We start from the raw sequence: 230,686 nt of genomic DNA, 5'->3' as shown, positions 1-230,686 counted from the left end.
ATCAGTGAAAACCTTGCAAAGCTGAACGCAGACCGGTTTGCGGATTTCGCGGCACAGGACACGGCGCCTGCCGCGCTGATGTTCGATGGGGACACATACACCGGGCTCGACGCGACCACCCTCTCTGAGGACGCCTTGCGCCACGCCCAAGATCATTTGCGCATCTTGTCTGGGCTCTACGGGTTGCTGCGTCCGCTGGATGAAGCGCGCCCCTACCGGCTCGAAATGGGGAGCCGGTTGGCTAACCCCAACGGCAAAACGCTATACGCATATTGGGGCACAAAACTGGCTGATGCGCTGAACGCACAAGCGGCCGAAACCGGGGCCACACATCTTCTGAACTGCGCCTCGCAGGAGTATTTTGGCGCTGTTGATACCAGGGCGCTGAAGCCCGCCGTGATCACCCCAAAGTTCCTTGAGGACAAACCGGGCGGTGCCAAGGTCATCAGTTTTTATGCCAAACAGGCACGCGGCGCGCTTGCCCGGTTCCTGGTTGAAACCCGCATCACTGACCCCGCCGACCTTGCGGCGTTCACGGCCGGGGGCTACGCATATCAGCCCGCGCAATCTACCCCGCTAGAGCCGGTCTTTTTGCGCCCTGATCAAGCCGCCAAAGGCAAAGCTGCCTAGTACGGGCAAGGCGCCTCAAAACGCTCCATCTTGCCCGTGATCGGATGTTCCAGCTTGAGCCCCTCAGCATGGAGCATCATGCGCGGAAACGCGAGCGCAGGCCCGTCCGCATAGAACGGATCGCCCAAAATGGGGTGACCTAGCGCCAGCATGTGCACGCGCAGCTGGTGGCTACGGCCAGTGCGCGGCATCAGCTTCATGCGGGTGGTGCCGTCCACGACCTCCATCCGCTCCCAATCGGTGACCGCAGGTTTCCCTGTTTCGTGGTTCACGTGCTGCAAGGGACGGTTCGGCCAATCAACGATCAAAGGCAGATCAATGGTGCCCTTCGGCTCCGCGACCTCACCCCAGACGCGAGCAATATAGCGCTTCTTGACGCGCTTTGTCTCAAACGCGCGACCCAGTTTGCGTTGCGCGAGCTTGGTCAGCGCAAAGATCATAATCCCCGATGTATCCCGGTCCAGCCGGTGACACAAAAGCACCTCAGGGAACATGTCCTGTAGCCGCGACAACAGGCAATCGGCCAAATGCTCACCCCGACCGGGCACGGACAAAAGCCCTTCGGGCTTATCCACCAAAAGGATGTCATCGTCATGATAGATGACGGGAATGGGGTCTGTGGGCGGGTTGTATTCGCTGCTCATGGCGTCGCCCTACCGCGCATGGGGCATGGTGTCTACTGGCCTGCGCGCCAAAGCGCATAGGCCGACGATCCGCCGAGCCACGCGAAAAACATCCCAGCATAGACCGCAAGTTCGAGCCAACGCCAGTCGGGCACACCGTCCCCAAACATCACGAACCCGATAAACGCGAAGGCAGCCAGTGACACGGCCACGCGAAACCGATGCTCCCGCAGGGTGGGGGCAAAGCGGCTCATCCCATGATCGCCAGCGCGAACAACGCAAGCCCGTAGCCGATGAAACACACGGCCATGACCCGTCGAAATGCCGTGTGAAACACCGCGCCCAGCGCAGCCCGGCCCAACATCGCCCCAAGTGTTGTGAAGCCTGCGTAACTCAGCGCCGTGAGGCTAAGTGCGGTTGGCATAATGAAAGCCATCTGTCCCATGACAGGGCGCGCTGGGTCCAAAAACTGGCTAAACGCCGCGATGTAGCCTGCCAAGGATTTGGCATTAATCGTCGCAATCCAAAACGCGCGCCAAAACAAGCCGCCCCGTTGGTCCGATACCACAGGCGGGCGTCCGGCCATCCGGAATGCGCGCAGCCCGATCCAAACCAGCAACGCGGCACCTGCAATTTGCAGTGCAAAGAACAGATTGGGGGTCGCCACGATCAACGCCGCCAATCCAAGGGCGGCAGCCCACATGAACAGCAATGCTTGCAGCATGATTGCGCCAACGGTGATGAACGCGCGCGGCAGCCCGACGTGCATGCCAACGGTAATACAGTTCACCGCATTGGGCCCAGGCGTCGTGACGAACAGCGCCCAGAACACCGCGAACGCGGCCCATAGCTCAAACGTCATGAGGGGTTAAATGCGCAGGATTTTCTGAGCGATTTTGGGCAAAAGGCCGTTAAAGCGCAAAGGCGCATCGGTCACCACAAGACAAATACAATCCTCACCGATGTCGGCAACGGGCGTATGCTCCGTCTCTTGGGTCGCGACTTCAATGTCGCCGCGTGCAAACCGACCATCTTCGTCGATAAACGCGCCTTGCAGAACCAGTGTAACCTCAACCCCGTTGTGCCCGTGGTCGGGCATTGCCTGACCCGCTGGGATATACAGCAAACGCGCGGTCGCCTCACCATCCCCAGTCGGCAGCACCGCCTGTTTGACGCCCATACCCACGGGTCGCCACTGCACGGCATCGGTGTCACCACCCACATAGTCGCGCAGGCACTTGGGGAAGGTCGCGTGGCGCGCAGGTGCCTTCGCCTCTTCGCGTACGGTGTCCGCAGGGGCAGTGCCCATGATCCGTGCCATCGTCGCCTCAAAGCTGTCATCCGCCAACTCAGCAGTCTCGGCCCCCTCAAGGACCGCGCCGCCAAGCGCTTCGAAACTGGACAGACGCGCACGGGCATCATCGTTGAGCGAGACATGCGACGCCACAACAAGGTCAAACGCTTCTGACAATCCGCCAGCCGCGTACCCCATTAGCAAATCATCAGGAATATGATGTGTGATCATGTCGTTCTATGCCTCCGCGCCCATCGAATGGCGCAATCTTTCAATCGCCAATCTAATCCGCGACTTGATTGTGCCAAGGGGCAAACCTGTCTCTGCGGCGATTTCGCTATGTGTCATGTCACCAAAAAACGCGCGCTCTACCAAATAGCGCTGTTTTTCGGGAAGTTGTTTCAACGCCTCGGCGAGCCGCGCGCTGTCTTGTTGTAATGCGAGAACATCCGCTTGCTCCGGAGCCGCCTCAGGGCCCCAAGGCAGCTCTTCTGGCTCGGGTCGGCGCGACTTTCGAATCATATCGATGCGTCGGTTCCGCGCGATCGTGAAAATCCACGTGGCCACAGATGCACGCCCCGGATCATACAAATGCGACTTGCGCCACAGGGTCGCCATCACGTCCTGCATGCACTCTTCTGCCATTGCATGATCAGCACCTGATTTGATCAAAAACGCCTTCACACGCGGGGCATAGTGACGAAACAGCTCGGCAAAAGCCGCCTGATCCCTGTTGGTGCCAACAGCTACCAACCGCGCAACCCAGTGCGCTTCGTCTGTCTTTGCATGTGTCACGGTCGGCGCGTGCTTTCGGTCCCGACCAGCGGGGAGTTCCGCAGGCTCAGGCCACATCATCCGACTTTGTGTCACAGCAATCAACATAATCTTATTACGCGAGTGGCACTCAACCGGATCACTCTTCATAAGAAAAATTCAAAAATAGCAAAAAAAACTGAACCAATTCCGAACCCATGACGTACATGTAAACGGAACTAGACAGTGAGAGGACGACCAGTGCCATTTGAAGTTGACACCTTTGCACCCAAACGGATCGCTATCGTGGGCGGCGGGATATCAGGGATGGCTGCGGCCTATCACCTTAGCCAAACACACTCCGTCACGCTTTACGAAGCAGAGGGGCGCATCGGCGGGCATGCACGCACCGTGATGGCTGGCAAACGCGGCGACCAAGCCGTGGACACAGGCTTTATCGTCTACAACTACGCCAACTACCCCCACCTGACGCGCCTGTTTGCGGAACTGGATGTGCCTGTTGCCAAATCAAACATGTCCTTTGGCGCATCCTTTGGCGGTGGCGCGATGGAATACGGGCTGCAATCGCTCGATTCGCTGTTTGCAACGCGCAGCAACATCGTCTCACCCAAGTTCCTGCGCATGGTCGCGGATATTTTCAAATTCAACAACAACGCCGATCACGTCGCAAAAGACCCCGACATCACGCTCAATGAGCTGTGCGATCAACTGCGGCTCAGCCAAGGCTTTCGGGATTGGTATTTGGCCCCGATGTCCGGCGCGATCTGGTCCACGCCGACACAAAACGTCATGGACTTCCCTGCGCAGGCTTTGGTCAAGTTCTTCAAAAACCATGCGCTTATGTCCACCACAGGCCAGCACCAGTGGTACACCGTGGATGGCGGCTCGATTGAATATGTGCGCCGTTTGGAACACGCGCTAAAATCCCGCGCTGTGGCGATCCGCAAATCCACGCCTGTGAATGCGGTCAAACGTATCCCCGGCGGCGGGGTCGAGATCAAAGCCAAGGGTGATGAATGGAAGGTCTATGATGAGGTGATCTTTGCCACCCACTCCGACCAGACCCTCGCGATGCTGTCCGATGCCACGCCGACCGAACGCGACAACCTCAGCGCGGTACGCTACCAGCCCAACCGCGCCACGCTACACGCTGACCCCAATACGATGCCCAAGCGGAAATCCTGTTGGGCCAGCTGGGTCTACACCGAGGCTGCGGACAAAGAGGGCGACAAGATCGACCTGACCTACTGGATGAACTCGCTTCAACCCATCCCCCACGATGACCTGTTGCTCGTTACGCTCAATTCACAGGCCCCCATCCGGGAAGAATTGATCTACGATGAAGTTGATTTCGCCCACCCGATCTACGACCTCGCGATGACTGCCGCCGTAGAGCGGATCAAGGCTACAAACGGCACCGCTAACACATGGTTCTGCGGCGCGTGGATGCGCAACGGTTTCCATGAAGACGGCTACGCCTCGGCCTATGACGTCGTGCAGGCGCTGGACGCAACCAGCGTGGCCATGGCTGCCGAATGACCCGCGTCCTGGAACATATTCCGGGGCACACCTGGCACGGGCGCAAAGGCGCGGTCGAGAATGCGTTCAAGTATTCAATCGACTACGTCCTGCTAGACCTAGAGGACGAAGGCCCCCTGCCCGCGCTGTTTTCGCGTAACCGTCGCAACCTTGCGGCGGTCTACGACGCCGATCACGGCGGCCAGCGCGGCGAAGGGCGCGGGCTGAGTTGGGTCAATCAGGTGCTGCAAGCCTATGGCTTGCAATTCCAGCGGGGCAAAACCCTGCTTCTGACCCAACCGCGCATGTTTGGGTATGTGTTCAACCCTGTTTCGTTCTGGCTTTGCTACGACGTCGAAAACGAGCTGCGCGTGGTCATCGCAGAGGTCAGCAACACCTACGGTGACCGCCATTCGTACCTGTGCCACACCGACAACCTGTCTCCGATCACAGCCGAGACAGAGATGCACGCGACCAAGATATTCTACGTCTCGCCCTTCCAAAAAATCGAAGGCGATTACACCTTCCGCTTTAACATCACCGATGAACGCATCGGCATCTGGATCGACTATTCAGGCGGCAAAGGCGGGCTGATCGCGACGCTCTGCGGCAAGCGTCAGCAGCTGACCTCCAAGGGTTTGGCATTTGCCGCCCTACGTCGCCCCCTTGGCGCGCGACGGGTGATGGCCCTGATCCATTGGCAGGCGCTCAAGCTGTGGTGGAAGGGCGCGCGGTTTCGCACACGCCCCACCCCTCCCCCGGAGGAGGTGTCGCGGTGACATCCGCCCGCGCGCTTGGCTTGCCCCGCTACGCGGTGTTTGCCGCCGTGTTGTCGGCGGCCGGCTTGCCCATCTATATCCACGCGCCCAAGTTCTACGTGGACAGCTACGGCGTATCGCTGGGCGCGCTGGCCACGGTCCTGTTTTTCCTGCGCCTGATCGACGTGATCCAAGACCCGTTTTTTGGCTGGCTCTCTGAGGCTGGTCGAAAGTACCGCCCGGCACTGGTGGCACTGGGCGGTATCGTGATGGCAATCTCGATGTGGGGGCTATTCGCCGTGACGCCCCCCATCGACGCAATATGGTGGTTTGCCCTCACGCTCGCAGGGTTGTTTTCGGGGTTCTCACTGCTGACGATCTCGTTCTACGCCCAGGGCGTTCTAAAGGCGAATGTGATGGGCGACGGCCACGTTCGCCTTGCGACATGGCGCGAAACGGGTGCGTTGATCGGTGTCTGCGTGGCCTCCGTGGCGCCTGTGGCTCTGGCGTTTAGTGGCGCGCCCTTTATGGCATATGCGGGCCTCTTCGCGGGTCTCACGCTGTTGGCCCTTTGGCTGATGCGGAATGAATGGCGGTCCGAGGCAACAGCACCCAGCACCCCCATGGGCGACATCCTACGCGATGCCACCGCGCGACGGCTCCTACTGATTGCACTCCTTAACGCGGCCCCTGTCGCCGTGACCTCAACCCTGTTCTTGTTCTTCGTCGAAAGCCGCCTTGATGCCCCCGGCATGGAAGGGCCTTTGCTGCTCTTGTTCTTTCTCGCCGCGGCACTGTCAGCCCCCATGTGGGGCCGCCTCGCGGAGCGCTACGGCCCCAAGCCAATGCTCCTTGCGGGGATGGTGCTCGCGATTGCGACCTTTGCCTTTGCCCTCACGCTAGGGGCGGGCGACACCGCACTGTTCGCGGTGATCTGCGTGGCCTCCGGCGCGACCTTGGGTGCGGACCTCACGCTTTTACCCGCGATATTCGCGCGCCACATGGCGAAAATCGCCCCAAACGCAGGCAACGGCTTTGGCCTTTGGTCGTTTGTGTCCAAGTTCACGCTCGCAATTGCTGCGATCACACTACTTCCAATCCTAGAGGTTAACGGATTTCAGGCTGGCATGACCAACACGCCGGACGCCCTGATGACCCTGACACTGCTCTATGCGGGCCTGCCCTGCATCCTCAAACTGTTCGCGCTGGCCCTGCTCAGCGTGACCCGACTGACGGAGACATAACGGATGGAATCGCTGCTTCTTGTTGGCCTTGGCGTGGTCCTAACGCTCAGCCTTGTCTGGGCACGGTTCCGATATGCGGCCTTTCCCGCTCAGCGCCCCAGCGACTACGCCGAGCAGACACCTCAATTCGACATCCGCCAACACCTAGACGGCCCGATTCAGTGCGAGGGCATCATTTATGGCCCCACTGGGCGCGTTTCGTCCCGGTTTGTGGCCGATATGAACGCCACGTGGGACGGCAACACCGGCTCTATGACCGAGCATTTTCGCTACGATAGCGGCAGCACGCAGGATCGGATCTGGTCTCTCAAAATCGGCAACGACGGCCAGATCAAAGCCACCGCCCCCGACATCATCGGCGAAGGTGAGGGCACTCAGGAAGGCTCTGCCGTCAAACTATCGTACCGCATCAAACTGCCTGACGACGCTGGCGGCCATGTGCTGGACGTGACGGATTGGATGTATCTGATGGAGAACGGCACGGTGATGAACCGCTCGCAGTTCCGAAAGTTTGGAGTGAAAGTGGCCGAGCTTGTTGCCACCATGCGGAAAGTCGGATGAGAGAATTTAAAGGAAAACGCTACTGGCTGATCGGCGCATCAGAAGGATTGGGCCGCGCGCTCGCCCTCAAACTGAGCGCGGCGGGGGCCGAGGTGATCGTCTCAGCGCGTAGTCAGGAAAAGCTGGACGCGCTGGTCGCAGAAATGCCGGGCAAGGCCCGCGCATTAACGGTCGATGTAGGTGTTTTAGAAAGCGTTGAGGGCACAGCCGCCGAAATCGGGCACATCGACGGCATGGTGTATTTAGCGGGCGTTTACTGGCCGCAGTCGGCCCAAGACTGGAACGCGGAACAGGTAGAGGCGATGTGCGACATCAACTTTACCGGCTCTGCCCGGGCGGTCGGCGCGGTCATCGGCCAGATGATAGAACGGGACGCAGGCCATATCGTCATCACAGGTTCGCTTTCAGGCTTTCGCGGATTACCCGGTGCCACGGGTTACGGCGCATCCAAGGCGGGCAATATGTGGCTGGCAGAGGGCATGTATGCCGATCTGCGCAACACTGGCATCGATGTCCAAATCGCGAATCCTGGCTTCATCAAAACCCGACTTACGGACAAGAATGACTTTTCGATGCCATTCCTGATGACGCCGGAGGAAGCCGCCCAAGAAATGCTTGACCACATGTGCACGAGCGATTTCAAAAAGAGCTTTCCGCGCGTGTTTTCGTGGCTGTTCCGGGGGTCTCAGTTCCTACCCGATTGGCTGTATTACCGGGTGTTTGGCAAGTAACCCGCGCAATCACGCGCAGCGATTCGGCAGTACGAACCGATGGGCCAGCCTCAGCGCAACAGTCAGCGAAATATAATTCATAGGGAGGGTTTGGTGGAGCCTAGCGGGATCGAACCGCTGACCTCCTGCATGCCATGCAGGCGCTCTCCCAGCTGAGCTAAGGCCCCAAACCGTGCGTCTAGATAGAAAGACGCGGGCTGCGGCGCAAGCGGAAAATCTCTCCCGCGCCGCACTTTTTCACAACGAGATTACTCGTCGTCGCCTTCGTTGCTGACATCGGCAATTTCGTCAAGAGACACAGTGTCCTCTTCGTCGTCATCGTCCAGTACGTCGGCATCGTCTTCGATGGACACATCGTCCTCGAGATCGGTGTCGTCGTCGTCCAGCAGCAGATCGTCTTCGGCCTCTTTGGCCTTGACCGCATCCGCATCATCCTTGTCCGCAGCCAGCACGCGGGTCTTGGTCCCGGTGTCGATGTTAACGGCTTCGCCGGTGTAAGGGCTAACGATCGGGCGCTTGTTCAGGTCGTAGAAGCGTTTGCCAGTAGTCGGGCAAACGCGCTTTACACCCCATTCTTCTTTGGGCATGTCAGTTCCTTCAGGTCTTGGACGCTAAGATGAATTGGGGTGCCTTGCCATAGCTGAACAAGGGTGTCAAAGCCTTTCCCGTGGCAGTGCGGAACGATGGGGGCATTGACCTGTGGAATCGATCATTCTTGAGGGTATCCCTCCCGTTGAAGTGCATCTGCGCCGTTCGCCCCGCGCGACACGGCTTTCGCTGCGGGTCGGGCGCACCAATGGGCGCGTCACGCTGACCCTGCCGCGCCGCGCCACCCTGCGGGAGGCGCACGCCTTCGCCAACGCTCAGGCCGCCTGGATCAGACAACATGTCTCCGCCGCACCCAGCGTGCAGCACCCCGTCATCGGTGGCACATTGCCCATCTTGGGTGAGGTTCTGCCCATCGTCGCGGGCCAAACACGCGTGGCCCGCTTGTTGCCCGATGCGGTGCTGGTCCCCAATGACACCGCCAAAGTTGGCCCACGGATCAAGACGCTTTTGCGCACGTTGGCCCAGACCCACCTCACCGAAGCTTGTGAGCGCTACGCGACCGCTTTGGGCCGCAATCACGGCAAAATCACCTTTCGCGACACGCGTTCACGCTGGGGATCCTGCACATCGCGGGGGGATTTGATGTTTTCATGGCGGCTGGTAATGGCCCCGTGGGAGGTGCTGGATTACGTCGCCGCCCATGAGGTCGCGCATTTGGCCCACATGGACCACTCCGCCCGCTTCTGGGCACAGGTCGAGGACCTCTTGCCGCGCTACCAACCGCACCGCGCGTGGCTCAAGGCGCATGGGGCCGGATTGCACGCATGGGACTTTAGTGTCCTTGACGCGACCCCGGACTAGGCGCACCGTCCCGCCATGTTAATCGACTCCAAATCCAGCGGAACCTCTGCCGCCCACGACAAGCTGTACCGCGCGCTGCGGACCCGTGTCATGCACGGCGAACTCATCCCCGGTGAGCCGCTGACCCTGCGCGGCATCGGCAAAGAATACGGTGTCTCAATGACCCCTGTGCGCGAGGCACTGCGTCGCTTGATCGCGGAAGGGGCGCTGTCGCTATCTTCATCCGGGCGGGTCAGCACGCCAGAATTAAGCAGTGAACGAATCGAAGAACTGGCTGCACTCAGGTCCCTACTGGAACCGGAACTGGCCGCGCGCGCCCTGCCCCGCGCCCACTCAGCACTGATCGAGCGGATGGAAATCATCAACCGCTCTATCGCGGAGAAAATCGCGAAAAAGGACGCAGTGGGGTACATTCGCACCAACCTCGAATTCCACCGCACGCTGTATTTACGCGCGCAGGCACCTGCGATGCTCGCAATGGCGGAAACGGTTTGGTTGCAAATGGGGCCAACGATGCGCGCGCTTTATGGGCGACTGCACCGGACCGAGGCGCCCCGCCACCACCGCCTGATCCTCGCGGCACTAAACGCAGGAGATGAACCCGGGCTACGGCTCGCGGTGCGCGCCGACGTGACCCAAGGGCTAAAGCTGTTGGCGACTTAGCCCAGAATTCAGGAAAGGATTGGTCCGGCGCGCAACCGCGCCGAACCCAAGTGGTTATCAACGCCGATTAGGCGTGGATCGCGCCGTCACCACAGGCCAAAGCCGCTTCACGCATTGCTTCCGAATATGTCGGGTGCGCGTGGCAAGTCCGGGCCAGATCCTCGGCAGCGGCACCGAATTCCATGGCAACACAAACTTCGTGGATCAAGTCACCGGCCATTGGGCCAATGACATGCGCGCCCAAAATGCGGTCCGTCTTGGCATCGGCCAACAGCTTCACAAACCCATCGGCCGCGAAGTTCGCCTTTGCACGCCCGTTGCCCATGAACGAGAATTTCCCGATCTTATAGGCCACGCCCGCTTCTTTCAGTTGCTCTTCGGTTTGGCCGACATTGGCAACTTCGGGGTGGGTATAGATCACGCCGGGGATGACACCATAGTTCACGTGGGGCTGTTGGCCCGCGATCATCTCAGCGACGGCCATACCTTCGTCCTCAGCCTTGTGAGCCAGCATCGGACCCTCAATGGCATCACCGATGGCATAGATGCCGGGGATGTTCGTGCGGTAGCTCGACTGGGCGATCTGGCCGCGAGGGGTCATCTCAATGCCCAAAGCATCAAGGCCCAGCCCTTCGGTGAACGGTTTGCGCCCGGTAGAGACCAACACAACCTCGGTATCCAGCGTATGCTCACTGTCGTCTTTGCGCAGCTTATAGGTGACCTTGGCTTTGGTCTTGGTTGCAGCGACCTTGGACACAGCCGCGCCCATGATGAACTTGAGGCCCTGCTTGGCAAGGATGCGCTGGAACTGCTTGGCAACCTCAAGGTCCATGCCCGGTGTGATGCCGTCCATGAATTCCACCACGGTTACCTCAGTGCCTAGGCGCGCATAAACGGAGCCCAGCTCCAGGCCGATCACACCACCGCCTACGACGGTCATGGTCTTGGGGATTTTGTTCAGCTCAAGCGCGCCGGTGGAGGTTACGACCACTTTTTCATCAATGGTCACTTCTGCGCCCGGAATGGTGGCCGGCTCTGAGCCGCTGGCGATGACGATGTGCTTGGCGGTGTGGATTTCGTCGCCGACTTTGACCTCACCCGCCTTGGGGATGGAGGCCCAGCCTTTGATCCAATCGACCTTGTTCTTTTTGAACAGGAATTCGATGCCTTTGGTATTTTGGGCAATGACGTCATCCTTATAGGCCAACATCTGTTTCCAATCGACCTTAGGCGCAGCACCCGTCAGACCCATCTTGGCAAAGTTATGCTCTGCCTCGTGAAGCTGATGCGAGGCGTGCAGCAGCGCCTTGGACGGGATGCAGCCCACGTTCAGGCAGGTACCGCCGAGGGTGTCGCGCCCCTCAACACAGGCCGTTTTCAGGCCCAGTTGCGCGCAGCGGATTGCGCCGACATATCCGCCAGGACCGGAGCCGATGATGATAACGTCGTAGTTTGCCATGATGTTTTCCTTTCTGTCGGTCGCCGGGGGCCAGCCCCCGGACCCCCGGGATATTTGAGAACCAAAGAATTAGGCGATAGCCGCAAGAAGCATCGCTGTGGTTGCAAGAAAGCCCACGAACCAGATGGCCGAGCGCCAGGGGCGCCATCCAAAGTAGTAAGCTGGGATGTAGAGAACGCGGGCCGCAAGGTATGTGTAGGCCAGCAGGGCGGTGTAGGGTGTCGCCTCATCCGAGAGGGTCAGCACCGTGCAGGCGATGCCGAACAGGATCAGCCCTTCGAAGTGATTGTTGAGGGCCCGATAGAGGCGGGCGGTTTTGTCGGAGAGTTGATCCTCAAGCGAGCCGCCGAGGCGCGCGCGATCCCGCGCGGAGGCCGTTTTGCCCAGGCCCAACTCAAGGTTGGCAGGGACGGCCATCAGGACGAATTGCACCACTTGGAGAAGTGCCGCGAGGGTGAGGGCGGTAAGTTCGGGGGTCATGAGCATCCTCTGGGATGAGATCCATCGGCCGTTTTGGATGCGAGAGGCCAAGTCCGGCGCGGGGTCGTTCGTCCTGTTTTCGCTGGCATTTGAATGATCCCCTTGTGTGGGGCAGCGCCTGACCGAAGTATTTGCCGATCAGGCGCTGCCGCGTGTTTTTTAGAGATCCATCAGCAAGCGGCGCGGATCTTCGAGAGCTTCTTTGACCCGCACGAGGAAGGTCACAGCGCCTTTGCCGTCGACGATCCGGTGATCGTAAGACAAAGCGAGATACATCATCGGACGGATGACAATTTGACCATCAACCACCACGGGGCGGTCTTGGATTTTGTGCATGCCGAGGATGCCCGACTGTGGCGGGTTCAGGATCGGCGAGGACATGAGCGAACCGTAGACGCCGCCGTTCGAGATCGTGAAGGTCCCGCCCTGCATTTCCGCCATAGACAGTTTGCCGTCACGGGCGCGTTTGCCCTTTTCTGCGATGGCTTTTTCGATTTCGGCGAAGGACATCTGGTCGGCGTCGCGGATCACTGGCACCACAAGGCCCGTAGGTGTGCCCGCAGCGATACCCATGTGCACAAACTTTTTGTACACGATGTCGGTGCCGTCGATCTCAGCGTTTACTTCGGGGACTTCTTTTAGGGCGTGACAGCACGCCTTGGTGAAGAACGACATAAAGCCCAGACGCGCGCCATGTTTCTTCTCAAACAGGTCCTTGTATTCCTTGCGCAACGCCATCGACGCCGACATGTCGACCTCATTGTATGTCGTCAGCATGGCGGCCGTGTTTTGGCTGTCTTTCAGGCGCTTGGCGATGGTTTGGCGCAGGCGGGTCATCTTGACCCGTTCTTCGCGGGCTGCATCATCAGCGGGTACGGGCGCGCGAGGGGCGGCGGGGGCCGCAGCCGCAGCAGGGGCCGCAGCGGCACTGGCAACAGCCGCCATCACGTCCTCTTTCATCACGCGACCATCACGGCCAGAGCCCTGAACCGACGCAGGGTCAATGCCCTTTTCCGCCATGATTTTCTTAGCCGATGGTGCGTCCTCTACGTCCTTGGCACCGGAGGCCGCAGGCGCAGCAGCGGGTGCCGCCGCAGGGGCAGCAGCCGCCGCACCAGCCGAGCCGCCAATCACAGCCAACTTGGCAGTCGCATCCACAGTTGCCCCTTCGGGCGCGAGGATTTCGGACAGCACGCCAGCGGCAGGCGCAGGAACCTCGACGGAAACCTTGTCAGTTTCCAGCTCACAGAGCATTTCGTCTTGGGCAACAGTGTCGCCGACCTTTTTGAACCAAGTTGAGACAGTAGCCTCGGTCACGCTTTCGCCCAGCGTAGGCACCATCACATCCGTGGTGGCACCCGTATCAGCGGCAGCAGGGGCCGGGGCCGCCGCAACCGGTGCAGCGGTCGCTTCGCCACCGGCGGAAATGGTCGCCAACAGCGCGTCCACGCCAACGGTTTCACCCTCGGCGGCCACGATCTCGGCCATGGTGCCCGCAGCGGGGGCAGGCACTTCAACCGTCACCTTGTCGGTCTCCAACTCGCACAACATCTCATCCACCGCGACCGCGTCGCCTGGCTTTTTGAACCATGTGGCCACGGTGGCCTCGGTAACGCTTTCGCCCAGTGTGGGCACTCGAACTTCAGTGGACATCTTCTATTATCCTTTGATATCAAGCGCTTCGTTCACGAGCGCTGTTTGTTGTGCTTTGTGTTGGCTGGCAAGACCCGTCGCGGGCGAGGCCGAGGATGTCCGGCCCACATAGGTCGGACGTGTTTGCTTGGCCTTGATGCGGCTCAGAACCCATTCGATGTTTGGCTCAATAAAGCTCCAAGCGCCTTGGTTCTTGGGCTCTTCTTGGCACCAGACCATATCGGCGCCCTTGAACCGCTCCAGCTCTTTCATGAGGGCCATCGCAGGGAAGGGGTAATACTGCTCAACGCGCAGGAGATACACGTCGTCCAAACCGGCCGCGTCACGCGCCTCCAGCAGGTCGTAGTACACTTTGCCCGAGCAGATCACGACGCGCTTGATCTTGGCGTCTGGCTTCAGCTTGGTATCGGAGTGACCCTTCTGCGCGTCATCCCACAGCACCCGGTGGAAGCTGGAGCCAGTGGTAAAGTCCTCCGCGTCAGACACACATAGCTTGTGGCGAAGCAGCGACTTGGGCGTCATCAAAACCAGCGGCTTACGGAAATCACGGTGCAGCTGACGGCGCAGAATGTGGAAATAGTTCGACGGGGTCGTACAGTTCGCAACGATCCAGTTGTCCTGCCCACACATGGTCAGGAACCGTTCAAGCCGCGCGGACGAGTGCTCGGGGCCCTGCCCCTCAAACCCGTGTGGCAACAAGCACACCAGACCCGACATCCGCAGCCACTTCGATTCACCCGAAGACACGAACTGATCGAACATGATTTGCGCGCCGTTGGCGAAATCACCGAACTGGGCTTCCCACATGGTCAACGCGTTTGGCTCGGCCAGCGAGTAGCCATATTCAAAGCCCAACACCGCGTATTCCGACAGCGCACTGTCGATCACTTCGTACTGCGCCTGTCCCTCACGGATGTTGTTGAGAGGGTAAAACCGCTCTTCGGTTTCTTGGTTCACCAGACCCGAATGCCGCTGCGAGAACGTGCCACGCGTACTGTCCTGCCCCGACAGGCGGACCTTGTAGCCCTCCGTCAGGAGCGAGCCAAACGCCAATGCCTCGGCAGTGGCCCAATCAAAACCCTCACCGGTTTCGACCATCTTGGCCTTGCCTTCCAGCAGCCGCTGAACCGTTTTGTGCAGCGGATAACCCTCAGGCGCGCGGGCCAAAGCGTTGCCAACCTCGGCCAACGTCTCAGGCTTGATCGCTGTGTCGCCGCGGACATAGTCCTCTTTGTTGCGATCCAGATGCGACCAACGCCCGTCCAGCCAATCGGCCTTGTTGGGCTTATAGTCTTTGCCGATCTCGAACTCTTCGTTGAGGTGCGCTTGGAACGCGGCCTTCATGTCCTCGATCTCACCCTCGGGGATCAAGCCATCCTTAACCAGACGCTCGGTATACAGCGTCAGGGTCGTTTTGTGCTTCTTGATCCGCTTGTACATCAACGGGTTGGTGAACATGGGCTCATCGCCCTCGTTGTGACCAAACCGACGGTAGCAGAAGATGTCGATCACGACGTCTTTGCCGAACTTTTGACGGAACTCAGTGGCGACCTTGGCGGCGTGCACCACGGCCTCGGGGTCGTCACCATTCACGTGGAAAATTGGGGCCTCAACCACCAGCGCGTTATCCGTGGGATACGGGCTGGAGCGCGAGAAGTGCGGCGCCGTTGTAAAGCCGATCTGGTTGTTCACAACGATATGCATCGTGCCGCCGGTTTTGTGCCCGCGCAGACCCGACAGGGCAAAACACTCGGCCACAACACCCTGACCGGCAAACGCCGCGTCACCGTGCAACAGGATCGGCATCACCGCCGTGCGTTCCGTGTCGCCCAACTGGTCCTGCTTGGCGCGGACTTTGCCCAAAACGACAGGGTTCACCGCCTCTAGGTGCGAGGGGTTCGCCGTCAGCGACAGGTGGACAGGGTGGCCGTCAAATTCCCGGTCGCTCGACGCGCCAAGGTGGTATTTCACATCGCCCGAACCATCCACGTCCTCTGGCTTGAACGATCCGCCCTGAAATTCGTTGAAAATCGCGCGGTAGGGTTTGGCCATCACATTGGCGAGCACCGACAAACGGCCCCGGTGGGGCATCCCGATGACGATTTCCTTCAGCCCGAGGTTGCCGCCGCGCTTGATGATCTGCTCCATCGCAGGGATGAGGCTTTCGCCACCATCCAGACCAAACCGCTTGGTGCCCATGTACTTCACATGGAGGAATTTCTCGAAACCTTCGGCCTCAACCATTTTATTGAGGATCGCCTTCCGGCCTTCGCGGGTGAACGCGATCTCTTTGCCCAAACCCTCGATCCGCTCCTTCAGCCAGCCGGCCTCTTCGGGGTTCGAGATGTGCATGTATTGCAGTGCAAAAGTCCCGCAATAGGTCCGCTTCACGATCGCCATGATCTCTCGCATGGTGGCGACTTGTAGCCCCAGCACTTGGTCGATGAAAATCGGGCGGTCCATGTCAGCTTCGGTAAAGCCATAGGACTTGGGATCCAGCTCTGGGTGGGGGGTCTGGTCCCGCATCCCCAGAGGGTCAAGGTCAGCCACAAGGTGACCCCGAATACGATAGGCACGGATGATCATCAGCGCGCGGATCGAGTCCAGCACAGCACGTTTGATCTGCTCGTCCGAGACCTCAACACCGGTCGCGGCGGCCTTGGCCTTGATCTTGTCACCAGCACCTTTGACCTCAGGTGCCGGGGCCCATTCACCGGTCAGTGCGGCAGTCCAATCGTCGGTGGGCTGCGGTGGCCAGTCGGCCCGCGCCCAGCTTGGGCCCTCTGCTTCGCGCTTAACAGAGACCTCGTCGTCCCCCATCGCCCGGAAAAACGCTTGCCACGATTCGTCCACTGCCGCCGGATCGTTGGCGTACCGCGCGTACATCTGTTCCAGATATTCCGCGTTGTGGCCCTGCATAAAGCTAGAGGCGTGGAACTGGTCGTTGGAGGAGTGTTCGGTCATTGGGACACCTCATTTGGGTTGGGACCGTAAGCTGTAAACTCAGGATGGAGGGAGGGCTGACTGCTCATTGCACCCCCTCCACGAAAAACTCATGCCGGATATTCACCACCACATCGGGCGGCGTCGCATCGGGCAATTCCGCGCGAATGGCGGCTTGGTTGTAGTGAAAGCGGTATTCGGACAGGCCCGGATTATCGGCGTCCACACGGACGTCGGTGTGGGCGCCAAATCCTGTCTGTGGTGCGCGGGCGGACGGGTCATCCATCGCCACACGGCATTGCACAGAGGTGATCGTATCTGCGGGGCGTTGCCAGCTGGCCAACATCACGGCTGCGCCATTGACCAACACCCGCGTCTGGGATGTGGGCAGCGCCTTAAGCCGTCCGTAGTTGGCCGCGGCCATGCGCTGTGCGTCTAGCACCGCGCGCAGGGTCGCGCCGCCCATGTCGCCGCCCAAGTAGGCGACGGCGTTGATCCACATCAGGCGCTCAACCATATCGGTCTGCGGCGCGCTCCAGCCCTGAGCTTCCAGCGCGCCGTAGAATTTTTCAGCCTCTTCGAACGGTTCGGCACAGGGTTCCAGCCCCTGCGCCACGGCAGGAGAGGAAAGCACAACACACAACACAGTCGCGCGTATCAGCCTTTCCAGTCCCATGTTGTTCCTCCCCGTTCTCCAGGCGGCGATTAACCAGCGGCAATCGCTTCCTGAACGGCTTCACCCAGCGTTGCAGGGCTTTCAGCCACAACGATGCCAGCAGACTTCATCGCTTCGATCTTGCTTTCGGCGTCGCCTTTGCCACCGGCAACAATCGCGCCAGCGTGACCCATGCGACGGCCCGGAGGCGCCGTGCGGCCAGCAATGAAACCAGCGGTTGGTTTCCAACGGCCTTTCTTGCGCTGCTCGGCAAGGAATTCAGCGGCTTCTTCTTCAGCGGAGCCCCCGATTTCACCGATCATGATGATCGAATGCGTCTCATCATCGTCAAGGAACATGTCCAGCACGTCGATGTGCTCGGTGCCTTTGATGGGGTCGCCGCCGATGCCAACAGCCGAAGACTGGCCAAGGCCCAGATCGGATGTCTGCTTGACCGCTTCATAGGTCAGCGTGCCCGAACGGGACACAACACCAACCGACCCGCGGCGGTGAATGTGACCGGGCATGATGCCGATTTTGCAAGCGTCAGGCGTGATCACGCCGGGGCAGTTTGGCCCGATCAGACGCGAGGAAGTGCCCTCAAGGGCGCGCTGCACGCGCATCATGTCCAGAACCGGGATGCCCTCGGTGATGCAGACAATCAGTTCCATCTCAGCGTCAATCGCCTCAAGGATACTGTCCGCCGCAAAGGGGGGCGGCACGTAGATCACGGTCGCGTTGGCTTCGGTGACGTGCTTAGCCTCATGGACCGAGTTGAACACAGGCAGGTCAAGGTGCGTCTGACCGCCCTTGCCCGGCGTCACGCCACCCACCATTTTCGTGCCATAGGCAATCGCCTGCTCAGAGTGGAATGTCCCCTGCGAGCCAGTGAAACCCTGACAAATGACTTTGGTATTTTCGTTTACGAGAACTGCCATCGGTCTTATCCCTTCACCGCTTTGACGATTTTCTGCGCACCGTCTTTCAGGTTGTCTGCAGCGATCACGTTCAGGCCGGAGGTGTTGATGATCTCCTTGCCTTGCTCCACGTTCGTGCCCTCAAGGCGCACAACGAGGGGCACTTGAAGACCGACCTCTTTGACAGCCGTCACAACGCCCTCAGCGATCACGTCACAGCGCATGATGCCGCCAAAGATGTTCACAAGGATACCCTTAACGTTGGGGTCCGATGTGATGATCTTGAACGCTTCGGTCACTTTCTCAGTGGTGGCACCGCCGCCCACGTCAAGGAAGTTTGCAGGCTCAGCGCCGTACAGCTTGATGATGTCCATCGTGGCCATCGCAAGACCCGCACCGTTCACCATGCACCCGATTTCACCGTCCAGAGCGATGTAGTTCAGGTCGAACTTGGAGGCCGCCAATTCCTTGGGGTCCTCTTCGGTTTCGTCGCGCAGAGCGGCGATGTCAGCGTGGCGGTAGACCGCGTTGCCGTCAAAACCCATCTTCGCGTCCAGACACTTCAGGTCGCCCTTGTCGGTCACGATCAGCGGGTTGATCTCCAGCATCTCCATGTCTTTTTCGACAAAGCACTGGTACAACTGGCCCATCAACTTCACACATTGTTTTACCTGCGCGCCGGTCAGCCCAAGCGCAAACGCGATACGGCGACCGTGGAAGCCTTGATAACCCGTGGCCGGATCAACAGAGAAGCTGAGGATTTTTTCGGGCGTGCTTTCCGCCACTTCTTCGATGTCCATACCGCCTTCGGTCGAACACACAAAGCTGACGCGCGATGTCTGACGATCCACCAACAGAGCAAGGTAGAGTTCGGTCTCAATCCCGGAACCGTCCTCGATGTAGATACGGTTCACAACCTTACCAGCGGGGCCGGTTTGGTGCGTGACCAGCGTCCGGCCGAGCATTTTCTTCGCTTCGTCCGCAGCTTCTTCCACCGATTTGGCAAGGCGCACACCGCCCTTTTCGCCAGCGTCAGCTTCCTTGAAGGAACCTTTGCCGCGGCCACCAGCGTGGATTTGTGCTTTTACAACCCACAGGGGTCCGTCCATTTCGCCCGCAGCGGTTTTGGCGTCTTCTGCCTTCAAAACCACGCGTCCGTCCGAGACCGGAGCGCCGTAGGAGCGAAGAAGGGCCTTCGCCTGGTATTCATGGATGTTCATGAAACTGTCCCATATTGCTTGTTGTTGACGCTTGGTCTGACACAGCCAATTAACCCTGCAAAACGCCATAACGCCGCAGCAGTGGTATTTCCCCTAAAAAACCCACATTTGTGATCACACCGTAAAAAAGTGTGATCACAAATTCGGCATACAGCAGTATGCAATTTCGCAAAGCGCAACAAAAAAGGGTGCTCCCGAAGGAACACCCAATGCTCAACTCGTAGGTGAGTCGCTTAGAGCAGGCTGTCGTCAATCGCCTTACATGCGTCGACCAGACCTTTAACCGCGTTCACGGACACGTCGAACATCTCTTGCTCTTCTTTGTTGAGCTTGATGTTCACGATCCGCTCAACACCACCGGCGCCGATCACTGTGGGCACACCAACGTACATACCCTTTACGCCCAGATCGCCGTCACAATAGGCGGCACAGGGCAGAACGCGTTTTTGATCGTTCAAATAGGCTTCAGCCATTTCAATCGCCGAGGTCGCGGGCGCGTAGAACGCAGAACCGGTTTTCAGCAGACCAACGATTTCGGCACCGCCGTCACGGGTGCGCTGCACCATGGCGTCCAGTTTCTCTTGCGTGGTCCAACCCATTTCCACCAGATCGGGCAGCGGGATGCCGCCAACGGTCGAATAGCGCACCGATGGCACCATTGTGTCGCCGTGGCCGCCCAAAACAAAGGCTGTCACGTCGCGCATGGACACATTAAATTCCTCAGCAAGGAAGTGACGGAAACGCGCGCTGTCCAGAACGCCAGCCATGCCGCAGACCTTGTGGTGGGGCAGACCGCTGAATTCGCGCAACGCCCAAACCATCGCATCCAGCGGGTTGGTAATGCAGATCACGAAGGCGTCGGGCGCGTGGGCAGCAATGCCTTCGCCAACGGATTTCATGACCTTGAGGTTGATGCCCAAAAGGTCATCACGGCTCATGCCGGGTTTGCGCGCAACACCAGCGGTCACGATGCACACGTCGGCGCCTGCGATATCCGCGTAATCCGAGGTGCCCTTCATGTCGGCATCAAAGCCTTCGGAGGGACCGGATTCGGCAATATCCAGCGCCTTGCCCTGGGGCAGACCATCCGCAATGTCGAACAGGACAACGTCGCCCAATTCCTTGATAGCAGCGAGGTGGGCAAGCGTGCCCCCGATGTTGCCTGCGCCGATAAGGGCAATTTTAGCTCTGGCCATGGAAGGTCTCTCCGGTGGGATATTAATGACCCGAGCACGCCTAACCACTCAACCAACGCGGCGCAAGACTGTGCCAGCGCGGCAGAAAGCCTCGCTTAACCGATGGGATGCACGGTAGATTGCGCATAGACACGCGCTACAGCCCGCTGTCTCAAGCACAATTTGTTAACCATCCAATTCGGCCAGCATGATCACCTTCGACCTCACATTTTTCGCCCTCGCGATCCCTGCGATCATCTTTGCCGCAATATCCAAGAGCGGTTTTGGCTCCGGTGCAGCCTTTGCTGCGGCACCGATTCTCGCCCTCGCGCTGGACCCAGCAGTGGCCTTGGGCGTTGTACTACCGTTGCTCATGTTGGTGGATATATCATCGCTCAAACCCTATTGGGCAAAATGGCACGCACCCTCAGCCGCAGCCTTATGTATCGGGGCAATTCCGGGCGTGGCCCTCGCGATTTGGCTCTATCAAATCGCTGATCCGGACATGCTGCGCCTCTTGATCGGGGCAATTTCTATCGGCTTTGTCGCGTTTCAATTGGCCCGCGCCCGCGGTTTCATCCGCATCGCGCCCCAACCTTTTCGCCCCGCACTTGGCGCCGCATTTGGCGTGATTGCAGGCTTCACCAGTTTTGTCAGCCACGCGGGTGGCCCACCCGCTGCAATCTTTCTACTCTCACAAAACCTCAGCAAGACCACGTTTCAAGCAACAACAGTCATCACCTTTTGGATCATTAACATCCTCAAGGCCGTGCCCTACGCATTTCTCGGTGTCTTTACGGCAGAAACCCTGCTTGCAGGGGTGTATCTTGCACCTTTTGCATTGCTGGGCACTTGGCTCGGGGTCAAGGCGCACCGCCTCATCCCAGAGCGTCTGTTCTTTGCAGTAACTTACGTTTTGCTAACCTGCACGGGCAGCAAACTGATCTATGACGCACTTGCCTAGGCGTCGTCAGATGCCTGAAGCGGGTCAATCGTGTCCTCATAGGACTGGCCAGACGCCACAAGACACATCCGCCCGTCGGGCATCGTCACCGTAATCGTCCAAGACCCGGTATCATCCGAGGCAAACACCTCAACCACACCGTTATTCGCCCCCAATCCAAGACTGCGACGCGTTTCACCAAACTTTTCCGACAAACGGCTCAAAACCGTGTCACGCTTTCCACAAACTTCGGCAGCCGCCGGCAAAGAGGACCACACGGTCACCCCGATCAAAGCTGCTGTAAAAATAGATGTCTTCATGGACTAACCTTACCTAACCTTCGTGTGTGAAGGAGAGCTGACAAACGCCGGGATCGCTGGGACAAATCCGGCCTACGCCAAACTCTCCCCTGTGTTGGTGGCCGTTTCCCCAACAAGCGAGGCCGACCCTTCTGATGCAGCCAACCTGAGCTAAACTGCTTAGAAAAAAGTTAAGCTCGCGCATTTTCTCGCCCAGCGTGTGTTTTTCCGGCGCCAAGCCAGCCCTCGCGCAACAAAACGTCCCAAATACACGTTCCGACTTGCGTCATATTACCAGCCGTGCAAAACCATGCCGCAGCGCAGAAGGATTTGACCATGACCCACCCCTACCGCTCCGTTCTCTATATTCCCGGCTCAAAAGAGCGCGCATTGGAAAAGGCAAAGACCCTTCCAGTGGACGCCATCATCTTCGATCTTGAGGATGCCGTGGCCGTTGATGAAAAGGAAAACGCACGCCACACCCTCGCCGCCGCGCTTACCGCTGGCGGCTACGGCGATCGCGCCCAGATCGTGCGGATCAACGCGCTCGACACCGATTGGGGCCACGCCGATGTCGCCGTGATCGCGCCCACCGGGCCACAGGCGGTCCTCCTGCCCAAAGTGAACTCCGCGGCGGATATCAAAGCCCTCAGCGCCCTGTTGGACGCCCACCCCGCCTGCGCCGACACCAAAATCTGGGCCATGATGGAAAGCCCCCTCGGCATCCTCAACGCCCTCGAAATCGCGCAAGCCCCTCGGATGGGCGGCTTTATCCTCGGCACAAACGATCTCGCCAAGGATCTCAACACCCGCTTCCGTGCAGACCGTGAACCCCTGCTCACCTCGCTGCAAATGTGCCTGCTCGCGGCGCGCGCGGCGGGCATTGTGTGCGTCGACGGCGTCTATAACGCGTTCAAAGACGCCGAAGGCCTTGCTGCCGAATGTGCTCAAGGCCGCGACATGGGCATGGACGGCAAAACGCTGATCCACCCCGCGCAGGTCGACGTCTGTAACACCGCCTTTTCCCCGTCTGAGGCAGAAATCGACCTCGCCCGCCGCCAAATCGACGCGTTTGAGGCCGCCGAAGCCGAAGGCCTAGGCATCGCTGTCGTAGACGGTAAGATCGTTGAGAATCTGCACGTGGAAACCGCGCGCAAAACCCTCGCCATGGCCAACGCCATCGCAACCGCAGCGGAGTAAATCTCAATGGCACTTTTGATCGCGGGCATCGCCCTTTGGTGGGCCGCGCACCTGTTCAAACGCGTGGCTCCGGGCCTGCGCGGTCAAATGGGCACAGCAGGCAAAGGCATCGCCGCCGTCCTGATCATCGGCAGCATCGTGTTGATGGTGCTGGGCTACAAAGCGGCCGACTTTGTCCCCGTCTGGCAACCGCCCAGCTTTATGACACACATCAACAACCTGCTGATGTTGCTGGCGTTTTACCTTTACGGCGTGGGCGCGGCCAAGGGCACGCTGGCGGCCAAAATCCGCCACCCCCAACTGACCGCCTTCAAAACATGGGCCGTCGCGCACCTGCTGGTGAACGGTGATGTTGCGTCGATCCTGCTGTTTGGGGGCTTGCTCGCATGGGCCGTCGTCAGCGTCATCCTTATCAACCGCGCCACTGAGTGGGAGCGGCCCGAGGCCGTCTCCGTCAAAGGCGACATCAAGGCGCTGATCATCGGCCTCGTGCTGATGGCCATCGTCATGGCAATTCACGTTTGGGCGGGTGTCTCGCCCGTAGGAGGCTAACTCATGCAACTCTATCGCTTTTTGTCCGAGGACGACACGTCCGCCTTCTGCCACAAAGTCACCGATGCCCTAAACAAAGGCTGGACGCTCTACGGCTCTCCCACGCAAACCTTTGACCCCGTCAAAGGCATCATGCGCTGCGGCCAAGCCGTCACAAAAGACGTCGAAGGCACCTACACGCCCGACATCAAACTCGGAGAACAATAATGGCCAAAACCAATCCCGGTCGCTTCTTTGAGGATTATCAGCTCGGCCAAACCATCGAACACGCGGTCCCACGCACGGTGTCCGGGGGTGAGCGCGCGCTCTATCACGCGCTCTATCCAGCCCGCCACGCGCTCTATTCCTCAGACGCGTTCGCACAGGCCAGCGGCCTGCCCGGCAGCCCGATTGACGATCTTGCCGCGTTCCACGTGATTTTCGGCAAAACTGTGCCGGACGTGTCCCTGAACGCCGTCGCCAACCTAGGCTACGCCGAAGGGCGCTGGCACCTGCCGGTCTACGCAGGCGACACGCTGCGCTCGACCTCCGAAGTCATTGGCCTTAAACAAAACTCCAATGGCAAAACTGGGGTGGTTTATGTCCGCACACGCGGGCTGAACCAACGGGACGAAACCGTGATGGATTATGTCCGCTGGGTCATGGTGCGCAAACGCGACATCGACGCGCCGGCCCCCGAAACCGTGGTGCCAACACTGTCCAAATCCATCGCGGCCAGCGACCTCGTAATCCCAGAGGGGCTGACCTTCGCGGAGTACAACTTCACCCTCGCGGGGGAGCCGCATCGCCTGTCCGATTACACAATCGGAGAGCAGATCGACCACGTTGATGGCGTCACCATCGAAGAGGCCGAGCACATGATCGCCACGCGCCTGTGGCAAAACACGGCCAAGGTGCATTTCGACGCCACCTTCCGCCCCGATGGACAGCGCCTGATCTATGGCGGCCATGTAATCTCGATGGCACGCGCCTTGTCTTTCAATGGCTTGGCGAACGCGCAAATGATCGCCGGCCTAAACGCAGGCGCACACGCAAACCCCTGCTTCTCGGGTGATACGGTCAAAGCATGGTCCGAAGTCTTGGACATCGCCGAAACCTCAGCCCCCGGTGTGGGTGCGATTCGCCTGCGGCTGGTTGCAACCAAAGGTGGCGCGCCCTTCGTTCTGCGCGGCGAAGACGGCAAATACGATCCAAACGTTCTGCTTGATCTGGACTACTGGGCGCTGATGCCACTTTGACAGGGCGTAGGGCCGCGCGGTGTGATCACAAATCACACGACTCACACCAGCGGCCTGCACCGGGCGGCCCAACATCGCCAAAATGCACAACTAAACAGCCTGCCCATACGTGATCACACCAAAACCATTCGTGATCACATATGGGCCGATGCGTCGATTTGCGCGCCCCTTTGATGGGAATATCGGCTTGTTCCACGTGACTCTTGGCGAAAAACTCTTATGCATAAACGCCAACAATGACCGACAAAATTACAACCAGAAAGGGACGTGCCCATGGCTGACGTCAAAAAGGTAGAGCGACCCCTCTCCCCGCACCTCCAGGTTTATCGCCCCCAATTGACCTCGATCTCGTCGATTTTGGTGCGCATCACCGGCATCGCATTGCTGGGCCTCTCGACTTTGGTCGTGGCATGGTTCTTGGCCGCCGCATCCTCTGAAACCGCATTCGCGGCGATGGACGGATTCCTGCGCAGCTGGTTCGGCAGCCTGATCATGCTCGGCGGCGTTTGGGCCTTTGTGTACCACATGCTGGGCCGTCTGCGGCACCTCCTGTGGGACTTCGGCTACTGCGTTGACGTGCCCACATCCGAAAAACTGGCGATCGGCATGTTGGGCCTTTCGACACTGGTCACCCTGATCGTCGCGCTCGTCTGAGCCGCACAAGCAAGGAAACATCCCATGCAACGTTATTTGACTGATCGAAAACGCGCTGATGGCTTGGGCTCCGGCCGTCACGGCACGCACCACCACTGGCACATGATGATGACGTCTCTGGCGCTCGTCGTGGTTGTGCCTGTGTTTTTGGTGACATTCTTGGCCGGCTTTGGCGGCACATACGCAGAGGTCGTGGCCTACTTCAGCCAGCCTATTCCTGCGATTATTGTGGCCCTCAGCCTCATCGTCACTATCTCCCACGTGACCAGCGAAGCCGTTGTCGCCGTTGAGGACTATGTCCACGGCGCGCGCGGCAAGCTGCTGATCATTGGGTTGAACTGGTTCTCCTACATTCTCATCGCCGTTGGCCTGTTCGCCATTGCGCGCATGGCTCTCTAAAACAGGGAAGTTTGAAAATGGCTGCATACGACTACGAGACGCATGAATATGACGTCGTGGTGATCGGCGCTGGTGGCGCTGGTCTTCGCGCGACTTTGGGCATGGCTGAGCAAGGTCTGCGGACCGCTTGCGTGACCAAAGTGTTCCCCACACGCTCCCACACTGTGGCGGCACAGGGCGGCATCGCAGCCAGCTTGGGCAATATGGGCCCCGACAGCTGGCAGTGGCACATGTACGACACCGTCAAAGGCTCCGACTGGCTGGGCGATACCGACGCGATGGAATACCTCGCGCGCGAAGCCCCCAAAGCGGTCTATGAACTAGAGCACTACGGCGTGCCGTTCTCGCGCACCGAAGAAGGCAAAATCTACCAGCGACCCTTCGGCGGCCACACTACCGAATACGGTGAAGGCCCCCCCGTGCAGCGGACCTGTGCCGCAGCCGACCGCACCGGTCACGCCATCCTGCACACGCTCTATGGTCAGTCGCTGAAAAACAACGCTGAGTTCTACATCGAATACTTCGCGATCGATCTGATCATGTCCGAAGACGGGCAGTGCCAAGGCGTTCTGTGCTGGAAACTCGATGACGGCACCCTGCACCTGTTCAACGCCAAGATGACCGTTCTGGCCACTGGCGGCTACGGGCGCGCGTACTTCTCGGCCACGTCTGCCCACACCTGCACAGGTGACGGCGGCGGCATGGTCGCCCGCGCTGGCCTCGCGCTACAGGACATGGAGTTCGTGCAATTCCACCCCACCGGGATCTACGGCTCCGGCTGCCTGATCACCGAAGGCGCACGCGGCGAAGGCGGCTACCTGACCAACTCCGAAGGCGAGCGGTTCATGGAACGCTACGCGCCGACCTACAAAGACCTCGCCTCGCGCGATGTGGTCTCGCGCTGCATGACGATGGAAATCCGCGAAGGTCGCGGCGTGGGCGCCGAAGGCGATCACATCCACCTGCACCTCAACCACCTGCCCCCAGAAACACTGGCCGAACGCCTGCCCGGCATCTCGGAATCGGCACGTATCTTTGCGGGCGTGGATCTGACCAAAGAACCCATCCCGGTTCTGCCCACGGTGCACTACAACATGGGCGGCGTGCCCACAAACTACTGGGGCGAAGTGCTCGCACCCACCAAGGACAAGCCCGACAACGTCGCCCCCGGCCTGATGGCTGTGGGTGAGGCGGGCTGCGCCTCGGTCCACGGTGCCAACCGTCTGGGCTCTAACTCACTGATCGACCTCGTGGTCTTTGGCCGCGCCGCTGCCATCCGCGCCGGTCAAATCGTCGATCCCAAAACCCCTAACCCCGAGCTGAACCAGCGCTCCGTGGACATGGCTCTGGCCCGGTTCGACGGCCTGCGTCACGCCCGCGGTCAGGTCGGCACCGCCGAACTGCGCCTTGAGATGCAGAAAACCATGCAGGCCGACGCCGCCGTTTTCCGCACCGACAAGACACTCGCTGAGGGCAAGGACAAGATGGACGACGTCGCCTCCAAAATGGACGACATCGCCGTCACCGACAACAGCCTGGTGTGGAACTCGGACCTGATGGAAACCCTCGAATTGGCCAACCTGATGCCCAATGCCGTGGCCACCATCACAGCCGCCGAGGCCCGCAAAGAAAGCCGTGGCGCCCACGCTCACGAGGATTACCCAAACCGGGACGACGAAAACTGGCGCAAGCACAGCCTCGTCTGGTTCACAGGCAAAAACGGCGCGGCCAAACTGGACTACCGCGGCGTTCACCTCGAACCCCTCAGCAGCCACAACGAAGGCGGCATTGACCTCAAGAAAATCGCGCCAAAAGCGCGGGTGTATTGAGCCTCAACACCCCATACGGACCGGGATCGACCGTGGCCCCCGCGCCATGGTCGACTGCCCCCCTCGCACCGACGACACCCGACACCTAAGGAGAGCGACCCATGGCACAATTTACCCTGCCTAAGAACTCCAAGATCACCGTGGGCAAAACATGGCCCAAGCCCGAAGGCGCCACCAACGTCCGCAAGTTTCAGATCTATCGCTGGAACCCCGAAGACGGCAAAAACCCCCAACTCGACACCTATTTCGTCGATATGGACACCTGCGGTCCGATGATTTTGGACGGCCTCATCAAGATCAAAAATGAGATCGACCCCACACTGACCTTCCGCCGGTCCTGCCGCGAAGGCATCTGTGGCTCCTGCGCGATGAACATCGACGGCATCAACACACTCGCCTGCATTTACGGCATGGATGAGGTGAAGGGCGACGTCAAAATCTATCCGCTGCCCCACATGGAAGTCGTCAAGGATCTGATCCCCGATTTGACCCACTTCTACGCGCAGCACGCCTCCATCATGCCGTGGCTGGAAACCAAGACCAACCGCCCCGCCAAGGAATGGCGCCAGTCCATCGAAGACCGCAAAAAGCTCGATGGCCTGTACGAATGCGTCATGTGCGCGTCGTGCTCGACATCCTGCCCCAGCTACTGGTGGAACGGCGACAAATACCTCGGGCCAGCCGCCCTCCTGCACGCCTACCGCTGGATCATCGATTCGCGCGATGAGGCCACGGGTGAGCGTTTGGATGCTCTCGAAGACCCCTTCAAGCTGTATCGCTGCCACACAATCATGAACTGCTCCAAGACCTGCCCCAAGGGTTTGAACCCCGCCAAGGCAATCGCGTCGATCAAGCAGATGATGGTTGAGCGTCACGTCTAAGCCGCGCTAAATCCTATCGCAAAAGGCACCTTCGGGTGCCTTTTTCATTTGGATCAAACCACTGAGCAGTCCTTGGCAACCCCCAAAGAAAAAGCGCCCCATGCTGGTGGGGCGCTTTTCTTATTTAACCGGGTATGGCCATGGATCAGCAGGGACCAAATCCTACGGTGGCGGGAGCCTTAATGAGACCAGAGAAACCACCCCAAGCCCGGTTTGTAACGAGATAAAATAATACTCACTAATCTAGAACACACAAAGAACATTAACCATATTACTCCATCGGGCCAGTACGGATTCCCTTACTTTCGTCAGATTTTCGCCACATTGGCCCGTTGTGGCCAAACCTCTAGCACAGCGGCCACCACAACCAGACCGCCGCCAAACACCTCTAACGGTGTCAAAACCTCACCCGCCAAAAGCGCGGCACCGGCCGTCCCGATCAGCACTTCGGCCATCAGCAAAATGCCAACACGCGCGGGGTCCAATCGTGCCGTGGCCCACAACAGCCCCGCAATCGAAACGCCCCACCAGATCCATCCAGTTCCAATCGCCAGCCCGATCTGCGCAGGCGTCACGGCATCCGGCATCGGCTCCAACACCACCGCAAGACACAGCGCCGTGGCCAGCGCTCCAAGCGAAAAGAACCACGCCGCCAAGACCGGCGGCAGCGCAGGCTTGGCCCGCAGGACCGTCGTCGTCACCGACCAACACACCCCCGAAATCAGCCCAAACCATTCGCCCAGCGACTTGGGCACCGGCGCACCGCCCCCCGCGCTGAGCATCAGGCTCAGGCCGCACAACCCCAACCCAATCGCGACGTATCGCAGAACCGGCGTGTGCCAGCCCATGACGTATCGCGCGATCAGCGTGCTCCACACAGGGGTGAGGAAAAACAACAGGATCACAAGTGCAACGCGCCCATAGATAAACCCAATCGAATACAGCGCAAACGCCCCACCGCCCATAACCAAGGCCCAGCGCGTCATCCGATGCGGCCCGGTCGCGGCGCGCCAGTACCGCAGGGCAAAGGGCGTCAAACCCGCAACAGACGCCGCTGCAATCACCGCTGTCCCCCAAGGCCCCGCCAAGCCCAGCGCCTCCATCTGGCGCACAGGCAACCAGTAAAACCCCCACAGAATCCCTGTGGCGATCACTATCAACGATGCAAATTTGGTGGTGCGTTCAACGGACATAAAACGCCTCTATCCGAGGCACCTGTTAAAAACAAACGCCCCAAGGTCGCGGATCATCGCAGCTGCGCACACGCGCTCTTAGGCCAACAGCACCCGCGTATAACCGCCATTCCACAAACGCCGGAATTCACGCCAGCCAACTCAAGGCCTCTGGCACATCATACAAGACGCAGCACCAGGAAACCGTTAACCTCCTCGCGTGAAATCAAGCCCAACCATGACTTTGAAAACGGGGGCCAGCCCCCAACCGGCCAGCCATTTCAGTGCAGGGGCCCATCTTTAGGCGCCTCTCCACGAAAAAGGCAGTCCATAGATCAGCATCAAGAAGACAGAATGCAGTCACCCAAAAGAACCGGGCCTCAAAACAAACGCGCAGCACCTAGCATGAAGAAACAACAGCCAAAACGCGAACAACGAAGCCAACGAGCATCAGGACAAAAGCTGATCAAGAATCAGCCGTCCTTAACCTCACACTGCACCTGCCGAGACAAAAGCCTGCTACACGCACGCTGCGCCTCGCGCTGACTGAGGCCGACAAAGCTGGGCATATACCCCTGCCGCTGTTTCGTGACCTGCCGCAAAGCCGTGTCCAAGGTATCAATCTCTTGCAAAGCCGTGCGCAGCAGCAACTTGTCCGCCGCATAGCGCGTCGACTGAGGCTCCAACTGGATACCGAACACCCGCCCACCAGAGGACCGAGCTGCGCGGGTCACCACCTCACGCTGAATATCCGCGCTATCGATCAACGCCCCATCAACAGGCCGTGGCGCTGGAACAGCCGCTCCACCGCTCGGGCTACTGCTATTCATCGCAATCAAAACACCATCGCCGAGCGTCCCACGATCGGGCCGCGCAACAGGCCGGCTCGACTTCGCCACAGCGGTCATGCCAGCCGTCGGACTAACATCGTAAACAGGTAAGCGCGGCCTACGCACAGCCGCATGGCTCGGCGCGCGCTTAAACCCCATATCCAACAACTCGGCCACACGCGCATTCCGCGTTACGGTCGAACGCCCACCAAACACAGTCGCGATAATCCGCTCTTCGCCCCGCTCCGCACTCGCGACCAAATTAAAGCCCGCCGCGTTCGTGAAACCCGTCTTGATCCCATCCGCGCCACGATAATTACTCAACAAACGGCGGTTCGTGTTGCGCACAGTTCCCATGCCTGTGTCCGTCGATTTACGAGAAAAGATGTTGTAATACTGCGGATAATCAAAAAACAGCCGCCGCCCCATCACCGTCATGTCCCGCGCGGTCGACAAATGCCCCGATTGCGTCAAACCATGAGCGTTCCGAAAGGTCGTATTCGTCATGCCCAGCGCCCGCGCCGTACGCGTCATGCGCTTGGCAAACGCAGCCTCAGACCCCGAAATCGCCTCACCAATCGCCGTTGCCGCATCGTTGGCCGATTTCACCGCTGCCGCGCGGATAAGATAGCGCAACTTGATTTTCTGCCCCGACCGCAGCCCCAGCTTTGAGGGCGGCTCAGACGCCGCAAACCGCGAAATCCGCACACTCGTATCCAAGGAGATCTCGCCCAAACGGATCGCCTCGAACGCAACATACAGCGTCATCATCTTGGTAAGCGACGCAGGATGCAGCCGCGTATCCGCATTGCGCGAATGCAGCACCTCGCCGGTGCGCGCATCCATCACCATAGCCGCATAGGGCGCCGCGAACGTCATCTTCCCGCCGCCGAGCACAATGCAAAGCGACAGGACGGCCACGAAAGCCAACCTTTGTATCATCTGCGTCAAATCACTGCCCGATCTGCCGTTATGTCTTGGGGGGCTTTGCCCTCCCGGAATTATTGCCCCTAGGAAAACACACCCCGCGCAAAATTTCCAGAGAAACCAGCCCTTTCCCGAAAAAACTAAACCTCTCAAAAGGAACACGAACTCTCGAAAGTGATAGCGCACCTTTCCTAACAACCCGTATCCACAGCGCTGGCATGACCGCGATTTCAATGATAAATTAGTGTCAACCTAAGGAGACACTCGAATGACCGAAATGTTTGACACCCGCAAAGACCAAGCCGCCACCTGGTTTCGCTCCCTGCGCGATCAAATCGTGGCCGCCTTTGAGGCGTTGGAAGACAGCCAAACCACAGGTCCCTTTGCGGACCTGCCCCCGGGTCGGTTTGAGGTCACCGAAACCACACGCGCCGAGGATGGCGGCGGCGGCATCATGAGCGTGATGCGCGGCGGCCGCCTCTTTGAGAAAGTCGGCGTGAATTGGTCGGCGGTTCACGGCACCCTTGCCCCCCGTGCCGTCGCCGCAATGGCCGCACGCAAAGACATCCCCGGCATGGCCGAAGACCCCCGTTTTTGGGCGTCCGGCATCAGCCTCGTTGCCCATATGCGCAACCCCCACACGCCAGCGGTCCACATGAACACCCGCATGTTCTGGACCCCACATGCTTGGTGGTTCGGCGGCGGATCAGACCTCAACCCCTGTATCGAAGTCGCCGAGGACACAGCCTTTTTCCACAACGTCCTCAAGGACCATTGCGATAAACACGACACAACCTACTACCCACGCTTCAAGGAATGGGCGGACGAGTATTTCTACGTGCCCCACCGTGGTCGCGCACGCGGCGTAGGCGGCATTTTCTACGACGACCTATGCACCGGCGATTGGGCCAAGGACTTCGCATTTACCCAAGACGTAGGCCGCGCGTTCCTGCCTGCCTTCACTGGCGTGACCGAGAAAAACCGCGATGCGACTTGGACCGAAGCAGACAAAGAAAAACAACTCATCCACCGTGGCCTCTACGCCGAATACAACCTCGTCTATGATCGCGGCACCAAATTCGGGCTCGAAACAGGCCACAACGCAGACGCCGTCCTCATGTCCCTCCCGCCAGAGGCGAAATGGACCTAACCACACATTAACATCCCGGCATCAATCCAATCCATAAAGGACGGGTTGGTGCCGACACATTTCCAAAGCCTAGCGTACCTGCGCAACGCCCGCTAACCTTCCCAATCAAAGTATCTGCCAAAGGTTGAGAAATGATTGAAGGCCTGAGCCACCTGACCTTTATCGTGCGCGATCTCGATAAAATGGAGACCGTGCTCACAACTGTCCTCGACGCGCAAAAGATCTATGACAGCGGCGCAGAAACATTCTCCCTCTCGCAAGAACGATTTTTTAAAGTCGGAGGCCTCTGGGTCGCCGTCATGCAAGGCGCACCCCTGCAAGAAAAAACCTACAACCACGTGGCCTTCAAAATGGGCCCGGATGAATATGACGACCGCCTCGAACGCATCAAATCCCTCGGCCTACAGATCAAAGAAGGCCGCCCCCGCGTAGACGGCGAAGGCCACTCCATTTACTTTTACGACCACGACAACCACCTGTTCGAATTGCACAGCGGCACCCTTGAGCAACGGTTGCACCGTTACTCAAGCCGCTAAAACCGGCCTATTCACCGCGCAAAGCCGCATCCTCCCGGACCTTTGCCCGAGCCTTCAACTCCAATGCCTCATTCACTTGCTCAATCCGCGCGCGCCGCTCCCACCTCATATACTCGGAATAGGTTGCGGAACTGTTACTGGCCAAATCCAAAACCTCTAAATCACGCGGACCAATCAACGCCCCCACGATCCGGCGATGCTTCATAATCGGCAACCACGCATCCTCCTGACGCGCACGCTCCAGCCAAAATCCCAACTTCGCGCGGGCATCCGACAAAGCCAAATAAGGGGGCAGATTTTCAAAACCAGGGCGCATGAGCGATCCTTTCAAAAACACGGTCACACCCCCGATCTCTGTCAGAGCAGTTAAGCCAACGTTAAGACTGGTTCCCATCTGTACAAAAGCCGGCCAAAAAATTCAGATCACCCATTTTACAGCAACCGAAGCCGCCCACGCCCACCGACGTTTTGTACAAAACTCAGCCGCAATTGTCAGAACCCAACGCCAGACCAGGCAAAAACGCCCCACACCGGCAACCGGGCGGGGCGTTTTTAACTCTAAATTAACGTTGGTTTACGCACACTTTGCGCAAACCAATTTCTGAAACGTTAATTTATGCGGGCACAGACTCACGCAATGTTTCGATCATCAGCGTGACATTTTCAGGGTCCGCATCCGGTGTAATCCCGTGACCAAGGTTAAAGATATGCGGCCCCTTAGAGAACGCCTCGCGAATGTGACGCACCTCATCAATCAGGTCCTGACCACCCGTCACCATGTGACGGGACGCCAAGTTGCCCTGCACGCAGCCATCAACCTGAACGTGTGCCGCACCCCACTCTGGCGTGACCGAATTATCCAACGCCACACAGTCCGCGCCGGTCTTTCCAGCAAAGCCGATATAGCCGTCGCCTGCTTCACGCGGAAAGGCAATGATCGGCGTATTGGGATGCTTGGCCTTAAGCGCGTCAATAATACGCTTGGTCGGCGCCACGGCATATTTCTCAAACGCTTCGCCCTTCAGGCTCCCGGCCCAGCTGTCAAATATCTTAACGACCTCGGCACCAGCTTGGATTTGCATATCCAAATAGGTGATCGTTGCTTCCGTCAGGCGATCCATGATTTTGTCAAAAAGTGTTACGTTTTCAATCATTAGCTTGTGCGCAGGCGCCTGATCTGGCGTGCCCTGACCCGCAATCATGTAGGTCGCAACGGTCCATGGCGCGCCAGCGAAACCAATCAAAGTGGTCTCCTCTGGCAACTCACGACGCAGAATTTTCACCGTCTCATAGATCGGCGAAAGATGGTCATGAATGGCATCCGCGGGCTTGATCCGATCAAAGTCTGCATCCGCTTGGATCGTCGACAAACGGGGCCCCTCACCGGTCACAAACCAAAGATCTGCGCCCAGCGCTTCGGGCACCAAAAGGATGTCCGCAAACAAGATCGCGGCATCAAAACCATAACGCCGGATCGGCTGAAGCGTCACCTCAGCGGCCAACTCAGAGTTGTAGCAAAGCGACAGAAAATCCCCAGCCTCAGCCCGCGTCGCGCGGTACTCTGGCAAATAGCGGCCCGCTTGGCGCATCATCCAAATCGGCGGAACCGACTGGGTTTCGCCATTGAGGCTGCGAAGGAGTTTCTTAGTCTGAGTCATTTGGTCGTTCCTATGCACTGGACAAAGCGTCCCTTTCTCATGTCAAACTGGCAGAAGCAGACCGATTGTCAATCTAAGTTGACACATGTAAGAGAACGCCTATGTCGAATATCACACTCCCGACCCCGAATTCACCCCTGAAAATTGGCACACGTGGCTCACCCCTCGCTTTGGCGCAGGCATATGAAACACGAGCTCGATTATCCAAGGCTTTCGACCTTCCGGAAGAGGCTTTTGAGATCGTTGTGATACAAACGACGGGTGACCGTGTGCTCGATCGCCCGCTCAAGGAGATTGGGGGCAAGGGGTTATTCACCCGAGAAATCGAAGAGGACATGCTGTCAGGTAAAATTGACATCGCTGTGCATTCGATGAAGGACATGCCTGTGCTTCAGCCCGAGGGTTTGTTGCTTGATACCTACCTCCCACGTGAGGACGTGCGGGACGCGTTTGTGTCGCCACACCACTCAGGCCTTGCGGACCTGCCAGAGGGTGCTGTTGTCGGCTGCTCCAGCCTACGTCGCCGGGCGCAATTGGCCAACCGTCGCCCGGACGTTCAACTGGTTGAATTTCGCGGTAACGTACAGACACGCATGAAAAAACTTAATGATGGCGTCGCGGTTGCGACCTTCCTTGCGATGGCCGGGCTTAATCGTCTGGGCATGGATGAAGTCCCGAAAGCTGCCATCTCTGAGGACGACATGCTGCCCGCCGTAGCGCAGGGCGCCATCGGCATTGAACGTCGCGCAAACGACAGCCGCGCGGCCGCCCTGCTAGAGGCCATCCATGACACCCCCACAGGCCAGCGCCTTGCGGTGGAACGCAGCTATCTTGCCGCGCTCGACGGATCCTGTGAGACCCCTATCGCAGGGCTTGCCGTCCTAAATGGCGGGACGGTCGATTTCCGTGGAGAGATCCTGCGGCCAGATGGATCTGAGATTATCGTGGACGCTGAAAGCGGCGCTATTGAGGACGGGGCCGAGATTGGCCGCGCTGTCGCGGCCCGGATGCGCGCCAGCGCCCCTGATGACTTCTTTAGCTGGTTAACGACCTAAAATCCGCATTAACCCCGCAGGCCTGCCCTAGAGCGGGCCTACGGCACCACCTTGCCAGGATTCATTATGTTCCCCGGGTCCAGCGCACCCTTGATCTGCCGCATCACAGCCAACGCGATGGGTGATTTATGCCGCGCCAGTGTCGCCAGTTGTGACCGGCCCACACCGTGCTCAGCCGAGATTGAGCCACCCAACGATACGGTCACATCATCGATCATCGCCCGCACCGCATCCAGATGCGCAGGATCATCGCGCGTCGGGTACACCGCATAATGAAAGTTACCATCACCTAAATGCGCCACGGTGATATCGGTTGCTTCCGCGTCTAGCTCAGCCAAACGGGCCTGAACCTCAGCCTCAAACAGGGCGACTTTTTCGAGCGGCACACAAACGTCGGTGTCCACGATCGGCAGCTGCGTGAACTTGATCTCGGCGGATGCTTCACGGATCGCCCAGATCGTGCTGCGCTGCGCCTCAGATGCCGCGAGCGTCGCATCTAGAACGAGGCCATCCTCCATCAGACGGGCCAACGTTTCGGCCAGTGGTGCGTCCATGTCGGGGCCACCCAATTCCACCATGATCGTGCAGTCACCCGTCTGCAACGGCACAATCAGGTCGGGCCGATGCTGTGCCAAGCGCTGCATGAAATTGCGGGGCATGTATTCAAACGCCTCGACCGCGCCGCCACTCGCTGCCTGCACAGCGCGCAGAATTTTCAGCGCGGCCCCCAGATCAGGCGCGGACAAAAGCGCGGTAGCGTAGCCGACCGGCTTGGGGAACAGCTTGACGACCGCCGCCGTAATGATGCCCAGCGTACCCTCGGCCCCAATGAACAGGTCGCGCAGATCGTAGCCAGAGTTATCCTTGTGCAGCTCCGTCATCATATCCAGCACCTCACCGCTGGCCAAAACGACCTCAAGCCCCAAGCACAGCCCACGGGTCGAGCCATAGCGCACCACATTCGACCCGCCCGCGTTGGTCGAAAGGCACCCCCCGATCCGCGCAGAGCCCTTGGCCCCAAAGGTCAGCGGGAAAATCAGGTCATGGGCGTCGGCCGCGTCATGCAAGGATTGCAGAACCACACCCGCCTCCACCACGGCGATGCGAGCGTCTGGCTTGATCGTGCGAATGCGCGACATCCGTTCTAGCGACAACATGACCTCGCCCCGGGCTTGGGTGCCGCCCACAAGCCCCGTGTTGCCCCCGACGGGCACGATTGCGCCGCCTGCATCGGCCACGGCACGCACCACGGCGGCCACCTCTGCGGTATTGGCAGGGCGTACAACGCACAGCGGCTCAGATGGGTAAACCCCCGTCCAATCCCGGCTGTAACCCGCGCAATCCGCCCCCTCCAGAACGTGGCTTGGCCCTACGATGGCCCGTATCGCGTCGATCATTTTGGCCCCCTATGTGGTTTGGGTCGCAAATGGGTCTTGACGTCCCCGCGCCCGCCCCGTAATTGGCGCGTCACGGCGGTATAGCTCAGTTGGTTAGAGCAGCGGAATCATAATCCGCGTGTCCGGGGTTCAAGTCCCTGTACCGCCACCACACTCCCTCTTTTTGATACTTTCACACGCAGCGCACCGCGCGCGATGCACGTTGTTGATACATTGCCCTGCGACGCGCGTTAGCCCGCGCGCGCATCCAGTAAGTTGGTCAGCCAATCAGGGTCCATCTCAGGCACGGACGACAGCAATAGTTGCGTGTAATCCGGATAGGGTGGCTCTAATACATCGCTTTTCAGGCCCTGTTCGACCACCTTACCTTCAAGCATCACGACGATCTCATCGCTGATCGCTTTTACGGTGGCGATATCGTGGGTGATGAACAAGTAGCTGTAGTTGAACTCTTTTTGCAGGCGGAGTAGCAGTTTGAGGATACCTTCCTGCACAATCTGATCGAGCGCCGAGGTGACCTCATCGCAGATGATCAACTCAGGTTCTGCGGCCAATGCGCGGGCGATACAAATCCGCTGTTTTTGCCCGCCGGACAGCTCTGAGGGCAGCCGGTCGAAAAAGCTATCATCCAGTTCAATCATCTGAAGCAATTCAGACACGCGCGCATCACGGGCACGGCCCTTAAGACCCAGATAAAACTCAAGCGGACGGCCGATGATCTCACCCACGGTTTGTTTGGGGTTCATGGCGGTGTCGGCCATTTGATAGATCATCTGGATTTTTTGCAGCTGCGCGCGGCTGCGGTTTTTCAACTGTGGTGGCAGTGGCTCACCGTTGAACAGCACCTCACCCCCGCTTTGGGGCAACAGGCCGGTAATAACGCGGGCGGTCGTGGATTTGCCCGATCCGCTTTCGCCCACGACGGCGACGGTCTTGCCGCGGGGCATCGTGATCGACACATCGTGCAGGACCTTCACCACGCCGTACGCCGCATCAACGCCTTTGACCTCTAGGATCAGATCGTCGCTGGTTTCCTCGGGCTTTTCCAAGCCGCGCACGGACCACAGAGACTTGGTATATGGCATCTCGGGTGCCGTGAGCATTTTGCGTGTTTCGGCCTCTTCGACCTCTTCGCCATAGCGCAGGACTTTGATTACGTCGGCCATTTGGGCCACGACGGCGAGGTCGTGGGTGATGTAGATCGCGGCGGTGTTAAACTCTTCGACGATCTTGCGCATGGAGGCGAGGACCTCGACCTGTGTGGTCACGTCCAGTGCTGTTGTGGGCTCATCAAAGATGATCAAGTCGGGGCGCGGGGACATCGCCATCGCGGTCATCACACGCTGCAATTGCCCGCCCGAGACTTGGTGCGGATAGCGTGCGCCAATACTGCTGGGGTTGGGCAGTTGCAGCGCATCATACAACTCAACCGCGTCTTCGCGGGGGTTGCCGTTGGGCGATAGGCCTGCGCGGTTCGTGGCCTCAACCGTTTGCTCAATCAAGCGGTGCGCAGGGTTGAAACTGGCCGCCGCAGATTGCGCGACATAGGCGATGCGCGTGCCCCACAGGGGACGCTTTTGCGCCTCTGACATCGTGGCAAGGTCCATGCCGTCAAACAGGATTGAGCCACCTGTCAGCTTGCAGCCCGGCTGGGTGTACCCCATCGCGGCCTTGCCCAACGTGGATTTACCCGCACCACTTTCACCGATCAGGCCCATGACCTCACCCCGGCGGAGTTGCAGGTTCACGCCCTTGATGATCGGGTGCCAACGTTCGTCCGAAAACCCGTCGATCCGGATGTCGCGCATATCAAGAAGAAGATCAGAGGTCATCGCGCAGCCCGGAGGTTTGTTGCAGGAACCAGTCCACGATGAAGTTCACCGCAACCGTCAAAAGTGCAATCGCCGCAGCGGGCAAAAGCGGGGTGAACGCGGCGCGCAAATCAAACTGTGCAAACTGGATGAGCGAGGCGTTTTCGCGCACCATCGAGCCCCAATCTGCTGTCGGCGGCTGGATGCCCACACCAAGGAACGACAGAGCCGCAATGGTCAGGAATACGAACGAAAACCGTAGCCCGAATTCGGCGACCATGGGGGGCAGGATGTTGGGCAGGATCTCACGACGCATGACCCACGCGAGTCCTTCACCGCGCAGGCGCGCGGCCTCAACATAATCCATCACCACAACGTTCACCGCCACCGCACGAGTTAGGCGGAACACACGGGTGCTATCCAACACCGCGATGATCACGATCAGGGACCACACAGTTGATCCAAAGATCGACAGCAACATTAGCGCAAAGATCAGCGACGGGATCGCCATCAACACATCCACTGCGCGGGAAATCAATTGATCCAACCACGACCGGTTAATCGCCGCAATCAAGCCGAGCGAGCCACCGATCGCAAAGGCCAGCAGCGTCGTCGCAAGCGCGATCCCGATGGTATTACGCGCGCCATAGATCAAGCGGGTCAGAATATCGCGCCCAATCTGATCGGTGCCAAACCAGTGCTCATCCGACCACGGAGCATAGGCCGCGAATGAACTGTCGGCCTCACCATAGGGGGCGATAAGCGGCGCAAAGATGGCCACACACAGATAGAAAGTGACGACCAACAGGCCAAACCACGCGGAAATCGGCGCTTTGCGCAGCACAATCCAAGCCCGCTGCATGCGTGTCCGGCGAACCCGCACTGCACCAACTTCGGCACTGGCGGAATATGTTTCGGGGGCGTCGCTCATCGGGGGTGCAAAAGCCTCGGGTTGGTGATGATGCCGATGATGTCAGCAATCAAATTAAGCAGAATATACGTGCCCGCAAAGATCAGCGCGCAGGCTTGCACGACCGGAATGTCGCGCGTGGTCACGGCGTCGACCATCAACTGACCGATGCCGGGATACACGAACACGACCTCAACCACGACGACACCCACCACCAGATAGGCAAGGTTAAACGCGATCACTGTTGCAATCGGCGCCCATGCGTTCGGCAGCGCGTGGCGCAAAATGATCTCACGCGGGGTGGCCCCCTTAAGGCGCGCCATCTCGATGTAGGGTGAGGCGAGCAGGTTGATGATGGCCGCCCGCGTCATTCGCATCATATGCGCCACAATCACCAGCGTTAGGGTCATCGCGGGCAGGGCCACGCGGTACAAACGCTCTGCCAGCGGGGTGTCGGCCTGCACATTCGCAAGGCTCGGGAACCATGGGTTGATGGCCGCGAACACCAAGATCAGGATGTAGGCCACAAAGAATTCCGGTGTCGCAATCGTCGTAAGCGTCGTGACGTTCACCGCACGGTCATAGACCGACCCGCGATAGAGCGCGGCCGTCAAACCCAGCAGCAACGCAAGCGGCACTGCAATCATCGCGGTCACGCCAGCTAGGAACAACGTGTTCCACAACCGTGGCCCCACCAGATCAACAACCGGCCGGGACCGATCCACGCCAGAGGACGACCGCCCCGAAAAGCTGGTGCCCAAATCGCCGGTCGCAACCGCGCCAACCCATTGGAAGTATCGTACAACTGCCGGCTCATCGAGCCCCAGTTCATCGCGGAACGCTGCCACAGTTTCTTCGGTCGCGGCCTGCCCTAGAACAGCCTCGCCAAAATCCCCCGGCAACATGGAAATGCTGGAAAAGATGATTGCAGAGACCACAAACAACGTCGCAACGCCCAAGCCAAGCCGCTTGAGAACCGTTTTAAATACTGGATGCACTAGGTGCGTCCCCCTTTTACGCCGCTCTGTGGCAGCTTTATGCCACATCATTGGTGTACAACGGGAAATTGTAAACAGCCTATCTGCGACTACCATCTTAACATTTACGACATTTTCCGGGAAAGCCCCTTCACAGTTGGAAATCCTCTGGTACCATTGCGCGCAGACGTCTCCGGGCGGTGTGCGACCGGCACACGGCATAACGTATGAGACGCGTCGTCAGACAGCAGGGAGAAAAAACTGTGACGAAACAAAAGGATATCTACCTCAAGAACCGCGCAAAGCTGCTCACGGAAAAGCAGATTGACCGCCGTTCCTTTGTGATGTCGGCGCTGGCCGCCGGTGTGGCATTGCCCGCGGCGCTGTCGCTGGCTGGCCAAGCCGAAGCCGCTACTCCTAAAACCGGCGGCAAGCTACGCCAAGCGTTTGGCTACGGCTCCACCACCGATGTGATGGACCCCGCCAACTCAGAAAACGGGTTCATGCAGGCCGTGCAATTTGCACGCGGCAACTACCTGACCGAAGTCTCGAACACCGGTGAACTGGTCGGCGAACTGGCTGAGAGCTTTGAGCCCTCGAACAACGCGTCCACTTGGGTATTCAACCTGCGCCGCGGCGTTGAGTTCCACAACGGCAAGACCATGACCCCAGAGGACGTAATCGCCACGTTCAACCGTCACCGCGCCGAGGACAGCACCTCTGCCGCGAAGGGTCTGATCACTGCCGTTAAAGAAATCCGCAAGGACGGCGACAACCAGGTCGTGTTTGAGCTTGAAAGCGGCAACGCCGACTTCCCCTTTATCGTGTCGGACTATCACCTGATGATCCAACCCGAGGGTGGCGACAATCAGGGCCTTGAGGGCACTGGCGGCTACATGATCGAAAGCTTTGAGCCCGGTGTTCGCGCCGCATTCAAGCGCAACCCCAACTACTTCAAAGAAGGCCGCGCCAACTTTGATGAGGTTGAATTCCTGTCGGTTCTCGACACGACCGCGCGTCAAAGTGCGATCATGTCCGGCGATGTAGATTTCGCCGACAGCATGGACCCCAAAACCGTTGCCCTAATGGCTCGTGTGCCCACGCTGAACCTCATGGAAGTCACCGGGACACAGCACTACACATTCCCGATGCGCCTCGATGTGGGCCCGTTTGACAACTACGATCTGCGCATGGCGTTGAAACTGGCGATCAAGCGTCAGGAACTGGTGGACAAGGTTCTGCTGGGTCACGGTGCGGCCGGTAACGACGTGCCTGTGTCCTCGGCGATGCCCTTCCTCAACACCGAACTGCCGGTGCATGAGTTTGATGCCGATCGCGCGCGCTTCCATTATGAAAAGTCCGGCCACTCCGGCCCGATCCAACTGTCCGTTGCAGACGCTGCCTTTGCAGGTGCCGTTGATGCCGGCCAGTTGATCGCAGCCTCCGCCGCGGAAGCCGGGATTGAGATCGAACTGATCCGTGAGCCGTCGGATGGCTACTGGTCGAACGTGTGGAACAAAAAAGGCTGGTGCGCCTGTTACTGGGGCGGTCGTCCGACCCAAGACTGGATGTATTCTGCGGCCTACACCTCCGACACAGAGTGGAACGATACCGCGTGGAAAGACACCGAAAGCGCAGATCGCTTCAACGATGTGGTCGTTTCGGCCCGCTCTGAGACCGACCAGACCAAGCGCAAGGACCTCTACTGGGAGGCACAGCGCCTGTTGCAGGACGATGGCGGCGCAATCGTGGCCATGTGGGCGAACTTCATCGCCGCACACTCCAAATCCTTGGCGAATGATGGCAACATCGCCGCCAACTGGGAAAATGACGGCAACAAAGTGGCCGAGCGTTGGTGGTTCGCGTAACCACGCGCCCATATCCAGACCACATGGCGGCGAGGGCAACTTCGCCGCCATTTTTGTGACGTACCCCAGCAAAGCGAAGCATCCATGGACACGGTGACAGAGTTTCCCTTTCCGGTCTCAGAAGACCCTCACGTGCTGATCCCCTTGCCCGATGGGACCCGCCTTTCGGCGCGTATTTGGCGGGCTGAGGGGGCGGGGCCAGTGCCCGTTATTCTGGAATACATCCCCTACCGGAAACGCGATGGCACGGCTGTGCGTGACGCGCTGGGCCACCCCTATCTGGCCGGTCACGGATATGCCTGCGTCCGCGTGGACACCCGTGGCAATGGCGAAAGCGAAGGGGTGATGCACGACGAATACACAGAAACCGAGCTATCGGATGCATGTGATGTGATCGCATGGCTGGCTGCTCAGGAGTGGTGCAGTGGTACGGTCGGGATGCAGGGTATTTCGTGGGGCGGATTCAACAGCCTGCAAGTCGCGATGCGCCGCCCCCCGGCGCTAAAGGCGGTCATCACGCTCTGCTCAACCACCGACCGCTACGCCGATGACATCCACTATAAGGGTGGCGTTATGCTGGGCGAAAACCCCGGCTGGGCGGCAACGGCGCTGTCGTGGTTTTCGGTCCCGCCGGACCCGGCCCTTGTGGGTGATGCTTGGCGCGAGATGTGGCAACAGCGGCTTGAGGCCACCCCTGACCTCGCGACCCGTTGGGCGCAGCACAGCCACCGCGATGACTATTGGAAGCATGGCTCAGTGTGTGAAGATTGGGGCGCGATCGAAGCCGCCGTTTTGGCCGTGGGCGGGTGGCACGACGGCTATCGCAACACACCGGCCGCACTGTTGGAAAATCTGTCCGCCCCGTGCCGCGCCATCGTAGGCCCATGGAACCACAAATACCCGCACATCGGCGTGCCCGGTCCGCAAATCGGTTTTCTTGATGAAATGCTGCGCTGGTACGACCATTGGTTAAAGGGCGCTGAGACCGGCGTGATGGACGACCCACCCTACCGCGCGTGGATGATGGAATCGATCAAACCCGAGGTCAGCCTCACGACCCGCCCCGGCGATTGGGTGGGCCAAGAGGGCGTGGCGGACGCGCCCACGCTTTCACTTCACCTGAACGGCGACGTGCTGGCGGACACCGCAGGCACCGTTGATGCACTGGCCCGGACCGAGGCCGCCCATGGCCTGTCTGCGGGTGAGTTTTTTCCCTTTGGCTTTGGCCCCGGTGAGCTGCCCGCGGATCAACGCCCTGATGACGCGCTCGCGCTATGTTTCGACAGCGCACCCTTGGAGGACGAGGTGCAAATCCTCGGCGCGCCGAACGTGCGCCTGACGCTAAGCGCGGATCAAACCCATGCGCAGGTGGTCGTGCGGCTGTGTGACCTGCGACCCGACGGGACATCCGCGCTCATTACGATGGGGATGCTAAACCTGCGCCACCGCAGTGGTCATCATTCCCCAGTGGATGTGACCCCCGGCGCGGCGATGGAGATCAACGTTCCCCTTGATCAGATCGCCTATCGCCTGCCCAAAGGACACCGCCTACGGATCGCGATTGCGCCGAGCTACTTCCCCTTTGCCTTTCCCAGCCCCAAGCCTGTGACCCTGCATGTGACCGGCGGCGCACTAGAGGTGCCGCTACGCACGGGTGCGGAATGTTCGGGCTTTGGCCCGCCACGCTCGGCCCCACCGCTTGTGACCGAAACCCTCGCTCCGCGCGCCGAATCCAAGCGGATCATCACCGACCACGGCGCCCGGACCATCACCACCGAAATCACTGGCGACGACGGTGTTTATCGCGACACAACCCATGGCCTGGAAACCGGGCTCTGCGTCCACGAAACTTTTACTATCCCCATGGATGACCCCGGCGCCGCAAGCGCGCGGTTCCATTGGGCCCGCAGCAAGGGGCGCGGAGCGTGGCAGGTGCGAACCGAATGCGAGGTCTATCAACGCGGCGATGGTCCCGATTTCGCTATTACCTCGTGGATCAAAGCCTGGGAGGGCGACGCCCTAGTTTTTGAACGCACCTGGGGCACGCGTGTGCCACGGGGGTAAAATGCCTCTACCCTTCCGCGCGCGGCCATGCTTTTCTGCGCGCACGAGAACATGTGCCGACGGGAGACACAAATGAACTGCGTATTTGTCCAAATTCGCTGCCGCCCCGGCACAGGCTACACCGTGGCCGATGCCATCGCGCTGCGCGAAATCCACTCGGAGCTGTATTCCACCTCCGGTGAATATGATTTGCTGCTCAAACTCTACATCCCCGAAGGCGAGGATGTGGGCAAATATATCAACGATAACCTGCTCGACATCGATGGAATCGAGCGGACGCTCACGACGCTTACGTTCAAAGCCTTTTGATCAGGCGTCCAAGGGACAAATAGGGGGACTACTATGTTCAAACACCTTGCACTCGCGGCCACTGTGGCTGCTTTTGGCACGGCTGCGGTGGCTGATGGCCACGGCGCGGTCAAAGTCGGGATGATCACAACGCTTTCGGGCGGCGGCGCAGGCCTTGGCATCGACGTGCGCGATGGTTTCATGCTGGCGATCAACCAATCCGGCAACACCAACATCGAAGTCATCATCGAGGATGACCAGCGCAAGCCTGAGATCGCTGTGCAGCTGGCTGACAAGATGATCCAGTCCGAAAAAGTGGACGTGATGACAGGGATCATCTGGTCCAACCTCGCGATGGCTGTGGTGCCTGCGGCAACCGCGCAAGGCAAATTCTACCTGTCGCCAAACGCAGGCCCGTCGGCCTTGGCGGGTCGTGGCTGTCACCCCAACTATTTCAACGTCGCGTGGCAGAACGACAACCTGCACGAAGCCGCTGGCGCCTATGCGAACTCCGCTGGCTACACCAACAGCTTCATCCTCGCGCCCAACTACCCCGCAGGCCAAGACGCGCTGACAGGCTACAAACGCCAATACGGCGGTGAGCTGGCCGGTGAAGTCTTTACCAAGCTGGGCCAGACCGATTACGCCGCTGAGATAGCGCAAATCCGTGCATCGGGTGCAGACAGCGTGTTCTTCTTCCTGCCCGGCGGCATGGGGATTTCGTTCCTCAAGCAGTACGCCGATAGCGGCGTAGACCTGCCCGTTGTGGGCCCTGCATTCAGCTTTGACCAAGGCATCCTGCAAGCCGTAGGCGCCGCTGCATTGGGCGTTGTGAACACGTCGCAGTGGAACAAGGACATCGACAACGCGACCAACGCGGCCTTTGTCGAAAGCTTCCAAGCGGAATACGGCCGCCTGCCGTCGCTCTATGCGTCCCAGGGGTTTGACACAGCCAACCTGTTGCTCAGCGCGATGGCCTCTGCCGACGTGAATGACGCCGATGCGTTCCGCGCAGCCCTCAAGGCGGCAGATTTCGCCTCGACCCGTGGGGATTTTGCCTTTGCCGACAACCACCACCCGATTCAGGACATCTATGTCCGTGAGGTGATCCAAGAAGGCGACGTTTTCACCAACCGCATCATCGGCACCGCCCTGACAGACCACAGCGATGTCTACGGCGCAGACTGCAAGATGTAATTTAACTGGACCGGGGCACGCTCCGGTCCATTTCGCTCTCCCATGAGTCTTATTCTTCTGATCGAGCAGGTCCTCAACGGCCTGCAATTTGGCGTGACCCTGTTTCTGATGGCAGCGGGTCTGACGCTTGTGTTTGGCGTGATGGGGTTGATCAATCTGGCCCATGGGTCGCTGTTCATGGTGGGCGCATTCGCGGCAGCGGCCGTGGCGGGGGCCACAGGTTCATTCGTGCTGGCGCTAGGCGCCGCATTGGCGGCAGCAGCCGCAGCGGGCGCCTTGGTTGAAGTTCTCGTAATCCGGCGGCTCTATGCGCGCGATCACCTCGACCAAGTGCTTGCGACTTTCGCATTGATCCTGATCTTCTCCGAAGGCACGCGCTGGGTCTTTGGCTCATTTCCTTTGTACCTCAACATCCCAGCGGCTTTGTCCGGCCCCATCAGCCTGCCCGGAGGGATCGAATATTCGACCTATCGGTTGTTCCTGATCGGCGTTGGCATCGCGGTGGCGATTGGGCTTGGGCTACTGATTACCCGCACCCGGCTGGGCATCCAAATCCGCGCCGGCGAAAGCGACCGAGAAATGATCGCAGCCCTCGGCATCGACATCTCACGCCTTTACACAATCGTCTTTGCCCTCGGGGCGGCACTTGCGGGCCTAGCGGGCGCGTTGGTGGGGGCAATCCAATCGGTACAGGTCGGCATGGGTGAGCCGGTCTTGATCCTCGCGTTTGTGGTGATCGTGATCGGCGGGATCGGTTCGATCAAAGGGGCGCTGGTGGGCGCGGTGTTGGTGGGGCTGACGGATACGTTGGGCAAGCTGCTCCTCCCCGGTGTGTTCGCGCTGTTCATGCCCGCATCCTCGGCGGCGACAGTCGGCTCAGCCTTGGCGTCTATGGCGATCTACATCTTGATGGCGGCGGTCCTGATCTGGCGACCAACGGGCCTGTTCGGAGTACGCGCATGATCCCTGAGCGTTGGTTAAACGCGGCCCTCACACTCGGGCTGTTGGCGGTGCCATTGTGGGCACTGTGGGTGGATGAGCCGTTTACAATCACGCTGGCCACCAAGGTCGCGATCCTTGCGTTGGCGGGTGTTGGTCTGAACATCGCACTGGGCATTGGCGGATTGGTCAGCCTAGGCCATGCGGCGTTCTTTGGTGTCGGCGGCTACGCGATGGGCATTCTGGCCCATCATGCGCAAACGTTTCAGCCGATGATTTGGGGCCTAGAAGGCACCAAGTCGATGCCGATCATTTGGCTAACAGCGCTGGTGTCATCGGGGCTGGCCGCTCTTGCGATTGGCGCGCTGACGCTGCGCACTTCGGGCGTCTATTTCATTATGATAACCCTCGCCTTTGGGCAGATGTTCTATTATTTCGCGATCTCTTGGCCCGCATACGGCGGCGAGGATGGGCTTTCGATCTATGTGCGCAACGGATTTCCCGGCCTGAACACCTTGGACCCCATCCAGTTCTTTGCCATCGCGTTCACCGCACTGATTCTGGCGCTGTTCCTGCATGCCCGGCTCAAGGCGTCACCCTTTGGCCTTGCGCTGAATGCGGCGCGCCAAAGCCCGGATCGCGTGGAAACCGTGGGCCTATCGCCCTTTCGCCTGCGCCTTTTGGCGTTCGTGATCTCCGGCGCGATTACCGGGCTTGCGGGGGCGTTGTTTGCGGATTTGAACCGCTTTGTTTCGCCCACGATGTTTAGCTGGCAACTGTCGGGTGAGCTGATCGTGTTTCTGCTCATTGGCGGTGTGGCGCGGCTTTATGGGCCCGTGGTTGGGGCTGCGGTGTTCATTTTCCTCGAACATCACCTTGGCGGCATCAGTGAGTTTTGGCAGATCGGTTTGGGCGTCTTGCTCCTGCTGATTGTGCTGTTTGCGCGTGGTGGGTTGATCGGCCTCGTGGCGGGAGAAAAGCGATGAACCCCGTTTTGGAAACACGAGGAATTACCAAAAGCTTCGGCGCGGTTGAGGCAAGTCGCGGTATCTCACTCGACCTACGGGCCGGTGAAATCCATGCGTTGATCGGCCCCAATGGCGCGGGCAAATCGACCCTGATCCAGCAAATCGCAGGCAAGTTGCACCCTGACGCGGGCAGCGTGCACTTGCTAGGCGAAGACGTGACAGCCCTTGGTGTGGCGGAGCGCGCGCGCGCAGGCTTGGGCCGGACATTTCAAGTGAGCGCGCTGGCGATGGAGGACACGGTTCTGCAAAACGCCGTGCTTGGTGCGCTGGGTGCGCGCGGCGGGCGTGCGCCCCTGTTTCGCAGCGCCCTGCGTGACGCCGACTTGCGCGCCACCGCTGAGGCCGCGCTGGACCGTGTTGACCTGCTAGACAGTGCCGATATGCAGACCGCTGCCCTGTCGCACGGACAACGCCGTCAGCTAGAGGTGGCCGTGGCCCTGACCCTGAAACCACGGGCCTTTGTGATGGATGAACCCATGGCGGGCTTGGGTGCAGAAGGGTCCGCTCGTCTGACGCGTTTTCTGGATGGTTTGCGGGATGAGGCGCCGATTTTGATGGTGGAACACGACATGGACGCGGTCTTTGCGCTGGCGGATCGGATCAGTGTCTTGGTTTACGGCCAGCTGATCGCGACGGGCACGCGCGATGAAATCCGCGCCAACCCAGATGTGCGCGCCGCCTATCTGGGAGAGGACGCGTGAGCCTTTTGTCCGTCCAAAACCTGACCGCGCATTACGGTGCGACCCAAGCCCTGTTCGATGTTTCACTTGAGGTCGCACAGGGGGAAGTCGTGGCCCTGATGGGCCGCAACGGGATGGGCAAATCTACCACCGTCAAATCCATCTGCCGGATGATCCCGGCGGGTGGCACCATTACATTTGACGGCAAAAACCTGCGTGCCCTACCGGCCCACAAGGCCGCGCAAGCTGGCATCGGGTTGGTGCCCGAGGGGCGGCGGTGTTTCCCTAATCTTAGTGTGCGCGAAAACCTAATTGCGGCGGCCCGTCCTGGTCCGTGGCACGAGGCAACAGTGCTGGACCTATTCCCCGGTTTGCGTGATCGGCTGGACCAAAGTGCAGCGACCCTTTCCGGCGGAGAACAGCAGATGCTGGCCATTGGCCGCGCGTTGATGACTAACCCCCGGCTGTTGATCTTGGATGAGGCGACCGAGGGGCTTGCCCCCCTCATCCGGCAGGCGATTTGGGACGTGATCGCGCGGCTTAAGCAGGACACGGGCCTTGGTATTCTACTGATCGACAAATCCCTCAAGGAACTGTCCGCTATTGCCGACACGGCCGTGATCCTTGATCGCGGGACCCGCGTTTGGGGCGGCACAATCGCTGAGCTGACGCCCGAGGTCACAAACCGCCACCTTGGGCTTTGATCACTCGGCCCCGCCGCCGGGCAGAACCGTCAGGGCCATACCTAAGGGATATTCCTCAAGGTTTGGGCCGCCGTCCACACGGTCGATGACCGTGTAAAGCCCCCCACCCGACAGCGGCGTCAAAACCCCGTGCCACGTGTTCGCCGCGATGTTCACCGCTTGGCGACCGTGGGCAACAAACGCCTTAGGGCGCACCGGCGTGCCCGCATCATCCTCAGCCACGATGTACAGGGTCGTGCATCCTTCCATCGGGACGAAGCACTGACTGCCATGGGGGTGCCGCTCTAGGAGGGTGCAGCTGTAGGGCAGCGCTTGTACCTCTGATTGGAAAAGGCTGATCCCCACGCGGCCCCCTTCGGCGACAAGCGCGCTTAGGTCACTGAACCGCTTGCAGCGCCCGTCATTGATCAAGACGTGATCACCGCCCAGCTCAACCACATCCCCATAGGGCGCAAAGTCCGCGGGGTGTAGCGGGCGAGGTGTTAGGATTTGTGTGCTCATAAGAAACCCTCCAACGGCGCGTGACGATTGACGTCTTTGTAGAGCAGATAGCGGAACGGCTCATCCCCTGTGGCGATGCAAGCCTGCGGACAAAACGCACGCAGCCACATGAAATCACCGGCACCCACAGGGACCCAATCCTTGTTCAACAGGTAATCCGCCGTGCCCTGCAATACGTACAAACCATGCTCCATCACGTGGGTCTCGGCAAAAGGGATGCGACCACCGGGCTGGAAGGTCACGATGTTGATGTGCATGTCATAGCGCAGATCGAACGGATCAAAGAACCGCTTGGTTGACCACAGCCCGCCAGCGTTCGGCATGTCAGAAGACGGAATATCATCTTCATGGCTGACGAAGGCTTCGGGCGGGGGCATGTCCGGCAGTTCCTGGTACTTTTTGCGGACCCAATGAATGCCGCAGGGCGCGTCCGCCCGGTTCCAAAGGGTCCAGACCGCACTGGCCGGAATAAAAACGAAGCTGCCCGCGCGCAGGGTATACGTATCGCGTCCAAGGGTCAGCGTGGGCGTGCCGTGAGCCACGAAGAGGGCGGCTTCGGCGCGCACATCCACCTCGGGCGTCATGCTGCCGCCTTCGGGCTGGATTTCGATCGCGTATTGGGAAAACGTCTCGGCAAAACCCGACAAGGGCCGCGCGAGAATCCAAGCGCGCGTCCCTTCCCAGTGGGGCAGGAACGAGGTCACGATATCCGTGTGCGTAACTGCGGGTAGGACGGCATAGGCTTCGGTAAAGATCGCCGTGCCCTCGGGGTTCGCGTCTTGGCCCATCATGCCGCCCTTGGGAAACGCATAGCTCATGGCAGCAGGTCCTTTAGACGGTACAGCGCGATGCGTTCCACATTGTAACAGGCGGTGGCAAATTCGGTGTCAGCATCTGAATTGAGCCGTGCCTCAAAGGCCGCGATGATGCTTGGCTTGTCATGATCCCGGACCGCTATGATGAAGGGAAATCCGTACTTTTCGACGTACTGCGCGTTCCACTGAGTGAATTGCGCGCGCTCCGCATCGGTCAGGGCGTCCAACCCTGCGCTTGCTTGCTCTGATGTGCTTTCGGCAGTGAGCCGTTTGGCAGCCGCCAGTTTACCCGCCAAATCAGGGTGCGCGCGCAGGACCGCCATTTGCTGTGCGGGGTCCGCTGCACGAAACGCTCGGCATAGCGCGTTGTGTAGGCCAATCGCGGTGTCATGGGCGGGGCCCAGTTCCAACAGGTGCGCGTGCTCGGCCACCCAAGGAGAGTGTTCGAAAATCCCGCCGTAGGTCGCCACGAATGTATCACGGTCCATCTGGCTGGGCCGGGCGCGCCGCACATGTGGGTGGGTCTTGGCCCAATGGGTCGCAATATCGATCCGGCGCGCAAACCAGACGTCCTCATGGGCGGCGACGTATTCAAGGAACCGCCGTAGCGCCTGTACCCGGCCCGGCCGCCCGATCAGCCGGCAATGCAGACCGATCGACATCATCCGCCCACCCTCTGCATAAAGCGCGTCGAAACTGTCCTTGAGATAGCTGTAGAATTGATCGCCCGCGTTGAACCCTTGGGGCGTGGCAAAGCGCATATCGTTGGCATCCAACGTGTAGGGGATCACCAATTGATCCCGCGCGCCGACCTCAACCCAATAGGGCAGATCATCGGCATAACTGTCAGAGACATAAGCAAAGCCGCCCTCTTCGGCCACCAACCGCACCGTGTTTTCAGAACACCGCCCAGTGTACCAACCAACGGGGCGGCAGCCGGTGACCTCGCGGTGCAGCTTGACCGCGGCTGCGATGCTCTCGCGCTCTTGCGGCTCAGGCATGTCCTTGTGTTCAACCCACTTGAGCCCGTGGCTGGCCATCTCCCAGCCGGCGTCGATCATCGCGGCGGTCTGTTCGGGATTGCGCGCCAAAGCGGTGGCCACGCCGTAAACGGTTAGGGGAATGTCCATCTGAGTGAACAAGCGGTGCAGTCGCCAAAACCCTGCGCGCGCGCCGTATTCATAGATCGATTCCATGTTCCAATGCCGCTGCCCGGGCCATGCGGCAGCACCCACGATTTCGGATAAGAATGCCTCGGACGCGGGATCATCGTGGAGGATACAGTTTTCGCCACCTTCTTCGTAGTTGAGGACAATCTGCACCGCGATCCGCGCACCGCCGGGCCAATTGGCCTCTGGGGGTTTGGGGCCGTAGCCCACCATATCTCGGGGATATCTGCGCATCGCTCGCTCCTGTGGATGTGATGCGCGCAGCTTAGAACCTTCGCACACGACAGGGAATGCCCCTCAGTGCGGTGTCGCGCGATGGTCTTTGGGGGCTTAGCGTCTTTCGCGGTCAGGGTCGGCGTCATCGTCGCCGAACTTGATCGTCGCGGTCAAAAGTCGAGCGGCCATCGACCCCGGCGCCACGATTGGCACGACGAACCGCGCAAGCAGCAAAAGCGTCATCGCCCCAAAGGACGCCCAAAACAGCGTGTCCATGGCAAAGCCTCCCAACGTCCGGTCAACGTTGAAAAATGCTAAGCCACCAAAGGCTACCCTGTCAAAGGGCGCCCCCTAAATCCGCGAAAACCAGCCGATTGCCCCTGAAAACGTTTACGAATGCGGGGTTATTGCAGCGGAAAGCCATTCACGAGGATGGAGCCATCTTCGAGGAATTCGATCTCAGACGCGAGTTCATCAGGCCCTGTGGGCGTCGCGAACATGCCAGACATCATCCGCACCATGCCCACCTGTTCGGGTGGCACCACGCCTAATGTCGCGAGTTGATCCAGCAACCCAAAGCCCCCGCTAAGCGACAGATTGATCCGGCCCACAGGCGCGGGAATGGCGCTTGAGTTGTCGAATGTCGCGGCTCCCGTCCCGCTGAGTTGCGCGCCACCCAGCGATACCTCCAGATCATTTAGCCGGAGCGAATTGACCTGGGCAGGGGGGCCTTGGACCGCCTTAAAGTCATTCGTGACGTCTGCCAGGTCCGACAGGACAGTCGCGGTACCTTCGAGGTCTAGGGCGATGGTGGCGGGGTCGCGCGGGATGATGCCTTGGGGGTCAAACAGGCCCCAGATCACATCGCTCAGCACAACGTCCCGCAGGCCCAAAGTCAGGTTCACAGGCGCGGGGTCATCGGTGCGCGCAAGAGGCATCGCGATGCCAAAGGTCGAGCGTCCGACACTGGCCTCAATCGGGAGGGGAAAGCCCCCGATCAGCGCGCGCATCTCGGTTTGGGTTGTATCGCTAAAGATGCCAAATTTGGTTGGGTCAATATCCATGGCGAGGGTCCCGGCACTGGTGCGGGCCTCCATCTGGATATCACCATCCGTTGCTTCGGCAGCGAACTGAACGCTGCTGCCGCCGTGGGTCAGTTCACCCTTTAGGGCGACACCCAAGGGGCCAAGTGGCAGAGCCCCATCCGCGGCATTCAAAGTGCCGGAAAACGCACTTGTGAGGTTGGTGAAATCGCTCTGCATGTTGAACGTGCCCTCTGTCGGGTCTGACATGCTGAACCGGATTTGCATCGCTCCGATTGTGTCCTGCGACTGAAAGGGCCGCACCTCACTTGCCATGTCGATCACATAGCGCGAGGCCAAGTCATTCACCGTGATAGAGACCTGAAACGGCATGGTTTCGCCATCGACCACTACGTCGCCCACATCCAGAGTGAGCTGCTGCGCGCCATAATCATAAGTGCGCGCGCCGTCCTCATCGCGGGCGACGATATCAAGCCCGGTGTGGCGCAGTTCCATCGTGGTGACCGAGCTTTCACCGAACGACGTGTCGGTGAGGCCAAGCGCATAGACCGGGGCCAATTCGATACGCACACTGCCGTCGCCCTGCTCCCGCAGGGTAATCTGGGCGATGCGCCCGGTGCTTTCGACCTCATCAATGATGGCTTGTGTCGCCACGTTCGTAAGGGTCAGGACACCGCTCTCATAGCTTTCGGATTGGGCAGTGATTGTGGTGCCAAGGGCTTCTTGCATCTCTTGCCACTCGGCCCAAAGGTCCGGTGCCGTCAGGTCGGCCACAGCCGCGCCCGCGCTCATGATAAATGCGGTGCTTGCCATCAGGCTCATGCATTTTGACATCCGGTACCCTTCCTGAAATGTATATTCAAAGCTCTTTGTTTCGTGTGTGAGACACAGGGTCAAGGCGCATCCGGGAGGGCGACAGAATGGATATGACGGGCAAGGGCGTGGTGATTACCGGTGCGTCCCGAGGCATTGGTGAGGCAACCGCGCGGATGATGGCCGCTGCTGGGGCGCAAGTCGCGCTGCTGGCGCGCAACGGTGACGCAGTTGCGGAAATTGCGGGTGAAATTGGTCCAAACGCGCTAGCCATCCCCTGTGATGTGGCCCGCTATTGGGAAGTAGAGGCCGCGATATCCGCCGCCGCGCGTGAGTTTGGCAGTCTTGATGTGGTCATCAACAACGCAGGTGTGATTGAGCCGATCGCATCATTGGCCGACAGCGACCCCGACGCGTGGAGCCAAGTGATCGATATCAACCTTAAGGGGGTGTTTTACGGCATGCGCGCGGCGATCCCGCAGATGCGCAAAGGCGGCACGATCATCACCATTTCATCGGGGGCGGCCCACAACGCGCTAGAGGGTTGGAGTCACTACTGCACATCAAAAGCAGGGGCCGCCATGCTGACCCGCTGCGCGCACCGCGAAAACCCGGGCCTGCGGATCATGGGCCTGTCCCCTGGCACGGTCGCAACGCAGATGCAGCATGAAATCAAGGCCTCCGGCGTCGGCCCTGTCGCCGCCCTAGAGTGGGAGGATCACATACCGGCGGACTGGCCTGCGCGCGCGTTGATGTGGATGTGCTCTGCCGATGCGGACGCGTTTGCGGGTGAAGAAATCTCACTTCGGGATGCGGATATCCGCGCACGGATTGGATTGGGCGCATGATTGAGCTCGACCAACGCGAGGACATCTGGACCCTCACAATTAACCGCCCCGACAAAGCCAATTCGCTCACGTCCGAAATGCTGGCCGATTTGATCCAAGTGGTGAAAATGGCGGACAAGGCCGACCTGCGCGCCCTGATCCTGACGGGGGGAGGCGACAAAGTCTTTTCGGCCGGAGCCGACCTAGAGGAAGCCAAAGCAGGCCTCGCCCTGTCGCCCCTATGGGAAGAATTGTCTCGCGCGATTGTGCGCCTGCCATGCTTGACCATCGCCGCCCTGAACGGGACACTGGCGGGCGGGGCGTTTGGAATGGTTTTGGCCTGCGACGTGCGTCTTGCACCCGCTCATGCCAAATTTTTCTACCCCGTGGCAAAACTGGGCTTCTTGCCGCAACCCTCCGATCCGCGCCGCCTTGCGACATTGGTCGGCCCGGCACGAGCCAAGATGATCCTTGTGGCAGGACAAAAGATCACCGCCGATGAGGCCTTGATCTGGGGCTTGGTGGACCGTTTGGAAACCAACCCCCTAGAGGCGGCACATGCGCTGATCCCCGAAGCCAAAGCCGACCACGTGGCGGCGATCAAATCGATGATCTAGGGGGCTTCGACCCATGCGCGGGCGGCTTCAAGGTCTGCCATGTCAAACACCCGGATTTCGAGGGGCGACACGCGGCACAATGCCCGCGTGAGCCCGCCGATCCACCCAACATCCGTGACCACCGCCACCCGGTCAATGTCACGAATATGGGCGACGTCAAACTTGATGCCCTCCCAGATGGTGCTCAACTCGAAGCCTTCGAAGGTGGGGATCACCTCAACCATACGGACCTTGCCGTGACGCTGAAGGAACGCCTCTAGGCGCGGCAGAACACTGTCCATATCGGCCTGCGTAATCTTGCCCGCCACTTCGATTTCAAACACCGGCTGGGTTGCGTGTTCATGATATTTAATCGCCATTTTTCGTCTCCTCTCTCCACCTTATATGGGGATTGTCGGCACCTTTTTTGAGGGGAGATCGCGGGGAAACAGCTCATGCATCGGCACTGAGGTCCCGTCGGGTTGCACAATTCGCACATGTCGCCGCCGCATCAGGCGCGGCTCGGATACGCCGACGGAGTGGGCAATCATTTCCACCTCATGGACAACGCCCTTGGCGTAGCGCGCAACTTTGCGGAATTTATCCCCCACCACGAGGCCCTTTTGAAAACGCGGATCGTGGGTCGTGATCCCTGTGGGGCAGGTGTTTTTGTTGCATTTTAGCGCCTGAATGCAGCCCAAGGCGAACATGAACCCGCGCGCAGACACCACAAAGTCCGCGCCCGCCGCCATGGCCCATGCGATGTCACCGGGGTTGACCAACTTACCACTGGCCACCAGCCGGATGCGGTCATGCAGGCCGACGCTATCGCGCAGGTTGCTGACCATCGGTAGGGCTTCGCGGATGGACATCCCCACAAGGTCCATCAAGGGCATGGGTGCCGCGCCGGTGCCGCCTTCGCCGCCGTCGATGGTGATGAAATCTGGCGCACTTTCGGGACCGCGTCGCAGGACCTCGGCGAACAATTCCTCAAACGGTTCGCGGGCAGCGACAACAGCCTTGATCCCGACAGGCTTGCCCGAAACATCCCGCACGCGCGCCACAAGATCGAGCAAATCCGCCCATGAATTCACCTCCCGGTGACGGTTCGGAGAGATCCCGTCTTGGCCGACGGCAAGACCCCGAATGGCCGCAATCTCGGCGGTCACCTTTTCACCGGGCAGGATACCGCCCTTGCCGGGTTTAGCCCCCTGCGCGAGCTTGATCTCGAACATCGCAATCTGCGGATGTGCCGCGATTTCGCGCAGCTTTTCGTCGCTCAGATTGCCGTCCTGATCGCGGACACCGTATTTGGCCGTCCCGATCTGATAGACAAGGTCGGCCCCGCCCTGAAGGTGAAAGGGCGACACGCCACCCTCACCGGTATTCATCCAAATACCCGCTTCAGCACAGCCACGGGACAGGGCCAAAACCGCAGGTTTTGAGATCGCGCCATAGGACATACCACTGAGGTTAAAAATCGATTTGGCCACATAGGGCACACGCGCATTGGGGCCGATCATCATCGGCTCGGTCTTGGCGAATTGATCATCCAGCGGGGGAAAGGGGCTGTTCACGAACAGGGGCGTCCCCGGCGCCGAAATGTTGCGGGTCGAGCCAAAGGCAATCGTGTTGCTTTGGCCCTCACTGGCCCGTTTGACCCAATCCCGCTGCGCGCGATTGAAGGGCAGTTCCTCTCGATCCATCGCAAAGAAATACTGGCGAAAGAATTCGCCCAGTTCGGAGAAGATATGGCGAAACCTACCGATTATCGGGTAATTGCGTCGGATCGCATCAGAAGTTTGTGACCGGTCGATGACGAACAGAACCACCCCAGCAGCGACCATCACGCCGATAATCAACACAAACAACAGCGCCAAAATCTGCAACGCCCACGCGGCGGTTTCCATAAAAATCATGTCGAACTCCAAGCCATTGATCGAACAGTGATACGCGCCCATGTGGTTCACAAGGACTCAATTCTGCTCCCGCCGGCTCACGTGAACGTGACCCCAAAACCGGCAAATCGCCGCTTACGGCCAAGTGTGCGCCCTTGAAACCTATATTTTCGCCCCAATTTGTCTTGTGTGTTTTTTGCACACGAGCCTGCCGATCATCGGCGGCCAAACAACAAAAGGGAATTAAACTATGCTTCGCACTGCAGCACTTGCCATCGCCGCCACAACCGCCCTGACCCTGCCTGCCTTTGCTGGCAGCATGGGCAAAAAGGACATCGTCGATACCGCCGTCGGCGCAGGTACCTTTGAAACACTTGTCGCCGCCGTCAGCGCGGCCGACCTAGTGGACACATTGAAATCCGAAGGCCCGTTCACCGTGTTCGCCCCCACCGATGAGGCCTTTGCCGCCCTGCCCGCAGGGACGGTCGAAAGCCTGCTCTTGCCCGAGAACAAAGAGCAGCTGATCGCGGTTCTGACCTATCACGTCGTGCCCGGCACAGTGATGTCCACCGATCTTGTGGACGACATGAAAGCCGCCACCGTACAGGGCGGTGAGATCACAATCGACCTCGACAATGGCGTGATGATCAACGACGCGAACGTCACCACCGCTGACATCGAGACATCGAACGGTGTCATCCACGTCATCGATAAGGTGATCCTGCCCGCAGACATGTAAGGCTATCTGTCTGCTTGCCTCAGACAGCTCACAAGACGAAGGCCCCGGAGCGATCCGGGGCCTTTTCACATGGGCTTAACCTGCAGCTCCGAGCATCTTGCCTTAACTTTTGGACATATGTTTCGAACTTCAATCTGTTGCTGTTGGGACAGGTGTCGCAATGAATAGTCGTCCGTCGCGACACGCTCAGCCAAGCGTGAACCAGTCGAAATGTGTGTCAAAAGCCAGTCCACCTGAATGAGCCAGCTTTGGGGCTCGAAATGCATAAACTGGTTTCAGACCGAGAATAGCTCCCGAAAGCTTAGCACCTCCGATTCAGGGATTTGGATGTTAGGACCTGCAGATTCCATGCGGCTAGACAATCCCCGCACACGCTCCAATAAGTCATGCGGCCCCGCGAGTTTTAGCTTTTTGGGGGCGATCGTAGCCCATTTTAGGTTAGTGCGGTTCTTTTCATCACGCTGCAATTGCCACAAGACTTCCTGCATAGAATGCAAAACGTCCAGCTGCTCGCTTGCTTCCAGATACATCGCCACCCCATAAAATGAACGAGGCCCAGCGGTTCTGGGCCTCGTTTCACAATTAATGCACAACGGCCTCTTGGCGCGGTTGGCGGTCGCTTCGGGCGATCCGATCCCCCACAAGCAGACCATCACTGCTGGCGCTGACCGGCACCACCGCGCCGTCGGCCACATCACCCGATAGGATCATCTCCGCCAGCTCGTTCTGCAAGCTGCGCTGGATCACGCGCTTTAGCGGCCGGGCGCCGAACACAGGGTCGTAACCCTCATCCGCAAGCCATGTCTTGGCCGCGTCATCCAGTTCGAGCACGATGTTGCGCCCCGCGAGCCGCTTGGTCAGGCGATTTAGTTGGATATCGACGATGCCATTCATGTCGGCACGCGCCAAACGATCAAAGATGATCGTTTCGTCCAGACGGTTCAGGAATTCAGGCCGGAAATGACCGCGGACCGCATCCATCACATCGCGCTTGGCCTCCGCTGCGTCGGCACCGTCGGGAAGCTGGCTTAGCGCCTGTGCACCCAAGTTCGAGGTCAGAATAATCAGCGTTTGTTTGAAGTCGACAGTGCGACCCTGCCCATCGGTCAGCACACCATCATCCAACACCTGAAGCAGAACGTTGAACACATCTGGGTGGGCTTTCTCGACCTCATCGAACAACACGACCTGATAGGGCCTGCGCCGGACGGCCTCTGTCAGGACACCGCCCTCATCGTAGCCAACATACCCCGGGGGCGCACCGATCAGCCGCGAAACCGCGTGTTTTTCCATGAATTCGGACATATCAATGCGCACCATCGCATTGTCATCATCGAACAGGAACTCAGCCAAAGCCTTGGTCAACTCGGTCTTGCCCACACCAGTTGGGCCGAGGAACAGAAAGCTGCCCAAGGGACGGTTTTCATCGTTCAGACCCGCACGCGCACGGCGCACAGCATTGGCGACGGCGGTCACCGCTTGGGTCTGCCCAATCACGCGTGAGGCAATTTCTTCCTCCATCCGGAGCAGCTTTTCGCGCTCACCCTCCAGCATCTTGGACACAGGCACGCCGGTCCACCGCTCCACCACAGAAGCGATCTGCTCGGGGCGCACGGCTTCCTCCACAAGGACCTCATCCTCACGGTTTTCGGCATCAGACAGCTGTTTTTCCAATTGCGGGATCACGCCGTAGGACAGCTCTCCCGCACGGGCCAAATTGCCTTCGCGCTTGGCCGCATCCAGATCGACACGAGCCCGATCCAACTGCTCCTTCAACCCACGCGCGCTTTCGAGTTTATCACGCTCGGCCTGCCACTGGGCGGTCATCTCAGCGGACTGCTGTTGCAGGTCCGCCACCTCGGCCTCCAGCTTTTTCAACCGATCTTGAGAAGCGGTGTCGTCCTCAAGACGCAGGGCCTCTACCTCGATCTGCTTTTGTAGGATGTCACGGTCCAGCGCGTCCAATTCCTCGGGCTTGCTGTCGACCTCCATCCGCAGCCGCGATGCGGCCTCATCCACCAAGTCGATCGCCTTATCGGGCAGAAAACGGTCCGTGATATAGCGCTGGGAAAGCGTCGCGGCGGCGACCAGCGCGCTGTCGGAAATCCGCACGCCGTGGTGCAGTTCATACTTTTCCTTAATGCCGCGCAGGATCGAAATCGTGTCCGGCACAGTCGGCTCTTCGACCATCAGCGTTTGAAAACGCCGGGCCAGCGCCGCGTCTTTTTCGACGTATTTGCGATACTCATCGAGGGTGGTGGCGCCGATACAATGCAACTCTCCCCGCGCCAACGCAGGTTTGATCAGGTTCGCCGCATCCATCGCACCGTCGGATTTACCCGCGCCGACAAGCGTGTGCATTTCATCGATAAACAGGATGATTTCGCCAGCAGCCGCGGTCACTTCGTTCAGCACAGCCTTGAGCCGTTCCTCAAACTCACCACGGTATTTCGCACCAGCAATCAGCGCGCCCATATCAAGCGCCATCAACGTCTTGTTGCGCAGCGATTCCGGTACGTCACCGTTGATGATCCGAAGCGCCAAACCCTCGGCGATGGCGGTTTTGCCAACGCCGGGCTCACCGATCAGAACGGGGTTGTTTTTAGTCCGGCGGCTCAGCACCTGCATCGCGCGGCGGATTTCTTCGTCCCGCCCAATAATAGGGTCAATGCGGCCTGCACGCGCCGCCTCGGTCAGGTCAGTTGCGTACTTCTTCAACGCCTCATAGCTGTCCTCCGCAGAGGCGCTATCGGCGGTGCGGCCCTTGCGGATCTCATTGATCGCGGCGTTCAAGCCTTGCGCATTCACGCCGCCCGCATCCAGTGCATCCTTGGCTTTGGATTTCACCATGTTGAGCGCCATCAAAATCCGCTCAACCGTGACGAAACTATCGCCGGCCTTTTTGCTGAGTTTTTCCGCCTCGGACAGAACCTGCCCGAGCGTGCGATCCATGTAGGTCTGACCACTGTCACCGCTGACCTTGGGCAGCTTGGCAATGGCACTATCAACGGCCTCGGCCACGCGTTTTGCGTTGCCACCAGCGGCCGAAATCAAGTTAGATGCCATCCCCTGGTCGTCATCCATCAACGCCTTTAGCACATGTTCGGGGGCCAGTTGCTGATGGCTTTCGCGCATCGCAATTGTTTGAGCAGCCTGCAAAAAACCGCGCGACCGCTCCGTGAACTTCTCCAAGTCCATGAGCACTACTCCTTCTCAAAGCACTCACCCTTGCCGCGCCCATCTTGGCACACAGCTCGGCGAGCCTCACAAAATATTTGGGGATTATTTGTGCGCGCTGCAAGTCCGCACGAAACGCGACAAACAAAATAGGAGGGCCCCGACCCCCCGGGACCCTCCTGCCACCCGCGTGCTCGACTGCACCACCCGCGGACATGGCGCCTGCAAGCTGAGGCGCGTAACTGAGGGCCCGGCCATACTGGTCCGGACACGCATTCACTAACCCAAAGCCCGAGACAAATCAAAACCATAGTAGGAAGGATTTGTTGTAAGTTACGCAAAAGGCCACGCGCAAAGGCGTGGCCTTGGTGTCAGCCTATCGTGCGATCTACGCGTAGACGGCTTCTTTGCCAAAGTGCTTGGTCAACAGATAATACACCACCGCGCGATACTTATTCCGCTCGGATTTTCCGTATTGCTCGATCACGGCATTGATGCCGTCCATCAACTCAGGGCTATCGGCCAACCCCAGCTTTTTGATCAAAAAGTTGTTTTTTACGGTCTCAAGTTCAGCCTCTTGAGAAGAGGCCACAGTCGCCGCATCGGCATTGTAAATGGCTGGCCCGCACCCAATCGTGACCTTTTCCAAAAGGCCCATGTCAGGCTCTACACCAATTTTTGTTTTCAAATCATCTGCGTATTTTGCAATCAATTCGTCACGCTTACCCATATTTGGTCTCCCAGCTGTTGGATCATGCATCCGCCCTAATTGGAGCGGCCATGCCACGCTAGCCGCTGTTCCGCGGTTCTCAAAGAGAGAAATTAACCAAAAGCCACGCACAAAAAACGGGGCCCCAAGCTGGGACCCCGCAGAAAACCATTTTAAATGGCTTAGTAACGATAGTGCTCGGGCTTGAAAGGACCCTCTTGGGCCACACCGATGTAGTCGGCCTGATCCTTGGAAAGCTTCGTTAGTTTCACGCCGATTTTAGCAAGGTGCAGCGCGGCCACTTTTTCATCCAGATGCTTGGGCAGGATAAAGACGCCGGGCTGGTATTCGTCACCCTTGGTCCACAGCTCGATCTGCGCCAACACTTGGTTGGTAAAGGATGCGGACATCACGAACGATGGGTGGCCCGTTGCGTTGCCAAGGTTCAAAAGACGACCTTCCGACAGCAGAATCAAGCGGCTGCCCGAGGGCATCTCGATCATATCCACCTGATCTTTGATGTTCGTCCACTTGTGGTTTTTCAGTGCCGCAACTTGGATTTCATTGTCGAAGTGACCGATGTTACCAACGATCGCCATGTCCTTCATCTCACGCATGTGTTCGATGCGGATCACGTCTTTGTTACCAGTCGTGGTGATGAACACATCCGCCGAGGATACGACGTCCTCCAGCAGAACGACCTCAAATCCGTCCATCGCGGCTTGCAGCGCGCAAATGGGGTCAGCTTCGGTCACTTTAACCCGCGCGCCCGCACCTTGCAGCGATGCCGCAGACCCTTTGCCAACGTCACCGTAACCACACACAACCGCGACCTTACCGGCCAGCATTGTGTCCGTGGCGCGACGGATGCCGTCGACGAGCGATTCCTTACAGCCGTATTTGTTGTCGAATTTCGACTTAGTGACGGAATCGTTCACGTTGATCGCGGGGAAGGGCAACTGGCCGTTTTTGTGCAGGTCATACAGACGGTGCACGCCAGTTGTCGTTTCCTCGGACACGCCGCGGATCTGTTCTTTCATCTTGGTGAACCAACCGGGGCTCGCAGCCAAACGCTTGGCGATTTGGGCTTTGATGACAGCTTCTTCCTCGGACTGCGGTACGGGGATGATCTCTTCACCGGCCTCTGCGCGGGCGCCAAGCAGGATGTAGAGCGTCGCGTCGCCGCCATCATCAAGGATCAGGTTCGGACCTTCGGGGAACATGAACGATTTGTCCAAGTAGTCCCAATGCTCCTCAAGGGTTTGGCCCTTGATGGCAAAAACCGGCACACCGGCTTCGGCGATAGCGGCAGCTGCGTGATCTTGGGTTGAGAAAATGTTGCATGACGCCCAGCGCACATCCGCACCCAGTGCGACCAGCGTTTCAATCAGAACGCCTGTCTGGATTGTCATGTGCAGCGAGCCCACGATGCGCGCACCGGCGAGGGGCTGGGATGCGCCGTATTCCTCACGCAGGGCCATCAGGCCGGGCATCTCGGTCTCAGCGATGTCCAATTCTTTGCGGCCGAATGCGGCCAAAGCGATGTCTTTTACGATATAATCAAGCGCCATCCGGGCGGCTCCTCTCGGGTTGATCTTCTTGACGGGGGCCATAACACTGAAAACATGTAGGGTCTATGGTTGCGCATGACCGCGGCGATCTAGCGCCTAACCTTGCGTGCCGGACAGAGTGTGACCATGGTGATTGCACAAAAAACCGTCAGTCATGCCGCGGCGCATCGCTGATTAATGAATGAGGTAGACATGGCCCGACCTGCCCGCGCTTGGCAACGTATGCTTTCGGGGCGTCGCCTTGATCTGCTCGACCCCACTCCGATGGATATTGAGGTTGAGGATATCGCTCATGGCCTCGCGTTCGTAGCGCGCTGGAATGGCCAGACCCAAGGCGACTACGCCTATTCCGTGGCTGAACACTCCCTATTGGTTGAAACGCTTTATTCACGGCTGAACCCGGATGCTCCGGTGAAATGGCAATTGGCCGCCCTGCTGCATGACGCACCTGAATATGTGATCGGCGATATGATCTCCCCGGTAAAAGCCGCAGTTGGCCCTGGGTATGGCAAGCTGGACGACAAACTACAGGCGGCCATTCACATCCGGTTTGGAGTGCCCGCGCAGGTCCCGGCCGCCGTAAAGAAACAGATCAAAAAGGCGGACCGCATCAGCGCTTGGTTAGAGGCGACGCAAATCGCGGGCTTTACGCAGGCAGAGGCGGACAAATTGTTCGGCGCCCCAGACCCCACGATAACCGAAGGCCTAAGCATCGCGTTGCGCCCACCACTGGAGGTCCGCCATGCATTCACTGCACGCCACGCCCAATTGATGGAGGCCCTATGATCGCCACGCGCCCTGCCCAGCTGTTTGACGCCGCCGCAATGGCCGCACTACTGAACCCCATCATTGAAACCGGCGGCACTACGGCCCTGACACAAACTGTGGATGCAGAATTTATCCGCGGCTGGATGGCCAAAGCCCCCGCGCGGTCTGCTTGGACAGTCGCTGAAAGCGGGGGTGACATCGTAGGGTTCCAATTGATCGCACCATGGGATCAAATTCCAGACGACGCATGCGACATCGGCACTTACGTCGCGCAAGATAAATCCGGAATGGGTATCGGTTCTGCGCTGTTTGAGGCGACCAAGAAAGCCGCCTCAAAACTCGGGTACAGATGGATCAATGCCCATATCCGCGCCGACAACGAAAGCGGCCTGCCCTACTATCAATCCCGCGGGTTTCGGGATTGGAAGTATGTTGAGGACTATCAGCTAGATGACGGGCAAATCGTTGATAAGGTTTGGAAACGCTTCGACCTTTAACGATAAAGGCTCCACTGACCTAGATGGATTTTATAGGCTGTATCCGGGTCTATTGGGCATGGGTGCTTGGCACACCGTGGCATCTCCCATTGTGTCGGACGAGATGCGGGAAAAAATATCTCAAGAGCTCTGGTAAACATCATGGCCTCCTATGGCAAATCTGTCTTTGATGTACCCTTGTGCCTTTGCCAAAGCGACTCTCGACAATTTCGAGAATGTAAGTCTAACTTACATCTATGATCGACTGGCGCGCGCTTCCTTCTCTTCCCGCATTGCGGGCCTTCGATGCTGCTGTACGCACGGGCAGCTATTCTGAGGCGGCTCGCACGCTCAACGTCACGCACGCAGCAATCGCACAACATGTACGCGCGCTCGAAAAACACTTTGGCCAAACCCTCATGACCCGTGCTGGTCAGGGCATGGCACCCACGCCCGAAGGCGCGCTGCTGGCTACGCACTTGACCGAAGGGTTTGACACAATCGGCGCGGGCTGCGCACGCCTGTCCGACATCACCGCCATGCGCCCATTCACGCTCTCCTGCACACTGGCATTTGCAGAAAATTGGCTAATGCCCCGCGTCTCGGACTTTTGGGCGAAACACCCCGATATTGAACTGGCGATCTTGCCGAACAATGCATTGGTTAACTTCAAAACCGACCTTGTGGATTGCGCGGTTCGTTACGGGCACGGCGCGTGGCCCGCCCTGACCGCCACGCCATTGTTGACCGGAGAATTTATCGTCGTCGCCGCCCCGCAATTGGCGCCAGCACAGCCCGTACGCAACATGGCAGAGCTGGGCGATGTCGTGTGGGTGACCAACGACATACCGGGCGAACACCATGTGCTTGTACGCGACTTTGGCTTTCACGCGCCCGATATTCGGATGCGGACGTTTGCGACGAATGGGCTTGTACTCGCGGCTGTGCGCAGCGGACTGGGCTTTTCGATCCAATCGCGGTCGCTTATCGGACGCGATTTAGCAGATGGCACATTAGTCGAGGTTTTCGCCAAACCGACCGAAGGTCTTGGCTATTGGATAGTCCACCCAGAGGGCGCTGAAACACAGCGCTTACGGCTCTTTAAGCGTTGGTTGTTGAGCCACGTATGACTGGCATCGCATCGCTTAATCAACGTTGTCGCAAGCTTGTTTAAGGCCAGGTATCATTGGACTGCATAGCGCTCAAATCTTAATGAGCGCCATGCTGCGTTAATTCTCAGTAATATCAAGGCTATCGCGGTGAGCGTTTCGCCAAAATACGCTGAAGCGTGCGCCGGTGCATGTTCAGACGCCGCGCGGTCTCTGAGACATTGCGATCACATAGTTCATATACCCGCTGAATATGCTCCCACCGGACGCGATCCGCGCTCATGGGGTTATCGGGTGGCGGGGGCAGTTCATCGCCCTTGGCCAACAGCGCATTGGTGATGTCATTCGCATCCGCAGGCTTGCTCAGGTAATCTGTCGCGCCGATTTTGACGGCTGCCACAGCGGTCGCAATCGCACCATAACCGGTCAAAACCACGATACGCGCATCGGGTCGCTTTTCACGCAGCGTTTCAACAACATCCAGCCCGTTGCCATCCTCAAGCCGCAAGTCGACAACGGCGTATGCAGTCGGGCGCGCGGTCGCAATAGCGATACCCGCAGCGACGCTGCTGGCGGCTTCAACCTCAAAGCCGCGCTTGTCCATTGCGCGCTCTAGTCTTCTCAGAAACGGTTCATCGTCGTCCACCAGTAACAGCGTACGATCGGCCCCCAAATCCCTTGCTTCGTTTTCAGCCATTGCGGTCACTCCTGGGCTGTTTTTTTCATGCACGCTATGGGGAATTAACACATTGGTCAAATGCCCCGAGGCACAAAACCGCATCATCATTGTTAAAAAAACCCTTGCGTCTCGCCGCCCCGCACCCTCCCTTCGGAGCCATGAGCATGGCAGACAACCCCTTTTCCGGCGGCGCGCGGGATGATCGTATTCGATTGCGGACGCTGATCAACCTGCGCTGGTTGGCTGTATTAGGCCAAACGGTCACCCTTGTTATTGCAAGCTTTTTCCTGACATTGCGCGTAGAACTAGGCCTGTGTTTTTTGGCGGTCGGATCATCGGTCATCGCCAATCTGCTCGCCATGACTGTGTTCCCCGTGAACCAGCGCCTCAGCGACCGCGACGCAATGCTCACACTACTGTTCGACGTGGCCCAACTGACATTTCTGCTGTTTCTGACGGGCGGATTGAACAACCCCTTCGCCTTATTATTCATCGCTCCGGTCACTATTTCGGCAACCGCGCTGTCCCTGCGGTCCACCGTTTTCCTGGGCTGCGTCACGTTTGTGTTGATCTCTGCGCTCGGCGTCTTCCACGTGCCATTACGCACGCAGGAGGGTTTCATCCTTGAGATGCCGGAAATTTACCTGTGGGGGTTTTGGGTCGCAATCATCGTGGGCGCTTTGTTTTTGTCGGCCTATGCACAGCGCGTCACGCAGGAACGCAACGCAATGTCAGACGCTCTTTTCGCAACTCAAATGGCCCTCACCCGGGAACAAAGCCTGACGGATTTGGGTGGCGTTATCGCAGCAGCAGCCCACGAATTGGGCACGCCTTTGGCGACAATTAAGCTGGTCAGTTCCGAGTTGGTAGAAGAGCTTCAGGACGACCAAGTCCTACGCGAGGACGCCGAACTCATCCGCGAGCAGGCCAACCGCTGTCGCGACATTTTGCGATCAATGGGCCGCGCCGGTAAGGATGATTTACACGTCCGCTCTGTGCCGATTTCGGGGCTGGTAAAAGAGGCCGCAGAGCCCCACTCGGACCGCGGGATTGAACTGCTATATACCTTCACACCGCTGATTGGCGGCGATGAAAAGCAGCCCAATCTTCAGCGAAAGCCTGAGCTTTTGCACGGGTTACGCAACATGGTGCAAAACGCGGTCGACTTTGCCCATAGTCGCGTTTGGATCGACGCGCATTGGAACCAAAATATGGTGCAAATTCGAGTGATTGACGATGGTGCGGGCTATCCGCCCGAACTGATCCGGCGCATCGGTGACCCTTTCCTGCGCCGTCGCAAACCCGCCCGTGAGGTGAGCCAGCGCAAAGGATATGAGGGGATGGGCTTGGGCCTATTTATTGCCAAAACCCTTTTGGAGCGGACCGGCGCCAAGGTTGCGTTTGCCAACGGCACAGACCCGTTCCTGACAAACGAGGAGCGCGGTGATCGATCGGGCGCGATTGTCGATGTCACATGGCCGCGTAAGGCCGTCGTGATGGAGGCTACCGACGTGATGGGCCCCCTCGGTGAGAACCAGTTGATTGATCGATAGTTAAGCCAACCTGAGCAGCGTTAACCCCTTATTAACCACCTCTCACCTAAAAAGGAGGGCGTTTTAAAGGAAGGCAATGCAATGCTCATGGATCCACTCTTTATGGGCCTCCTTTTATTTGTAAGTTTTTGTGCAACTTTGGCCGCTTTGTTTGCCATCCTTTTGCTTGCCCCGCGGGTACGCACGGGCCCGGTACACGCACCCGATGATGTGCTCGCCGAACCCCGACGCTTTATCTTTCGGGATGGGTATTTGCTGGAACATTCAGGCGGTGCCGGATTTCTTATCCCAACCCCAGTAGATCACCTCACCGCATGGGAATCGCTGGAAGAAGCCCTTGCTGACCTCATCGACGGCATCAGCGACGCACTAAATGGGTTGCGCAAAGATGGTCGCGCCTTTCGCCTGAACGGCACGATGGGCAAAGACCGGATGACCGTTTTAGGTGTGCGTGATGGTGAGTTGCTGCGCATCACCGTCTCGGCGGCGGACCGCGCGCAAGACACGGTGCGCATTGACCAATCTACGCTCGACAGTCTGACCCGCGACATGGCGAATTTGCGTGCGGCAGCCGAAACCGCCCCCGCGCTTAGCTGGTGTCAGGATGAGCAAGGTCAGATTATTTGGGCCAATGCCGCCTATCGCCAACGCCTTGCAGAGCAAAAAGGAGAAGCCGCTGCCAGCGTTTGGCCGATTGGCCGCATTTTCCCCGAGGAAGCCACCGTAACAGCCGGGAGCCTACGTCGCAAAATCACCAGCGATGACCAGATGACGAGCCTTTGGTTCGAGCTCACCATCAGTGAACCGGTGTCCGGCAACCGCTACATTCACGCCACACCCTTGGATAAGGTCGTCCGCGCAGAGGACAATTTGCGCAACTTTATCCAAACGCTTACCAAGACCTTCGCACACCTGCCTACCGGTCTCGCGATCTTTGATAGGGACCGCCAGTTGGCCTTGTTTAACCCTGCATTGATAAACCTTACCGATCTGGACGGGGCTTGGCTTTCGCAACGCCCCAAGCTTGCCGTATTCTTTGATCACCTGCGTGAACGCCAACGCCTGCCCGAACCAAAGGACTACAAATCGTGGCGCGATAGCCTAACCAAGCTAGAGCGGACCGAAGGCACCGGCACCTATGAGGAAACCTGGAGCCTTGCATCCGGTCAAACGTTTCGCGTCACGGGCCGCCCCCATGCAGACGGTGCCGTGGCCCTGTTGATCGAGGACATCAGCGCCGAGATATCCGTGACCCGCAGGTTCCGCGCTGAGTTAGAGATGTTTCAATCCGTTTTTGACAGCGGCGATGAGGCGATTGTCGTGTTCACACCCGCAGGCCAACTGACCCTGTCCAACGCACGCTACTCCGAAATGTGGGAACATGATCCTCGGTTCTCCCTGACGGAGGTGTCCGCGGCCGACGCTATCGCCTTGTGGAAGGAAAATAGCGCGCCCAGCCCGGTCTGGGGCGAATTGCGCGATTTTGTGGGTTCGCTCAGCAAACGGGCGGAATGGTTCGACACGATCATTCTACGCGACGGGCGGATGTTGCATATACGCGTCTCGCCCCTCGCCGGTGGCATGACCCTTGTTGGCTTTCTGGAAAAAGGCAAAGCCCCCGCCATTGCGCCACCGGACCAAGTCATTGTTGACGCAACCCCGACCAAAAAGCGCAAGCAAAAGACCTCCGCCACATCATCATCGTAACAGCTCTTGCGGCTGGGGACGCAGGCTCGTTATGTCTGTGTCATGACGTCAAAAACGCTCCTCCCCTCGCCCGAGGCCACCGCTGCATTTGCCGAACGGCTGGCCGCCAGACTGACACCGGGGGACACGCTTCTCCTTGAGGGGCCGCTTGGCTCTGGTAAGTCGCACTTTGCACGCTCTGTCATCCACGCGCTGCAAGCCAATGCGGACCAGCCACCCGAGGATGTGCCGTCGCCCACATTCACCTTGGTGCAGACCTATATCGCTGGCACGGACGAGATTTGGCATGCTGACCTCTATCGCCTCACCGCGCCGGACGAAGTGTTTGAGCTGGGCCTAGATGAGGCATGGCAAACCGCGATTTGCCTGATCGAATGGCCTGACCGTTTGGGCGACGCCGCCCCAGCTGGCGCCATCACGTTGATCTTTGCGCATGCGGATGATGACAACACGCGGACACTCATGATCACCGGCCCTCACGGCCCCCTGCGCACAAAAATCGAAGGCGCGCTGAATGACTGATCGCGCAGACGACATCACAGCCTTTTTGGCCCAAACCGAATGGGCCACCGCCAAACAACAGCCCTTGCAACAAGACGCCTCAAATCGGCGCTATGTCCGGCTGGTGCAGGACAATCGCCGCGCCATTTTGATGGATGCGCCCGCAAGCGCGGGTGAGGATGTGCGCCCCTTTGTCGACATCACAACCCGACTGCGCGACGCCGGGCTAAGTGCGCCTGAAATCTATGCACAAGATGTGGCGGCAGGGCTGCTACTGCTTGAGGATCTGGGCGATGACCTCTTTGCCGACACGCTCGCCCGCGCCCCCGAGATGGAGGTTGAGCTGTACACCGCCGCCGTGGACGTTTTGATCGCGTTGCACCACCAAACACCTGCGCCGGGTCTTGCCCCCTATGACGCAGCCACGATGGGCCCACTCGCGGCACTGGCAGCGGTCTGGTACGCGCCGAGCCAAGCGCTCGAAACCGAAATCGCCCACACGGTTAGCGCCCTCGCCGCTGATATCTTGCCCGAGCGGATGGGTATGATCCAACGGGACTATCACGCGCAAAATCTGCTATGGCTGCCGGATCGCAGCGGCCTTTCCCGGGTTGGGCTGTTGGACTACCAAGATGCGATGCTTGGGCCGCTCGCCTATGATCTGGTGTCGCTGACGCTGGATGCGCGCCGCGATGTGGACCCAGCCATTCACACGGCCATGATTGCTCATTTTGCCGCCGGAACTGGCCAAACCGTGGACGCTGTCACCCAACAAGCTGCACTTTGTGGGGCGCAGCGAAACCTACGAATTCTGGGCGTTTTCGCCCGCCTTTGGGTGCGCGACGGCAAGGCCAATTACCTATCGCTGCTGCCCCGTGTCTGGGGGCATTTGCAAACCTGTCTTGCCCATCCTGACCTTGCGCCACTGGCCACACTCTGCGCGGCACTGCCCGCGCCCGACGCCGATCACTTGGCCCAAATCAAGGCCCGGCGATGAATGTTATGATCTTTGCAGCAGGGCTTGGCACCCGGATGCGACCGCTGACGGAAACGACGGCAAAGGCGCTAATCCCCGTCGCGGGCCGCCCCCTTTTGGATCATGCGTTAGAACAAGCCCGCGCAGCGTTACCTGCCCAGATTGTCGTGAACGCCCACCACCATGCACAACAAGTTCAGGCAAACCTCGCGACCGAAGCCCATGTGACCTGCGTGGTCGAACCTGGCCCGGTGTTGGAAACCGGCGGCGGGTTGCGCAACGCCTTGCCCTTGCTTGGGCCTGATCCGATCATGACCCTGAACTCAGACGCGGTTTGGACCGGCCCATCGGCGGCGCAGACGCTACGCGCCGCATGGGATCCAACCCGGATGGATGGGCTTTTGCTTCTGGTCCCCCTCGACCGCGCGCATGGCCGCAAAGGCGGCGGCGACTTTGCGATCACGTCAAGCGGCGCGCTGGTCCGCGACGCAGACGGGATGGTCTATACCGGGGCCGGGATCGTAAAAACCGCAGGCCTTGCGCACATCACGGATCAGGTGTTTTCCTTACGGGAACTATGGGCACCGATGGCCGCCAAAGGGCGCCTACACGGCGTTGTGCATCCCGGCCACTGGGCCGATGTTGGCCACCCGGAGGGTATCACGCTCGCTGAAACCATGCTGCGGGAGCAGACGCGCCCATGACCTTGTTTCCCCCATCCGACACACCGCGCGTTTTTGCCGAACCCCTTGGCGTCGACTTCTCAGAAGCGTTGGTAGCTGGACTGCGCACACGGCTTGCTGGGCAACCGCCCGAAGCAATCGCGCGGGTCACGATCCTCGTGAACACTCGCCGGATGGAGCGTCGCTTGCGCGAAGTTTTCCTCGCGACCGGCCACGGCTTTTTGCCTAAGTTGCTGCTGGTCAGCGATCCAGCCGCACTGTGCCCGACCAACCCGCTGCCAAACGCTGTCTCGCCCTTGCACCTACGGCTGACCGTGTCACATTTGGTCGGAAGGTTGCTGGACGCGGCACCGGATTTGGCCCCGCGCAGCGCGGCCTTCGACCTGGCGGGCAGCCTGTGCGATTTGCTGGGCGAGATGCAGGAAGAACGCGTACCCACATCCGCCCTCAAGGCGATTGAGACCGGGACGTTGTCGGCACATTGGGAACGCTCGCTGACCTTTCTCGACATCGTCACGCGCTACCTCGCGCTTGATGGCACGCACCCTGAACTGATCACCCCCGAAGCCCGCCAAGCCGCGGCACTCAACGCGCTTTTTGCCCGCTGGGATGCGCACCCTCCGCAGAATCCGATCCTTGTGGCCGGCTCAACCGGGTCGCGCGGTCCCACGTTGCGACTGATGGAACGGATCGCAAGCCTACCCCAAGGCGCGCTGATTCTGCCCGGCGTGGACCAAACGCTCTCGCCCACGTTGTGGCGTGGCCTCGTGGCGCAAGGCTCTGAGGATCATCCGCAATTTCGCTACGCGGCCCTGTGCGATGGGGTCGGCATTGATCCTGCGCAACTGCCGCAATGGTCCGCGCATAGCCCAAATGCGCCAGAGCGTACGCGGCTGTTGTCGCTCGCGCTGCGGCCTGCGCCCGTAACGGACCAATGGCGCGCCGAGGGGCCCGCCCTGCGCCCTGACCTTGCGGCGGCCACCGATGGCATGACCCTGCTAGAGGCTCGCACCCCACGCACGGAGGCCATCACGATCGCCCTACGATTGCGCCAAGCGGTCGAGGATGGCACGCGCGCGGCATTGATTTCACCGGACCGGGTGCTGACACGGCAGGTCACATCCGCGCTGAACCGATGGGGCATCACCCCCGATGATAGCGCAGGCGCACCCTTGGGCCTTAGCGCGCCGGGCCGCTTGTTGCGCATGGTTGCGCAAATGATGGGGCGCCCCATGACGCCGGAGCGGCTTCTTGCGCTGCTCAAACACCCGCTGACACATTCGGGGCGCGATGACCGGGGCCAGCATCTGTTGTTCACACGTAACCTTGAACTCGACCTGCTGCGCCGGGGGTGCCCCTTTCCGGACCGCACCACCGTCACCCAATGGCTGACGGATCGCAAAACACCCACGCCTGAGACTTTGCCGACGTGGGTCGCATGGCTGTGTGACCTTTTGGATTTATGCGCCACCGAAGCCCCGGATCGCCCACTGGCGGATCATCTTCGCGCCCATATCGCACTATGCGAACGCCTGTGCGCGGGGCCTGACGCCGCTGGCGCGGGCGAGTTGTGGGAAAAGGCGCCGGGGATTGAGGCCGCCGCAACCATCGCAGCCCTGCGCACCGATGCAGGCCAAGATAGCCCGGACATGACCCTTGCGGAATACGGCACGATCCTGTCGACAGTCCTACAGGCCGGTGAGGTCCGCGAACCCTTTACCGGCCACAGCAACGTGATGATTTGGGGCGCGATGGAGGCACGGGTCCAAGGTGCCGATCTGGTGATCTTGGCCGGGCTGAACGATGGTGTCTGGCCTGATCTGCCGACGCCGGACCCTTGGATGAACCGCAAAATGCGCATGGATGCGGGCCTGCGCACACCCGACAGGCGCATCGGCCTATCGGCCCATGATTTCCAACAGGCTATCGCAGGCAAACAAGTCTGGCTCACGCGGTCTTTGCGCGATGCGGAGGCGGAAACCGTGCCCTCCCGTTGGTTGAACCGGCTGACGAACCTCCTGCGCGGATTGGCCCCCGAAGGCCCCGATGCGCTTAGGGCGATGACAGAGCGCGCGGCCCCTTGGACCCTTCAGGCAGAGGCGCTTGACCGGCCCGAAGCCACCACCCCGCGCGCCCCGCGCCCCGCGCCTGCTCCGGTTTTGGCCGCCCGTCCGCGGCAACTATCCGTGACCCGCATCCAGACGCTGATCCGCGACCCATACGCCATTTATGCCGCCAACGTGCTGAACCTGCGCGCCCTTGATCCCCTGCGCCAAACGCCAAACGCCCCGCTACGCGGCACGATCATCCATGCCGTCATGGATCGGTTTATGGCCGCCACTCATGACGGGCTGCCCGCAGACCCGTTACCGCTATTTGAGCGCATCCTAACAGATACCCTAACCGAGCAAGCCCCGTGGCCCGCCGCCCGACGCCTATGGCGCGCCAAACTCATGCGGATCGCGCCTCAATTCTTGGCGCGTGAAACCGAACGCAGGGCCCATGCGACCCCCGCGCTGACCGAGGAACACGGCCGCATCACCTTGCCCGAAATTGACTTTACCCTGTCAGCCGAAGCCGACCGGATCGACACACTGCCGGATGGGCGTGTGTGGATTTATGACTACAAAACCGGTCAGATCCCATCGGCCAAGGTGCAAACATTCTTTGACCGTCAAATGCCGCTTGAGGCGCTGATCGTTGAGGGCGGTGGCTTCAAAACCCTTGGGGTACGGGATGTTGCGGGCATGACCTACATCGGGCTTGGCTCTGCGGCCAAAGACCTTGAGGTCAATATGAACCCCGTCGTGGATGATACGCAGGTTGATCTACTGCCTGAGACACGCGCCGGGTTGATCCGCCTAATCCGCAGCTACGACAGCCCCGATCAGGGCTACATTTCGCACCGCGCAATGGACGGCGTGACATACGAAAGCGACTACGCGCACCTTGCCCGCCGGGGCGAATGGGACGACACCGCCCCCGCCACATTGATCCGAGTAGGTCGGGAGGAGAACGCGCCATGACCCACCCCGCCTCTGCCGCGCAAATCGCGGCCGCCAACCCCGGCACATCTACGTGGCTTTCCGCAAACGCAGGTTCTGGCAAAACGCGCGTTCTGACAAACCGTGTGGCTTGGCTGCTGCTTGAGGGCACCCCGCCCGAGCGTATCCTGTGCCTGACCTACACCAAGGCCGCCGCCGGTGAGATGCAGAACCGTCTGTTCGCACAACTGGGCGCGTGGGCCATGATGGAGGACGCGGAGCTGCGCGCCGAGTTGTCCGAAATGGGTGTGCCAGACAGCTCTGAGGTGCCGCTGGACCACGCGCGCACCCTGTTTGCCCGCGCGATAGAAACCCCGGGCGGGCTGAAAATTCAAACGATCCACGCATTTTGCGCCTCACTCCTGCGGCGATTTCCGCTTGAGGCTGGTGTCTCGCCCCAATTCTCAGAGATGGACGACCGCGCGGGCACCTTGCTGGCCGCAGAAACCCTAGAAGAACTGGTCGCTACCCCCGAAGGCACCGCCTTGTTCGACGATGTCGCCCAGCACCTGACCGACCAAGACGCTGAAAAATTCTGCGCCCAGATCATCAAATCACGCGACCATTTCGCACGCGCCCGATCCCGCGCTGATATCTTTGCGGCCTTTGATCTGGATGAAGCTGACGATGTCATGGCGCAGGCGCTGACGCCCGAGGTTTTGCATGACTTCAACACGATGCGCGGCGCGTTGCAGGGCGTTGACAGCAAGACGATGGTCGCCCTCGCCGAACGGCTCGCGCCGCTTGACCTGAACCACGCCTCGCAAGAGGTGTTCGAGGCGTTCCTAAATACCTTCCTGACGGGCAAGTTTGAGCTGCGCAAAAACCCGGTCACCGCGCCCGTCCTCAAAAAACTTGATCCCGATATGATCGAGGACCTTAAAGAGGTTGCACGCGCCGCCCATGAACGGCGTGGCAGGCAGGCTGCGGCGGCGCAAACGGCAGCCCTTCATGCCTTTGCCGCGCCCTATCTTGCCCGGATTGAGGACCGAAAAGCCGCGCGCGGTTGGCTCGACTTCGATGACCTAATCCAGAAAACGCGCGCACTTTTGTCCCGCTCAGACGTGGCGCAATGGGTGCTCTTCAAGCTCGACGGCGGGATCGACCATATTTTGGTGGATGAGGCCCAAGACACCTCGCCCGTGCAATGGGACGTAATCACCGCCTTGGCCGCCGAATTCGCCAGCGGCGAGGGCGCGCGGTCAGATGTGGCCCGCACGCTGTTCGTAGTGGGCGACAAAAAGCAGTCGATCTATTCGTTCCAAGGAGCGGCCCCCGAAAAGTTCGACGAAATGCGAGAAACATTTGCCGAGCGTTTGGCGGCGGTTGATGCGCCCTTCCAATCGCGTGAGCTGCAATATTCCTTCCGCTCTGCCCCAACGATTTTGAACCTTGTGGACGCGACCTGCGGCGATGGCCGCGCGCCCGGTACGGGCTCCAAGGTGCTGCACACCGCATTTTTTGAAGACAAACCGGGACGCGTGGACCTGTGGCCCGTGATCCCGTCGCTGGGCGAGGCCGACCCCGATCGTGCGTGGTTTGACCCTGTGGATCGCCCCGCCCGCAACGACCCCAAAGTGCTGATGGCAGAGCGGGTCGCCACACAGATCGAACAGATGCTGAGCGATCGCACCCTGATCACCGTGGGCAAGGAACGCAGGCCTGTTCAGCCCGGCGATATCGTCATTCTGCTGCAACGCCGTAAGGAACTGTTCAACCTGATCCTTGAGAAATGCAAAGCGCGGAACCTGCCGCTTGCGGGGGCGGATGTGCTGCGGATTTCGGGGGAAATGGCAGTCAAAGATTTGACCGCGCTTTTGTCGTTTCTCGCGACGCCCGAGGATGATCTGTCTCTCGCTGCTGTCCTACGTTCACCGCTGTTTGGATGGTCTGAGGATGATCTGTTCCGCCTCGCACATCCCCGTGGCAAAGCCTTCCTGTGGGAGGCATTGCGCCGCCGTGGCACGCCAGAAAACACCGTGACCGAGCTGCAAGAACTGCTGCGCGTTGCCGATTTTCTGCGCCCCTACGAGCTGCTCGAACGGGTGCTGGCCCGCATGGGCGGACGGCGCAGATTTCGGGCGCGGTTGGGCGATGAATGCATCGAGGCGCTGGACGCGCTGCTGCAACAGGCCCTGACCTATGAGCAAAACGATGTGCCCAGCCTGACCGGCTTTTTGACGTGGCTCGACGCCGAAGAAATCAAGATCAAACGGCAGATGGATGCCCGCGCCGGCCTGATCCGGATCATGTCGGTGCATGGGGCCAAAGGGCTTGAAAGCCCGGTCGTGATCCTACCGGAGTGTCAGTTCATCAAGGCCCAAGGCGCGCCCCGATTTGTAGAGGGACCGGACGATCTGCTTACGTGGAAACCCGGCGCGTCCCTGACCCCGCCGGAACTGGCCGAACAGGTCGAAGCCAAGGCCATGGCGCAGCAGGACGAAAAAGACCGCCTGCTGTACGTCGCCATGACCCGGGCCGAAAGCTGGCTGATCGTCGGTGCCGCCGGAGAGTTGGGCAAGGACCCGACCGCCTCGTGGTACGGCAAGATCGAAGAGGGCTTGCGTGATTTGGGCGCCGAGCCGCTGACCATGGACGGTGAGCAAGGCTTGCAGCTTATCTCGGGGGATTGGTCTGCCGCGACCGAAACCGCCCCAACCGTCGCCGCGCCGATGCCCCCGCTCAATGCGATCTACCGCGCAGAGGCCCCCGGCCCGGTTGCGACGGCGCAAACGCGCTCCCCCTCTGACTTGGGCGGAGCCAAGGCCTTGTCTGGCGAAGGGTTGACCGAAGACATCGCCAAGCTGCGTGGCACATTGATCCACCTGTTGTTGGAACATCTGCCTGACGTACCACCATCAGACTGGGACGCAGCCGCGCGCCATCTTTTGGCCGGGTCCAACAACAGCCACCCCGACTTGAACCCTGATCACCTGATCCAAGAGGCGGTCGGCACCCTCAACACGCTACCGCAGGTTTTTGCCCCCGGCACATTGTCCGAGGTCGCCATCAGCGCGCCGCCCCTGCCGGGCGATGACCGCGTGTTATATGGCGTGATCGACCGTCTTCTGGTCACCCCATCCGAAATCATCTGCGCAGACATAAAAACAAATGCCGTCGTTCCCGACACACCGCAGGCCGTGCCACTGGGTCTATTGCGGCAAATGGGGGCCTATGCGCAGGCGCTCGCGCCGCTGTACCCGGATCGAAAGATCACCCCGGCCATCGTCTGGACACGGACTGCCAGCCTTATGGTCCTACCCCATGATCTGGTAACCGCTGCGTTACAAACTACCGTGGATGGTTGACGCCGCTGCGTGCCATTCCTAGGTTTCGACCCAACGCGCGACTCATCCCGGGTCGCCCATTTTAAGGACAGACATAATGGCAACCGTTGCTGTATCCGACGACACATTTGATACCGAAGTCCGCCAGTCCGACATCCCTGTCGTGGTGGATTTCTGGGCCGAGTGGTGTGGTCCCTGTAAACAGATCGGCCCCGCACTTGAGGCGCTGTCGGAGGAATACGAAGGCCGCGTGAAAATCGTCAAAGTGAACGTAGACGAAAACCCGAACTCCCCCGCACAGATGGGCGTTCGTGGCATCCCGGCTCTGTTCATGTTCAAAGACGGCGAAGTTGTTTCCAACAAAGTTGGCGCCGCTCCTGCGGCAGCTCTCAAAAGCTGGATCGAAGAGAGCGTCTAAGCCTCTTTCAGACATAATCGAATATCAAACCGCCGGGCCCAACAGCCCGGCGGTTTTGCGTTGCGGGGCACAGAAACCTTTTCTTTTGGATGTGCGTTGGCTTGGCACAATGGCCACAGCCGCACACGCCAGCACCCCAGTTCAACGAAAACGCCTGACGCCTTTTCAAAAAGCTGGGGAGGCCGATGGAAATGTCGTTAACACGGATGAATTCCCCACCCTCGGCGGCAAGAAAACAATAACCTCAGCCCACGAAAAAGCCCGGACAGATCGCTCTGTCCGGGCCACTCGTCATACGCAGCAGACTGCGGTTAAATTAGGAATTGGCGAACTCGGGGTATGCTTCCATCCCCAACTCTGCCTTGTCCAAGCCGACCAGCTCGTCTTCCTCAGAAACGCGGATGCCCACGATTGCCTTGAGGATGATCCACACAATCAGCGCACCAACGAAGGTGAATACACCGTACGCCGCGATACCCAAAAGCTGTGTGCCCAGAGCCGCGTCACCGTTGTAGAAGATGACCGCAATTGTGCCCCAGATACCGGCAAACAGGTGAACCGGGATGGCACCAACGACGTCATCGATCTTGAGCTTGTCCAGCAGTGGCACTGCAAGGACGACGATCACACCACCTACGGAACCGATCCACAGTGCGCCGAACAGTGTCGGGGCAAGGGGTTCAGCCGTGATCGACACGAGGCCGGCCAGCGCACCGTTCAAAACCATGGTCAGATCGGGCTTTTTGTAGAGCAGCTGTGTCATGACCAGCGCGGTCACCGCACCAGCGGCCGCAGCCATGTTGGTGTTGGCAAAGATGCGCGACACGTCGGACACATCACCCACGGTGCCCATCGCAAGCTGCGAGCCACCGTTAAAGCCGAACCAGCCGAGCCACAGGATGAACGTACCGAGTGTGGCGAGTGCCAAGTTGGAGCCAGGCATCGGTGTGACTTTGCCTTCTTTGGAGTATTTGCCCAAACGTGGTCCAAGGATGATCGCACCGGCCAGAGCGGCCCAGCCACCTACGGAGTGTACAACAGTCGAACCAGCAAAGTCGGAGAACCCAGCTTCGGACAACCAGCCGCCGCCCCACTGCCAGGACCCGGAAATTGGGTACATCACGCCGGTCAGGATGACGACGAAAGCAAGGAAGGGCCACAGTTTGATACGCTCAGCAAGGGCACCGGATACGATGGACGCAGTCGCCGCAACAAACACCAGCTGGAAGAAGAAATCCGAACCGATAGACGCGTAATCCAGCGCAGCATCCGCAGCAGACACACCAACGGGGTCCAGCACGGTTGGCACAAAGAACGAACCGACGTAGCCGTTGAAATCACCGGGGTACATCAGGTTGAAGCCGATGAGCCAGTACATGATCGCCGCCACAGAATAGAGCGCGATGTTTTTGGTCATCTGCATGGTCACGTTCTTGGAGCGGACAAGGCCGCCCTCAAGCATCGCAAAGCCCGCGGCCATAAAGAACACCAAAAAACCAGCCATGCAGAACAGCAGGGTGGTCATGATGTAGGGGCCGATTTCATCGAAGGAGGGCGCAGCCTCCTGCGCGAAAGCCGCAGCGGGCAGCGCCGCCAAGGCTAGGGTGGAAAGAAGCACTTTAGTTTTCATTGGTTATTCCCCTATGTCTCTGGCTTACAGAGCGTCGTCGTTGGTCTCGCCGGTGCGGACCCGAACGGCTTGGTTTACGTCCAGAACAAAGATTTTGCCGTCACCGATTTTGTCGGTTTTGGCGGTGCTTTGGATGGTCTCAACGACTTGGTCGGCCATGCCGTCCGCCACCACGAGCTCCAGTTTGACTTTCGGCACGAAGTTCACGGCGTACTCTGCGCCACGGTAAATTTCCGTATGTCCCGACTGTGAGCCGAAGCCCTTAATTTCCGTCACCATCATGCCGCGCACGCCGAGAGTGGTCAGCGCTTCGCGGACCTCCTCAAGCTTGAACGGCTTGATTGCTGCAATAATGAGTTTCACGTTTCTCACCCTTCCGGTTTTTTGTTTTGCCCCCGCCCTTGGGGAGTCCACAGGCTCAAAACATGGGCAACCGCGTCGGTTCGCAACGGAATGGGGGGTGCTTTCTGCAACCAGAGGGCGAGTTACGCGTTTATGTGCACAAAAAAGCGACTTTGCTCATTTTTTGAGCGGTGCGTTAAGAAATCGCTCATCAACTTTCGGTCTACATCCGAGTCGCCACGCGGTATGCTGCGCAAAACTCCGCCGAAAAGGCGACACACGAGCGAGGCAGTATGGCGAACTCTGGCAAAAGGCGTCCACTTGTGGCTGATCGACGGCCGCCAGCGCCAAAGCGGAAAAAACCCGCAAAGGCAAAGCGTGGCGGCTTTTTCAGGCGGCTTTTTACGTTTTCTAAACGGACAAAGGCGCCAAAGCGCAGCGCGCGGACGCAAAAACCGCGTACGTTTATGGGTCGCATCAAGATGCTGTTCACAAGGCTGCTTCGCCTGATCTGGCGGCTCATTTGGGGCATCACATGGCGGGTATCGGTCATTGGTGCGCTGATTCTTGCCTGCGCTGTCGCGATTTCCTACCAAAGCATCCCGACAATGGCCGAGTTGAAGGATGGTCGGCACCGGGGTTCCGTCACGTTTTATGATCGTAACAACGCAGTCTATGCGTGGCGTGGCGATCAATTTGGCGGCCCCGTCAGCTTTGCCACCGTCTCACCCCACCTCGTGAACGCGGTCGTGGCGACCGAAGACAGACGGTTCTACCGCCACTTTGGCGTCAGCCCGCGCGGCATCGCATCCGCGATCCGGATCAACCTACGCGAAGGGCGCGGACCTTTGTCGGGCAACGGCGGCTCGACCATCACGCAACAGGTGTCCAAGCTGGTCTGCCTAGGTGATCCGTATCTGCCGTCCAGCGGGATGACCGAGGCTGAGTATGAAGCGCAATGCCGGGTCGGCTCTGTTTGGCGTAAGCTAAAGGAAGTTCCCTTCGCCATGGCGATGGAGTGGAAGTTCACCAAGGAAGAAATTCTCGCCATCTATTTGAACCGTGCCTATCTGGGTGCCGGGGCCCGTGGGTTTGAAGCCGCGAGCCAGCGGTATTTCAACAAATCTGCGATGGAGGTCCGCCCCGCCGAGGCCGCAATGCTGGCCGGGCTTCTTGTTGCGCCCTCCTACTATGCGCCCACCCGCAACCTAGAACGCGCCCAGCGCCGGGCGCGCACGGTTTTACGGCTAATGCATGAGCAGGGCTATTTATCCTCGGCCCAATATGCCCAAGCGCAGGCCAACCCCGCGACCCTATCCACCGCTGCGCGCGACCAATCCGGCAATGCGTTTGCCGATTGGGTCATGAGCAAAGCCCCCTCGTTCCTGACCCGCGACACGACCGAAGATGTCGTTCTGCGCACCACCTTTGACCAACGCATCCAACAGGCCGCCGAAGACGCGCTGGAACTGGTGTTTGAGACAAAGGTACGCGAAGGGTCCAACGCACAAGCCGCCATTGTCGTGATGAGCGCGGATGGCGCGGTGCGCGCGATGGTCGGTGGCCGCAATACCCTACGCGCGGGCCAATTCAACCGTGCGACGCAGGCGATGCGACAAACCGGATCCGCGTTCAAACCGTTCGTCTACGCCGCTGCCCTTGATCTCGGCTACCGCTATGACAGCACCATCACCGACGCGCCCTTAGCCATCAAGGTTCCGGGCTCCGGCACCTACAGTCCTGCAAATTACACGAATGAGTTCTTTGGCGACGTCGATCTGACATTTGCACTGGCACAGTCACTGAACGCAGCAACAGTCGCACTATCCGAGGATATCGGCCGCGACGTGGTGCGCACAGTGGCCGAGCAGTTCGGCATCAACAGCGACCTCGCCCAAGGGCCGGCACTCGCGCTTGGAGTTTCCGAAAGCACGTTGGTGGAAATGACCGGCGCCTATGCGGGCATCCTCAACGGCGGCACCTCCGTAACACCCTACGGTCTTTTGTCATTGTCCCTACGCGCAGACCCCACCCCCCTGATCGGACAGGAGGGCGGATTGGGTGAACGCGTGATCCAAGAACGCTCCGCCCGGCAGTTGGTCTATATGATGCACCAGGTTGTCCAGACCGGATCCGGCGGGCGGGCTCAACTGCCCGATGGTCGCCCCGCTGCGGGCAAAACGGGCACAACGCAGGCGGCGCGCGATGCGTGGTTCATCGGGTTCACGGGTGATTATGTGACCGGCGTCTGGATGGGATATGACGACAACACTCCCTTGTCCGGCGTCACGGGCGGCGGCCTTCCGGCTGAGATTTGGCGCGAAACGATGGTCCGAGTGCATGATGGCCTACCGATCAGCCCATTGCCCATGATCGACGCCACCACAGATCGACGCCCCGCCCCGCAGCCCCAACCATACAGCGCCCCACAGGGCCAAGATCGGCTGGAGCGGTTTTTGTTGGATGCGCTGGGTGCTATTTTGGGCAACTAAGCCCCGGGTAGCCCCAATCAGGCCCGCACTACAGAACGGCCTGTGCGAACGCGCGGTCACCGCTGTTGCCCAATAGTTCAGGCACCTCTGCGCGTGGAAGCCAGTGGACCTCGTGCAGCGGCTCAAGCGGCGGGCCGACCCGCAGCGTGGGCCGCGCCATGTAAATGTGGCACAGCTTTTCCGCCCATAGCTTGTATTCCGGCATATAGACAAACCGCCGAAACGCCCCCAATCGGCGCGGTGCCGCGATGCGGTAACCCGTTTCCTCATAAACTTCGCGGTGCAGGGCACGCAGCGGACATTCGCCCGGATCAATGCCGCCACCGGGCAGCTGAAATTCATCCTCATCGCCCAATTGTCGGGTGATCAGCACACGATCCCCCAACGGCAAAAGCGCATATGCACCAGGTCGCAGCGTATAGCGGCGAGCACGAATCGGGGCGGGACCAAAGCGAGGGATCATGGCGGCAACTCATAGGGGGCTTGGATCGGGGCGGCAGGGCGCCTATATGCTCCCCCTATGCCAGCCGATACAAGGTAAGGAAAGCCCATGACCACAGGCACTCAAATCGCCTGGGATGACACCGTGTTGCCGTTCCAACTCGACGCTTCAGATATCCGCGGCCGCGTGGCGCGGCTGGACGGAGTATTGGAAAACGTCCTCAAACAACATGACTACCCCCCGCAAGTCGAGGCATTGGTGGCCGAGATGGCCCTTTTGACCGCGCTCATCGGGCAAACCATCAAACTGCGCTGGAAGCTGTCGCTTCAGGTCCGCAGCGATGGTCCCGTGCGTATTCTGGCGACCGATTACTACGGCCCCACCGCCGAAGGAGAGCCCGGCCAGATCCGTGCCTATGCTTCCTATGACAAGGACGCGCCGCTGGATGTGGGCAATATCTTTGACCTCGTGGGCAAAGGCTACTTTGCGATCCTGATCGACCAAGGCCAAGACATGGCCCCCTACCAAGGCATTACGCCCTTAGCGGGCGGCTCCCTGTCCTCCTGCGCCGAGACGTATTTCGCACAGTCCGAGCAAATCCCGACCCGCTTTGCGCTCAGCTATGGGCGCAGCACGCTGCCCGGCGAAGAATCCGCTTGGCGCGCAGGCGGTGTGATGTTGCAGCATATGCCCAAAGCGTCGCCGCATGTAACGGGTGAGGGTGGTTCTGGCGACGCAGGCCTGCTGGCCGCCACAGATATCCTCAGCGAGGATGAGGGCGAAAACTGGACCCGCGCCAACGTTCTGCTCGATACGGTCGATGATCTGGAACTGATCGGGCCAACCGTTTCACCGACTGAGCTGTTGACCCGCCTGTTCCATGAGGAACAACCCCGCGTCTATGAGGCCACCGGCGTGCGCTTTGGCTGCACCTGCTCAGAGGAGCGTGTGCGGACGTCCCTGTCGATTTATTCGGCCAAGGACATCGCGCATATGACCACTGATGAGGGCACCGTTACCGCAGACTGCCAGTTCTGTGGCGCGCATTACACCTTTGCGCCCAATACACTGGGGTTTGAGGCGACGGACAAACCTGATGCTTGATATCAATGCCCTCCGCGCCGCTTGTGCCGCGGAGGGCACCGGGTCGTCCGACTACGACCTATCGCCAGAGGTTGCCGCCCCCGCGGGGCGCACCCTACGTGCCGCCGCCGTGCTGATCGCCGTTCAAGACAGCGCGCGCGGGCTAGAACTGGTGCTGACCAAACGGTCTTCCAAGCTCAAACACCATCCCGGCCAGATCGCCTTTCCAGGCGGCAAAGTGGACGGGGATGAAGATGATATCACAGCCGCCCTTCGCGAAGCGCGCGAAGAAATCGGCTTAGCGGGTGCAGATGTGCTGGGCACCCTACCCCCGCACGAAACAGTCACCGGGTTTAACGTCACGCCCGTTCTTGCGCATATCGCAGCCCCCTTCGCCCCGGTGCCGGAGCCGGGTGAGGTGGAAGAAGTGTTTAACGTGCCCATGAGCCACGTCATGACGCCCGCGAATTACATCATTGAGCGGCGCATGTGGCGAGGCAACTGGCGTCAGTTTTATACGGTCCCTTATGGTCCATACTACATCTGGGGCGCCACCGCGCGGATGCTGCGCGGTCTGGCGGAACGGCTATGAACATCACGGGCACATGGTTAAGCGCGCCGGGCACCCAAGAGGTGTTTGCCCGGCTCAGCGCCTATCAGGCCTATGCCGTGGGCGGCTGTGTACGCAACGACCTGTTAGGCGTACCGGTCCATGATGTCGACATCGCAACGTCCGCCACGCCGCACCAAGTGATTGAAGCCTGTAACGGCCTCAAGGTCGTGCCGACGGGTATAGATCACGGCACGGTCACCGTCATCGCCGCTGGCATCCCGCACGAGATCACCACCTTTCGCCGCGATGTCGAAACCGATGGCCGCCGGGCCACCGTGGCCTTTGGCACCGACATCGCACAGGACGCAGCCCGGCGTGATTTCACGATGAACGCGCTTTATGCGAACGCAGACGGCGAGGTTATTGATCCGCTGGGCGGCCTGCCCGATCTGCGCGCGCGGCTCGTGCGGTTCATCGGCACCCCACAGGCTCGCATCCAAGAAGATTACCTGCGCATCCTGCGGTTCTTTCGGTTCACTGCGCTGTATGGCGATAGCCTTGATGCAGAAGGGCTGGCCGCATGTGCGGAACTCGGCGACGGCTTGTCCGGGCTTAGCCGTGAGCGCATCGGCCATGAGATGCGCAAACTCCTCGCCGCGCCCGACCCTGCCCCCGCAGTGGCTGCAATGGCACAGGCGGGGTTGTTGCAACGTATCCTGCCCGGTGCAGACACACGCGCGCTTGCGCCGCTGATTCACCTGGAAACAACGCCGGATTGGACCGTGCGCCTTGGGGCAATGGGCGGGGATCCAAGCGGTCTGCGCCTCTCAAAGGCAGAGACCAAGCGCCTCATGCGCCTCAGGGATGCTGCGACATCGACCCAGTCGCCTTTCGCGCTTGGGTATGAACTGGGGGCTATGGATGGCTTGCACGCGCTGACCCTACGGGCCGCCCTGCTGGAGCAACCGATGGTGACGGCTGGCCTTGCGGACGGGGCCGCAGCGACGTTTCCGGTCAAGCCTGCGGACCTTGCGCCGCTGACCGGGCCGCAACTGGGCGCAGCACTCGTAACCGCGCGCGCGCGATGGCTGGCAAGCCGCGGAACACTGGACGCGCGCGCCCTGCTGAATGGCCTCGACACGCCCAAGCAATAGCGGCACAAACGCCCGCATGTTTCTATTGACCGATCCCCTCTATGCCTTTGTCCTTGCGGGTCTATTCTCGCCCGGACCAAACGTAATCTTGATCACCTCTTCGGGCGCGCGCTTTGGGTTCAAGGCCACGCTGCCCCACGTCTTGGGCGTCGTGGTGGGCGTGGGCATCACAGCGGGCCTGACCGCCCTTGGGATTGGCGCGCTTTTGTTGGCCGCCCCCGCGTTGGAATGGGGGCTCAAGCTGATTGCGGGCGGTTGGATCACCTACATGGCCTACAAGCTGGCCATGGCCAAACCATCCGCCACCCCCAACCCGGATGAGCGTCCGTTTACCTTTGTGCAGGCGATCCTGTTCCAATGGGTCAACCCCAAGGTCTGGGCCGTCGCACTTGCAGCCTCTGCCGGGTTTGCGTCCAACCTGCCCCCACTCCAAGAGGCGCTGCGCATCGGGTCCGCCTTTTCCGGCACTAACTTTTTTGTCTGCCTGTTTTGGTCCGCCGCAGGCACCCTTTTGGCCTATCTGCTTCAGACCCCAACCGCATGGCGGGTGTTTAACCTTGTGATGGCGGCGGCGCTTCTGGCATCTGCGGTCATGGTTTTTCTGAGCTGAGGGATTATATTCGCATCAAAGGACCAAATCCCATGATGCGCTTTTTCGAAAACCTGGTGGACCCCTACGTCCCCTACCGGGAAACTGACACGCCGCCCACGCGGTTGTGGCCGTTCCTGTGGGATCTGTCCCAGCCCTTCAAACGCATCTTCGCTTTTGCCGCCTTCACGTCAGTATTGGTCGCGATGGTCGAGATCGGTTTGATCTTTTATATGGGTCGTCTCGTTGACTTACTGTCGGATCAGACACCGACCCAAGTCTGGCAGGCCCACGGGACCGAGTTGATTGTCGCGGGTGTGTTTGTCTTGGTTCTGCGCCCCGCGGTCCAAGCGCTGAACGTTATGCTACTGAACAACTCGATCCTGCCGAATTTTGGCACGCTGATCCGGTGGCGCGCGCACCGGCAGGTTCTGCGCCAATCCGTCGGCTGGTTTGAAAATGATTTCGCCGGCCGGATTGCAAACCGCATCATGCAAACGCCCCCCGCCGCGGGCGAGGCCGTGTTTCAAATCTTTGACGCGATCACCTTTGCGCTGGCCTATCTGATCGGCGCGGCAGTGCTGCTGTTTGATGCCGACCCTCGCCTTTTGCTGCCGCTTTTGGCCTGGTTTGGGCTTTATGGCACGCTGGTCCGTTGGACCATGAAAAACGTGGGCCCCGCGTCCAAAGCCGCATCAGATGCGCGGTCCATGACGACAGGGCGCGTGGTGGACAGCTACACCAACATCCACTCTGTCAAATTGTTCGCCCAGCACGAGCAGGAGGTCGACTACGCCCGCGACGCCATCGAATACACCCGACAGACATTTGCGCGTGAGATGCGGATTTTCACCGTTATGGACGTGGTTCTTACGCTGTTAAACGGGTTGCTGATTGTTGGGGTGGTCGCCTGGGCCATCGCGCTCTGGATGCAGGGCACTGCCTCCGTCGGAGTTGTCGCAGCAGCCACCGCGCTGACCCTGCGGCTGAACGCGATGACCGGGTGGATCATGTGGGCTTTGTCATCGTTTTCCCGCAACTTGGGCGTCGTGGCCGAGGGCATGGAGACCATTTCCCAACCGATCACACTGGTTGATGCCAAAGACGCCAAGCCGCTAAATCTCACCAAAGGTGAGATCACGATGGACGCGCTGACCCACCACTATGGACGCGGCGCGGGGGGCTTGGATCAAATCTCTCTCACGATCAAACCCGGTGAAAAAGTCGGCCTTATCGGACGCTCCGGGGCGGGAAAATCGACCCTCGTGAAACTGCTTTTACGGTTTTACGACACCGAGGGCGGCCGCATTTTAATCGACGGCCAAGACATCGCCCACGTCACCCAAGACAGCCTGCGCAGTGAAATTGGCATGGTCCAACAGGACAGCTCGCTCCTGCACCGATCTGTTGCAGACAACATCCGCTACGGCCGTGACGGCGCCAGCATGGACGACATCATCGCCGCCGCAAAACAGGCCGAGGCGCATGAATTCATCCTCGACCTAGAGGACCCCGAAGGCCGCAAAGGCTATGAGGCCGAGGTCGGAGAGCGGGGCGTCAAGCTATCGGGCGGGCAAAGGCAGCGGGTCGCATTGGCCCGCGTGATCCTAAAAAACGCACCGATCCTTGTGCTGGATGAGGCCACAAGCGCCCTTGATAGTGAAGTCGAGGCCGCAATTCAGGACACCCTTTATGGCATGATGGAAGGCAAGACAGTGATCGCGATTGCTCACCGCCTTTCAACAATCGCCAAGATGGACCGCATCCTTGTGCTGGACGATGGCCGCATTGCGGAGCAAGGCCGGCACGAAGATTTGCTGGCCGAGGGCGGGCTATATGCCAGCTTTTGGGCGCGGCAATCCGGCGGGTTTATTGCCACGGAGGCAGCAGAATGATGCAGAAAGTGGCCGCGCGCCTTGGCAACCTGATCGACCCATTCAAACCCGCAGATGGCCCACCGCCGCGCACGCTTGGGGCGTTTTTCAAATGGTGCCTTGCAGGGACGTGGCCCATATTGATCGTGGCATTCGGAGTGTCTGCTCTTGCGGGCGCGACCGAGGTAATCTCCGCCTTTTTGCTGGGTGCAGTGATCGACAGTGCGGTCTCGACGGGGCCCACCACATACTTTGCGGACAACTGGCCCCTTTTGCTCGTCTTTGTTGGGTTTTTCCTGCTGATCCGGCCGCTTTTGTTTGGCACATCCGCAGCATTCAATGGGATCGTCGTGCCCCCCAACGTCTATCCGCTGGTGCAATCGCGGCTGCACCGCTGGACACTGGGCCAAGCCGTTTCGTTCTTTGACAACGATTTCGCGGGGCGGATCGCGTCCAAACAAATGCAGACAGCGCGGGCCCTGACGGATGTCACGAACGAGTTCATCAACGTCGTGGCCTTTGCCCTCGCGACCCTGATCGGCTCAGCCCTCTTGCTGACGACAATCGACGCCCGGATCGCTGGTGCACTGGTGATTTGGCTGGTCGGTTATTTCCTGATGATCCGCTGGTTCATGCCCCGTATCCGCATCAGGTCACGTGACCGCGCGGGCGCTCGCGCCATGGTCACGGGTCAAGTTGTGGACACGATCACCAACATCAAAACCGTCAAACTGTTCGGCCACATGGATCATGAGGACCGCGCCGCCCTCGATGCCATGAGCACGTTACGCGGCAAGGCTCTCGCCTTTGGGAAGCTTTCAACCGGGTTTCGCTTTGCCCTGATGACGACAGCGGGTGTTTTGCCCGTTCTGCTGATTGGGGGGGCGACTTGGCTGTGGACGCTTGGCGTCACAACCCCCGGTGACATCGCCGCCGCTGGTGCCGTGTCGATCCGCATCGCGCAGATGACCGGTTGGGTTAGCTTTACGCTGATGGCGATGTACGCCAACGTGGGCGAGGTCGAAGATGGGATGCGCACCCTGACCGCGCCACAAACTCTGCTGGACCGCGCAGATGCGCAGCAGCTGGACGCCGCCAAGGGGGCAGTGGCGTTCAAGGACGTCACTTTCACTTATGGCCGCGAGGAAGGCGGCGTTCAGGACGTCGCACTCTCGCTCGCACCCGGTGAAAAGTTGGGCTTGGTCGGGGCGTCGGGGGCGGGGAAATCCACCTTAGTCAGCCTGCTGTTGCGCCTTCAAGACCCCGAGGACGGCACCCTTACGCTGGACGGTCACGACCTGCGCGATCTGACCCAGCAGTCCCTGCGCCAACAGATCGGGATGGTCACGCAGGAAACCGCGATGTTCAATCGCTCCGCGCTAGACAACATCCGCTACGGCAAGCCCGATGCCACCCCTGACCAGATCGAGGCCGCCGCCCGCGCCGCCGAGGCACATGACTTCATCCTTGGCCTCAAGGATCACAAAGACCGCACGGGCTATGACGCACATCTGGGGGAACGAGGCGTGAAGCTGTCGGGCGGGCAACGCCAACGGATCGCACTGGCCCGTGCTATCCTAAAGGACGCGCCCGTTTTGGTTTTGGATGAAGCGACATCCGCCCTCGACAGTGAGGTTGAGGCCCAAATCCAAACTGCTCTAGAGCGCGTGATGGAAGGGAAAACCGTCATCGCCATCGCCCACCGGCTGAGCACCATCGCCCGTATGGACCGCATCGTTGTGATGGACCAAGGCCGCATCGTGGAACAGGGCAGCCACGCTGAGTTGTTGGCGCAGGATGGGCTGTATCGCCGATACTGGGACCGACAGTCAGGTGGATTTATCGGGGTGGCTGAAGCCGCCGAATAGACCTACAAGCGCGCCATGGACATCAACATCACACGTTTAGGCCACCTCGGCGATGGCATCGCAGAGGGGCCGCTATTTGCGCCCCGCACTCTCCCTGATGAGGTCGTCACTGGCACACCGCAAGGCGACCGGCTGACGGACATTCGGATCGTCACCCCATCAGAGCATCGGGTCAAAGCGCCTTGTGCTCATTACAACGCTTGCGGTGGCTGCGCGTTGCAGCACGCAAGCGATGATTTTGTGGCTGGGTGGAAACGGCAGGTCATTCAAACCGCCCTCGCCGCCCAAGACCTGAACGTGTCACCCGAGCCGACGCTGACAAGCCCGGCAGGCACCCGCCGGCGCGGAACCCTGCACGGCAAGCGCACGAAAAAGGGCGCGTTGGTTGGGTTTCATGCCCGCGCCGCCGAAACCATCACGCCGGTGCCGAACTGTTTGTTGCTGGACCCCGTCATCTTGGCCGCGATCCCAACGCTGGAAACCTTGACCCGGATCGCCGCATCCCGCGCGGCAGAGGTGGCCTATCACCTGACGGTCTCGGACGCGGGCCTCGACCTTGCGATTGAGAACGCTAAGCCACTGGACGCAAGCATCCGCCAAGAGTTGCCATCCTACGTTGCCGCCTTTGCCCGCGTCACATGGAACGGAGAGCCTGTGCTGCAAGCCGCAGCCCCAGGCGTACGCTTTGGCACCGCCCGCGTCGTGCCGCCCCCCGGCGCGTTCCTACAGGCCACGCCCGAGGGTGAGAGCGCCCTTGTGCGCGCCGCTATGGACGCCATCGGTTCGGCATCGCGGGTGATTGATCTGTTCAGCGGATGTGGGACGTTCACGTTCCCCGCCGCCGCACAAGCGTCAGTGCACGCAATGGAAAGCGAACAGACCCTGCTGGCCGCGCTGGACCACGGCGTGCGCCACAACCAAGGCCTTAAGCCCATCACGACCGAGCGTCGCGACCTGTTCCGCAACCCCGTCTTGCCCGAAGATCTAACGAAGTATGACGCGGCCATCATCGACCCGCCCCGCGCAGGTGCCGAGGCGCAGGTGGCCGAACTTGCCCAAAGCAGCATCCCGCGCATCGCGTTTGTGTCGTGCAACCCCGTGACCTTCGCCCGCGAAGCGGCCACGTTGGTGCAGGCGGGCTATACCCTCAATTGGGTCCGCGTCATTGACCAATTCCGTTGGTCGCCACATATCGAAACCGTGGCTTCATTCTCCAAGGACTGATCTTTATGCGCCAAGCGCTTGAACACTTTTTGCTCGGCAAAGCTTTTCGCACGTTCATTATCGCCGTCATCGTGTTCAACGCGATCATCCTTGGGATGGAAACATCCCAAACGCTGATGGATCGTTTTGGGCCACTGATCCTGATGCTCGACACCATCTGCCTGAGCATCTTTGTGATTGAAATTGTGCTCAAACTGTTCGCGATGGACCGGCGGTTTTTCAAAGATGGCTGGAACATCTTTGACTTTGCGATTGTTGCGGTCGCGCTAATGCCCGCAACCCAAGGACTGTCGGTCCTACGGGCACTGCGCATCCTGCGGGTCCTGAAACTGATCACCGCCGTGCCCAGCCTCAAGCGCGTGGTGGAGGGGCTGTTCAAAGCGCTGCCCGGCATGGCTTCGGTGTTTGGGCTGATGACCCTGATTTTCTACATCGGCGCGGTGATGGCCACGAAACTGTTCGGCGCGGGCTGCCCCCTTTGCACCCCGGAGCAGGCCGCGAATTTCGACGAATGGTTCGGTACGCTGGGGCGCTCTGGCTATTCGCTGTTTCAGATCATGACACTGGAAAGCTGGTCCATGGGGATCGTCCGCCCCGTGATGGACGTCTATCCGCACGCATGGGCGTTTTTCGTGCCGTTTATCCTGATCACGACCTTTGCGGTGGTGAACCTTGTGGTCGGCCTTGTGGTGAACTCGATGCAAGAGGCATCGGAGGTCGAAACCACCGAAGCCACGGATGCCTACCGCGACGAAGTGTTGGATCGCCTCAAGGCGATTGAGGCCCGCCTAGGGGGCAAGTGATGCAACTTAGGCCCGTTTTTCCAGCACCTTAACACCCAAGACATTGAGGACCTTCGCCTCAATATGCTCGGCATTCATCGCGGCGATTTCGTACATGTCGTGCGGATTGGCTTGGTCGATGAACGTGTCAGGTAAGACCATTGAGCGGAACTTAAGTCCGTCATCAAACACGCCTTCCTCCGCCAAAAGCTGGGCAACATGGCTGCCAAAGCCGCCAATCGCGCCCTCTTCGATCGTGATCAGTGCCTCGTGATCAGCGGCCAATTGCAAGATCAGATCTCGGTCCAATGGCTTGGCAAAACGCGCGTCGGCGATAGTGGGTTTGAGCCCCCGATCTGCCAACCGCTCAGCGGCTTCCTTCACCTCTTCGAGGCGGGTGCCAAAGGACAACAGCGCCACGCGCTCACCCTGCGCGATCATCCGGCCTTTGCCGATTTCTAGTGGCGTGCCCCGCTCGGGCAAATCAACGCCAACGCCCTCACCCCTTGGGAAGCGGAAGGCAATAGGTCCGTCATCATGGGCAACGGCGGTGGCAACCATATGGACCAGCTCGGCCTCATCCGCGGCGGCCATCACGACCATGCCCGGAAGGGACGACATATAGCCGATGTCGAAGGTGCCCGCGTGGGTCGCGCCATCCGCACCAACCAATCCGGCGCGATCAATCGCAAAGCGCACGGGCAAACGCTGAATCGCCACGTCGTGGACAATCTGGTCATAGCCCCGCTGCAAGAATGTGGAATAAATCGCGCAGAACGGCTTCATCCCGCCTGCCGCAAGGCCCGCGCAGAATGTGACGCCATGTTGTTCAGCAATACCAACGTCAAAGGTCCGTTTAGGGAAACGACCACCAAACAAATCAAGCCCCGTGCCATCCGGCATTGCAGCCGTGATCGCGACGATTTTGTCGTCCCGCTCCGCCTCTTTGATCAGGCTTTGGGCAAAGACCTTCGTGTAGCTTGGCGCGTTGCTGGGCGCCTTTTTCTGCTCACCCGTGATCATATCGAACTTGGCCGTTGCGTGGCCCCGGTCAGGGCGATCCTCGGCGTAGCCTTTGCCCTTTTGGGTCACCGCATGGATCAGGATCGGGCCATCAGCACGCGCCTTGACCGTCCGCAGAACGGACAACAATTGATCCATATCGTGGCCATCAATCGGGCCGACATAGGAAAACCCCAACTCCTCAAACAGGGTGCCACCAACCGCCATGCCTTTGAGCATTTCTTTGGCCCGCTTGGCCCCTTCTTGGAAGGGCTCGGGCAGCATGCGGACGGCACCCTTGGCCGCGGCCTTGAAGTCTTGGAAGGGCTGGCCCGCATAGAGCCGGCTGAGATAGCTGGACATCGCGCCAACGGGTGGGGCGATGGACATCTCATTGTCGTTCAGGATGACGATCAACCGTGTTCCTTCGTGGCCTGCGTGGTTCAGCGCCTCATAGGCCATGCCCCCCGACAGCGCCCCGTCGCCGATGACGGCGATAGCATCGCCCACCGTTTCGGAGCCGAGATCACGCGCAACAGCAAAGCCCATGGCCGCCGAGATTGAGGTCGAGGAATGCGCCGCGCCAAAGGGGTCATAGGGGCTCTCAGAGCGTTTGGTGAACCCCGACAAACCGTCTTTTTGACGGATTGTCAGCATGCGGTCACGCCGCCCCGTCAGGATTTTGTGCGGATAGCACTGGTGGCTGACGTCCCAGATCAGCTTGTCGCGCGGGGCGTCAAACACGGCGTGAATGGCGACCGTCATCTCAACCACGCCCAGACCCGCGCCCAAGTGACCACCCGTCTGGGAGACCGACCAGATCGTTTCCTTGCGCAGCTCGGTGGCAAGGCGGGTCAGGTCAAAATCGCTCAGGCCCTTCATGTCGGCGGGCCCGGCGATCCGGTTTAGCAAAGGTGTCTCGGGACGGTCCGACATCGCGGCCTCCTATCTGTCGCGCGTGACAACATAGCGTGCAATGTCACGCAACGTATCAGCACGGGGGCCATAGGGCTGAAGTGCCGCACAGGCCTCATCAATCAGGGATTGGGCGCGGGCCTTGGCGGCCTCTAGTCCCAGCAGCGAAACGAACGTGGCTTTGCCCGCATCGGCATCCTTTTGCAGCGCCTTGCCCGCGAGGGCAGCATCGCCCTCAACATCCAGCACGTCATCCGCAATCTGAAACGCAAGACCAAGTGCACGGGCATATGCCACCAAAGGTGCCGGATCAGCGCCGCCCAGAATAGCCCCCGCCTCACAGGGCCAAACCAGAAGCGCGCCGGTTTTGTTGCTCTGAAGCTCGGTGATTTGCTCAAGCGTTAAGGGGGCGGACGCGGTCTCTGCAGCAATGTCCTGCGCCTGCCCTAGCACCATACCCTCGGCCCCGCTGGCGCGCGCAAGCGTCAGGCAAAGTTGTGCACGCACGGCCCCATCGGGGTGGGTATCGGGGTGTGCAAGGATCTCAAACGCGAGGGTTTGCAGCGCGTCACCGACCAAAACGGCGGTCGCTTCATCCCATTTCACATGCACAGTAGGCTGGCCACGGCGCAGCGCATCGTCGTCCATGCAGGGCATATCATCATGCACGAGGCTATAGGCATGGAGACATTCAACCGCCGCCCCCGCGCGCAACGCATGCGCCGGGTCCACATCAAACAGCCGCGCCGTTTCCATCGCAAGAAACCCGCGCAAGCGTTTGCCGCCTGCACTGGCGTAGCGCATGCCCGCCGTTACCTCACTGCTGGGCAGGACGGACATGATTTCGTCCAGACAATCCTGCAAAGCGGATTGCGCAGCACTCAGGTCTTGCTTGAACATGGTCTTACATATCGCCTACGGGACGGCTCCCGGTGGGTTGCCCGTCGGCGTTCAGCACAAGCTGCTCGACCTGCTCTTCGGCGGCGCGCAGCTTTGCCTCACAATGGGCCTTGAGCGCGGCACCGCGTTTATACAGCGCGATAGACGCATCCAGCGCCACGTCGCCCCGGTCTAGCTGCTGCACAACGGCCTCAAACTCGGCCATAGCCTGTTCGAATGTCATTTCGGCGACGGGTTTATCGGTCATTGGCCGCGCTCCTTTAGAGTGCTGACGTGGGTGGCGACTGAGGCCGCCAAGGCGTCCAAGTCATAACCGCCTTCAAGGCAAGACACCACCCGGCCTGAACATGTGGCATCCGCCACATCGCACAGCCGTTCAGTGACCCAGCGGAAATCTTTGGTGGTCCAGTTCAAGCCCGCCAGAGGGTCATCGCGGTGGGCGTCAAAACCGGCAGAGATAATCAGTAACTCAGGGGCGTAGTCCATCAACATGGGGAACACCTCGGCCTCATAGACGGCGCGCATGTGGGCCCCGTCCGATGCGGTTGGCAGGGGGATGTTTGTGATCTGCCCATGGGCCCCGTTTTCGCTGCGTTCACCACTGCCGGGCCAAAGGGGCATCTGGTGGCTAGACACGAACCGCACGCGCGGCTCATCCCACAGCAAATCTTGGGTACCATTTCCGTGGTGTACGTCAAAATCCACGACAGCCACACGGCTGAGCCTATGTACCTCTAGCGCATGCTTTGCCGCAATCGCCACATTCCCCAAAAAGCAAAAGCCCATAGTTTTCTCGGTCTCGGCGTGATGGCCGGGTGGGCGCGTGGCCACAAAGGCGTTCGCGGCGTCACCGGCCATAACCGCATCAACAGAAGCCACCGCAGCGCCTGCGGCACGCCATGCAGCCTCAACCGAGCCCTTGGACATCCACGTATCAGGGTCCATCTGCACCAGCCGATCATCCTCGGGGACCGAGTTGCGCAGCGTATCCACATGGCTTTGCGGGTGACAGCGCAGAACGACGCTGTCGTCCGCTATCGGCGCATCACGGCGATCAAGGTCCATATCGGCCAAGGCCGCCTCAATAGCCCTTATCCGGGCGATTTGTTCGGGATGGCCCTCGGGAGTGACGTGGGCCAGCGACGCGGGGTGGGTGTAAAGCGCGGTTGTCATGGCGCGACCCTACAGCGCCGCCCCCGCGGGGTGAAGTCCCGACCCGCCCTAATCAGGGGCGAGCATATAGCCCGCCCCGCGCACCGTTTGCAGGTAGCGCGGCTGCTTGGGGTCTATCTCGATCTTACGGCGCAGGCGCGTGATCTGGACATCAACGGCCCGTTCTTGGCTTTGCACGCCATCGCGGGACAAACGCTCAACCAGTTCGGTCCGGCTCACGGCTTCATGGGGCGTGCCGCTGAATATCCGCATCAGGCTCGATTCCGTTGCCGTTAGCCGCACAAGCGCCTGACCCTGCCACAGCTCGCCACGTTCCATGTCATAACGCACGCCGCCCAGATGCAGAACCTTGGGCGCAGAGGCCACGGCGCCTTGTGGCATCCGGCGCAGCACGGCACCGATGCGCAACAACAGCTCCTTCGGCTCAAACGGTTTGGCCATATAATCGTCCGCACCGGCCTCAAGCCCGGTGATCCGATCCCCGGTTTCACCCTTGGCCGTGAGCAATAGGATCGGCGTTTCGCAGGTTTCACGGATTTCACGGCAAAGGGTAATACCATCGTCACCAGGCATCATTACATCCAGAATGATGAGGTCAAAATCGAGCCCCGCCAATAGCCGCCGCGCATGATCTGCGTCCCGCGCGGCTGTGGTCAGATAGCCGTTTCGCACAAGGAACTTCTGCAAAAGGGTCCGTATCCGCTCATCATCGTCGACGAGCAAAACGTGGGCCTGCTGGTCTGCACTCATTGGCCGGGCTCCTTCATCGCCGCATAGTGACGACGCATTTCAGGATCCATCATATGCTCAAGAACTGTGCGAAAGCCAGCGACGGCATTTGGGCCCGCCTCACGGAAGGCCGCACGCATGCGTTGACGTTGAGCGTCGGACAGCGCGCGCTCTAGCTCACCCCCCTTGGCGGTCAGGTACAAATGACGCTCACGCTTGTCCTTGGCGCCGACCCGCGCCTCAACCAAGCCATCCGATTGCAGGGTCCGGAGCACCCGGTTGAGCGACTGCTTGGTGACGCCCAGAATGTTGAGCAGGTTGTTTACGGTTGTGCCCGGTGCGCGGTGGATAAAGTGGATTGCCCGATGATGCGCGCGCCCATAGCCATGATCCTCAAGGAGGCGGTCCGGATCGGCCGTGAACCCGCGATAGGCGAAAAACATCGCCTCGATCCCTTTGCGCAACTGCTCATCGGTCAGAAAAAGCAGGCTCTCACCACTGCTGGGTCCGGGCTGATCCATGGGTAGGGCCTTTCTGATCACGTCTTATCCGATTTTATGTCAGTGTTGTTGACTTTCCAAGAGCGCATTGGTAGCGATTCACACGAAATGCGCAATAAAATGTCCGTTCCGGACCTATACCGCGCAATATTTGCAAATTTGGAGGAGCGAACGATGGCGGGAGGGTATGATGACCGCGACGGTAAAATCTGGATGGATGGCGCGCTTGTAGACTGGCGCGAGGCCAATGTGCACATCCTCACCCATGCGATGCACTACGCGTCCTCTGTGTTTGAGGGCGAGCGGTGCTATTCGGGCAAGATTTTCAAATCGCGCGAACATTCTGAGCGGCTGATCCAGTCAGGCAAGCTGATCGACTTTGACCTGCCCTACACGGTCGACGAAATCGAAGCCGCCAAGCAGGCTGCACTTGAGGCCAATGGCCTACAGGACGCCTATGTCCGCGCGCTAGCATGGCGTGGCGCCGGTGAAGACATGGGTGTCGCCTCGGCGCGCAACCCGGTCCACATGGCCGTCGCTGTCTGGGAATGGGGCAACTATTACGGCGACGCCAAGATGAAGGGCGCCAAGCTCGACATCGCCAAATGGAAGCGCCCCTCGCCCGAGACCGCGCCATCCCAAGCGAAGGCTGCTGGCCTTTATATGATCGCGACCATGTCCAAACATGCCGCCGAAGCCAAAGGCTGCTCCGACGCGATGATGTTCGACTATCGCGGCTATGTGGCCGAGGCGACGGGCGCGAACATCTTCTTTGTCAAAGACGGTGAAGTGCACACGCCCAAGGCCGATGCCTTCCTGAACGGGATCACCCGTCAGACCGTGATCGGGATGCTTCAGGACAAAGGCATCACCGTGCATGAGCGCGTTATCATGCCCGAAGAGCTGGAAGGTTTTCAGCAATGTTGGCTGACGGGCACAGCTGCCGAAGTCACCCCCGTGGGCGAAATCGGCGACTACAATTTTGAGGTCGGCGCACTGACCCGCGAAATTGCCGAAGACTACGAAAAGCTCGTGCGCGCCTAATTCGCCCGCACACATCTACAAAACGACGAAAACCCCCGCCAGTGGCGGGGGTTGCTCGTTCCGGGTCATTTTGACCATTTGTTTGATTGTAGGTCCCCGACGCAACGTACTGGGTGGGGGCAAGAAATCGTCGCGCCGGGGTGAGCAAATGCTCTCTACAGAGACATCTATGCCACCCGACCATGACCGGAGTGCGTAGCCTCAGCGGCAGCCTTGGGGTCATTTCAGGGCGAAACAGGGACATGGTTAACACCCAAAAAACACGAAACCCCTCGGGCCGTTTTCAGCTCCGAGGGGCGCTCGTTCCGGCTCTGACTGGCCTGTTATTCTGACGTAGGCCCCGACGCGGCATACTAGGTGGGGGCAAGAAATCACCGCGCCGGGGTTCGAGATTGCTCTCGCTACGTAGGATTTTTATGCAGGACGCCCATGGCAGATTCGCGCTGCCGCGGCGGCTTTGACAGGGTGATTTTGAGACGAATTCGTGGCAAGGCTTGCTTTGCCCGCTCACCGGGGTACCTTTTGGATATGAACATACAAACTTCGTCCTATCCGGCGCAGAGCGTGCATTTCCATCGCACAGAACTGAACATCATCCTCGGACTGTATGGCCGCATGGTCGCCGCCGGCGAATGGCGCGACTACGGGATATCTGCGCTCAAGGAAGTCGCGGTTTTTTCGGTGTTTCGGCGTACTGCGGAACAACCGCTGTATCGGATCGAGAAACGGCCCAAGCTGGCCAACCGCCAAGGTGCCTATGCAATCATCGGAATGGATGGCCAGATCCTAAAGCGTGGGCATGACCTGCGGACAGTGCTGCGCGTGCTTGAACGCAAACTGATCCGGTCCGTCACGTAGCCCCTTAGTTGTCGGGCAGTTTGAGGCGTTTTTTCGCGGCGATGTCACCAACATTGCTATCACGGAACCGGTTGCGCGCTTCAATAATGGGTTCATAGGCGACGGCCATATGGTGCGCATTCGCGTGGATAAGAACATCCTCGCTGGCCATAATCCCGACGTGCCCATCCCAGAAAACCAAATCCCCGCGCAGATACGGCTCCCCGTGGTGGAGATCTCGGCCAAGGCTACGCTGCTGGTCGCTGTCGCGCGGACATTCCATACCGCAGGCCAAAAGCGCCATTTGCACGAGGCCCGAACAATCAATCCCCCAGCGCGAAGACCCACCCCACAGATACGGTGTACCGAGCAACAGATCCGCTACACCGACGGGGTCCGAAAAGCGGGCTTTGAGAGGCTGAACATGTGCGCGCGGCACGAAATGTCCTGTCGCGATTTTTACAAAATCACCGTGATCGGCGACGACCTTGACCTGACTTCCAAAGAAAATGGCAACTTCGGGCGGGGCTTTGATCTCGGGCTTTGGGTACAGGTGGGTGGCGGGGGCCGCGACCCAATGCGAGGGCTGCTCCTCTCCGCCCAGCGCGCCGGACACCACGTAACCGCAATAGCCATCTCGCTCTGCCTGACCAAAAGCATAACCATCCCGTTCGTCAATCACGCGGAACCGTTCGCCAAAAAGAAGCTGCGAGGCACGCTTGCCTCTGGGCTCATCCATCAGGTTCAAAAGCGGCTGTTTCACCGATTTGACTGTGCCTTTGACAAAGCGTGCGGCCTCGACTTGGCCCTTGAGTTCAAAAGCCGCCGCGTGTCCGTTGGCCGGTATCATGCGCTGGTCAGTCGTTGACATGTCGTTCATAAATTTAGCACCTCCGGAAGTGCCTCTAGTATGGCCCGCGCGCCCATCCCAACGCCACCCTTCGGGCGCGCTGGTTGTGCGGTTGGTTGCCAGCCGTAGATATCAAAATGCACAAACCGCGCAGTATCCGTCACAAATCGATCAAGAAAAAGCGCAGCGGTAATAGACCCTGCCATACCACCGCTTGGCGCATTATCAAGGTCTGCAATTTTTGGTTCAATCATCGCGTCGTAGGGCCGGTGCAGCGGCATCCGCCACAGTGGGTCGCGCACCCGCGTACCGGCTGCGGCGAGGGATGCAGCTACATCTACATCGTCGGTGTAAAACGGCGCGAGGTCCGGGCCAAGCGCCACACGCGCCGCCCCCGTCAACGTCGCCATGCAAATCATCAAATCTGGAGGGGTTTCATCGGCGAGCGCCAAGGCGTCGGCCAGAACAAGACGCCCCTCGGCGTCCGTGTTGTTCACCTCAACGCTCAGCCCTTTGCGTGAGGACAGTATATCACCGGGGCGGAAGGCATTGCCAGCGACCGCATTTTCCACCGCGGGGATCAAGACCCGCAGCCGGAGCGGCAGGTTCAGGGTCATGATCATATGAGCAAGACCCAAGACCGTGGCCGCGCCGCCCATATCTTTTTTCATCAACCCCATTGATGCGCCGGGCTTCAGGTTCAGCCCGCCGGTATCAAAACACACGCCCTTACCGACCAACGTGAATGTGGGCCCGGTATCGCCCCAAGTCATGTCCAGTAAACGCGGCGCTTGTTCCGCCGCGCGACCCACCGCATGGATCATTGGGAAATTGGCGGTCAACAAGTCATCGCCAATGGTTGATTTAACTTCTGCACCAAAGGCCGCGCCTAGGTCCCGCACCGCTTGCTCCAAAGCCTCCGGACCCATGTCGGCCGCGGGGGTGTTGATCAGATTGCGAGTCAAGATCTCACCAGCTGCAATCGCCTCAATCCGGGCGGCATCGATGCCCGCCGGTGCGACTAGCTTGGCGGTTGGCGGCGACTGCGTTGCATATCGATCAAACGAATACCCACCTAAGAGCCACCCAAGAGCAGCCTCATTGAGATCATCACCTTCGAGCGGGCCACTCAGTTTGTATGTGCCCGTTTTTAGCGCGCTCAACGCACGCGCTACGGCAAAACGGCCCCGTACATGGGCCGCTGACTTACCCCAACCCATGAGAACAGCGGACAAAGCACCATCATCGCCCGGTACACGGAGGATTTCACCCAAACCAGCGCGAAAACCGCAGCTGTCTACCCACGCCTGCACACGCTCTGGCTGAGCGCCTAGCCAAGCCGCAAAGGTATCCTGCGGCAGGATATGGATCGGCGTGGCAGCCGCATCAGGCGGAGCAAACCGGGGCAAGGTATCCGAGGGCATGGCGCGAACCTTTCAGTTGTTCCATGCAACCTACTAACCCCAGCCCCTGCCGCAAGCCCTTAGACGGATATGTCCTCAACGGACCAAATCGCGTGTACCGAATTGTCACCAATCCGGTGCAAACGGCCCATGGTCGCAGCGATACCGACTACATCACCCTTTTTAATGCACGCACGTACGTCACGCGCCACACGCGCCATCGTAGTCATCCCGATTTGGCCTGCAATCCGGGTTAAGCTGGCACAGATTTGATCCATTCCAGCATAGCTTTGCTCGGCAAACAGAACTTCAAGTGCTGCCATCTTAATCGCTATCTGCTCAAGAGCACGTGCGATAACCTTTTCCGCCGCATCCTCTCCGAAATCACGACACAAGGCCTCCAACCGCTCTGCATCAAATCGCACAGCCTCATCATAACGTAGCGTTGCTACCGTTTTCATATCCCACACTCCACATAACTGCGCCCCCACAGTTGGCGCCAAACATGAGCCAGAAATGTGAAGAAAGCCTTTCCCCCTGCGGCGACAAATCACTCGAATTCCCTGCGTTTCCGACATAGAAGCGATACAAATTCTATGAAAAGACACCCAAAATGAAGCATGCCCAGCCGCTACCAGCCACGTTACTCCAACGATATCACGGATGGCGCGCCACGACGTTCAACACCAATAAAGCGTGGTATCAAAGGCTTGCCCAAGAAGGGCAGCGGCCTCGGTGCATGATTATTTCCTGCTGTGACAGTCGCGTTCACGTGACCGCTTTGTTTGGTGCCGAGCAGGGTGAGTTCTTTATTCACCGCAACATCGCGGCCCTAGTCCCACCGTTTCAGCCAGACGGCGATCATCACGGCACATCTGCCGCGGTTGAATACGCTGTGACCGCATTGAAAGTGAGCCAAGTCATTGTTCTAGGTCACTCAAGTTGTGGCGGCGTTAAGGGATGTCATGAGATGTGCCTCGGCCATGCGCCTGAACTAGAAAAAACCGAAAGCTTTGTTGGCCGCTGGATGGACCTACTGCGTCCTGGATTTGAACAGGTTCGAGACATTGCAGACGAAGACGCACGCCTTGAAGCGCTTGAGAAGAAAGCGGTTCTTGTTTCGCTGGAAAACCTGATGACCTTCCCGTTTGTGGCCGAACGCGTCATGGATGGCTCGCTCGCGCTTCATGGCCTTTGGACCGATATCGGCCAAGGTGGGCTACATATCTACGACGCCAAAGCGGACTTATTCGTCGAAGCCTGACGTTTGCGCTTAACCGGCGGCATATGCGCCGACAGGAAACCGTTCTTCCTGTTGGCTTTTTCTTTCTTCTGCGCCCATAAGGCTGTCTCGGCGGCGTCTGCCTCAAACGCTTCGTCACGCTCTAATCGCAGAATCATTTCGCGCATTTCAGCGGTGGTTGGCTCTTCGTCCTTCTTGGACAATTTCTTCAGTATCTTTTGCATAGTACGCTCCGCTGGACGTGCCCCGACAGCGCCGTTCTAGATCAGTTTTCTAAAGAAATCCTCTATATCGAAGTGCGGATTTGAAATGCATTTTATCAAATCCAAAACCCGCCAAGGATTCAGATAGTTTTAACTAAGCACCGCGAAGCTGAGGGAATGGATGATCACTCGGCACAACAGATTCGCGCCCGGCAGGAGCAAGCTTGGAAGCTGCGCGATAAACTTGCTCGCGACATCGCGATTGCGCAGGATTGGACCGACCTGCAGTTGCGGCTGGCGGCTCATGGCTACACGTTCAAACCGGCCGGCGGCGGGTTAGCGTTGTATCAGATCAAGGGGAATGTGCGGCTTTGCAAAGCAGGGGCGATTGGGCCTGCGTATCGACAACTTGCCATGCGGTTCAACGCACCTTTTCCCGGACACACCCATGCCTATTTGGACACCAGCATCCCCAACGAAAACGGGGCCGGACCCAACTCTGGACCCGACCCCGATGACTATATTCTCGTAGAGAAATGTTAGCCCTTTTTAAGCACCCGGTTACCCAGCGTTTCCGCGATTTGCACAGCGTTCAACGCAGCGCCTTTGCGCAAGTTGTCCGAGACACACCACAGGTTCAGGCCATTCTCAATCGTGCTGTCTTGACGGATACGGCTGATGAATGTGGCGTAGTCGCCGACGCACTCGACGGGCGTGACATAGCCACCGTCTTCGCGCTTATCCACCACCAGAATTCCCGGCGCTGTGCGCAAGATTTCACGGGCTTCGTCTTCATCAAGGAAGTCCTCGAACTCGATGTTGATCGCTTCGGAGTGACCGACGAACACAGGCACCCGCACGCATGTTGCGGTAACTTTGATGCTGGATTCGATGATCTTTTTCGTCTCCGCGACCATCTTCCATTCTTCTTTGGTCGACCCGTCGTCCATAAAGACGTCGATGTGCGGGATGACGTTGAACGCGATCTGCTTAGTGAATTGGGCCGGGGCAGAATTGCTTGTGGGGTTGTAGACCGCTTTGGTCTGATCCCACAGCTCGTCCATGCCGCCTTTGCCCGCGCCAGATACGGATTGGTAGGTGCTGACCACAACGCGCTTGATGCGTGCGCGATCATGCAACGGCTTCAGCGCCACAACCATTTGCGCGGTTGAGCAGTTGGGATTGGCGATGATGTTTTTCTTTGCGTAGCCATCGACGGCTTCGGGGTTCACCTCTGGCACGACCAACGGAATATCCGGATCGTAGCGGTACAGCGACGAGTTATCGATCACAATGCAGTTTGCCTTGGCGGACCGTGGCGCGTGCTCTTTGGTCGCCTCAGAGCCAACAGCCCAAAGCGAGATATCCCAGCCAGTGAAATCAAACGTAGCAAGGTCCTGCGTCTTGAGGGTCTTGTCGCCAAAGCTCACCTCGGTGCCCAGCGACCGACGGCTCGCCAGTACGGCGATTTCATCAATGGGGAACTGACGTTCAGAAAGAATATTCAGCATTTCGCGGCCCACATTTCCCGTGGCGCCAACGACGACGACTTTATAGCCCATCTCCGGGTCTCCTCTCGATCAGGACGGGGCCTCATAGCCCAGCGCGCCGTAAGAGGAAAGGGCTATGGGGCCGCAACCGCCATGACATTTGGTGATTGGGAAGCTTCACGTTTCATGTGTCAACAAAACTAGACATGTGGTAGCGTGACATGAAAACTGAGATAGTACCATGCCAGACGCCACATCCCCCCTAACCGCACCCACCCCTGCCCCGGCTTTGCCACGCGGTAAGATGTGCACCGATTGCGGCCTGTCGCGGATGAAACTGGCGGCCGAATGTGGCCGAGCCTGCCAGTTTACGACGCCAGATTTCCCAAAGCTCGAAACCCAAGTACACGGTGTACCACGCGATACGGCCGACGAAGACGCCCGTTTTTTCGGGCCGCATATTGCCATGCACCGCGCCGCGATGCGGACCCCTAAGCCCGGCGCGCAATGGACTGGGATCACGACATCGCTGGCCGCAAAACTGTTGGAAACCGGGGCGGTGGATGCGGTCTTGACCCTCGCGCCCGCTGAGGATGATATCTTTCGCCCTGTTCCCGTCATCGTCACCGATCCCGCGGATATGGCCCGTGTGCGCGGAATGCGTATGGGCTACGCTCCGCTTTTATCCCTGCTGGAGCCAGCGGCGGATGCGGGGCACAAACGCCTCGCGATCATCGGCATCCCCTGTCAGGTACACGCCCTACGCAACATCGAAGCCCAGTTTGGGTTTGAGCGGCTATACGTCATCGGCACGCCCTGCTCCGACAACACAACGACGGAACACTTTCACGACTTCCTCGCGCTCCTGACCGAAAAACCCGAAACCGTCACGTACCTCGAATTTAGAGCCGATTACCGGGTTGAGGTCCGGTTTGAGAACGCCAAGACCAAGCTGATCCCCTTTTTGTCGCTACCAATCAGCAACCTGCCCGACGATTTCTTTCCGCTAACGTGCCGGACCTGCACCGACTACACGAACGCTCTTGCGGACATCACCGTCGGATACATGGCCGGTGAGGGTGAGCAATGGCTGATCGTGCGAAACGCACGTGGGCAAGAGATGCTGAACGCTTTGGGCGACGAAATCCGACTGTCACCTGTCGGATCCTCGGGCAAGCGCACGCCTGCGGTCAAAGGTTTTGCCGAAAATACTGCGCGGGCCGCAGGTGGACTACCACTGCGGCGGATGCCCGATTGGGTTCGCCCCATTGTGTCGTTTCTACAGCCTCGGATTGGGCCAAAGGGGCGTGAATTCGCCAAGGCTCGCCTAGAAATGAAAGCTGTTGAAACGATCCTGCATCTGCGCCGCGCGGCTCCTGCCCGTATGAAACATATGATCCCAGATCATGTGTGGGCGCTCGCAGCGCCCTATGGCCTGCGCCCAGAACCGGATGAGCGCAAGACGCCGCCCAAAGCCCCCTGACCGCGCAGATGGTGCACCACTTGGCGCGCGCCGCAGAAACGGGTAAGCCGACGCAACCCAAGGACACCCGTGCATCACCGTGACTTCTGAACCCCAACGCCACCCCTTCGCCCGCCTCTGGCGCAGCTATTTGCGCAAGCATTTGCCGTGGCTGATCTTTGCCGCCATCTTGATGATCATCGAGGGCAGCACGTTGGGCGCGCTCAGCTACATGCTGGAACCCATGTTTGATGAGGTTTTCGTCGCGGGCCGCAGCGATCTGGTCTTTTGGGTCGGCCTTGGGATTTTTGGGTTGTTCGCCGCACGCGCAATCGCCGGCGTGACCCAGCGGATCATCATGGCATCGGTGTCGTTTCGCACATCCAGTGCCCTCCAAGAGGACCTGCTGGCCCATACCCTCAACCTCGACAATGCGTTTTATCAAGCCAACCCACCCGGTGTCTTGATCGAGCGTGTCCAGGGCGATGTATTGGCCATTCAACATACATGGAACACACTCATCCTCGGGGCGGGACGCGATACCATCGCCCTGATATCACTGATGATTGTGGCCATCCTCGTGGACCCTATGTGGACGCTTGTCGCGGTTATTGGGGCACCGCTCTTGATGGTGCCTTCCCTGATCGTACAGCGGTATATTCGTAAGAAAAGCTTTGCTTTGCGCGATATCGCGGGCCGCCGCACCACCCGCCTAGATGAGATTTTCCATGGCATCACCCCCATCAAACTGAACACGATGGAGGCCTACCAAAAGAGCCGCTTTCGCAGTGTCACGGCCGAACACATTACCGCCTCGGTCAAGACGCAGGCCGGTAACGCAACTATCCCCGGCATCGTAGATTTATCGGTTGGCTTTGGGTTCTTCGCGGTGATGTTATACGGCGGGCAGCAGATCATTTTGGGCGAAAAAACCATCGGTGAGTTCATGTCGTTCTTCGCGGCTATGGCTCTCGCGTTTCAGCCGATCCGACGGCTCGCGAACCTCGCGGGGATGTATCAAATCATGATGGCGAGCCTGACGCGCATTTATGGGTTGCTCGACACTCAGCCGACAATCACCGCAGCCGTTAAGGCCCCCGCAACACCCGCAGCATTGGACGTGCAGCTTGACGACGTAAACCTATCCTACGCCGATACGCCTGTCCTGCGCGGGCTGAATTTCACGGCTCCAGCAGGCAAGACTACGGCCCTTGTCGGTCTTTCCGGGGCCGGGAAAAGTACAGTCTTCAATGCGCTGACTCGGCTGGCTGATCCACAGTCAGGAACGGTGCGTTTAGGTGGCGAAGATATCCGCAACTGGCCGCTAGAAGATCTACGCAGCCTAATATCTGTCGTGTCCCAAGAGACATTGCTCTTTGATGAATCCTTGCGTGAAAACATCCTCGTAGGTCGCACCGACGTCACCGAAGATCAAATCACAGCGGCGATTGAGGCCGCACACGTGTCCGACTTTCTTGCTGATCTGCCAAACGGCCTCGACAGCCCTGCAGGCCCTCGCGGTTCAAATTTGTCCGGTGGCCAACGGCAACGAGTCGCCATCGCGCGCGCCATCCTGCGCGACACGCCCATCCTTTTGTTGGATGAAGCCACGTCGGCCTTGGACACCAAATCCGAAGCTCTTGTCCAAGCCGCACTCGAACGGCTTTCCGCAAATCGAACAACTCTCGTGATTGCCCATAGGCTCTCCACCATCCGCGCCGCCGACCAAATCCTTGTCCTAAGCGAGGGCCGTGTGGCGGAGCGCGGCACCCACGACGAATTACTCAGAAAAGGTGGGCTCTATACCCAACTCAGCGCGCTACAATTTGACGGCCAAGACTGAACGATCAAATCGCAAGCCAGTGTTCAGGCAAGATGTCCGGGTTTTGGCGCGCACCCACACCAAACCATTGCGCGGGTGCGATGACTGCCTAGTTGGCGATGCACCTAGCCAGGCTCCCCACCACGAGAACGTGGAATTGGCAATAATGTGATGCTGACAGGCCGCCATAAGGCGAAGATCTTCATAGTGATCATCTGCTGAATTGTGCCCAATCTCGGTAAATGGGCGAGGCAGCGAGAGTGTTTCACGACACCAATCTGGATCGTTGGAAAACACGAAAAGCTCAAGCTCTCTACCCAAGCGCGCTTCCAGCTCCGCAATGCCGCGTGCATAGTAGTCAGGCCCGACACTGCCATGGGTGGCTGCGGCCTTGGCATCTGCCACATAATCACCTCTACGCAAATGCACAGCAGTCGCACCGGACGTTTCGCGCAGACGTAAAAGCGAGTCCGCATTCTCCGCACTCGGCGGTGTCATAACCTTTAGATCATTTCGAATTTGCTCTTTGAAATCCTGAAAATAGAGTTCGCTTTGAAAGTAGCCGTGCAGGTATACCTTGTCGGCTGCGTTCATAACCGCGGCATTAACGCCTAAATCGGTCTCTCTCAAAAATTGAGGTGATCGACCGAATGCGCGCCATGCGGCATATCGCAAACGCTTCGCGCGATCAGGTGGCAAAGGTGCGCCGCCGAGTGCATGGGTGTCAAAGTGATGTAACGCAGGCTGCAACCAAGTATGTTCAGCGCGCTTTGCTTCACGATCATCGATGGCAAGTGGCACGCCTAAACGCAAAGAAAGAGCCCGCCCTGTGGCGTACTGAAATAACTGATTTCCAAGACCTCCCAGCAGCCGAACAGTTATCATCGCAACCCTTCTTCCTTTTCACACTTTGCGGTTCTCCAGCATTCCTAGCGCCGACGCGCCAAGCCGCCTCAGGCTGGTAAAACAGGAAGGGATGGGGCATAGCTCACCTATGTCTGCTCCTGCGCTTATTGTGACCAATTTCAACCCGAACTTCACTGGGGTGTCCGCTACCGCGGCGACCGTCGTTCGCGGCCAAATGCAGAGATACAACCTTCGACTTGTTGGATCCCCACTCCCCGGTTGTCCGACACCGACGACCATTAGAGAAGCACGCAAACTGTGCCGTACCGCCCAACAGCCAGTTATTTGGCACGTGCGACGCAACCCTGAAATGCGCGTAGCCATTTGGGCGCGGGATGTGCTGCGCCTGCCAATCAAGATCGTGTTTACTTCAGCTGCGCAGCGGCGGCATTCCGCATACCCGAGATGGCTTATTTCCCGTATGGATGCTGTTATCGCGACAACCAGTGCCGCTGCATCCTATGTCCCGAATGTAAGCGCTGTGGTGCCGCACGGAGTAGACACAAACCTGTTTAAGCCCGCCGCAAATCGCTTAACGGCGTGGCAAGAATTGGGGTTCGGTGGGACGCGAGGGATCGCATCTGTCGGACGGGTTCGTCCTGAGAAAGGTACCGATGTCTTTGTCGAAGCGCTACTAAAGGTACTGCCAAACGCTCCGGACACAGTGGCCTTAATTATCGGCAAAATTGCCCCGAAAGACACCGTATTTGCCGATAATCTAAAGGCAAAAATTGCGGCAGTCGGCCTATCAGATCAGATCATCTTTACCGGGGAAATACCTCCTGAAACGCTTCAAAAGATGCTGCCTGCGCTTAGCCTTCTGGTAGCCCTACCTCGCTACGAAGGCTATGGCATGACCCCTCTAGAGGCGATGGCCAGCGGAGTCCCCTTCGTGGGATCAGATACGGGATATTTCAAGACATTCAGCGATGCGGGACAAGCAGGTATCGTCGTGCCGATTGGCGAAGACGATCTGGCGGCGCAGGCGATCCAATCGCTTCTGAACAACCCAACAGAACTTGCGCGCATGTCTGACCACGCCCTAAACACCGCTCGCACCCGCCACAGCGCGCAAGAAGAGATCAGCGGTATCGACACTGTGTACCAAGAATTGTGGGCCGAGGCTGCGAGCGCATGAACATCAAGGCCTTCATTATTCACCTAGAACGCGCGACGGCTCGAAAACCTATCGTGGCGGACTTGATTGCCGCTTTGCCGATACCTGCTGAAGTGTTTCCAGCAATAGATGGCGCAGCACTGGACCACGGTACGCTATATTCAAATGTTACGCGGACAAGTCATGTGCGGCCGCACTATCCGTTCAAACTGTCGAAGGGTGAAATCGCCTGCTACAAGAGCCATCGCGCAGTCTGGCAAAAAATCGTGGATGAAGAGTTAGACGCGGCAATCGTTTTTGAAGATGATGCGGTTGTTAACCCTTCAACTTTTGAGCCTGCGTTTGAGCTGGCAAAGAAGCATATTGACGAACTGGGCGTTATTCAATTCCAGACGCGCGAAACTATGGGTAGCACCGAGGTTATCCTACAAGACAAAGGAATACAGCTCGTGCGGCCACCAGTTACCTTGCTACGCCTAACGGCTACGATGCTATCAAGGACCGCCGCGTTGCGTTTGTTGGCCGCTTCCAAGGTGGTCGACCGTCCGATCGGCTCACTACTACAATTAACTCGTACCACGGGGCAGCCCATTTGCTCGGCCAATCCTTCTGGAGTGTCCAGTGCACGCAATAACGTCGGCAGTCTCAAGATAAGAAAAAACTGGCTAAAGTCGTTCGCAATTGCTCGATATACGTCAGCTGCACATAGGCTTACAGTCAATGCCCGTCGCACTCCCGCTTTGAAGGCCGCCAACTACCGCGTACAGGCTACATTAATTCGCGGCTTTCTAGGTGCAGCCAAGGTGCTGCCGCTGCCGCTACGCGCGGCTCTTGCAGGGCACTTGACCAATGCGGCTATTCACCTTGTGCCCAGCTTGAGGAGGCGCGCTGCAGACAACCTGCATCGTGTGTTTCCAGACATGGATCCAATTCAACGCCGCCAAATCTTGGGACAGGTCGCGCGCAATACAGGCCGGACGCTCACGGAAATCTTGTTCAATCAAGAATTTGCGGCGCAGGCTGAGGCTATACCGATCAACGGACCCGGCCTAGAAGCCCTGCGCCAAGCACGGGCAAAAGGCAAAGGCGCCATCATCGTCTCTGGCCATTTCGGCCAATGGGAGGCCATCCGACACGCCCTCAAAGCGCAGGGCCTTGAAACTGGCGCCCTTTATCGACCCAACAACAACCCCCATTACGAGCCTCTCTTTCGCCGCGGGATTAAGGCAGGCGGGGCGCCCATTATTGCACGTGGCTCTGTGGGCAATCGCAACATGATCAAGCACATCAGAGCGGGTGGATTTATTGCCCTTTTGATGGATCAATACATCCAAGACGGCACAACGTTAACATTTATGGGGCATCCCGCCGTGACCTCTTTGTCAGCAGCACAAATGGCTCTGCGTTATGATTTACCCTTGGTTCCTATTTTTTCCAAGCGCACCCGCGATGGATTTGAGATTGTCGCTGAGGAGCCTATCCCGCACACCCATGCGCGCGAAATGATGCAGACCTTTAATGACAGGCTCGGGGAACAGGTCCGAGCCGCACCCGGACAATGGCATTGGCTGCACAATCGCTGGAAAATTGGCCAATGGAATGACCCCACCCCGTCGCACGAAGCGTGAAAAACGTCGCTCAGGGAAGCCGTTTGTCTGGGCGCGCACCGTAGTCTTTGCACGGGAGGAAGCGCCATGTTTCTAAGTATTTTCGATATCTTCAAAATCGGCGTTGGGCCGTCATCCTCCCACACGATGGGCCCTATGACTGCGGCGGCGCGGTTCTTGGACGATTTACGCGGTGGCCGCGAAAAGGAACCCGGAGCCGGCGAACTGGCCTCGGTTGCGGCATCGCTACATGGCTCACTGGCGTTTACGGGGAAGGGCCACGCGACCGACCGCGCGGTAATCCTGGGTTTGATGGGCTTTCTGCCCCACACGCTCGACCCCGACGCCGCAGAGGCACTTGAAGCTGAACTACGCACACAAAAAACGCTCTCTCCCGAAGGGTTGCCAACCCTTGCCTTTGATCCCGATGCTGACCTTGTATTCGACTACGGCCCCGCCCTTGAAGGCCACGCCAACGGCCTGATCCTCAAGGCGTTTGACGCCTCTGGCCTGCTCTATATGCAGGAAACGTATTACTCGATCGGTGGCGGTTTTGTGATGACCGAGGCCGAGCTTGCGGCCAGTAAACATGGCGGTGCAGATGAATTCCACGCAGAGAAAGAGGAAGCAGGCTACCCCTTCCCCTTTGGCTCTGCCGAAGAAATGCTCGCAATGGGGGCGAAAAGCGGCAAGACGATTGCACAGATGAAATGGGCCAACGAAGTCAGCCACATGGATGCGCAAACACTTGACCGTCGGATGAGTGAAATCTGGGGGGCCATGGACGGCTGCATCGAACGCGGGCTGCGGATGGACGGCATCCTGCCCGGCGGCCTGTCGGTCAAGCGCCGCGCGAAGGCAATCCATGAACAGCTGCGACAAGAATCGGGGCAGAACCTCGCACAACCGCATGTCGTGAATGACTGGCTCTCGGTTTACGCAATGGCCGTGAATGAGGAAAACGCCGCAGGTGGCCGCGTCGTGACCTCCCCCACCAATGGGGCGGCGGGTGTCGTCCCGGCGGTGCTGCGCTACTACCGCGATCATTGCATTGGCGCGACCGAAGAGGGGCTGCGGACTTTCCTTCTAACCGCCTCCGCGATCGGTGGGCTGATTAAGCACAATGCCTCCATCTCGGGGGCTGAGGTCGGCTGTCAGGGTGAGGTCGGGAGCGCGTCGGCGATGGCAGCGGCCGGGCTATGTGCCGCCCTAGGTGGCACGAATGAACAGATCGAAAATGCCGCTGAAATCGCTCTGGAACATCACATGGGTATGACCTGTGATCCAGCGGGCGGGCTTGTGCAGGTGCCTTGCATCGAGCGTAACGGCCTTGGCGCGATCAAGGCTGTGTCCGCCGCGTCGCTCGCCCTACGGGGTGACGGCACGCACTTTATGCCGCTGGACAACTGCATCGAAGCCATGCGCCAAACCGGGCTGGATATGAACATGAAGTATAAGGAAACCAGCCTTGGCGGATTGGCCGTAAACCTTCCGCAATGCTGAGTTTTTAGGCCTTCGAGACCTAGAGCTTCGGCCGCATCGTATCGCCCGCACGGATCGTGGGTTTTAGCTCAATCCGGCGGTCCGCGCCGGGCTCAAACACATGCTGGCCAGCGATGATCCGCGCCGCCTCAATCCCGGTTTCACGACGACAGCTTTCAGTGGTCGCTAATACGCGCGGCAATCCCTCAAGCAGGGTAAAACCGTTGAACCCCGCCATACCCAGATCACCACCAACATCCAGTCCTTGCTCAAGGCAATACAGCAGCCCACCGGCCCCCGTCAGGTCATTGGAGTAATAGAGAAAGTCGAGGTCTTTGGTCCGAGTGAGCATCTCATTTGTCATCTCACGGCCTTTGGCAAAGCCAGAGTTGCCCGAATAGAAAATTTGATCCGCAAGGGTGACACCGGCTTCGCCCAAGGCGCGCTCCAGCCCCTCCATCCGTTTGCGTGCACGGTGATCACCTTCGGAGGTCGTCGTCATGAAGCCAATCCGCCGATATCCGCGGCTCAGGATTTCTTGACCCATTTCGTAGCCCGCGCGCCAATGAGAAATTCCCACCGCCACATCCACCGGCTCCCCGTCCACATCCATGACCTCGACCACAGGACAGCCTGCGTTGGCGAGCATCGCGCGTGAGGCCTCAGAATGCTCCAACCCCGCGATCACAACGCCAGACGGGCGCCATGACAGCATTTCGTACAGAACTTTTTCTTCTTTTTCTGGATCGTAGTACGTGGCCCCGACAACGGGCTGTAGGTCCGTACCTTCGAGCTGTTCGTTGATCCCGGCCAAGACCTCAGGGAAGACCATGTTGCTCATCGACGGAATAATGACCGCAACCAAGTTCACCCGATTGGACGCCAAAGCCCCCGCAATTTTGTTGGGCACGTAACCCAGCATACGCGCCGCTTCGAGAACCTTTTCGCGCGTCTTCGCAGAGACATCACCCTGATTGCGCAGCACCCGGCTGACGGTCATTTCTGATACGCCCGATGCTTCCGAGACATCCCGAAGTGTTAATTGCCCGCGCCGCTCGTCGCCGTTGCGTCCTGCCAATGAGGTATTCCTTGTTCTCTGTCCTATTTTGTTAGCGCTATAAGCCTAGGCTGATCAAGCGAAAGCCGGCTTTGAGAGCGTAGCCATAAAAATAAACTGGCTAGGCCGATCTATGAGCGGTAATGATCCCACCGCAGGCCCCGTGGCTCAACTGGATAGAGCAGCCCCCTCCTAAGGGGCAGGTTGCAGGTTCGAATCCTGCCGGGGTCACCAGCTTGGTGTTTCGCTTGCCTCCTACCTCCGCCGAACAAACGCGGCGCGGCAAACCTGCGCAAAATCACAAATGGTATACCAAATTTTGATTGCCAAATGCGCAGAGTGATGGTTCCCTCCGCGTAGAATTTAGGCAACCGGAATGTCCACCTCATGACCGAAACGCCCCAATCGAACCTCCCGAATGTCAGCCTTGCGCAGCGCGCTTGGGCAATCCGCCGCAATGCCCTTTTGATGGGCGAGGTGCAGGGTCAAGGCTATATAGGGCAGGCCTTGGGTGCTGCGGATGTATTGGCGGTCAGCTATTTTCACGCCCTGAACTACCGACCCCAAGATCCCGAATGGGACGGGCGCGACCGGTTTTACCTGTCCATCGGCCACTACGCGATTGCACTTTACGCAGCCCTGATGGAGGCCGGAATTCTACCCGAGGACGAAATCGGCACGTACGGCATGGACGACAGCCGCATGCCGATGTCCGGCATGGCCGCTTACACCCCGGGGATGGAGATCACCGGCGGCTCCCTCGGGCATGGATTGGGTATCGCGGTGGGTGCCGCAATGGGGCTCAAGCGCAAAGATAATCCGGCATTCGTGTACAATATGATGTCCGACGGCGAGTTGGGGGAAGGCTCAACTTGGGAAGCGGTTATGTCAGCCGTGCAATGGCGGCTCGACAACCTGATCTGCATTGTAGATTTCAACGACCAGCAGGCCGATGGCAAAACCACCGACGCCTTGGCTTCTGGCCCACAAGCCCCCCAATGGGAGGCGTTCGGGTGGCATGCCCAAGAGGTAGACGGCAATGACCTAGATGCGCTCACCGCCGCGTTTGATAAAGCGCGCGCGCTAACCGACCCAAAGCCGCGCGTCATCATCTGCCGCACCCAGATGTGTAAAGGTGTGCCCTTTCTTGAAGCCCGCGAGATGGCTCATTTTGTGCGGGTCGAGCCCGAGGAATGGTCCGAAGCGCTCCAGATTTTGGATGAGGGGAAACCGACATGAGCGAGCTGATCCCACCCCACTCCCGGCGCAAATCCAAATACGCACCGCGCAAAGCACCCGATACACGGCTCGCTACATCTGCGATGATCGCCTCACTCGACGCAGAGGGGCGTGAGACGATTGCAGCCCCCTTTGGCCACGCATTGGCCGAACTCGCCCAAACGCGGGACGACATCGTGGGCCTGTCTGCGGATCTGTCGAAATACACGGACCTGCATGTCTTTGCGAATGCGCACCCAGACCGGTTTTATCAGATGGGCATGGCCGAGCAGGTGATGGTGTCCGCTGCCGCAGGCCTCGCGCGGGAGGGGTTTACCCCCTTTGCCACCACCTATGCCGTGTTCGCGGCACGCCGGGCATATGACTTTATCTGCATGGCAATTGCCGAGGAAAACCTACCCGTAAAAATCTGCTGTGCACTTCCGGGGCTGACCACTGGCTATGGTCCCAGCCATCAGGCCACCGAAGACTTGGCGATTATGCGCGGCATGCCCAATCTGACGGTGCTGGACCCCTGCGATGCGATTGACACAATGCAGGCCACCCACGCCATCGCCGATCACCCGGGGCCGGTCTACATGCGACTGCTTCGCGGGCAGGTGCCAAATGTGCTGGGCGAATATGACTACCAGTTCAAGCTCGGCAAGGCGCAGATGATCCACGATGGCGCGGACGTTTTGTTCATCGCGTCGGGATTTATGACGATGCGGGTTCTGGATGCAGCCAAAGCGCTAGCCCGCGATGGGATATCGTGCGCCGTTCTGCATTCACCCACGATCAAGCCGCTGGACGCCGCAACCATCACCCGCGAGGCGCGCAAGGGCGGGCGGTTGGTCGTTACGGCGGAAAACCACTCTGTGACAGGCGGTTTGGGCGAAGCCGTTGCCGCCACCCTAATGCGCGCGGGCGTACATGTGCCGTTCCGTCAAATAGGCCTGCCGGATGAATTCTTGGATGCGGGCGCCTTGCCCACATTGCACCAACAATATGGCCTGACCGTGGATGCGGTCTGCGCGTCTGTCAAAGACTGGCTTTCTCAGTGAATCGAATTTGAAGCCACGACCAAAGGACACCAGATGACCCAACTGCTTGCCAACAAAACCGCAATCATCACCGGCGCGGCCAGTCCCCGCGGCTTGGGCAAGGCGACGGCAACCTTGTTTGCCGAGCACGGCGCGCAGGTGGTGATCCTTGATTTGGATGCAAGCCAAGCCCAAGCAGCTGCCGCCGATCTGCCCGGCACAGGCCATATCGGGCGCGCTTGCGATGTGACCGACCGAACCGCCTGCCTGTCTGTAATCAAAGAGCTGATCGGCACGCTCGGCCAGATTGATGTGCTTGTGAACAACGCAGGCATCACACAGCCGCTCAAGCTGATGGAAATTGCGCCCGAAAACTACGACGCCGTGTTGGACGTGAACCTGCGCGGAACGCTTTACATGTCACAGGCGTTGATCCCGCACATGCGTGAGCACGCACGGGGCAACATCGTGAACATGTCCTCAGTCTCGGCGCAGCGGGGCGGTGGCATCTTTGGCGGCCCGCATTATTCCGCGGCAAAAGCCGGTATTCTGGGGCTGACCAAAGCTATGGCGCGCGAGCTGGCCCCCGCAGGCATCCGCGCGAATGCGATTTGTCCGGGATTTATCGACACTGATATCACCGCTGGTAAACTTACGCCCGAAATGCGGCAATCCGTCTTGGATGGTATCCCGATGGGCCGGGCAGGCACCGCCGCAGACGTGGCCGGATGCGCCCTGTTTCTTGCGTCCGACCTATCGGCCTATGTCACTGGGTCCGAGGTGGACGTAAACGGCGGCTCCCTGATCCACTAGGCCGCAAAACGCAAAACACACGGCCATTTCGGGCCGTGTGTTTCAATGTTACGCGCCAAAAGGCAACGCCTTAGTCAGCGGCTTGCGCAACCTGACGCTGGCGGCCCAACCCTTCAACCTCGACCTCCATCACATCGCCGGGCTTGAGGAAACGTTGAGGTTTCATACCCATGCCAACGCCGGATGGCGTGCCTGTCGCAATGATATCGCCGGGCTGAAGCTCCATGAATTGGCTCATGTAGGATACAATTTCGCGCACCGTAAAGATCATGTCGTCCGTGCTCGAATCCTGCACTGTTTCGCCATTCAACGACAGCTGCACGCGTAGGGCTTGGGGGTCTGCGACCTCATCGGCGGTCACAAGGTATGGGCCGGTGGGACCAAACGTCGGCGCGGATTTACCCTTGATCCACTGGCCGCCCTTTTCGATCTGAAACTCACGCTCGGACACATCGTTGATGGTGCAATAGCCTGCCACATAGTCCAGCGCGTCATCCTCGGACACGTAAAGCGCGGTGCGCCCGATCACGACACCCAGTTCGACCTCCCAATCACCTTTGACAGAGCCGCGTGGAATGATCACCGGATCAAAGGGGCCGGACAATGCCGATGAGGCCTTAGAGAACAGGATCGGTTCTTTGGGGGGCTCGGCACCGGTTTCTTCGGCGTGTTTGGCGTAGTTCAGGCCAACGCAAAAGAAGTTCGGCACGGAGGCCAAGCAGGACCCAATGCGCCCTGGCTCAGACACGATAGGCAAGCTGCTCAGATCAACAGCCCGCAGCGCCTCAAGCGCCTCAAGCGAGACCGATGCACCCGCGAAATCGGTCACATGCGCAGACACATCACGGACGTTGCCGTCAGCGTCCAAAACGCCGGGTTTTTCTTGGCCCTTGGGGCCAAAGTGCAAGAGTTTCATATGGTGTGTCCTTTTTTGGTCTTGGGGTATGAAAATGTTACGACGGAGCGGTCTGATCCGTTTCTTCAGCTTCGAAATAGCCACGGACATTGACCGCGAGCAGCTCTAGGTGGGCAGACAGGCTTTTGCGCACCGCATCGGCATCACGCCGCTTTAGGTCGTCGATGATCTGACCGTGTTGCTTCATCACATTGGCACGGCTGTCCGCACGCCGCGCCGATAGGAACCTGGCCCGCCACATCCGTTCCAACATCGACCGGTGCGCATCAATCAAAACGTCGTTGTTAGACGCCCGCGTGATCGCGAGGTGCACCTGCATGTCCAACTCAAACGCTTCGACCCGCTCGACCAAATCGGCTTCTGCCGCGAACTTGTTCTGGGCGTCTTCGATGTCTTGAATCTGCTCATCGGTGGCCGTTTGACAGGCGAGGTCCGCAGACAGCAATTCGAGCGTCGTCAACACGACGATATTATCGCTGATTTGCTTGAACGTAGGCTGCGCAACGATCGGGCTACGCGCAGGTCGCAACTGCACCAGCCCTTCATTGGCGAGGATACGAATCGCCTCCCGCATGGGGGTGCGACTGACGCCCATCTCAAGCGCATTGTCTCGCTCTTTGAGGGTCGCGCCCGGCGCAAATTTGCCGTTCAGAATGTCGCGCCGCAGCTCCGTCGCGATCTGTTCGGGGAGCGTTACCTCGGCCTGAGGTAAGGATAAATTGTCGTTGGATTTGCTCAAAAAACGGGCCCTGTGCGAATTTTCACTTTTGGTATACCAAAATTTGTTGAATGTCGACATGGCTTTCGCTAGCGTCACGTCAAGATGGTATACCATCTTATGGAATAACTCTGGTTATTCCAGAGTAAATCAAGCGGCCAATGAGCCGTAACGGGAGGAATCACAATGAACTTCAAGTCCATTCTTATGGGGACAGCTGCGGCTGCCATGCTTGCAACAACTGCAAGCGCGGACCCAGTTACCCTGCGCATCCAAACACACTACGCCACAGAGCACCCCACAGGTCAGTTCCTGCAGCGCTGGATCGACGACGTACAAACAATGTCCGGCGGCGACATCACCATCGAGATGTTCTACTCGTCCTCCGTTGTTGCAACGGTCGAAACCTTCGACGCAGCGATCAACGGCATCCTCGATTGCGACGCAACTGGCGGTGGTTACCAGACCGGTAAAAACCCTGCGTTCCAATTCGTTGGCGACATCATGGGTGGCTACGACACACCATGGCAGCAGTACAGCTGGCTCTACTACGGTGACGGCTACGACGCCGCCCAAGCCCTGTACAATGAGCAAAACATGCAGCTCATCGGTTGGTCGATCTACGGTCAGGAATCCCTGTCGTCCTCCAAGCCGATTGCTGGCTTCGAAGACCTGAAGGGCTGGAAGTTCCGTTCGCCCCCCGGCCTCGAAACAGAAATCTTTGACGAGCTGGGCGCATCCCCCATCGTTATGGACTTCACCGAGATCTTTACCGCGCTTGAAACCGGTATCATCGACGGTGCAGACGCATCCGGTCTTGCCAACAACGTTGGCCTCGGCATCTACGACATCGTGAAGCACGCCACATACCCCGGCTTCCACTCCATGCCGTCGGATCACCTTGCGTGTAACCTCGACGTCTGGAACAGCCTGACCGAGCAGCAGCAGCGCATCATCGACACCGCATGGCAGAAGCTCAGCTTCCAAATCGCGCTGTTCAACGAAAAGGCGAACTCCGAAGCGGCAGCAGAACTGCAAGCACAGGGCGTGACGCTTTATGACTGGTCCTCTGAGGATCGTGCGACCTTCCGTCAGGCGGCACAAACCGCATGGGAAGGCTGGGCCGACAAGAACCCAGAAACACGTGCGTTGGTCGAAAGCCACAAGGCCTACCTCAAGCAGCTCGGCCTGATCAACTAAGCCAAACGGCTCATTGAGAGCACCTCGGGTATCCGAGGTGAGGCGGGCCCGTTTCTGGGCCCGCCGCTCCTAAAAAACTCTATAAAAATGTGAGGGGAGTACACGTTATGGCACAGGAAAGCCTGTGGCTTGGGTCGTACCGAAAACCGTGCAGGCAAGTCATGATTGCCAGCATCGCGATCACACTTGCGCTATTTGCATGGCTGGCTGTGAACCGTATTCTCTTTGGCGAAGACGCCTACGGTATGCACGAAATGATCCGACCAGCTGGAAAACCGTTGGTCTTGGTTATGCTGCTCATGGTGGCTTGGTCGCTGCTGGTATCGGCAGTCTACCTGTCAGACTGGGCCGTCTCGATCGAAACGCCACCTGATGGACTGTTCGACATCGTCTCGCTTGTATGCTCACGCATCGCGATGATCGCCACTGCCTTTATCGTTGTGGTGATGTTCTACGAGGTCGTCTCGCGCTACGTGTTTAGCCGACCGACCCTTTGGGCCAATGAACTGTCGCTGTGGATCGCCGGGTTTGTCTTCCTTCTTGCTGGACAATACGCGATGCAGCAACGCTGCCACATCCGCATCTACATCATCTACGACATGTTTCCGCGCTGGCTGCAAAAGATCTGTGACCTCATTTCGACATCGCTGATCTGCTTGTTCACATTCGCAATGATCTATGGTGGCTACAATGATGCGATGCGTCGGATGCTGCGGATGGAAACCTTTGGTACCGCATGGGATCCACCCCTGCCCGGTACGCTGAAACCCGCGATTCTGATCATTATTCTAGCCGTCACCATTCAGGCCGTTTCGAACCTGATTGCCGACTGGAACAAAGAACCGGGTGAGCACACCCCAGCCGACGATATCGACGCAGAAGAAATCGAAAAGATCAAAAAAACACTGGGTGAGGTATAATAACATGGTCGATATAGGCACACTCAGCCTCATCATCCTGCTGGGCATGTTCGCGCTACTGGCCATTGGCATGCCGCTTGGCTTTGCCTCGGCCTTTCTGGCGGTTGTCACGCTTTTGCTAAAGTTTGACGTGGACATTCTGTTCAGAACCTTTGGTCAAGGGCCGCTGTCTGTTCTGGGGCAGGCGGTCTATCGACAGATGACGAACTACGTCCTCATCTCGATACCGTTGTTCATATTTATGGCCGCCCTTCTCGAAAGGTCGGGCATCGCCAAGGATATGTATTCGTCGCTAAACGTTTGGCTGTCCCGTACCCGTGGTGGCATCGCAATCGTGACGTCGATCATGGCCGTCATTATGGCCGCTATGTCCGGCATCATCGGTGGTGAGGTGGTCCTATTGGGCCTCATCGCGCTGCCACAGATGCTGCGGTTGGGGTACAACCAAAACCTCGCGATCGGAACGATCTGTGCGTCCGGCTCGCTTGGTACAATGATCCCGCCCTCAATCGTGTTGATCTTTTACGGGCTGGTCACTGAGACATCGATCAAGGCGCTGTTCACTGCGTCCTTCCTGCCGGGCTTTATGCTGGCGACGTTCTTCATCACCTACATCATCGTGCGCACCAACCTGAACCCGTCACTGGCCCCGCTGCCAGAACCGGTCCCAGGTGAGCCTGAGGGCAATGAAAAGCGTCTGATGTTTCTTGGCTTCCTTGCCAAAACCGGCATGTGGATTGCGGGCGTCCTGACAGGACGCGCCTTGTTCTTCACAGTCACAGGTGACAACGCAGTCGTCGAAAATACCGATCCGATCCCGTTGGGCATGGTTGCAGACCTACCCTACCTTGCGGGTGCCTTAGTCGTCTTTGCCATCATTGCCTATGTTATCGTCGGCAAAAAGCGCACGGACGCAGGTTGGGAAATGGGCAAAGGCCTTGTCGCTCCGATCATCGTGATCGGCGTGGTCATGGGCTCGATCTATGGTGGCATCACCGGGATCACCGAAGCCGCTGGCATGGGTGTGATCGCAGTGTTCGTCATCGGCCTGCTGCGCCGTGAGATGAACTTCGAAATCGTATGGGATGCTTTGGTCCGCACATTGCGGTCAACGGGGACAATCATCTGGGTGACCATCGGTGCCTCGGCATTGGCTGCGGCCTACACACTGGTCGGTGGGCCGACCTATGTGGCCAACCTGATCGTTGGCTATGACCTGCCAACGATGGGCGTGATCTTGGTGATGATGTTGATCTTCTTGATCATGGGGATGTTCATGGACTGGATCGGTATTGTTCTGCTGATCATGCCCGTGTTCCTGCCCATCGTGATCCGGCTCCCCGCCGAAGAGATCGGGTTCTTTGCATCGATCGATCCACGCTTGATCCCAATTTGGTTCGGTGTGGTGTTCTGTATGAACATGCAGGTCAGCTTTCTGTCACCGCCCTTTGGCCCGGCAGCGTTCTACCTGAAATCGGTCGCACCTGCGCACATCTCGCTCACGGACATCTTCAAAGGCTTCTTACCGTTCATCGCCCTACAGCTTTTAGCTCTGGCGGTGCTGCTGGCCTATCCGCCTATCGTGACGGTGTTCTTGTAAACCAACCCTTGGGGGCACCTTCACCGGTGCCCCCAATTTAGGAAGACCCCCATGGCACGCATCGACCGCATTCAAACCGACCACTACGTTATCCCTCTGCCCCGCGCGCTAGAGGATTCGATGCACGGCACCATGACCGGCTTTGAGGTCGTAACCGCGCGCGTCACAGATAGCGATGGGGCCACCGGCGTCGGATATACCTTCACCTGCGGGGTGAACGGCGGCGCAATTGCAGACATTCTCGGCCGCGAAATGACCCCGATGGTCATCGGACGCGACGCCGCCATGATCGAAGCGATCTGGAAAGACATCTGGTGGGCCTTTCACTACGGCGGACGCGGCGGGCCAACCGTGCTGGCGCAATCCGCGTTGGACATGGCCCTGTGGGACCTAAAGGCGGTCAAAGCGGGCCTCCCTCTCTATCAACTCCTTGGCGGCTTCGACGCCGCGGTCCCCTGTTACGCGGGCGGGATCGACATCGACCTCACGCCCCAAGAGTTGGTGGAGCAAACGCACCAAAACATCGCCCACGGTCACCGTGCGATCAAAATGAAAGTCGGGCGCGACCTGCTGCGCGAAGACGTGGCCAAAATTGCGGCCATGCGGGATGCCTTCGGGCCTGACATGCCGCTGATGGTCGATGCCAATATGAAGTACACCGTGGATGCAGCCATCCGCGCCGCGCGTGCATTCAACGATTTCGACCTCGTCTGGTTTGAGGAGCCGATCCCGCCCGAGGATCCCGCCGGTCACAAGCGCATCCTAACCGAGGGGGGCATCCCCATCGCCTCAGGCGAAAACCTGCGCTCCCTGTGGGAGTTCCGCACCGCGATCGAAGGCGGTGTGACATTCCCCGAACCCGATGTCACCAACTGTGGCGGCGTCACGCCATTTATGAAAATCACCCGCTTGGCCGAGGCCTTCCACTTGCCCGTCACCAGCCACGGTGCCCACGACATCACGGTCCATCTGCTCGCGGCCTGCCCAAACCGCTCCTATCTTGAGGCGCATGGGTTCGGGCTCGAAAACTACGTTGAAACTCCACTCAAAATCGAAAACGGCCACGCCATAGCGCGGGATACGCCCGGCCACGGCGTCGCTTTTGATTGGGACAAGCTAGAAAGGCTACGCGCATGACACTCGTCCTAACCCCTGATCAAATCGCAGCTTTTGAACGTGACGGCGTGCTCGTCATCGACGATATACTTTCCCCCGCGACCCTCAGCGCGATCAAAGCGGAATACGCAGCCCTGCTCGATACGCTTTATTCTGAATGGCATGCCCAAGGTCGCGTCCCTCCCGCAGGCGACATGGATTTCTTCGAAAAACTATCCGTCGCCTATGAAGCAGGATGCGAATGGTTCCAACCGATGGATATCTCGCTGCCCGGCTCCGAAATCGCGGCGGACACACCGTTTCATACCGGCCCTGCCGTGTTCGACATGCTGACCTCACCACGCCTTTTGGACGTAGTTGAGGATCTGATCGGTCCCGAGATCACATCGAACCCCATCCAACACGTCCGCCTCAAACCACCCGCTCGCACCTTACGCACCTCCGAGACGACCGCACATATCATGGCCACGGACTGGCATCAGGACCGCGCCGTCGCTCACGAAGAAGGCGACCGGACCCAGATGGTCACCGTCTGGCTCGCAATCACCGATGCCACCCTCGACAACGGCTGCCTCCAAGTCATCCCCGGCAAGCCGCAAATGTATCCTCATTGCCCGCAACGCCAAACATCGATCGCCGACGGCTTTCTTGATACTTCCAAAGCCCAGCCGTTGCCCGTCAAAGCTGGCGGCGCCGTGATCTTTCACCCCCTCACCCCTCACGGCGCACTCGACAACGTATCAGACGGCTTCCGCTGGTCCTTCGACATCCGCTTCAACGTCACGGGCCAACCCACGGGTCGCGCGCACTTCCCAGATTTCGTCGCGCGGTCACGCGCTACCCCACAAACTGAACTGCACGATTGGCACACGTGGCGGGACATGTGGCACGAAACCCGCGCCACCCTCGCACCTCAAACCCATATCCCAATTCACAGATGGACCTCCGACAGCCCCGCATGCGCCTAGTACACCCTCTCTTCGGCTCCCCAATATCCCGGGGGAGCGCGCAGCGCGGGGGCAGAGCCCCAAATAGGACCACACCACAATGACCACCGTCCGCCTGTCCGACCAAGATAACGTCGTCACCGCGATCAAGCCCCTCGAAATCGGTAGCGATGGCGCAACCCAGCTGATCCCACGCGGCCACAAAATGGCCGTCGCGGACATCGCCAAGGGCGCACCGGTGCGCAAATACGCCCAGATTATCGGCTACGCTGCCGAAGATATCGCCAAAGGCGCGCATGTTCACACACACAACCTAGAATTTCGCGGTGTAGACACTGAATACGAGTTCTCAACCAACCTGCATCCCGTACCCAAAGCAACGACCCAAGACACGTTCATGGGCTACAAGCGCGCCACAGGGCGTGTTGGCACCCGAAACTACATTGCGGTTCTGACGTCCGTGAATTGCTCGGCCACCGCTGCGCGTATGATTGCCGCGCATTTCACCCCGGACACGCTTGCAGATTATCCAAACGTCGATGGTGTTGTGGCCTTTGTGCATGGCACCGGCTGCGGCATGGCCGGCTCCGGCGATGGGTTCGAAGCTCTGCAGCGTGTTATGTGGGGCTACGCCAAGAACCCAAACATCGGTGGCGTTCTGATGGCCGGTCTGGGCTGTGAGATGAACCAAATCGACTGGCTGGTTGAGGCATACGGCCTCAAGCCCGGGCCTCTCTTCCAAAGCATGAACATCCAAGACGTGGGCGGGCTGCAAAAAACCATCTCACTCGGCATCAAAAAGATCCAAGAGATGCTGCCCGTCGTCAACGCCTCGACCCGAGAAGAAGTTCCCGCGTCGGAACTGATGGTGGCCCTACAATGTGGCGGCTCGGACGCATGGTCCGGGGTCACCGCGAACCCCGCCGTTGGCCATGCCTGCGATCTGCTTGTCGCTCAAGGCGGTACAGGCGTGCTGGCCGAAACGCCCGAAATCTATGGGGCGGAACATCTCCTCACGGCCCGCGCGATTGACCGCGCCACCGGTGACAAGCTGCTTGGCCTCATCAACTGGTGGGAGGATTACACTGCCCGCAACATGGGCAGCATGGATAACAACCCTTCCCCTGGGAACAAAAAAGGCGGCCTTACAACCATCCTTGAGAAGTCGCTGGGGGCTGCCGCAAAGGGGGGTACGACCCCGCTCATGGGCGTCTACAAATACGCCGAGCCGGTCACGGCCAAGGGTTTCACCTTTATGGACAGCCCTGGCTATGACCCTGTCTCTGTCACGGGACAAATTGCCAGCGGCTGCAACCTTGTGTGCTTTACCACCGGACGCGGCTCGGCCTTTGGTGCCAAACCCAGCCCCTCAATGAAGGTCGCGACCAACACCGAAATGTACAGCCGTCTGTCGGATGACATGGACATCAATGCTGGCACCATTCTGTCCGACGGTAAATCCGTTGAGGACGTGGGCCGCGAAATCTATGAGATGTGGCTGCGCATGGCTTCGGGTGAGTTGTCGAAATCCGAGGCGCAGGGCCTTGGCGACTACGAATTCGTCCCATGGCAAATCGGTGCAACGATGTGAGCACGGCAGTTCCACTCACGATCATTGGCGCAGGCTCCATTGGGCAGCGGCACATCGGTGTCGCGCAATCCTGCGCGGCCGTTGATCTGGTCTGCGTGGTGGAACCTGACGACACACTGCGCGCCACGCTTGCGCAGCAGGGCCTGCCGATGGTCGCTAATATTGATGCGGCACCTGCCGACACACGGGCAGCCATCATAGCCACTCCGACCCCAGACCATGCAGAAAGCACGCTTAAGTGCTTTGACAAGGGCTGGGCCGTGCTGGTCGAAAAACCGACCGCGCATACGCTCGATGCCGCGAATGACCTGGTCCAACGCGCCAGCACTCTGGGCCTGCCGTTTTTCACGGGACACCACCGTCGCTGCCACCCATTCACCATTGCTGCCCGCGATGCCCTCTCTGAGTTGGGCGATTTAGTTGGTGTGCAGGGGCTTTGGTCCTTGCGCAAACATGCCAGCTATTATGATGCGCCGTGGCGCAGGGCACCCGGGGCGGGGCCGCTGATGACAAACCTCAGCCATGAGGTGGACCTTCTGCATTTCCTCGTGGGAGAAATCACCGAAACGACGACGCTTTTGTCCTCCGCCAGTCGGAACCTTGTGATTGAGGACACCGCGTCAATGGCCTTCCGCTTTGCACAAGGCGCGTTAGGTTCAATGCTAATGTCCGATGCGGGGGCCTCGCCTTGGTCCTTTGAAACCGGCAGCTATGAGAACCCTGCCATTGCCGGGTCAGGCGAGGATTATCTTCGATTTACCGGGACTGAGGGGGCGCTGGCGTTTCCCTCGTTAACTCGTTGGGGCCGCTCTGACGGGGGCGAAATCGAATGGTCCAAACCACTGCTCAGACATGACGCGCCAGAGTTCGCCAAGATCGACCCAATCAAAGAGCAACTGATCCGCTTTGCGCATGTGGCCAACGGCGGTCAGGACGACGTCATCTGCAGCGGCGCAGAGGGTGTCAAAGCCCTAGAAATCACACTTGCCGCCGCCCTATCTGGGCGCAACGGCCATCCGGTTCGTCAAGGCGACGTACCCGGAAATTTCACAGGAATATAAGGGAGTAAAATATGAAAGTTGGTTTTATCGGATTGGGCCTGATGGGGCGCGCAATGGTCGAATGCCTGCAAAAGGCAGACTATGACGTCATCGTTCTGGGCAACCGCGATCGCACCGGGATTGAGGCCGCATTGGCCCGCGGCGCGACAGAGGCCGCCAACGCACGCGAAGTCGCTGAGGCCTCTGATGTTGTGATGATCTGCGTCGGCACCTCAGACCATGTTGAGGCGAATGTTTATGGCGACAATGGCATCCTTGCGGGCGTCAAATCCGGCCAAGTCGTGATTGATTTTGGCACCTCTCTGCCTGCATCGACGCTCAAGATCGGGGCGGACATGGAGGCAAAGGGCGCGACCTATCTAGACGCCCCAATCGGCCGGACCCCTGCCCACGCCGTAGACGGACTGCTGAACCTGATGTGTTCTGGCGACAAAGCCGCGTTTGACCGGGTAAAGCCCGTGCTCGACGTTATGGGCGAGAATGTCTTTCACCTAGGGAAGCTGGGTAGCGGCCACACGATCAAACTGATCAACAACTACTTTGGCATGACCACGGCCTGCGCCATGTCCGAAGCATTTGCCACCGCCGACGCCGCCGGCATCGACCGTCAGCAATTGTTCGAAGTCATGGCCGCCGGCCCCCTGCGGTCAGGCATGATGGAATTCGTGCGTAACTACGCCGTTGACGGTGACCAAAACCTCGCGTTTTCGATCGCTAACGCGTCGAAGGACGTGGGCTATTACCGTCAGATGACCCAAGATATGAACCTGAACAGCAAAATGTCCGCTTGTGCAGGCGACGCGCTGAAAGCCGCGACCGAAGGCGGCGACGGCGATAAGATGGTCTCACAGATGGTCGACTGGATGAGCAAAAGCATGGGCCCCGCATGACACGACTTGCTGGAAAACGTGCATTCGTCACCGCAGCCGGCCAAGGGATTGGCCGTGCCTGCGTCGAGGCCTTAACAGCCAATGGCGCGCAGGTCATTGCGACCGATCTCAACGCAGACTTGCTTGAGGGGTTGGAAGCTGAAAAAGCATTTGCCCTTGATGTGTTGGACAAAGACGCCCTGCAAGCGGCTGTCAAAGACGCATCACCGGACATCTTGGTCAATTGTGCAGGTCACGTGCATGGCGGCTCGGTGCTAGAGGTATCGGACGACGATTTCGCATTTGCGATGCACCTGAACGTACGTGCGCAGATGCATGCCATTCAGGCCGCTTTGCCCGGAATGATCGATAAGGGGCGCGGGTCGATCATCAGTATCGCCTCCGTCGCCTCTAGCGTGATGGGCCTGCCCAATCGCTGCATATACGGCACGTCCAAGGCCGCAGTGATCGGCCTGACAAAATCTGTTGCGGCGGACTTTGTGACCAAGGGCATCACTTGCAACGCCATCGCCCCCGGTACCGTCGATAGCCCATCTTTGCACGATCGGCTCAAGGCCACGGGCGACTACGACGCCGCAATGGCCGCGTTTGTTGCGCGCCAACCCATGGGCCGTATTGGCACCGCACCTGAGATCGCAGATCTGGTGGTTTATCTCGGCTCGGATGAGACGCAATACATGACCGGCCAATGCATCAGCATCGACGGCGGGATGACGATATGAGCCGCGCTTGGTAGGCGTTCTCCCCCGCGAAGATAAAACCGCTGCGGGCATCGGTATTATGGTGCTCGCGGTGGCCTTGTTCACCTGTATCGACACGTCCGCCAAGTGGTTGCTGATCGCAGGGTTGCCTGCGTTGCAGGTGGTATTTGCCCGGTACGCGGGGCACCTGCTCGTATCATTGATCGTGTACCTCCCCCAAGAAGGATTGGGCGCGATCAGATCCCAAAGCCCAGGCAAGCAATTCCTGCGTTCGGTCTTTTTGCTCGGCAGTACGATCCTCAACTTCATCGCACTCAGCTATCTGCCCATCACAATCACCACGACGATCCAATTCACAATGCCCATCGTGGTGACCCTATTGGCGATCCCAATGCTGGGTGAAACCGTAGGCATTCGTCGTATCATCGCGGTCTGCGTTGGCTTTTCGGGGGTACTGGTCGTGACCCAACCATGGTCGGCAGCATGGCATCCGGCGATGCTGTTGTCGGTTGCATCGGTGGTGGTGGCCTCGCTCTACTTTGTGATGACCCGCATGTTGGCCGGCATAGAAAGCAACGCAACACAACAGCTTTGGTCGTCAGCCGTATCCACCACAATCTTGCTGCCCTTCGTAATCAAGGGCTGGGTCTGGCCACCCGATATCCAAGCATGGATGGTATTCATGGCCATCGGCTTTTTCGGCGCCACGGGCCATATTGCAGCCACCACCGCACACCGCTGGGCCGATGCCTCGCTGCTGTCACCGATGTTCTACACGCAGATCGTGTTCGCCGCCTTCGCAGGTATCTTTATCTTCGGCACATGGCCCACGCTCTACACACTAGGCGGCGGCGCGATCATCATCGGATCAGGCCTGTACATCTGGGCCAGAGAGCGAAAAGTGAAAGGTGGGTGACCAATATCACCCAGCCAATCCCAACGTTGGGCCTAGCCGCGCCCGATATAGGGCATCGCTGATGCCATAACGGTCATAAACTGCACGTTCGCATCCAACGGCAACGACGCCATATGCAGAACAGATGAGGCAACGTTCGATACGTCCATTACAGGTTCCACCGCCATAGACCCATCAGCCTGTGGCACACCCTTGGTCATTGCCACAGCCATGTCAGTCAAAGCGTTGCCAATATCGATCTGACCACACGCAATATTATACGCCCGCCCATCCAAAGAAACAGAACGCGTCAAACCGGTGATTGCGTGCTTAGAGGTCGTGTAGGCGGCTGAACCATACCTCGGCACATAGGCAGAAACCGAACCGTTATTAATGATCCGCCCACCCTGCGGGTCCTGCACCCGCATCAAGCCAAAGGCCACTTTCGCGCAGATAAAGCTGCCGGTGATGTTAATGTCGATCAGGTTGCGCCACGCGGCAACGTCGATCTCATCCACAGTGCTCGACGCCAATGATACACCCGCATTGTTGAACAGCACATCCAGATGGCCCCACTGCGCCGCCGCTTTCCCAAACGCATCCACTACCGATGCCTCGTCACTCACGTCACAAGGCATAGCCAACGCGTTCTCATGCGTCGCCGCAACAGCCTCCAAAGCCTCAGCGTTACGCCCCACAAGACCAACCTTCCAGCCCGCCTTAAGAAACGCCTCAGCCGTCGCCTTACCAATCCCGCGTCCGCCGCCGGTGATGATGATACTCTTTGTCATGGACCCGTGTCCTTACCTTCTTTGGTTCTTAAATATCTCGGGGGAGCGAAGCGGGGGCAGAGCCCCCAATCAGTGGTTATCACGCGGCAAATCGTGGCGGATTTTCTGGTACGCCGTCGCCAACTCCAAACATCCACCATCGGACAATTGCCCAACATGCTTGCGGTAGATCTCCTGCCAGGGTGTCTGATGCTTTAGCTCAGGCGCTTCCCACGCATCAATACGCGCTTGCCACTCGTCGTCTGGCACCAAAGCATCCATTCGGCTCGCGTTTAAATCCAACCGGACACGGTCGCCTGTGTTCAGATAGGCAAGCCCACCCCCCACCACCGACTCTGGTGACGCGTTCAGGATCGATGGGCTTTCGGACGTGCCGGATTGGCGGCCATCACCAACCGTTGGCAGGTGGTTCACCCCTTGCCGCACAATCGCGTCCGGCGGCAGCATGTTCACCACCTCAGCGGAGCCGGGATACCCCACGCAGCCAACACCGCGAATGAACAGAATTGTATGATCATCAATCTCAAGCGCGGCATCATTGATCCGGTCGTGATAGTCCTCGGGGCCCTCGAACACGACGGCACGCGCCTCAAACACCCCTTCATTGCCCGGCTCTGATAGAAACCGCTGACGGAAATCTGATGAAATCACGCTGGTTTTCATCAGCGCACTGTCAAACAAATTGCCCGACAAAACCTTAAAGCCAGCATGTACGCGCATCGGCTCAGCGTAAGTCGTGATCACGTCGGTATCTTCACTCTCCCACCCGGACAGGTTTTCACCCATCGTTTTTCCAGTGGCGGTCATGACGCCCAAATGCAGGCGGTCGGCCTTAACCAGCTCACCCATCACCGCGGGCACACCACCTGCGCGGAAAAAGCTCTCGCCAAGGTATTCACCGGCGGGCTGCATGTTCACCATCAAGGGCACGTCAAAACCGATTTTCTCCCAATCGGTCACGTGTAGATCAACGCCGATATGCCGCGCCACGGCCTGCAAATGCGGCGGTGCATTCGTCGATCCACCAATCGCAGAATTCACGACAATTGCGTTTTCAAATGCCTCACGCGTCAGGATGTCAGACGGCTTCAAGTCCTCATAGACCATCCCAACGATCCGTTTACCGGTCTCATAGGCCATGGCCATGCGCTCACGAAACGGTGCGGGGATCGCGCTGTTACCGGTCAGGGTCATACCCAGCGCCTCGGCCATCGCATTCATGGTGCTGGCCGTGCCCATCGTGTTGCAATGCCCTTGGCTCGGCGCAGAGGAGCACACGCGCTTCATAAACTCCTCATAGTCGATCTTGCCTTCGGCCAGCAGGCGGCGGCTTTCCCAGACAATTGCGCCGGACCCAGCGCGTTTGCCCTTCCACCAACCGTCCAGCATCGGCCCGCCGTTCAGGGCGATGGCGGGAATGTCCATGGTGGCCGCCCCCATCAACATCGCAGGCGTGGTTTTATCACAACCAGTGGTCAGTACGACACCATCCAGAGGATACCCGTGTAGCACCTCAACAAGGCTCAAGTATTGCAGGTTGCGATCCAGCGCCGCCGTTGGGCGCTTGCCGGTTTCCTGAACCGGATGCACTGGGAATTCCATTGGAATGCCCCCGGCCTCACGGATGCCCGCCTTAATGCGGTCCATCAGGAATACGTGGATCTTGTTGCAGGGCACAAGGTCTGAGCCGGTCTGTGCAATCCCAATCACCGGACGCGCGCTTTGCAGCTCTTCGCGGGTAAAGGTGCTGTTCTGGTACCGCTCTGTATATAGCGCGGTCATGCCAGGGTTGTTTGGGTTGTCGAACCACTCCTGTGAGCGGAACCGCTTGTTGGCGCGGGTGTCAGACATCGTGCCCTCCCATGATGTGAATCTGCCCGCTTACAAAGGGGCGCTTGGCATACCTTTCCGAAATGGTATACCAAATGCAAGGGCAAAGATGAGCCTACCCAAGGGAGAGAGAAAGCAGTCTATGCGAAACGGTATCCTACGCGCGGCATGCGTGATTATGGCTTTTGGCTTTGGTTCAGGGGCATCAGCTGATGTTGATCTGATCACCACCGATGCATGTCTGAATGAGCGGCTCGCCCAAGGGGAAAACCCAACCGTTTGTGTGGATCAAGCGCACCAGCGCTGTTTAACAATGCCCGGCGATATGAGCGCCTCAGCGATACTGTGTTTTGGCCAAGCCCGAGAGGCGTGGAACATTGGAATCGCCGCCAACATGGAGCGAATCAAAGAAACCGCGGATGAGCGGCTCGCGACGATTGCAGCGGTTGAGTTGAAGTACGACATGCTGGGAAACTTGATGCAATGTGACCGCATGGAAGAGCTGGCAAAGGCCGCATCCGAGGCCACAGGCGATCAAATCGCCCGGCAGCGCGCGCAATGCGAAGCCTCGGCTGCAGGTCTGGTATATCTGCGGGTCAAGTTGCGGTCGCGCAGCCTGCAATGACCGCGCGCCAAGCCTTTTGGCGCGGCTACCTCGATTGCGCGCCATTCATCCTGATCGTTGTGCCCTATTCGATGCTGTTCGGCGTCGTCGCACGGGACGCGGGTTTGGATATTTTGCAGACCATGTCCATGTCGGTTTTGGTGATTGCCGGGGCCTCTCAATTCACAGCGCTTGCGTTGTTGCAGGACCAAGCGCCTGTGTTCATCGCCCTATTCGCTGCACTTGCCGTTAATCTGCGAATGGCGATGTATTCGGCCGCTTTGGTCCCGCACTTGGGCCATGCCCGGCTGGGAACACGAGCTTTGATGGCCTACTTGATGGTCGACCAAGCCTTTGCTGTTGCGGTCAAAACATACGAAGATCGCCCCGAAATGGCCCCTGACACCAAGGTTGCGTACTACTTTGGAGCGATGATGTTGATCTGTCCGATCTGGTACGCTTGCACGCTTTTGGGGGCCGTGTTGGGGCAGGCCATACCCGAAAGTTGGTCGTTGGATTTCGCCGTTCCGATTTGTTTCATCGCGCTCACCGCGCCCCTGCTAAGGTCGCTATCACACGTGGTGGCAGCCCTTACGTCCTGTGCGATGGCGATTACTTTCGCGTGGGTGCCTTGGTCGCTTGGCTTGTTCATTGCAGCGATCATAGCAATGATCGTGGGCGCACAGACGGAGCTGTTCCTGCGGCGCCGTAAGGCATGCGCGTCATGATCGACGATACGACATTTTGGGCACTGACCATCGCGCTTGGGCTTGGCACATTTGCCATCCGGTTTTCATTCCTCGGCCTGCTGGGCGGACGAGAATTGCCGGAATGGGCGCTATTGCATCTGCGCTATGTGGGGGTCGCGGTTTTTCCCGCACTGTTCACGCCTTTGGTCCTGTGGCCTGACGCCACTGGCGGCGACATGGATCCAGTTCGCATCATCGCAGCGATCGCCGCGTTCTTGGTTGGGCTTCGTGGGTCCGTGATCGGGGCGATCATCGCCGGAATGGGCACCTTTTATGCGTTAGCATTTATACTTTGAACCGCACCGAAATACACCGTTAAGGGAGATTAACATGATCGAAGAACCCGCCAAGCTGCAAATCCGCGCCACGATCAAGCGGCCGACTCAAGCGCAGATTGACGCCTTTAAGAACATCCCAACCGGGTTCTTGTGTGACGCGATGGAGGGGCAAGGCGCGCTTTGCACATCGATCCAGCCGGTCTGCACAGATGGTGGCCTGCCCCTGCATGCCCATGGTCCTGCATTGGTCGCGGACAACGGCCCGGCCGAGATTTTGGCAACGATGGGCGCGCTCCACATCGCGCAAGAGGGCGACATCGTTGTGGCCGCAGCACACGGTCACACGGATTGCGCTGCCGCCGGCGACAGGTTCTGTGGAATGATGAAAAACAAGGGCGTTGCTGGGTTTGTCACTGATGGCCAAATGCGCGACTACTCCGGGATTGTGGCTGCGGGCCTGCCTGCTTGGTGTGCCGGGCTTAGCCCAAATTCGCCTTACTCGAACGGTCCCGGCAAGGTTGGATTTGGTGCTGTAGTTGGGGGGCGACACATCGAAACCGGTGACATAATTGTCGCCGACCGAGACGGTGTTGTCGTCGTTCCCTTTGCAATGATCGATCCTGTGATCGCCCAGCTTGCCGCCATTCAGGAGTTGGAGGACACTCTCGATGCAAAGGTCCAAGATGGCTTTTGCGAGATGGCGAAAGTCAAAGCAATGCTAGAAGATGGAACTGCGAAGATGGTCAGCTAAGCGAGGGGCCGCATTAACGTGCGGCCCACATGGTTAACCAATTAAGCGGTCCCGCGCACCGGCCGATCATTTTCGATATTGAAGCGCATTCCATCGAGAAGTTCATCCAAATCGGGCCGCGACGCCGGCCCATTTGAGATATCAACCAACATCAATGTTCCATCAGGCCGGATCGCAAAGGTGCCCGGTTCGGCAAACCGCGTGGTGGTTTCCGCCTCGGACAAAGGATCGGAAACATAAAGCCCAAGGGACCGCATCTGCGGCTCCGTCAACCCGTAGCACAGATCAAATTCCCAACCGAACTCAGCCTTGTCCAGCTGGGCTTTTGCCAAGCTATCCGCAGAAACAACAACGACATCCATCAGCGCCGTCCAGTCCGAGAGCATAGCGTTGAACTTGTTCAGGTAGCGCTTGCAACGCGGGCAATGCTTACCCCGGTAAACCACCAACAGTGTCCAGCGATCCTTGGGGCCACCAATGGTGATTGGACCACCGTCCACTGCGGTGAATTGCATCGGCGTGATAGGTGCGCCAACATTGGGCTTGGGGGATGACAATTGGAAGTCCTTAGTTAGGTCCAGTGTGCGCAAGGTTAATCCTAGCTTTCGCCTTTCTTAACCGCCTCCGGCAAATTGCAGCCGTTCAATTCAGCGATGTGGCTGGCAATCGTAGGCACATAGTCCTGCCCTTTGCCAACCGCTTCGGCTTGATCAAAGTAATTCCGAACCGCTGCACCCATTGGGTTCATTACTCCGGCTGCTGTGGCCATGGACGCCACGTACCGCACATCTTTAGCCGCATTCGAGATAGCAAATTTGTGCGCATTGGGGTCGCCACCGACGGCGCCAGAAAAGAACGTATCGAAAAAGCCGCACCCCATGCGCGAGGGCGCCATGACATCCCGCACCGATTGCGGTGTCAGGCCAGATTTGACCGCGATGCTCAGCGCCTCAGAGTAAACCGACGCATATGACATCGCCATGAAATTCATAATTAACTTCATCTTATGGCCTGCCCCAACTGTACCGATATGGTTAATTGAGCCGGACCAGCATTCGATAACTGGCTTAACCTTAGTAAACGCCTCATCCGATGCACCGACCATCGCATCAAGCGTCCCGGCCTCAGCTTCTTTGGGTGTTCGGCCCAACGGTGCGTCAACCATGTGCACACCTTGCGCTGCCATTTCATCCGCCAGCGCCATCGTAGATGTCGGGTCAGCAGTCGTCGTATCGACAATAATCAATCCGTCACGCGCACCAGCTAAGATACCGTCAGGATCACGAATAATGGCCTCAACCTGCGGAGAGTTGGACAGACAAAGGTGGATCACATCACACTGCTCTGCCATTTCTCGCGCGGTCTGCACTTCGGTCGCACCCATACCCAAAAGGCTATCGACGGGAGCCCGGTTGCGATTTCCTTTGATGACCAAAGGATATCCACCCTGAAGGATGTTTTTCGCCATCCCGTGCCCCATCAGCCCAACGCCGATGAACCCGACCGTTAATTTTTCAGTCATCTCTATTTCCTCTAAAGGCTCGCTGTAATGCCACCGTCGACATACAGCGTGTGTCCGTTAACGAAGCTCGCCGCGTCAGAGGCAAGGAATACCGCCGCGCCCTGAAGCTCCTCGACATTGCCCCAGCGTCCTTGCGGCGTCCGTTTTTCTAACCATGCGGAAAACTCTGGATCTGCCACCAAAGCCGCGTTCAGGGGGGTGTCAAAATACCCCGGAGCAATCGCGTTGCAGTTCAGCCCAAGCCGAGCCCAATCAGTTGCCATCCCTTTGGTAAGATTGGCAATCGCACCTTTTGAGGCCGTGTAGGGCGCAATACCGGGGCGCGCGAGTGCCGTCTGCACTGAAGCGATGTTGATGATTTTGCCCTGACCACGCGGGATCATATGCTTTGCCACCGCCTGCCCAACATAAAAGGCAGAATTTACATTGGTTCGCATCAGATGATCAAAGGCGTCCGTCTCAAAGTCCTCTAGTGGACCGCGATGTTGCATGCCGGCGTTGTTAATCAAGATGTCGATTTGCCCAACGCGTTCATAGTCATTGACCGCCTCGCGCACTGCGGCAGGATCTGTCACATCAAAGGAAAGCGTGTCTACCTGCGCGCCCGTCGCGCGCAAAGTGTCCGCAGCTGCTTCGAGGTCGTCCTCGTTGCGACCATTCATGACCAGCCGCGCGCCTGCCTTCGCAAGACCTTTGGACAGGGAAAACCCAATGCCCTTAGAGGACCCTGTGACCAGCGCCACGCGGCCAGTTAGATCAAAATTTGGCATGTACCCTCCGGTGCTGCGTGGTCTTTGGGTGTTTGACAAATCCCTGCCGACGCTCTTACTTAGCAAAAATGGTATACCATTTGCGGCGCAACGCAAGCCGCGTTTTCAGAGGCTGGGGAGGGTCATCTGATGCAAGCACTCTATGCGCATGGGCCCAAGGATTTACGCCTGAGCGAGGCGCCTGATGAGGCCTTGGGTCACGACCAAGTTCGCATCAAAATGGCTCGTGGCGGCATCTGCGGCAGCGACATGCACTACTTTAATCATGGAGGTTTCGGCAGCGTTAAGCTTCGTGAACCTATGATCCTTGGGCATGAAGTGTCCGGTCATATTTCTGAAGTGGGTATTAACGTCAGTGGACTAAAGATCGGTGATCTGGTCGCAGTCTCCCCTTCACGCCCCTGTGCAGGGTGTGATGAATGCCTGCGCGGCCTGCCAAATCAGTGTCTAAATATGCGGTTTTACGTCTCGGCGATGCCATATCCTCATATCCAAGGCGCCTTTCGGGAAAGTCTGATTTCGGACGCTTCGCAATGCGTCAAAGCAGATGGACTAAGCCCTGCGGAAGCCGCAATGGCTGAACCCTTAGCAGTTTGTTTGCATGCGATAAAACAAGCGGGAACCATGTTGGGAAAACGCGTTCTAGTGACCGGGTGTGGCCCAATCGGTATCCTCATCATTCTAGCTGCGCGGCGTGCAGGCGCGGCAGAAATCATTGCAACTGATATAACCGATACTGCGCTTGAGCGTGCAAAAAACGCCGGTGCAGATATAACCATAAACACCCTATTAATGCCGGATGCGTTAACCCCGTACACCATAGGGAAAGGCTCGCTCGACGTCGGGATCGAATGCTCGGGGGCGGAGCCCGCGCTGCGCGCAATGATCGGCGCGCTACGGCCACGCGCGACCCTAGTCCAGCTCGGCCTCTCGGGTGACATGACACTCCCCATGATGCAAATCACGGCCAAGGAGCTCTCGATCAAAGGCTCATTTCGTTTTCATTCAGAGTTCGCACAGGCCGTCGCATTTATGCAAAAGGGCCTGATCAATGTCGCCCCGCTCGTCACCCACAGCTTTTCTTTGGCGCAATTTCAAGATGCATTTGAGACCGCAAATGATCGGACCAAGGCTATGAAAGTGCAGTTGGATTTTTCCTGATGGGTACGTTCACACTTGCTGTTATTTTGCTAATCATAACGCCCGGCCCAGGGGTGTTAACCACTGCGGGCTTTGGCGCGGCGTACGGATTTCGGCCGTCGTTAAGGTATGTGCTGGGCCTGTTCATCGGCACCAACCTTGTTCTTTTAGCCGTCGTAACGGGGATGGCCGCAATCGTGTTGTCAGTTCCCTGGCTGCGCACGCTTTTGATGACGGCCTCAATTGCATATTTACTCTATCTCGCTGCGCGGATCGCATTCGCTGGATCCAAGATTGCGTTTATTGCGGCCAAGACCCCACCCGGCATTGGCGGCGGCCTCGCCTTACAAGCGATTAACCCAAAGGCCTACGTGGTTAACACGTCTCTTATTTCTGGGTTCAGCTTTGCGCCCGATAATCTGCCCTTTGAGCTATTGACCAAAGTACTGATTATGAACGCAATTTGGATTCCAATTCATCTGGCTTGGCTTTGGGCTGGCACGGCTTTGCACGAGCTGAACCTTAATCAACGCACCCAACGTGCGATTAATGGCGGCATGGCCCTAGCAATGCTGGCTGTTGTCGCCCTAGCCACATGGACCGCCACAACATGAGCATCAAATCCGCAATAGACACGCTTACAGCGCAACTTGGCGATAAGATCAGCACGTCGCAGGCGGACCTAACTTTGCATGGTCAGAACGAGACTTATTTCCCAAACACGCCTCCCGATGCCGTGGCCTATCCGGCCTCAACGGAGGACGTTTGCACGATCGTCAAAACCTGCGCGGATCATAGCTGCCCCATCACCCCGGTCGGCGCAGCATCGTCGCTTGAGGGCCAACACCTCGCAACCGCAGGCGGCATTAGCCTCGATTTTCGTGATATGAACCAAGTGCTTGAGGTTAGCCCCGAGGATTTAAACTGCGTGGTTCAAGCCGGTGTCACGCGGAAAGGGTTAAACCAGTATATCCGCAACACTGGCCTGTTTTTCCCAGTAGATCCTGGCGCAGACGCGAGCATGGGCGGCATGGCCGCAACCCGGGCCAGCGGCACGACCGCCGTGCGCTACGGGACGATGCGTGAAAACATTCTCGCGCTTGAGGCCGTGTTGGCCGATGGCACCGTGATCCGCACGGGCTCGGCCGCGCGCAAAGCCTCAAATGGCTATGACCTGACGCACTTGCTGATTGGCTCCGAAGGCACCCTTGGTATCATCACTGAATTAACGCTAAAGTTACACGGATTACCGGAGGCGACCACTGCCGCCACCTGCCGATTTGAAACAGTGGACGATGCGGTTAACTGCGTGATCGCGACAATTCAATGCGGCATTCCCATGGCCCGGATCGAACTTCTGGACCACATGATGGTGCGGGGTTTTAACAAATACTCCGATGCGGGCTTGCCCGAAGTGCCACATCTTTTCCTAGAATTTCATGGGTCCCCCGCAGCTGTCGAAGATCAACGCACAGCTTTCTCCGAAATCGCACACGAATACGGCGCCTCTGGCTGGAAAACCGCCGACACCACCGAGGATCGAACCGCCCTTTGGGCAATGCGCCACGACGCGCACTACGCTTCTGCCGCGTTGGGCAACGGCAAAAATATTTGGCCAACAGATGTCTGTGTTCCAATCTCAAAACTGGCGGAAGCGGTTGGTCAAGCCCAGCGAGATGCCGAAAAGTTAGGGTTAACTGCGACGGTCGTGGGCCATGTGGGGGATGGCAATTTCCACGCAGGCCTTTCGGTCGATCCCAATGATCCGGCTGAAATGAAGCGCGCCGAACAGTTCACCGGGGACCTGTGCAAAACGGCCTTACGATTGGGTGGGACCGTATCGGGTGAGCACGGTATCGGCCTTGGAAAACAGCGCTACATGCAGGCGGAGCATGGCGACGCCCTGACCCCGATGCGTGCGATAAAGGCCGCGTTAGACCCTAAAAATATCCTCAACCCAGGCAAAATGTTACCGCCGACAAACGAGAAATAGATCATGCTGCCACTGTCCAATCCAGTTCCGAATGCGGCTCTTGCCGGACGCATCTGGCGCCCTGATGTGGGGCCCTGCGTTGTTGCAATCCGAGGGGAGCGGGTGATTGATATCACCTCAAAAACGATCCCGACGATGCGCGATTTATGTGAGGCAGACGATCCGGTGGCGTTAATTCATAACGCGGATGGGGAAGACATTGGTAGCTTGAGTGAATTGACGGGCCAGCTGCTTGCCCCCGTCGATTTGCAGGCGATCAAAGCCTGTGGCGTGACCTTTGCCGACAGTATGGTAGAACGCGTGATCGAGGAACAAGCCGATGGTGATCCAGAGCGGGCAAACGCCATTCGGGCACGTGTCAGCAAAATCATCGGTGATAGTCTTTCGGGCGTAAAACCTGGATCTGAGGCCGCTGAAAAGATTAAGGAAGTCCTTCAAGCCGAGGGTTTGTGGTCACAATATCTCGAAGTCGGGATCGGCCCCTTTGCAGAGGTGTTCACCAAATCCCAACCAATGTCAGCTGTTGGTTACGGCGCTGATGTAGGTCTGCATCCCATCAGCAAATGGAACAATCCTGAACCCGAAATCGTGCTCTGCGTAACATCGAAAGGCGCGATTATCGGTGCGACCCTTGGCAATGACGTTAATCTTCGTGATGTTGAGGGACGCTCTGCCCTACTGTTGGGAAAGGCTAAGGATAACAATGCCTCCTGTGCTCTTGGCCCCTTTATCCGGTTCTTCGACGACGCCTTTACCATTAACGATGTACGTCGCGCTGAATTAGCCATGAAGGTCACCGGCGAAGATGGCTTCACTCTCGATGGGCAGTCGTCGATGACGCAGATTAGCCGCGACCCCACCGACCTTGCGGCGCAAACTATTGGGCGACACCATCAATATCCTGACGGTTTCGTCCTGTTTTGCGGGACCATGTTTGCGCCGACCAAAGATCGAGATGCGCCGGGCCAGGGGTTCACCCATCATGTTGGCGATATCGTTGAGATTACCGAGCCAAACCTAGGTACGCTGCGCAACACCGTGCGCCTGTCCACAGAATGTCCGGAATGGACATTCGGCACCGCTGCGCTGATGCGGAACCTCGCATCACGCGCCTTGCTGTAAACCAAAATTAACGGAGAGCCCCATGAAAGTCTTAATCCTCGGCGGCGGTGGCGTCATTGGCCAGAAATTGGCTCAAAGCCTTGCTTTACGCGGCGAATTACGCGGCAAGGAATTAACCAAGATCGTCCTAGCTGATATCGTCCCTCCGGCGCCTGTCAGGGCGCCCTTTCCAGTTGAAACAACAACGTGCGATATCGCCAATCCAGCCTCTGTCACAGCCTGTATCGATGCCGATACGGACGTGATCTATGTGCTGGCAGCAATTGTATCGTCTCATGCCGAAGAAGACTTTGATTTAGGTTACAAAATCAACATGACCGGCACGATCAATGTGCTAGAGCGCACCCGCGCACTGGGCACGAAACCGGTCGTTGTCTTCACATCTTCGCTGGCTGTTTTTGGCGGAGAAGTGCCCGACCCCATCGTGGATCACACCCTTCTCAATCCGCAAAGTTCGTATGGCACACAAAAGGCTATCGGCGAACTTTTGTTAACCGACTATAGCCGCAAAGGTTTCATCGATGGTCGCGGCTTCCGGCTTCCGACCATTTCGGTTCGGCCGGGCAAGCCAAACCGTGCTGCGTCGTCATTTATGTCATCCATCCTGCGCGAGCCGCTTAATGGCCAAGAGGCCGTATGCCCGGTTGAGGAAGACTTCCTTCACTATTACCTCAGCCCGCGTAAATGCGTAGAAAACCTGATCAAAGGTGCCGAACTGGCGGAAGAAGACCTTGGCCAAAACCGCAACATGATGATGCCGGGCAAAATCTGGTCTGTACGCCAATTGATTGATGCGATGACCGCAGTGGTGGGTCCAGAACCGGCCAAGCTTATCCGTTGGGAAGCGGACGCGGCCATCCAGTACATCGTCAAGGGCTGGAGGTTTGATCAGGCGCCTGAAAAGTCCATTAAATTAGGCTTAACGGCTGACGACAGCTTCGAAGACAATATCCGCTACTATCTAGAAGACGATAAGCCGAGCGCGTAAAACGCCGGCGTCCTCGTCACATTCTAGCACAGATGAACTCCGCCTGGGCGAACATACATCGCTCAGGCGGGAAGGCCCGGGGCCTGACTAGTTTACAGGTGTGAGCAAATCCTTAGCGCCCAAGAACGCGAGCACATTGTCACGCTGTAGTTTGGCCATCGCGGCGCGTGTCTCAACTGTACCGGACCCTTGATGCGGCTGGATCACAACGTTGTCCAATGCGTAAAACCGGGGATCGATTTTGGGCTCGTTAAGAAAAACGTCCAGCGCCGCGCCAGCGATTGCACCGCTTTCAAGAGCGTCAAGCAAGGCGCCCTCATCCACGGTTGATCCGCGCGAGATGTTAACCAACACGCCCCGCGATCCAAGTGCCGCGATCACCTCTTTTGAGACGAACTGTTCCGTATCCGAACCGCCAACCAACGCGACGATCAAATAATCAACAGCATTGGCCAAAGAGACCGGATCAGAGTGATGCGTCCAATCGGGCGTGTCCTTTTCGGAGCGGGACCAGTAGTGAATATCCATCTTGAACGCGGCCAAGCGATCGGCAATTTCGCGACCAATCCGACCCAGACCAACGATACCCACACGCCCACCGCTGACCTTGCGATTCAGCCGATATTCGCCCTGCTCAGCCCATTTTCCAGAGCGCGCCCATGCGCTTGCATGCTCCATCTCACGGCCCTGCATGATCAACATCGCGACCGCGAGGTCAGCCACATCATCGTTCAAAACGCCGGGTGTGTTGGATACCTTGATCCCCCGCACAGAGGCCTCTTTGACATCGATCGCATCGTAGCCAACGCCATAGTTCGCGACCACGCCAACGTTTGGCAAAAGGTCCATCTCAGTCGCGCCAAAGGCATGGTGACCCTTGTAAGCAACGGCCTTAATCGCGTCACGCCGCGCTGCATCTAGATCCGCCACACCAGCTGGCCCATCAAGGTAAATCGGCGAAAGTTCCCGCGTTAGACCCTGTTTTTCATCGTCGTTATATGGCCCAATCGCCAATGTATGTGTCATGCTTCACCCTTCATACGCAGTCTTGGCAAATGGTATACCATTTCTGATGTTGGGCCTGACTATGCCAAGTGTCAACCGCACGAGCATCGCTTTTGCCTTAGGTTTCGTTCACAAGTAACGGGATCCGCCTTACACGGATGCACCAAGGCTTAGCTTGCCCAAATCCAATGGGACAAGCGCACCGCGCCGCGCAATAACTTGATGCGCGACTTCGCAGGCCAATCGGATCGCGGCCTCAACGTCGCCTGAACGCCCCAACTCAGCGAAAAAGCCTGCGTTAAAGCTGTCGCCCGCGCTGGTTGTATCAACGATTTCGGATTGCACTTTGGGGATCACAACACCCGTCGCACCAAAGTGATTGTAGTGCACCGAACCCGCGCCATTCTTGACGATAACCGACCCGGCCCCCGCCCTTAGGTAGCGGTCGATGGTCGCCTGCGGATCGGCGTCACCGAAGAAATCCGCCTCATCATCGTAGGAGGGCAAAACGATATCACTGACGGCTGCTGCCTGCATAATTGCAGCACACATCGCATCCACCGACGGCCACAAACGCACCCTTAGGTTGCTATCAAACGCAACGGTCGCCCCCGCAGCGCGTGCCTGCCGCAGCACGTCCAACAATGTGGCGCGGCCCGCGTCGTCCAAGATGCCTAACGTGATACCAGACAGGTAAATCAGGTCCATGCCTTCAACCGCGCGCTCCAGTGCAGCGCGGTCCGCACCCAACTGTCGCGCAGCGGACTGGTTGCGCCAATAGGTAAAACTCCGTTCACCTTGGTTAAGTGAAATGAGGTATAGCCCAACAGACCGCAGCGGATCCCTTGCGATGTGGTCAACATCAATCCCGGCATTAACCATCATTTCCAGCATCTGGGCCGAAATCGCATCATCCCCGACACGCGTGAAATAGCGGGCGGTCCAGTCTGGTCTTAACGATTTGAGGTACCAAAGCGTGTTGAACGTATCCCCGGCAAAGCCCTGCTGGAACAAGCCCGCCTGCTGCTCGGGCGCCAATTCTACCATACATTCCCCGATCGTCGTGACCCGGCGCATAGCGAGAGCGTCATCACCCGCCACAGGTTTACCAAAGGCAGTTGTCATGTCATCGCTCCCCGACTGTTGCCACTTGGTATACCAAAATTAACGGTCAAGAAAAGTGACCGCCCAAAAGAAAACAGGCCCGGGAAAACCCGAGCCTGCCTTTAACTTTTGAGAGTCGATTAACCTTGCAGGAGGCTCAACACACCTTGTTTAGAAGCATTCGCCTGCGCCAGCATCGCTGTGGATGCCTGTTGCAGAATTTGTGCCTTGGACAGTGCTGTGCTTTCTGTTGCGAAATCAGCGTCCTCAATACGACCTCTGGAGGCCTCAGTGTTGACGACGATGTTGGTCAGGTTGTTAACAGTGTGATCGAGGCGGTTAACAACTGCACCCAAATTGGCACGTTCCCCACCCAGCGATTCCAGCGCGCGATCGATGGTAGAGATTGCGTCCTGGCTGCCGGCATCCGTAGAGATGTCGATCGCCGACACCGCATTTTGGGAAGCCGATACACCGGTATCGTCCAGCATTTTGCCGACACCTTGCTGCGCACCGGGCGACGCTGTCATGACGCCAGCACCGTCAGAGGTGAAGTTGGTCAAATCAATCTCACCGCCTGTCGCATTAGTCAGTACGATCGGTGACGTCCCGTTCGTGGCAGCCGCCGTAATGTTCGAACCCGCGTTAGACAAAGCAGATGTGATTTCAGCCAGCATTGCCGAGTTGTCGGTCGTGTCAAAGCTGGTCAAACGTACGGTTGCCGTTGTCTGGCCGTCAGACACTTGGAATGTGACATCATCAGTCGCATCCATGCTCAGTGCCATTGTCGTCGCGGTCGCGGTGCCAGCGGCAGCTGTCGACGCACCCGTAACGGCAGCCGCATCAGTCAGCGTTGCAGACGAACCCTGGCCCGCTGCATTGGCTGCGTTAACGATGCCCGTTCCTGTCGAAGCAAAATCGGTGATGGTGATGGCGCTGCCAGCAGCATTCGACAGCAAGACATCGCCGTTCGATAGAGCCGCTGTTACGCCTGTTGTCGCCGACTGCGAATTGATTGCCGAGACCATTCCGTCAAGGTTGCCACCGGACACTTCTGCAGTGACCTGTGTGCCGCCGATCTTGAACGAATAAGTATCGTCCTCGGAGAAGCTCATGGTCATCTCGGATGGCGTTGCTTCTGTACCGTTGGTGGTCGAAGCGCTGCCTTGCGACGTTAGGTTAACGTTTGCAAAGGTTGCAGTGCCAGCAACGACGGCGGGTTTGCCAGTGGATGTGAAGGTGTCGAGATCGATAGCGGCCGAAGCAGCGTTTTCAATCTCCAGCTTGCCGTCAACCAAACGTGCTTCAACGTCTGTCAGGCTGGTATTGGCGTTAATTGCATCACGCGTTGTCGCAAGAGCTTCCTGCAACGATACGCCTGCGGATGCAGTTGCAACCGTGAACGCCTGACCATCAAGTTCAAACCCGTAGTTAGCTTCTGCTTCAGTGAAAGAAAGCTGAACAATATCGCTGGCACCAATGCTAGAGGCGTCAGAGCCACCTACTGCAAAGGTGTTACTTGGCGTGTCACTATTGGCATCGACGCGAACAGTCATCACCATCGAACCCGCGGAACCAACCGGCGAGGATGCCGCCACAAAATTCTTGATTTCGATCTCTTTGCCGGATGTATCTTGCAGCGAGAAGTTTTGCCCTGTGACCGTCGAGCCAGCAGCGCCATCACCAATCGCAAGCTTCAAAGTGGCAAGCAGATCGGCTTCGGTCGTATCGGTCCCGAGATTGGAAACCGTGATATCCGTACCGTTCACGTTGAAGCTGTAGTCTTTGCCAGCCTGCAGCGCGAGGGTCGAGCTGGCAGTGGATGCCGCGCCGCCACCGTTGTTTGTGATGGCTGTCGTCGCACCTGTATCTGTCAGCAGCTTGCTTTCGCCAGCGCCAGAGATGGACGCGTAGGAAGCCGTACCGTTGCCTGCGGAAGAGAAGCTGGACACTGCGATGCTGTCACCGAGTTTGTTTTCGATGGTCACAACGTTGCCGTTGGCTGTTGCCGAAACTGTGTCAGCGGCCAAGGTCCCTGCTGTCACAGCCGCAGAAATCGCTGTGTTGATTTTGCTTGCAACGTCAGAGGCCGAATTGCCAGTTACCGACGCGTTGGCGATGGTCAGCGCTTCGGTTGTTGAGCCGTCGCCCTCACCAACAGTCAGCGTAAAGCCGTAGGTGTCATTGCCGTTGAACGCCATCTGCGAGACGGATTTCGTGGCAGCAACGCCCTCAGCAGAATTCGAGGTGGCCGCGCTTGAGGTCAAAGCCGTCAGGGACGTACCCAGTGCTGTGGTGCCGAGGTTGCCAACTTTGAAGTTCAGGCTCTCACCGGCTTTGGCACCGATTTGCAGGGTGATGTCAGCGGTGCCGTCCAGCATGTTAACGTCGTTGAAACGCGTCGTGGTCGCGATGCGGTCAATTTCCGCCTTCAGCTGGGTCACTTCGTCGTTCAGGTTCTGACGGTCGTTCGTGTTGAGCGTGTCGTTCGACGATTGAACGGCCAGTTCGCGCATACGCTGCAGCATATCAGAGATTTCAACCATCGCGCCTTCGGCCGTGGCAGCCATCGACTGACCATCGCTTGCGTTGCGGATAGCTTGGTTCAAACCGTTGATCTCGGATGTCATGCGTGAGGCAATCGCGACACCAGCGGCGTCATCGGCAGCAGAGTTAATGCGCTTGCCGGTTGCGAGACGCTCCATGGAGGTTTCCATGTCTTTATTCACGCTCGAGGCGGCAGCGCTGGCCATCAAGGCGCTAGAATTCGTTGCAATTGCGAGTACCATCACACTTCTCCTGTTTCAAAATTAAGAGCGGCGCTGCATTGGGTCACACCGCCTCTGAGACCAGCGAGCAAATTGGTACCGCCCTCTAGCCTCATAAGGTAACGGCCCGCGGCGCCGCATTTTAGCGCCAGGGCAAAAAACTTTGTAAACAAAGGCAATTGTCGCGCGAACGCTTTGCTTTTAGGCTTTGCTCCAATTGATTTCGGGAGGCGTGACCCCATGAAGATTATCCCCATACGGCGCTGCGTGCTGAGCGTGCTGACTGCCTGCACATTGGCTTTGCACCCGCTTTCGCTAGATGCTGAAGAAACACCTGACCCGTTCCAGGCCGCAGTTCAGGCCGCCAAGGCGCAGGATTTTGCACAGGCCGCAGATTTGTTTGAAGTTCTCGCACAAGCCGGGGATCATGACGCGCAATTCAACTTTGCCGTGTTGCTAAAGTCCGGAAAAGGGCGCCCCCAGCATTTTGCCCAAGCACTCGAATGGGCGCTGCTTGCGCAACTGGGCGGCGTGGCGCGCGCCTCAACCCTAAGCGCTGACTTGATTGACATAGTGCAGCCCGCAGCCCTGCGTGAGATTGAGGGCCGTATCCAAGAGCGGATGCAAGACCGCCTTGCCCGCGGCGACCGCGACGCAGTGATGCCGTATGTGCAGCTAACGCGGGAGGTGTTGCAAAAGCCTGACCTAGAAGAAGCATATCTATGGACCCTGCTCGGCTCAGCCCTTGGGCTGCCAGACGCTACGGCTGAACGCGATGATATCGCAGGCGAGCTAGAGATCAAAACAATAGCAAAGGTCCAAGACGCGGCACGCGATATGTTTGTCGAAGAAAAATTGGCGGAACGATTTGCGGCTCCGCCTGCGGATTCCTAATAGGCGAACAAAGCCTGCGTCATGTCAGTATTTTGACGATGTGGTTTTGGGTTGGTCATATTTTGACAAATTGGCCACGGACAAAGGCGAGCGTAGCTCAGCCGATCTGGCCGCAAATAAAAATTCACTGACCAAAAGCCTATTCAACTTTGTCAGTTCCGGGTGGTCGGGGTCCACCAAACCAGTCGCATGTTCTAGCTTTGCTAAGACTGCTTCTGAAATCTGCGCAAACCTATCGGGTTCACGTCGAGACGTGTTTAACTGCGTCAACAACTGCTCCAGCTCACTTAGGGCAGTTTCAGCAGCCTCGTTCATCGTCAGGTCAGCGACTCAAACGCTTCTGCAAGGCCATCCGCGATCTTGGAATAATTCAGCGGATATTCATTCGCGCTGATGGCTTCCCGGATCCGTGTGACCGCATCAATATCAATCGGTGCCGGCTGGTTTTGCATAGACGCAAGCACGTCAGCCGCCGCTGAGTTTACCTCAACGGATGCCTTTCCAGCAGACGGCACCGGATTAACCGGCGCGCCCGTGCCCAAGTTCGCAACCTGAGACGCATCACCCTGTGAAACGCTCACTTTAGGCGCAGCAGTCGCGTCAGGCACTTTGACCGAGGTAACGGTACCCGTCAGATTTTGTGTAACATCAACCATGTTCTATCTCCTGCTAATGGAGGTAACGGCCCCCGAGTTGCGACCTTTAGCAATTACTTCAACTTTTTTTTCACCGACGATCCGCCCAAGCAAGGGCGTTCCACTACCGGTGTTTGCAACTCGGATGGTATCGCCCAATTGGCCCGCATCCAATGCAATCCCGCTCGATAGGATTTCGATACCGCCCCGCACGACGACCAGCTCTAGGGGGTCTTCTTCCTCAACGCTCCACTCCCGTGCAAGGTGACGGGCCATGACGGGCATATGGGGGCTCATGGATTGATTAAGCGCGCGGCCAATCACATCCGAAAGACGGCCAAACACACTGGCCGAGGACAGCGGATCAACTGGGCGTAGCTCTACATCCATGGCCTGAATGCGGTCTCCGCGTCGCAACGGGCGGGTCAAGAAAACTGCTTGGGTCGCTGACACTTCAGCCGGCGTGGCAGCAAGCGGCGCAGCACCCTTCACTTGTGCCCGCACGGCAATGCGCCATTCCGCAGGCGATGGGCAGATGACATTCACACTGCGCCACCCGCCAAACGCAGGCTCTACGCGCAACGGTCCGTCACAAAGAAAGAACTTCTTTTGTGGCATCAGGCTGGGGGCCGCAATTTCACCCGCTTGGGCAAGGCGCGCGCCAATTGCTTCGCGGATTTCGCGGCCATCAACGATGCGCTCTTGGGCCGCCAGCCCAGTAAGGCCGGGCATAAACATCGCAACGATGATCAGGACTACGCAGCGGATGAGATTAGAAGAAATAGATATCATCAACCTCCCCCGTGCCGCCGTATCCAGACGGAAGCCGCAGCGTTTGCCCCATCAGCATCCGGTCCGCATTCCCGCCACGAAAAGCATGCGGATTGCCCTGCACCGTTTCACGCACCAAATCCTTTAGGTGCGCATCAGCTCCAAAATAGTGACGCAAAATACCGTTGAGGGTTTCACCCTTCCGGATGGTATGGCCTTCGGCGCTTTGCCTCGCTGGGCCGTCGCTGGGCCCGTATTGCAACACAATAAACGGCTCCTGCGCGAAGGTGGCGGTGCCTGACATCATGCACGTCAAAACACAGACTACAAAAAGCTTCATATCACTGCATTCCCCCTGAAAAACGCACGGAAACACCCGCGAGGCCATCCGGAGCGCGAGCCGCATTCATAGGTGAAATGATGGCGCTGCTCTGCGCCAGTTCCGTCACACGAAACACTGTCCAAGCTTGGCCACGGCCTTCGGCGAACGCGAGGCTTTGTTTCGTCAGCCCATCGCGCGCGCCCAGAGACACACGAAAGCGGCCCTCACCCGCTGGTTCCAACTGTGCAACCAAAGGCGCGCAAGGCAGTTGGGCCAGCAAGGGCATCAACCCTGTGCTAATGTGTTCAGCCAGCGCGTCCGCGACCGCCCCTTGGTCCTTGCGGGCGACAACGTTTAGCGCGCGCCAAGGCGTATCAGGTGCTAGTCGAATGGTGTGACGCAGGCGTTGACCCCCAGCCCGCGACGGAGCTGCGGGATCAAGGATCCGCGCCTCAACCGTGACCGTGACGCGGGTCGCATTCACACGGGCCGCATCCGACGACCAGCGTAATTGCAGTCCGCGCGCATCCTTGGGCAGTTGAGAAACAGGCGCCGCCGCCCGTGTAGCCCGACCGGTCAACAGCGTTTGATAATCGAAATCGTCCTGCACAGCCGAAGCCTGCCGACCGCGCGGAGTGATATCAATACTACTACGGGTGATCTTGATCTTGGCAGTCTGGCCCAGCGCATCCAAGGTCTGATCATGGGCCAACTCAAGCGCGCCCTTCATCCATAAAGGTGTGCGCATACTGGCGTGGATGTGCGGGCGAACAGCGATCAGCTCAACATCTGGACGAACTGCGCAACCCAAATCAGGCTGGGTCCCGACATAGGCGTCGATGACCACTTCGTACTGAGACCCCGCCGCGTATTCCTCAACGATGGCAAAGTCCAAGATGCGACTAGAGGGGCGCAACAAAATACTATCCCCCGTGAGGACACCCTGGTCCACCACCGAAAAACCATCCACCTGCGCACCACCCGCCAAGGCCGCCTGATACAATGCGTCCTCAAGCGCGGTGCGGCGGGCTAGATCCTGTTTTCCCGCCTCAACAAATGCGCGCCCTGTGACCCGCACCATGTCAGGCAGCGCGGGCTGGGTCGCGAGCAGAAAGACCGCCCCCATCACAAGCAGCAAGCGCATTAGCATGGAACGCCGTCTAAACACGGGCTACCGCAAGGCCTTCATGATACGCGCGATCATATCGCGGTCCAGTTCCAGCACGACCTCATAGGTGTCGCTGCCAACGGGATTGATCCGCACGGTGCGCGCGCCACGGATGGTCCCGGCCACCGATGCGCGGGTGGTGTCATTTTGCACGATCGTGTCGATAACCGTCGTCCGAGAGGACATTTGCAGCCCATGCACTTGCTCAGTCAGATCACGCATCGCATCCAAACGCGCCGCCCGGATCGCCATCAACCGCTTTTGGTTGGCGTTGCGCGCAGGCTGAACCGAAATCGTCGCATAGCCCACGCCCGTGATCGCTGGGACGACTTGCTTGGTCACGGCCACGTCTGACGCATCAAGCGCGGCCTCAACCGCCACCACATCGCGGACGGCAGGATCTACATTGCCCAACATCGCCGCGTGGCCGTTAAAGGTATTGCACCCGCTCAGCCCAAACAGGGCTCCGGTCAGCGCAAGCATGGTGATAACGCTTTGTCTGATAGGTTTGCGCACGGTGGTCTCCTGAGATGGTCTTGTTGGTCAGCGTTATGCACGTGGCGTGCCAGCCCCGGTCCACCACCGAAACATCCCAGTTTTTGAGCAAGATGGCATGATACTTGCCTGTGTCACGGGGTACGGCACGCCAGCCGCAAAGGACGCATATATGAGCCTGTCAGAACCCATGACGAACGGCGCGGGCATTCGACGTTCGCTGACCGGTCTAGTGCTGCCTTTGGGCATTCTGATGCTTGTGGCGATGATGGTATTGCCGCTGCCCGCGTTCATCTTGGATTTTCTGTTTACCATCAACATCCTCATGTCCCTGCTGATCTTGATGGTGGCGCTGCATACGTATCGTCCTTTGGACTTTTCTTCATTTCCGAGTTTGCTGCTGGTGGCGACGGTCCTCCGACTGGGCCTGAATGTGGCCTCAACCCGCATCGTGCTGAGCGAAGGCCACACAGGCACCGAAGCCGCTGGCAAGGTAATCGAGGCCTTTGGGGCCTTTGTCATCGCGGGCAATTATGTGGTCGGGATTTTCGTGTTTGCGATCCTCGTGATCATTAACCTTGTGGTGATCACCAAAGGTGCGGGCCGTGTGTCGGAGGTATCGGCGCGGTTCACGCTAGATGCCATGCCGGGCAAGCAAATGGCCATCGATGCCGACCTCAACGCAGGTGTTCTGACGGCCGAGGAAGCCACCCTGCGCCGCGAAGACGTAGCACGCGAAGCCGATTTTCACGGCGCAATGGATGGTGCCTCCAAGTTCGTCAAAGGTGACGCGATTGCGGGCATCTTGATCCTGGCAGTGAACGTGATCGGCGGATTGGCCATCGGGATGCTGCAACACGACCTATCGGTGGGTGAAGCGTCCGAGTTATATATTCTGTTGTCGATCGGCGATGGTCTGGTCGCGCAAATTCCATCGCTGTTATTGTCCATTGCAACCGCGATCATCGTTACACGTGTGTCATCCCGCCAAGACATGGCCCAGCACATCAAGGGTGAAATCAGCATGTCCCGCGCGTGGTTTCCCGTGGCGGGTGTGTTGGGGCTGATCGGGTTGGTGCCCGGCATGCCAACGGTGCTGTTTGTGGGTATGGCAGGTGCCGCGGGTGCGGCCGGCTATGCATTCCGACAGGCGGAATTGCGCGGCGACGATGCGGCCCCCGATGAAACCGCTGAGCCAGAGGAGCCGAGCGACCCCAATACCCTGAAGGTAACCGATGTGGCAGACTTGTCCGCCGTGACGCTACTGCTCAGTTATCCGCTTTTAACGATGGTTGATGCCGATGATGGCGGCCCGCTTGCTCGGCGGATCACGACCGTCCGAAAAGAGGTTTCGCAGGCGCTGGGGTTTGTGCTGCCCGGGGTGCGCGTGCGTGATGACCTGGCGCTCAGCGCAAACGATTACCGGATCAAAATTGGGCAAACCGTGGTGGCCGAGGACAAGGTGTATCCCGATCACAAACTGGCCCTTCCCAGCGGCACCTCTCGGATCAAAGTCAAAGGGATCGACGTCAAGGACCCATCTTTTGGCATCGACGCGACATGGATTCTGCCCGAGCGTGAGATCGAGGCCGAGGCTAACGACTATGTCATCATTGAACCGGAAACGGTCTTGGCCACGCACCTAAATCAGATCCTGTATAAACACGCCTCGGAACTGATTGGGCAGGACGATGTGCAGGAACTGCTCGACAACTTATCCGGAGTGGTGCCGCAACTGGTGCAATCGGTCATCCCCAAGCTGATGCCGCTGCACACGTTAACCGCTGTCCTTCGGCACCTGCTACGAGAACGCATTCCGATATCCGACCTGCGCCGCATCCTCGAATTGCTGTCTGAGATGTCGGGACGCAATTTGTCCATTGCGGAAACAGCCGAAACTTTGCGCCCCCATCTCGTCGGTTTGCTGATCCAACAAAGCGCACCACTGAATGAACCTCTGCCTGTGGTCACCCTAGAAAGCAGCTTTGAACATTTACTGATTAACTCCGCCAAGCAGTCGGACGGTGATCAGTTGCTGTTGGATGGGGGGCTGGCCGAACGGCTCGTCCTCGCCTTAGTCAAAGTTAACGAGGAGCAAACAGAACTGGGCAAGAAGCCGTTCCTTGTGGTTTCACCGCAAATTCGGCGCAAGCTGGCCAATTTCTTGCTTCAGCACGTGGCTGATTTCGCAGTTCTCTCCTTTACCGAGCTGCCGGACGGCCGAAAGGTCGATGTCGTTGCCAGCGTCTCGGGTGAGGAACAGACCGAGCCCGCCAACTGATCGATGCCTCCTAAAACCTCGCAGCCCAAGGCCCGAAACAAATGACCGAACACGTCTTCAGAGCAGCAGACTCAGACACCGCGATGGAAAAAGCCATCCGCGAGTTGGGTGATGACGCCATGATCTTGTCGGTCAAACGCGTGGGCGACACGACCGAGGTGCGCGCGATGAAAGACACCGCCGCCCCGCGTCGCATTCGAAAGCAAACCACCGTCGTAAAGAGCGCTGGGGCGCAACAAATCGATCTAGCGACTGCCATGCGCCAAGCGCGCTCCCGCCGGGAGGAGCCGATTGAGCCAGCGCCTATTAATATTTTCCTTGATGAAAGCGACGACGCGCCAGATCAGCTTGGGGGTGACACCCCAGCCGAAGCTGAATTCAGAGCGGCTGAACCTGTGGTACCTGCGCCTCGCCAGCCCAGGCCAGCAGTTGTCGTGAAACCGACGCCTGAAGCCGCCGCACAGGTTCAGCCCAAGGTTTTACCGCCGTCACGCGTCGCGCCCAAATCGATCAAGCCCGTGCTCGCGACAAAGCCCGCGCCCGTGATTACAGCACCCCCCAGCACGGATAAAAAGCCGCTGGTTCTTAAGCCCTTTAACCCCAACGCAAATGTTCCGGACAGCGAGATAGAGGCAGAGACCGACAAAAACACCAAGCCGGTGCTACGTCCCTACGTGCCGCGATCACAGGGCGGTGTTAGGGTAAATCCGCCGATCCAGACGGTAGAAAACCATGTTTTGGCACAAAATGGGTTTCCCGCTGATATTGTCACAGCTTGCATAGACCCATCGGACCCAGGCGATCTGACCGGACAGCTGCGGCGTGCTTCGGACTTGTTGGCAGAGCGTCTCGCGGTGGCGTCGAGCGCGCCTTCGCCCCTGGAAAGCGACATTGTGTTTGTCTTTGGTCCACCAGGCTCTGGCAAAACAACCACGGCCGCCAAGATCGCGTTCCACAGGATTCAAACCAGCCAAAGCCGCCCATCTATGTTGTCGCTTAGCAAAAGTGGGCTGTTCACTGATGATAGGCTACGCCGCCACGCCAGCTTTCTGAATACGCCCTACGCTGACACGCTTTCAGGGGCAGAATTGCCCCTGATTGTTGATTGCGACCACACAGATCCCATACAAATCCGGCAGGCATTGGCCGCGGTGCAAGACAATTTCCCCAGCACTCGCGTTCAAGCGATTATGACCATTCCGGGCGCATGGTCTGCTAACGCTATCAACAAGTTTACACGCGATATGGCGCTGCCCGACCTCGGGGCCATCATCACCCACATGCAAATTGGCGGGGTCAGCATTCGAGGCCTGAGTGCCCTCAGTGCGAACGGGGTGAGCGTTATATCGACGATGAATGACCCAGCCGTTTCGGACGGCGCATCACTCACGAATGCACCATCTCTTGCCGCGCTTATGCGTGAGGCTTTCAACAATCGCGAATCAGATGCCTAATGTCGGCTTTGCGCTCTAAAACCGAGTGTCCGCTGGTCGTTACCTATTGTGATTGAGCAAAAAATTGAGGCCACAAAATGACGATGCAAAGCCCAGCCGCTATCTACAAACGACAGCAGAGCAAGCCTGACTTCGATGTTGATAATAACCACCAACTCATTAAGGCGACGCTGGAATATTTAACAAAAAGCCTCGCCATTCTAGCTGCAACCCCCAAAGCCGAGCCGGAACTTTACAAGGTGCACACGACCCGCTCACTGACGGCGATCTATATCCTTCAAAGCAGTCTCGACTTTGATACCGGTGGCGCAGTCGCAACGAACTTGTTCCAACTTTACGAGTATTGCCGGCAACAAGTCCTTAAAGACATGCGCAAAGATGAAACCGCCAACCTAGAGCAAGCTCACTTTGCGATGCGCGAGATCCTTGATGCTTGGCAGCAGATTGCCTGAGGCATTAATGGAGGAGGCCGTTAATCAAACGCTACAGAAGCTTAAGGCCATCCAGATCGAAGTTAACGAGCTACTTAAAGCTGGCAGCTATGCTGAAGCCATAGTTGAGAGCAAGGCAATGTATCGCCTTGCGACATCCCTTCCGGCACATGGTAATCTAGCTCAATCTGAAAATCTTGCTGCCTTGGCCAAAACCCATCGAGAAATGTCAGATCAAGTCACCAGTGCTTTGCAACAATTCCAAACAGTCGGGCGCAAACGTCAAAAGGCAATATCAGGCTATCGAAGAAATGTACCGTAGCGAGAATCATGTTTCTGTAAACGTAAGCGAGAGCCGCGCGTAAATATCGACTAGGGATCACTCCACATGCCTGCTCGCTCTTTTGATAACGCCCGTCAGCGAAAGACACTCTGGGCACTTAGGTGCATATTTTGCAGTGTTACATAAACAGCGTTTCTTAGCGCTCGGTACGTGCGTCAACTCAAACAAAATAACGTACTTAGAGGAATCAGCCCTCAAGATACGAATTGAGACGCATATCGAGTGCAGCGCATATCAGAAATTCGACTCCGCGTCGCCATGGGTGCGGCTAGTTAGGCCTTGTAGGTATGTCCCACGCTCCTGATTGGATCCTCAATGCAGCCTGCGCAACAATCGCGCTGCGCTACGTTGAAGGTAATCTTCCAATCCAAGCCTATGCCAATAAAATGGCAAAGCCGTTCAGCGAAGTATACAGCGATTGCTCCCCAGAGAAACTGCATAGCGCGGCTGAGGCCATGTTGTTCTTCCTAGCGGAGATCGAAGAAGAAAACACGATCAATTACTGCAACGCTTTCATCTATAATTCCATAATGTTGGATCGTGCCGGAAAGCCGCGCAAAATGAAGGGTCTATTTTTTGACCCCCTTGCCCCGGTAAAACAGGGAACGAGTAGTAAAGCCGTGCTACTTGCATTTCGGGCGTTTGTTTTTCGTCTTCGCAACGATTCAACTCTGGCAGAACCCTTTGGGTGGTCACTCGCCAAAGTGCCAGAGCTTAAGTGGCTCAACAACGTTCTAAATGTAGAGGTTGGCTTTTCGGACGCAATTTAAGTCCGTTTTCACAGCACAAAGAGCCTGTTTCGCGAACACCTATCCAAGGGATGGTTCGACTGAATGTAGGCCTAATATATGAACCCCAAAATGAATCGCCTAGAGCAGACTAGGCGCAGGCTAACTGAGGAACCGCGTCCCTAGCATCATGGATTGAGGACAGGCACTCACCACGCACAAGCTGTCCGTTCACATCGATAGTCGCGCTATTAGACTGAGGTACGAAAGAAACGAGGCGACCGCGCGCTGTCTGGTAGGGTGTTACCATGACGGTGACAAATTCACCTTTGACAGTTTTAATTTGCATTTGATCACTCCAATGTTTCGCGCGATTTGTCGCGTCCAACCTATTACTATTATAGTCCATCCAAGCGGCCTCAACGCAGCACACCTTCGGACTCAACCCATCTCTTTGGATACAACCGGGCCTTCATAGTTAATTGGCATGTGCCCAAAGCACCCCAAAACCGCCGCATGATGCGGGCAAATGCTAGGCTGAAATCGTATTCCGAATTTGCTCAGCGCATGCATCAAGCGTCGCTTGATCTTTCGCTTTTGCCGCGCTTTCAGCTTGTGCAAGAAACTGGCTAAGCGAATTGAAGCCAACAACAGCGGTCGAGCCCACCGCGTAGTGAATTTTATCGACGCGCGCATCCCAGCTACTGGCCGGATCTGTCATGACTTGCAATGCATTCTTAGCGTCTGCAAGGCTTTGAGATTTCAGCTCGCGCGCGGTATCTGGATCTAGAAGATCGATAATGCTTTCTTCTTCATCCGCTTCGTCTGTCGCCTGTAAATGCTTACGTGTTGCAGCCAGCAATCTCTCTGACGTGAGCGACTTTGCGAGCATGGCATTCATACCCGAATCTGTCTGTTTGTCGTGGTCCGTTGGGATCAATGCTGTCACCCCCAAGATCACCGTTTCAGCAGAACGGCCACTAGACGCACGGATAATTCGGGTCGCGTCATGTCCGCTCATCCCGGGCATGTTTACGTCCATCAAAATAAGGTCGTAGGCCACTTTTTCTGCAGCATCTACTGCCTCAAAGCCCGACGTCACGCACTCAGGGCTAAGCCCCAATCGCGACACCATTTCGCGTAAAACGGTACGGTTAACCGCGTTATCATCCACGATGAGAACGTGCTTTTTGCCGGGCACTGCATTCTCAACAACTGTTTCTGCCTGCGGCATCGATGCGCCAGGCGTTTCTTCTTGTGCTGTGTCCATCTCAAGGTGGAGCGAAAAGCTAAATCGGCTGCCCTGACCAAGGGCGCTGCGCAGTTCGATCGTGGAGTTCATCTGCGCCAAAGAATGCTTCACAATGGCCAAACCAAGGCCCGTACCCTTTGCATTTTCATCGGCAAAAGACGTGGCAGTTTCAAACTGCTCAAAGATGCGAATTTGATCTTCGACAGCAATGCCCGAGCCTGTATCTTTCACCACAATATTAAGACGTCGCGCACCCGGCGTGTCCCCCTGCATAGCGATTAGCTCAATTAAAATCGCTCCGTTTTTCGTGAATTTAATCGCATTGCCAATCAGGTTGTACATGACCCGCGAAAACGAGTCCGGCAGACCAATGAAACGTGCCTCAGCCCCATCACCGGAAAACGAAAATTCGATTGACGTACCGTTGGCGGTGGCAAGCGGCGTCAAAGACTCGCGGATATCTCGGATAACCCGGCAGGGGCGGAAGGGATGCTCTCGCTCCTCCATCTGGGTCGTGCGGGTGTGATCCAAAATACCGTTAACTTGTTCCAACGCCCGGGTGCTACATTCACGGGCTGTTTTAAATAGCTGCTGGTCAGCATCGCTCAAGGACGATGTCTGGATCATATCCATCGAAGCAATCAGGCCATGAAGCGGCGTCCGCATTTCGTGGCTCATGGTGGCAAGAAAACGACTTTTGGCATGAGAAGCTTCCTTGGCCTCATCCCGAGAAGCCTTCAATTTCTCCTCAGCCTCCAACTTTTCAGAGATATCGAGCAGGTAGATGATATAAATATCATTGCCTTCGACATCTTTTTGCCATGAGCCTGATAACTCAACAGGAAAGGCGCGATATTCAGCAGTTCGGGCCTTCAACCGGATGGGATTTGTATCTTTAGCGTCTCGATAGGCAAAAAATTTCGGCAAGCTATCGCGATCGATAAAGGCGTGGATGAAATCCACCCCAATCAACTCTTTTCGATCGCTACCGAAATGGGTTTCCGCTGCATGGTTGCACTGGACAATCATGCCATTGGTGTCGAGGAAAATGACAGCCGATAAGGCCGTTTCAATTGCATTATTGACGTTGGTCGCTGCCATTTCGATCCTGCGATTGCGATTTTCAAGATCGCGCCACAAACGGATAGCGAGTATGCAGGACAGCAATACAAAGCCAAGTATAGTGAAGAGCTTCACATAAAAGCGCTGGAAAATTTGATGCTCAACGACACGAGCATTGGACGCCACTTCCCCTAACGACTGAATTCCGGCTGTCGTCAGACGACGAACATCCGCACCCAAGGCCTTGGTCGCCTGCACCAAAGCATCAATGTCAGCGGAAGTCGGGATCTCTATTGCATCAATTAAATCGGCAACGTCGTCTCGATACGTCTCAACCCGCTGCATTTGTCCGCTAATCTCATCAGGTTGGCCGACGCGCTTAAACGTGGCACTGATAACGGAAACTCGACTGTAGAATATATCGAATGAACGCCGAATATTCTCCATTTCAGCTGATGTGATTTCCGTACCAGCGTCCGATGTCTCGACCAACGGCTCGAGTAAGGCGAGGTGAAAGCCCCGATAGTCGACATCGAGTTGCGAGATATTCCAACCCAAGTTATCTGAGTCAGCAAAAGCCAGAGCATCGAGTTCAATTTTCATCGAACGCGCAGCTATAAAGAGGATAGCAAATGCCGCGAGAAGAAACGTCAGGAGCAGCAATGCCACCCCTTGACGCATGAATGTCCGCCGCATGCGAAGTTTAAAACTCATTTCAGTCCTTAATTTTCGGCGTCTCGCTCAATAGAGACAAGCTGCCAAATACTTTGCGCGTAAATTACCTCAGACTGATACTTAGCATCAACATCGTATGGGTAGACAAGCCAATAAGGACCTTTTTCGCGCCGACTGATAGGCTCACCGTTCATCAAGGTAGCGACAATCGGAGCATTGTCCTCAATCTCATCGACAGACACTTGGATCGCATAGTCATTAATTGCAGTCAGCGTCAGCTGCCCGTCTGAGATTCCCGCCTGATCCATCAAGGACCGCAGCGAAGGACCAGAGAACGAGATCGTCCCGTCCGTCCAAATCGTCGACGTCTCAAAAGACACCTGCGGCAACGCATTCAGCGTAGCGGCGTCCATTTCCAAGACTTTTTCGCCATTGGTAACTGTCAGAACCGCATCGGCCGACGCTGCTGTCGTGACGGCAGCAGCAAACAAAGGCGCGAGGAAAAGGGAGGCAAATCGGAAGTGCTTCATGGAATAACCATTCGTTTGAAATGTTTGATATCCAAACCAATAGATACTTTTTGCAGCAATTTTACAGTATCTAACGATAAATTAACTGATCATAGGATATTTCTGACCAGATGGACTGTCACAATGGCGGGATGTCACTATTGTAACGCTAAAGTAGCGGCGAAATATTGACGCCATTAGGCAGTATGATGTGTGGGACGTCGCGTACCCTTCAAGGAATTTGAAGGTATCGCGGTCTGTCCGAATATGAACAGTGAACGGGATGACGATGTTGCAAGAACGAGCTTCGGAACCGAACGATACAGGCTCAACGTTGAAGTTGGCCATCGCAGATGATCACAAGCTGCTCGCGGACGCCGTCGCCTCGATGCTGCGCAGCGAGGGCACTTTTGACGTCAGTTCTTGCTATGACCTCGACGGCCTCCTGAAGTTATTGGGCCAAGACAACTACGATGTTGTGCTGTTGGACCTGCGCATGCCCGGTATGACCGGGCTTGATAGCGTGGGCCAGATTGTCAAAGCCGCTCGTGACGGGAACGTTGTGCTATTCACCGGGCAGATTGACCGCCATGTTTTGGATAAGGCTCTTGCCCTTGGTGTGCGCGGCCTGATTGCTAAGACGATGCCACTGCGGTCGCTTGGCAGCATCATTGAACTGATCAACTCCGGCCAAATCTTCGTACCCGTCGGAACCGACTTTCCGGGGTCTTCGACCACAGACGCCGACAACCACGGGCTGAACGACAAAGAGATCTACGTCCTGCGCCTTGCTGCCGACGGTATGACCAACAAGGAAATCGCCCGCGCAATGGGCGCGACCGAAGTGACCGTGAAAATGCACATGCGCGCGATTTGTAAAAAACTCGGTGCCCGCAACCGCGCCCATGCCGCAATCATCAGTCGTGAACGGTCATTGCTCTAGTCCCATCACGAAGCAGGCAAGTCGATTGAACGCTGGCCCTATCGGTCGGCGTTCCAAGCCTCCATCAACGATTCCATATATTCACCAGTCTTATTGAGGCTTGCGATTGCCGCCTCCATGCGGCCAAATTGAACATTATACCGCTCCGTCAACGCGGCAGCCTTGTCCTCAATCTCTGCCAGTTGATCTTCAAAATCTTCTAAGTCCTGTGCCAACTCGGTTTCTCGCCGCGCAAGCATGCCCCCGGCACCCACCAATTGGTCGCTATATTCGGCCATCATGTCCGCAAGGCTGATGCCATAGCGGACCGTGGTCGACATCGCGGCAGCACTTTCAAGTGTGATGCGCATCCCATAGGTGTCACCTTCGCTCGAACTTAGAACCGGCCGACCCTGCGCATCTGAACTTACATTCATCGATGCACCATCTAGTGTAGCGGTCGCGGGGGATGTCGACGGATCATACTCCAACGCGTAGTTGCCCGGCTTTGGCGGCGCGAACGACAACCCTGTGATGGTCAATCCAGATTGATCCGATCCGAACTGCGTCGCAAAAAGTGCCTGTGCAATATCTGGGTTCTCTTCCATCACCCGCTCGAACCGATCCTCGTCCAGACTTAAGGTGCCGTCCCGTTCCGTCATAATCCCCAGTTCAGCAAGATACACGGGCTCGGCCCCAAAGCCGGGAATCGGCTGCGTCGTGATCCCGCGAATTTTACCAAGCACCGACTGGGCAGCGATATCCCCCGCGAGCGGCCCGGCCTCTGCCCCGTTTAGGCCACGCTGCGTGGCTGTGTTGAGATAAGATTTCAACGCATTCACCTCACCGAGAAAGGAGGTGATCCGTTCGCGGACCGAACCACTGCTTTCACTTGAGGTCAGCGTCGCGGTTCCGAGCGAGTTAACCGTCACACGGTGCCCGACAAACAGATCGTCCACGACGTTCGAACCGCGGGTGACGGCCACACCGTCCACCGTAAAGTTGGCGTCCGTTGCGGCACTCATCGTCGTCGATACCCCCAATGGGTTTTCATCTGCATCGCTCGTACCTTGACTGCCATCTGCGGTCAGCCCGAGGGCGGCTTCAATGGCAGTGATGGATGTGGCGTCCAATCCATTTTGGGTTCCATCTTGCGATTTGACGATCAACGCCATGCCGCCGCCCGTATCGATCAAGGACACGGTCAGCCCCTCAATCTCGTTCAATTCGCGCGCCAATCCATTCAACGTCGCATTATCGCTTGGAACCGAGACAGAGGCCCGATCATCCCAACCGGGCGCAGACACCGAAAACGATCCCGGCTCAATTGCAGAACTGCTGTTAGTACCTTGTGCGAAACGGAATGTTGTGACCTGCGGGGACGCCAATGTCATGACCTCAACAACCGCGGACACATCTGCCGCAATCGCCTCTTGGGTGACTTCGATGGACACCGCGCTTGTCGTAGACGAGGCAGAACGCGACGCGGTCTCTGCGGCACGGGTCATTCCCGCCTTGAACAAACCGATTTGTGAGGACAGCTGCCCCATTGCAGAAATCGAGGTATTTGCATCCTCAACTCGGCGCTCCGTTAGGACCCGCTCACCGCTGGTTTCTGCTTCAACAAGGCTAGAAGCAAGGCTTTGCAGTTGCAGCCCACTGCCATTTTGACTGAGCGCAGACAGAATGTCGGGTTTGATTTCAGCCATAACGCACCTTTTTCACTACAAATATTAACGTCCAGAACCATTCAAAGTTTAGTCGCTGACCGCACTTCCTTGCTACATTTGAAACTGCGCGCGCTTGCACGCATAGCTGCGCAGCACACCGTTTCTGGTCACCGTGACACCGCCGGTTTTGCGATTAATAACCAATCGGTCGCGGCCCCATTCCACGATCAAACGATCCCCTCCGTATTGAGAAATCGTTGCACGTGTCGGCTCGGCCCCATCTATAACGCCGCCTTCACCAATCGCGATATCTTGGAATGTCAGCTTGTTGAACGGCGCCTGCGTCGCTGAACAATCATAGGATTCCTGCTCAAACCGGGTCAGGCTTGCGCAGTCTCGCAACGAACCTGCGAGCAGGACACTCGCGAATGAAAAAGCAACAAGTGTGGTGTGCATCCAGATACCTTTCTGCGCCTAGTCCGCCGGTTGCGCATCATCGATTTCGGGAGGAGCACCGAGGGGATTGTCCTCCGCCTCACTGCCCTGATCCTCCGGCGTCTGCTCTGCGCCGTCTTCCTCAACAGAGGGCATAAGGACGCTGATCCCCTTGGAAACCAACTCTTCAGCCTTAGCGGCAGCGACGGCAAACACCGCACCTTCGGGTAGGGTAATGCCTTCGTGCTCATAGCTTTGCAGCAACTTGATCTGTGCCAATTGTTCGCCTTGGGCGATAGGTTGATCTTGCTCTTCACCTGGATCTTCGGGCGGAGCAGACGCCTCAATCACTTCCGGCTCGGGCTCTGATTCCGGCGGCGGTGGAGGCGGCTCTGGCTTGGCTTTCTGCTCCTCTAACATCGCGCCCAATGTCAGACCTTCATCCAACGAACGGCCCGATTGGCAAGCAATCGTCCGCGCCCGCAATACCTGTATCCGTGTCGTCAAAATCGCAAGCCGCGTCGCAGGATCCGTGGTCTCGGCCAGCAACCCCGACAAAACCCCCGCAGCCTTTAGCGCTGGCGTATCCGCAAGGAACGCATGAACCCGCTCGCACAATGCATCCGCCTGACGCGCAAGCGTTTTTGGGCTGGGTTGGGGCCGCGCTTGATAGGGCGCCAATGTTTTTTTCGACATTTTCATCTCCGCCGGAGGTTTGGCACTCATCTTGCAAATCTCGGACCAGAAAAGGATGCCCGTGGTCGAAAAATCATGAATGCACTTAAAGAACATATCTCTTTCCAGGCGTCTGCCTTGGCGTTGCGTGACAAGCGCAACACGATGCTGGCGTCAAACATCGCGAATGCCGCCACACCTGGCTACAAGGCGCGTGATCTGGATTTTGATCGGGAAATTGCACGCGAAATGGGTCAAAGCCCCGTGCGCAAAACCGATACGCGTCACGTCGATAACTTGGTCGGGGTTGGCGCTGATATGGTCCAATATCGTGAGCCCCTGAACCCATCGCTTGATGGCAACACGGTTGAGATCTCAGTCGAGCAGATGGAGTTTTCCGAAAACTCTCTGCGCTACATGACCACGCTCACGTTTCTCAACAGACGCATTTCCGGTCTCATGACCGCGATTAAGGGGGAATGATGGCGGAGCTTAAGAACGTTTTCGACATCGCGGGACGGTCTATGGCCGCTCAGATGGTGCGACTGAATACGGTCGCGTCCAACATCGCGAATGCCGACGCCCGCGCGGGATCGGCCGAGGGCGCATATCGCCCCCTTCGCCCCGTATTTCAGACCGTTTTCCAAGATGGCATGCGCAACGCACAGCGCGCCTCGGTTGAGGTTCGCGATGTTGTCGCCCTGAACCGAGACCCTCAGCGCGTGCACGAACCCGGACACCCGTTGGCCGACGAAGAAGGCTTTGTCTACGTCGCCCCGGTCGATGTGAACGAAGAGCTGGTCGATATGCTGGAGGCCAGCCGCCAGTACCAAAATAACCTCGAAGTGGTCACGACGCTTCGCACGCTGATGGTGCGCACCGTGAACATGGGCAAGCCGTAGGAGATTAAGCGATGGACGTGAACAACAACAGCCTAAGCGCGCAAAACGCACTGCTTTCCAAGCTGGGGATCAGCACGACCGAAGCGAAAAATGCCGAGCCCAAGGATGAACTGGGTCAGGCGGATTTCCTTAAGTTGATGACGGCGCAGCTCCAGAACCAAGACCCCTTCGCCCCCATGGATAACGGTGATTTCATCGCCCAGATGGCGCAGTTTTCGTCCGTGGCTGGGATCAGCGACATGAACCAAACCATGACCAGTATCTCGGAACAAATGGATCAGTTTCGCGTGGCTTCATCCGTGAATATGCTGGGCCACTCTGTGCTGGTGCCGGGTAATATTGCGCGCGCTGACGACAACGGAGAAATCCATGGCGTCATCGACCTAGAGCGGACCTCGCTCGCGACGCAGATCAATTTCGCGGACGCCGAAACCGGCGAAATGCTGCACTCAATTGATCTGGGCAGTCAGGCAAGCGGCATGTCCGGTTTTGCGTGGAAAGACCTGCCAGAGGCCTATCGCAACGGCGCGCGCAGTGTGCGGATGGATGTTTCGATCAACTATGGTGACGGGCCTGAAAGCCTGACGCCGAATGTCTTTGCTGACGTCATTGGCGCCTCCGCTACCGGCGCTGGCACCCTCGAAGTCGAGGATTACGGCAACCTCAGCACCGCTGATATCATGCGCTTCCGTCTGTAACGACTGCGCCGATTTAAAAAATAGTTTTGGGAGAGAAACATGTCTTTCTATACCGCTTTGACCGGCCTGAATGGCGCACAATCCGATATTTCCGCGACCTCCAACAACATTGCGAACGTTGGCACCACGGGCTTCAAACGCTCACGGGCGGAATTCGGTGACATCTTTGCCACCTCGCCCCTGCAAAACAGCACATCGTCGATCGGCTCTGGTGCGATCCTCAAGGGGGTGAAGCAACAGTTCACCCAAGGGAACATCGCATCGTCGCTCAACGCGCTGGACATGGCGATCTCGGGGCAAGGGTTCTTTGCCCTCAAGCCAAGCCTGACCTCGACCCAAGTCGTCTACACCCGCAACGGCTCATTCAACGTGGACAATAACCGCAACGTGGTGGACAGCTCAGGCCAGTTCCTACTGACCTATCCAGTGAACGAAGACGGCTCTGTCACCGCCAAAGACATCGACAGCGCCGTGCCCTTACGGCTGCCAGTCACCTCAGGTGATCCACAGGCGACGACGATGGTTGATCTGGCCGTCAACCTGCCCGCCAACGCTGAAGTCGTCACCACAAAAGACAAGTTCGCAGACGGCTATACGTTTGACCCCAACGACTCCGAGAGCTTTACCAACTCGACCTCATTCACAATCTTTGATGATCTCGGCAACCCGACCATCGCGACCGTGTACTTCATCAAGACGCAAGGCTCCTCGACCGAAGACCCCACCAACAAGTATGAAACACGACTGGTCATCAATGACGAAGTCGTTGCCCCCGACCTTGTGCCCGCGGTGAATGACAAGGGCAGCCAAATCTATATCGACCAATTCGGCAACCAAACAACGTCGGTGCCTGATCCCAGCTACTTTGACACCGGGCGCAGCGCCCCGCTGTATAAGCTGGACGAATTGCGCACCCGCGTCCCGTCCCAACCTGCGGCTTTATCCGGTGAAACCAGCGGCTTTGATTTTGGTGACGAAGGCACCCGTGAGATCGAAATCGTCACCAACCCCATGCTATTTGGCGCCACCCATGAGGCTGATCCTGCCAATCAGGGCGTCTATTGGGGCAACGATTTCCTGCTTGTTAACATCGACGATGGCACCCGCCCCGTTAGTGTCGACATCCGTGCCGGCAGCTATAACGCCGAAGAACTTGCCGCCGAAGTTGAGCGTGCGATCAACGAAGCCTACGACGATGAGAAAAAGGTCGAGATCCGCAAGGGCGCGGAGGACCAGATCAACATTCAGATGTTCACCGCTACTGACGAAGGCGACGCGATTGTTCCGAGCAGCGTGTCTATCGACCTGTTGGAGCCGAGCTTTGTGTCGACCCAAGCCGGAATTGACGTTGCCAACCTGACCGCGCCCAACTTTGAGTTGGACACATTCCTGGCCCACGCGCAGGCGCGGATCAATGATGCCCTGAACAGCGAGTTGGGTGAGAACACGCCAGCGGTTCCAAACATCAAGGACAACCAGTTTGCAAAGATCACCACAACGACCAAACTGACCAATCCACCGGAACTGCCGCAGTCGTTTGAATTTGAATACACGACGCGGGACTTGGGTGTGACAGGCCTGACCAATACGTCCGAGCTGTGGGAATTTGACTACTCCGAAGGGAAGTTCACCGCGACTGCCGTGGCTGATGCGACGCAGACTGGTGATAAGACCCTGACCTTCGCCATTGATGACCGCGATGTGGTCGTGACGATCCCCGCGAACGGCTTGAACTCATCGGCCGACGTTCTTGCCTTGATCGAGGCTGAGGTGAACAAGCTGATCTCGGTGCAGCCCGGATCAGCGGACATGACGTTTAACAGTGATGGGTCACTTGTTGTGGCCCGCGCAGACACCACCCAAGCCCAAACGCTAACGCTGGATGCATTTGGCGTGTCCCTGTCGGTCGAAGCTGACGCGGATGAGACAGACGCGGACGTTGCCGCCAAGATCAAAACGGCGTTGCAAGACGCAGGTATTTTGGGTCTTTCTGTGACAACGGACCGTAACGACGCCACCACGCTAAAAATTTCCGGCCCCAAAACGGTGCACAGTGAAATCAGCGGCACGAACCTGTCGTTCGCCGTCAGCGAGCAACGCTACCTTGCGTACAGCAACCTCGATAATCGGCCATCCGTCAGCACATTCGGGCGCCAAAACAGCGTTGCTGAGGACAACACTGTTCCCACAATCGAATATGACGCCGAAGCGGATCGACTCTCAATTACGATGGACTCTGTCGCGGGCTTTAGCGCGGGCGATACAATCATGTTGCTCGGCGCTGATCCTGAGGCCGCTGATCTGAACGGTCGCACGTACCGGATTACATCCGTAGTCGGTAACGTGTTGCAGGTCGCCACCGGCGATCTTGGTCTGCCGGATGAAAACATCTCTGTGAATGTCGATGCGAACACACCCTTTATCGTGCTGTCGGACCCCGCAAAGGACGTAGAAGCTTTCTTTGAAGGCGAGGACCTCACGGTTGATGGCTCGCCGCTCAGCTTTAACAACCAGCGGATCGTTCTGCGCGAAACCGATGCCGCCCGCCACGCCTATACGGACGTTAATGTCGACGGCTCCGGCAAGAGCGTGTTTGGCACATTCTCCGCACAGCTGACCGGCACCGATAACCCCGGCACAGCGGATTTTGGGCTTAGCAACTCGGCCATCGAAATGGAGTGGGTGGATGAGCGTAATCCCCCCGTCAAAGTGCAGTATGATGCTGCAACCCAAAGCATTGTGTTCAAAGTGGACCACACCGCGCTTGGACCCGGTGGCGCGATCAGCGATGTCTCTGCCCTACAGATTTCGTCTGGTTATGCCGATAGCATCAATGGCGTCGGCCTTGCAGGCACCACCAACGCAAGCAAAGTCAGCATCACCGCCGCAACCAATGTCATCGGTGAGCCGTTTGTGTTTGACGGCGGCGTTGTGGGCAGCGGCCCGGATCGGTTTGGCGCCAAAGTCCGCTACGACCGTGACACCGGTGCCTTTACCTTTGAAAGCGGCACGACCGGCAAAGAAGTTCGGGCCAACAAGGCCATGGGCGTTGAGACAGACCAACAGGCATCCAACATTCAGGTCGGACGGTATGAAATCGACTCCGCGACCGGTCTTGCGATTGTGGGTGATAACACCGTCGATATCACCTCACGCGTGCTGGCGGACGGCAACAGCCACGTCATGGGTGTCGGGTTTGGTCGCAACGTCAGCTTCCGTGAAGGTACAGGTCTTAAGTCCGAGCCTGCGATGGCCGTTGGTGGCCCCGCCAAAGACCCACTAAACAGCCAGCCGATCTTCCTGAATGCCGCAAACCGCGAGACGACATTCAACGTGTCGGTCAACGGGGTGAACGCAATCATCGAAATCCCCGGCGGCAACTACATTGGGACAACACTCGCCGAACTGCTGGAACAGCGGATCAACCAAATGCGGGACCCCGAAACCGGCCAAACCATCGGCGGTGTGACTGTCAAATACCAACCGACCGAGAACAACTTTGTGTTCACCACCGGCACGACAGGCGACACTTCGACCATTCGGGTCAAGGGTCCGGTCAAGCTGGGCCTAGATGACGTGCCACTGGGCGTGGGCAGCGTCCCGACGATTGCCAATCTGGTGCAGGCCACCAACGAAAATGGCATCCCGTTGTTCGTCAATGAACGTGGAGAGATCGTCGATTCCGAACCCGATAACTTGGTCGAAGACTACTATCCGCTTTACCTTGATGAGGGTGAGCTGACGTTCGACAAGACCGGTAAATTGATCAGCCCACAGGGCCTGACGCGCTACGAGTCCCAAAGCGATACGTTCTCAATCTCGCTGGACATTGACTACAGCGCGTCCTCCCAGCTCGCGACGCCGTTTGCCGTGAATAACCTTGAGCAAAACGGTTTCACCTCCGGCCGCTTGGACGGGTTGAGCATCGATGCCACGGGCCTTTTGCGCGCCAACTATACGAACGGTCAAAACAAGCCCTTGGGCAAATTGGTGCTGGCAAACTTCAACAACCAAAACGGCCTGAAGCAGGTGGGGAACGCAACGTTCGTTGAAACCGCATCCTCTGGTGAGCCATTGATTGGTGAGGCCGGGACCGAGGGATTTGGCTCCATCCAGTCCGGCGCGTTGGAACGTTCAAACGTGGATATCACCGAAGAATTGGTGAACCTGATCACAGCGCAGCGAAACTTCCAGGCGTCCTCCAAGGCAATTGAGACCTCTACGCAGCTAACGCAGACGATCATCAACATCCGGACGTAAATCATAGGGCTCGCGCACAGCGCGGGCCTTATTTCAGGAAAGAGCAGTCATGGACCGTAATATCCACATCGCGCTGAACAACATGCGCAATGTCTCGACTGAACTAAGCGTAAATGCCCAGAACATGGCGAACTTGAACGTTCCGGGCTACCGGGCTGACCTGTCCGTCACGCGTGAGGCAAAGTTTCTGGAAGCCTTTGATCAGTTCCGGTCGCGGGTCTTCAGCCAGCAAAGCGACGGCGCGCTGTTTTCCTCAGAACAAGGTGGCCTGCAAAGCACCGGTGAGACGATGGATGTCGCGATCCGTGGTGATGGGTATTTCTATATCTCACCCACCGCAGGCGGTGATGCTGCCCTTTCGCGGCGCGGTGATTTTGGGTTGGATGCGGACCGTTTCGTGATCGATGGCGCAGGCAATCGCCTACTGGACACCGAGTTAGAGCCTATCCAACTGCCCGATGCCCGCCGCATTGTGATTGAGGAAACCGGCCAAATTCAGCTAGAGCTGCAGGGCCTACCCGAGGGCACATTTGTCCCCGGCCCGATCATTGCGACCACAGTTGCGGAAGACACGCAGCTGATCAAATCCGTGGATGGGCACATCCGCGCCGCGGCCCCCGGCGGCTTGCCAGAACCTGATCAGCGCGCGCGCTTGTCCCAAGGTTTTTTGGAAAACAGCAACGTCAACACCATCACTGCGCTGGTGGAAAACATTGAAAATCAGAGACAATTTGAAATGAGCGTCAAGTTCATTTCGGTGGCCCAAGAACTTGACGAAGGCACCAGCCAATTGATGCGCCTGCCCAACGGTTGATGGATTAGTTTCGCCGCTCCGGTTCAGTTTGGCACATCAGTTGCAAACCTAGACTGAACAAATAAACAACGGAGTGGCAAATGTCGTCCAACGCCATGCACGTCGCAAAGACGGGCCTGAACGCGCAGCAAACGCGGATGCAGGTCATTGCCAACAACCTTTCAAACCTGAACACCGTCGGTTTCAAAAGCGACCGCGTTAATTTTGAAAGCCTGCTCTATCAGGTCCATCGTTCTGGTGGGGATCAAACGTCAGAGGGCACGCAGCTGACCTCTGCGTTGGCGATCGGGACGGGTGTGCGCGCGGTTAACACGCAAAAGCTCTATTCGCAGGGCGGCATGGTGAACACCGACAACTCGTTTGACCTTGCGATTGACGGTCAGGGCTTCTTTCAGGTGCTGATGCCGGATGGCCGGGTCGGGTACACGCGGAACGGGTCTTTCTCACGCAGTGCAGAAGGGACGCTTACAACGGCCAGCGGCTATGTGGTGCAGCCCGAAATCCAGATCCCCGATGATGCGCTTGAGGTGAACATATCGCAGGACGGCATCGTCTCGGTCCGTTCACCGGGTCAGAACACGCCACAGGAAATCGGCCAGCTGACACTTGCAGTTTTTGCCAATCCACGCGGATTGCAGCCCGTGGGCGAGAGCTTCCTCGTTGAGACCGCTGCAAGTGGCCTGCCCACTGTCGCCACACCTCAGGCACAGGGCATCGGCAAGCTGATGCAGGGTTCGCTTGAATCTTCGAACGTGAACGTCGTCCAGCAACTGGTCGAGATGATCGAAACCCAGCGCGCCTATGAGGTCAGTTCCAAGGCAATCTCATCATCGGATGAGATGATGCGCTACATCTCGAATAACCTCTGAGGTCTGTAATGCGCACTTTGTCCAAACTTGCTATCGTGACCTGCCTTTGCGCCGTCGCCGGGTGTTCCACCTATGTGGAAGATCAGGCCTCGCGGGCGTATTACCCCGTTATGCCCGAGCCGACAGGTCGGACCAGCCCTGCAGATGGCGCTATTTATCACCCCGGTGCCACTGGCCTATTCGCGGTCGAACAGCGCGCCTCAAAGGTGGGTGATGTTGTGACCGTCGCGCTGGATGAATCGTTCCAAGCGACCAAGTCCCAATCCGCCTCGGCCGATAAATCCGAAAACATCTCAGCACAGCTGCCTGGTTTTCTAAAGCTCACTGATCCGTCTTTTGGGTCGCAACAAACCTTTGAGGGCACTGGCGCCGCTGAGCAGTCAAACTCCTTTACCGGGCTTGTGACAGTCAGCGTTGTTCGGGTTTTGGGCAACGGCAACCTAGAGGTTCTGGGCCAAAAGAAGCTGACGCTGAACAACGGTGACGAATATGTCCGCGTCAGCGGGATTGTGCGCAGGCGCGATATTAGCCCTGCAAACGTGGTTAATTCTAACCGGCTCGCCAACGCAGAGATAACCTACATCGGCGCCGGAGATGTTGCGGACACATCCAAACGCGGCCTCTTCTCCAAGGTCTTTAACGCCTTGAACCCGGTTTAGGGGCTGCACCGATATGCGCGCCCCCCCTTTTCTTCGGCTATGCCTTGCGCTCATCACAGCGCTTTGGGCCAGTGTGGCCAGTGCGGATCGGATCAAGGATCTGGCCAGCGTTGCAGGTGTGCGCAGCAACCAATTGGTCGGCTACGGGCTGGTCGTTGGCCTGTCGGGCACGGGCGACGGGGACTTGGGGATCACGCTTCAATCGCTGCAATCCATGGTCTCTCGCTTTGGAATGGTGGCAGAGCAAGATGCCCTAGACGGGGTGAATGCCGCCGCCGTTATTGTCACGGCTGACTTGCCCGCCTTCGTAAAACCGGGGCAGGAGTTGGATGTTACTGTCTCTACCCTTGGCTCTGCTGAGTCTTTGCGTGGCGGCACGCTGTTGATGACACCCTTGCTTGGCGTGGACGGCGAAACCTATGCGATTGCGCAGGGAAATCTCGTGGTTGGCGGCTTGGGTGTATCGGGTGAAGATGGCTCCTCCCTGACGGTGAACGTGCCGACCGTTGGACGGGTGCCACAGGGGGCGACCGTCGAAAGGATGGTCGAAAACCCATTCATCACGGGCGAATACCTTGTCCTTAACCTGCACCGTGCAGATTTTTCAACCGCTGCAAATGTGGCCGAGGCGATCAATGTCGTCTTTGGGGGCGAGACCGCAGTGCCGATTGATGCCTCATCCATCCGAGTGCTGGCCCCAACCGACCCGTCGCAAAAAGTCTCCTTCGCGAGCCTGATCGAACAGGTCGAGGTCCAGCCCGCAGCGCCGCCCGCGCAGGTGATCGTCAACTCACGCACAGGCACCGTTGTTATTGGCGGCAACGTCAGCGTGACACCCGCCGTAATCACCCACGGCAGCCTAACAGTCCGCATCCGCGAGGACGCGCAGGTCACCCCCACATCTGAGACGATCATTAACGACAACACCATTATCAACACGCCTGCCGCGCCCATCATCACCCCCGACACCGGGTTGATTGTGGACGAACCAGAGGCCCGCGCCTTTTTGTTCGATCCCGGCGTGAACCTGAGCGACGTGGTCGATGCCATCAACGCAATTGGCGCCACACCGTCCGATCTGGTCGCGATCCTAGAGGCCCTCAAGGTCGCGGGTGCCCTGCGTGCTCAGTTGATCATCATTTAACCGCACCCAGGAGGCGACCCACATGACAACCATCAGCGCCTCTGCCCTCAAGCTCGCCGTTGGGCCAGCCGCACAAGCCGACGCCCTACAAGCGCGCCAATCCAGCGGCCAACAGCAGCTGAGCGAGGTCGCAGAACAGTTTGAAGCTTTGTTCGTGAAATCCATCCTGTCGAGCGCGCGTTCCGCACAACTGGCCGATCCGTTGCTAAACAGCGGCGGGCTAAAGACGTTTAACTCTATGCTGGACCAAGAATACGCGACCGCGCTGTCCAAGCGCGAGTCCCTCGGAATTGCTGATGCACTTGTGCGGCAATTCGAGCATCGGGTTTCAAACGGGGACGACTGAACATGGCAAGCCTGCTGGATATCGGCCGTAGTGCAATCCATGCGCAACGAGAGGCGCTGAACGTCACCGGCCAGAACATCGCCAATGCAAACACCGAAGGGTACCGCCGCCGCGACGCAACGCTGAGCGAAGTTTCGGGCGTGCAAAGCGAACTGACCTCGCTGACGGCGCAGACCGGCATGGGCGTGCGTTTGGACGACGTGCGGCGCGCCTACGACTCGTTTTTGACCGACAGCAAACGCGCAGCGGCGGGCCGGTTCGAAAGTTCGGATGCATTTGTGACCAAGCTAGAGCGGCTAGAAAACAGCATTTTGCCCAATGATGGCGATCTGGGCGTCGCGATGACTGCGTTTTTTGAAACGCTTGGACAGGTCGCGGCACAGCCCGGCGATTTGGCGGCACGCGCCGTAGCAATCGACATGGGTCACACCGTCAGCAACGCGTTTAACACAACCGCATTGCTGCTGGGCGATCTGGCTGACGGCACCGCGAGTGAAATCGAGACGCGATTGGTCGGCGTGAACCAGAACCTTGATGCCCTTGCGACCCTGAACGGGCAATTGCGAGCGTCGAACCTTGGCGGCTCACCACCGAACGCCCTTTTGGATGAGCGTGACAGGCTGATCGACAATCTCTCAAAGATGGTTCCGCTGAGTGTCACGATAGGTGAGCGGTATGAGGCCGAACTGCGGTTGGGCACATCTGAGGCGGGTGCGTTGATCCTACGGGGTGAGGACAGCAAAACGTTAAGCGTCGTGCGGTCCGAGCAAGGCAGCATCATGTTCCGGATTGGGTCAGGACAGATCGTACCGCAACTTGAAAGCGGCGCTTTGCGGGGTTTGGTCGATGCACATGGCACGACCAACCGTGCACTGTCGGAACTGGACACGCTTGCGCGGTCCTTCACCGCAAAGATGAATACCCAGCATGCACAAGGCATTGATCTGGAAGGGCAGCTTGGCAAGGAATTGTTCACCGCCGCCAGTTTTACCCCGCAAGCCAGCCAAACCAACCAAGGCACCGCCGAGGCCGCTATTCGTTTGGTGCCTGGGCGTGCGGATCAGTTGCAGCAAATGTCGATGCAGTTCAACGCGCGCACCGATCAATGGACGCTAACCGATGACACCGGCAGCGTTCTGGCCACCGGCCGCTCCAAGATTGAAGCCAACGGCGCGGTCATTGACGTAACCGGCACCCCAAAAGACGGTGATAAAATCGTGTTTGAGCGCGCGGCAGGCGACGCCTCGCGGATCAGTTTTCTGTTGCGCCGACCAGAGGAGATCGCCGCGGCCTCGACAGTGGCGATTTACCCCGAGACATCAAATTTGGGCACGGCCAAGCTTGAGACATTTCGCGCTGCGGATGCGGGATCGGGTGTGCCTGCCCTAACGGATGTGTTAGCCAACAATCTATCCCCCGTAGCTGCCCAAGACTTTTTGCGCGGCGGCGTCGTGGGTAGCATTCCGCGTGGCACCACGGATATCAAACTCGCAAGCCTTGCGACGCAAACCACCGCAACCGTATCGGCCACAGAAGGCGCCGATATCGCTGCAATCACGCTGGTGTTGGACGGTGAGAGCTATAGCTTTGCCCTAGACCCCCAGACCGTCAGCGCGGACGGTTGGCAGTCCGGCACCGAAATCGCGGAATACCTGAACATGGGTGTGCTCGCGACGGCGGAGGGGCTAACGATCCGCGATCTTGGGTTAAGCGTGTCCGGGTTTGAAAGCGGGCTCTCGCTGGCCTCAGACGGGTCGCGGGTTTTGACAGCAATGACTGCTGTGTCCGCCGCAGGAAACACGCTGACCACCGATGTGCAGTTGGGACAAGCCGCATCCGAATTGCGGATATTTACCCGCGAAGGCCGCCAGATTTCCGGCCCGCCCCTAGCCCCGAACGAGGTTGAGCAGTTCATAACCACCGGCAACGGATTTAACGCTGAGGCTGAGTATCGTGCCGATTACAGCACACTCAGCAGTGGGATCGGCTACCGTGGGATGGAGATCACGCAAAGCCGCACCGGTGCCGAGCCAATGCAAAGCGGGCTGAGCACAGTGTCCACCAGCTTGGTCGGTTTGCGCGGCAGTAACGTAGGCCTGATCTCAACCGACAGCCGCGTGAATAATACAACAGACCAAACGCTCAGACTGCAAATGTCCGAAGGCTATATCCGGTCCCTGACAATTCCTGCAGCCGTGGATGCGGCCTATGTCGCGGAAATGGCCAACGCTCAATTCGCAGCCGTGGGTGTATCAGCCCAAGCGCAAACGGCGGTTCGACTGACGCTGGAAGAGCTCGGAAGTGGCGCGGTTGAATTTGACCTCACAGGACGCAATGGTGACCCGCTGAACATAAGTGCGCAAGTGAGCAGCGGCGATCTAAGTGCGCTGGCCGACGCGATCAACAACCGCGGCGATGAAACCGGCGTGCAGGCACAACTGTCTGCAACACCCGGCGCGCTCACGCTTATCCAAGCAGATGGTTTCGACATTGGGCTGAGCAATGCGTCCACCACGGATGTCGCCATTCAGGCCGCAGCTCTTGGGCAAGACTTCAAGCCGCTTCCCCTCGACGATAGTGAGCCACCCGAAACTGCAATCACACTAAGCGGTGATCTGCGGATCAGTGGCACGGTCCAATTCATCAGCAGTCAAGAATTCACGCTTAGCAGCGACCGCACGGGTGAGGTCGGGCATATTATGACCTCATCCACCGATCCGATGGTCGGCGGATTGGTTCAGCGGGAATTCAATGACGGTGGCACAGAAGCCGCATTGAAATATAACATCGATACAGTCCTCGACGGTGCGGGAACCAACGCCGACGGCACACGCACACATGCGCCATCTGCGCGGTTTGAGACCACATTAACCTTGGCCGATGGGACTGTCTTTGACGCCAATGTACCCGGTGGCGCGATACCTTCGGCCGAAGGGGTCGCACTGGCAACCGCAAGCCAAATGCGCGCGCAAGCGCCTGTGCCGATGTTGCTTGGCGCCCCAATGCCTGCCGAGAACTTTCCCGATGTGGGCACAAGCGCCAGCTTTATGTTGGGCGATGCCGAATACACTTTGACACGCATCGCACAGACAGACCCTGCGCGCGTCAGCCCCCTAGATTTTGAGGTAACCGGCCCCGAAGCGGACCGCATTGCGACAACGCTTGTTGGCGAGGACGGCGTCTATGCCCTTTCGCTATCTGTGGTGGGCGGGCATTTGTCCGGGCAAGGCTTAACGCCAGTCGCCAATTCAACCGCAGCCGCATTTGGCCTCAGCACGGTGCAATCAAGCGCATCCGTTCAGGGCCGCGCCATTTCAGCCGACCTGAGCGACGGCACCTATGCAATCGACCTAACGCTTGAAGGTGCCTCGCATAGCATCAATGTCACCGCTCTAAACGGTGACCTCGACATCAGCGTGCCGCTCAGCTTGCAAGGGCGGCTCAGAGTAGAGCTCGGGACAGACGCGACGGGTGCAACCACGCTATCGCTGCGTGCTGACCGGGCCGGTGTCGGCACAATCGCCATCACCCCAAGCGATGACGCCAAAGCCCTTGGCTTCAAAGTCGCACAGGCTGATTTACGTGTTGAAGACGGCGTTCTACATGCCCGCAGCACCGATGGTTCCGCGATGGATATCGTGGCCGGTGGTACGAGTGCTGCCAGTTCGTTCATCCATCTCGGCAACATTCCGGATGAAGAGTTGATTGTCATCATGGGCAGTGAAGGCGCGCGGCGTCTGGCCGGGCAGTTCGACGTTGGCCCGGTTTTGGCCGAAGCGGAACGCGCGCCGGAGCATTTCCGCGTTGAGATGATTGATGCCGCAACGGGCCGCGTTGAACTCTTTGATCGGGCGTCTGGCGCTTCCATCGCGACGCGCACCTCCAACGGTTTGGCGCGGTTCAATATTTCTGGACAAGACATTGAGCTGTCCGGGTTTGCCGACACTGGCGATGCCTTTAACCTTTCGACGGCCCAACGTTCTGCCGGGAATGCACAAAACATGGATGTGCTGGCATCATTTGGCCAACAACGTGCCGGTGAAACCAGTTTTCAGGACGAATTCCGCACGATTGCCGCCGGGGTCGGAGCAACACTAGAGGCTGCGCGCTTGACCCGCCTGTCCAACGACGCTGTCCATGAGGCCGCCGTCGCCGCCGAAAGCGAATTTAGCGGCGTTAACATGGACGAAGAAGCCGCCAAACTGATGTCACAACAGCAAGCCTATCAAGCCGCCGCGCGTATCCTGCAAACTGCGCGCGAAATGTTTGATACGCTCCTGCAAATCGCCTGAGGATCGCCATGACAGTCTCGACCAAGATGTTCGCGGATCAGATGTTGAACCGCTTTTCCCAGCTGAACGAAGAGATCCAGTTGCGCCAAACGCAGGTCTCAACGGGCAAGGAAATTACCCAATCCTCGGACAAGCCGATTGAAGCTGTGAAGTTATCCGCAATGGAAGAGCGGGTGACGCAATTGTCTGGCTTTCAGCGCAACGTCGCCACCGCGCAGGAGCGGCTAACCATGGCGGATACGACGCTGGAAAACGTCGACAACATTATGACCCAAATGCGCGAGCGGGTGATTGCCGCCAACAACGACACATTTTCCGAACCCGATTTGGATGCCATCCGTGTCGAAGTCAGCGAATTGCGCGACGCGTTGGTTGGACTTGCGAATACGCGCACACCTGATGGTCAGGCGTTGTTTGGCGGGTATAACACCGATCTGCAGCCCTTCCGTGAAGGAACAGACGGCCACGTTAACTATCTTGGTGATGGCGGACAGCATACGTTGGCGGCGTCAGAAAGCATGCGATTGCCCACCTCAGTGAACGGTGGCGAAGTGTTTATGCAAATCTCGACCGACGCAGGATCACAAAGCCTGTTCGATATTGTCGATAGCTTCATCGCCGCATTGTCCACCGCCGCAAGCCATGAGGACACTTTGGTCGCCACAGAGAGGGAGGGCATGTTTCTGCGCATCAACGCAGATCGCACCCCGCGCGACCTTTCGTTTGTTTTGTCCGGGCCGGAGGGAAGCGTCTCCATCACAGCCCCAGATGTCGTGGATGGATCACATTCGGGCGTCGCAGAGGCCATCAATGCGCGTACTTTTGAAACCGGCATCACGGCAAGCGTTAGCGAGGGCCTACTGAAGTTAACGTCCACCACTGGGGAAATCTCACTCTCAGATCTTGCGGTTGAAGGTGTTGATCTTGCGGCCAAAGAACCAGCATTCACCATCACAACCGGAGGGGACCCCGTAGTAACGATGGTCCCCAAGGCCCAGACACTGTCCGCCCAACTGTCCAAAATTGTGGACGCAGGCCAAGACATCGCCATATCCCGCACGACTGTCGGCGCCAGATTGCAACGCGCCGAAATCCAGGAGGAGGTTTTGGCGTCAAGGTCCGTGACGCTTGAATCCCAAGTCAACGAAATGTCCGCAGCAGATTTGGAAAAAGTCATAACTGAGCTGCAATCGCTCTTGATGACGCAAAACGCGGCCCGTCAGGCCTATTCCCAAATCGGACAAACGACATTGTTCGACTATTTGAAGTGAATAAGCGGCCAATCCACGTTTTGGCATGACATCTGCAATATCATCACGATCGAAATGAGAGGAATTTGCAGATGTTCGGGACAATCTTATCAGGCATGTCCACGTCGATGTTTGAAATCTCCGTTGTGTCCAACAACGTGGCAAACGCAGGCACGACCGCATTTCGCAAAAGCAACGCGAGCTTTGCAGACCTCTATAGCGGGGCTTCACCCGAAACAGTGACGCGAACCTCTACCGGCGTTGGTAGCCTTATTGAGCAAACCCGCCAAAGCGCAAAGCAAGGTAGCCTCATGGAGCGCGAGGGCGTTCTGAATATGGCGATTGCTGGCAACGGCATGTTCATTACAAACACGGCCAACCCCGATGGAACGCCTTCGGACACGCTGACCTTTACGCGCGACGGCGAATTTTCACTCGATCGAAATGGCATTTTGAGGTCATCCACGAACGACCTCGTTTTTGGATATGACGGGGTTGGCGGCACGAACCTTAGCCAGATGGTGGTACCCTTCCAAAACGAAGCCGGCGTGCAGCTAACGGCATTAGACATTGATCCCGATGGCAGAATGTTAGCCACCTACGGTCCCGACGATCCGGTGCTCATTGGGCAGCTGGCGATTGCTGTGTTTCCCAACTCCACGTCTATGCGTCAGCTTGGGATGAATAAATTTCAGGAAAGCCAAGACTCTGGTCAACTCGTTTTGGGTGTTTCAGGCCAAGAAGGATTTGGCAGCATCCAAACAGGCCTACTTGAAGCCTCCAACGTCGACCTAACGACTGAATTAACCAGTATGATCCGCGCGCAGCAACAATTCTCTGGCTCATCCCGTATTTTGCAAGCCTACACCGACATGATCGAAAAACTGACCCGCTAGGTTCGGCAGAATTTTGCAATCTCTTTTGGAAGGGGACAGGCCATGACACAGCGAAGCGTTCTGACACGTAGGGCGGTGTTCGCAGGCGCTTTGTCAATTCCTGGAACCGGTATAGCCGCCCCATTATTGGATTTGACCAATGGTGGTGGGCTTTTTTCCAAGCCATCAGGTCAAAGCGGTGCTCTTGATTTGTTTGGGGAGCCATCTTCAGCGAGCCGTGATTCCAATAGAAGCCAAGCTAAATTTCGGGCATCGCATCCGTTTCAGATAGCCCTACACAACCCAAACACTCATGAATCTCTAACGGTATCGCTACGTGCGAACGCCGGCTTAAACGTTACCCAAACCAGCCAGATTCACAGATTTTTGCGCGATTGGCGGCGCAATGAAATCAAAGAAATTGATAATAACATACTGAAAACGTTCCTTGAAATATGTGATCACTTCGGACGCGACGACAGTCCGGTTAGAGTTCAAGTAACATCCGGCTATCGGTCCAAAGCGACAAATGATCACCTCCGCAGGTCTAGTCAAAACGTCGCTCGAAATTCGCTGCATGTGCAAGCGCGGGCAATTGATTTTTCACTGCCAGACGTCCCGATATCCGCACTGGCCCGCACAGCGCGCCGGATATGTCCTGGCGGCGTGGGTCGATATCCAAGCTTTGTTCATATCGATAGCGGTCCTCTACGCCGATGGTCGGCTTAGGGCTGTGGCACATCAAGATACATATTTCCTCCACCTAATGATGTTTGGCCTGATTCATGCATTCCCGTGTCGGCACCGGAGATTGAAATGACGACAGTAATAACAATTGCAAGCGGCAAAGGCGGAGTTGGGAAATCGTCCCTCGCCATCAATTACGCGCTCAGACTGCAAGCCATCGCTGGGAACACGCTGCTCGTCGATGCAGACTTGCTAGCCGCCAATGTTCACATTCTTTTGGGCCATAAACCGAAAAAGGATCTGATTAGCGTTCTGGACGGTGAATGCAGAATAACCGATGCGATCCAAGATACTACGGGCGCGCTTTCTGTTTTACCGGGGCGCACTGGTGCCAGTGTTAAAGTCGAAAAAGACGGTGATCCACTACAAGATCTTATCCCACAACTTCGCGACACTATGGATGGGACTAAGTTTGTGGTCGTTGATGCCCCAGCGGGTTCCGGTCGTTCTGTACTCAACTCTATGGCCAATTCCGACCATGTTGTGATTGTTCTACTTGGACAAGCCACGAGTTTTGTAGATGCCTATGCGCTGATCAAGAATGCCTATCTTGAGTATCGCATCACGCAATTCAATGTCGTGGTGAATATTGCTGACAGTAAATCTCAGGCACAGTTAGTCTTTGACAATTTCGCACGCACAGTTGCCAATTTTCTACCAGTTTCTCTGTCCTATAGTGGTCATGTGACACAACGCGACGCGATCGCTCAGTCCGCCATACGCTGTAAGCCTATTGTGCAATTACCTGGTGAGCAGCGACAAATCGCAGATTTTGACACCATGCTCAAAAATATTCTGGCCTCTCCACGTAATAGTGCCAAAGCGGCCGGTACTACGGTTAACAGCGTTAGCTGAACACCATCCATATGAATGGCTATACCTCTTCTCAGACCAACATAGAACAAATCGTGCGCGAGCATGAGGTTTTGGTTCGTCGTATAGCCCATCGCGTACATTCCCGTATGCGCTCAATCATTGAGTTCGACGATCTTTTGCAAATCGGACTAATTGGCCTGATCGAAGCGGCACAAAGGTACACTCGACAGGAGGGTGTATCATTTGAGAACTACGCGGTAATCCGCATACGCGGCGCAATGAACGACTTTCTTCGCAAAAATTCGGTTCTGAGCCGTAAATCAATGAAGATCAATCGAGCGGTAAACGCGGCACGCGATCGGCTAGAGCAAGAGCTTGGACGTACACCCGAAAAATCTGAACTGGCGAGCGCCGTAGCAATGTCGCTTAACGAGTTCAACGAATGGGAACAAATTCTCAACGCGAGTTACCAAAACTCTATTGAGGAGGAATATGACGAACACTCAATGTGGTTTGCCAGCCAAGATGCCCCAATTGAGCAGATGTTGGATGGGTCACGCCTCAAGCTTGCTTTGCTTGACGCGCTAAAACAACTACCTGACCGCGAAGCAATGGTTTTACAGCTCTACTACGTTGAAGAGCTCAACATTTACGAGATTGCCGCGGTGCTAGATGTGTCGCCCGGGCGCATTTCTCAAATCAAGTCTGCCGCATTCAAGAGAATGCAGCCCTTACTTCATGAGTATTTCGAAGGGGTAACTCCGGAATGAATACGGCTTTGATTTACCCGAATGAAAAGGACACGTGTCGTGGAACACATTGATGTCGTGCATGTGACCGTTCAATCGGCTGAGATTACCTTGATAGGACATGACACTGATCCGCACTTGGTTGTGAATGGGACGCTTAAGAACGTTGCGCGTGGCCATGTCGTTCTGACGCTTCAATCGGCACAGTGCAGAGCGGTTGGTATCATCGGTACGCTTGAAATCGAAGAAAATCGGCCCGTGATGCAAGCGAGTGTCACTGTTGGGCGCAGTCAGTTTGACACACTTATTTCCCTACTAAGCGGCACACCGCCGAGACCTGCGTCCGTTTTATTGGCGTTACGGGAACGACTAATATTGACAGAAGATGGTTATTTACAACCGGATACACTTCGCCATTGCTCAATTGTAGATATATCTTGGAGTATCCCCGTCCAATAGCTCGCTTAATTATCTACAGATGCATCACAGCTAATACCATATTTCCGCATTTTAGCAGTGAGCGTCGTACGTTTTAGATCTAAATGCTGCGCTGCGCGTGATACATTATTGTCGGCCAAGTCCAACGCAATTTCGATTGTATCCTTTTCTTGCGACGCAAGATGGTCCTTGACGGAAAAGACAGGCTTATTTTCAAGGAACTCACGGATCGCGTCGCGTGAAACTGACAGCCCATCAGTGGCTTCTGACATCGAATCGCAGGAAGAGACTTGTTCTGATCGAGGCAGAACTTGGATTGCATTCCAGATTTGCTCCTGCTCGTCGACCAGCTTGATCTCACCGAACAACAACCTCCGAACCCACGCATTGTCGATCGGCTCACCACGTGACAAGACGGCCGCGCGTTGAAAGAAATTTTTGAGTTCTCGTACGTTCCCTGGCCAATCATAGCGCATCAACTCATCCAGACCCGCCTGTGTCATCTCTGGCGCAATCAACCCAGTACCATCGTTTTCCATCTGCTCCGCCATCTTGCTGAGCAGCTCGGGGATATCGGACAAACGGTCCTTGAGGGGAGGCACTCGAATCTCAATGACAGACAAACGAAACATCAAATCTTCACGGAAGAGGCCACGGGCAGTCTTTGCCTTTAGATCCTGATGCGTCGCACAAACAAGACGAAAGTCCACCGCCGTTTCCTTGTTGGATCCGATGCGTGAGATCGTTCGCGTCTCAAGAACGCGAAGTAATTTTGTCTGCAAATCCAGTGGCATATCACCAATTTCGTCAAGAAAAAGTGTGCCACCATCGGCTTCTTCGAAGCGTCCAACCCTGCGGCTTGCCGCACCGGTAAACGCACCTTTCTCATGGCCGAATAATTCAGCTTCCAAAAGATCGCGGGGAATAGCTGCACAATTTACACTCACCAGAGCGCCATTCCGCTTTGACTTTGCGTGCACTGTCTGCGCGACAAGCTCTTTTCCGGCGCCGGTTGGACCACTCGTCAAAATATTGACATTATAGGGTGCCGCATTTTGAATATCAGCCAACATACCAGCAATTGCGGGGGACCGCCCCACGATCAAATTGTCTTGGTAACGCCCATTAATTGACGGAGACATTTTTTTATCCATTTTTAAATACCATTAATTGTCAACAATATTGCCAATGGCACTTAACAATGCAATCTCGACAAAAGTATCAAACGGATACAAATTCAATCGAAAGAGATAGAGTGAACAAAGGACACGCATCCCGCATCTTTTTCCACTCACACGTAAAATTTACGAAAAAATATTTCTGTATACCGACTCTTGGCATCAGACTTGCCTTGTAGACCTCAATAAGGAGGCCTGAGCATGCCACGCGCTATAATCGATGCAGTACAATTTGCCCTAGCTGGCAAAATTTTGCAATTACTGCAGGAGCATTCCGTTGAGGCAATTGAATATGCAGATTTTGATACATCACAAAAGCGCAGTGGCACAGATTTCTTAGTTCTATCGCAGGATCGCGCAGAAACACTGGCGAAAGATGGCGGTCTGATTGAGGCGGCAAAAGCCATTGGCGCACGGTCGGTTTTGGTCATCAATGAAAACGCGACCGAGTATTCCGTAACTACTGAATTGGGTGGAAAAATCGCAATCGTTGCTTTGGGCAATCAGATCACCGATGAATACGCCGCCCTCTTTATAGTTGCGTTGCTACACGGCACCGGCCGAGCAATCGTGCGAAATTCAAACGTTGTACGACTATTTGATATGGCTGCGCGGGTAGCCCAGGCAGACGTCAGTGTTTTTATCAACGGCCCAACCGGCAGCGGCAAAGAAGTGATGGCAAAGTACATCCACGCCCGCTCCACCCGAAGTGCTGGCGAATTTGTGGCGATTAACTGCGCTGCAATCCCCGAAAACATGCTGGAAGCCATGTTGTTTGGGCATACCAAAGGCGCGTTCACTGGCGCTGCCACCGCAAATGTTGGGCTGATCCGCGCGGCAGATGGGGGCACGCTTCTGCTGGATGAAATCTCGGAAATGTCGATGACGCTTCAGGCCAAGTTACTGCGCGCCATTCAGGAAATGGCCGTGACCCCGCTTGGCGGCAACCGTCAAATTGATGTCGATATCCGCGTCCTCGCCACGTCCAACCGCAATATGCAGCAAGAATGTAGCGCGGGGCGTTTCCGTGAAGACCTCTTCTATCGGCTCAACGTTTTTCCCGTGGCAACGATGCCATTGTCCGAACGGCCAGACGATATATTGCCAATCGCGCAAGAGTTTTTGGTTCGTCACGTACGCGATGTTACCGATGTAGCCTATCTGGCCCCCTGCGCGATCCGCGCCCTAGAGGCCTACGACTGGCCCGGCAACATCCGCGAGTTGGAAAATGTCATCCAACGGGCGCTGGTCCTGAAATCAGGTCCTTGCATCACCGAAGACGCCATTATGATCGACCAGTTTTCGACCCAGTTTTCCTATCCACAGGCAGCGATGGGGCAGGCCGTAGCCGCGCCCCACAAGACATAGGAGGTAAACATGACAAGTGTTCCAGCAGTCGGAGCTACGACTTCGATCACCGCCACAGATGCCCTGAACCGCGCCAAAGAAATGACACAGCGCGCGGCCGGCAACGGCATCGAAATGCGCCCAGACGGCCCAAGCTTTGGCGAACGGCTCAAGGACTCGCTCGACAATGTCGCCGAAGCCCAAGGTGACGCCGCAAAACTGGTCCGCGATTTTGAAATGGGCACAGAAACAGACCTGACCAAAGTTATGGTGGCACAGCAGGTGTCATCGCTCGGATTTCAGTTGACCCTGAATGTCCGCAACAAAGCGCTCAGCGCATACAAAGACATAATGAACATGCCTGTTTAGGGCAGACCACTAGTAGAACAGAATTGAGGACAACAGGCACATGAGCGACCGCTCTACCAACTCTCCTATTGCGCCAGCACGCGCGGGTTTCTCGACCCGTGTGACGCAGACGTTGGAAGAGCTGCGTATGGTCTACACCCAGCCTGCGGTTCAGCGGGCGTTCCCTGTTATCGCTGCGGCATTGCTCGTTGTGCTAGGCCTAATTCTCTACATGTCGCTGCAAGTGCCGCAGCGCACGACGCTGTTTGCCTCCCTGCCGGAAGCCGAAAAGGCCGCGGTGCTGGACGCGCTGCGCAACTCGGGCACCGATGTGCAGATCGACCCTGCAACAGGCGATGTGACTGTGCCCGTCTCTGACTACTATAACTCTCGGATGACGCTTGCGGCACAGGGCTTGCCCCAGTCCATGCCGGATGGCTACAGCGCCCTTGCGGATATGCCGATGGGCACATCCCGCTCCGTTGAGAGTATGCGCCTTAAGCAAAGCCAAGAAATTGAGCTGGCTCGTTCGATCAATGAGATTGACGTAATTTCGGCATCACGCGTGCACCTTGCCATCCCCGAACGGTCAGCATTCGCGCGCAATGCGCAGAACCCCACTGCATCGGTCTTTGTACAGGTCAAAGCCGGTCGCAGCCTTAGCTCGCAACAGGTCACGGCGATTGTGAACCTCGTATCCTCGTCCATCGCAAATCTGCCCAAAACCGCCGTCACGGTGGTCGATCAGAATGGCCGTCTTTTGTCGGACACCGTGGACGACCCCGCCACAACATTGGCAGATCGGCAGCTAGAATATCAACTGCGCCTAGAGGACATTTACCGCACACGGATCGAAAGTCTCCTGACGCCGATCGTCGGGCCCGGCAATGTGTCGGCGCAGGTCAGCCTCGAAATTGATTTCACGCGCCGCGAGATCACAGAGGACATGGTCGTCCCGGACCAATCCGCCCTGCTGAGTGAGCAGATGGCGCTTGAAGAAGAAGTATCACAGAATAACCGCGGCATCCCCGGTGCTGTTTCCAACACCCCTCCCCCCACACCCGCCCTTGAGGAAGGGGCAGGTGATGCGGTCGAGGGTGGCGGCGGTCCGGAATCGACGATGCGGTCGTCCAACAACCTGCGCAACTATGAGATCAGCCGCAAAGTCTCATCCGAAAGCAGCCCCATGGCGATGCTCGCGGGAGTCCATGTGGCCGTCCTGCTGCGCGAACAAGACCCCCTCCCCATCACTGAGGACGACGAAGAGGCCGTCGCCCCGCCCTCAATCGGCGTGGACCCCACGCGCATTAGGGAAATCAAGGCACTGGTTGAACGCTCTGTCGGCATCAATGGCGCACGCGGCGACACACTGATCGTGTCGAGCTTGCCGTTCATCTCACCTGAGGCGGTCATCGCCTCCATGTCCGGTGATTTGGAACAAAAATGGCATGAGGACCCTTGGGTCCGGAACATGTTGCGCAACCTGTTGGGCGTTGCGGTGCTGGCGGTTGTCACGCTGGGGATTGTTAAACCCCTGCTCACCCAGTTCCTGACCGCACCGGGCGATGCCTACAGCACGCGCAAGATTAGCTCTGATGATGGCGACATTATCGATATGGAATCCATCGAGATGGAGGCAGGTCAAACGCTGGAAGAGATCAAAGCCAAGCTCAAGCCCAAGAAATCAACCATCTCTGCCGAGATGTTGGATACCGCCAACAGCTACGACGACAAGATCAGGCTCATTCGCATGATCGTCGGCGACGAAGCAGGCCGCGTTTCCAACGTGTTCAAGGCCATGATGGAAGAAGACATGGACCAAGCAGGATGATCCGCGAGCGGGAGGGATAGCCGCATGGACGGAGCAAACGCTGCAACCGAAGAAGCAGCCGAAATCACCGCACGCCTGACCGGAACGCAAAAATCTGCGATCCTGATGATGCTGCTGGGTGAAGAAGAAGCCGCCGAAATTCTCAAGCACCTCAGCCCCCGCGAGGTGCAACACCTTGGGGCGGCCATGTATTCCGTGCGCGGGACTGATCAGGAAACGGTGAATGCCGTACTTGACGAATTTTTGGCGATTATCAAACAGCAGACAAGTCTGGGTCTGGGCGCAGGCAACTACATCCGCAACGTTCTGAACCGCGCCCTGGGCGAGGATAAGGCGCAATCGGTCCTTAGTCGGATTACCCCGGCGAGCAGCGAACGGCCCATCGAAATTCTGGACTGGATGGACGCCCGGTCTATCGCCGAACTTCTTCAGGACGAACACCCGCAGATTATCGCGCTGGTGTCGTCCTATTTGGACTACAGCCTCGCCTCCGATGTTCTGAACCTATTGCCGCACGATTTGCAGCCTCAGATCATTCACCGCATCGCGACGCTAGAAACCGTGGACCCAGAAGCCCTGCGTGAACTGGAAGCCGTGATGCAGATGAAGTTCAAGGCAAACACCAGCCTGCGGTCGTCAAAAGTTGGCGGCGTAAAAGCTGCCGCGAAGATCATGAACTTCACCAAAGCCAATATGGAAAAACGCATCCTTGGCGCGATCAAACGCGAAGACAAGGAACTGATGGGCGCGATCCAAGACAACATGTTCACCTTCGAAAACCTCGGCATGTCGGACGACCGTTCGCTTCAGACCCTGCTCAGGGCACTGGAATCCGAGGACCTGATCATGGCAATGAAAGGCGCGCCCGAAGACCTGCAAGAGAAGCTGTTTGGCTGTATGTCCTCACGAGCCGCCGCCAACATTAAAGACGAAATGGAAGTCCTTGGACCTGTGCGTTTGACCGAGGTGCAGACCGCGCAGAAGAAGATCATCGAAGTTGCGCGTAAAATGTCCGACGAAGGCACAATCGTGCTGGCGGGTCGCGGCGGCGATGAGATGGTCTAATGAGCCGCATCCGCGAGAAAAAAGCCCCCCCTGCGGCGAATATTGAGGCCCTGCTCGCATTGGGACGATCTGCCACGACCGGGCAATTCGCCAAGACTGTTCGCAGCACAAGCGACACGACCTTTCGCGCCCTAGCTTGGAGCGACGTTGCCGTACCATTGGCCGATCAGCCGCCCGTGCCGGTCGAAGATTCCCCCGAAGGCGAAACCACCGCAGACGCTGAGGACACGAGCGAAACCACCGAAATACCGACAGAGGATGATCATCCGTCCGAACCGGTTGAAACAGAGGCCGCCCCAGAGCAAGAGGTGGAACCAGACCCCGAAATCGCAGAAGACGCTCAACCATCGGATGAGCCGCCCGCCCCTCCCGCGATTGACGAGGCTGAGTTGCAACGCATCCGCGATGATGCCTACGCCGAAGGTTTGTCAGCTGGCAAAGCCATGACCGAAAGCGCGCGCGAACACGAACTAAGCGTGCAGCTTCAACAGCTCGAGCAGATCATCGCACGGCTTGGTGCAGACGACCTGATCGAGACAGATGTGCTATCTGGGCGCATTCATGCCTCGGTGCTTGAACTCGCGTCACAGCGCATTGGCTTTGCGCTAGAGGACATGCCCGACGTGATGATCACGCGGATTGAAACCTTGATCGCGGACATGGCTCATCTGGCGGGCATACGGGAATTATTCGTCGCCCCCGATGATCTGGAACTTGTGCGACGTGGGTTTGACACGCAGCAAAATCCACCGCCCTTGCAATTGCGGAGCGACCCATCCCTGCACCGTGGCGACGCGCGCCTCCGGGTGGGCGGGGCCGAAATAAGCGACACGCTGGATTGGGCAGACCCCGAGCCTGTTGAGGAGCCGCCCGTTAAGGCGGACGCCTAGCGGCATGAACTTAACCGACCAAATCATGCGCCCCGTGGGCAATGCGGCGGGAAAAACAACGCTGAGCGGCCGTGTATCGCGCTATGATGGCCTACTGCTGGAATGCGACGGGTTTCCCGTGTCTGTTGGTTCTGTCTGTTCGGTCCAAACGGCGCATGGTGTCGATGTTCTGGGCGAGGTGATCGGCTACGACGAAGGCCGCAACAAGCTAATCCTATACGAATCCGGTGCAGCTGTGCAGGCAGGCGCGCGCGTATCGCTGTTGGATCAGGGCATTTCAGTCGATGTCGGCGATGCCTACTTGGGCCGCGTTGTTGACGCATTGGGCCGTCCCCTCGACGACCAAGAGGTCCCAAAGGGCGCATCCAGCGTGCCTTTGAATGGCCAGATGCTCAACCCGCTGGCGCGCGCCCTGATCCCTGGCGCGCTTGATGTCGGGGTTCGCGCGGTCAACGGATTGCTGACGATTGGCTGCGGACAGCGGATTGGGATCATCGCGGGCTCTGGCGTTGGTAAATCCGTGCTTTTGGGCATGATGGCACGCTATACGTCGGCTGATGTCGTGGTTATGGGGTTGATCGGGGAACGCGCCCGTGAGGTTGGCGAAATGGTTCGCAGCATCATGGACCCCGCAGCCCGCGAGCGGATCAGCATCGTGGCCGTTCCGGCCGACCGCTCACCCCTATTGCGCATCCGGGCTGCACGCCGCGCAACCGCACTTGCCGAGCATTTCCGTGATCGGGGCAAGAACGTACTGCTCATCATGGATTCGTTAACCCGCGTGGCCCATGCCCAACGAGAAATCGGCCTAGCCTTGGGCGAGGCACCGACCTCCAAGGGGTATCCGCCGTCTGTCGTTTCAATGATCCCGACCCTGATTGAACGCGCAGGCATGGGTGTTGGCGAAAACGCAGGCTCCATCACCGGGATCTATACCGTTTTGGCCGATGGTGATGACGACAACGACCCAGTCGTTGATACCGCCCGTGCCATTCTTGACGGGCACATCGTCCTCAGCCGGTCCATCGCGCAAATGGGCATTTATCCCGCGATTGATATTCCCTCATCCATCAGCCGCGTGATGAACGACATCGTGACACCACAACAACAAGCCGCGGCCCGCAAATTCAAACGCATGGTCTCTCTTTACAACGAAAACAGGGACTTGATGCTCATGGGCGGCTATATTTCGGGGCAGGATAGCGATCTGGATGAAGCCGTAGCATCATGGCCGAAAATGATGTCCTTCATCAGCCAATCCGCCGGCCAAAGCGCAAGCCTGTCCGAAAGCCAACAAACCCTAAGCGCGATCGTTGGGCGTGTGTGATGAGCGACCGCAAGGTCAAACTGCTCAAGAACATGGCGCTGAAAGAGCAAGCGCGCATGCCGCAGTATGTGCAGCGCCAAAAGAGCCTAATCAAGGAAATCACCCATCTAGAAGACCTATTGGTACGGATCAAAAAGCTACGCGAAGACGCCCGCAGTAACGACGTGATGCAGGCACACCGATTGCAAACTAACCGCTGGTACGAATTACGCCTGATCGAAGAGATGCAGACGCTCGACAACAAGCTTGAGTTTCTACGCACCGAGCTGGAGCAAGTGACCGCGACGATTGCGCAAATCGGGCACAAAGTGCAGCGGGTGTCTGAAAAAGCCCAAGACGCCCAGCGCACCGCGAAACAAGACCGCGAAGCCAAGCAGGAGCACGCAAACGCGGCACCTTTCAGGATCAAACGGACCTGACGCGATTTTGCCACCCAGACTGCACGGATTGGCACCCTGCTTGCATTATTTTTCCGATCAAATGGATAAGCGACACCTCTGATGAACGGACCAACACAGATTTTGGACTTAGGGCAGGGCTTTTTGCGGCCTATGTCTGCCCCACAGGGCGGCCCCCGCGTCGTACCTGCATCTGTGTCCGCTGAGTTGGGGGCCATTCCGACGCAAGGCGTGGATGAGGTGTTCTCAGATGCACTCGCCGTGGCGCAGAGTGCTGAGTTCCTTCCGAAATCTCAGCAAGCGGATCTGACCGATCTAGTGCCCGACGCACCCAGCAATATTCTGACGGTACCAGAGGTGCCAACCGTCGATATCGCGGCCATCACCGCATTGCTGAACGCCGCGCCTCAAACGCAGGCGTTGCCTAAGCTTACGCTGCCCCAAGGGCTAAAGGCGCCAACAAAAGACGCATTGATCGACACCACTGAGGTCGAGATGATGCTGGCCCCTGTCGATCAAACGCTAGGCGCATCATTACCTGTGGCTCAAGTCACCTTGGCCCTGCACTCCACCGATGTGCCCACTGATTTGACCGAAGCTGCACCCAAGGTCATCTCTGACATCGACATTATCTTGGATACTGCTCCACAATTGGTTTCGCAGCCAGTTGGCCAAGCCATCACCAGTGTTCCCGTTACCGAATTGGTGGCAGCCAAGGCTATCTCACCTCATTTCGAAATGCTCCCCTACCCTGCTGCTAAGGTTGTCCCGCTTAGCCAAGGCGGGAACTCCAACGAAGGTGTGACCCTACCTGCTCCGGCGGAATTCAAAGGCCTGCCACAGCAAAGCCCATCGCCCCCGCTGACCAACCTTGGCCCAGTGACAGACGCCGTCTCGGTCGAGGTGAAGCCAGTCGAAGCCACTGATGCTTTGCAAGCACCAAAGCCACACAGCACCGTCGCCCGATCGATCGTCCAAGCAACTGCGGTCACACCTGAGGTTGCGCAACAGGCTACAATCCCAGCCACATCAGTGGCCCCGGAACTAACGACGATCGCCCCCGCGATGACGGTAGCCTCCGCACAGCCGATATCGCGCAAAACAGACCCCGCGCGCATACCCACGGACCCGGCACCGACCATCGGGCTGAGCATTGATGACGCCACTGGATTGAACACCAAAACAATAAGTGACCAAGGCGCGATCCTGCAATCAACCGCTCGGCTGCGCGGGACACTGCCGCGTGACGCCACACCTCAACTGCCCCCTGAAACCCGCCCAAGCGGCGAGGCAACAGTGATGACCTCAGCCGCAGTTCCAACCAGCACCACCGGTGCCCCTGCGCCCGGCCCAACGTCTGCCCAAGGGCCGATGCAGCAAAGCGCGATGGCGGGTGCCATGCTGGACGTGCGCCACCAAGGCTGGACCAAAACGCTCGTGAACCGCGCTGCACAATCCGTGCAGGCTGGCGGCACCCTTACCCTCAGCATCCTGCCGCAGCACTTGGGGCAAATTACGCTCAAGCTGAGCGAAGGGCGCAAGGGCATGGAACTGCGCATCACCGCAGAGGTCGCCTCCACAGCCTCGATGCTGCGCGGCGTCGAAACGCAGATTTCAGGCGCGTTTAATGAGGCGGGCCTAAAGCTTGCCTCGTTCTCCGCAAACACTGGCGGGCAAGGCAAAGGCGGCGACACCCCGAATGAACGTCGTGACACCGCCAGCATAGCAGCCTCCGCAAATACAGTTGATGAGGCAACGCAGGCCGCTGCGGACACCTCATCCCTGATCAGCATCATCGCATAAGAATTCGAACGAGGACCCAGACATGAGCGAAGAAGAAGACGAGCCAAAGAAAAAATCCGGCCTAGTCAAAATCTTGATCATGGTATTCGCCGCATTGGCAGTGCTGGGCATTGGCCTTGGCGCTGGGTATTTTATGTTTGGCACGCAGCCCCATTCCCCAGAGGAGTTGGCGTCTGAGATCATCGAACGCAACGGTGCCGCTGCCCCCGAAGCGGAGCCTGAGGAAGAGGGCGAAGGAGAAGAGGGCGAGGGCGAGCGCCGCTCCAAGGTTGTCAAGGAAAGTTCCAAGGAAGAGGTCTTTCAGACGCTCTACTATGAGATTCCTGGCAACCTAACGACCAACCTGCGGGACTCGCGGCGGTTCTTGCAGTTGGGGATCGGCGTTTCGACGCAATACGATCAGGAAATCCTTCGTAACGTCGAAATGCACCTGCCTGCGATCAAGGCCGCGATCCTCGAAACGCTCAGCGACTACGGCGAAGAAGACGTTGTTGGCCGCGAGGCACGCAGGCTGTTGTCCGAAGACCTGCGGGATTCAATCAATGTTGAACTGGAACGGCTAGAAGGTTTCGGTGGCATCGAGGGCGTTCACCTGACGTCCTATGTGATGCAATAGCCCCGAGAAAGCCGGCATGTCGTCCTCCAAAAAACTCTCGCAAGACGAAGTCGATGCGCTGATCAGCAGCCTCGATCAAAACGGCAGCGCGTCGGGCGTTGGCACCGTTTCCGAAAAGGATGTGCGAGACTTTGCCTTTGGTGAAGACGATCTGTCACTGCTCGGCGATTACTACGCCCTACGCGTGATAAATGAGCGGTTTGCCCGCCTTGCACGGGTCGTGTTTCAACCGATGCTGCGGGTTCAACCGCGTATCTCGGCACAGATGCCGACGGTCAAAACCTTTGACGAGTATTGCGAAGGCGCCGCATCACTGATGAGCCTGAGCACCTCTCGCATTGATGAGCTGCGCGGCACCAAGATGATGGTAATCCAGCCTGAATTCATCTCGGCGCTGACGAACGCCTACTACGGCGGCGACTTGGGGCTCAAATACATGCCCCGCAATGAATTCACGGCCACTGAAACCCGCGTCATTGAGATCATCACCGAAGGTCTTAACAAAATACTTCTGATGGCATGGCAAGATCTGATGCCCCTCACCTTCTCGGAACACGCCCGCGAAGAAAACCTGCAATTTGCATCATTCGTCGAAGGCACTGAGACGATCATCGTGTGTTCATTCGTGGTGCAATTGCCCAAAAGCGAACCATCCTCAATCGACATCCTGTATCCGCTACAGACCCTCAAACCGATTGCTGCGCAACTGAGGTCACGAATGCAGTCCGAAGTGATCGACGATGACCTGACATGGCGCGAGCGGCTTGAACACGCCGTCATGCAGGTCCCTTTGCCGCTCAATGTACAACTGGGCAAACCCAAGTTTTCGCTCCGCAGCATGTTGGCCATGGAAATCGGCGATGTGTTTCCGATCAAACTGACGGAAGGGCTGAGTGTGATTGTCAAAGGACAGAAAATGTTTGTCGCCGATATTGGCGAGGTTGGCGGCACAAGCGCCATCACGATCACCCGCAAGCTGGATAAATCCAGCGCAGAAAAGTGAGTTTTCAATATGTCAGATGATGATCAGCAAACCCTCCCGCGCGTCAGCGAAGCCGACAAACTGCGCGCCCTCGAGAACATCGAAGTTGAGATGTCGATTGAGGTTGGCCGCACTGAAATCACAATCGCGGACCTTTTGCGCCTGAACGAGGGGTCGGTGGTTGAACTGGACCGCCTTGCAGGTGAGCCGCTGGATATCTTGGTTAACGGAACGATGATCGCAAAGGGCGAAGTCGTCATGGTTGGTGAACGTTTCGGCATCCGCTTTTCCGACATTGTGGACCCCGAAAAACGCGTTGAACGGATCTAGAGCTCCAAAGATCACCCCCCGTCTGACCCAGAACCGGAGCCCGGCACATGGCCACAGTCAACCCTGATCTAAACAGCATCTTCATCGTGCTCGCGTTCTTGGGTGCGCTGATTGCGGTGCGTCAAATTATTGTCGCAAAGGCGGGAACAATCAAAGCCAAGCTCGGCACAAGCGAGCGTGAGATCGTTCTATTGGACGCCTATAAATTGGAACGTTCGCTACAGGTGTCATTGCTAAATATTGGCGGCTCGCGCGTTGCGGTTTTACATGGTGCGCGCGGCCAAGCCGCGATAATCAAACTAGAGGATGGCGCGTCAGTCGACCTGAACACTCTGAAGGGCGAGCATGCTGATGCCCCCTAGATCGTTCGCACCATTCGGCCTAGCTGCCCTGCTGATCACGCTTGCCGGGCCAGCACTGTCGCAAGGTGTGATTGACGGAATGCCCGCGCTAAACGTGCGCACAGGCGAGAACGGTGAGACGACCTATTCGCTCTCGCTCCAGATTTTGGCGCTGATGACGGTGCTCACGATCCTGCCGTCTTTCCTACTGGGCATTACGGCGTTCACACGCATCATCATCGTCCTGTCAATCCTGCGCCAAGCCATGGGGACGCAACAAACGCCGCCCAATCAAGTCCTGATCTCAATCGCACTATTCCTGACGTTCTACATCATGGCCCCAACGTTTGAGCAGATGTACACGCAGGCGATCTCACCCTACTTGAACGGTCAACTCGGACCGGTGCCCGCCATCGAACTGAGCGCATCGATCCTACGCGATTTCCTAATCCTCAACACCCGAGAAGCCGAATTGGCGATGTTCGCCGAAATGGCTGGCGATGCGCCCTACGGCAGCAATGATGAGGTCCCGTATACAGTCCTCTTTCCTGCGTTCATCACATCTGAGCTAAAGACCGCGTTCCAAATCGGCTTCTTGTTGTTCCTGCCGTTCCTTGTGATCGACTTGGTCATCGCATCCATCCTGATGTCGCTGGGCATGATGATGCTCAGCCCGATGCTGGTCTCCCTGCCGTTCAAGCTGCTGCTGTTCGTGCTGGTGGATGGCTGGGCGATGACCATCGGTTCCCTTGCATCGACATACGTGAACTAACCCATGGAGTTTGACGCAAATATCGAAAGCCTCCGCGGCGCATTTTGGCAAATCATCATGGCGTCCGGCCCGATTTTGGCTGTCGCGCTAGCGGTTGGACTGGTGATTGGGATTTTGCAGGCGGCAACCTCGATCAACGAGATGACCCTCAGCTTTGTGCCCAAACTGGTTATCGTATTGGCGGCCATGGCAGGTCTATCGACCTTTATGATGCAGCAGATGGTGGATTACTTCGCGACCATCTTTGAGCAGATCCGCCTTCTCCAATGATCGCGGAGGCCCCCAGTCTTGATGCGTTGATGGGGATCGGCGGGATCGAGTTGCAGCAGGTGTTTGACCTAGGACTGGTTTTCTTTCTTCATACCATTCGGCTCAGCGCGTTCTTTCTATCGGCGCCGTTTTTTGGCGCAGCGGCAATCCCGGTACAGGCGCGTATTATCGTAGCCGTCTTGATTTCATCTGCCCTCTTTGGCCTGATCGAAGTCCCGGACCCACGCAGCCTTCCGTTTCTCGCATTGGTCGAGGTGATCTTTATCGAAGTCGCGATTGGGCTGTCGCTGGGGCTCATCCTCTCGGTGCTGTTTTCCTCTGTCGCACTGGCGGGCGAAAAGATCGCTGCCTCGGCGGGGTTGGGCTTTGCCGCGCAGGTCGACCCCAATTCAGGCGGCCAAACCCCGGTTGTGAGCCAAATTCTCAACCTATTCGCCATTGCCGTGTTCCTGTCGATGGACGGGCATCTGCACTGTATCGCGATCATGCGCATGACCTACGAAGTCCTCCCCTTGGGGCAATTGCGCGACATGTCGTTCTTGATTTCGGCAGGTTTGGATTCCGGCGGCCATATGTTCGCTATTGCATCCCTTCTGTCGCTGCCTGTGGTTTCAATACTCCTGCTGGCCAACGTGACTGTGGGCGTGGTCACCCGATCAGCACCGCAGCTAAACCTCTTTTCATTCGGCTTTCCCCTCACGATCCTGACGTGTTTCTTCGCGCTCTACTTGGCAACAACGCCCATGGGCTACGCGATCCGAGACATGGTTGAGTTCGTCCTAGAATTCGTGCGCGATACAGTGGCGGGGGCGAACTGATGGCAGAAGGCGCAAGCGAAGGCCAAGAAAAGACAGAGGACCCAACCCAGAAACGGTTGGAAAAAGCCAAGGAAGACGGTCAGGTCGCCAGCTCAAAAGAGCTATTCGTTTTCTCAACGCTGCTGGTGGGGCTGTTACTATACATCGGGCTAATGCCATTGATGCCGTCGCTGCTACAGGAATGGTCCAGCCTCTTTTCTTTTGCGGGCCAAAAGGGCGTCATGGATGAGATTTATCGCAACCTCGGCGCCAGCTTTCAGTTCATGTTTTGGAAATCAGTGATCTTTGCGATACCGCTTCTGATCATCGTGATTTTGACCCAAATGGGCATGTCGGGCGCGATCAACTGGTCCAGCTCAGCACTGGCGTTCAAGCCCAACCGCATCAACCCGCTGAGCGGGATCAAGCGGATGTTTTCCGTGAAGGCCTTGGTCGAGATGCTTAAGGCAATTGGCAAGGTAACGTTGTTGATCGGGACTGCACTGCTGGTCTTTATGGCCACAATTGATGCGCTGTTCACCACGCCCAGCACCCACCTGATGGGGGGGCTTTCACGCATGGGCGACGTGTTTTTGCTGCTGATCATTGTCTTCTTGTTGGTGCTGGCCGCGATCTCTGTCTTTGACGTGATCTGGTCTCATTACCAACACAACGAACAGCTGCGCATGACCCTCCAAGAGGTCAAGGACGAGAGCAAGCAAACCGAAGGCTCACCCGAGGTGAAGGCCAAAATCCGCAGGATGCAGATGACGGCTGTATCCCGCGCCAAAGAGCGTAAAGCCGCGATGGAGGCCGTCCCAACGGCAACCGCAATCATCACCAACCCGACCCACTTTGCCGTTGCTCTGAAATATGAAGTCGGCACCGAAGGCGCGCCAATGATCTTGGCCATGGGGCGCGGAAATCAGGCGCAAGAAATTATCGAGATCGGCAAGGACGCGGGCGTCACGATCTTTCGTAACGAATTGCTCGCGCGGGCTCTCTATTTTGCAGGTCAGATTGGCGATGAAATTCCGGGGCCGCTTTATACCGCCGTCGCCGCGGTGCTGGCGTTTATCTATCGGCTAAACAACGACGAACAGGTTGATCCCCCCGATGTGGATTTGCCGGAAGACATGCGTTTTGACGAAAACGGAAAGGTCATTTCATGAAAAACCCCCAACACCGCCCCCGCGCACACCGCAGCCGAGGCGAAATGATAAGCACGTTCTGCTTCGTCCTTGTCGGCCTGTTTTTCGCCGGGGAAGCGCGTGTTTTATGGCATGAGGGTGCACGGTTGAAAGGCGGCGCCATGGGGCTGTGCGCCGTGCTGTGTGTGGCCGCTGGCCTACGGTTTCACATCCACAATTTGTGGCTGAAACTGGCGGGTTATCGCAAATGAAACCCACAGCATCAACCAAGCGAACCACGCAGGGCGTTTGCGGTGACTGCAAGTATCTGGGCGTGACCTATCAACCCCACCAACCCTGGAGTTGTGCGCGTTTTGGCTTCAAATCGCGGGAGCTACCGGCGCGCGTGGTCCTGCGGGAAACTGGCACAGAATGTGCATACAAAACCCCAAGGGCGCGGCGCAGCCCCAAACCTTGAGGACAGGACCGAAGACAATGGCCACGACACCGCTGAAAAAGGCCCAGACGGCCGATTTGGATCAAAGCATCCAGATAGCTTTGGACGCAGCCGACGCCTCTATGGATGTCACGGCTGAATTTGAGCGTATCTCGGCACAATTCGCGGAGACTGCGACAAAGGCTGAACGGCTAGAGAAAATCTCACGGATCAGTCTGATTGCTGCGGGCAGCATCGCGGTTTTGGCTGTGGTGATCATGGGTATGGTTTGGCAACGCTCGTCCTCGGGGTTGCAACGGCTCGCCGCGACGAACACCCAGCTGTTAACCATCCTGACCGAAAACGTCACCGCATTCGAAGAGCGCATGGCCCCGCTGGCCGTGATGGAAAAAAAGGTCGCCGGACTATCCGAAACCCTTACTGGCATCCAAACTAGCCTCGAAACAATCTCGGTCGATGCGTCGCAAATGACGGACTTGCGTGCCAACGTCGCGCAGATCATCTTGGATTTGCCCGGATTAGAGACCCAAGAAGCCGCTCAAATTCGCGCTGAAACCATCAACAACACAACAGCCGATCGCATCGCGACCTTGAACGGCGAACTCGCCATGAGCGTTTCTGTTGCCACCCAAGACGCGCTGGCTGTCCAGTTAGATGCCTACAAGGCACTGGCCGCGGACATCTCCGAGGCGGTGGGCGCAATGGACACTAGTGGCGGTTCGGCCGCCGCAGCTGAATTGCAGGAAAAACTGGACGCACGTATCAATGAGATGAACATGCGACTGAACCGCGTTGTTGAGGCGAATACCACCGCCACCAGACGCCGCGCCGCACCACCCCAAGCTGATGTGATCAAATACCCCTGATGGACGGGTCGTCGGATTTTGCACCGAAAAAGGCTGCACCTCGATCCCCTCCACCACCGGGCCCGATACGCCTGACCAAGACCAGATCGCAGGGCGCGAGCCACAACATGTTGCTGGAAAAAGGCGACTTGGTTGTCGCGGTGAACGGCATCCTGTGGACGCGCCTCGCATCAGTACAGAAAGCCATTTCCAAACTAATCGAGAGTGACACCGGCCCGGTCCTGTTGACCGTTTGGCGCGATGGACAGGTGTTCAACATCTTCACCGACGCACCCCTTGATAGCAAATGGGAGGTTCTGGAGGAGCCTGAGGTAAGCCAGCTAGAGGGTATCAAGCCAACGAAACTGCCCAAAGACAACAAACGCCTTACCCGCTTTGCGATCTATGTCGGCAGCGGCTCTGTGGCAAATGTGGTTGAGTTGCGTCGCTCATTCTGGGCGATGCTGGTCCCGCCATTTTGGCTGGTGTTTCAACGACAGTGGGAGGCTTTGATCGGCCTATTGTGCGTTTTGCTGACCGCCGCTGTAATCCATCCATGGTTCGGGACAGGGCTGTACTTGGCCATATGTATTTATGTTGGCCGTCGACAGATATCGCTGCTTGAGTTCGCGATGACGCGTGAGGGCAAGCGCAAGGTCATGATTTTGGCGGCGGCGTCCGATCTGGAGGCGCAGGACGTGGCTTTGAAATTTGATGACCAGCTTCAATTCAAGTTCGCTCCGCATGCGGCAAATGGATCGGATGAGGTCGATATCGGTTTGATTTAATCGACTCGTCTCAACGATAGTTTACATTTGATATCTTAAGATATCAACCAAATGCTGAAAAAAGCGCAAACTGGCCTTCGATGCCTACATTACTGCGCGCCTCGCAATGCCTCGATGCCTTCACCAAAACGGTTCAAATTCACGCGCAAAACAATCGGCTCCGCATCGGAATCCATTCGGTAGCCAAACAACATCGCCCCCGATGAACTCATTTGGGACACGGTCGCCTCATCCAATAGGATCGCGGCCTCGCAGATGGGTCCAAGGCACCGCTGCCAAACCATTTCCTGTTGCGGGGTCGCGTCCTTGTCGTCCAACCGAAAGACAGCCCCCCCAGGCAGGTAAACCCCGATAGGCACCTGCGCCAAAAGGATTGCGCCGCCATTTTGGGCTGGAAAGGCAGCAAACCGTCCCGCCAGTTCATTCGTATCAAGCACCGTTTGTTGCTGTACCAACTGGCAAAATGTCTGTGAAACGCTGACCGCATCACACGAAACGCGCCAATCGCCGAACGGCGTGTTGTTGGCAACGTCTTGGGCCGATGCGCCTGCAATGCTCACGACGGTCATGGCGATTGCGGCAAAAGCTGTTTTCAAATGGTTTTTCATAAAGTCACCTCAAGCAAAACTCTGGCACCGACGCAGAACCCTGACTGCCAAAACGACGCCCGAATGGGCGAAGGGCAGGCGCGGCAACACACCGATATCATTCACAATTGCACATAAACCGGCTCAAGCGAAAACCAAATGGCGCGAAATCTTGCGACAAACGCGCTCAAGCCCGCCTGAACGCAACCGTCAGATCATCTTGATCACGTCCCGATCGATCGACAAAACGTACCCCCGTCGCGCGATGTTGCGCACAAGCATCTCACTCACCATCTGGTTGCCCAACGTATCGCGGAGCCGCTTGATCCGCGTGGCGCCAGCGGCTTCATCGCAATCTTCGGCGGGTCGGCCAGAAATCATCCCCTCAATCTGCGCACCGGTCAGGATGTCATCATCCAACCGCGCCTCCGCCAACACCGAGAGCGTCTCTAACGCAGCATCTGTCAGCTTGAATTCCATGTTATTGAGCAAAACCACACGGTCAATCCGGCTCACGATCAGGGAGGAAACTTGCAAGCCCTGACGCTCAATCTCACCCATGCGGCGGTTGAGCCCAACCAAGGACACCAGAAACACCAACGCAGCAATCAAGAGCGAAGCCGCGAAGACAAGCAGTACATAAATCACCATGCGGTAACTGCTGAGGACATCGGAAAACGCGGTGCCGGACTGTGCGAGGATCTCTAACAAGCGCAATTCAGCGGCACCGGTCAGATCGTCATTTTCGATGAATATCTGCTCAACCCGTGCGTTAAACGCGTTTGCGTCCGGCAGCGTCAGAAACAACACAACGGCCGCAACCCCAAGGATGATGACGACCGCCGCGATGCCCAACGCCACGATGCGCGCACCTGAGCGGCGGGCCTCAGAAGCGGAGGAAATAGGTGCCGGCACTCTCTTTCCTTTCTGCGAGCCCCTCAGGGCCAAAAACGGAAACGACGTTCAGCAACTGCCACCCACCCCGTGCAATCCGCTGGGCAATCTCGGCCCTGGCGGCCTGAACAGTACAGGCGCCAGTGACCTCAACCACACCGTAGTGCAGGCGTAAGGGGTTGTCGCGCTTGGCCTTATAGTCAGCAAAGCACGCCGCAGTCGCGGGAAAGGCCATCATCAAAACGGCAAAGGTCAGAAAGATCTGTTTCATAGTTTGATCGTGAGCAACTGCGCGCAGATATTCAATATCCTTGCGCATGTTATCCAATATCAGCCCCCCGATATTGAGCGACGAACACCCCCACGGCGAAGGTCAGACAGACGCGATGACCCAGAAAGGAAGTGTCCAATGCTCAAACCTCTTATGGCCAGCGCCCTCGTGCTGTCACTGATCCTCACCTCTGTTTCCGCAACACCTGCTCGGGCGGGTGGCGAAGACATCGCAAAGGTCCTCGGCGGGCTGGTCGTGTTATACGCAATCGGGCGCGCGATTGATGACAGTAACGCAACACCCCGCATACAGCGACAAACGACCGTGACACCCCGTAGACATGTGGGGCACCGCAACAAAGTGATCCCCGATCGTTGCTTTCGCGAGGTCGTTTCACGCGGGGAAATTCGCCGCGGGTACGGCGCGCGCTGCATGCAAAACACCGTACGCCGCGCCGGTGCCCTGCCCCCGCAGTGCATCCGCCAAGTAGACACCCGCCGCGGGACAAGAAACCTGTACAGCGAGCGGTGCTTGCGGCGGAACGGCTGGGTGCGTGGGTAAAATCGCACGCCCGTGTGCACAGCCGACGGCCCCCGGGGAACTCAACCTCGGGGGCTTTTTTATTGGGGCGGTCTGTGTCACTTCGAAGGGATGAAAACAGTCCCTACATTGGAATTCGAAGAGGCGCTCGCCGCGCGCGGGCACCACTATATCGTTGGTGTGGATGAGGTTGGGCGTGGCCCATGGGCGGGTCCAGTGGTGGCCTGTGCCGTGCGGTTTTGTGGCCCGGCCCCCGCAGGGTTGAACGACAGCAAAAAGCTGACCGCCAAGCGGCGCGAGACGCTGGTGCCGTTGCTCGAACAGGTTGCAGAGATCGGCTACGGCGAGGCCAGCGTAGAAGAGATCGATGAGATCAACATCCGCCAAGCCACCCACCTAGCCATGCGCCGCGCAATCGACGCTCTACCCCAAGTGCCTGACTACCTCTTGATCGACGGTCACGACCTGCCGCGTGGCCTGCCATGCCCAGCGCAAACAATCATTCAAGGCGATGGAAAGTGCCTGTCGATTGCGGCGGCGTCAGTCTTGGCCAAAACAAGGCGAGATTGGGGCATGGTGGCATTGGCGCAACAGTACCCCGGCTACGGATGGGAAAAAAACGCCGGATACGGCACCGCTGCGCACCGCGCCGGGCTGCAAAGTCTAGGGGTGACCCCACACCATAGACGTTCCTTCAAACCTATACACAACATGTTGGGATCCTAAAGTGATCCAATTTGTGCCACATTTTAGCCTTTGACGGCGATTCCCGCCGGGCGCATTCTAGTCGCAATAAGCGTGCAAAACGCGACTCACGAGGCGGACATGGCAGATACATCAAAAACGGGAGCGGCGACGCTTCCGATCAATACTATTTTGGACGGCGATTGCATCGAACGGATGAACGCGCTCCCTGCGGAAAGCGTTGACCTGATCTTCGCGGACCCCCCCTACAACCTACAGCTAAAGGGCGATCTGCATCGCCCCGACAACAGTCACGTTGATGCGGTCAACGATCACTGGGACCAGTTTGATAGCTTTCGGGCCTATGACGACTTTACGAAGGCATGGCTCAAGGCGGCGCACCGCTTGCTCAAGCCAAATGGTGCCATCTGGGTGATCGGCAGCTATCACAACATCTTTCGCGTCGGTGCGACCCTACAGGACGAAGGTTTCTGGCTGCTGAACGACGTCGTTTGGCGCAAAACCAACCCGATGCCCAACTTTCGCGGCAAGCGGCTGACCAATGCTCACGAAACACTCATCTGGGCGTCAAAGTCCGAAAAATCGAAATACACCTTCAACTATGAAGCGTTGAAAGCGTTGAACGAAGGCGTGCAAATGCGCTCAGACTGGGTGCTGCCGATTTGTACAGGGCACGAGCGGCTCAAGGACGAAAAGGGTGACAAAGCTCATCCGACACAAAAACCCGAAAGCCTGCTGCACCGTGTGATGGTCGCTACGACCAATCCCGGCGATGTTGTGCTGGACCCGTTCTTTGGCACTGGCACCACAGGTGCTGTCGCCAAAATGCTTGGTCGTGATTATATCGGGATTGAGCGCGAAGCGGCATACCGCAAGGTGGCTGAGGCGCGGCTTGCACGCGTGCGCAAATTTGACAGCGACGCGATCCAAGTCTCGAAATCGAAACGCGCCGAGCCGCGTATTCCCTTTGGTCAACTGGTCGAACGCGGCATGCTGCGCCCCGGCGAAAGCCTGACCTCACTGAATGGCCGCTACACTGCCAAGGTGCGGTCCGACGGCACACTCGTGCGCAAAGATGTCACCGGGTCGATCCACCAAGTTGGGGCTGCCCTAGAGGGCGCGCCCAGCTGCAATGGCTGGACCTACTGGCATTTTAAGCGCGACGGCAAAACCGTACCGATTGACCAGTTGCGCCAACAGCTACGCAAAGAGCTGTTCTAAGAGCTTCAAAAGTTTACCGCCAGCGCGCACCGCAGAAATGTCGGTGCGTGCAACTTCACCCCGCCGGTCGCCCAAGACCTGGCGGGGCTTTTTGCCATCAGCGCCGCACGCGGCAGCTGGCCAATTGTTGTTGATACACGTAGGCGCGCGCCGCGACCTCGTTTGAGACCCGCATCAACCATCCTTTGCGACGGTAGCTGCCGCGCGAGTACCCAGTGTGCCCCTCATGATAGGCGAGGTACTGGTTGCGTGCATCGGTCAGGGCAATGCCATTCCGCTGTACGGTTTTGTTCATGTACCATCCCATAAAATCAGACGCGTCGCGAATGTTGGTCCGCCGTGCGCCGATGCGGCCAGCCTCACGACGATAGTCCGCCCATGTGCCATCCAGCGCCTGCGAATAGCCCAGCGCTGAACTTTGCCGCCCCATCGGGATCACACCCAGCTTATAGCGTCGCGGTGGCCGTGCGCGGGAAACGAACTTACTCTCTTGATAGATCGTCGCCATCTGGACCGAGACAGGCACGCCCCATTTCCGCTCTGTTGCGCGAAAAGCCCTCAGATAGCCCGGTCGTTGCTCCAGTATGGAACACGCGTTGTCTAGGTTGCGTGGAGCCTGATTAGAGCCACCACCACAGGCGGCTAGGCCCAAGCAAAGGGCCAGTGCGTAATACCATTTCATGTCTATAACCTGCTCGGTTTTGTTTAAGAAAAAGTATAGCGCAAAACGAGAATTTTGAAAATGGTCCCGACCCTCGGCAATCCCTACACAAAGAACGCCAACACAACGGGGATGCTGACCACGGACAACAGGGTCGAGATCACGACCAAACCCGCCACCGCATCGGCGTCCGCCTCGTATTTTTCCGCCAATAAGTATGAGGTCACAGCAACCGGCGTCGCCACCTGCAACGCCAGCACAGCCAAAGCCACATGCGGCAGGTCCAGCCACAGTCCTGCGCCCAGCGCGCAGCCAACGCAAATTCCGACCTTTACCAGTGACAGCCAAAGCGCGCGCCCGATGCCCCCCGGTGTCAATCGCGCAACTGCAACCCCCAGCGTAATTAGCATCAAGGGGATCGCCATTTGCCCAATCAACTCAAGCGTATTGGTCACAAACACTGGCGTTTTCCAGCCTTGCCATAGGAATAGCGCCCCCAACAGCGTGGCAGAAACCATCGGCTCCTGCACGGCTTTGAGCAACGACCCACCACCCGATACCAGCCAGATTCCGAACGTAAACGCCATGACAGCCATGACCGCGAAAATCACAACGGCATAGCCCAACCCCTCCTGCCCGAATGCGAACAACGCCAGCGGCAGGCCCAAATTGCCCGTATTACCAAAGATCAACGGCGCCAAATAAGTTGGCCGGTCCAAGCCAAAGCCCGCGACTAACGCCCAGGTGACCATGGTCACAGCCCCGTAGGCCACGATCGCAGCAATGGTCACAAGGCTCAGCGCGGCGGGCTCAACCTCAGTCTTCATGAGGGCCGTGAAAATCAAGCACGGCACCGCCAGCGTCATCGCCAGCCGGGTCACGAATTGCACCCGATATTCGAACCCTGCACGCACCCAAATGTAGCCGACCAGAGCCAACAAAAAGACAGGTGAGGTGATCTCAAGGACCGTTAAGACCAATTCCACAGTTTGTTTCCCTTATTTTTAGGTAACCCCGATGGACAATCAGTCCGCGCAAGGGATAGTAAATCGAGCAAGGAGTCGATGCGCTATGCTCAAAAGCCATGCGAAATACAATCTCGGTCAAGTTGTCCGCCACCGCAAACATCCGTTTCGCGGTGTTGTTTTTGATATCGACGCCGTTTTTGCGAATACCGAGGAATGGTATGACGCCATTCCCGAACACTCCCGTCCGCGCAAAGATCAGCCGTTTTACCACCTGCTCGCAGAAAACGACGAAAGCTATTACGTAGCCTACGTGTCAGAGCAAAACTTGGTGGAAGATCAAACAGGTGAGCCTGTTTCGCACCCTGATATCGACGATCTGTTCGGTGCGTTTGATGGCGGAAAATACCCCCTACACTTCGACATGAACTAGGCGTCGGCGCACCCCAGCGTACGCTGCCTAACCGTTAAAGAAATGTGGTCGTAAGTTAAGACGGGATTCACGTTTTTTGGATAAATACTCGGGCCTTAGTAGAGGGTCCGATGTCAATCCAATCGCACGATGACTTTATTCAACAAGAACGCCGCCGTCGCCTCGCGGCGGAGCGGTTGCTTGCACAAAAGTCGAATGAACTGCTCGAAGCCAATCGTCAGTTGGCAACGCATGCGGACAAACTGTCGTACACCGTGATCGAACAGCGCGAAGAGAACGCGACCCTTGCGGGCGAAAACCAAAAGGTGCTCGCTCACCTAGATCTTGCGACCAAACAGGCCGGAAAAGCGGAACAGCGCCTGTGGGACTCCCTTGAGGCTATTGGCGATGGGTTCGCCGTGTATGATCGGAATTGGTGTCTCGTCGCCGCAAATCGACATTACATGCGCTTGTTCGAAGGGATTGAGGATGTCGGTCTTGGCGCGCCCTACGACCTTGTGTTGCAAGTTCTGATGGACGAAGGCCTTGTGGATATCGGCGATGCCAATCCCGACGATTGGGTCGATGAAATGCTTGCCCGTTGGGAAAATCGCCCCGTTCAAACCACAGTCATCAAACTGTATAATGGCCGCAGCATCCAGCTTCAGGACAAGGTGTCCTCGGACGGTGGCATGGTGTCTATGTGCACCGACATCACCGAAAGCCTCGAACGCGAGGCCGCGATGCGAGAAGCGCGCGATGCTGCCGAGGCCGCCAACCGGGCCAAGTCCGCCTTTCTCGCGAAGATGTCCCACGAAATCCGCACCCCTATGAACGGTGTGGTGGGCATGGCGGAGCTGTTGCTGGAATCCGAGCTGACCAGTGAGGATCAGATATACGCCGAAACCATCCGCAGCTCAGGTGAATCGCTGCTGGTCATCATCAATGACATCCTCGATTTCTCAAAGCTTGAAGCCGACAAGATGGAGTTTCGTCCTGAGCCAATGGACCTAGAGGTCCTGCTGCTAGAACTGCTGCGCCTGTCGGAAGCCAGCCTTGATGGTAAGCCAGTGAACCTTGCACTGCACTATCCCATCATGGGGCAAACTGGGTTCATCACTGATCAGGGCAAACTGCGACAGGTTCTAACGAACTTGATCGGCAACGCGATCAAGTTCACGCCCGAGGGTCACGTGACTGTGGATGTGGACCCCGGCACACCGGACGCGGCTGGCCGTTCGATGGTCAAGATTACTGTCCGGGACAGTGGGATCGGCATACCAGATGAGATGCAGGCTCATATCTTTGGCGAGTTCAATCAGGTCGAAGACGAAATGAACCGCAAGTTTGAGGGCACCGGCCTTGGGTTGGCCATCACCAAGGGCATCGTTGAGCGGTTAGAAGGCACACTGACCGTCGCAAGCGACTTGGGCAAAGGATCACATTTCACAGTCACCCTCCCGCTTGAAGTTGACCTTCGCAGTTCCTCACCAACAGCGGTCACCTCAGCACCTCTCACACTGGCGCTGTGCGGGTATCACCGGCCTACCGCAGAGTTTTTGACAAATGAATTGGCCTCGCTTGGTATAACGGTCAAAACCGTTACGCCAGACGAAATCGCCGATCTAGATGCGGATGCGGTGTTCACTTGCACCTGCCTGCCAGAGGCAGATCAGATTCGGATCAGCGAAATAGCACCAACGGACTTGCCAATTATCTGTGTCGGCACACACGCCCACACGCCAAAACAATTGGCCGCGCGTTGCAAAGCCCACCTGTCTTGGCCCACCGCGAACGCCGACCTTAGGACCGTGATTTCCGCGATCCAACCGCGCAAGCCCGTACAATGCGACACACCGCCCCAAGAAACACTGCGCATGCTGGCTGCAGAGGACAACATGATCAATCAGTTCGTGTTTCAAAAGATGCTCAAATCTGTCGAGATGGACCTGACCATAGTCGAAAACGGTCGTCACGCGGTTGAAGCATTTCTTGACTTCAAACCACATATTATCTTCACCGATATCTCTATGCCCGAAATGGACGGGATGGAGGCTGCGCGCGAAATCCGAAAACTAGAAGCGGAACATGGGCTTCCACAAACGCCGATTATCGCAATGACCGCACACGCGATGGAGGATGACGAAGACCGCATTAAAGCTGCCGGCATCAATCACTATCTGACCAAACCATTCAAAAAGTCCGCTCTGATGGACGCACTACACCGTTTCGCGCCCTCAGAAATTAACCTCACACAACCAGACGAAGGCTAAGCCCTCAGGGCCGCGACAGTCCGCAGTCCGCCCGTTTCGATCCCGCGCCAGTTGCGGATAGGGCTTTCCATATAGCGACGTGCGACGGGATGATCGGCCTGTAACACACCCAGCCGGACCAAAAGCGCAGTGATAACGGCCTCGGACGCGCGGGTGCCACCATCGAGGATCTTCACCGCGATACCGCGCTGCAATTCGGGCACGATCGCAATATACACAGCTTCCGCCCCCGTTTTCACTGCAACCTTGTGGTTCATTGCGCGCATCAATTCCGTACACGCACGCCCCTCGCCCGCAACGTATTCGGGATGAGCGGCCATAGCCCGGGTCAGCGTATGCATCGCCCGTTCCCGCCCATCACCATCGGCACGCGCCGCTGCAAAACGGCCCATCGCCGCCGCAAGACCCGTCATTGTCGTGGCAAAATTAGGCGCAGAACATCCATCAATGCCATATCCCGGGCTCGTCATCCCAGTCACATGCTCATGAGCATCCAGCACGGCACGTTGCACAGGGTGATCAGGTTCCACGTACTCGGGCCCCGCGCCAAGGTGCTGTGATAGCATCAAAAATCCACAGTGTTTGCCCGAGCAGTTGTTATGCACTTGGCATGGCGTCTCACCTGCGCGGATCATATCATCAGCCACCTTACGTGACATCGGCACCTGCGCGCCGCATCGAAGGTCATCATCGCCTAGGCCCAAATCCTTCAACCAAAGGCGTGCCATGTCCCGGTGCAAGGGCGCGCCATCGTGTGAAGCACACGCAAAAGCCCACTGTTGCGTCGTCAGATTGGCCCCCGCCCCGCTCTCCAACAGAGGAATTGCTTGGATCATCTTGCTAGAAGAACGCGGCAAGATCACAGCATCCGGGTCGCCCCACGCTTCAACCACATCGCCCGCACCGTCACAGATGACAGCGTGCCCCCAATGCTCGCCCTCCTCAAAAGGACCGCGATGCACTTCTACCAGCTTCTGAGCCTTCATTTTTCTGCCTCTTTTGCGCGATTTTATGCCAACGAACTTGGCTCCGGGGCTTTTCCGCAGCCCGCTTTGTAGGTATCCTTTCTGTGCAGAATTGAAAACACGCGTCCGCTTATCTCCAAGACTTACCCCGACAAGGGAAGCAACAAGCTGGATGCAGAGGCAAAAGCAGCGAGGCTGTAAAGCGATGAAATCATTGATGGTTTGGATCTATTCCGTTGTTGCGTTAACGGTAATGGCAGTCCCAGTTTGGGCGCAGGCAGACGTGTCCAATCGCGTTGGCGCCAATACTGATTGGAGCGTTTTTGTACAGGACAACCCGACCCAGTGCTGGGTTGTTTCGGCCCCCAAGGACACCGTGAACACCCGCGACGGTCGTGTTGTGGCAGCGCGGCGCGGCGACATCCGGTTATTTGTCTCTTATTGGCCACAAAGTGATAAGCGCGCAGAGGTGAGTTTCACCGGCGGCTACCCCTTTGCAGAGCTGTCTCGGGTTGAGATCGAAATCGGCTCGGAAAAGTTCCTTTTGTTCACCGATGGTGAACTGGCTTGGGCCGATACCCCTGCCGATGATGCCAAAATTGTCTCCGCAATGAAGCGCGGGTCTGAGGCAGTTGTATCAGGCGTTTCATCGCGCGGGACCAAAACACGCGACACATTCTCGCTTTTGGGTTTCACCGCCTCGATCGAAGATGCCGAAGCCCGCTGCGGCTGAGGGCTAGCGAAACCACAATTTCGACCGTATATGGGGGGTTCATCCGTTGGAGAGCCCCATGACAACCGCATCGACACCACCGTCGACCCCTGCGCCGATCACCCAAGACATGTTGACCCTGCCGCGCAAGCTGCCCGAGGGCGGCAAGCGCAATCTAATCGGCTTGACCCGCACCCAACTGCGGGACGCCCTGATCGAAGTTGGCACCCCGGAAAAGCAGGCCAAGATGCGCCAAGGTCAGGTTTGGCAATGGCTCTACGAAAAAGGCGTGCGCGAGTTTGAACTGATGTCAAACCTCGCCAAAGACTACCGCGCAAAACTGGCTGAACATTTCGTCATCGAGCTGCCGGAGGTCGTGAGCCGTCAGGTGTCTGAGGATGGCACACGCAAATATCTGGTGCGGATCGCCGGCGGCCATGAGGTCGAGACGGTGTACATCCCCGAAGAAGGGCGTGGCACGCTGTGTATTTCCAGCCAAGTCGGCTGCACTCTGACCTGTTCGTTTTGCCATACGGGCACGCAACGGTTGGTGCGAAATCTAACCGCAGGCGAGATCATCGGTCAGGTTATGTTGGCGCGCGATGATCTGGGCGAATGGCCCGAACTGGGCCGCGCACCACGAGACAGAACCCGGCTTTTGTCGAACATCGTCCTGATGGGCATGGGCGAGCCGCTCTATAATTTTGAGGGCGTGCGGGACGCGATGAAAATCGCGATGGACCCCGAGGGTATCGCCCTATCGCGGCGTCGGATCACCCTATCAACATCTGGCGTTGTGCCCAAGATCGCGCGCACCGCAGAGGAAATTGGCTGCCTTTTGGCCGTATCGTTCCACGCAACAACCGATGAGGTGCGCGATCAGCTTGTGCCCATCAATAAGCGCTGGAACATCGAAGCTTTGCTCAGCGCGTTGCGGGAATACCCCCGGCTCTCGAACTCTGAGCGAATTACATTTGAATACGTGATGCTGGATGGCGTGAACGATAGCGACGAGGATGCGCATCGGCTGGTAAGCCTGATCAAAGGCATTCCAGCTAAAATTAACTTGATCCCATTCAACGAATGGCCTGGCGCGCCATACAAACGATCCTCTAACAATCGGATTCGTGCGTTTTCTGAGATTGTTTACAGTGCGGGTTATGCGTCACCCATCCGTAAGCCACGTGGTGAGGATATTATGGCGGCGTGCGGTCAGCTAAAATCTGCCACTGAGCGGGCCCGCAAGTCCCGCAAAGCGATTGAGGCAGAAGCGGGGCTGGGCGAATAGTTCAGGTGGAATGTAGGCGAGAGGCGCTGCCTCTCGCGCTCTCCGGGATATTTGTGAACCACAGAAATCTGGGGCTAAACAAATAAGAACAAACTGTGAATATATGACGGATGGGAGTCGTTGAGCTTCATATCACCTCAAATTTTACCTTTCTCACCGGCGCTTCGCATCCTGAGGAATATGCGCATCGTGCGGCGGAGATGGGGATTGAGACCTTTGCGATTGCGGATGAAAATTCTGTAACTGGAATTGTCCGCACGCATGTGGCTTTGCGCGATCTTAAGCGCATTGTGGAAGAGCAGGAAAGGCATGTGGCTCAGTTCGGCGAACCTAGCCCCCCCTCGGCCTGAGCATGCCCCACGCACCGCTGGGTCGCTTGACGTTATGCATATCCCTCGGCATTTACCTGCAGCGCGTTTAGTTTTGTCCAAGGGGCGCATGCGCGCGCCCAAGGGTGAATGCCATATTTACATGGATGACTTACTAGGGTTTGGCGGCTCCTGTGCGCTGATCCTCGTGCCACAAGCGATACATCGGCAGCGCGGCGCGGACGTGCCTTGGCCAATGCGGAACAGCGACTGCGCAATGCAAATGAAATACGCAATTTATTCGCGGACCACCCCGATGCGATTGAAAATGCCACAGCGTTAGCCCGCGCCTGTACCTTTTCCCTCGATGAATTACGCTACGAGTGCTCTTCAGAGCTGATCGGCCAAGAAACAGCGACTGAACGACTGGCCCGGTTGGCTACGGCAGGTTTACGATGGCGCTATCCCGCGGGCGTCCCTCAACAAGCCTCTGACCAGTTGGCGCACGAGCTTCGTCTAATTGATAAACTCGGCTTTGCACCCTATTTTCTAACGGTCCACGACATTGTAGATTTCGCCCGTGACCGAGGCATCTTATGTCAGGGCCGCGGTTCAGCTGCCAACTCGATCACCTGTTACGCATTGGGGGTAACCTCCGTTTCACCCGAAATCGGCACCATGTTGTTTGAACGTTTCGTCTCTGAGGCGCGCAATGAACCGCCCGATATTGACGTCGACTTTGAGCATGAACTTCGCGAAGAAGTCATTCATCATATTTACGGGCGCTATGGTCGCCATCGCGCTGGCCTATGCGCCACCGTTATTCATTACCGTGGAAAACGGGCGGTGCGCGAAGTAGGCCGCGCCATAAGGCTAAACGAAGATACGATCACCGCGCTTTCGAGCCAAATCTGGGGCTTTGGCTCGACCAAAGGGCTGGAACCAGAGCGTTTTGCCGAGCTAGGCCTAGACCCAACAGACCGACGCTTACAGCAAACCTTGCGACTGATTTTTGAGATTCAGGGCCTCCCGCGCCATTTATCCCAGCATGTCGGTGGTTTTATTACTACTGAAGGTCGGCTTGATGAATTGGTCCCTATCGAGAACGCCACGATGGAGGACCGTACAATCATCTGTTGGGACAAGGATGATATCGACGCTCTTGGCATCCTCAAGGTTGATATTCTCGCGCTGGGTATGCTGTCGTGTCTGCGCAAAAGCTTTGATCTGATCGCCAGTCATCATCAGCTTGATTACGACCTGGGGACACTCCCACCGGAGGATCCCGCCGTTTATGACATGCTATGCGCAGGCGACAGTATCGGTGTTTTTCAGGTCGAAAGTCGTGCGCAAATGAATTTTTTGCCACGGATGCGGCCGCGCTGCTTTTACGACCTTGTGATCGAAGTCGCGATTGTTCGCCCTGGCCCCATTCAGGGAGACATGGTCCACCCCTACATCCGGCGGCGCAACGGCGAAGAAGACGTACATTTCCCCTCGGATGCATTAGGCAAGGTGTTAGCTAAAACCCTAGGCGTGCCGCTGCTCCCAGAACAGGCCATGCAGATCGCCATCGTCGGCGCAGGCTTTTCCCCAGAGGAAGCCGATAAACTACGCCGCGCGCTCGCGACGTTCAAAAAACACGGCAATGTCAGCGCGCTGCGGGATCGATTTTTGCGCGGGATGCGTGCCAATGGCTATGATGACGACTTTGGACAGCGTTGCTTTTCCCAAATTGAAGGGTTTGGCTCGTATGGTTTCCCCGAAAGCCACGCTGCCAGCTTCGCACAGCTCGTTTATGCTTCTGCATGGATGAAATGCCACCACCCCGGCATCTACGCCTGCGCGCTGCTCAATTCACAGCCCATGGGATTTTATGCACCGGCTCAAATCGTCCGAGACTCCCGGGAACACGGCCTCGAGGTTCGGCCAGTCTGCCTAAACAACAGCACATGGGATTGCACCATGGAACCCAACGGACGCGGCGGCCTCGCGCTGCGCTTGGGCTTTCGGCAGGTCAAAGCCATAAAGGAGGAAGATGCGCGTTGGTTGGTGGCCGCGCGCGGCAATGGATATCGCGATGTTGCTGATGTCTGGCGCCGCGCAGGTGTCAGCGCACAGATGCTATCAACACTTACCGAAGCGGATGCGTTTTCAGGTCTTGAGCTTAGCCGCCGCGCCGCATTGTGGGAGGCAAAAGCCCTACAAAAAAGGCAACCATTGCCGCTTTTTGCGCAGGATATCGACGGGGAAGTCCTGCAGGAACCACAAGCGCAGCTACCTCAGATGACACTCGGCGAAGAGATTGTAGAGGACTACGTTTCAACGCGTCTCTCACTGCGGGCACATCCTCTGGCTTTGTTGCGCCCTTTGCTAAGTGGTCCACAAAACGAAAAAGGCGCCCCCTGAGGGACGCCTTCTTTCGTTAGCTTGGCTTCGCTTAGGAAGCGGCAGCTGCGATCAGTACCAGAGCCAGCAGGGGCACCAGGATACCGCCAGCGGACGAGGATGTGTCCTCGACGATGACTTCTGGTTCCATTGTGGGCTCTACCATGTTGCCAGCAAAAGCGCCGGTGGCAAGAGTAGCGAATGCAGCTGCGAGAGCGATTTTTTTCATACCGTTTTTCCTTCAAGATACGCCACGGACCGTGCATGATTGCCGGCCCTTATGGCACCCAAGACTGTACCTCGTGCCCCGGTGTAGGCAGCAATGCCTGCCATATTCAACGGCCCGAAAGCAAAGGTCTCTTAACCAAAATCAGACTGCGATTAAAATGGCAACACCCTGTGGAACGCACGTCAAAGAGCATGGCGAATATGACACAGCAATTGCCCCAAAGTGCATAATATCCGGCTAAATGGGCGTATTATTGCCCGAATCCCGCCCAAAACCCTAAGATCTGGCGGGTTCTATGACCCCAAAGCCGCACTCGCTGGTCAATGCAGTGCGGCTGACGTCAAATTGCATCTGCACATTTGATTTGCATACTGCTCAGGGATATCCAAGCCATGACATGCGCCCAAATTCGGGCCCAACCTGGATAAGTATAATGAACCGACGCCACGCCCTAACACTCTTGGCCGCGACCGCTCTGACCGCCTGTACACCTCCCGCGCCATCGGCTTTAGGCCCGGACGGGAAGCCACTGCCAAGGCTATACCGCATCACCGAAAGCGATGGGCGCCGCATTCCATTTCGCGTCCTTGATGCCGTAAACGCGCTGCGCCAAGGTGCCGGTGTGCCCGCATTAGAACTGAACCCGGTCCTGACTGCGGCGGCGGCAACCCATGCCCGCGATATCTCAATCCAAAACCGACCTTGGCACTTCGGCTCTGATGGCTCATCCCCAATCGATCGGGCCCGTAGCGTTGGCTATACGGGCACCGTTTTGGGCGAAACTCTGTCGGAAACCTACGAATCTGAACTAGAGACCGTAGCCGCGTGGATGCAGGAAGAAGGGCCTCGGGCCGTGATCCTAGACCCCGATGCGCGCCAGTTGGGTTTTGCGTTTTTCCAAGAGCCGAACGGCAAAATCTGGTGGGTGCTTAACACAGGATTTGGCGGCAGCAGCGAAATCCCTGACGCACCCGCAAGCTAGGCCACGATGTCTATGATGGTCCCATCTTGGACCATCATATAAATCTCACGCATTTCGGCATTGGTCACGGCGATACACCCAGCGGTCCAATCGGCCGAGCGCGGGCGCCGTTTATTGCCCCAACCGTGGATAAATATATCACCACCCGGATCGCGCCCCTGCGATTGGGCAAAAGCCACCTCATGTGGCCGGGGATAGTTGATCCCGAGTGATAGGAAAAAAGCCGAGTTCGGATTGCGGCGGTCGATGATAAACCGGCCCTCGGGGGTCTTGCCGTCACCCTCAAACTGTTTCGGCCCCGCAGAGGTAAACCCCAGCTGAATGTCGTAGGCGCGCAGAATATCCCGACCGTTCAGCAGATACATTTTGCGCCGGCCTTTATGCACCTCAACCTTGGTCACCGTGGGGCCAGAATAGCGGGTCGTTGCGCCACCCACACAGCCCGCAAGAGCCGCCGGAAGCATCGCCAGAAGGAGTCGTCTTGAGATCGCCATGTATGCTCTGCCTCGGAACGGCTATTTTTGCCTGTGATAGGCGCATCTATCCGATTTGTGAATCAAAACGCGACCCGATCACGACAATCTGAATTACAATTCCAGGCGGCATGTCCCGGCGAAAGGGCGCGAACCGATTTACTCGCCCGCAGCCAACAATGCCTCTAGGCCCGTGCGGTAATCCGGATAGCGCAGTGTAACGCCCAGCTCCTTTAGGATACGCGTATTGCTGACCTTTTTGCTCTCGGCATAAAAGCTGCGCGCCATCGGGGTCATCTCAGCCACCTCAAAGTCCACAGCCTCCGGCAGCGGAACTCCCAACAACTCTGCGGCATAGCCAATCACGTCTTGGGGCGGCGCGGGGTCATTGTCGCACATGTTGTAGATCGCGCCGGGGTTAGGCTGGCGGATGCTCGCCTCTAGCACTTGGGCAATGTCCTCAACATGGATGCGGGAAAACACTTGTCCCTGCTTGATGATCCGCCGCGCAGTGCCGCGCCGAACCTTTTCAAACGGCCCACGACCCGGCCCATAAATCCCAGCAAGCCGGAAAAGGTTCACCGCCGGACATAGCGCCTGCCATGCGGCCTCTGCATCCACACGCATTTGCCCTCGGCGGGTTGAGGGCGCGAGTGGTGTTTCCTCATCCACCCAGCCGCCGCCATGATCACCGTACACACCCGTGGTCGACAGATAGCCAACCCAGTCCTTGTCCCCAAGGTGCGGCGCAAGCGCTGCGCCATAGGTTTCCAGCACCGGGTCCCCATCCGCGTTTGGTCCGGCCGAGGTCAGGATATGCGTCGCCTCGGCGATAGCGCCGCTCAGATCCTCGCCCCACAGGACAGGCTCTACACCCTCGCTGCGCAGGACTTCTGCCTTTTCGGACGTGCGGGTTGTGCCGATCACCCGCCAGCCCTGCGGCAGCAAGAGTTTCGTAAGCGCGCGCGCCGAATAGCCGTGGCCAAAACTTAACAGGATCATCTCAGTCGTTCCTCCGCCCAGCGTGCGGCATCGGCCACCGTTGGATCATTATCTTCGCATAAGCTTTGCGCTACGGGCCGCAGATCAGGCTGCGCAGAGTTGCCGATAGCATAGAGCACATTGCGCACAAATCGGTCCCGACCAATCCGCTTGATCGGACTGCCCGAAAACCGCGCGCGAAAGGCTGCATCATCCAAAGTTGCCAGTTCCGCCAACGCGGGCTGACGCAGGTCATCGCGCGCATGATAGCGCAACTCGGTCGCCTCAACCGCGAACTTGTTCCACGGACACACCGCAAGACAATCATCGCAGCCGTAAATGCGATTGCCCAAAGCTGGGCGCAGGCTATCATCCACCGGGCCTTTGTGTTCAATCGTCAGGTAGGAAATGCACCGCCGCGCATCCAATTGGAACGGCGCGGGAAAGGCCTGCGTGGGGCAGATATCCAAACACGCGCGGCAATTGCCGCAATGCTCTGCCTCTGGGGTGTCTTTGGGCAGATCTGCCGTTGTGAATACTGCGCCGAGGAAAAACCAGTTCCCCAGCTTGCGCGACAAAAGGTTGGTATGTTTGCCCTGCCAGCCCAAGCCAGCCGCCTGCGCCAGCGGCTTTTCCATCACGGGGGCTGTGTCCACAAACACTTTCACTTCGCATTCTGCCGCCGCCACAAGCCACCGCGCAACGCGCTTCAGCCGCTTTTTCACGAGGTCATGATAGTCTCTATTGCGGGCATATACGCTGATGACGCCGTTTTCACGGTGAGTGATATCGTCTAGCGGGTCGCTGTCGGGTGTATAAGGTTCGGCCAGCATGATGACCGATCGCGCCTCGGGCCATAGCGCGCCGGGATCGCCGCGCCACGCCATCCGCTCAGCCATCCAAGCCATCTGTCCGTGGCGGTTTGCATCCACGAATGCCTTTAGCCGCGCGGGCAGTTCAGGCACCGCATCCGGCGCACATATCCCCATCGAGGCAAACCCTGCATCCCGCGCCTGAGCCTCCAGACCCGCCCGCAATTCCGCGGGGCTGGGATCAGAAGTCGAGGTCCGCATAGTGACGCGGCGGTGGAAAGCCTGAGACTTGATCAGCTAGAATGGAACGGAAGGCGGGCCGGGATTTGATCTTGGCGTACCATTCGCGCACTTGGCGGTTCCGGTCCCAATCAACGTCCGAGATATAGTCGAGACAGGACAAATGCGCAGCAGCCGCGAAATCCGCCATGGTCAGCTCGCTTCCTGCGAGCCAGCGGCGTTGGTCTAGCAACCAGCCCATATAATCGAGGTGAAACTTGATCGCCTTGGAGCCTTCTTTGACGTTACGCCCATCAGGGTATCCGGACCGGGTGAGTTTTTTGTTCACCCGCTCATAGACCAGCTTTGAGGTCACCTCGTGGTGGAATTTATCGTCAAACCACGAAACGATCCGCCGAACCTCTGCGCGGGCGGCGGGGTTGTTGGGTATCAGCGCGGGCTCTGGATGGGTTTCTTCGATGTACTCGCAAATCGCTTGGCTTTCGCACAGCGTCAAACCATCCATCCGCAGAACAGGGACCTTGCCTGCCGGATTGCGGCGCTTAAAGTCTTGGTTGTCTTCCCAATATTTCTCATCGACCAGCTGCACATCCAGCTTCTTTTCCGCGAGCACGAGCCGCACCTTGCGGCAAAACGGGGAGAGGGCAAATTGATAGAGTTGAATCATGGGAAAAGGACGCCGCGCGTGTTGTTCCCCATGTTTCTGCCCGCTTGGGAGGCGGGATTCAACTCTCGAAACAGGCTGCGCGGCCATCCGCCCGGATCGTGGCGGCCCCATCGGCGATAGAACGGCTGCGCGCAGAGGCTTCTTTGGCGGAACGCACCTTGGGCGCCGGCAGGACCGCCGCTAACCGCGCCGCTTGTGCTGCCGACAACGCTCCGGCCTCAACCCCGAAATACCACGGCCCCGCAGCCCCAATACCAAACACACCCTCATCCAGCTCGGCCACGTTCAGATAAACTTCGATAATACGCCGCTTAGACCAAGTCGCTTCCATGACTGGGGTCAACACGGCCTCAAGCGCCTTTCGGGGCCACGACCGACCCTGCCACAAAAACACGTTCTTAACGACCTGTTGGCTGATGGTTGAGGCACCGCGGTTCGCGCCTTCCTCAAGGGCGAGGCGAATCGCGCCCATATCAAAGCCCCAATGCAGGCAGAAATTCGCATCCTCAGCGGCAACGAAAGACTGTGCCACGTGGGGGGGCATATCCTCAAGGTCGACCCAATTCCAACGCACCTCACCAAGGCGCGCGCGTTCAGACCAGATGTAGGGGGTGATCGGCGGGTTCACGAAGGCCAGCGCCATGACATAGAGAACTGGCAGAACAACTGCCACGACCAGCCCGCGCAGGGACCAGCGGCGCAGGCCATTCCACGTCAGCCGACGTTCGCGCGGTGCTGCCTTGGATTTTGACGGTGTCTTACGTTTCGCTTTTGCCATAGCGGCCAATATACCCATGCCCTTCGGGCTGAGCGAGCAGATTGCGCCCGACTACGGCGGGCTGTTGCCCATATGCAAAAGACCGCGCCGTTTGAGGGGCGCGGCCTTTAGTTTTCAAAGTGCAGGTCGCTTATTCGGCGGGCACCGCGGTGTCTTCGATCCCCAAGGGGGCTGCCAGACGGCCCAGCATCTCTTTGGGGCAGATCTGCACAAAGTTCCCTTTCTCAAGGTCCCAGTGCTGCAAAATCTCAGCCGCTTTACGCGAGCCTGTTTCCTCTGCGTGGCGTTGGACCATGCCGCGCAACTGCTGTTCCCAATGATCAACGGTCACAGGACAGGTCACCAGCGTTTCCATGTTCATCAGCGCAGGTGCTTTGCCTTCGGGATCGTACAGATAGGCCATGCCGCCGGTCATCCCGGCGCCAAAGTTCGCCCCGATCGAGCCAAGGATCACCGCAACACCGCCGGTCATGTATTCACAACCATTGGAGCCACAGCCTTCGATCACGACCGACGCACCAGAGTTCCGCACCGCAAAACGCTCGCCCGCGCGACCAGCTGCAAACAGGTAACCGTCCGTTGCGCCATAAAGAACCGTGTTGCCGATGATGGTGTTCTCATCCGCTTTGAGCGGCGAACTCATCGGTGGACGCACCACGATGATACCGCCCGAAAGGCCCTTGCCGACGTAGTCGTTCGCGTCGCCCGATACCTCTAGCTTGAGGCCCGGTGCCGCAAACGCACCCAGCGACTGACCTGCGGAGCCCTCCAGCTTGACCGTCAGGTGATCCGGCTGAAGCGCGTTGCGCATGCCGAAGTTCCGCACGATGTGGCTGGATGTGCGCGTGCCGATGGTCCGCAGCGTGTTTTGCACAGCGTAGGACAGCTGCATCTTTTCCCCATCTTCGAGGAAGCGATGCGCATCGTTCACAATCTGCGCGTCCAGCGTGTCGGGCACGGCGTTGCGTGGCTTGTGACGGTCATATTGAATGTCCGCCGCGCCATCTACGGTGATCAACATCGGGTTCAGATCCAGATCATCCAGATGCGCCGAGCCACGCGAAACCTGTGTCAGCAAATCCGCACGCCCGATCACCTCATCAAGTGAACGCGCGCCGATTTCGGCCAAGATTTCCCGCACTTCTTGTGCATAGAAAGTGATCAGGTTCACGACCTTATCCGCGGTCCCGGTGAACTTGGCGCGCAGGGCTTCGTCCTGTGTACATACGCCTACGGGGCAGGTGTTGGACTGACACTGGCGAACCATAATGCAGCCCATCGCGATCAGAGCGGCGGTACCGATGCCGTATTCTTCCGCACCCATCATCGCAGCCATGACGATGTCGCGCCCGGTCCGCAGGCCACCATCAGTCCGCAGGGTCACGCGCTCACGCAGTTTATTCATCGCGAGCACTTGGTGCGCTTCGGTCAGGCCCATTTCCCACGGCAGACCCGCATATTTGATCGAGGTCGCGGGCGATGCACCGGTGCCACCATTGTGACCCGAAATCAGGATCACGTCGGCCTTGGCCTTGGCCACACCAGCCGCAATCGTCCCAACACCGGACGACGCCACCAGTTTGACCGTCACCTTACAACGCGGGTTAATCTGCTTGAGGTCGTAGATCAGCTGCGCAAGGTCTTCGATCGAATAGATGTCGTGGTGCGGCGGAGGCGAAATCAGTGTCACACCCTTGGTCGAGTGCCGCAGCCGCGCGATCAGGTCGGTGACCTTCATGCCCGGAAGCTGGCCACCCTCACCGGGTTTCGCACCTTGTGCGACCTTGATCTCCAGCTCTTCACACTGGTTCAGGTACTCAGCCGTGACGCCAAAGCGCCCAGATGCCACCTGTTTGATCTTGGCGGAAGGGTTGTCGCCATTTGGCTCCGGCACAAAGTGTGCGGGATCTTCACCACCTTCACCGCTGTCGGATTTCGCACCGATCCGGTTCATCGCGACGTTGAGCAGTTTGTGCGCCTCGGGCGACAGCGCGCCCAGCGACATGCCCGGTGTCACGAACCGTTTGCGGATCGAGGTGATCGATTCCACCTCTTCGATTGGCACGGACGTGCCCATCGGCTTGATCGCCAAAAGATCGCGCAAATGGATCGGCGGATTGCTTTGCATCGCCTTGGAATACTGCTTCCACATCTCATAGCTGGAGCGGTTACAGGCCGATTGCAGCATGTGCATCGTCTGCGCTTCCCACGCGTGCTTTTCGCCGGAACGACGGGCTTTGTAGAAGCCACCGATGGGCAAAACGTCGGATCCGCCACGCCAGCCCTTAGTGTGAACTTCTTCGACCTTGCCCTGCACACCAGACACGCCGATGCCGGAAATCCGGCTCAGCATACCGGGGAAGTATTCAGCAACCATCGCACGGCTCAGGCCGACGGCCTCAAAGTTTAGACCACCGCGATAGCTGGAAATCACCGAAATCCCCATCTTGGCCATGATCTTGAGCAGACCTTGGTCAATCGCGTTACGGTAGCGCGCGACCGCTTCGGTCAGCGTGCAATCCAGCAGGCCGCGGTCGATACGATCCGCAAGGCTGTCTTGGGCCAGGTAGGCGTTCACAGTTGTCGCACCGCAGCCGATCAGAACCGCAAAGTAGTGCGGGTCGATACACTCAGCCGAGCGTACGTTGATCGAGCAGAAGGTCCGCAGGCCTTTGCGCGTCAGCCAGCTGTGCACAGCACTGGTCGCGAGGATCATCGGCATCGCGACTTTGCCCTCGGACTGCAATTGATCCGTCAGAACGATATGCGCACCGCCGGACCGTACAGCGTCCTCGGCTTCTTCGCGAATTTGATCCAAAGCCTTACGCAGCGCGCCTTTGCCGGCATCCGCAGGGAACGTACAGTCAATCGTGACAACGCTGTCGCCGAATTGGTTCAGCATCGCATCAAACTGAGCGTTGCCGACAAAGGGGCTATCGAGCACCAGAATATTGGTCTGAGAGCTGTCCTCATCCAACACGTTTTTCAGGTTCCCGAACCGGGTCTTCAAGCTCATGACGCGGAATTCGCGCAAGCTGTCGATCGGAGGGTTCGTGACCTGGCTAAAGTTCTGGCGGAAGAAGTGGCTCAGCGGACGGTACTGCGAAGAAAGCACAGCCGAGGGCGTATCATCGCCCATAGAGGCGAGCGTTTCTTTGCCATCTTCGGCCATCGGCGCAAGGATCTGCTCCAATTCCTCAATGGAATAGCCAGCAGCCACCTGACGCTTGCGCAGGTCACCACCTGTGTGCAGTGCAGTCTCGGACACCCCACCGGTCAGCTCTTGCAGGTCGGTGATTTTCTCAACCCACTCGCCAAAGGGACGTTCGGCGGCCAGCTGGTCTTTCATCTCAGCGTCGTGGAACAGACGGCCTTCTTTCATGTCGACCGCGATCATCTGGCCGGGGCCAAGCGCGCCTTTTTCAACAACCGTCGCCTCATCAATCGGCACCATGCCCGCCTCAGAACCCGCGATCAGCAAGCCATCACCGGTCACGACATACCGCATGGGGCGCAGACCGTTCCGATCGAGGCCCGCACAGACCCAGCGACCATCAGTCATCGCCAATGCTGCGGGACCATCCCATGGCTCCATCACGGAGTTACAATAGGAATACATGTCGACCCAAGCCTGAGGCAGTTCAACTGCCTGTTGGGACCACGACTCGGGCACCAGCATGGTTTTGGCCATCGGTGCAGAGCGGCCCGCGCGCACCATAACCTCAAACACCGCATCAAGGGCGGCACTGTCGGACGACCCACCGGGCACGATAGGTTTGATGTCCTCAGCCATCTCACCGAAGTTCTGGCTCGAGAGCCGAATTTCGTGCGACTTCATCCAGTTGAGGTTGCCCTTAAGAGTGTTGATCTCACCGTTGTGGGCCAACATGCGGAAGGGCTGCGCCAGCCACCACTGTGGGAATGTGTTGGTGGAATACCGCTGGTGATAAATCGCAAACGCGCTTTCAAACCGCTCATCCATGAGGTCGGGATAGAAAACGGCAACCTGTTCCGCGAGCATCATGCCTTTGTAGATAATCGACCGGCACGAGAACGACGCAAGGTACAGGTCACGCACACCAGCAGCGGTCGCGGCTTTTTCGATGCGGCGGCGGATGACATACAGCTCACGCTCAAACGTTTCTTCGTCAACGCCCTTCGAGTTGCTGATGATGATCTGCTCAATCTCGGGGCGTGTGGCGTTGGCTTTTTCACCGAGGCACGTCACATCAACGGGCACATGGCGCCAGCCATAGATATAGTAGCCCATCCGCAGGACTTCGGTTTCAACGATCGTCCGGCAGGTTTCCTGCGCACCGAAATCAGAGCGGGGCAGGAACACTTGGCCCACCGCCATCAGCTTGTCGACATCGGGCTCATGACCTGTGCGGCGCACTTGATCATAGAAGAATTCGACCGGGATTTGCACGTGGATACCCGCGCCATCACCCGTCATGCCGTCCGCGTCGACAGCACCGCGGTGCCAAATCGCTTTCAGCGCGTTGATACCCGCCTGCACGACTTTGCGTGACGGCTGCCCGTCTTTGGCCACAACAAGGCCGACCCCGCAGGAGCTATGCTCATGCTCATCGCGAAAGAGGCTGTTTTCCTCCATCCACTGGCGTTTGGCTTCCTCAGCAGCGACCCAGGCTTGATCATATTTGGTCATAGGATGAGGTCCTTTTCAGTTGCAGCGCGGCTATGCCACGCGAGATTGTCAGCAGGATTGCGGGAGTGTCCGGCGCATATGCGCCGCTCCGCGATTTAGCACTTACTCAGCGGCGACCGATGCTCCGGCAGCGTTGAGTTTTTCCAAAATGGCTTCGGCAGCTTCGCGACCGTCGCGGATGGCCCAAACCACAAGGCTGGCACCACGCACGATGTCACCCACGGCATAGACACCTTCAATTGGTGTCTCATGGGTGCGGAAGTTGGCTTTGACGGTGCCCCAGCGGGTCACTTCCAGCTCTGGCTCATTCCACAACGCGGGCAGATCTTCGGGTTCAAAGCCCAAGGCTTTGATCACAAGGTCGGCTTCTTCGACGTAGTCCGCGCCTTCGATAACCTCGGGCACCTGACGGCCAGTGGCATCGGGTTGGCCAAGACGCATTTTCTGCACCATCACACCATTCACAGGGTCACCGGCAAAGCCCTTGGGCGCGGTGAGCCAGACGAATTCCACGCCTTCTTCTTCGGCGTTGGCGACTTCGCGCTGCGAACCGGGCATGTTTGCACGGTCACGGCGGTACAGACACTTAACGCTCTCGGCGCCTTGGCGGATGGCTGTACGCACACAGTCCATCGCTGTGTCACCACCACCAATGACGACAACTTTCCGGCCTTCGGCGTTCAGCTCACCGCTGTCAAACTCGGGCACTGCATCGCCAAAGCTTTTGCGGTTCGAGGCCGTCAGATAGTCAATCGCCCGTACGATCCCATCGGCGCCCGAACCGGGCCCTTGAAGATCACGTGTCTTGTAGACGCCCGTCGCAATAATGACAGCGTCATGGGCCGCGCGGATCTCCGCAAAGGAAATGTCTTCACCGACAGAGCAATTCAGTTTGAACGTCACGCCGCCTTCTTCGAACTGCTTGTTTCTGCGCAGAACGATGTCTTTCTCCAGCTTAAAGCCGGGGATGCCATAGGTCAGCAAGCCGCCCGCGCGGTCATACCGGTCATAGACGGTGACCTGCACGCCTTGACGACGCAGCACGTCTGCCGCCGCAAGCCCGCCGGGGCCCGCACCGATGATGCCAACGCTTTCGGGCCGCTCTTTATAGGGCGCGATGGGGTCAACCCAACCCTCTTCGAACGCGGTGTCGGTGATGTATTTTTCAACAGCGCCAATAGTAACAGTGCCGTGGCCGGATTGCTCAATCACGCAATTGCCTTCGCACAGGCGGTCCTGCGGGCAAATGCGGCCACAAATCTCGGGGAAGGTATTGGTGGCTTGGCTCACGCGATACGCTTCTTCCAGCCGGTTTTCAGCCGTCAGGCGAAGCCAATCTGGGATGTTGTTGTGCAGCGGGCAGTGGCTTTGGCAATAGGGAACTCCGCACTGCGAACACCGGCTCGCTTGCGCCTCAGCCTGCTCGGCTGCATATTGCCGGTAAATCTCACCGAAGTCTTCTTTGCGGGCCTCGGCCCCCCGTTTCTCCGGAGTCGCCCGATCCAGCGTCACAAACTTCAACATCTTCTGGGTCGCCATGGGGGAGCCTCCTCACATCTGCCTGAAGCATCGCTATATGCGAGCCGTCAATCAAAGAAAAGTCAGAACTAGTGACCTATTTATAAGTATTTCATCTGCGCGCCCGGAAAAACGCCTCACATTCTTAATTTTTAAGTAAGCAATACTGACATATGCCTCTTTTTCACCTCCTCTTGATCGCAGTAATTCAGGGAATCACCGAATTCCTGCCGGTTTCCTCCAGCGGGCATTTGGTGCTTCTGCCACAGCTAACGGGCTTGAAGGATCAAGGTCAGGCTATCGACGTTGCCGTTCATGTCGGCACATTGGCTGCGGTCGTCACCTATTTCCTTTCGGATGTGAAACGTGCCGCCTTGGGCATAACTCACCTTGCACGGGCCGAAAAAACCGCCGAGGCCAACTTGGCGATGTGCCTGATCATCGCGACGATCCCGGTGATCCTCGCAGGGCTGGTCCTCAAGCTGACTGGGTTAAACGACGCGATGCGATCGATGGCGGTGATTGGTTGGACCATGTTGGTCTTTGGGATTGTGCTCTACTGGGCGGATCAGAAGGGCCCGGCAACGCGGCCCGCGGGCAGCTGGACGCTCAAACACGCATGGACCTTGGGTTTGTGGCAGGCCGTCGCGCTCATCCCAGGCACGTCACGATCAGGTGCGTGCATCACGGGCGCTCGGTTATTGGGTTACGACCGCGAAGGCGCGGCACGGATTGCAATGCTAATGTCGATCCCGACCATTATCGCCTCCGGCTCGCTTGTCGGGCTTGAGGTTGCGGCAGACGCGGACCTCCAAACGGCAAAAGACGGCGCCATTGCCGCCGTCTTTGCATTTTTGTCCGCACTATTGGCGCTGAACCTGATGATGCGGCTTTTGCGATCCGTCAGCTTTACGCCCTACGTGATCTACCGCGTACTGCTGGGCATCATCCTGCTAGCGGTCGCCTATACCTAGTCGTCGCCGCGCAACTGCTTGGCGCTGTCCATAATTTCGGCATATTGGCCGTTGGGCCGGAACTGCCAAAGATAGGTTTCAAGCACGGCGTCCATGTCCGTCGGCTCAATCCCCAAATCAGCGAATGACATCGCATCGGGTGAAACGACGTTGTCATTTGCCAGCTGCTTTACCTGATCGCGCGTAATCTGCGAATTGGTGAACAGTCCAAGCGAGGCAATTTGCACGAAGTCGAGAACAGCAGCCATGATACGCGCGGCAAAGAACGGGACGGTTAAGACCAAAGCACGGCGGCGCACGACCTTTAGCATGCGCTCCATCAACTGCTTGAACGTCTCAACATCGGGGCCACCCAGCTCATAGATGCCGGGCTTGGCCGCACCTGTCACACCCTTGACTGCTGCGGCAGCAACATCGTCCACATAGACTGGCTGGAATTTCGACTGCGGACCAACGACCGGCAGGATCGGCAGAAACCGTGCCATCGTCGCGAAACGGTTAAAGAACTGATCTTCGGTCCCGAAAATGATCGAAGGCCGCAGAATTACAGCGCTGGGGAAATGGGCCAAAACGCCAGCCTCACCCCTGCCCTTACTCTCGGCATAACCGCTCTTGGAGCGCTCATTCGCGCCAATCGCAGAGATTTGCACAAACGTCGTGGCACCCGCCTCGGCCGCGCATCGCGCCACGCGCGCCGCACCTTCATGCTGAACGGCATCAAACTTGTTCTTGCCAGCTTCACTGAGGATCCCGACGCAGTTTACCACCGCATCGGCGCCCTGAACCGCCGCCGCCACCGAGGCGTCATCCCGCACGTTCGCAAGGATCGGCTCCACCTGCCCAACGGCACCATATGGCTTTACGAACATTGCTTCGTTCGGACGACGGACCGCAACGCGCACGCGCCAACCCTCCTTGGCAAGACGCTGTGCGATATAGCGCCCGACAAAGCCGGACCCGCCGAAGATTGTCACAAGCTTGGACATGATGATAACACTCTCGCTCTGGTCGTTCATGTTGGACATATCCGCAGCCCTAGTCACGAGCAAGGCGCAAGGGGTCGCGGGTCATATTAGGGGGCTGGCAGGTTTTTGTAAAAAACCTGAGCGAATCTCGTTGACACCCCCGCTCAGCAAGCATACTCCGCCCACACGATGTGATTGCGCCCAGATGGCGGAATTGGTAGACGCGCTGGCTTCAGGTGCCAGTTCTCGCAAGGGAGTGGAGGTTCGAGTCCTCTTCTGGGCACCACATCGTTCAGGTAACCTCATGTTTCCCTTCAGTTTTCACTTTTGAACGCTGGAGGCGTAGACCATGCTGGAGACCAAAACTGCCCCTTTCACATTTGTAAAACAGGGGATTTTCTACTTCTCGCGACGAGTTCCGAGCGATCTGTCCCACCATTATAATGCAGAACGGATCATGTATTCGCTTCGCACAAAGTCTGTCGCGGTAGCCAATTCGAGAGCACAGCGGGCGGCTCAGCAGTTGGACGAGCATTGGTATCACCTTCGCATCTGTGACGTTGATCTTCCTGGGAAGCACTTGCTCCGCATGAGCGGGCGGTCTGTAGCCAATGGTCTTGGCGCATCTGGCAAGTCTGCAGGTAACTCCGTCAAGCTGAGCGAAGCGGTAGCGATCTATATCAGACTGAAGGGCAAAGATCGCCCAGCCACATTCCATCGAGCGGCAGAGCGTGCCTGCGGGTATGTTATCGATGCTTGCAGTGACAAAGACCTCACTACCTACACCCGAGCCGATGCCAACAGCTTCCGAGATGCATTGATCGCCAAGGGTCTCGCTGGAAGCAGTATCACCCGCGTCTTTGGCACGGTGCGATCTATCTTCAATTTCGCCGCCGCTGAGATCGGCATAACTGTAAGCAACCCGTTTGCAGGGGTCTATTATGACCGACAAGCCGGAGTTGAGGACCGCCAACCTCTGACCGTCGAAACCATTAAGGCTCTGCAGACGCTATGCCGAACGGTGGACGACGATCTTCGCTGGCTGATTGCCTTGGTCTCAGACACTGGGATGCGACTTGCTGAAGCTGCGGGGCTTCTTGTTGAAGACATCCGGCTCGACGGCACCACGCCTCATGTGGTCGTTCAGGAGCATCCATGGCGTCGCCTCAAGACCAGCGGCAGCTCAAGAACAATTCCGCTTGTGGGAGCTTCTCTATGGGCCGCTGAACGCATTGTAGCTGAGGCCCACGACAGCAAGTTTGCCTTTCCTCGATACAACAAGACCGACAACACGAACGCCAACTCGGCCAGTGCCGCGCTGAACAAATGGATCAAGCAACACGCACCAGAAGAAAGCACCATGCATAGCTTCCGTCATTCGATGCGGGACAGGTTGAGAGCCGTCGAGTGTCCATCAGACATCGTAGATCAGATCGGTGGATGGCAAACCGAGGGCGTAGGACACAGCTACGGACGCGGTTATCCTCTTGAAGTGCTAGGCAAGTGGTTGCGAACGGCAGCGTAGCTCCAGCATGGTCTACGCCTCCAGCGTTCAAAAGTGAAAACTGAAGGGAAACATGAGGTTACCTGAACGATGTGGTGCCCAGAAGAAGTGTTCTGTTCCCGTTACAGGCACTTCTTCAGCTGGTATCTCCAGCAAAACAAGGGGTATGCGAGGTGATGTACAGCTGTCAACAGGCACCAAATGGTCTACGCTGTGGTCTACGATGACCTGCAGACCCCTTCAGCTGCCCCTACAGCCCCAGCGCGGTTCCCTGGGGCGTACCACATTGCCCCCTGCAGATACCCCACCAGATCGCTTCAGCCTCCCCTGAGTAACGCCAAGACCCAGGGGGGGAGATCGAAGGTTGCCGTATAGTGATATGGCCTTGAGATATGTGACCCAAAACTACTCCACATCCTCAGGCCGCTTCAGCTACCTCTTCAACGATCTCGCCTGTTGGTGGGTCGGGCACTTCACCTCGCACAACTGCAGCGACACCCGCGTTCCACGGGGAGCTGCGGCAATAACGGTCAGCAGCTTGCGAGATTGTGCAGTAGCTTTTGCATCCCCGCAGGAACAAGTATTTCTTGTCGGGGTTGGGGCGGATCAGTGCTGGCATG

General features: G+C 58.0%; 223 protein-coding genes and 4 tRNA genes (1 of these 227 cut by a window edge). 138 read left to right on the top strand and 89 right to left on the bottom strand.

Annotated features, from left to right (window positions below; all coding sequences use genetic code 11):
* Positions 1-630 carry the 3' portion of a peroxide stress protein YaaA gene (gene yaaA, locus PM04_RS08520; RefSeq protein ID WP_038005713.1) on the top strand. It extends 150 nt beyond the left edge of the window, so the window shows 630 of its 780 coding nt (coding positions 151-780); its start codon lies off the left edge, out of view; its stop codon occupies positions 628-630.
* Here the strand turns inward: yaaA and PM04_RS08515 are convergent.
* The 5 genes from PM04_RS08515 to PM04_RS08495 are packed head-to-tail and all read right to left on the bottom strand — an operon-like array spanning position 627 to position 3,342.
* The gene (locus PM04_RS08515; protein ID WP_038005712.1) at positions 627-1,274 is read right to left on the bottom strand and encodes an RluA family pseudouridine synthase; all 648 of its coding nucleotides are present in this window, start codon (positions 1,272-1,274) and stop codon (positions 627-629) included. The genes yaaA and PM04_RS08515 overlap by 4 nt on opposite strands.
* Positions 1,275-1,306: 32 nt before the next feature.
* Positions 1,307-1,507: a hypothetical protein gene (locus PM04_RS08510; RefSeq protein ID WP_038005711.1), complete on the bottom strand. Its 201-nt coding sequence runs from the start codon at positions 1,505-1,507 to the stop codon at positions 1,307-1,309.
* A complete protein-coding gene (locus PM04_RS08505; protein WP_038005710.1) occupies positions 1,504-2,115 on the bottom strand; it encodes a LysE family translocator in 612 nt (203 codons plus the stop codon). Before PM04_RS08505 ends, PM04_RS08510 begins: the two co-directional genes overlap by 4 nt.
* 6 nt (positions 2,116-2,121) lie before the next feature.
* Positions 2,122-2,778, bottom strand: coding sequence for a ChrR family anti-sigma-E factor (locus PM04_RS08500; RefSeq protein WP_038005709.1), 657 nt, complete (start codon positions 2,776-2,778; stop codon positions 2,122-2,124).
* A gap of 6 nt (positions 2,779-2,784) precedes the next feature.
* Positions 2,785-3,342 carry a sigma-70 family RNA polymerase sigma factor gene (locus PM04_RS08495; RefSeq protein WP_038005997.1) on the bottom strand — a complete coding sequence of 186 codons (558 nt, stop codon included), beginning with the start codon at positions 3,340-3,342 and terminating at the stop codon, positions 2,785-2,787.
* 219 nt (positions 3,343-3,561) lie between these two features.
* Between PM04_RS08495 and PM04_RS08490 the strand changes: the two genes are divergently transcribed.
* From PM04_RS08490 to PM04_RS08470, 5 genes are read left to right on the top strand one after another with little or no spacing between them, the layout of a single operon-like run.
* Positions 3,562-4,860 carry an NAD(P)/FAD-dependent oxidoreductase gene (locus PM04_RS08490; protein ID WP_038005708.1) on the top strand — a complete coding sequence of 433 codons (1,299 nt, stop codon included), beginning with the start codon at positions 3,562-3,564 and terminating at the stop codon, positions 4,858-4,860.
* Positions 4,857-5,618, top strand: coding sequence for a DUF1365 domain-containing protein (locus tag PM04_RS08485; protein ID WP_038005707.1), 762 nt, complete (start codon positions 4,857-4,859; stop codon positions 5,616-5,618). The genes PM04_RS08490 and PM04_RS08485 overlap by 4 nt, the downstream gene beginning before the upstream one ends.
* On the top strand, positions 5,615-6,841 hold the full coding sequence (locus PM04_RS08480; protein WP_038005706.1) for an MFS transporter: 1,227 nt from the start codon (positions 5,615-5,617) through the stop codon (positions 6,839-6,841). The genes PM04_RS08485 and PM04_RS08480 overlap by 4 nt, the downstream gene beginning before the upstream one ends.
* Positions 6,842-6,844: 3 nt before the next feature.
* Positions 6,845-7,402: a DUF3833 domain-containing protein gene (locus PM04_RS08475; RefSeq protein WP_038005705.1), complete on the top strand. Its 558-nt coding sequence runs from the start codon at positions 6,845-6,847 to the stop codon at positions 7,400-7,402.
* Positions 7,399-8,133 carry an SDR family oxidoreductase gene (locus PM04_RS08470; protein ID WP_038005704.1) on the top strand — a complete coding sequence of 245 codons (735 nt, stop codon included), beginning with the start codon at positions 7,399-7,401 and terminating at the stop codon, positions 8,131-8,133. Before PM04_RS08475 ends, PM04_RS08470 begins: the two co-directional genes overlap by 4 nt.
* Before the next feature lie 91 nt (positions 8,134-8,224).
* Here the strand turns inward: PM04_RS08470 and PM04_RS08465 are convergent.
* Together PM04_RS08465 and PM04_RS08460 are read right to left on the bottom strand one after the other, a co-directional pair.
* A tRNA-Ala gene (locus PM04_RS08465) sits at positions 8,225-8,300 on the bottom strand.
* 81 nt (positions 8,301-8,381) lie between these two features.
* Positions 8,382-8,720 (bottom strand): TIGR02300 family protein, encoded by a 339-nt coding sequence (locus tag PM04_RS08460; RefSeq protein ID WP_038005703.1) that lies wholly within the window; start codon positions 8,718-8,720, stop codon positions 8,382-8,384.
* A gap of 112 nt (positions 8,721-8,832) precedes the next feature.
* Between PM04_RS08460 and PM04_RS08455 the strand changes: the two genes are divergently transcribed.
* Together PM04_RS08455 and PM04_RS08450 are read left to right on the top strand one after the other, a co-directional pair.
* Positions 8,833-9,543, top strand: a complete 711-nt coding sequence (locus PM04_RS08455; RefSeq protein WP_052068352.1) for a M48 family metallopeptidase — start codon at positions 8,833-8,835, stop codon at positions 9,541-9,543.
* 15 nt (positions 9,544-9,558) lie between these two features.
* The gene (locus PM04_RS08450; protein WP_038005702.1) at positions 9,559-10,206 is read left to right on the top strand and encodes a GntR family transcriptional regulator; all 648 of its coding nucleotides are present in this window, start codon (positions 9,559-9,561) and stop codon (positions 10,204-10,206) included.
* A 67-nt stretch (positions 10,207-10,273) separates the two neighbouring features.
* Here PM04_RS08450 and lpdA read toward each other — a convergent pair whose 3' ends face one another.
* From lpdA to mdh, 8 genes are all read right to left on the bottom strand, one after another.
* Positions 10,274-11,665, bottom strand: a complete 1,392-nt coding sequence (gene lpdA / locus PM04_RS08445) for a dihydrolipoyl dehydrogenase (protein ID WP_038005701.1) — start codon at positions 11,663-11,665, stop codon at positions 10,274-10,276.
* Positions 11,666-11,734: 69 nt separating this feature from the next.
* A complete protein-coding gene (locus PM04_RS08440) occupies positions 11,735-12,145 on the bottom strand; it encodes an MAPEG family protein (protein WP_038005700.1) in 411 nt (136 codons plus the stop codon).
* A 159-nt stretch (positions 12,146-12,304) separates the two neighbouring features.
* Positions 12,305-13,798, bottom strand: coding sequence for a 2-oxoglutarate dehydrogenase complex dihydrolipoyllysine-residue succinyltransferase (gene odhB / locus PM04_RS08435; RefSeq protein WP_038005699.1), 1,494 nt, complete (start codon positions 13,796-13,798; stop codon positions 12,305-12,307).
* Positions 13,799-13,804: 6 nt separating this feature from the next.
* Positions 13,805-16,762 carry a 2-oxoglutarate dehydrogenase E1 component gene (locus PM04_RS08430; RefSeq protein WP_038005698.1) on the bottom strand — a complete coding sequence of 986 codons (2,958 nt, stop codon included), beginning with the start codon at positions 16,760-16,762 and terminating at the stop codon, positions 13,805-13,807.
* A gap of 64 nt (positions 16,763-16,826) precedes the next feature.
* On the bottom strand, positions 16,827-17,417 hold the full coding sequence (locus tag PM04_RS08425) for a hypothetical protein (RefSeq protein ID WP_038005697.1): 591 nt from the start codon (positions 17,415-17,417) through the stop codon (positions 16,827-16,829).
* Between the two features lie 29 nt (positions 17,418-17,446).
* Positions 17,447-18,334, bottom strand: coding sequence for a succinate--CoA ligase subunit alpha (gene sucD / locus PM04_RS08420; RefSeq protein WP_038005696.1), 888 nt, complete (start codon positions 18,332-18,334; stop codon positions 17,447-17,449).
* A gap of 5 nt (positions 18,335-18,339) precedes the next feature.
* Positions 18,340-19,533: an ADP-forming succinate--CoA ligase subunit beta gene (gene sucC, locus PM04_RS08415; RefSeq protein ID WP_038005695.1), complete on the bottom strand. Its 1,194-nt coding sequence runs from the start codon at positions 19,531-19,533 to the stop codon at positions 18,340-18,342.
* 233 nt (positions 19,534-19,766) lie between these two features.
* Positions 19,767-20,729 carry a malate dehydrogenase gene (gene mdh, locus PM04_RS08410; protein WP_038005694.1) on the bottom strand — a complete coding sequence of 321 codons (963 nt, stop codon included), beginning with the start codon at positions 20,727-20,729 and terminating at the stop codon, positions 19,767-19,769.
* A 187-nt stretch (positions 20,730-20,916) separates the two neighbouring features.
* Between mdh and PM04_RS08405 the strand changes: the two genes are divergently transcribed.
* A complete protein-coding gene (locus PM04_RS08405; RefSeq protein ID WP_038005693.1) occupies positions 20,917-21,672 on the top strand; it encodes a sulfite exporter TauE/SafE family protein in 756 nt (251 codons plus the stop codon).
* Here PM04_RS08405 and PM04_RS08400 read toward each other — a convergent pair.
* Complete coding sequence (locus tag PM04_RS08400; protein ID WP_038005691.1) at positions 21,669-21,971, bottom strand: hypothetical protein; 303 nt, start codon at positions 21,969-21,971, stop codon at positions 21,669-21,671. The two genes, PM04_RS08405 and PM04_RS08400, sit on opposite strands and share 4 nt — an antisense overlap.
* A 315-nt stretch (positions 21,972-22,286) precedes the next feature.
* On the opposite strand from PM04_RS08400, the gene PM04_RS08395 reads away from it, so the two are divergent.
* From PM04_RS08395 to PM04_RS08360, 8 genes are all read left to right on the top strand, one after another.
* Positions 22,287-23,150, top strand: a complete 864-nt coding sequence (locus tag PM04_RS08395; RefSeq protein ID WP_038005689.1) for a CoA ester lyase — start codon at positions 22,287-22,289, stop codon at positions 23,148-23,150.
* A 6-nt stretch (positions 23,151-23,156) separates the two neighbouring features.
* Positions 23,157-23,702, top strand: a complete 546-nt coding sequence (locus tag PM04_RS08390; RefSeq protein ID WP_038005687.1) for an NnrU family protein — start codon at positions 23,157-23,159, stop codon at positions 23,700-23,702.
* Between the two features lie 3 nt (positions 23,703-23,705).
* Positions 23,706-23,909 carry a DUF1737 domain-containing protein gene (locus PM04_RS08385; RefSeq protein WP_038005685.1) on the top strand — a complete coding sequence of 68 codons (204 nt, stop codon included), beginning with the start codon at positions 23,706-23,708 and terminating at the stop codon, positions 23,907-23,909.
* A complete protein-coding gene (locus PM04_RS08380; protein WP_038005683.1) occupies positions 23,909-24,940 on the top strand; it encodes a MaoC family dehydratase in 1,032 nt (343 codons plus the stop codon). The genes PM04_RS08385 and PM04_RS08380 overlap by 1 nt, the downstream gene beginning before the upstream one ends.
* Positions 24,941-25,213: 273 nt before the next feature.
* The gene (gene sdhC / locus PM04_RS08375) at positions 25,214-25,594 is read left to right on the top strand and encodes a succinate dehydrogenase, cytochrome b556 subunit (protein WP_038005682.1); all 381 of its coding nucleotides are present in this window, start codon (positions 25,214-25,216) and stop codon (positions 25,592-25,594) included.
* A 24-nt stretch (positions 25,595-25,618) separates the two neighbouring features.
* Positions 25,619-25,993 (top strand): succinate dehydrogenase, hydrophobic membrane anchor protein, encoded by a 375-nt coding sequence (gene sdhD, locus PM04_RS08370; protein WP_038005680.1) that lies wholly within the window; start codon positions 25,619-25,621, stop codon positions 25,991-25,993.
* A gap of 17 nt (positions 25,994-26,010) precedes the next feature.
* On the top strand, positions 26,011-27,822 hold the full coding sequence (gene sdhA, locus PM04_RS08365) for a succinate dehydrogenase flavoprotein subunit (RefSeq protein WP_038005678.1): 1,812 nt from the start codon (positions 26,011-26,013) through the stop codon (positions 27,820-27,822).
* Between the two features lie 101 nt (positions 27,823-27,923).
* On the top strand, positions 27,924-28,703 hold the full coding sequence (locus PM04_RS08360; RefSeq protein ID WP_038005676.1) for a succinate dehydrogenase iron-sulfur subunit: 780 nt from the start codon (positions 27,924-27,926) through the stop codon (positions 28,701-28,703).
* Positions 28,704-29,011: 308 nt separating this feature from the next.
* On the opposite strand, the gene PM04_RS08355 is transcribed toward PM04_RS08360, so the two are convergent.
* Positions 29,012-29,896, bottom strand: coding sequence for a DMT family transporter (locus tag PM04_RS08355; RefSeq protein WP_038005674.1), 885 nt, complete (start codon positions 29,894-29,896; stop codon positions 29,012-29,014).
* A gap of 452 nt (positions 29,897-30,348) precedes the next feature.
* Complete coding sequence (locus PM04_RS08350; RefSeq protein ID WP_038005672.1) at positions 30,349-31,647, bottom strand: D-alanyl-D-alanine carboxypeptidase family protein; 1,299 nt, start codon at positions 31,645-31,647, stop codon at positions 30,349-30,351.
* Positions 31,648-31,900: 253 nt separating this feature from the next.
* Between PM04_RS08350 and hemF the strand changes: the two genes are divergently transcribed.
* Together hemF and fosX are read left to right on the top strand one after the other, a co-directional pair.
* Positions 31,901-32,782 carry an oxygen-dependent coproporphyrinogen oxidase gene (gene hemF / locus PM04_RS08345; protein ID WP_038005671.1) on the top strand — a complete coding sequence of 294 codons (882 nt, stop codon included), beginning with the start codon at positions 31,901-31,903 and terminating at the stop codon, positions 32,780-32,782.
* A 131-nt stretch (positions 32,783-32,913) separates the two neighbouring features.
* A complete protein-coding gene (gene fosX / locus PM04_RS08340) occupies positions 32,914-33,318 on the top strand; it encodes a FosX/FosE/FosI family fosfomycin resistance hydrolase (RefSeq protein ID WP_038005669.1) in 405 nt (134 codons plus the stop codon).
* A 7-nt stretch (positions 33,319-33,325) separates the two neighbouring features.
* On the opposite strand, the gene PM04_RS08335 is transcribed toward fosX, so the two are convergent.
* Entirely contained in the window at positions 33,326-33,634 is a 309-nt protein-coding gene (locus tag PM04_RS08335; RefSeq protein ID WP_038009550.1) for a hypothetical protein, read from the bottom strand.
* Positions 33,635-33,932: 298 nt separating this feature from the next.
* Positions 33,933-34,976: a uroporphyrinogen decarboxylase gene (gene hemE / locus PM04_RS08330; protein ID WP_038005665.1), complete on the bottom strand. Its 1,044-nt coding sequence runs from the start codon at positions 34,974-34,976 to the stop codon at positions 33,933-33,935.
* Between the two features lie 101 nt (positions 34,977-35,077).
* Here hemE and hemC point away from each other — a divergent pair, with 101 nt between their 5' ends.
* The gene (hemC, locus tag PM04_RS08325; RefSeq protein WP_038005664.1) at positions 35,078-36,031 is read left to right on the top strand and encodes a hydroxymethylbilane synthase; all 954 of its coding nucleotides are present in this window, start codon (positions 35,078-35,080) and stop codon (positions 36,029-36,031) included.
* A 38-nt stretch (positions 36,032-36,069) separates the two neighbouring features.
* Here the strand turns inward: hemC and PM04_RS08320 are convergent, their stop codons facing one another.
* On the bottom strand, positions 36,070-37,428 hold the full coding sequence (locus tag PM04_RS08320) for an FAD-binding oxidoreductase (RefSeq protein ID WP_038005662.1): 1,359 nt from the start codon (positions 37,426-37,428) through the stop codon (positions 36,070-36,072).
* A gap of 74 nt (positions 37,429-37,502) precedes the next feature.
* Between PM04_RS08320 and PM04_RS08315 the strand changes: the two genes are divergently transcribed.
* A tRNA-Met gene (locus PM04_RS08315) sits at positions 37,503-37,579 on the top strand.
* A 79-nt stretch (positions 37,580-37,658) separates the two neighbouring features.
* On the opposite strand, the gene PM04_RS08310 is transcribed toward PM04_RS08315, so the two are convergent.
* From PM04_RS08310 to PM04_RS08300, 3 genes are read right to left on the bottom strand one after another with little or no spacing between them, the layout of a single operon-like run.
* Positions 37,659-39,260 (bottom strand): ABC transporter ATP-binding protein, encoded by a 1,602-nt coding sequence (locus PM04_RS08310; protein WP_038005660.1) that lies wholly within the window; start codon positions 39,258-39,260, stop codon positions 37,659-37,661.
* Complete coding sequence (locus PM04_RS08305; protein ID WP_038005658.1) at positions 39,250-40,170, bottom strand: ABC transporter permease; 921 nt, start codon at positions 40,168-40,170, stop codon at positions 39,250-39,252. The genes PM04_RS08310 and PM04_RS08305 overlap by 11 nt, the downstream gene beginning before the upstream one ends.
* Positions 40,167-41,147: an ABC transporter permease gene (locus PM04_RS08300; protein WP_038005656.1), complete on the bottom strand. Its 981-nt coding sequence runs from the start codon at positions 41,145-41,147 to the stop codon at positions 40,167-40,169. The genes PM04_RS08305 and PM04_RS08300 overlap by 4 nt, the downstream gene beginning before the upstream one ends.
* A 242-nt stretch (positions 41,148-41,389) precedes the next feature.
* Here PM04_RS08300 and PM04_RS08295 point away from each other — a divergent pair, with 242 nt between their 5' ends.
* The 8 genes from PM04_RS08295 (at position 41,390) to PM04_RS08260 (ending at position 49,894) form a co-directional block, all read left to right on the top strand.
* Positions 41,390-42,994 carry an ABC transporter substrate-binding protein gene (locus tag PM04_RS08295; RefSeq protein ID WP_233486407.1) on the top strand — a complete coding sequence of 535 codons (1,605 nt, stop codon included), beginning with the start codon at positions 41,390-41,392 and terminating at the stop codon, positions 42,992-42,994.
* A gap of 84 nt (positions 42,995-43,078) precedes the next feature.
* A complete protein-coding gene (locus PM04_RS08290) occupies positions 43,079-45,058 on the top strand; it encodes a CocE/NonD family hydrolase (protein WP_038005654.1) in 1,980 nt (659 codons plus the stop codon).
* Positions 45,059-45,130: 72 nt separating this feature from the next.
* The gene (locus PM04_RS08285) at positions 45,131-45,367 is read left to right on the top strand and encodes an Lrp/AsnC ligand binding domain-containing protein (RefSeq protein WP_038005653.1); all 237 of its coding nucleotides are present in this window, start codon (positions 45,131-45,133) and stop codon (positions 45,365-45,367) included.
* Positions 45,368-45,400: 33 nt separating this feature from the next.
* Positions 45,401-46,543 (top strand): ABC transporter substrate-binding protein, encoded by a 1,143-nt coding sequence (locus tag PM04_RS08280; protein WP_038005650.1) that lies wholly within the window; start codon positions 45,401-45,403, stop codon positions 46,541-46,543.
* Between the two features lie 42 nt (positions 46,544-46,585).
* Positions 46,586-47,506 (top strand): branched-chain amino acid ABC transporter permease, encoded by a 921-nt coding sequence (locus PM04_RS08275; RefSeq protein WP_038005648.1) that lies wholly within the window; start codon positions 46,586-46,588, stop codon positions 47,504-47,506.
* Entirely contained in the window at positions 47,503-48,468 is a 966-nt protein-coding gene (locus PM04_RS08270; protein WP_038005646.1) for a branched-chain amino acid ABC transporter permease, read from the top strand. The genes PM04_RS08275 and PM04_RS08270 overlap by 4 nt, the downstream gene beginning before the upstream one ends.
* A complete protein-coding gene (locus tag PM04_RS08265; RefSeq protein WP_038005645.1) occupies positions 48,465-49,211 on the top strand; it encodes an ABC transporter ATP-binding protein in 747 nt (248 codons plus the stop codon). Before PM04_RS08270 ends, PM04_RS08265 begins: the two co-directional genes overlap by 4 nt.
* Positions 49,208-49,894, top strand: coding sequence for an ABC transporter ATP-binding protein (locus PM04_RS08260; protein WP_038005643.1), 687 nt, complete (start codon positions 49,208-49,210; stop codon positions 49,892-49,894). The genes PM04_RS08265 and PM04_RS08260 overlap by 4 nt, the downstream gene beginning before the upstream one ends.
* On the opposite strand, the gene PM04_RS08255 is transcribed toward PM04_RS08260, so the two are convergent.
* From PM04_RS08255 to PM04_RS17365, 5 genes are all read right to left on the bottom strand, one after another.
* The gene (locus PM04_RS08255; RefSeq protein WP_038005641.1) at positions 49,895-50,395 is read right to left on the bottom strand and encodes an ureidoglycolate lyase; all 501 of its coding nucleotides are present in this window, start codon (positions 50,393-50,395) and stop codon (positions 49,895-49,897) included.
* Positions 50,392-51,213: a bifunctional allantoicase/(S)-ureidoglycine aminohydrolase gene (locus PM04_RS08250; protein WP_038005639.1), complete on the bottom strand. Its 822-nt coding sequence runs from the start codon at positions 51,211-51,213 to the stop codon at positions 50,392-50,394. Before PM04_RS08250 ends, PM04_RS08255 begins: the two co-directional genes overlap by 4 nt.
* The gene (gene puuE / locus PM04_RS08245) at positions 51,210-52,613 is read right to left on the bottom strand and encodes an allantoinase PuuE (RefSeq protein WP_038005637.1); all 1,404 of its coding nucleotides are present in this window, start codon (positions 52,611-52,613) and stop codon (positions 51,210-51,212) included. Before puuE ends, PM04_RS08250 begins: the two co-directional genes overlap by 4 nt.
* Positions 52,614-52,709: 96 nt before the next feature.
* The gene (locus PM04_RS17990; RefSeq protein WP_158508577.1) at positions 52,710-52,871 is read right to left on the bottom strand and encodes a hypothetical protein; all 162 of its coding nucleotides are present in this window, start codon (positions 52,869-52,871) and stop codon (positions 52,710-52,712) included.
* A 128-nt stretch (positions 52,872-52,999) separates the two neighbouring features.
* Positions 53,000-54,460: a DUF2125 domain-containing protein gene (locus PM04_RS17365; RefSeq protein ID WP_161785696.1), complete on the bottom strand. Its 1,461-nt coding sequence runs from the start codon at positions 54,458-54,460 to the stop codon at positions 53,000-53,002.
* A 98-nt stretch (positions 54,461-54,558) separates the two neighbouring features.
* Here PM04_RS17365 and PM04_RS08235 point away from each other — a divergent pair, with 98 nt between their 5' ends.
* Both PM04_RS08235 and PM04_RS08230 read left to right on the top strand, forming a co-directional pair.
* Positions 54,559-55,299, top strand: coding sequence for an SDR family oxidoreductase (locus tag PM04_RS08235; protein WP_038005635.1), 741 nt, complete (start codon positions 54,559-54,561; stop codon positions 55,297-55,299).
* Positions 55,296-55,895: an enoyl-CoA hydratase/isomerase family protein gene (locus PM04_RS08230; protein WP_038005633.1), complete on the top strand. Its 600-nt coding sequence runs from the start codon at positions 55,296-55,298 to the stop codon at positions 55,893-55,895. The genes PM04_RS08235 and PM04_RS08230 overlap by 4 nt, the downstream gene beginning before the upstream one ends.
* Here PM04_RS08230 and PM04_RS08225 read toward each other — a convergent pair.
* Positions 55,892-56,254 (bottom strand): STAS/SEC14 domain-containing protein, encoded by a 363-nt coding sequence (locus PM04_RS08225; protein ID WP_038005631.1) that lies wholly within the window; start codon positions 56,252-56,254, stop codon positions 55,892-55,894. The two genes, PM04_RS08230 and PM04_RS08225, sit on opposite strands and share 4 nt — an antisense overlap.
* 21 nt (positions 56,255-56,275) lie before the next feature.
* Entirely contained in the window at positions 56,276-57,784 is a 1,509-nt protein-coding gene (locus PM04_RS08220; protein WP_052068371.1) for an FMN-binding glutamate synthase family protein, read from the bottom strand.
* A 238-nt stretch (positions 57,785-58,022) separates the two neighbouring features.
* Here PM04_RS08220 and PM04_RS08215 point away from each other — a divergent pair, with 238 nt between their 5' ends.
* Positions 58,023-58,511, top strand: coding sequence for a fasciclin domain-containing protein (locus tag PM04_RS08215; RefSeq protein ID WP_038005629.1), 489 nt, complete (start codon positions 58,023-58,025; stop codon positions 58,509-58,511).
* A gap of 275 nt (positions 58,512-58,786) precedes the next feature.
* On the opposite strand, the gene PM04_RS17985 is transcribed toward PM04_RS08215, so the two are convergent.
* From PM04_RS17985 to ahcY, 4 genes are all read right to left on the bottom strand, one after another.
* Positions 58,787-59,041: a hypothetical protein gene (locus PM04_RS17985; protein ID WP_038005628.1), complete on the bottom strand. Its 255-nt coding sequence runs from the start codon at positions 59,039-59,041 to the stop codon at positions 58,787-58,789.
* Between the two features lie 52 nt (positions 59,042-59,093).
* Entirely contained in the window at positions 59,094-61,709 is a 2,616-nt protein-coding gene (gene clpB, locus PM04_RS08205) for an ATP-dependent chaperone ClpB (RefSeq protein ID WP_038005626.1), read from the bottom strand.
* A gap of 367 nt (positions 61,710-62,076) precedes the next feature.
* The gene (locus tag PM04_RS08200) at positions 62,077-62,418 is read right to left on the bottom strand and encodes a DUF2853 family protein (protein ID WP_038005624.1); all 342 of its coding nucleotides are present in this window, start codon (positions 62,416-62,418) and stop codon (positions 62,077-62,079) included.
* 161 nt (positions 62,419-62,579) lie between these two features.
* Positions 62,580-63,968, bottom strand: a complete 1,389-nt coding sequence (ahcY, locus tag PM04_RS08195; protein WP_038005622.1) for an adenosylhomocysteinase — start codon at positions 63,966-63,968, stop codon at positions 62,580-62,582.
* Positions 63,969-64,160: 192 nt separating this feature from the next.
* Between ahcY and PM04_RS08190 the strand changes: the two genes are divergently transcribed.
* The 3 genes from PM04_RS08190 (at position 64,161) to PM04_RS08180 (ending at position 66,342) form a co-directional block, all read left to right on the top strand.
* A complete protein-coding gene (locus PM04_RS08190; protein WP_038005620.1) occupies positions 64,161-64,754 on the top strand; it encodes an HD domain-containing protein in 594 nt (197 codons plus the stop codon).
* Entirely contained in the window at positions 64,751-65,233 is a 483-nt protein-coding gene (locus PM04_RS08185) for a GNAT family N-acetyltransferase (protein ID WP_038005618.1), read from the top strand. The genes PM04_RS08190 and PM04_RS08185 overlap by 4 nt, the downstream gene beginning before the upstream one ends.
* Before the next feature lie 236 nt (positions 65,234-65,469).
* Positions 65,470-66,342 (top strand): LysR family transcriptional regulator, encoded by an 873-nt coding sequence (locus PM04_RS08180; protein WP_052068354.1) that lies wholly within the window; start codon positions 65,470-65,472, stop codon positions 66,340-66,342.
* Between the two features lie 121 nt (positions 66,343-66,463).
* Here PM04_RS08180 and PM04_RS08175 read toward each other — a convergent pair whose 3' ends face one another.
* Positions 66,464-67,018, bottom strand: a complete 555-nt coding sequence (locus PM04_RS08175; RefSeq protein ID WP_038005987.1) for an ActR/PrrA/RegA family redox response regulator transcription factor — start codon at positions 67,016-67,018, stop codon at positions 66,464-66,466.
* A gap of 146 nt (positions 67,019-67,164) precedes the next feature.
* Between PM04_RS08175 and regB the strand changes: the two genes are divergently transcribed.
* The 8 genes from regB (at position 67,165) to trxA (ending at position 79,169) form a co-directional block, all read left to right on the top strand.
* Positions 67,165-68,553, top strand: coding sequence for a sensor histidine kinase RegB (gene regB, locus PM04_RS08170; protein ID WP_038005616.1), 1,389 nt, complete (start codon positions 67,165-67,167; stop codon positions 68,551-68,553).
* A gap of 102 nt (positions 68,554-68,655) precedes the next feature.
* Complete coding sequence (locus PM04_RS08165; protein WP_161785697.1) at positions 68,656-70,260, top strand: PAS-domain containing protein; 1,605 nt, start codon at positions 68,656-68,658, stop codon at positions 70,258-70,260.
* Between the two features lie 42 nt (positions 70,261-70,302).
* Positions 70,303-70,782, top strand: coding sequence for a tRNA (adenosine(37)-N6)-threonylcarbamoyltransferase complex ATPase subunit type 1 TsaE (tsaE, locus tag PM04_RS08160; protein WP_038005614.1), 480 nt, complete (start codon positions 70,303-70,305; stop codon positions 70,780-70,782).
* Complete coding sequence (locus PM04_RS08155) at positions 70,775-71,758, top strand: aminoglycoside phosphotransferase family protein (RefSeq protein ID WP_038005613.1); 984 nt, start codon at positions 70,775-70,777, stop codon at positions 71,756-71,758. The genes tsaE and PM04_RS08155 overlap by 8 nt, the downstream gene beginning before the upstream one ends.
* The gene (locus PM04_RS08150; RefSeq protein ID WP_038005611.1) at positions 71,755-72,441 is read left to right on the top strand and encodes a nucleotidyltransferase family protein; all 687 of its coding nucleotides are present in this window, start codon (positions 71,755-71,757) and stop codon (positions 72,439-72,441) included. Before PM04_RS08155 ends, PM04_RS08150 begins: the two co-directional genes overlap by 4 nt.
* Positions 72,438-75,446: a double-strand break repair protein AddB gene (addB, locus tag PM04_RS08145; protein ID WP_052068357.1), complete on the top strand. Its 3,009-nt coding sequence runs from the start codon at positions 72,438-72,440 to the stop codon at positions 75,444-75,446. Before PM04_RS08150 ends, addB begins: the two co-directional genes overlap by 4 nt.
* Positions 75,443-78,772 carry a double-strand break repair helicase AddA gene (addA, locus tag PM04_RS08140; RefSeq protein WP_038005609.1) on the top strand — a complete coding sequence of 1,110 codons (3,330 nt, stop codon included), beginning with the start codon at positions 75,443-75,445 and terminating at the stop codon, positions 78,770-78,772. The genes addB and addA overlap by 4 nt, the downstream gene beginning before the upstream one ends.
* Before the next feature lie 76 nt (positions 78,773-78,848).
* Positions 78,849-79,169 (top strand): thioredoxin, encoded by a 321-nt coding sequence (gene trxA / locus PM04_RS08135; protein ID WP_038005607.1) that lies wholly within the window; start codon positions 78,849-78,851, stop codon positions 79,167-79,169.
* 316 nt (positions 79,170-79,485) lie between these two features.
* On the opposite strand, the gene PM04_RS08130 is transcribed toward trxA, so the two are convergent.
* Together PM04_RS08130 and PM04_RS08125 are read right to left on the bottom strand one after the other, a co-directional pair.
* On the bottom strand, positions 79,486-80,799 hold the full coding sequence (locus PM04_RS08130; RefSeq protein ID WP_038005605.1) for an ammonium transporter: 1,314 nt from the start codon (positions 80,797-80,799) through the stop codon (positions 79,486-79,488).
* A gap of 24 nt (positions 80,800-80,823) precedes the next feature.
* Entirely contained in the window at positions 80,824-81,162 is a 339-nt protein-coding gene (locus tag PM04_RS08125; RefSeq protein ID WP_038005603.1) for a P-II family nitrogen regulator, read from the bottom strand.
* Between the two features lie 272 nt (positions 81,163-81,434).
* Between PM04_RS08125 and PM04_RS08120 the strand changes: the two genes are divergently transcribed.
* On the top strand, positions 81,435-83,633 hold the full coding sequence (locus PM04_RS08120) for a transglycosylase domain-containing protein (RefSeq protein ID WP_038005602.1): 2,199 nt from the start codon (positions 81,435-81,437) through the stop codon (positions 83,631-83,633).
* A gap of 28 nt (positions 83,634-83,661) precedes the next feature.
* On the opposite strand, the gene PM04_RS08115 is transcribed toward PM04_RS08120, so the two are convergent.
* Positions 83,662-84,096, bottom strand: a complete 435-nt coding sequence (locus tag PM04_RS08115) for an NUDIX domain-containing protein (RefSeq protein ID WP_038005600.1) — start codon at positions 84,094-84,096, stop codon at positions 83,662-83,664.
* Positions 84,097-84,183: 87 nt separating this feature from the next.
* Here PM04_RS08115 and PM04_RS08110 point away from each other — a divergent pair, with 87 nt between their 5' ends.
* The 8 genes from PM04_RS08110 to PM04_RS08075 are packed head-to-tail and all read left to right on the top strand — an operon-like array spanning position 84,184 to position 93,223.
* Positions 84,184-85,179, top strand: a complete 996-nt coding sequence (locus PM04_RS08110) for an Hsp33 family molecular chaperone HslO (protein WP_038005598.1) — start codon at positions 84,184-84,186, stop codon at positions 85,177-85,179.
* Positions 85,172-85,750, top strand: a complete 579-nt coding sequence (locus PM04_RS08105) for a CoA pyrophosphatase (protein WP_038005597.1) — start codon at positions 85,172-85,174, stop codon at positions 85,748-85,750. Before PM04_RS08110 ends, PM04_RS08105 begins: the two co-directional genes overlap by 8 nt.
* A complete protein-coding gene (locus PM04_RS08100; RefSeq protein ID WP_038005595.1) occupies positions 85,747-86,865 on the top strand; it encodes a CCA tRNA nucleotidyltransferase in 1,119 nt (372 codons plus the stop codon). Before PM04_RS08105 ends, PM04_RS08100 begins: the two co-directional genes overlap by 4 nt.
* Positions 86,866-86,881: 16 nt before the next feature.
* A complete protein-coding gene (locus PM04_RS08095; protein ID WP_038005980.1) occupies positions 86,882-87,475 on the top strand; it encodes a LysE family translocator in 594 nt (197 codons plus the stop codon).
* A 32-nt stretch (positions 87,476-87,507) separates the two neighbouring features.
* Positions 87,508-89,349 carry an ABC transporter ATP-binding protein gene (locus PM04_RS08090; protein ID WP_038005594.1) on the top strand — a complete coding sequence of 614 codons (1,842 nt, stop codon included), beginning with the start codon at positions 87,508-87,510 and terminating at the stop codon, positions 89,347-89,349.
* Positions 89,346-91,196: an ABC transporter ATP-binding protein gene (locus tag PM04_RS08085; RefSeq protein WP_369793303.1), complete on the top strand. Its 1,851-nt coding sequence runs from the start codon at positions 89,346-89,348 to the stop codon at positions 91,194-91,196. Before PM04_RS08090 ends, PM04_RS08085 begins: the two co-directional genes overlap by 4 nt.
* A 15-nt stretch (positions 91,197-91,211) precedes the next feature.
* Entirely contained in the window at positions 91,212-92,420 is a 1,209-nt protein-coding gene (locus PM04_RS08080) for a class I SAM-dependent RNA methyltransferase (protein WP_038005593.1), read from the top strand.
* A 5-nt stretch (positions 92,421-92,425) separates the two neighbouring features.
* A complete protein-coding gene (locus PM04_RS08075; RefSeq protein ID WP_038005591.1) occupies positions 92,426-93,223 on the top strand; it encodes an ion transporter in 798 nt (265 codons plus the stop codon).
* 6 nt (positions 93,224-93,229) lie between these two features.
* Here the strand turns inward: PM04_RS08075 and dxs are convergent, their stop codons facing one another.
* From dxs to PM04_RS08045, 6 genes are read right to left on the bottom strand one after another with little or no spacing between them, the layout of a single operon-like run.
* Positions 93,230-95,140 (bottom strand): 1-deoxy-D-xylulose-5-phosphate synthase, encoded by a 1,911-nt coding sequence (gene dxs / locus PM04_RS08070; protein ID WP_038005589.1) that lies wholly within the window; start codon positions 95,138-95,140, stop codon positions 93,230-93,232.
* A gap of 9 nt (positions 95,141-95,149) precedes the next feature.
* Positions 95,150-96,019, bottom strand: a complete 870-nt coding sequence (locus tag PM04_RS08065; protein WP_038005587.1) for a polyprenyl synthetase family protein — start codon at positions 96,017-96,019, stop codon at positions 95,150-95,152.
* Between the two features lie 4 nt (positions 96,020-96,023).
* On the bottom strand, positions 96,024-96,266 hold the full coding sequence (locus PM04_RS08060; RefSeq protein WP_038005586.1) for an exodeoxyribonuclease VII small subunit: 243 nt from the start codon (positions 96,264-96,266) through the stop codon (positions 96,024-96,026).
* A complete protein-coding gene (locus PM04_RS08055) occupies positions 96,263-97,192 on the bottom strand; it encodes a histone deacetylase family protein (RefSeq protein WP_038005585.1) in 930 nt (309 codons plus the stop codon). The genes PM04_RS08060 and PM04_RS08055 overlap by 4 nt, the downstream gene beginning before the upstream one ends.
* A 48-nt stretch (positions 97,193-97,240) precedes the next feature.
* Entirely contained in the window at positions 97,241-97,942 is a 702-nt protein-coding gene (locus PM04_RS08050; protein WP_038005583.1) for a response regulator, read from the bottom strand.
* The gene (locus PM04_RS08045; protein ID WP_038005582.1) at positions 97,939-98,442 is read right to left on the bottom strand and encodes a MarR family winged helix-turn-helix transcriptional regulator; all 504 of its coding nucleotides are present in this window, start codon (positions 98,440-98,442) and stop codon (positions 97,939-97,941) included. Before PM04_RS08045 ends, PM04_RS08050 begins: the two co-directional genes overlap by 4 nt.
* 153 nt (positions 98,443-98,595) lie before the next feature.
* Here PM04_RS08045 and PM04_RS08040 point away from each other — a divergent pair, with 153 nt between their 5' ends.
* Positions 98,596-99,465, top strand: a complete 870-nt coding sequence (locus PM04_RS08040) for a branched-chain amino acid aminotransferase (RefSeq protein ID WP_038005977.1) — start codon at positions 98,596-98,598, stop codon at positions 99,463-99,465.
* Positions 99,466-99,993: 528 nt separating this feature from the next.
* Entirely contained in the window at positions 99,994-100,323 is a 330-nt protein-coding gene (locus tag PM04_RS08035; protein ID WP_038005975.1) for a DUF2794 domain-containing protein, read from the top strand.
* 4 nt (positions 100,324-100,327) lie between these two features.
* Here the strand turns inward: PM04_RS08035 and PM04_RS08030 are convergent, their stop codons facing one another.
* Genes PM04_RS08030 through PM04_RS08020 form a run of 3 tightly spaced genes read right to left on the bottom strand, consistent with a single transcriptional unit; the run spans position 100,328 to position 103,016 of the window.
* Positions 100,328-101,182, bottom strand: a complete 855-nt coding sequence (locus tag PM04_RS08030) for a C40 family peptidase (RefSeq protein ID WP_234702843.1) — start codon at positions 101,180-101,182, stop codon at positions 100,328-100,330.
* Positions 101,179-102,576 (bottom strand): M17 family metallopeptidase, encoded by a 1,398-nt coding sequence (locus PM04_RS08025; RefSeq protein ID WP_200880341.1) that lies wholly within the window; start codon positions 102,574-102,576, stop codon positions 101,179-101,181. Before PM04_RS08025 ends, PM04_RS08030 begins: the two co-directional genes overlap by 4 nt.
* 59 nt (positions 102,577-102,635) lie before the next feature.
* Positions 102,636-103,016, bottom strand: coding sequence for a hypothetical protein (locus PM04_RS08020; protein WP_038005581.1), 381 nt, complete (start codon positions 103,014-103,016; stop codon positions 102,636-102,638).
* Positions 103,017-103,168: 152 nt separating this feature from the next.
* Between PM04_RS08020 and PM04_RS08015 the strand changes: the two genes are divergently transcribed.
* Complete coding sequence (locus tag PM04_RS08015) at positions 103,169-103,819, top strand: carbonic anhydrase (RefSeq protein ID WP_038005580.1); 651 nt, start codon at positions 103,169-103,171, stop codon at positions 103,817-103,819.
* Here PM04_RS08015 and PM04_RS08010 read toward each other — a convergent pair.
* The gene (locus tag PM04_RS08010) at positions 103,783-104,022 is read right to left on the bottom strand and encodes a hypothetical protein (RefSeq protein WP_038005578.1); all 240 of its coding nucleotides are present in this window, start codon (positions 104,020-104,022) and stop codon (positions 103,783-103,785) included. The two genes, PM04_RS08015 and PM04_RS08010, sit on opposite strands and share 37 nt — an antisense overlap.
* Positions 104,023-104,178: 156 nt before the next feature.
* On the opposite strand from PM04_RS08010, the gene PM04_RS17360 reads away from it, so the two are divergent.
* A complete protein-coding gene (locus tag PM04_RS17360) occupies positions 104,179-104,544 on the top strand; it encodes a hypothetical protein (RefSeq protein ID WP_052068358.1) in 366 nt (121 codons plus the stop codon).
* Here PM04_RS17360 and PM04_RS08000 read toward each other — a convergent pair.
* Positions 104,541-105,563, bottom strand: a complete 1,023-nt coding sequence (locus PM04_RS08000) for an aspartate-semialdehyde dehydrogenase (RefSeq protein ID WP_038005577.1) — start codon at positions 105,561-105,563, stop codon at positions 104,541-104,543. The two genes, PM04_RS17360 and PM04_RS08000, sit on opposite strands and share 4 nt — an antisense overlap.
* Before the next feature lie 169 nt (positions 105,564-105,732).
* Between PM04_RS08000 and PM04_RS07995 the strand changes: the two genes are divergently transcribed.
* Positions 105,733-106,974 (top strand): Coenzyme F420 hydrogenase/dehydrogenase, beta subunit C-terminal domain, encoded by a 1,242-nt coding sequence (locus tag PM04_RS07995; protein WP_038005575.1) that lies wholly within the window; start codon positions 105,733-105,735, stop codon positions 106,972-106,974.
* 79 nt (positions 106,975-107,053) lie between these two features.
* Positions 107,054-108,796, top strand: a complete 1,743-nt coding sequence (locus PM04_RS07990) for an ABC transporter ATP-binding protein (RefSeq protein WP_234702844.1) — start codon at positions 107,054-107,056, stop codon at positions 108,794-108,796.
* On the opposite strand, the gene PM04_RS07985 is transcribed toward PM04_RS07990, so the two are convergent.
* On the bottom strand, positions 108,773-109,660 hold the full coding sequence (locus PM04_RS07985) for an alpha-1,2-fucosyltransferase (RefSeq protein WP_081946007.1): 888 nt from the start codon (positions 109,658-109,660) through the stop codon (positions 108,773-108,775). The genes PM04_RS07990 and PM04_RS07985 overlap by 24 nt on opposite strands.
* 331 nt (positions 109,661-109,991) lie before the next feature.
* Between PM04_RS07985 and PM04_RS07980 the strand changes: the two genes are divergently transcribed.
* From PM04_RS07980 to PM04_RS07970, 3 genes are all read left to right on the top strand, one after another.
* A complete protein-coding gene (locus PM04_RS07980) occupies positions 109,992-110,819 on the top strand; it encodes a glycosyltransferase family 4 protein (RefSeq protein WP_233486411.1) in 828 nt (275 codons plus the stop codon).
* Positions 110,816-112,426 carry a glycosyltransferase family 25 protein gene (locus PM04_RS17355; RefSeq protein ID WP_052068360.1) on the top strand — a complete coding sequence of 537 codons (1,611 nt, stop codon included), beginning with the start codon at positions 110,816-110,818 and terminating at the stop codon, positions 112,424-112,426. The genes PM04_RS07980 and PM04_RS17355 overlap by 4 nt, the downstream gene beginning before the upstream one ends.
* A 66-nt stretch (positions 112,427-112,492) precedes the next feature.
* On the top strand, positions 112,493-113,908 hold the full coding sequence (locus PM04_RS07970) for an L-serine ammonia-lyase (RefSeq protein WP_038005571.1): 1,416 nt from the start codon (positions 112,493-112,495) through the stop codon (positions 113,906-113,908).
* A gap of 19 nt (positions 113,909-113,927) precedes the next feature.
* Here the strand turns inward: PM04_RS07970 and PM04_RS07965 are convergent, their stop codons facing one another.
* Positions 113,928-114,965: a LacI family DNA-binding transcriptional regulator gene (locus PM04_RS07965; RefSeq protein WP_038005570.1), complete on the bottom strand. Its 1,038-nt coding sequence runs from the start codon at positions 114,963-114,965 to the stop codon at positions 113,928-113,930.
* A 136-nt stretch (positions 114,966-115,101) separates the two neighbouring features.
* Here PM04_RS07965 and PM04_RS07960 point away from each other — a divergent pair.
* From PM04_RS07960 to PM04_RS07945, 4 genes are all read left to right on the top strand, one after another.
* Positions 115,102-115,178 (top strand) — tRNA-Arg (locus PM04_RS07960).
* 153 nt (positions 115,179-115,331) lie between these two features.
* The gene (locus tag PM04_RS07955) at positions 115,332-116,183 is read left to right on the top strand and encodes a transketolase (protein WP_038005568.1); all 852 of its coding nucleotides are present in this window, start codon (positions 115,332-115,334) and stop codon (positions 116,181-116,183) included.
* A complete protein-coding gene (locus PM04_RS07950; protein WP_038005567.1) occupies positions 116,180-117,226 on the top strand; it encodes a transketolase family protein in 1,047 nt (348 codons plus the stop codon). Before PM04_RS07955 ends, PM04_RS07950 begins: the two co-directional genes overlap by 4 nt.
* A 33-nt stretch (positions 117,227-117,259) precedes the next feature.
* Positions 117,260-118,018 (top strand): SDR family NAD(P)-dependent oxidoreductase, encoded by a 759-nt coding sequence (locus PM04_RS07945; protein WP_038005565.1) that lies wholly within the window; start codon positions 117,260-117,262, stop codon positions 118,016-118,018.
* A 70-nt stretch (positions 118,019-118,088) separates the two neighbouring features.
* Here the strand turns inward: PM04_RS07945 and PM04_RS07940 are convergent, their stop codons facing one another.
* Together PM04_RS07940 and PM04_RS07935 are read right to left on the bottom strand one after the other, a co-directional pair.
* Complete coding sequence (locus tag PM04_RS07940; RefSeq protein WP_038005564.1) at positions 118,089-118,934, bottom strand: fumarylacetoacetate hydrolase family protein; 846 nt, start codon at positions 118,932-118,934, stop codon at positions 118,089-118,091.
* Positions 118,935-118,971: 37 nt separating this feature from the next.
* On the bottom strand, positions 118,972-119,673 hold the full coding sequence (locus PM04_RS07935; RefSeq protein WP_052068372.1) for a GntR family transcriptional regulator: 702 nt from the start codon (positions 119,671-119,673) through the stop codon (positions 118,972-118,974).
* 165 nt (positions 119,674-119,838) lie between these two features.
* Here PM04_RS07935 and PM04_RS07930 point away from each other — a divergent pair, with 165 nt between their 5' ends.
* From PM04_RS07930 to PM04_RS07885, 10 genes are all read left to right on the top strand, one after another.
* The gene (locus PM04_RS07930; protein WP_038005562.1) at positions 119,839-120,852 is read left to right on the top strand and encodes a TRAP transporter substrate-binding protein; all 1,014 of its coding nucleotides are present in this window, start codon (positions 119,839-119,841) and stop codon (positions 120,850-120,852) included.
* Positions 120,853-121,013: 161 nt separating this feature from the next.
* On the top strand, positions 121,014-121,772 hold the full coding sequence (locus PM04_RS07925) for a TRAP transporter small permease subunit (RefSeq protein WP_235281429.1): 759 nt from the start codon (positions 121,014-121,016) through the stop codon (positions 121,770-121,772).
* Positions 121,773-121,776: 4 nt separating this feature from the next.
* Positions 121,777-123,372, top strand: a complete 1,596-nt coding sequence (locus PM04_RS07920) for a TRAP transporter large permease subunit (RefSeq protein ID WP_038005560.1) — start codon at positions 121,777-121,779, stop codon at positions 123,370-123,372.
* A gap of 51 nt (positions 123,373-123,423) precedes the next feature.
* Positions 123,424-124,509: a mandelate racemase/muconate lactonizing enzyme family protein gene (locus PM04_RS07915; protein ID WP_038005558.1), complete on the top strand. Its 1,086-nt coding sequence runs from the start codon at positions 123,424-123,426 to the stop codon at positions 124,507-124,509.
* Complete coding sequence (locus PM04_RS07910) at positions 124,506-125,456, top strand: phytanoyl-CoA dioxygenase family protein (protein ID WP_038005556.1); 951 nt, start codon at positions 124,506-124,508, stop codon at positions 125,454-125,456. The genes PM04_RS07915 and PM04_RS07910 overlap by 4 nt, the downstream gene beginning before the upstream one ends.
* A gap of 79 nt (positions 125,457-125,535) precedes the next feature.
* Positions 125,536-127,026, top strand: a complete 1,491-nt coding sequence (locus tag PM04_RS07905; protein WP_038005554.1) for a UxaA family hydrolase — start codon at positions 125,536-125,538, stop codon at positions 127,024-127,026.
* Positions 127,023-128,087, top strand: coding sequence for a Gfo/Idh/MocA family protein (locus tag PM04_RS07900; protein WP_234702845.1), 1,065 nt, complete (start codon positions 127,023-127,025; stop codon positions 128,085-128,087). Before PM04_RS07905 ends, PM04_RS07900 begins: the two co-directional genes overlap by 4 nt.
* An 11-nt stretch (positions 128,088-128,098) precedes the next feature.
* Positions 128,099-128,977, top strand: coding sequence for an NAD(P)-dependent oxidoreductase (locus tag PM04_RS07895; protein ID WP_038005547.1), 879 nt, complete (start codon positions 128,099-128,101; stop codon positions 128,975-128,977).
* Positions 128,974-129,699, top strand: a complete 726-nt coding sequence (locus tag PM04_RS07890; protein WP_038005544.1) for an SDR family oxidoreductase — start codon at positions 128,974-128,976, stop codon at positions 129,697-129,699. The genes PM04_RS07895 and PM04_RS07890 overlap by 4 nt, the downstream gene beginning before the upstream one ends.
* Before the next feature lie 7 nt (positions 129,700-129,706).
* Entirely contained in the window at positions 129,707-130,594 is an 888-nt protein-coding gene (locus PM04_RS07885; protein WP_038005541.1) for a DMT family transporter, read from the top strand.
* 32 nt (positions 130,595-130,626) lie between these two features.
* On the opposite strand, the gene PM04_RS07880 is transcribed toward PM04_RS07885, so the two are convergent.
* Positions 130,627-131,364: an SDR family oxidoreductase gene (locus tag PM04_RS07880; protein WP_038005540.1), complete on the bottom strand. Its 738-nt coding sequence runs from the start codon at positions 131,362-131,364 to the stop codon at positions 130,627-130,629.
* 69 nt (positions 131,365-131,433) lie between these two features.
* Positions 131,434-133,215, bottom strand: a complete 1,782-nt coding sequence (locus PM04_RS07875; RefSeq protein WP_038005537.1) for an IlvD/Edd family dehydratase — start codon at positions 133,213-133,215, stop codon at positions 131,434-131,436.
* Positions 133,216-133,336: 121 nt separating this feature from the next.
* Here PM04_RS07875 and PM04_RS07870 point away from each other — a divergent pair, with 121 nt between their 5' ends.
* Genes PM04_RS07870 through PM04_RS07855 form a run of 4 tightly spaced genes read left to right on the top strand, consistent with a single transcriptional unit; the run spans position 133,337 to position 135,576 of the window.
* On the top strand, positions 133,337-133,819 hold the full coding sequence (locus PM04_RS07870) for a hypothetical protein (protein WP_038005535.1): 483 nt from the start codon (positions 133,337-133,339) through the stop codon (positions 133,817-133,819).
* Positions 133,816-134,526, top strand: a complete 711-nt coding sequence (locus PM04_RS07865) for an AzlC family ABC transporter permease (protein WP_038005533.1) — start codon at positions 133,816-133,818, stop codon at positions 134,524-134,526. The genes PM04_RS07870 and PM04_RS07865 overlap by 4 nt, the downstream gene beginning before the upstream one ends.
* Complete coding sequence (locus PM04_RS07860; RefSeq protein ID WP_038005963.1) at positions 134,523-134,843, top strand: AzlD domain-containing protein; 321 nt, start codon at positions 134,523-134,525, stop codon at positions 134,841-134,843. Before PM04_RS07865 ends, PM04_RS07860 begins: the two co-directional genes overlap by 4 nt.
* A 34-nt stretch (positions 134,844-134,877) precedes the next feature.
* A complete protein-coding gene (locus PM04_RS07855) occupies positions 134,878-135,576 on the top strand; it encodes an RraA family protein (protein WP_038005530.1) in 699 nt (232 codons plus the stop codon).
* A 41-nt stretch (positions 135,577-135,617) separates the two neighbouring features.
* On the opposite strand, the gene PM04_RS07850 is transcribed toward PM04_RS07855, so the two are convergent.
* The 3 genes from PM04_RS07850 to PM04_RS07840 are packed head-to-tail and all read right to left on the bottom strand — an operon-like array spanning position 135,618 to position 137,868.
* Complete coding sequence (locus PM04_RS07850) at positions 135,618-136,166, bottom strand: redoxin domain-containing protein (RefSeq protein WP_234702846.1); 549 nt, start codon at positions 136,164-136,166, stop codon at positions 135,618-135,620.
* Between the two features lie 8 nt (positions 136,167-136,174).
* Positions 136,175-137,098: an NAD(P)-dependent oxidoreductase gene (locus tag PM04_RS07845; protein ID WP_038005528.1), complete on the bottom strand. Its 924-nt coding sequence runs from the start codon at positions 137,096-137,098 to the stop codon at positions 136,175-136,177.
* An 11-nt stretch (positions 137,099-137,109) separates the two neighbouring features.
* Positions 137,110-137,868 carry an SDR family oxidoreductase gene (locus PM04_RS07840; protein WP_038005525.1) on the bottom strand — a complete coding sequence of 253 codons (759 nt, stop codon included), beginning with the start codon at positions 137,866-137,868 and terminating at the stop codon, positions 137,110-137,112.
* A gap of 129 nt (positions 137,869-137,997) precedes the next feature.
* Here PM04_RS07840 and PM04_RS07835 point away from each other — a divergent pair, with 129 nt between their 5' ends.
* The 5 genes from PM04_RS07835 to denD are packed head-to-tail and all read left to right on the top strand — an operon-like array spanning position 137,998 to position 143,111.
* The gene (locus tag PM04_RS07835) at positions 137,998-139,029 is read left to right on the top strand and encodes an L-idonate 5-dehydrogenase (protein ID WP_038005524.1); all 1,032 of its coding nucleotides are present in this window, start codon (positions 137,998-138,000) and stop codon (positions 139,027-139,029) included.
* On the top strand, positions 139,029-139,622 hold the full coding sequence (locus PM04_RS07830) for a LysE family translocator (RefSeq protein WP_038005521.1): 594 nt from the start codon (positions 139,029-139,031) through the stop codon (positions 139,620-139,622). The genes PM04_RS07835 and PM04_RS07830 overlap by 1 nt, the downstream gene beginning before the upstream one ends.
* A complete protein-coding gene (locus PM04_RS07825) occupies positions 139,619-141,001 on the top strand; it encodes an FAD-binding oxidoreductase (protein ID WP_052068361.1) in 1,383 nt (460 codons plus the stop codon). Before PM04_RS07830 ends, PM04_RS07825 begins: the two co-directional genes overlap by 4 nt.
* 3 nt (positions 141,002-141,004) lie before the next feature.
* Positions 141,005-142,123 carry a fumarylacetoacetate hydrolase family protein gene (locus tag PM04_RS07820; protein WP_038005519.1) on the top strand — a complete coding sequence of 373 codons (1,119 nt, stop codon included), beginning with the start codon at positions 141,005-141,007 and terminating at the stop codon, positions 142,121-142,123.
* Positions 142,124-142,145: 22 nt separating this feature from the next.
* Positions 142,146-143,111 (top strand): D-erythronate dehydrogenase, encoded by a 966-nt coding sequence (denD, locus tag PM04_RS07815; RefSeq protein ID WP_038005517.1) that lies wholly within the window; start codon positions 142,146-142,148, stop codon positions 143,109-143,111.
* A gap of 87 nt (positions 143,112-143,198) precedes the next feature.
* Here the strand turns inward: denD and PM04_RS07810 are convergent, their stop codons facing one another.
* The 3 genes from PM04_RS07810 to PM04_RS07800 all read right to left on the bottom strand — a co-directional run bounded on the left by PM04_RS07810 (position 143,199) and on the right by PM04_RS07800 (position 148,009).
* Positions 143,199-144,137, bottom strand: coding sequence for a 2-hydroxyacid dehydrogenase (locus tag PM04_RS07810; protein ID WP_038005511.1), 939 nt, complete (start codon positions 144,135-144,137; stop codon positions 143,199-143,201).
* 129 nt (positions 144,138-144,266) lie between these two features.
* Positions 144,267-145,241 (bottom strand): sugar kinase, encoded by a 975-nt coding sequence (locus tag PM04_RS07805; protein ID WP_234702847.1) that lies wholly within the window; start codon positions 145,239-145,241, stop codon positions 144,267-144,269.
* A 119-nt stretch (positions 145,242-145,360) separates the two neighbouring features.
* Positions 145,361-148,009 carry a flagellin gene (locus tag PM04_RS07800; RefSeq protein ID WP_038005509.1) on the bottom strand — a complete coding sequence of 883 codons (2,649 nt, stop codon included), beginning with the start codon at positions 148,007-148,009 and terminating at the stop codon, positions 145,361-145,363.
* A 219-nt stretch (positions 148,010-148,228) separates the two neighbouring features.
* On the opposite strand from PM04_RS07800, the gene PM04_RS07790 reads away from it, so the two are divergent.
* Complete coding sequence (locus PM04_RS07790) at positions 148,229-148,882, top strand: hypothetical protein (protein ID WP_234702848.1); 654 nt, start codon at positions 148,229-148,231, stop codon at positions 148,880-148,882.
* A 317-nt stretch (positions 148,883-149,199) separates the two neighbouring features.
* On the opposite strand, the gene PM04_RS07780 is transcribed toward PM04_RS07790, so the two are convergent.
* From PM04_RS07780 to PM04_RS07760, 5 genes are read right to left on the bottom strand one after another with little or no spacing between them, the layout of a single operon-like run.
* Positions 149,200-149,538, bottom strand: coding sequence for a flagellar biosynthesis anti-sigma factor FlgM (locus tag PM04_RS07780; RefSeq protein WP_038005499.1), 339 nt, complete (start codon positions 149,536-149,538; stop codon positions 149,200-149,202).
* Positions 149,539-149,541: 3 nt separating this feature from the next.
* Positions 149,542-150,309 carry a flagellar basal body P-ring formation chaperone FlgA gene (gene flgA / locus PM04_RS07775; protein WP_052068362.1) on the bottom strand — a complete coding sequence of 256 codons (768 nt, stop codon included), beginning with the start codon at positions 150,307-150,309 and terminating at the stop codon, positions 149,542-149,544.
* Entirely contained in the window at positions 150,290-150,628 is a 339-nt protein-coding gene (locus PM04_RS07770; protein ID WP_038005497.1) for a FimV family protein, read from the bottom strand. Before PM04_RS07770 ends, flgA begins: the two co-directional genes overlap by 20 nt.
* A gap of 1 nt (position 150,629) precedes the next feature.
* Positions 150,630-151,760, bottom strand: a complete 1,131-nt coding sequence (locus PM04_RS07765) for a flagellar assembly protein T N-terminal domain-containing protein (protein ID WP_038005495.1) — start codon at positions 151,758-151,760, stop codon at positions 150,630-150,632.
* 21 nt (positions 151,761-151,781) lie between these two features.
* Positions 151,782-152,294: an LPP20 family lipoprotein gene (locus PM04_RS07760; protein WP_038005492.1), complete on the bottom strand. Its 513-nt coding sequence runs from the start codon at positions 152,292-152,294 to the stop codon at positions 151,782-151,784.
* A gap of 151 nt (positions 152,295-152,445) precedes the next feature.
* Between PM04_RS07760 and flhA the strand changes: the two genes are divergently transcribed.
* The 5 genes from flhA (at position 152,446) to PM04_RS07735 (ending at position 157,552) form a co-directional block, all read left to right on the top strand.
* Complete coding sequence (flhA, locus tag PM04_RS07755; RefSeq protein ID WP_038005490.1) at positions 152,446-154,554, top strand: flagellar biosynthesis protein FlhA; 2,109 nt, start codon at positions 152,446-152,448, stop codon at positions 154,552-154,554.
* A gap of 41 nt (positions 154,555-154,595) precedes the next feature.
* Positions 154,596-156,008, top strand: a complete 1,413-nt coding sequence (locus tag PM04_RS07750) for an ATP-binding protein (RefSeq protein WP_038005487.1) — start codon at positions 154,596-154,598, stop codon at positions 156,006-156,008.
* Between the two features lie 77 nt (positions 156,009-156,085).
* Positions 156,086-156,460: a flagellar protein FliS gene (locus PM04_RS07745; protein ID WP_038005485.1), complete on the top strand. Its 375-nt coding sequence runs from the start codon at positions 156,086-156,088 to the stop codon at positions 156,458-156,460.
* The gene (locus tag PM04_RS07740) at positions 156,438-156,761 is read left to right on the top strand and encodes a hypothetical protein (RefSeq protein WP_152600845.1); all 324 of its coding nucleotides are present in this window, start codon (positions 156,438-156,440) and stop codon (positions 156,759-156,761) included. The genes PM04_RS07745 and PM04_RS07740 overlap by 23 nt, the downstream gene beginning before the upstream one ends.
* A gap of 308 nt (positions 156,762-157,069) precedes the next feature.
* Entirely contained in the window at positions 157,070-157,552 is a 483-nt protein-coding gene (locus PM04_RS07735; protein WP_234702849.1) for a hypothetical protein, read from the top strand.
* A gap of 490 nt (positions 157,553-158,042) precedes the next feature.
* On the opposite strand, the gene PM04_RS07725 is transcribed toward PM04_RS07735, so the two are convergent.
* A complete protein-coding gene (locus PM04_RS07725) occupies positions 158,043-160,538 on the bottom strand; it encodes an ATP-binding protein (RefSeq protein ID WP_038009573.1) in 2,496 nt (831 codons plus the stop codon).
* A gap of 8 nt (positions 160,539-160,546) precedes the next feature.
* Positions 160,547-161,029: a molybdopterin-dependent oxidoreductase gene (locus PM04_RS07720; protein ID WP_038005473.1), complete on the bottom strand. Its 483-nt coding sequence runs from the start codon at positions 161,027-161,029 to the stop codon at positions 160,547-160,549.
* 262 nt (positions 161,030-161,291) lie between these two features.
* On the opposite strand from PM04_RS07720, the gene PM04_RS07715 reads away from it, so the two are divergent.
* Positions 161,292-161,951, top strand: a complete 660-nt coding sequence (locus PM04_RS07715) for a response regulator transcription factor (RefSeq protein ID WP_234702850.1) — start codon at positions 161,292-161,294, stop codon at positions 161,949-161,951.
* Positions 161,952-161,989: 38 nt separating this feature from the next.
* On the opposite strand, the gene fliD is transcribed toward PM04_RS07715, so the two are convergent.
* The 3 genes from fliD to PM04_RS07700 all read right to left on the bottom strand — a co-directional run bounded on the left by fliD (position 161,990) and on the right by PM04_RS07700 (position 164,731).
* Entirely contained in the window at positions 161,990-163,639 is a 1,650-nt protein-coding gene (gene fliD, locus PM04_RS07710) for a flagellar filament capping protein FliD (protein ID WP_038005470.1), read from the bottom strand.
* A 72-nt stretch (positions 163,640-163,711) separates the two neighbouring features.
* Positions 163,712-164,056, bottom strand: a complete 345-nt coding sequence (locus PM04_RS07705; RefSeq protein WP_038005468.1) for a hypothetical protein — start codon at positions 164,054-164,056, stop codon at positions 163,712-163,714.
* Between the two features lie 18 nt (positions 164,057-164,074).
* Positions 164,075-164,731: a hypothetical protein gene (locus tag PM04_RS07700; RefSeq protein WP_152594015.1), complete on the bottom strand. Its 657-nt coding sequence runs from the start codon at positions 164,729-164,731 to the stop codon at positions 164,075-164,077.
* Between the two features lie 75 nt (positions 164,732-164,806).
* Here PM04_RS07700 and flgB point away from each other — a divergent pair, with 75 nt between their 5' ends.
* The 15 genes from flgB to PM04_RS07625 all read left to right on the top strand — a co-directional run bounded on the left by flgB (position 164,807) and on the right by PM04_RS07625 (position 183,152).
* Positions 164,807-165,193, top strand: a complete 387-nt coding sequence (gene flgB, locus PM04_RS07695) for a flagellar basal body rod protein FlgB (protein WP_038005464.1) — start codon at positions 164,807-164,809, stop codon at positions 165,191-165,193.
* Positions 165,193-165,612 (top strand): flagellar basal body rod protein FlgC, encoded by a 420-nt coding sequence (gene flgC, locus PM04_RS07690; protein WP_038005462.1) that lies wholly within the window; start codon positions 165,193-165,195, stop codon positions 165,610-165,612. The genes flgB and flgC overlap by 1 nt, the downstream gene beginning before the upstream one ends.
* Positions 165,613-165,623: 11 nt before the next feature.
* A complete protein-coding gene (locus tag PM04_RS07685; protein ID WP_038005459.1) occupies positions 165,624-166,310 on the top strand; it encodes a flagellar hook assembly protein FlgD in 687 nt (228 codons plus the stop codon).
* A 39-nt stretch (positions 166,311-166,349) separates the two neighbouring features.
* Positions 166,350-170,570, top strand: a complete 4,221-nt coding sequence (locus tag PM04_RS07680; protein WP_038005457.1) for a flagellar hook-basal body complex protein — start codon at positions 166,350-166,352, stop codon at positions 170,568-170,570.
* 49 nt (positions 170,571-170,619) lie between these two features.
* Positions 170,620-171,384, top strand: coding sequence for a flagellar hook-basal body complex protein (locus PM04_RS07675; RefSeq protein ID WP_038005455.1), 765 nt, complete (start codon positions 170,620-170,622; stop codon positions 171,382-171,384).
* An 80-nt stretch (positions 171,385-171,464) separates the two neighbouring features.
* Complete coding sequence (flgG, locus tag PM04_RS07670; RefSeq protein WP_038005453.1) at positions 171,465-172,253, top strand: flagellar basal-body rod protein FlgG; 789 nt, start codon at positions 171,465-171,467, stop codon at positions 172,251-172,253.
* Positions 172,254-172,261: 8 nt separating this feature from the next.
* Positions 172,262-172,912: a flagellar basal body L-ring protein FlgH gene (locus tag PM04_RS07665; protein ID WP_052068363.1), complete on the top strand. Its 651-nt coding sequence runs from the start codon at positions 172,262-172,264 to the stop codon at positions 172,910-172,912.
* A gap of 13 nt (positions 172,913-172,925) precedes the next feature.
* Positions 172,926-174,056, top strand: a complete 1,131-nt coding sequence (locus PM04_RS07660) for a flagellar basal body P-ring protein FlgI (protein WP_081946009.1) — start codon at positions 172,926-172,928, stop codon at positions 174,054-174,056.
* Positions 174,057-174,078: 22 nt separating this feature from the next.
* Complete coding sequence (locus tag PM04_RS07655) at positions 174,079-174,402, top strand: rod-binding protein (protein ID WP_038005451.1); 324 nt, start codon at positions 174,079-174,081, stop codon at positions 174,400-174,402.
* Positions 174,403-174,404: 2 nt separating this feature from the next.
* The gene (gene flgK / locus PM04_RS07650) at positions 174,405-178,694 is read left to right on the top strand and encodes a flagellar hook-associated protein FlgK (RefSeq protein ID WP_038005449.1); all 4,290 of its coding nucleotides are present in this window, start codon (positions 174,405-174,407) and stop codon (positions 178,692-178,694) included.
* An 8-nt stretch (positions 178,695-178,702) separates the two neighbouring features.
* Positions 178,703-179,965 (top strand): flagellar hook-associated protein FlgL, encoded by a 1,263-nt coding sequence (gene flgL, locus PM04_RS07645; RefSeq protein ID WP_038005447.1) that lies wholly within the window; start codon positions 178,703-178,705, stop codon positions 179,963-179,965.
* Positions 179,966-180,036: 71 nt separating this feature from the next.
* Positions 180,037-180,840: a flagellar hook-basal body protein gene (locus PM04_RS07640; RefSeq protein WP_038005445.1), complete on the top strand. Its 804-nt coding sequence runs from the start codon at positions 180,037-180,039 to the stop codon at positions 180,838-180,840.
* 42 nt (positions 180,841-180,882) lie between these two features.
* Positions 180,883-181,548 (top strand): DUF882 domain-containing protein, encoded by a 666-nt coding sequence (locus PM04_RS18405; RefSeq protein WP_081946010.1) that lies wholly within the window; start codon positions 180,883-180,885, stop codon positions 181,546-181,548.
* An 87-nt stretch (positions 181,549-181,635) separates the two neighbouring features.
* Positions 181,636-182,421, top strand: a complete 786-nt coding sequence (locus PM04_RS07630) for an AAA family ATPase (protein WP_052068364.1) — start codon at positions 181,636-181,638, stop codon at positions 182,419-182,421.
* 11 nt (positions 182,422-182,432) lie between these two features.
* Positions 182,433-183,152: a sigma-70 family RNA polymerase sigma factor gene (locus PM04_RS07625; protein ID WP_038005440.1), complete on the top strand. Its 720-nt coding sequence runs from the start codon at positions 182,433-182,435 to the stop codon at positions 183,150-183,152.
* 443 nt (positions 183,153-183,595) lie between these two features.
* Here the strand turns inward: PM04_RS07625 and PM04_RS07620 are convergent, their stop codons facing one another.
* Complete coding sequence (locus PM04_RS07620) at positions 183,596-184,723, bottom strand: sigma-54-dependent Fis family transcriptional regulator (RefSeq protein ID WP_234702851.1); 1,128 nt, start codon at positions 184,721-184,723, stop codon at positions 183,596-183,598.
* A 225-nt stretch (positions 184,724-184,948) separates the two neighbouring features.
* On the opposite strand from PM04_RS07620, the gene PM04_RS07615 reads away from it, so the two are divergent.
* From PM04_RS07615 to PM04_RS07525, 19 genes are all read left to right on the top strand, one after another.
* Positions 184,949-186,115 carry a sigma 54-interacting transcriptional regulator gene (locus PM04_RS07615; protein WP_038005438.1) on the top strand — a complete coding sequence of 389 codons (1,167 nt, stop codon included), beginning with the start codon at positions 184,949-184,951 and terminating at the stop codon, positions 186,113-186,115.
* A gap of 9 nt (positions 186,116-186,124) precedes the next feature.
* Positions 186,125-186,463 (top strand): flagellar hook-basal body complex protein FliE, encoded by a 339-nt coding sequence (gene fliE / locus PM04_RS07610; RefSeq protein WP_038005437.1) that lies wholly within the window; start codon positions 186,125-186,127, stop codon positions 186,461-186,463.
* A 40-nt stretch (positions 186,464-186,503) separates the two neighbouring features.
* Positions 186,504-188,273 carry a flagellar basal-body MS-ring/collar protein FliF gene (gene fliF, locus PM04_RS07605; RefSeq protein ID WP_038005435.1) on the top strand — a complete coding sequence of 590 codons (1,770 nt, stop codon included), beginning with the start codon at positions 186,504-186,506 and terminating at the stop codon, positions 188,271-188,273.
* Between the two features lie 24 nt (positions 188,274-188,297).
* On the top strand, positions 188,298-189,338 hold the full coding sequence (gene fliG, locus PM04_RS07600) for a flagellar motor switch protein FliG (protein ID WP_038005432.1): 1,041 nt from the start codon (positions 188,298-188,300) through the stop codon (positions 189,336-189,338).
* Positions 189,338-190,228 carry a FliH/SctL family protein gene (locus PM04_RS07595; RefSeq protein WP_052077292.1) on the top strand — a complete coding sequence of 297 codons (891 nt, stop codon included), beginning with the start codon at positions 189,338-189,340 and terminating at the stop codon, positions 190,226-190,228. The genes fliG and PM04_RS07595 overlap by 1 nt, the downstream gene beginning before the upstream one ends.
* Before the next feature lie 4 nt (positions 190,229-190,232).
* Positions 190,233-191,555: a FliI/YscN family ATPase gene (locus PM04_RS07590; protein WP_038005430.1), complete on the top strand. Its 1,323-nt coding sequence runs from the start codon at positions 190,233-190,235 to the stop codon at positions 191,553-191,555.
* Complete coding sequence (locus PM04_RS07585) at positions 191,555-191,974, top strand: hypothetical protein (protein WP_038005428.1); 420 nt, start codon at positions 191,555-191,557, stop codon at positions 191,972-191,974. The genes PM04_RS07590 and PM04_RS07585 overlap by 1 nt, the downstream gene beginning before the upstream one ends.
* 81 nt (positions 191,975-192,055) lie before the next feature.
* On the top strand, positions 192,056-193,756 hold the full coding sequence (locus PM04_RS07580) for a flagellar hook-length control protein FliK (RefSeq protein ID WP_038005426.1): 1,701 nt from the start codon (positions 192,056-192,058) through the stop codon (positions 193,754-193,756).
* Positions 193,757-193,778: 22 nt separating this feature from the next.
* A complete protein-coding gene (gene fliL / locus PM04_RS07575) occupies positions 193,779-194,372 on the top strand; it encodes a flagellar basal body-associated protein FliL (RefSeq protein ID WP_038005423.1) in 594 nt (197 codons plus the stop codon).
* A gap of 16 nt (positions 194,373-194,388) precedes the next feature.
* Complete coding sequence (gene fliM / locus PM04_RS07570; protein WP_038005421.1) at positions 194,389-195,375, top strand: flagellar motor switch protein FliM; 987 nt, start codon at positions 194,389-194,391, stop codon at positions 195,373-195,375.
* A gap of 9 nt (positions 195,376-195,384) precedes the next feature.
* Positions 195,385-195,684, top strand: a complete 300-nt coding sequence (fliN, locus tag PM04_RS07565; RefSeq protein ID WP_038005419.1) for a flagellar motor switch protein FliN — start codon at positions 195,385-195,387, stop codon at positions 195,682-195,684.
* A 47-nt stretch (positions 195,685-195,731) separates the two neighbouring features.
* Positions 195,732-196,046, top strand: coding sequence for a hypothetical protein (locus PM04_RS07560; RefSeq protein ID WP_038005417.1), 315 nt, complete (start codon positions 195,732-195,734; stop codon positions 196,044-196,046).
* Entirely contained in the window at positions 196,030-196,797 is a 768-nt protein-coding gene (gene fliP / locus PM04_RS07555; protein ID WP_152594017.1) for a flagellar type III secretion system pore protein FliP, read from the top strand. Before PM04_RS07560 ends, fliP begins: the two co-directional genes overlap by 17 nt.
* 3 nt (positions 196,798-196,800) lie before the next feature.
* On the top strand, positions 196,801-197,067 hold the full coding sequence (gene fliQ / locus PM04_RS07550) for a flagellar biosynthesis protein FliQ (protein ID WP_038005414.1): 267 nt from the start codon (positions 196,801-196,803) through the stop codon (positions 197,065-197,067).
* The gene (gene fliR / locus PM04_RS07545; RefSeq protein WP_038005412.1) at positions 197,064-197,885 is read left to right on the top strand and encodes a flagellar biosynthetic protein FliR; all 822 of its coding nucleotides are present in this window, start codon (positions 197,064-197,066) and stop codon (positions 197,883-197,885) included. Before fliQ ends, fliR begins: the two co-directional genes overlap by 4 nt.
* Complete coding sequence (locus PM04_RS07540) at positions 197,885-199,036, top strand: flagellar biosynthesis protein FlhB (protein WP_038005410.1); 1,152 nt, start codon at positions 197,885-197,887, stop codon at positions 199,034-199,036. Before fliR ends, PM04_RS07540 begins: the two co-directional genes overlap by 1 nt.
* On the top strand, positions 199,033-199,266 hold the full coding sequence (locus tag PM04_RS07535; RefSeq protein WP_038005409.1) for a hypothetical protein: 234 nt from the start codon (positions 199,033-199,035) through the stop codon (positions 199,264-199,266). Before PM04_RS07540 ends, PM04_RS07535 begins: the two co-directional genes overlap by 4 nt.
* Before the next feature lie 223 nt (positions 199,267-199,489).
* A complete protein-coding gene (locus PM04_RS07530) occupies positions 199,490-200,317 on the top strand; it encodes a hypothetical protein (protein ID WP_038005407.1) in 828 nt (275 codons plus the stop codon).
* A 107-nt stretch (positions 200,318-200,424) separates the two neighbouring features.
* Positions 200,425-201,084, top strand: coding sequence for a DUF2628 domain-containing protein (locus PM04_RS07525; protein WP_038005402.1), 660 nt, complete (start codon positions 200,425-200,427; stop codon positions 201,082-201,084).
* An 89-nt stretch (positions 201,085-201,173) separates the two neighbouring features.
* Here the strand turns inward: PM04_RS07525 and PM04_RS07520 are convergent, their stop codons facing one another.
* From PM04_RS07520 to PM04_RS07510, 3 genes are all read right to left on the bottom strand, one after another.
* A complete protein-coding gene (locus PM04_RS07520; RefSeq protein ID WP_038005399.1) occupies positions 201,174-201,692 on the bottom strand; it encodes an invasion associated locus B family protein in 519 nt (172 codons plus the stop codon).
* A 189-nt stretch (positions 201,693-201,881) separates the two neighbouring features.
* A complete protein-coding gene (locus tag PM04_RS07515) occupies positions 201,882-202,586 on the bottom strand; it encodes a histidine kinase (RefSeq protein WP_038005397.1) in 705 nt (234 codons plus the stop codon).
* The gene (locus PM04_RS07510) at positions 202,558-202,836 is read right to left on the bottom strand and encodes a hypothetical protein (protein ID WP_038005938.1); all 279 of its coding nucleotides are present in this window, start codon (positions 202,834-202,836) and stop codon (positions 202,558-202,560) included. The genes PM04_RS07515 and PM04_RS07510 overlap by 29 nt, the downstream gene beginning before the upstream one ends.
* Positions 202,837-202,974: 138 nt before the next feature.
* Here PM04_RS07510 and PM04_RS07505 point away from each other — a divergent pair, with 138 nt between their 5' ends.
* The 3 genes from PM04_RS07505 to PM04_RS07495 all read left to right on the top strand — a co-directional run bounded on the left by PM04_RS07505 (position 202,975) and on the right by PM04_RS07495 (position 205,302).
* Complete coding sequence (locus PM04_RS07505) at positions 202,975-203,397, top strand: hypothetical protein (RefSeq protein ID WP_038005396.1); 423 nt, start codon at positions 202,975-202,977, stop codon at positions 203,395-203,397.
* A 90-nt stretch (positions 203,398-203,487) separates the two neighbouring features.
* Positions 203,488-204,102 carry a ribonuclease HII gene (locus tag PM04_RS07500; protein WP_038005393.1) on the top strand — a complete coding sequence of 205 codons (615 nt, stop codon included), beginning with the start codon at positions 203,488-203,490 and terminating at the stop codon, positions 204,100-204,102.
* A 99-nt stretch (positions 204,103-204,201) separates the two neighbouring features.
* Entirely contained in the window at positions 204,202-205,302 is a 1,101-nt protein-coding gene (locus PM04_RS07495) for a site-specific DNA-methyltransferase (protein WP_038005390.1), read from the top strand.
* Between the two features lie 97 nt (positions 205,303-205,399).
* Here PM04_RS07495 and PM04_RS07490 read toward each other — a convergent pair whose 3' ends face one another.
* Both PM04_RS07490 and PM04_RS07485 read right to left on the bottom strand, forming a co-directional pair.
* On the bottom strand, positions 205,400-205,984 hold the full coding sequence (locus tag PM04_RS07490; RefSeq protein ID WP_038005389.1) for a lytic transglycosylase: 585 nt from the start codon (positions 205,982-205,984) through the stop codon (positions 205,400-205,402).
* A gap of 83 nt (positions 205,985-206,067) precedes the next feature.
* Positions 206,068-206,949 carry an AEC family transporter gene (locus tag PM04_RS07485; RefSeq protein WP_038005386.1) on the bottom strand — a complete coding sequence of 294 codons (882 nt, stop codon included), beginning with the start codon at positions 206,947-206,949 and terminating at the stop codon, positions 206,068-206,070.
* Positions 206,950-207,034: 85 nt separating this feature from the next.
* On the opposite strand from PM04_RS07485, the gene hspQ reads away from it, so the two are divergent.
* Positions 207,035-207,361: a heat shock protein HspQ gene (hspQ, locus tag PM04_RS07480; protein WP_038005383.1), complete on the top strand. Its 327-nt coding sequence runs from the start codon at positions 207,035-207,037 to the stop codon at positions 207,359-207,361.
* A gap of 110 nt (positions 207,362-207,471) precedes the next feature.
* Positions 207,472-209,613 (top strand): ATP-binding protein, encoded by a 2,142-nt coding sequence (locus PM04_RS07475; protein WP_038005380.1) that lies wholly within the window; start codon positions 207,472-207,474, stop codon positions 209,611-209,613.
* On the opposite strand, the gene PM04_RS07470 is transcribed toward PM04_RS07475, so the two are convergent.
* On the bottom strand, positions 209,610-210,599 hold the full coding sequence (locus tag PM04_RS07470) for an asparaginase (protein WP_038005377.1): 990 nt from the start codon (positions 210,597-210,599) through the stop codon (positions 209,610-209,612). The genes PM04_RS07475 and PM04_RS07470 overlap by 4 nt on opposite strands.
* Positions 210,600-210,783: 184 nt before the next feature.
* Here PM04_RS07470 and PM04_RS07465 point away from each other — a divergent pair, with 184 nt between their 5' ends.
* The 4 genes from PM04_RS07465 (at position 210,784) to PM04_RS07450 (ending at position 215,295) form a co-directional block, all read left to right on the top strand.
* Positions 210,784-211,311, top strand: a complete 528-nt coding sequence (locus PM04_RS07465; RefSeq protein ID WP_038005374.1) for an invasion associated locus B family protein — start codon at positions 210,784-210,786, stop codon at positions 211,309-211,311.
* Positions 211,312-211,369: 58 nt separating this feature from the next.
* Positions 211,370-212,578 carry a 23S rRNA (adenine(2503)-C(2))-methyltransferase RlmN gene (gene rlmN, locus PM04_RS07460; protein WP_038005371.1) on the top strand — a complete coding sequence of 403 codons (1,209 nt, stop codon included), beginning with the start codon at positions 211,370-211,372 and terminating at the stop codon, positions 212,576-212,578.
* Between the two features lie 110 nt (positions 212,579-212,688).
* Positions 212,689-212,928, top strand: a complete 240-nt coding sequence (locus PM04_RS18400) for a PHP domain-containing protein (protein ID WP_038005369.1) — start codon at positions 212,689-212,691, stop codon at positions 212,926-212,928.
* 207 nt (positions 212,929-213,135) lie between these two features.
* A complete protein-coding gene (locus tag PM04_RS07450) occupies positions 213,136-215,295 on the top strand; it encodes an error-prone DNA polymerase (RefSeq protein ID WP_324618320.1) in 2,160 nt (719 codons plus the stop codon).
* Positions 215,296-215,326: 31 nt separating this feature from the next.
* Here PM04_RS07450 and PM04_RS18070 read toward each other — a convergent pair whose 3' ends face one another.
* Positions 215,327-215,503 (bottom strand): hypothetical protein, encoded by a 177-nt coding sequence (locus PM04_RS18070; RefSeq protein ID WP_038005366.1) that lies wholly within the window; start codon positions 215,501-215,503, stop codon positions 215,327-215,329.
* Between the two features lie 433 nt (positions 215,504-215,936).
* Between PM04_RS18070 and PM04_RS07440 the strand changes: the two genes are divergently transcribed.
* Entirely contained in the window at positions 215,937-216,485 is a 549-nt protein-coding gene (locus PM04_RS07440; RefSeq protein ID WP_038005363.1) for a CAP domain-containing protein, read from the top strand.
* Here PM04_RS07440 and PM04_RS07435 read toward each other — a convergent pair.
* The 7 genes from PM04_RS07435 to PM04_RS07405 all read right to left on the bottom strand — a co-directional run bounded on the left by PM04_RS07435 (position 216,482) and on the right by PM04_RS07405 (position 226,644).
* Positions 216,482-216,979, bottom strand: a complete 498-nt coding sequence (locus PM04_RS07435) for a murein L,D-transpeptidase family protein (protein ID WP_052068366.1) — start codon at positions 216,977-216,979, stop codon at positions 216,482-216,484. The genes PM04_RS07440 and PM04_RS07435 overlap by 4 nt on opposite strands.
* Positions 216,980-217,117: 138 nt before the next feature.
* Positions 217,118-217,960 carry an SDR family oxidoreductase gene (locus PM04_RS07430; protein WP_038005357.1) on the bottom strand — a complete coding sequence of 281 codons (843 nt, stop codon included), beginning with the start codon at positions 217,958-217,960 and terminating at the stop codon, positions 217,118-217,120.
* A complete protein-coding gene (gene queG, locus PM04_RS07425) occupies positions 217,957-219,012 on the bottom strand; it encodes a tRNA epoxyqueuosine(34) reductase QueG (RefSeq protein ID WP_038005354.1) in 1,056 nt (351 codons plus the stop codon). The genes PM04_RS07430 and queG overlap by 4 nt, the downstream gene beginning before the upstream one ends.
* Complete coding sequence (locus PM04_RS07420; RefSeq protein WP_038005351.1) at positions 218,993-219,658, bottom strand: glutathione S-transferase family protein; 666 nt, start codon at positions 219,656-219,658, stop codon at positions 218,993-218,995. Before PM04_RS07420 ends, queG begins: the two co-directional genes overlap by 20 nt.
* 58 nt (positions 219,659-219,716) lie before the next feature.
* Positions 219,717-220,436, bottom strand: a complete 720-nt coding sequence (gene mtgA, locus PM04_RS07415) for a monofunctional biosynthetic peptidoglycan transglycosylase (protein ID WP_038005349.1) — start codon at positions 220,434-220,436, stop codon at positions 219,717-219,719.
* 130 nt (positions 220,437-220,566) lie between these two features.
* Positions 220,567-225,105 (bottom strand): glutamate synthase large subunit, encoded by a 4,539-nt coding sequence (gene gltB, locus PM04_RS07410; protein ID WP_038005345.1) that lies wholly within the window; start codon positions 225,103-225,105, stop codon positions 220,567-220,569.
* Positions 225,106-225,207: 102 nt separating this feature from the next.
* Positions 225,208-226,644: an NAD(P)-dependent oxidoreductase gene (locus PM04_RS07405; RefSeq protein WP_038005342.1), complete on the bottom strand. Its 1,437-nt coding sequence runs from the start codon at positions 226,642-226,644 to the stop codon at positions 225,208-225,210.
* A 152-nt stretch (positions 226,645-226,796) separates the two neighbouring features.
* Here PM04_RS07405 and PM04_RS07400 point away from each other — a divergent pair, with 152 nt between their 5' ends.
* Entirely contained in the window at positions 226,797-227,597 is an 801-nt protein-coding gene (locus tag PM04_RS07400) for an undecaprenyl-diphosphate phosphatase (RefSeq protein WP_038005339.1), read from the top strand.
* Here the strand turns inward: PM04_RS07400 and PM04_RS07395 are convergent.
* Positions 227,594-228,583 (bottom strand): complex I NDUFA9 subunit family protein, encoded by a 990-nt coding sequence (locus tag PM04_RS07395; protein WP_038005934.1) that lies wholly within the window; start codon positions 228,581-228,583, stop codon positions 227,594-227,596. The genes PM04_RS07400 and PM04_RS07395 overlap by 4 nt on opposite strands.
* A gap of 178 nt (positions 228,584-228,761) precedes the next feature.
* Between PM04_RS07395 and PM04_RS07390 the strand changes: the two genes are divergently transcribed.
* Together PM04_RS07390 and PM04_RS07385 are read left to right on the top strand one after the other, a co-directional pair.
* Positions 228,762-228,848: transfer RNA gene (locus PM04_RS07390), tRNA-Leu, on the top strand.
* A 63-nt stretch (positions 228,849-228,911) separates the two neighbouring features.
* Positions 228,912-230,087, top strand: a complete 1,176-nt coding sequence (locus PM04_RS07385; protein WP_038005336.1) for a DUF6538 domain-containing protein — start codon at positions 228,912-228,914, stop codon at positions 230,085-230,087.
* Between the two features lie 397 nt (positions 230,088-230,484).
* Here the strand turns inward: PM04_RS07385 and PM04_RS18175 are convergent.
* Positions 230,485-230,686, bottom strand: a 202-nt coding sequence (locus PM04_RS18175; RefSeq protein WP_038005332.1) for a hypothetical protein, incomplete at its 5' end; no start/stop codon positions are given.

Origin of the sequence: Thalassobacter sp. 16PALIMAR09 (assembly GCF_000765485.1) — a bacterium.
Lineage (GTDB): Bacteria > Pseudomonadota > Alphaproteobacteria > Rhodobacterales > Rhodobacteraceae > Thalassobacter > Thalassobacter stenotrophicus.
Note: the sequence above shows the minus strand (reverse complement) of the source record. Positions and strands in the feature narration are given on the sequence as shown.

Coding starts and splice junctions, on each gene's coding strand:
- PM04_RS07925 (WP_235281429.1), top strand. CDS start 121,014: ATGATTGCCAGCATCGCGATCACACTTGCGCTATTTGCATGGCTGGCT.
- PM04_RS07470 (WP_038005377.1), bottom strand. CDS start 210,599: ATGAAGGCTCAGAAGCTGGTAGAAGTGCATCGCGGTCCTTTTGAGGAG.
- sucC (WP_038005695.1), bottom strand. CDS start 19,533: ATGAACATCCATGAATACCAGGCGAAGGCCCTTCTTCGCTCCTACGGC.
- PM04_RS08010 (WP_038005578.1), bottom strand. CDS start 104,022: ATGCAAAAGATACTGAAGAAATTGTCCAAGAAGGACGAAGAGCCAACC.
- regB (WP_038005616.1), top strand. CDS start 67,165: ATGGCAGACAACCCCTTTTCCGGCGGCGCGCGGGATGATCGTATTCGA.
- PM04_RS07540 (WP_038005410.1), top strand. CDS start 197,885: ATGGCAGAAGGCGCAAGCGAAGGCCAAGAAAAGACAGAGGACCCAACC.
- tsaE (WP_038005614.1), top strand. CDS start 70,303: ATGACGTCAAAAACGCTCCTCCCCTCGCCCGAGGCCACCGCTGCATTT.
- PM04_RS08175 (WP_038005987.1), bottom strand. CDS start 67,018: ATGGCTGAAAACGAAGCAAGGGATTTGGGGGCCGATCGTACGCTGTTA.
- odhB (WP_038005699.1), bottom strand. CDS start 13,798: ATGTCCACTGAAGTTCGAGTGCCCACACTGGGCGAAAGCGTTACCGAG.
- PM04_RS08040 (WP_038005977.1), top strand. CDS start 98,596: ATGGCGGGAGGGTATGATGACCGCGACGGTAAAATCTGGATGGATGGC.
- PM04_RS07980 (WP_233486411.1), top strand. CDS start 109,992: ATGCGCGTAGCCATTTGGGCGCGGGATGTGCTGCGCCTGCCAATCAAG.
- PM04_RS08255 (WP_038005641.1), bottom strand. CDS start 50,395: ATGAGCACACAAATCCTAACACCTCGCCCGCTACACCCCGCGGACTTT.
- fliD (WP_038005470.1), bottom strand. CDS start 163,639: ATGGCTGAAATCAAACCCGACATTCTGTCTGCGCTCAGTCAAAATGGC.
- fliG (WP_038005432.1), top strand. CDS start 188,298: ATGGACGGAGCAAACGCTGCAACCGAAGAAGCAGCCGAAATCACCGCA.
- PM04_RS08185 (WP_038005618.1), top strand. CDS start 64,751: ATGATCGCCACGCGCCCTGCCCAGCTGTTTGACGCCGCCGCAATGGCC.
- PM04_RS07585 (WP_038005428.1), top strand. CDS start 191,555: ATGAGCGACCGCAAGGTCAAACTGCTCAAGAACATGGCGCTGAAAGAG.
- PM04_RS07940 (WP_038005564.1), bottom strand. CDS start 118,934: ATGAAACTCTTGCACTTTGGCCCCAAGGGCCAAGAAAAACCCGGCGTT.
- PM04_RS07890 (WP_038005544.1), top strand. CDS start 128,974: ATGACACGACTTGCTGGAAAACGTGCATTCGTCACCGCAGCCGGCCAA.
- PM04_RS07835 (WP_038005524.1), top strand. CDS start 137,998: ATGCAAGCACTCTATGCGCATGGGCCCAAGGATTTACGCCTGAGCGAG.
- PM04_RS07420 (WP_038005351.1), bottom strand. CDS start 219,658: ATGATTCAACTCTATCAATTTGCCCTCTCCCCGTTTTGCCGCAAGGTG.
- PM04_RS07825 (WP_052068361.1), top strand. CDS start 139,619: ATGAGCATCAAATCCGCAATAGACACGCTTACAGCGCAACTTGGCGAT.
- mdh (WP_038005694.1), bottom strand. CDS start 20,729: ATGGCCAGAGCTAAAATTGCCCTTATCGGCGCAGGCAACATCGGGGGC.
- PM04_RS07660 (WP_081946009.1), top strand. CDS start 172,926: ATGCGCGCCCCCCCTTTTCTTCGGCTATGCCTTGCGCTCATCACAGCG.
- flgL (WP_038005447.1), top strand. CDS start 178,703: ATGACAGTCTCGACCAAGATGTTCGCGGATCAGATGTTGAACCGCTTT.
- hemF (WP_038005671.1), top strand. CDS start 31,901: ATGACCGAAATGTTTGACACCCGCAAAGACCAAGCCGCCACCTGGTTT.
- PM04_RS08335 (WP_038009550.1), bottom strand. CDS start 33,634: ATGCGCCCTGGTTTTGAAAATCTGCCCCCTTATTTGGCTTTGTCGGAT.
- PM04_RS07880 (WP_038005540.1), bottom strand. CDS start 131,364: ATGACAAAGAGTATCATCATCACCGGCGGCGGACGCGGGATTGGTAAG.
- PM04_RS07905 (WP_038005554.1), top strand. CDS start 125,536: ATGACCACCGTCCGCCTGTCCGACCAAGATAACGTCGTCACCGCGATC.
- PM04_RS07615 (WP_038005438.1), top strand. CDS start 184,949: ATGCCACGCGCTATAATCGATGCAGTACAATTTGCCCTAGCTGGCAAA.
- PM04_RS18400 (WP_038005369.1), top strand. CDS start 212,689: ATGGGAGTCGTTGAGCTTCATATCACCTCAAATTTTACCTTTCTCACC.
- PM04_RS08285 (WP_038005653.1), top strand. CDS start 45,131: ATGAACTGCGTATTTGTCCAAATTCGCTGCCGCCCCGGCACAGGCTAC.
- PM04_RS07435 (WP_052068366.1), bottom strand. CDS start 216,979: ATGGCGATCTCAAGACGACTCCTTCTGGCGATGCTTCCGGCGGCTCTT.
- PM04_RS08380 (WP_038005683.1), top strand. CDS start 23,909: ATGGCCAAAACCAATCCCGGTCGCTTCTTTGAGGATTATCAGCTCGGC.
- PM04_RS07490 (WP_038005389.1), bottom strand. CDS start 205,984: ATGAAATGGTATTACGCACTGGCCCTTTGCTTGGGCCTAGCCGCCTGT.
- PM04_RS08385 (WP_038005685.1), top strand. CDS start 23,706: ATGCAACTCTATCGCTTTTTGTCCGAGGACGACACGTCCGCCTTCTGC.
- PM04_RS07860 (WP_038005963.1), top strand. CDS start 134,523: ATGATCGACGATACGACATTTTGGGCACTGACCATCGCGCTTGGGCTT.
- PM04_RS08395 (WP_038005689.1), top strand. CDS start 22,287: ATGACCCACCCCTACCGCTCCGTTCTCTATATTCCCGGCTCAAAAGAG.
- PM04_RS07735 (WP_234702849.1), top strand. CDS start 157,070: ATGTCCCACGCTCCTGATTGGATCCTCAATGCAGCCTGCGCAACAATC.
- hspQ (WP_038005383.1), top strand. CDS start 207,035: ATGCTCAAAAGCCATGCGAAATACAATCTCGGTCAAGTTGTCCGCCAC.
- flgG (WP_038005453.1), top strand. CDS start 171,465: ATGTCGTCCAACGCCATGCACGTCGCAAAGACGGGCCTGAACGCGCAG.
- PM04_RS08100 (WP_038005595.1), top strand. CDS start 85,747: ATGAACATCACGGGCACATGGTTAAGCGCGCCGGGCACCCAAGAGGTG.
- PM04_RS07765 (WP_038005495.1), bottom strand. CDS start 151,760: ATGCTAATGCGCTTGCTGCTTGTGATGGGGGCGGTCTTTCTGCTCGCG.
- PM04_RS08155 (WP_038005613.1), top strand. CDS start 70,775: ATGACTGATCGCGCAGACGACATCACAGCCTTTTTGGCCCAAACCGAA.
- PM04_RS08450 (WP_038005702.1), top strand. CDS start 9,559: ATGTTAATCGACTCCAAATCCAGCGGAACCTCTGCCGCCCACGACAAG.
- PM04_RS08290 (WP_038005654.1), top strand. CDS start 43,079: ATGGACACGGTGACAGAGTTTCCCTTTCCGGTCTCAGAAGACCCTCAC.
- PM04_RS08035 (WP_038005975.1), top strand. CDS start 99,994: ATGAACATACAAACTTCGTCCTATCCGGCGCAGAGCGTGCATTTCCAT.
- queG (WP_038005354.1), bottom strand. CDS start 219,012: ATGCGGACCTCGACTTCTGATCCCAGCCCCGCGGAATTGCGGGCGGGT.
- PM04_RS08350 (WP_038005672.1), bottom strand. CDS start 31,647: ATGATACAAAGGTTGGCTTTCGTGGCCGTCCTGTCGCTTTGCATTGTG.
- PM04_RS07845 (WP_038005528.1), bottom strand. CDS start 137,098: ATGACTGAAAAATTAACGGTCGGGTTCATCGGCGTTGGGCTGATGGGG.
- denD (WP_038005517.1), top strand. CDS start 142,146: ATGAAAGTCTTAATCCTCGGCGGCGGTGGCGTCATTGGCCAGAAATTG.
- sucD (WP_038005696.1), bottom strand. CDS start 18,334: ATGGCAGTTCTCGTAAACGAAAATACCAAAGTCATTTGTCAGGGTTTC.
- flgK (WP_038005449.1), top strand. CDS start 174,405: ATGGCAAGCCTGCTGGATATCGGCCGTAGTGCAATCCATGCGCAACGA.
- PM04_RS08475 (WP_038005705.1), top strand. CDS start 6,845: ATGGAATCGCTGCTTCTTGTTGGCCTTGGCGTGGTCCTAACGCTCAGC.
- PM04_RS08000 (WP_038005577.1), bottom strand. CDS start 105,563: ATGGGCTATAAAGTCGTCGTCGTTGGCGCCACGGGAAATGTGGGCCGC.
- PM04_RS08020 (WP_038005581.1), bottom strand. CDS start 103,016: ATGAAAACGGTAGCAACGCTACGTTATGATGAGGCTGTGCGATTTGAT.
- PM04_RS18405 (WP_081946010.1), top strand. CDS start 180,883: ATGACACAGCGAAGCGTTCTGACACGTAGGGCGGTGTTCGCAGGCGCT.
- fliR (WP_038005412.1), top strand. CDS start 197,064: ATGATCGCGGAGGCCCCCAGTCTTGATGCGTTGATGGGGATCGGCGGG.
- PM04_RS07385 (WP_038005336.1), top strand. CDS start 228,912: ATGCTGGAGACCAAAACTGCCCCTTTCACATTTGTAAAACAGGGGATT.
- PM04_RS07840 (WP_038005525.1), bottom strand. CDS start 137,868: ATGCCAAATTTTGATCTAACTGGCCGCGTGGCGCTGGTCACAGGGTCC.
- PM04_RS08500 (WP_038005709.1), bottom strand. CDS start 2,778: ATGATCACACATCATATTCCTGATGATTTGCTAATGGGGTACGCGGCT.
- PM04_RS07675 (WP_038005455.1), top strand. CDS start 170,620: ATGGACCGTAATATCCACATCGCGCTGAACAACATGCGCAATGTCTCG.
- addA (WP_038005609.1), top strand. CDS start 75,443: ATGACCCACCCCGCCTCTGCCGCGCAAATCGCGGCCGCCAACCCCGGC.
- PM04_RS07560 (WP_038005417.1), top strand. CDS start 195,732: ATGGCCACAGTCAACCCTGATCTAAACAGCATCTTCATCGTGCTCGCG.
- PM04_RS07665 (WP_052068363.1), top strand. CDS start 172,262: ATGCGCACTTTGTCCAAACTTGCTATCGTGACCTGCCTTTGCGCCGTC.
- fliF (WP_038005435.1), top strand. CDS start 186,504: ATGAGCGACCGCTCTACCAACTCTCCTATTGCGCCAGCACGCGCGGGT.
- PM04_RS08250 (WP_038005639.1), bottom strand. CDS start 51,213: ATGAGCTATGCGTTTCCCAAGGGCGGCATGATGGGCCAAGACGCGAAC.
- PM04_RS07985 (WP_081946007.1), bottom strand. CDS start 109,660: ATGATAACTGTTCGGCTGCTGGGAGGTCTTGGAAATCAGTTATTTCAG.
- PM04_RS08015 (WP_038005580.1), top strand. CDS start 103,169: ATGAAGCATGCCCAGCCGCTACCAGCCACGTTACTCCAACGATATCAC.
- PM04_RS08425 (WP_038005697.1), bottom strand. CDS start 17,417: ATGGGACTGGAAAGGCTGATACGCGCGACTGTGTTGTGTGTTGTGCTT.
- PM04_RS08120 (WP_038005602.1), top strand. CDS start 81,435: ATGGCGAACTCTGGCAAAAGGCGTCCACTTGTGGCTGATCGACGGCCG.
- puuE (WP_038005637.1), bottom strand. CDS start 52,613: ATGCGCAGATATCCCCGAGATATGGTGGGCTACGGCCCCAAACCCCCA.
- PM04_RS07715 (WP_234702850.1), top strand. CDS start 161,292: ATGACGATGTTGCAAGAACGAGCTTCGGAACCGAACGATACAGGCTCA.
- PM04_RS07520 (WP_038005399.1), bottom strand. CDS start 201,692: ATGAAAAACCATTTGAAAACAGCTTTTGCCGCAATCGCCATGACCGTC.
- sdhD (WP_038005680.1), top strand. CDS start 25,619: ATGCAACGTTATTTGACTGATCGAAAACGCGCTGATGGCTTGGGCTCC.
- PM04_RS07465 (WP_038005374.1), top strand. CDS start 210,784: ATGAAATCATTGATGGTTTGGATCTATTCCGTTGTTGCGTTAACGGTA.
- PM04_RS08060 (WP_038005586.1), bottom strand. CDS start 96,266: ATGACCGATAAACCCGTCGCCGAAATGACATTCGAACAGGCTATGGCC.
- flgA (WP_052068362.1), bottom strand. CDS start 150,309: ATGATATCTATTTCTTCTAATCTCATCCGCTGCGTAGTCCTGATCATC.
- gltB (WP_038005345.1), bottom strand. CDS start 225,105: ATGACCAAATATGATCAAGCCTGGGTCGCTGCTGAGGAAGCCAAACGC.
- PM04_RS08460 (WP_038005703.1), bottom strand. CDS start 8,720: ATGCCCAAAGAAGAATGGGGTGTAAAGCGCGTTTGCCCGACTACTGGC.
- PM04_RS08270 (WP_038005646.1), top strand. CDS start 47,503: ATGATCCCTGAGCGTTGGTTAAACGCGGCCCTCACACTCGGGCTGTTG.
- PM04_RS08165 (WP_161785697.1), top strand. CDS start 68,656: ATGGGCCTCCTTTTATTTGTAAGTTTTTGTGCAACTTTGGCCGCTTTG.
- PM04_RS07930 (WP_038005562.1), top strand. CDS start 119,839: ATGAACTTCAAGTCCATTCTTATGGGGACAGCTGCGGCTGCCATGCTT.
- PM04_RS07595 (WP_052077292.1), top strand. CDS start 189,338: ATGAGCCGCATCCGCGAGAAAAAAGCCCCCCCTGCGGCGAATATTGAG.
- PM04_RS08200 (WP_038005624.1), bottom strand. CDS start 62,418: ATGGGTAAGCGTGACGAATTGATTGCAAAATACGCAGATGATTTGAAA.
- PM04_RS08225 (WP_038005631.1), bottom strand. CDS start 56,254: ATGGCGATTAAATATCATGAACACGCAACCCAGCCGGTGTTTGAAATC.
- PM04_RS07630 (WP_052068364.1), top strand. CDS start 181,636: ATGACGACAGTAATAACAATTGCAAGCGGCAAAGGCGGAGTTGGGAAA.
- PM04_RS07590 (WP_038005430.1), top strand. CDS start 190,233: ATGAACTTAACCGACCAAATCATGCGCCCCGTGGGCAATGCGGCGGGA.
- PM04_RS07400 (WP_038005339.1), top strand. CDS start 226,797: ATGCCTCTTTTTCACCTCCTCTTGATCGCAGTAATTCAGGGAATCACC.
- PM04_RS08515 (WP_038005712.1), bottom strand. CDS start 1,274: ATGAGCAGCGAATACAACCCGCCCACAGACCCCATTCCCGTCATCTAT.
- PM04_RS07530 (WP_038005407.1), top strand. CDS start 199,490: ATGGCCACGACACCGCTGAAAAAGGCCCAGACGGCCGATTTGGATCAA.
- PM04_RS08280 (WP_038005650.1), top strand. CDS start 45,401: ATGTTCAAACACCTTGCACTCGCGGCCACTGTGGCTGCTTTTGGCACG.
- PM04_RS07700 (WP_152594015.1), bottom strand. CDS start 164,731: ATGTCGAAAAAAACATTGGCGCCCTATCAAGCGCGGCCCCAACCCAGC.
- PM04_RS07910 (WP_038005556.1), top strand. CDS start 124,506: ATGACACTCGTCCTAACCCCTGATCAAATCGCAGCTTTTGAACGTGAC.
- dxs (WP_038005589.1), bottom strand. CDS start 95,140: ATGTCGGACCGTCCCGAGACACCTTTGCTAAACCGGATCGCCGGGCCC.
- PM04_RS08180 (WP_052068354.1), top strand. CDS start 65,470: ATGATCGACTGGCGCGCGCTTCCTTCTCTTCCCGCATTGCGGGCCTTC.
- PM04_RS08390 (WP_038005687.1), top strand. CDS start 23,157: ATGGCACTTTTGATCGCGGGCATCGCCCTTTGGTGGGCCGCGCACCTG.
- PM04_RS07790 (WP_234702848.1), top strand. CDS start 148,229: ATGAAGATTATCCCCATACGGCGCTGCGTGCTGAGCGTGCTGACTGCC.
- PM04_RS07525 (WP_038005402.1), top strand. CDS start 200,425: ATGTTGCTGGAAAAAGGCGACTTGGTTGTCGCGGTGAACGGCATCCTG.
- PM04_RS08075 (WP_038005591.1), top strand. CDS start 92,426: ATGCGCCAAGCGCTTGAACACTTTTTGCTCGGCAAAGCTTTTCGCACG.
- PM04_RS08235 (WP_038005635.1), top strand. CDS start 54,559: ATGGATATGACGGGCAAGGGCGTGGTGATTACCGGTGCGTCCCGAGGC.
- PM04_RS07870 (WP_038005535.1), top strand. CDS start 133,337: ATGCGAAACGGTATCCTACGCGCGGCATGCGTGATTATGGCTTTTGGC.
- PM04_RS08080 (WP_038005593.1), top strand. CDS start 91,212: ATGGACATCAACATCACACGTTTAGGCCACCTCGGCGATGGCATCGCA.
- PM04_RS08485 (WP_038005707.1), top strand. CDS start 4,857: ATGACCCGCGTCCTGGAACATATTCCGGGGCACACCTGGCACGGGCGC.
- PM04_RS08050 (WP_038005583.1), bottom strand. CDS start 97,942: ATGAGTGCAGACCAGCAGGCCCACGTTTTGCTCGTCGACGATGATGAG.
- PM04_RS08275 (WP_038005648.1), top strand. CDS start 46,586: ATGAGTCTTATTCTTCTGATCGAGCAGGTCCTCAACGGCCTGCAATTT.
- PM04_RS08360 (WP_038005676.1), top strand. CDS start 27,924: ATGGCACAATTTACCCTGCCTAAGAACTCCAAGATCACCGTGGGCAAA.
- PM04_RS08110 (WP_038005598.1), top strand. CDS start 84,184: ATGACCACAGGCACTCAAATCGCCTGGGATGACACCGTGTTGCCGTTC.
- hemC (WP_038005664.1), top strand. CDS start 35,078: ATGTCGAATATCACACTCCCGACCCCGAATTCACCCCTGAAAATTGGC.
- PM04_RS07725 (WP_038009573.1), bottom strand. CDS start 160,538: ATGAGTTTTAAACTTCGCATGCGGCGGACATTCATGCGTCAAGGGGTG.
- hemE (WP_038005665.1), bottom strand. CDS start 34,976: ATGACTCAGACTAAGAAACTCCTTCGCAGCCTCAATGGCGAAACCCAG.
- PM04_RS08095 (WP_038005980.1), top strand. CDS start 86,882: ATGTTTCTATTGACCGATCCCCTCTATGCCTTTGTCCTTGCGGGTCTA.
- PM04_RS07875 (WP_038005537.1), bottom strand. CDS start 133,215: ATGTCTGACACCCGCGCCAACAAGCGGTTCCGCTCACAGGAGTGGTTC.
- PM04_RS07830 (WP_038005521.1), top strand. CDS start 139,029: ATGGGTACGTTCACACTTGCTGTTATTTTGCTAATCATAACGCCCGGC.
- PM04_RS07865 (WP_038005533.1), top strand. CDS start 133,816: ATGACCGCGCGCCAAGCCTTTTGGCGCGGCTACCTCGATTGCGCGCCA.
- PM04_RS08440 (WP_038005700.1), bottom strand. CDS start 12,145: ATGACCCCCGAACTTACCGCCCTCACCCTCGCGGCACTTCTCCAAGTG.
- PM04_RS07745 (WP_038005485.1), top strand. CDS start 156,086: ATGACGATGCAAAGCCCAGCCGCTATCTACAAACGACAGCAGAGCAAG.
- PM04_RS07805 (WP_234702847.1), bottom strand. CDS start 145,241: ATGACAACTGCCTTTGGTAAACCTGTGGCGGGTGATGACGCTCTCGCT.
- PM04_RS08430 (WP_038005698.1), bottom strand. CDS start 16,762: ATGACCGAACACTCCTCCAACGACCAGTTCCACGCCTCTAGCTTTATG.
- PM04_RS07405 (WP_038005342.1), bottom strand. CDS start 226,644: ATGGCGACCCAGAAGATGTTGAAGTTTGTGACGCTGGATCGGGCGACT.
- PM04_RS07395 (WP_038005934.1), bottom strand. CDS start 228,583: ATGTCCAAGCTTGTGACAATCTTCGGCGGGTCCGGCTTTGTCGGGCGC.
- PM04_RS08320 (WP_038005662.1), bottom strand. CDS start 37,428: ATGATCGACGCGATACGGGCCATCGTAGGGCCAAGCCACGTTCTGGAG.
- PM04_RS07950 (WP_038005567.1), top strand. CDS start 116,180: ATGAGCGAGCTGATCCCACCCCACTCCCGGCGCAAATCCAAATACGCA.
- PM04_RS07640 (WP_038005445.1), top strand. CDS start 180,037: ATGTTCGGGACAATCTTATCAGGCATGTCCACGTCGATGTTTGAAATC.
- fosX (WP_038005669.1), top strand. CDS start 32,914: ATGATTGAAGGCCTGAGCCACCTGACCTTTATCGTGCGCGATCTCGAT.
- PM04_RS08510 (WP_038005711.1), bottom strand. CDS start 1,507: ATGAGCCGCTTTGCCCCCACCCTGCGGGAGCATCGGTTTCGCGTGGCC.
- PM04_RS08055 (WP_038005585.1), bottom strand. CDS start 97,192: ATGACAACCGCGCTTTACACCCACCCCGCGTCGCTGGCCCACGTCACT.
- PM04_RS08355 (WP_038005674.1), bottom strand. CDS start 29,896: ATGTCCGTTGAACGCACCACCAAATTTGCATCGTTGATAGTGATCGCC.
- PM04_RS08220 (WP_052068371.1), bottom strand. CDS start 57,784: ATGGAAACCGCCGCGTGGGCGTTGCAGATTTTGGCGCTGTTGTTTGTG.
- fliL (WP_038005423.1), top strand. CDS start 193,779: ATGAGCGAAGAAGAAGACGAGCCAAAGAAAAAATCCGGCCTAGTCAAA.
- PM04_RS07970 (WP_038005571.1), top strand. CDS start 112,493: ATGTTTCTAAGTATTTTCGATATCTTCAAAATCGGCGTTGGGCCGTCA.
- PM04_RS08265 (WP_038005645.1), top strand. CDS start 48,465: ATGAACCCCGTTTTGGAAACACGAGGAATTACCAAAAGCTTCGGCGCG.
- PM04_RS07800 (WP_038005509.1), bottom strand. CDS start 148,009: ATGGTACTCGCAATTGCAACGAATTCTAGCGCCTTGATGGCCAGCGCT.
- PM04_RS08400 (WP_038005691.1), bottom strand. CDS start 21,971: ATGAAGACATCTATTTTTACAGCAGCTTTGATCGGGGTGACCGTGTGG.
- PM04_RS07580 (WP_038005426.1), top strand. CDS start 192,056: ATGAACGGACCAACACAGATTTTGGACTTAGGGCAGGGCTTTTTGCGG.
- PM04_RS08085 (WP_369793303.1), top strand. CDS start 89,346: ATGATGCAGAAAGTGGCCGCGCGCCTTGGCAACCTGATCGACCCATTC.
- PM04_RS07820 (WP_038005519.1), top strand. CDS start 141,005: ATGCTGCCACTGTCCAATCCAGTTCCGAATGCGGCTCTTGCCGGACGC.
- PM04_RS07855 (WP_038005530.1), top strand. CDS start 134,878: ATGATCGAAGAACCCGCCAAGCTGCAAATCCGCGCCACGATCAAGCGG.
- PM04_RS08215 (WP_038005629.1), top strand. CDS start 58,023: ATGCTTCGCACTGCAGCACTTGCCATCGCCGCCACAACCGCCCTGACC.
- PM04_RS07945 (WP_038005565.1), top strand. CDS start 117,260: ATGACCCAACTGCTTGCCAACAAAACCGCAATCATCACCGGCGCGGCC.
- PM04_RS08090 (WP_038005594.1), top strand. CDS start 87,508: ATGATGCGCTTTTTCGAAAACCTGGTGGACCCCTACGTCCCCTACCGG.
- PM04_RS18070 (WP_038005366.1), bottom strand. CDS start 215,503: ATGAAAAAAATCGCTCTCGCAGCTGCATTCGCTACTCTTGCCACCGGC.
- PM04_RS08025 (WP_200880341.1), bottom strand. CDS start 102,576: ATGCCCTCGGATACCTTGCCCCGGTTTGCTCCGCCTGATGCGGCTGCC.
- PM04_RS07505 (WP_038005396.1), top strand. CDS start 202,975: ATGCTCAAACCTCTTATGGCCAGCGCCCTCGTGCTGTCACTGATCCTC.
- fliM (WP_038005421.1), top strand. CDS start 194,389: ATGTCGTCCTCCAAAAAACTCTCGCAAGACGAAGTCGATGCGCTGATC.
- PM04_RS07770 (WP_038005497.1), bottom strand. CDS start 150,628: ATGAAGCTTTTTGTAGTCTGTGTTTTGACGTGCATGATGTCAGGCACC.
- PM04_RS07995 (WP_038005575.1), top strand. CDS start 105,733: ATGCCAGACGCCACATCCCCCCTAACCGCACCCACCCCTGCCCCGGCT.
- PM04_RS08305 (WP_038005658.1), bottom strand. CDS start 40,170: ATGAGCGACGCCCCCGAAACATATTCCGCCAGTGCCGAAGTTGGTGCA.
- sdhA (WP_038005678.1), top strand. CDS start 26,011: ATGGCTGCATACGACTACGAGACGCATGAATATGACGTCGTGGTGATC.
- PM04_RS07625 (WP_038005440.1), top strand. CDS start 182,433: ATGAATGGCTATACCTCTTCTCAGACCAACATAGAACAAATCGTGCGC.
- rlmN (WP_038005371.1), top strand. CDS start 211,370: ATGACAACCGCATCGACACCACCGTCGACCCCTGCGCCGATCACCCAA.
- flgC (WP_038005462.1), top strand. CDS start 165,193: ATGGCGGAGCTTAAGAACGTTTTCGACATCGCGGGACGGTCTATGGCC.
- fliE (WP_038005437.1), top strand. CDS start 186,125: ATGACAAGTGTTCCAGCAGTCGGAGCTACGACTTCGATCACCGCCACA.
- PM04_RS07810 (WP_038005511.1), bottom strand. CDS start 144,137: ATGACACATACATTGGCGATTGGGCCATATAACGACGATGAAAAACAG.
- fliN (WP_038005419.1), top strand. CDS start 195,385: ATGTCAGATGATGATCAGCAAACCCTCCCGCGCGTCAGCGAAGCCGAC.
- PM04_RS07430 (WP_038005357.1), bottom strand. CDS start 217,960: ATGATCCTGTTAAGTTTTGGCCACGGCTATTCGGCGCGCGCGCTTACG.
- PM04_RS08030 (WP_234702843.1), bottom strand. CDS start 101,182: ATGAACGACATGTCAACGACTGACCAGCGCATGATACCGGCCAACGGA.
- PM04_RS07920 (WP_038005560.1), top strand. CDS start 121,777: ATGGTCGATATAGGCACACTCAGCCTCATCATCCTGCTGGGCATGTTC.
- PM04_RS07440 (WP_038005363.1), top strand. CDS start 215,937: ATGAACCGACGCCACGCCCTAACACTCTTGGCCGCGACCGCTCTGACC.
- PM04_RS07510 (WP_038005938.1), bottom strand. CDS start 202,836: ATGAAACAGATCTTTCTGACCTTTGCCGTTTTGATGATGGCCTTTCCC.
- PM04_RS08470 (WP_038005704.1), top strand. CDS start 7,399: ATGAGAGAATTTAAAGGAAAACGCTACTGGCTGATCGGCGCATCAGAA.
- PM04_RS07685 (WP_038005459.1), top strand. CDS start 165,624: ATGGACGTGAACAACAACAGCCTAAGCGCGCAAAACGCACTGCTTTCC.
- PM04_RS07955 (WP_038005568.1), top strand. CDS start 115,332: ATGACCGAAACGCCCCAATCGAACCTCCCGAATGTCAGCCTTGCGCAG.
- PM04_RS08190 (WP_038005620.1), top strand. CDS start 64,161: ATGGCCCGACCTGCCCGCGCTTGGCAACGTATGCTTTCGGGGCGTCGC.
- PM04_RS07780 (WP_038005499.1), bottom strand. CDS start 149,538: ATGGTTGATGTTACACAAAATCTGACGGGTACCGTTACCTCGGTCAAA.
- PM04_RS08150 (WP_038005611.1), top strand. CDS start 71,755: ATGAATGTTATGATCTTTGCAGCAGGGCTTGGCACCCGGATGCGACCG.
- PM04_RS17365 (WP_161785696.1), bottom strand. CDS start 54,460: ATGAGCCTGATGGCAAGCACCGCATTTATCATGAGCGCGGGCGCGGCT.
- PM04_RS07895 (WP_038005547.1), top strand. CDS start 128,099: ATGAAAGTTGGTTTTATCGGATTGGGCCTGATGGGGCGCGCAATGGTC.
- fliQ (WP_038005414.1), top strand. CDS start 196,801: ATGGAGTTTGACGCAAATATCGAAAGCCTCCGCGGCGCATTTTGGCAA.
- lpdA (WP_038005701.1), bottom strand. CDS start 11,665: ATGGCAAACTACGACGTTATCATCATCGGCTCCGGTCCTGGCGGATAT.
- addB (WP_052068357.1), top strand. CDS start 72,438: ATGACCTTGTTTCCCCCATCCGACACACCGCGCGTTTTTGCCGAACCC.
- PM04_RS08230 (WP_038005633.1), top strand. CDS start 55,296: ATGATTGAGCTCGACCAACGCGAGGACATCTGGACCCTCACAATTAAC.
- PM04_RS08405 (WP_038005693.1), top strand. CDS start 20,917: ATGATCACCTTCGACCTCACATTTTTCGCCCTCGCGATCCCTGCGATC.
- PM04_RS07500 (WP_038005393.1), top strand. CDS start 203,488: ATGAAAACAGTCCCTACATTGGAATTCGAAGAGGCGCTCGCCGCGCGC.
- PM04_RS17990 (WP_158508577.1), bottom strand. CDS start 52,871: ATGGACACGCTGTTTTGGGCGTCCTTTGGGGCGATGACGCTTTTGCTG.
- PM04_RS08065 (WP_038005587.1), bottom strand. CDS start 96,019: ATGTTCAAGCAAGACCTGAGTGCTGCGCAATCCGCTTTGCAGGATTGT.
- PM04_RS08105 (WP_038005597.1), top strand. CDS start 85,172: ATGCTTGATATCAATGCCCTCCGCGCCGCTTGTGCCGCGGAGGGCACC.
- PM04_RS07720 (WP_038005473.1), bottom strand. CDS start 161,029: ATGAAGCACTTCCGATTTGCCTCCCTTTTCCTCGCGCCTTTGTTTGCT.
- mtgA (WP_038005349.1), bottom strand. CDS start 220,436: ATGGCAAAAGCGAAACGTAAGACACCGTCAAAATCCAAGGCAGCACCG.
- flgB (WP_038005464.1), top strand. CDS start 164,807: ATGAATGCACTTAAAGAACATATCTCTTTCCAGGCGTCTGCCTTGGCG.
- clpB (WP_038005626.1), bottom strand. CDS start 61,709: ATGGACTTGGAGAAGTTCACGGAGCGGTCGCGCGGTTTTTTGCAGGCT.
- fliP (WP_152594017.1), top strand. CDS start 196,030: ATGCTGATGCCCCCTAGATCGTTCGCACCATTCGGCCTAGCTGCCCTG.
- PM04_RS08505 (WP_038005710.1), bottom strand. CDS start 2,115: ATGACGTTTGAGCTATGGGCCGCGTTCGCGGTGTTCTGGGCGCTGTTC.
- PM04_RS08045 (WP_038005582.1), bottom strand. CDS start 98,442: ATGGATCAGCCCGGACCCAGCAGTGGTGAGAGCCTGCTTTTTCTGACC.
- PM04_RS17985 (WP_038005628.1), bottom strand. CDS start 59,041: ATGTATCTGGAAGCAAGCGAGCAGCTGGACGTTTTGCATTCTATGCAG.
- sdhC (WP_038005682.1), top strand. CDS start 25,214: ATGGCTGACGTCAAAAAGGTAGAGCGACCCCTCTCCCCGCACCTCCAG.
- PM04_RS17360 (WP_052068358.1), top strand. CDS start 104,179: ATGGATGATCACTCGGCACAACAGATTCGCGCCCGGCAGGAGCAAGCT.
- PM04_RS07495 (WP_038005390.1), top strand. CDS start 204,202: ATGGCAGATACATCAAAAACGGGAGCGGCGACGCTTCCGATCAATACT.
- PM04_RS08115 (WP_038005600.1), bottom strand. CDS start 84,096: ATGATCCCTCGCTTTGGTCCCGCCCCGATTCGTGCTCGCCGCTATACG.
- PM04_RS07535 (WP_038005409.1), top strand. CDS start 199,033: ATGAAAAACCCCCAACACCGCCCCCGCGCACACCGCAGCCGAGGCGAA.
- PM04_RS07475 (WP_038005380.1), top strand. CDS start 207,472: ATGTCAATCCAATCGCACGATGACTTTATTCAACAAGAACGCCGCCGT.
- PM04_RS07740 (WP_152600845.1), top strand. CDS start 156,438: ATGCTTGGCAGCAGATTGCCTGAGGCATTAATGGAGGAGGCCGTTAAT.
- PM04_RS08310 (WP_038005660.1), bottom strand. CDS start 39,260: ATGACCTCTGATCTTCTTCTTGATATGCGCGACATCCGGATCGACGGG.
- PM04_RS07705 (WP_038005468.1), bottom strand. CDS start 164,056: ATGCACACCACACTTGTTGCTTTTTCATTCGCGAGTGTCCTGCTCGCA.
- PM04_RS07680 (WP_038005457.1), top strand. CDS start 166,350: ATGTCTTTCTATACCGCTTTGACCGGCCTGAATGGCGCACAATCCGAT.
- PM04_RS07750 (WP_038005487.1), top strand. CDS start 154,596: ATGACCGAACACGTCTTCAGAGCAGCAGACTCAGACACCGCGATGGAA.
- trxA (WP_038005607.1), top strand. CDS start 78,849: ATGGCAACCGTTGCTGTATCCGACGACACATTTGATACCGAAGTCCGC.
- flhA (WP_038005490.1), top strand. CDS start 152,446: ATGAGCCTGTCAGAACCCATGACGAACGGCGCGGGCATTCGACGTTCG.
- PM04_RS07620 (WP_234702851.1), bottom strand. CDS start 184,723: ATGGATAAAAAAATGTCTCCGTCAATTAATGGGCGTTACCAAGACAAT.
- PM04_RS08130 (WP_038005605.1), bottom strand. CDS start 80,799: ATGAAAACTAAAGTGCTTCTTTCCACCCTAGCCTTGGCGGCGCTGCCC.
- PM04_RS17355 (WP_052068360.1), top strand. CDS start 110,816: ATGAACATCAAGGCCTTCATTATTCACCTAGAACGCGCGACGGCTCGA.
- ahcY (WP_038005622.1), bottom strand. CDS start 63,968: ATGGCGCTTGATTATATCGTAAAAGACATCGCTTTGGCCGCATTCGGC.
- PM04_RS07655 (WP_038005451.1), top strand. CDS start 174,079: ATGACAACCATCAGCGCCTCTGCCCTCAAGCTCGCCGTTGGGCCAGCC.
- PM04_RS07915 (WP_038005558.1), top strand. CDS start 123,424: ATGGCACGCATCGACCGCATTCAAACCGACCACTACGTTATCCCTCTG.